Consider the following 230,686-nt stretch of genomic DNA (forward strand, 5'->3'; position numbering starts at 1 on the left):
TAACTCTGTAAATTATCTTGTATTCCCTAAAATTATTGCTTTATTAATGTACCCTTTTGTTATTGGAATTAGTATGTTTTTAGGAATTTTTGGTGGATGGCTTGCTTGTGCTTACGGAGGATTTTCAACTGGTGCAGATTTTATTATGGGAGCTCAAAAAGATTTCATACCGTTTCATATTACTTATGCATTTATCAAGACTTTAATATTTGCGATGTTATTGGCAACAATTCCATCTTTTCATGGTTATTATATGAAAGGTGGTGCATTAGAAGTTGGTAAGGCAAGTACAACGTCATTTGTATGGACATCTGTTACTATTATCCTTCTAAATTATATATTAACTCAATTATTATTAGGATAATGATAGAAGTAAAAAATATAGAGAAATCATTTGGCGACAGTAAAGTTTTAAAAGGCGTTTCGACGGTATTTGAAACTGGAAAAACAAACTTGATTATTGGACAAAGTGGATCTGGAAAAACAGTTTTATTAAAAACTTTATTGGGAATTCATACACCAGATTCGGGAACAATTGAATTTGACGGTAGAGTTTATTCTGATTTAGATAAAGATGAAAAACGTGAATTAAGAACTGAAATCGGAATGGTATTTCAGGGTTCTGCTTTATTTGACTCAATGACAGTTGAAGAAAATGTAGCTTTCCCGTTAAAAATGTTCACCAATAATAGCAAAGCGCAAATTAAAGAAAGAGTTGACTTTGTTTTAGAAAGAGTAAATCTTGTTGACGCTCACAAAAAATTACCTTCTGAGATTTCTGGAGGTATGCAAAAACGTGTGGCTATTGCGAGAGCTATTGTAAACAATCCGAAATATTTGTTTTGTGATGAACCAAACTCTGGATTAGATCCAAATACTTCGACTTTGATTGACAACCTGATTCAGGAAATTACAAAAGAATATAATATTACAACCGTAATCAACACGCACGATATGAACTCCGTGATGGAAATCGGTGAAAATATTGTTTTTCTAAAGAAAGGCTTAAAAGCTTGGCAGGGAACTAAAGAAGAAATCTTTAAAACCGATAATGAAGCAATAGTTAAATTCGTATATTCTTCAAACTTATTTAAGAAAGTACGAGAAGCTTATTTAAAAGGACTATAGACTTTAAATCCCAAAATATTAAAAATCCCAAACTCCAAGTTGCTTATTGGAATTTGGGATTTTTTTATTGACTTCTCCAGTAATTGGAATTTGAAATTTAGGTATTGGAATTTTTCAAAGTAATTAATTCAACCTCAGCATTCGGATTAAAAAGATACGTCTTTCCAGAACTGATTTCTAAACACTCAAATCGCTTTGTTCTAACGGCTATTTTTTTAAAGACTTTACCATTCTTAATTCTAAAAATACTTCCGTAAGGAATTTCGAAAACGTAATTTTTATCATTTTCTTTGTCGTATTGCTTTAAAGCCAAAGACAAAGTGGTATCTGTATCACTACTTGCAGATGGGTTTTTAAAATGTCTTGCTAGCAAAGGTAAAATCTGTCCCGGAAATATTTCTGGCCGAATAAACGGAACCATTAAACGCTGAAAAGTATACTTCCATTCATTGCCATGTGGCTTTATATTACGTCCAAACTTTTCAAAAGCAACTAAATGTGCAATTTCGTGAATCAGCGTAATTAAAAATCTGTATTTATTTAAACTTGCATTGACCGTAATTTCATGCTTACCGCTTGGTCCGCGTCTATAATCTCCATGACGCGTCTGACGTTCGTTTACAATCTTCAAATGAACCTGATTGGCCACTATCAAATCGAAAACGGGTTTTACTGCATGTTCTGGGATATATTTCGCTAAAGTATCGCTCAATTTAATTATGAATTATGAGTTTTGAGTTATGAGTTTTTTCTTTGTCGTTAAAATTATACTTTTTATGATTTTTAGCACTTCTTCACATTGCTTGTGCATTGATTCAAATTCCGCATTAGAAATATAATTCGTAGCAATCAATATTTCCAACCAATACATTGATTCATCACATTCTTTTTGAGAAATCGATAATTTATGAATAAAATCAGGTTTGCTTTGAGCATTCACTGCTTCCCGAACATTGGCACCGACTGAAGTAACCGAACGCAAAAACTGCTTACTCATTACAAATTCTTTCCTTTCTGCAACTAGCCATTTATAAAAATTAACTCCTCTTACAGCTAACTCAAAACTTTTAGTTTTTACAATACTCTCACTCATAATTCAAAACTCATAATTCATAACTATTTACGGATTCGTTGAAGAAACTTCTAATACCTTTCCATTAAAATATTTATTACCGTTAAGTGTAAAATCATAAATATAAGTTGCCATTCCTTCTGCTGAAATCGGTGCTTGATATCCTGGAAATGCTTCGTTTAGCATTTCTGTTTGAACAGAACCTAAAGCCAAAACATTAAATGAGATTCCTTGCTCTTTGTATTCTTCCGCTAATAGTTCGCTTAAAGTAATAACCGCTCCTTTACTAGAACTGTAAGCTGCCAATCCAGCAAATTTCAAACTTCCGCGAACTCCGCCAATAGAACTGATTGTTACAACATGACTTCCTTTTCCTAAATACGGAAGACAAATTCTAGTCAAATTAGCGACAGCAAAAACATTCACTTTATAAATGCTTTCAAAATCTGCCTGTGTAGTTTCTGCAAAAGGTTTTAAAAGTAATGCACCTGCATTATGAACTACTGCATCTACTTTTTTCCATGTTGAAGAAAGAAAACTTTCTACTTCATGCAAAGTGGTTTCGTCTGCCAAATCAACCGACAGACAAGTTACATTTTGATGTTCTAAAAGTGTTTTTGGTATTTTTCTCGAAATCGCCAATACTTGATTTCCTGCATTTGCAAACTGCAATGCCAATTCATAACCAATTCCTCTACTCGTTCCGGTAACAATAATATTTTTCATGGAGCAAAAATAATCAAATGATGTAAAACAGCTTCTTATTTGTTCATGGTTATTTCTTGCGTTGGAGAAACGGCAATTTTTGTTACCGCTGGCAATAATTCCTGCGTGAAAGCCGTAATATGAGGAATGTCCATTAATTTGAATTCATCTGAAACATGATGATAAAAATCAAAATTTTCAAAATCAAAAGTACTTAGAGATTGACATGGTTTTCCGAAAGCCTGAAAAAACGAATAATTATCAGATCTATAAAACAGCTTATATTCTGCTTCTTTAGGTAAAAATCCGATGGTATTTTTTCCTGTGTATTCATTTATTTTCTGTGCCATGTTCGATTTATCAAAACCAGTAATGTAAGCTAGATAATCTCGTTTCATTGGCACACCAATCATTTCGATATTTAATTGCGTGTAAAGATTGAAATTTTGCTTTTTCAATTTCTCTACTAAACTTTTAGATCCTAATAATCCTTTTTCTTCTCCCGCAAAAAATACAATTAATATACTTCGTTTGTTAGCTTTAGTGGTGCTAAAATATTTTGCCATTGCAGCTACAGAAGTTACTCCCGAAGCATCATCATTGGCACCATTATTAATTTTATCAGCCTGATCTTTTGTCTCTAAACCAATATGATCGTAATGCGCGCTCAATACAACAAATTCTTTTTTTAGTTCGGGATCTGTTCCTTCAATAACCCCAACAATATTAAACGCTGGCTTTTCGAAATTTGTCAAAGTATCACGATAAGTTTTAAAATACGGTTTAATTTTATTTTTCTTTAAAAAGTCTTCCAAGAAAACGGCCGCTTTTTCAATTCCTTTCGTTCCAGTCTCACGTCCTTCTAATTCATCAGAAGAAAGATATTTTAGAAAATCTGAAATTTCAGATTCCTTTACTTTATAACTGATTTCTATGGGTTTTGAAACTCCTTTTATTTCATTCTCTTTTGTTGTTGAAGTTCCCGATTTGCATGCTAGAAAAACAAGAGGAAGCAGAAAGTATAGCTTTTTCATAATGTTTGGTTTGATTTATTATTGAGTAAGAAACAAAAATTTACTTTAAGGCATAAACTTATGAAAAGTAATAGAATATTCATAAAAAAACCCTTTCAAACTAAAAGCTGAAAGGGTTTTAAAATTTATTTTGAAATTTATTTATCCTGCAATAACTGCTCTAGAAATTACAATTTTTTGAATTTCAGAAGTTCCTTCGTAGATCTGAGTGATTTTAGCATCACGCATGAAACGCTCTACATGGTATTCTTTCACGTATCCATTTCCTCCATGAATTTGGACAGCTTCAACTGAAGTATCCATAGCAACTTGTGAAGCAAATAATTTTGCCATTGCACCACTCACATCGTAATTTTTATGATTGTCTTTATCCCAAGCTGCTTTCATACATAAATGACGCGCCGCTTCGATGTTTACAGCCATATCTGCCAACTTAAAAGCAATTGCCTGATGATTGCAGATTTCAGTTCCAAATGCTTTACGCTCTTTAGAATATTTTAGTGCCAATTCATAAGCACCAGAAGCAATTCCTAATGCTTGAGATGCAATTCCGATTCTACCGCCAGCCAAAGTTTTCATAGCAAATTTAAATCCGAAACCATCTTCACCGATTCTGTTTTCTTTTGGAACTTTAACATCAGAAAACATTAAAGAATGTGTATCAGAACCACGAATTCCCATTTTTTGTTCTTTCGGGCCAACTGAGAAACCTGGCATATCTTTCGTCATAATCAAAGCATTGATTCCTTTATGCTTTAATTCTGGATGTGTTTGCGCAATTACTAAATATACAGAAGCTGTGTTTCCGTTTGTAATCCAGTTTTTGGTACCGTTCACTAAATAATGGTCTCCCATATCAATTGCAGTAGTTTTTTGCGAAGTAGCATCACTTCCTGCTTCAGGTTCACTTAAACAGAATGCTCCGTGAATTTCTCCAGAAGCTAAACCTGGCAAGTATTTTTGTTTTTGTTCTTCGGTACCATATTCTTGTAATCCCCAGCAAACTAGCGAATTGTTTACCGACATGACAACAGAAGCAGAGGCATCTACTTTAGAAATTTCTTCCATTGCAATAACGTAAGAAATCGCATCAAGACCACTTCCTCCGTATTTAGGATCAACCATCATTCCCATAAACCCAAGCTCGCCCATTTTTTTAACTTGCTCAGTTGGAAAAATTTGTTTTTCGTCTCGTTCAATAACTCCCGGCAATAATTCATTTTGAGCAAAATCTCTTGCTGCCTGCTGAATCATTAAATGTTCTTCGGTAAGATTAAAATCCATAGTAGTATTCTTTAAAGTTTTTTCAACCAAATTTCAAACAGAGCTTTTTAGTTGATGGTTTTTTATGTTTTTGTTTTTTTCAGTGCCTAAACTTTTCAGTTCAAAGGCTTCCAAAGATACTTTTTAAATGTGTAAATTACAATGCATGCATACAAAATTAGTAGATCAGCAAAGATTACGATAACGTTTTCGCTATTATTTAGCTTTTTTTTCAAAAGTGCATCAATTTAGCAACAAATTTTCTAAAATTTAAGATTCAAATTAGCTTAAATTTTCATTATTAATTAAAAAAATAAAGGCAATTAAATCGAATAAAAATTAAACAATTCTTAAAATGAGTAAAACTACGTAAACTTAGTCTTACTAAATTGATTTCTAATGTAATACAAAAATTAAACATCAAATTGAGAAGAAAAAAACATTGTCAATATGAGCTAAATATTAAGAAATTAACATTATTTTTGACCAAAAAATAAATAATTGATAGAACATGAAAAAGATTTTACTTTTGCTGACAATGCTTTTAAGCTTGCAATTTTCGACTGTTTCAGCGCAAACCCAAATTGATGTTAATGGTGTAACCGTACCTAGAAAAATAGATTTTCAAGGCAAATCATTACAATTAAATGGAGCAGGTGGAAGATCAAAAATGTGGTTGGAAGTTTATGTTCAGGCATTGTATTTATCTCAATTGACTCAAGACCCACAATTCATTATTGACAGTGATACTGAAATGGCGGTTCGAATAGAAATTACTTCTTCTATGGTTTCTTCAAACAAATTGACAAAAGCTATGAACACAGGTTTTGAAAAATCTGCGGGTGCAAATCTTGAGCAGTTACGTCCAAGAATCGAGCAGTTAAAAAGTTATCTAAGCGATGCCATTACAGAAAAAGATGTTTTCATTTTAGCATATAACCCTTTAGATCAAAATGTTTACATAAGTAAAAATGAAGTTTTAAAAGGAAAAATCCCTGGATTCGATTTCAAAAAAGCATTATTCGGAATCTGGCTTTCTGACAAACCAGTAGACGAAACTTTGAAAAAACACTTATTAGGACAATAGTTCTTAATTTTTTAAATATTCAAAAAGCCGAAAACCAAATAGTTTTCGGCTTTTCTTTTATGTTTTATAAATTTGCTGCAAAATACATTATTCGCATTATTCTATTTTATACATTTACGCAAAATAAACATATCACAACAAAATGAAAGATTTATTACAACAATTTGAAAACAAAGCACCTGAAATTGTTTTCAATTGGAAAGATTCAGAAACAGAAGCCGAAGGGTGGACTGTTATTAATTCACTTCGTGGAGGAGCTGCGGGTGGAGGAACAAGAATGAGAAAAGGCCTAGACATGAACGAAGTTTTGTCTTTGGCTAAAACTATGGAAGTTAAATTCTCAGTTTCTGGTCCTGCAATTGGAGGAGCTAAATCTGGAATAAATTTTGATCCGAACGATCCTCGCAAAAAAGGTGTTTTGCAACGTTGGTACAAAGCCGTTTCTCCTTTATTGAAAAGCTACTATGGAACTGGAGGAGATTTAAATGTTGATGAGATTCACGAAGTAATTCCAATGACGGAAGAATGTGGTGTTTGGCATCCGCAGGAAGGTGTTTTTAATGGACACTTTAAGCCAACTGAAGCTGATAAAATTAATAGAATTGGGCAATTACGTCAAGGTGTAATTAAAGTGATTGAAAACCCTAAATTCTCACCAGACGTAACTAGAAAATATACAGTTGCTGATATGATTACTGGTTTTGGTGTTGCAGAGGCAGTTCGTCATTTTTACGCAACTTACGGTGGAGACATTAAAGGTAAAAAAGCAATCGTTCAAGGTTTTGGAAACGTAGGTTCGGCAGCAGCTTTTTATTTAGCTGAAATGGGAGCAAAAGTTATCGGAATCATTGATCGCGATGGCGGATTAATAAAAGAAGAAGGTTTTTCTTTTGAAGAAATCAGAAGCTTGTTTTTAAATAAAGACGGAAATAAACTAGTTGCCGACAATATGATTCCGTTTGAGGAAATCAATTCTAAAATCTGGACAATTGGTGCTGAGATTTTCACTCCTTGCGCGGCTTCAAGATTGGTTACTCAAGCGCAAATTGACAGCTTGATCGCAAACGGATTAGAAGTAATTTCTTGTGGAGCCAATGTTCCTTTTGCTGACAAAGAAATTTTCTTTGGTTCTATCATGGAAGAAGTAGACCGTAAAGTAAGTTTAATTCCAGACTTTATTTCAAACTGCGGAATGGCAAGAGTTTTTGCTTATTTCATGGAGAAAAAAGTTCAAATGACAGACGAGGCAATTTTTAATGACACATCAGATACAATTAAAAATGCGATTGTTAAAGCTCACGCTTTGAGTTCGTCTAAAACAAATATTAGTGCAACTGCTTTTGAGATTGCATTGAAACAGTTAGTGTAATATATTCTACACTTTAATATATAAACGGGCCAGATTTCTATTTGGCTCGTTTTTTTTAACCGCAATCCCGATGGCTATCGGGATTGCAGTTAAATTCCCTCTTTCATTGTAAACAATTTTTACTACTTTTAAACGTTTTTAAAATAATACATTTCAAAATTCAGAATTTAAATGAGTTCCTCTATTTCTTCAGATCAAAAGAAATCATTACTATTCACAATCGCTATTTATGCGGTCGTTATTGCGTTGCTATTTTTTATACGTTTTTGGCCTCCATATAATCCTGAAAATAATGTTGCCCTTGCAGATGGCGGCGGAGGTGGCGGAGGCGTAACTGTAAATTTCGGAGATAGCGATTTAGGTTCTGGTGCCAATTATAAAAGCGAAGTTTTGGATGTAAAAAACAATGTAAAACAAGCTCCTGCAAAAGCAATTCCTGAAGAAGAATCGATCATTACGCAGGAAAACACGACAACAGAAAATGATGTTGTAATTCCGACAAAAGAAAAACCGAAGAAGCCCGTTCCTGTTGAAAAACCGATACAAAAACCTGTACCGGAAAAACCAAAAGTTTCTAACTCTACTAACGATGCTTTAGCAAGTATTATGAAAGGCTCAAACAAAGGCGGAGACGGAGATGATAAAGCAGCAGGAAATAAAGGAAAATCAAACGGTAGTTTAAACTCAAACGGATATTATGGTTCTGGTGGTTCTGGCGGAGGAACCGGAGGCGGTAACGGAACTGGAAATGGCATTGGCACCGGAAGCGGTTACGGAGCAGGAACTGGTGGCGGTTCTGGCGGAGGTTCTGGATATTCTTTGAACGGACGAAAAGCATTATCTAAACCAGCACCAAAATATACTTGTAATGAAGAAGGAAAAGTAGTGGTTGAAGTTACGGTCGACCAAAACGGAAAAACCATAAGTGCAACGCCTGGAGTAAAAGGAACAACCAATACGGCAAGTTGTTTATTGGAGCAAGCTAAAATTGCAGCATTAAATACCAAATGGTCTGCTGATTCGAATGCTGCGGCAAAACAAGTTGGAAAAATTATTTATAATTTTAGTTTGGATTAAAAAACACGAATTTACTTCGTCTGTTCGCCCTTCGGGCTCGAGTCACAGATTTACACTAAATCTGTTATCATAAAAAAAGGCTTTCAGAAATTCTGAAAGCCTTTTTCTATGTCGTTTTGTTTCAACTCGCTCACTTCGCCTAGTTTGTCATTTCGACGGAGGAGAAATCTTCGCGAGAAGCTCTACAAAGATTGGATTTTCGTTGCGGAGCTACTTGTGGAGATTTCTCCTCCGTCGAAATTGTAAAAGTTACTTATTTCGGTAACGGATTTATCATTTCGATTGGCTTTTTTCCATCAATTCCCTGATGTGGTCTTTCATGATTGTAATAATATAAATATTGGAGCAATTCCTCTTTTAGTTCTTCTTGAGAATCAAAATCTGTGTCTCTCAATAAATCCTCTTCCAGAGTTCTCCAAAACCTTTCGACTTTACCATTTGTCTGTGGTCTATATGGCTTTGTATATCTGTGCACTATGCCTAATTCCATTAGCATTCTTTCAAAAGGATGATTGTTTTTTACCTTGCTTGTTTTAGGTCCAAATTCAGCTCCATTATCAGATAATATCTCTTCAAATTTTATTTCATAATGGCTGCTTAAGATATTTAAACATTTTAATGAAGCAAACATTACGGTTAAACTGGTAATATCTGAAACTAATTCTGCCCAGGCAATCCGGCTGTAATCATCAATTACACAGACTAAATAAAGCTTTTTGTTTTCTCCGCGAATTATGCTTTTGCTTAAATAATGGCAATCAATATGACCCAGCTGTCCCATTCTTTCCTTGATTATTTTCTGATGATTCTTTTTAATCTTCGGAGTTAATCTGTTTATTTTATGACGTTTTAAAATATTATAAACTCCTGAATAGGAAGGCGTATGCTTTCCTAATTTGGGACTCAATATACTAACAATTTCATATCTGCTGTTTCCTTTTTCTCTTAATTCGATTACTTTTTGTTCTATAAAAGGCAAAGGGCGTCTGGTTTTATATCTTGGATCCCCGCTTTTGGGGCAGTAAATCTATTGGCTTTCCGCTCTGCTTATAGCGATTGTAATACTTTAAAAAACTTTTTCTGCAGGTGTCATTGGCTGTATAAAAATCCATTGCTTTTTTATAAAGCGGATGAGTTTTGCTTTTTACCTGTTCATATTCTTTTATTAGAAAACGATATTTCTCTAAATAGTTCCGCTCTAATGTCGAATCCTGACTATTATTTCTCATCGTAACAAAATTTATTAAAGTTAAATTTTGTTACCGAATTATCTAACATTTACAGAAATGACAAGATTGTGACACATTCCTTAATGTGATTACTTCGTTCCTCGCAATGACTATTTCGGACTAGTTGCAATAACAAACTTCAAATTATTCTTCACTCCTATCTGTAAAACATCTACTAAGTCTTGAACTTGCAGATTAAACGGAATTCGAACTACGACAGTTTGTTCTTTGTCTGTTCCTATTTTTGACATTAAACTGGTTTCTAGATTTTCAAAATCTACTTCCTGTTTGTCTATGTAGAACTTTTTATCTTCGGTAACCGATAAACTAATTAGCTGCTTATTGGTCTTTTCATTTGCTTTTGCTTTTGGCAATGTCATCTTGATCACATTCGGATTTGCCAGTGTTGAGATAATTAAGAAAAACAACAGCAGGAAAAACATGATATCGCTCAAAGATGAAGTCGCTACTTCGGCGTGAAATCTTCTTTTTCTTTTAATAGACATGGCTTATGCTCTTTGAATTATATTGACAAATTCTAAAATCTGCTTCTGAATTTTTAAAGCAAAATTATCGATCTTTCCGTTTAATAAGTGGTAAGCGCTATAAGCAATAATACCCACAATTAATCCAGAACCAGAACTGATCATTTTCTCGTACAAACCTCCAGAAATGTTTCCGATACTAATATTTTCAGTAACCGAAATACTGTAGAAAATCTTGATAACCCCAGAAATCGTCCCGATAAAACCTAACGTTGGCGCAATACCTGCGATAAGTCCAAGATGACCTAAATGTCTTTCCATTTCGCCAATCTCGATATCGGCTGCCCGATCCATGTTGGATTCAATTTCAGCAATTGGTCTTCCTATTACTAGAACGCCTTCTTTTAAGATATTTCCAGCTGCAGTATTATTTCTTTCTACAATTGTTCTTGCCAACTCAATATTTCCAGAATGTAATTTTTCGCCAATATCCTGCATCAATCTGCTGTCGATTCTTGAAGCACGGCTAATGTACATATAACGTTCAAAAATCAGGTAGATCGTATAAAACAATAAAATCGCGATTGGAATTAAGAACACTCCCCCTTTCGTGATGAAACCAAACATTGAAATTTCATTTTGCGGTGCTGCAACCTTCTCGATCACTACATTTGAAGCATTTGCGATTGTATCTGTTTGTAACTGAATAAAACTAAACATATATTAATTCTGGTTTTTAATAATTAATTCTAAAAAATATTTGAAATTTGCAATAAAGATAATTTTCGCTGTAATATTAAACTACAAAAATCGAAATTTATTTCAATCAACAACCATTTTATCTAAACAAATGAACTATCAAGAAACTACCAATTGGATGTTTAATCAGCTTCCAATGTACCAATTGCAAGGTGCTTCTGCGTATAAAGAAGATTTAACGAATATCAAATTGTTGGCAGCTCATCTTGATAATCCGCAAAACAGATTGCGATGCATTCATGTTGCAGGAACAAACGGAAAAGGTTCTACTTCGCACATGCTTTCTTCTGTTTTACAGGAAGCAGGTTACAAAGTAGGTTTGTATACTTCTCCGCACTTGAAAGATTTTAGAGAAAGAATTAAAATAAACGGGAAAGAAATTTCAGAAGAATTTGTGATTGAATTCATAGCAAAACACAAAGATTTTTTTGAAGCTAATGATATGAGTTTCTTCGAAATGTCGGTTGGTTTGGCATTTGATTATTTTGCGGTAGAAAAAGTGGATATTGCTATTATCGAAGTCGGTCTTGGCGGAAGATTAGACGCTACCAATATTATTACGCCTTTGGTTTCGGTAATTACTAATATTGGTTTAGATCATACTCAGTTTTTAGGAAATACTCTGGAAGCTATTGCAGGTGAAAAAGCGGGAATTATAAAACCGAATGTTCCTGTTGTTATTGGCGAATATACCGATGAAACTAAACCTGTGTTTTTGGCTAAAGCTGAAGAAAATAACGCGCCAATTTCTTTTGCTTCAGATTTGATTGATCAGATTTATTTGTCGGACTTGATTGGAGATTATCAGTTTCACAATAAAAAAACGGTTCAGCAGACGATTTCGATTTTGAATAACGAAACCAACTTTAAAATTTCGACCGAACAATTAAAAGAAGGTTTATTGCGTGTTGTAAAAAATACTGGTTTGCAAGGCAGATGGCAGCAATTGGGAGAAAACCCAAAAATTATCTGCGACACGGCACACAACAAACACGGATTATCGGTTGTAATGAATCAGCTGAAAAACGAAAAATACAAGAAACTTCATATTGTTTTGGGAGTTGTAAATGATAAAGACTTGGATTCTATTTTGCCACTTTTCCCGAAAGATGCGCAATATTATTTCTGCCATCCAGATTCGTCACGAGCTTTGCCGGCCGAAACTTTAAAGAATGCGGCGGAAAAATTCGATTTAATTGGAGAAAAATACGATTCTGTTGCCGTCGCTTTCGCGGAAGCGAAGAAAAATGCTTCTGAAAATGATTTTATTTACGTTGGCGGAAGCACTTTTGTTGTTGCCGAATTGCCTTTGAACTAAAATATACTTTTGATGTAGAAAAAACTTCAAAAAAATCATTTTAATAACAAATTCATAAACAAGGAGATATAAACTATTTTTTAAAAAAGTTTTATTTTTTATTCGAATTTCTTTGCAGAACTCAAAAACTAGCGTATATTTGCACTCGCAATCACGAAATGATAGCGACCTAGTAAAATAGGGCGATTAGCTCAGCTGGTTCAGAGCACCTCGTTTACACCGAGGGGGTCGGGGGTTCGAACCCCTCATCGCCCACCAAGAAACTCCTTAAGAAATTAAGGAGTTTTTTTATGTCTATTTTTATCATCATAACTTTTTATAAACGCTAAGTATTGTCATCCTGAGAACAGAATTCAAAATTCTTATCATAAAAATTGTATTTTTGTTTACCGCTCCCCAAGAAAATCTTTATGAACGCTTAATCCAAGCCGAAAAAGATAAAATTGAATATCTTGAAAAAATAGCAAAAGGAAAATAACCTTTTTAAAGCATAAAAAAACTCCATTAGAAATAATGGAGTTTTTTTATGCTTTACCTTTTTTATTTGTCTAACTCTTTGTCAATTTCTTTAATAAGTTCAACTGCAAGTGGTTTTGTGTTTTCTTTATAAACCCTTATGTTATTTTTACCTAGTTTAACAAGATATGAAAGTGTCTTTTTATATTTTGGATCAGAATATAATTCTTTTTCAGGCTTATCTGCATTTTCTATTTCTTTATCAAAACACTTGAACAAGAATTCAGTATACATTTTATCAACATCGTTTGCAGCCGGTACAAATATTTGGTAATAGCTTAAGATTTTCTGTTTTAATTTTTCATCTTCAATATAACCAAGTTTACCACTTGATTTAAAACTTTCGTAATTACCTATTGTCAATGTTTGTCCGTGCGAATGAATTGGAAAGTTTACTTTACCTTTAGATTTATAAATACTGTCGAGCTGAGAAGACGTTAATGCCAAAATTTTTTCGTAATCTGCGTTTGTCTTTTGGTACATTCCCACTTCTCTGTCAATACTCTCTATATCATTCTTTAAATCATTTTTTAAGTTACCAAGAAACACTGCTACTTCTTCTTGTTGGTGTCTATGTTCGCTCCAACTGTGTAGCGATATTGAAAGCGTTACAGCAAAAACGATTATGCATATTTCTATAATGATTTCTTTTACTTTCTCACCTACTGTGTGTTCTGATTTTTTGACAGCTTTGTAAATTTTGTTTGAATGCTTGGTTATCTCTTCTTGCATAATTTAGTTTTCTAGTTTTAACTTTGGTTGTTATTTGAAGTTTATTTTAGTACGCTATTTAACTCTGTAAATCCAAAAGCGAATATAAGACTATTTGCAAAATCTCTTATTAATTTCTTAAATTCCGCATAAAACTTTTCTTAAACAGTTAAAATAAGAATCATAAAAAAACTCCTTAATTTCTTAAGAAGTTTTCTATACGCTTTTAAACTTTAATAATCAATCATTATTACTTTGTATTTTCTCGCAAACTTTTTCAAGAAGACTTTTAGTTTGTTTGAAATATTTCATTTTATCATCAATCTCTTTTATTTTGGCTTGAAAAAGTTCTAGTGTTTCTGGTTTCGAGTCTGTTGTTTCGAACCAGCTTATCAATATTTTTTTTATTTCTGCTAAAGTAAATCCGACTTCTCTTGCTTCTATAATAATCTCTAAACGCTCAATAGTATTAGTATCGTAATGTTTATAGTTATTAGAAGTCACTTTTTCATCAGTTAATCCTTTGATCATTCCTAAATTCTCATAATATCTAATAGTGTGGATTGACAATCCGGTTCTTTTTGACAATTCGTTTACAAGCATAATTTTATTTTTTTGATGAAAAAACAATAAAGCATAGAGTATAGTCTATACTTTTCAGTTGCAAATATACTAATTGTTTTTACTTTTAAAATTTTAAAACACGAGAATTGAGATTTTACATAAAAAAAACTTCATTATTTCTAATGGAGTTTTTGAAAATTAAAGAGAAATCTTTATTTCAATTTCGTCAGCGCTTTAGAATTTCTCAACAAAAACACATATTGAAAATAATCAGCCGTAACAGCATCTTTTAGAGGAACAATATTTTCTCCAAACGCTCGAGATTTTACTGTTATCAGATTTTGCGATTTCAGGTAAGGTGAATTTTTCGAATTAAGTTTAAAAAGTGTGATTGATTCTGGTTTGCTCAATTCTTTCAAATCATTAATTCCTTTTACAAGCATTAATGGTCCGTCGGCATTTATCCAATCTACTTTTTCATTTTCAGGAGTTGGAAACTGAGGAATTTTAGGAAGATACATTTCGCTATCAATTGTATAACTTACAAAACTTGTCACTTTTACTCCCGAGTCTTTTAATCCTGCAGCAAAAGTTGCTCTACCCGATTCTGTTTTCTTTTGCAGTGTATGAAAATATCCAAAAAGTCCGTAGAATTTTTCATTTTCAAGATGCTTCTTCTGAATTGCATTTTTAAAATTACTCACCATTGCTTCATCTCTTGAACCTTTAGATTCATCATCAAAATTTTTATCAATTCCGATTACGGTAATTTTTAGAGAATCGGCCAAATTTTGATTGTAATCGTAAACAGCATTCCATTTATAAAATAATTCCTGGCTAGCTTGCTGCGGAATTCTTCTCTTAATAGACTCAACAACTTCTTTCAAAATTGCTTTATTCTTTTGCTTCTCAGATAAAAAAACATTCAACTTTTTAGCTGTCAAACTATCCATTTCAGCAATATAATATTTGATCCCTTCTTTTTTATTCAAGAAAAAAAGCATTTCTTGATCTATTTTCTGATTATCTGCATAACCATGAATTTCACCTAATAAAAAAACTTGCGATTTATAAAACTCATCATCAAATAGTTTTTCCTCGATAGAAGTTCCTATCTGAGCATTATTTTTTGATAAATAGCTAATATTATCATCATTTTTAGATTCTAAAAATAATTTATTACTGATAAATAAATAGGCCATAAAAAGCAAAATAATACTCAAAAGGCTAATAAACGTGATTTTGATAAATTTTAAAATTTTCTTCATGGTTTTGAATTATGGTTGTTTTGATTTTGATGTAAAAGTATTTTTATTCAATAAAACATTCAATTTTTATTGACCGAATTGTTGTTTCCAATAGATGAATTGTTTATATGTTTTAAAAATTATGAAATTCATTTTTCGAAGAAATAAACCAAACCATTTAAAATCAAAAACTTATAAAAATCCCATAAAAAACACAAAAAATATATTGAATAACACTTGTATTTATAAGACATTTACAGCGCTAATTTCTTTTACCCATTTGATTAATATCATCAAAAGGGTAAATTGATTGAACTCAAAAAAACAAATACCATTTTATGAAAACAAAAATTTTATCTGCCTTCTTTTTATTTTTATCAATTACCGTATTCGCTCAAGATAAAGTAAACTTTACAGAAGAATTTAAAAAAGAAAACCAAGGAAAATCTACTGTTGAGATTAACGAAGTAAAAGAGCTTCTAACAATCATGTTAGCTATTACCGATTTTGGTTTGGAAAATGACGACATGTTTGAACAAAAAGGAGATTATTACCAACGTGTTCTCAAACATTTCAAACCTTATAAAGAGGAAGAAATCATTAAAACAATGAATTCTCTTTTAATGAAAAATCCGCTTGAGTATATTTTCTTTACTGGAAATGCTCAAACCTTTTTTTTAAAAAATGATGTTCTTGTTCCAAACAATGCTTACATTTTGCCTGCTAATAAAGTAGCTAATGTTAAAATTGAAGTAAATCCGATTACGACTTATAAAAAAGAGATTGAAGATTTTGCTAAAAAATCTCATTTTACTGAATTCTATAAATCTGAAAAACCTTTTTATGACAAGATAATTTCTGATTATGAGAAATATTCAAATCTTCGTAAACAATGGAATTGGCTAGAAAAAAACTTTGATACAAAAATCAATAGTTATATTGTCTATACTTCTGCATTAATAAATGGTCTTAATTATACTGGAGGCTACGAAAACAACAATTTTCATCTTATAGAAATGGTATTACCAACTATACAAAAAGTAGAAGGCCGATCAGAAAAAAACAGTGAAGCTTTTAATACACGAAGTATGTTTACCGAAATTGATCATAATTATGTCGAAAAACCCAGTGTAAAGCATAAGGAAGAATTAAATATAGCGCTAAGAGAAAGAGAAAAATGGGTGAATACAAAAGCATATGGAACTGAATATTATCCTGATGGCTTTAAAGTTTTTAATGAATATATGACTTATGGTGTCTTTATATTATACGCTGAAGAAATATACAAAAGTGACACAAAACTCCTTCAAGAAATCAACAATGAGGTAAATTCTGTAATGATTGAAAGAGGATTTATAAAAATGAAAGAGTTTAACGAAGAATTGAAAAGTCTTAGAAACAAAAACAAGAAAAAGAAAATTGATCAGTTGTATCCTGAATTAATCAAATGGTGCAGTTTACAGTAATTGCAAATATTTGAATAAAAAACTCCATTTAACAAAATGGAGTTTTTTTATTTTTAAGCTTTGGAAATAGCAATTGTTTTTCTTGTAAATTAGTTACTCCTATGAGAAAGAAAAAAACATTCATAATCTTGATGAATGTTATAGAATTATAAACATCACAAACAAATGGAAATATTAATAATTACAGGACCTCCATACTCAGGAAAAGGCACACAATGCGAAATTTTAAAAGACGAACTTAAATTTGAGCATATTTCAACTGGAGACAGATGCCGTTTGGAAAAACAAAATGAAACGGAAATTGGAAAAATAATGTCTCAATATGAAGAAAAAGGAGATCTAGTTCCTGATTCTATAATGAAAGATCTTTTTAGTAAAATATTGGATGAAAATAGAAATGCTAAAGGAATTATTTTAGATGGTTACCCAAGAACTGAACCACAAGTAAATGATTTATTGGAACTCGTAAAATCTAAAAATCTGGAAATTGGAAAAGTAATCAATATTGATGTTCCCAAAGAAGAACTTTTAAAAAGAGCACAAAAAAGAGCCGAAACTTCTAATAGAAAAGACGACAAAGATGCCAGCATCCATCTTAAAAGAATCGAAGTTTTTGAAAGTTCAACTAGACCTGCAATTGAATATATGAAATCAAAAATCAAAGTCTTAACTTTTGATGGAATGGGTACAATTGAAGAAATAACAAAACGTATTAAGGATAATTTGTAAAAGAGATTGTTTTTTATAATAAAAAAAGCTCCAAAGTCATTTGATTTTGGAACCTTTTCATTTTAATAATTTTCAATCTAATTTGAAACTATGTTTTTCTTTCTTTTATCATTAAGATAATTTCGCACTGGAATATCATAAATCACCATTACTAAATATGCAAAACCAACAAGTAGAACTACAGAAGTAATTACAATTAAAGTCAATTGTGTTGTATCGGGTTTATAATTGGTATAATAATTTCCAAACATCCATAAAACAGCATAATGTGTCATGTATAACGGATAAGATATTTTCCCCGAAAAAATGCAGGCTTTTTTTAATCTTGGTTTTAAAACAGCACCTGCTCCCAAAGAAATCAGCAATGGAAAATACAATAGAACTACTAAAGGTTCAGAAATCCAGTTCCATTCTGAAAATGGCATAATAAAAGCTAACAGTAATAAAAAAGTCAATCCGCCAAAACCAAGTTTATTTTTTATAATCCAGTTAGAACGGTAAATAAGTAATCCTGCTAAAAAAGAATAGGAAATTCTAGCACATCCATCCCATAAAGTCGGACCGCTCCAACCTCCTAATAAATTTCCTGAATTATATCCGACATAACAAATCGCAATTGCTGCTACTATAGTTAGCACTAATAAAAAGCTTCTGCTAATTCTATAGAGAACAAATGCATAAACAATATTAGCAATATATTCCCAAAACAATGACCAAGCAGGTGCATTAAAACTAAACAGGTTAAATCCGCGATCGGCAATAACTGGAAGTGGAATAAGAAACAGAGAACAGATAAATGTCAAAATAATTTTTCCTGTACTGTATAATTCTAAATGACCGCCAAACGGATCGAATAAAAATGCTAATAATCCTAATATAGATCCAGCAATTACTAATGGATGCAATCTTATAATTCTTGATATAAAGAAATTGCGAAGTCCCATTTTTACAATACGGTCATCATAAGCATATCCAATTACGAATCCCGACAGGCAAAAGAAAAAATCGACAGCTAAAAATCCGTGTCCAATAAAGTTCTGACTTGGATCGGTAAAAATCCATTCCATAAAATGAAAAACAACAACAGCAAAAGCTGCGATGCCTCTTAATCCGTCTAAAATTTCAAAATGCTGTTTGGTTTCAAGAACTGCTGTAGTTGATTGGCTTGTACTCATTAGATTGCAATAAACTTTTAAATTAGGTAATTTGGTATCGTTGCAAGTTCTACAAATTAATATTCAAATCAAAATCAGATTTATTCAATTCAGTTGTTAAATTGTTTGAAGTTTCACATTTAAATAACTTTTTCAACTTTTTCACAAAATGCTTTTTTCTTAATTTTGCTCAAAATCAAATTTCATCATGAGTTTTAAAGGTTGTCTTCCTCCTCCAATAAATTAATATTGCTTCTTTAGTATTGGCACTTGACTGAATGCTTTGAGTCCGATTTCTTGTGTCATTACTCCAATCAAACAATTATTAATTTCAATATATATCCTCAAAAAGGATAGACAACTTCTTATGAAAAAATCTTATTTGATACTGCATGCTGCAGTTTTACTTGCTGGTTTTACTGGCGTTTTCGGAAAACTTATTTCTCTTAATGAAATCACTTTAGTTTGGTATAGAGTATTATTTGCTTCGATTATTCTCTTTTTCATTTTAAAAATTTATAATCTTAAAATGCTGAAGTCATTTTCTGAAACCGCAAAAATTTCCAAAGTCGGAGTATTGATTACCATTCACTGGATTTTCTTCTATGCCAGCATTAAATATTCCAACATCTCAATTGGTGTAGTTTGTTATTGTTTGACTAGCTTTTTTACAGCTTTTTTTGAACCTATACTCAATAAAAAAAGATTCAATCTTGTTCAAGTTTTATTAAGCATGTTAACCTTATTAGGAATAAGCTTGATTTTTCATTTTGATTCTTCTTATCAGCTTGGAATTTTACTCGGAGTAATTTCATCAGCATTTGCTGCCTTGTACACAATTTACAACGAAAGACTTGTACAATTTTACGACAGCAAACTCATTAATTTTTATCAAATGCTCGGAGGAACTTTAGTTTTAGGACTTGCTCTTCCGTTTTATTTTTACAATTTTCCAGAACAGGTTTTTATTCCAAACTTAAAAGACATTTTCTATTTATTAATTTTAGCTTCATGCTGTACAGTTGCGCTTTATGTAATGTTTGCAGAATCACTCAAAAAGATTCCTGCGTTTACCATCAATCTAACATTTAACCTAGAGCCAATTTATTCCATAATATTAGCCTTTTTATTTTTTAATGAAGGCCAATCGGTTAATTTCTCTTTTTACATAGGAATAAGCTTAGTCATGACTTCCGTTCTTTTCCAATCTGTAATTTCTATTCGAAAGAAAAATACCATCAAAGAACAAATCTCTTAAAAACAAAAAAAACTCCTTTGCATAAAAGGAGTTTTTATTTTTATTTATTTTTTCTAATCATTCAATCCTTTTCCGTCTAAAATACGCGGAATATTTTTTTCTACTCTAGCTTCTCTAGTTTTAGATTGTTTAGGTTGAGAAAAATGGAGCAAATACGCTCGCTGTCTTCCCGGAGTTAAAGCATAAAAAGCTTTTTTAAAATCAACATCAGAATCAAATTTTCGCTGAAGTTCTTCTGCAATTTCGAATTCAGAAACTTTCTTCAACTCTACTTTTTGTCCAGATTTTTCAATTTCGGCGGCTTCAAAAATATACTTTTTCAGAATTTCTTTTTTAGCTAAAATATCTTCAACATTTGTAAATCGAACTTGGCGCGCCGCCTGAACATTATCTGATTGTTGAATCAAGATATTATCTGGATCTTTCATTAAAGCGCCTTTGAAAAACAAAAAAGCACAATATTCTTTAAAATAATGAATCAAAACAATATTTGCTTTTTCGAAAGTATAACAAGGAGATCCCCATTTCAATTCTTCAGACAAATGACAGTCTAAAACAATCTCTCTCATTTGTTCAATTTCAGCTTTCCATTTTTCAGCTTTTTCGAAATAAAAATCAACTTTAGAATTGGTACTATATTTTGTCATGACGAGTTAATTTATTAAATATATAAATTTAGCATTTTTATATATTTAAATGTCAAAGCCTTTAATAATTCCCCTTTTAGATCGACGAATAAAATTTAGAATCTTATCCCGTTCAGCTGTTTTCACAAATTCTTCATTAATTATTTCTAAAGCAAATTTTGTATTTCTCTTTTCTTGAAATAAAATTCTATAAATTGACCGAAGTTCATCAATTTTTTGAGAATCAAATCCTCTTCTTTTTAGACCAACCGTATTTAATCCTGCAAATCTTAAAGGTTCATGAGCAACAACAACAAAAGGAGGAACATCCTTAACAACTCGGCTTAAGCCACTAATCATAGCATGCTCACCAATAATTGAAAATTGATGTATAGCTGTGAGCCCGCTAATATTTACCCAATCTTCAACAGTTACTTCACCAGCCATTCCAACACTAAAACCTATAATGCAATTATTTCCAATAATGCAATCATGACCAATATGTGCATTGGACATAATCAAATTAGAATTACCAATACATGTTTTTCCTTTAGAAATTGTCCCTTTATTAATTGTTACAAATTCCCTGATTATATTGTTATCGCCAATTTCCAAAAGAGTATATTCTCCTTTGTACTTCAAATCTTGAGGAATACCGCCTAGAACGGCATTCGAATGAATTTCACAATTCTCTCCAATTCTTGATCCATTTAAAATTGTTACATGATTTCCTATTCGAGTATTATTGCCAATTACAACATCCTCTTCGATAGTTACACCATTTCCTATGCAAATGTTATTACCTAAAACAGCATTTTTGTTAATAAAAGTATCTTTCAATTTTTACGTCATTAATTAGTCACAAAAATTAAAAAAGTTTAAATACTTTTTATTGATGTAATATCAAATAATTGATGCCCGAATCCTGCTCAACGTTTCCTGGCTTACGCCGATTAATGACGCAATATGTTTCAATTTGGATTTTTTAATAATTTGAGGAAATGACTCTAAAAGAAATAAGTATTTTTTCTCTGCAGTCATTAAACGAAATAAATGATTAAACTCATTTATTTGAGAAAGATAATATCGAAGCTGTTTTATGTGAAATTTTATAAATAACGGATATTCCAATAAAGTCTGTTCATCAGAATAAGACAGCGAATAGACAACTGTTTTTTCACAAGTTTGAAAATTCTCAAATGATGGTTTCTGCTCAAAGAAACTACTCATTGAAGTTACAAATTGATTATCCGTATAAATCCACTTCGTAACTTCTTCTCCATCTTCGATGCAAAACCTTCGAACTGCACCCGATTTTATAAAATAAATATTATTACAAACTTTTCCCTCTTCAATAATAAATTCGTCTTTTTTAAAAGTCAGCTCAACAAAACTTTCTTTAATAGCAAGCTCTGTCTTCGAATCTAATTTCTCAAAACTATTTATAATCTGAATTAGCTCTTCCATCAATTTTTATTTCATTATAGCCAAATTTAAAACGAATTTAAGACAAAAGCTAAACCCAAATTAACAAACCATTGTTTTAATAGATTTTAAGAGCTTTAAAGGCCTAACAATTGGGGTTTGACAATCTAATCTTTATAGATAAATTTTAACGGAATTAAAACAGAAAACTTAGCTTAAAATAGTAGGCAATTATATTTTTATGGCGTTTCCCTCCGGGCCGCGCTGTCCGCTGTATCTTTTGCGGGGGAAGGATAATGGTGAAAGAGCTTTTAGGTGTCCCGCAAAAGGATGCCGCTTCCATCGCTAACGCGGCATACGGCCTATAAGCGTCTATTGTCCGCTGCCGGCAGGCATCTTTTCCAAAACAGCCAAAAAACAGAAAACCCTATCCGTTTTGGATAGGGTTTTCAAAAGAAAGGCGACGACATACTCTCCCACAATGATGCAGTACCATCTGCGCAGGCGGGCTTAACTTCTCTGTTCGGGATGGGAAGAGGTGAGCCCCGCCGCAATAACCACCTTAAGAAGTTACAATTGCTTTGGGCAATCTTTTCAATTAATAATTGATAATTAACAATTGATAATTAAAAATAATATTTTAACATACTAAGATAAAGAAAAGAAGAATATTTTAGAAAGTTTCCTCCCCCGATTTTCATCGGGGGAAAAGGGTGTACATAAGCTTACGGATTATTAGTACTACTCGACTATGACATTACTGCCTTTACATCTGTAGCCTATCAACGTGGTCATCTTCCACGATCCTTAAAAGAAATCTCATCTTGTGGTGGGTTTCGCGCTTATATGCTTTCAGCGCTTATCCCTTCCCAACGTAGCTACTCTGCGGTGCCCCTGGCGGGACAACAGATACACTAGAGGTTAGTCCAATTCGGTCCTCTCGTACTAGAATCAGATCCACTCAAATTTCTAACGCCCGCAGTAGATAGAGACCGAACTGTCTCACGACGTTCTGAACCCAGCTCGCGTGCCACTTTAATGGGCGAACAGCCCAACCCTTGGGACCTTCTCCAGCCCCAGGATGTGACGAGCCGACATCGAGGTGCCAAACCCCCCCGTCGATATGAGCTCTTGGGGGAGATCAGCCTGTTATCCCCGGCGTACCTTTTATCCTTTGAGCGATGGCCCTTCCATGCGGAACCACCGGATCACTATGCTCTACTTTCGTACCTGATCGACCTGTATGTCTCTCAGTCAAGCTCCCTTATGCCATTGCACTCTACGCACGGTTACCAAGCGTACTGAGGGAACCTTTAGAAGCCTCCGTTACTCTTTTGGAGGCGACCACCCCAGTCAAACTACCCACCAAGCACTGTCCCCCGCAGCACGGGGTTAGGCCTCAGATAAACAAAGGGTTGTATTTCAACAATGACTCCACAGCGCCTGGCGACGCCACTTCACAGTCTCCAACCTATCCTACACATCATTTATCCAAGGTCAATACTAAGCTATAGTAAAGGTGCACAGGGTCTTTTCGTCCCACTGCGGGTAAACGGCATCTTCACCGTTACTACAATTTCACCGAGCTCATGGCTGAGACAGTGTCCAGATCGTTACACCATTCGTGCAGGTCGGAACTTACCCGACAAGGAATTTCGCTACCTTAGGACCGTTATAGTTACGGCCGCCGTTTACTGGGGCTTCAATTCAATGCTTCTCCGAAGATAACATCTCCTCTTAACCTTCCAGCACCGGGCAGGTGTCAGGCCCTATACTTCATCTTACGATTTTGCAGAGCCCTGTGTTTTTGATAAACAGTCGCCTGGACCTCTTCACTGCGGCCCCGATTGCTCGGGGCGACCTTTCTCCCGAAGTTACAGGTCTATTTTGCCTAATTCCTTAGCCATGAATCTCTCGAGCACCTTAGGATTCTCTCCTCAACTACCTGTGTCGGTTTACGGTACTGGTTCTTACTGCCTGAAGTTTAGAGGTTTTTCTTGGAAGCCCTTAGGCGCACTATCTCTTTGTCCGAAGACTCCGAGTACTATCGCATTTCACCAAGATCTCCGGATTTGCCTAGAGACCCTATAGCTAGGTGCTTTAACGAACTATTCCGTCAGTTCGCGGCGCTTTCATCACTCCGTCACCCCATCACAGCAATAAGAAGTACGGGAATATTAACCCGTTGGCCATCGACTGTCCCTTTCGGGTTCGCCTTAGGTCCAGACTAACCCACAGCTGATTAGCATAGCTGTGGAAACCTTAGTTTTTCGGTGTGCGGGTTTCTCGCCCGCATTATCGTTACTTATGCCTACATTTTCTTTTCTGACCGGTCCAGCACCCCTTACGAGATACCTTCAGCCCTGTCAGAATGCTCCCCTACCACTTGCACATACATGCAAATCCATAGCTTCGGTAATATGCTTATGCCCGATTATTATCCATGCTCGTCCGCTCGACTAGTGAGCTGTTACGCACTCTTTAAATGAATGGCTGCTTCCAAGCCAACATCCTAGCTGTCTGGGCAGACAAACCTCGTTCTTTCAACTTAGCATATATTTGGGGACCTTAGCTGATGGTCTGGGTTCTTTCCCTCTCGGACTTGGACCTTAGCACCCAAGCCCTCACTGCTATCAATCATTATACAGCATTCGGAGTTTGTCAGGAATTGGTAGGCGGTGAAGCCCCCGCATCCAATCAGTAGCTCTACCTCTGTATAACTAAAATAACGCTGCACCTAAATGCATTTCGGGGAGTACGAGCTATTTCCGAGTTTGATTGGCCTTTCACCCCTACCCACAGGTCATCCGAAGACTTTTCAACGTCAACCGGTTCGGTCCTCCACTGTGTGTTACCACAGCTTCAACCTGCCCATGGGTAGATCACACGGTTTCGCGTCTAACACTACTGACTAAAGCGCCCTATTCAGACTCGCTTTCGCTGCGGATCCATGGCTTAACCACTTATCCTTGCCAGCAGCGTTAACTCGTAGGCTCATTATGCAAAAGGCACGCCGTCACCCCACGAAAGGGCTCCGACCGCTTGTAGGCGTATGGTTTCAGGATCTATTTCACTCCGTTATTCACGGTTCTTTTCACCTTTCCCTCACGGTACTGGTTCACTATCGGTCTCTCAGGAGTATTTAGCCTTAGCGGATGGTCCCGCCAAATTCAGACAGGGTTTCACGTGCCCCGCCCTACTCAGGATACCGCTATCCTTTACATTCATTACTTATACGAGGCTATCACTCTCTATGGCCCTGCTTTCCAGCAGATTCTAATTCTTCATGCAAGAAATGTCGCGGTCCTACAACCCCAGCAATGCCGTAACAATGCTGGTTTGGGCTAATCCGCGTTCGCTCGCCACTACTTACGGAATCACTTTTGTTTTCTTCTCCTCCGCCTACTTAGATGTTTCAGTTCAGCGGGTTTGCCCACCTATCGGTGTGCTATATCTTCAATATAGCGGGTTGCCCCATTCGGATATCTGCGGATCAATCTGTGTGTGCCAGTCCCCGCAGCTTTTCGCAGCTTATCACGTCCTTCATCGCCTCTGAGAGCCTAGGCATTCCCCATACGCCCTTATTTTGCTTATTGTACCAAATCATAATTTAATATGATCCGTTTTTTTTTGTTTTTCACAATAGAATTGTAAAAAACGCTTTCTACTTTCTTATTATTTTCTTATCTCAATATGTCAATGAACTTTTATCCTTTCGGACCAGTGGAGAATAACGGAGTCGAACCGTTGACCTCCTGCGTGCAAGGCAGGCGCTCTAGCCAGCTGAGCTAATCCCCCATTTTTTAGTGATGAGTTATTAGTTATGAGTTATGAATTATTTCTCATAAGGCCTCAACCTCTAAAATTTCCTTTTTTAAGTCAAATAGTAGTCCCGGGCAGACTCGAACTGCCGACCCCTACATTATCAGTGTAGTACTCTAACCAGCTGAGCTACGAGACTCTGTTTTACTTAAGTTTTATCATTTTTTTAAATTAACAGCAAGAGCAATACAATCTTCAATCCCAAACCTTTAGTCAGGCATCTTATTTCCCAAGCGTGCTTTTCAGCTAACGCTTTGGGCTCTAGAAAGGAGGTGTTCCAGCCGCACCTTCCGGTACGGCTACCTTGTTACGACTTAGCCCTAGTTACCAGTTTTACCCTAGGCAGCTCCTTGCGGTCACCGACTTCAGGCACCCCCAGCTTCCATGGCTTGACGGGCGGTGTGTACAAGGCCCGGGAACGTATTCACCGGATCATGGCTGATATCCGATTACTAGCGATTCCAGCTTCACGGAGTCGAGTTGCAGACTCCGATCCGAACTGTGACCGGCTTTATAGATTCGCTCCCCCTCGCGAGGTGGCTGCTCTCTGTACCGGCCATTGTAGCACGTGTGTAGCCCAAGGCGTAAGGGCCGTGATGATTTGACGTCATCCCCACCTTCCTCACAGTTTGCACTGGCAGTCTTGTTAGAGTTCCCGACACTACTCGCTGGCAACTAACAACAGGGGTTGCGCTCGTTATAGGACTTAACCTGACACCTCACGGCACGAGCTGACGACAACCATGCAGCACCTTGTAAACTGTCTTGCGAAAGATCTGTTTCCAAATCGGTCAGTCTGCATTTAAGCCTTGGTAAGGTTCCTCGCGTATCATCGAATTAAACCACATGCTCCACCGCTTGTGCGGGCCCCCGTCAATTCCTTTGAGTTTCATTCTTGCGAACGTACTCCCCAGGTGGGATACTTATCACTTTCGCTTAGCCACTGAGATTGCTCCCAACAGCTAGTATCCATCGTTTACGGCGTGGACTACCAGGGTATCTAATCCTGTTCGCTACCCACGCTTTCGTCCATCAGCGTCAATCCACTGGTAGCAACCTGCCTTCGCAATTGGTATTCCATGTAATCTCTAAGCATTTCACCGCTACACTACATATTCTAGTTGCTTCCCAGTAATTCAAGTCCAGCAGTATCAATGGCCGTTCCACCGTTGAGCGATGGGCTTTCACCACTGACTTACCAGACCGCCTACGGACCCTTTAAACCCAATGATTCCGGATAACGCTTGGATCCTCCGTATTACCGCGGCTGCTGGCACGGAGTTAGCCGATCCTTATTCTTACGGTACCGTCAAGCTCCTTCACGAAGGAGTGTTTCTTCCCGTACAAAAGCAGTTTACAATCCATAGGACCGTCATCCTGCACGCGGCATGGCTGGTTCAGGCTTGCGCCCATTGACCAATATTCCTCACTGCTGCCTCCCGTAGGAGTCTGGTCCGTGTCTCAGTACCAGTGTGGGGGATCTCCCTCTCAGGACCCCTACCCATCGTTGCCTTGGTAAGCCGTTACCTTACCAACTAGCTAATGGGACGCATGCTCATCTTTCACCGTTGTGACTTTAATTACAGGATGATGCCATCCCGTAATGCTATGAGGTATTAATCCAAATTTCTCTGGGCTATCCCTCTGTGAAAGGCAGATTGCATACGCGTTACGCACCCGTGCGCCGGTCTCAAGCACCGAAGTGCCCTACCCCTCGACTTGCATGTGTTAAGCCTGCCGCTAGCGTTCATCCTGAGCCAGGATCAAACTCTTCATCGTATATTTTAATATTATTATTCGATGCTATTCCTATCGGTTCTTTTTCGAATCTCACGATCCTACTGCTCTTATTCTTCTGTCTCGTTTTAAACGAGACGGCTGTCAATTCACTATGTCTACGAACGTAATTTCTCTGTCTTTCGCTTATCTCTCAAAGCGGGTGCAAAACTAAAACTTCTTTTTGTTTCCTGCAAGAAAAACTTGAAAAATTTTTAAAGCTTTTTTTTGCCTCATTTTCCCAATTCTTCTTCCAATCTTTCAAAGAGCTTTCCGTGTTTTGCGGGGTGCAAATGTAAAAAGCATTTCCGAATCTCGCAAGCTTTTCCGGATCTTTTTTTCTGGAAATTTCTTTCCCTTAAATCCTTCTTTCCTGCCAGTATTTCGAAGAGCGCCTTTCGCTGTTGCGGGTGCAAAAGTAGAACCTTTTTCCGCTTTTCCAATACTTTTATGCGTCTTTTTTCCATCTTTTTTGCCCTTTTTTCCTAACAGTCTGATAACAGCTTCTTTACAGGCGAAACTTTTTTATAATTGAGTAAGCTTTTTCTTATTTAGTATCTTGAACCCATATTTTATCCGCTTTTGAAGACGCCGTTTCTACAGAGTTTTCTGTTTTTCAGACCAGATTCAAAAAAGGAATTAGCATCTAAAGGCGCCTTTTTTTTCAGTTCATATTATAATCGAAATTAAAAAACTCCTACTTCCCTAGCTATTAAAAAAGATCAAGACAAGCAATCATAAACAGATTTTAATAAAGTAATACTAAACCCCCTTTATTCATTCTCCATTCAAAACTAAATTTAGAATTCAAAAGACCTCTAATCATTTCAGACACACAATATATTTTTTTTTCAAACATATATATATATAAACTCCAAAAGATCTTTAAAAATTAATCTTGACTATCGGCACCCAAATCCCAATCTAACATTCTCCTCTCTCGCTTCAACCTTATTAGAAATCTAGGAGCCAAAAAAGATTTGAAAACCCACGCTATATAGAACTTTTGATTCCAAACTTCTATAAAAAATATCTATACTAATTAAAAGAATGGCCAAACGGAATAAATCGAGCAAGCAAACATGTCAATTCCACCATACACACTCATGCAGGGACTAAGCGAATTTGGTATAAGCAGCCGTTTAGCAGAATGGGGCATTAAAAACACATTTCATGAAATCACTATCCCAACTCTCATGATTGACGCAAATATGACACAATGGATCCAAAAACAATGGAAGAACAAAGCAATCAAAAAAGGGACATTATCTATATCGCCCAGCCATCTGATTATGTAGGACGATCAGAAAATCTAAATTTCCAAAACAGCCAAAAAACAGAAAACCCTATCCGTTTTGGATAGGGTTTTCAAAAGAAAGGCGACGACATACTCTCCCACAATGATGCAGTACCATCTGCGCAGGCGGGCTTAACTTCTCTGTTCGGGATGGGAAGAGGTGAGCCCCGCCGCAATAACCACCTTAAGAAGTTACAATTGCTTTGGGCAATCTTTTCAATTAATAATTGATAATTAACAATTGATAATTAAAAATAATATTTTAACATACTGAGATAAAGAAAAGAAGAATATTTTAGAAAGTTTCCTCCCCCGATTTTCATCGGGGGAAAAGGGTGTACATAAGCTTACGGATTATTAGTACTACTCGACTATGACATTACTGCCTTTACATCTGTAGCCTATCAACGTGGTCATCTTCCACGATCCTTAAAAGAAATCTCATCTTGTGGTGGGTTTCGCGCTTATATGCTTTCAGCGCTTATCCCTTCCCAACGTAGCTACTCTGCGGTGCCCCTGGCGGGACAACAGATACACTAGAGGTTAGTCCAATTCGGTCCTCTCGTACTAGAATCAGATCCACTCAAATTTCTAACGCCCGCAGTAGATAGAGACCGAACTGTCTCACGACGTTCTGAACCCAGCTCGCGTGCCACTTTAATGGGCGAACAGCCCAACCCTTGGGACCTTCTCCAGCCCCAGGATGTGACGAGCCGACATCGAGGTGCCAAACCCCCCCGTCGATATGAGCTCTTGGGGGAGATCAGCCTGTTATCCCCGGCGTACCTTTTATCCTTTGAGCGATGGCCCTTCCATGCGGAACCACCGGATCACTATGCTCTACTTTCGTACCTGATCGACCTGTATGTCTCTCAGTCAAGCTCCCTTATGCCATTGCACTCTACGCACGGTTACCAAGCGTACTGAGGGAACCTTTAGAAGCCTCCGTTACTCTTTTGGAGGCGACCACCCCAGTCAAACTACCCACCAAGCACTGTCCCCCGCAGCACGGGGTTAGGCCTCAGATAAACAAAGGGTTGTATTTCAACAATGACTCCACAGCGCCTGGCGACGCCACTTCACAGTCTCCAACCTATCCTACACATCATTTATCCAAGGTCAATACTAAGCTATAGTAAAGGTGCACAGGGTCTTTTCGTCCCACTGCGGGTAAACGGCATCTTCACCGTTACTACAATTTCACCGAGCTCATGGCTGAGACAGTGTCCAGATCGTTACACCATTCGTGCAGGTCGGAACTTACCCGACAAGGAATTTCGCTACCTTAGGACCGTTATAGTTACGGCCGCCGTTTACTGGGGCTTCAATTCAATGCTTCTCCGAAGATAACATCTCCTCTTAACCTTCCAGCACCGGGCAGGTGTCAGGCCCTATACTTCATCTTACGATTTTGCAGAGCCCTGTGTTTTTGATAAACAGTCGCCTGGACCTCTTCACTGCGGCCCCGATTGCTCGGGGCGACCTTTCTCCCGAAGTTACAGGTCTATTTTGCCTAATTCCTTAGCCATGAATCTCTCGAGCACCTTAGGATTCTCTCCTCAACTACCTGTGTCGGTTTACGGTACTGGTTCTTACTGCCTGAAGTTTAGAGGTTTTTCTTGGAAGCCCTTAGGCGCACTATCTCTTTGTCCGAAGACTCCGAGTACTATCGCATTTCACCAAGATCTCCGGATTTGCCTAGAGACCCTATAGCTAGGTGCTTTAACGAACTATTCCGTCAGTTCGCGGCGCTTTCATCACTCCGTCACCCCATCACAGCAATAAGAAGTACGGGAATATTAACCCGTTGGCCATCGACTGTCCCTTTCGGGTTCGCCTTAGGTCCAGACTAACCCACAGCTGATTAGCATAGCTGTGGAAACCTTAGTTTTTCGGTGTGCGGGTTTCTCGCCCGCATTATCGTTACTTATGCCTACATTTTCTTTTCTGACCGGTCCAGCACCCCTTACGAGATACCTTCAGCCCTGTCAGAATGCTCCCCTACCACTTGCACATACATGCAAATCCATAGCTTCGGTAATATGCTTATGCCCGATTATTATCCATGCTCGTCCGCTCGACTAGTGAGCTGTTACGCACTCTTTAAATGAATGGCTGCTTCCAAGCCAACATCCTAGCTGTCTGGGCAGACAAACCTCGTTCTTTCAACTTAGCATATATTTGGGGACCTTAGCTGATGGTCTGGGTTCTTTCCCTCTCGGACTTGGACCTTAGCACCCAAGCCCTCACTGCTATCAATCATTATACAGCATTCGGAGTTTGTCAGGAATTGGTAGGCGGTGAAGCCCCCGCATCCAATCAGTAGCTCTACCTCTGTATAACTAAAATAACGCTGCACCTAAATGCATTTCGGGGAGTACGAGCTATTTCCGAGTTTGATTGGCCTTTCACCCCTACCCACAGGTCATCCGAAGACTTTTCAACGTCAACCGGTTCGGTCCTCCACTGTGTGTTACCACAGCTTCAACCTGCCCATGGGTAGATCACACGGTTTCGCGTCTAACACTACTGACTAAAGCGCCCTATTCAGACTCGCTTTCGCTGCGGATCCATGGCTTAACCACTTATCCTTGCCAGCAGCGTTAACTCGTAGGCTCATTATGCAAAAGGCACGCCGTCACCCCACGAAAGGGCTCCGACCGCTTGTAGGCGTATGGTTTCAGGATCTATTTCACTCCGTTATTCACGGTTCTTTTCACCTTTCCCTCACGGTACTGGTTCACTATCGGTCTCTCAGGAGTATTTAGCCTTAGCGGATGGTCCCGCCAAATTCAGACAGGGTTTCACGTGCCCCGCCCTACTCAGGATACCGCTATCCTTTACATTCATTACTTATACGAGGCTATCACTCTCTATGGCCCTGCTTTCCAGCAGATTCTAATTCTTCATGCAAGAAATGTCGCGGTCCTACAACCCCAGCAATGCCGTAACAATGCTGGTTTGGGCTAATCCGCGTTCGCTCGCCACTACTTACGGAATCACTTTTGTTTTCTTCTCCTCCGCCTACTTAGATGTTTCAGTTCAGCGGGTTTGCCCACCTATCGGTGTGCTATATCTTCAATATAGCGGGTTGCCCCATTCGGATATCTGCGGATCAATCTGTGTGTGCCAGTCCCCGCAGCTTTTCGCAGCTTATCACGTCCTTCATCGCCTCTGAGAGCCTAGGCATTCCCCATACGCCCTTATTTTGCTTATTGTACCAATCATAAAATTAATTATGACCGTTTTTTTTTGTTTTTTACAATAGAATTGTAAAAAACGCTTTCTACTTTCTTATTATTTTCTTATCTCAATATGTCAATGAACTTTTATCCTTTCGGACCAGTGGAGAATAACGGAGTCGAACCGTTGACCTCCTGCGTGCAAGGCAGGCGCTCTAGCCAGCTGAGCTAATCCCCCATTTTTTAGTGATGAGTTATTAGTTATGAGTTATGAATTATTTCTCATAAGGCCTCAACCTCTAAAATTTCCTTTTTTAAGTCAAATAGTAGTCCCGGGCAGACTCGAACTGCCGACCCCTACATTATCAGTGTAGTACTCTAACCAGCTGAGCTACGAGACTCTGTTTTACTTAAGTTTTATCATTTTTTTAAATTAACAGCAAGAGCAATACAATCTTCAATCCCAAACCTTTAGTCAGGCATCTTATTTCCCAAGCGTGCTTTTCAGCTAACGCTTTGGGCTCTAGAAAGGAGGTGTTCCAGCCGCACCTTCCGGTACGGCTACCTTGTTACGACTTAGCCCTAGTTACCAGTTTTACCCTAGGCAGCTCCTTGCGGTCACCGACTTCAGGCACCCCCAGCTTCCATGGCTTGACGGGCGGTGTGTACAAGGCCCGGGAACGTATTCACCGGATCATGGCTGATATCCGATTACTAGCGATTCCAGCTTCACGGAGTCGAGTTGCAGACTCCGATCCGAACTGTGACCGGCTTTATAGATTCGCTCCCCCTCGCGAGGTGGCTGCTCTCTGTACCGGCCATTGTAGCACGTGTGTAGCCCAAGGCGTAAGGGCCGTGATGATTTGACGTCATCCCCACCTTCCTCACAGTTTGCACTGGCAGTCTTGTTAGAGTTCCCGACATGACTCGCTGGCAACTAACAACAGGGGTTGCGCTCGTTATAGGACTTAACCTGACACCTCACGGCACGAGCTGACGACAACCATGCAGCACCTTGTAAACTGTCTTGCGAAAGATCTGTTTCCAAATCGGTCAGTCTGCATTTAAGCCTTGGTAAGGTTCCTCGCGTATCATCGAATTAAACCACATGCTCCACCGCTTGTGCGGGCCCCCGTCAATTCCTTTGAGTTTCATTCTTGCGAACGTACTCCCCAGGTGGGATACTTATCACTTTCGCTTAGCCACTGAGATTGCTCCCAACAGCTAGTATCCATCGTTTACGGCGTGGACTACCAGGGTATCTAATCCTGTTCGCTACCCACGCTTTCGTCCATCAGCGTCAATCCACTGGTAGCAACCTGCCTTCGCAATTGGTATTCCATGTAATCTCTAAGCATTTCACCGCTACACTACATATTCTAGTTGCTTCCCAGTAATTCAAGTCCAGCAGTATCAATGGCCGTTCCACCGTTGAGCGATGGGCTTTCACCACTGACTTACCAGACCGCCTACGGACCCTTTAAACCCAATGATTCCGGATAACGCTTGGATCCTCCGTATTACCGCGGCTGCTGGCACGGAGTTAGCCGATCCTTATTCTTACGGTACCGTCAAGCTCCTTCACGAAGGAGTGTTTCTTCCCGTACAAAAGCAGTTTACAATCCATAGGACCGTCATCCTGCACGCGGCATGGCTGGTTCAGGCTTGCGCCCATTGACCAATATTCCTCACTGCTGCCTCCCGTAGGAGTCTGGTCCGTGTCTCAGTACCAGTGTGGGGGATCTCCCTCTCAGGACCCCTACCCATCGTTGCCTTGGTAAGCCGTTACCTTACCAACTAGCTAATGGGACGCATGCTCATCTTTCACCGTTGTGACTTTAATTACAGGATGATGCCATCCCGTAATGCTATGAGGTATTAATCCAAATTTCTCTGGGCTATCCCTCTGTGAAAGGCAGATTGCATACGCGTTACGCACCCGTGCGCCGGTCTCAAGCACCGAAGTGCCCTACCCCTCGACTTGCATGTGTTAAGCCTGCCGCTAGCGTTCATCCTGAGCCAGGATCAAACTCTTCATCGTATATTTTAATATTATTATTCGATGCTATTCCTATCGGTTCTTTTTCGAATCTCACGATCCTACTGCTCTTATTCTTCTGTCTCGTTTTAAACGAGACGGCTGTCAATTCAATATGTCTACGAACGTAATTTCTCTGTCTTTCGCTTATCTCTCAAAGCGGGTGCAAAACTAAAACTTCTTTTTGTTTCCTGCAAGAAAAACTTGAAAAATTTTTGAAGCTTTTTTTTGCCTCATTTTCTCAATTCTTCTCCCAATCTCTCAATGAACTTTCCGTGTTTTGCGGGGTGCAAATGTAAAAAGCATTTTCTAATCTCGCAAGCTTTTCCGGATCTTTTTTTTCTGAAAATTTCTTTCCCTTAAATCCTTCTTTCCTGCCAGTATTTCGAAGAGCGCCTTTCGCTGTTGCGGGTGCAAAAGTAGAACCTTTTTCCGCTTTTCCAATACTTTTATGCGTCTTTTTTCCATCTTTTTTTGCCTTTTTTCTTAACACTCTGATAACAGCTTCTTTACAGACGGAACTTTTTTACACCAGAGTAAGATTTTACTGATTATTTTGTGATTTTCATATTCTACGCGAAGTTTTCCTCGTACATATTACAGAGTTTTCAGGCTTCAGCTCTGTTTTTATATGATTTTTCAATCTTTAAAACTCCTCTTTCTCCGAAAGCCTCTTTATGAAAACAGGTTTAATTAGCCCCGATAGGATTGAAAATCCTTTTGTGCCGGGGTTCGGCACAAAAGATTGCAACGGATAGCGGGATTAAGCTCCTGAAAAATCATAATATTCAAATCACACTTATATATATGCATAAAAAAACAAACCCGACTGCTTCTCAAAAACTGTCGGGTTAAATATTAGGATTTTACTTTTTACTTAGTCAAAGCGAATTGCTTTTACTGGAGATATTTTGGTTATTATATAAGATGGGATTAACAATACTAAAAAACAAACTCCAATAGTTAGCAAGTTTAACAGCAGTATATAAATCCAATTTAGATATACTGGAGCTTGGTTTACATAATAGTTTTCAGGGTTTAGCTGAATTACTCCAAACTGCTGCTGAATTAACAGAATTGAAATCCCGATCAAATTCCCCCAGAAAAGTCCTCGAAGAATTAAGTAGAAGGCATTATATAAAAATATCTTACGAACCGACCAGTTATTTGCTCCCATTGATTTTAGAATTCCAATCATTTGGGTTCTTTCTAAAATAAGAACTAAGAGCGCTACTATCATATTAATAGTAGCAACCATTATCATAACTCCTAAAATGATTATGATATTAAAATCAAACAACTGAAGCCAGTCAAAAATATAACTGTATTTCTCTATAATTGTTTTCGTATCCAGGTTAGACGAAGTTGCTTCGTACACTTTATTCCCAACTGCTTTAATTTCGCCAAAGTCATTGACAAATATCTCAAATGCGCCAACTTGATCTTCGTTCCATTTATTGATTCTTTGGATGTGTCGAATATCGCCAATAATATATGTAGCATCAAAATCTTGAAAACCGGAATTAAATATTCCAGCAATTTTAAATCGTCGGCTGTTTGGAAGTTTTCCTTGTTCCTCTTTTATAAAAAAGGTGTTGAATTGATCTCCAATTTTTAAGTTCAAACGATCCGCAAGAAACCTTGAAATAATAACATCTTCGTTTAGTGTTTTTGTGAAATCAGGAAGTTTACCTTCTACAATATATTCTTTAATATTATTCCAATCGTAATCGGATCCTACTCCTTTAAATATAATTCCTTCAAACGCATTTTCTGTTCTTATAATTCCCGCTTTACTTGCCACTGCTTGAATATGGCTTACTTCTGGAACGGATTTAAACTTAGGATAGAAATCTTGTTTTTTCGAAATTGGGACTGTCGTAACTTCCGAATTGTTATTGTCATAATTCGAAATTATAATCTGACCGTTGAAAGCCGAAACTTTGTCACGGATTTTTTTCTGCAAACCTATTCCAGTTGCTACAGAAACAATCATCATAATTATTCCGATTGCAATTGCAGAAATAGCAATTTTTATAATGGGTGCCGAAATACTGCTCTTATAATCTTTTGCAGTGATAAGTCTTTTGGCTATAAAATATTCTAAATTCAAATTATAAGTCTTCTTTGGGTTGTTTAATTATTCCTTTCTCAAAAATACATTTTAAAAAGAGAAATTGAGATATTCTTGCAAACAATTGCCAATTTTCATTTATAGTGGCAATTTCTTTTTCATTTCTTCTACTATATTATATGCTGCTGGACAAATTTCGACATTCTTTAAAGTTAAGTTCGAAATCTGGTAAAATTTGTTTCGATCTGTATGAGGAAACTCTCGACAGGCTTTTGGACGAACATCGTAAATCATACAATAGTTTTCATTATCCAAAAACGTACAAGGAACACTTTTCAAAACATAATCTTTATCTTCATCAATTCTTAAATACTGATCTATGAATTGCTGTGGCTTTTGCCTAAAATGTTTTGAAATTCGTTCGATGTCCGCCAAAGTAAATAATGGCCCTGTTGTTTTACAGCAATTAGCACACTTCAAACAATCCGTTCTTTTAAATTCTGCATCGTGCAAATCTTGCATAATGTAATCTAAATTTTTAGGCTGTTTCTTTTTAAGCTTATCGAAATACTTTTTATTTTCGTTATGCTTATCTTTGGCTAACTTACTTAAGTTATTTAAAATCTGTTTCAAGTTTAAAATTTAAAGTTGATGTGCAAAATTAAGCAACTTTGAACTTGAAACCTTAAACTTTAAACTAAAACATGAAAGATCTTTTTGGAAAAGCAATATTTGATTTTTACACCAAAAATTCACCTAAAGACATCATTACTGAAACTTCAATTTCTGAAGAAGATGAAATGAGCGTTGAATATCTTTTCCGAACTTATAATGAAATGCCAAAAATTGAACAGAAAGCACTTCAATTGGCTAAAGGAAAAATATTAGACGTTGGTTGTGGAGCAGGAAGCCACGCTTTATCCCTTCAAAACGAACGCAATCTAGAAGTAAGCGCTATTGATATTTCAGAAAAAGCAATTGAAACCTGTCTTCTTAGAGGAATTAAAAACGCTAAAGTTGAAAATATATTAGATTTTGAAGGGGCAAAATTTGACACAATCCTACTTTTAATGAACGGAACAGGTATTTTTGGTAAATTAAAAAACTGCAATTCTTACTTAACTAAATTAAAATCGCTTCTAAATCCAGGAGGGCAAATTTTAATTGATAGCTCTGATATCATTTATATGTTTGATGAAGATGAAGACGGTGGCAAATGGATTCCGTCTGAAAATGACTATTATGGTGAACTTGTTTTTAATATTAGCTATAAAGGAGAAAAAGAAGAATCTTTTGATTGGTTATATTTGGATTATAATACGCTTCAAAATGCGGCAATTGCCAATGGTCTAAATTGCGAACTTATTCTTGAAGGCGAACATTATGACTATTTAGCTAGACTTTCCATTTAAAACAAACTAAAAAACAATGAACGAACTAGATTTAGAAAAATTAAAGTATCCTATTGGAAAGTTTATCAATCCAGAAAAAATTTCAGCAGAATATCTTTCTGAGAAAATTAAAGAAATTGAAACTCTTCCTGAAAGATTAGCAAAAGAAACTATTCACTTAACTGACGAACAATTAGACACACCATATCGTCCTGATGGTTGGACCGTTAGACAAGTCATTCATCATTGCGCCGAAAGTCACATGAATTGTTACATTCGAATTAAATGGGCTCTAACAGAAAGCAATCCCGTTATTAAAGCTTATGACGAAGTTCTTTGGTCTGAATTAAATGACAATTTAACAATGCCCATTCAGCCGACCCTAGATTTATTAAAGGGACTTCATTTTCGATTGGGGTACATTATGAGAAATTTATCTGAATCTGATTTAGAAAAGACTTTTATACATCCTTCAGATAATTCGGAAAACAAACTCAAAAAAATTATCGGAATGTATGCTTGGCATGGAAACCATCATTTGGCACACATTATTACTTTGAAAAAGCATAAAAACTGGAAGTAATCTAATGCTTATTATTATAGAAATTATATCCAAAACAAAAAATCTCTTCGCTTGAAGAGATTTTTTGTTTTTATGGAATATTAAGATATTTATGCGTTTGTAATGAAACTCTCCATTTTGGATTATTCATAACATAATCAACAATAAGCGGAGTCATTTCTTCTTTTTTACTCCATTCTGGCTGAAGGAATAAAATTGCATTATCGTTTACTAATTCTGCCTGTTCTTCAGCAAAAATAAAATCATGCTTGTTATAGATGATCACTTTTAATTCGTGCGCGTTGTCATATACTGTTTGTGTTGGGAGTTTATTCTTTTTTGGCGATAGACAAATCCAATCCCACGTTCCAGATAATGGAAAAGCGCCAGAAGTTTCAATATGTACTTTTAAATTTTTCTCTTTCAAACGTTTTGTCAAAAGCGTCATATCCCAAGACAAAGGCTCTCCACCAGTTACAACAACTGTATCAGCGTACTTTGCAGCATTTTCAACAATTAAATCCACGCTTGTCGGCGGATGAAGCTCAGCATTCCAGCTCTCTTTCACATCACACCAATGACAACCTACATCACATCCTCCAATCCTAATAAAATAAGCAGCTCGTCCTGTATGCGAACCTTCTCCTTGAATGGTGTAGAATTCTTCCATCAAAGGAAGCATAGCTCCTTTATTTACTTCTAATTGTATTTCTTTTGGTAACATTTTAATATTTTAAGAGTGCAAAGATAGTCAATAAAATACATAACAAAAAAACCGATAGTTTTTTGAACTATCGGTTTTCTATTCTTTTTTAAAAACTTTAATTATTTTAAAGCTTTTATAGATTGTGTAGCATATGAATTTGCTGGATCTAAAACTAAAGTTTTATTGAAATACTCAATAGCTTTAGCTTTATCTGTATTAGCATAAGCAGCACCAATACCATTGTAAGCTTCTACAAATTTCTTAGCTACAGCTGGTTTAGCAACTTCTTCTGCACCCTTTGCTGAAATTTTAGAAACATATTCTTCATAGTTTTTAATGATTAAATCATCTTTATCTAATAAAGAATTAATTCTTGCTTTGTATAAATATGCTTCATCATAACTAGGAGCTGTAGCCAAAATTTTATCAAAAACAGCATCAGCTTTCCCTAGAGCAACAGCATCACGGCTTTCTTTTGGTTTGCTAGCATTACCATAATATAAAGAGATACCATAATAAACACTGTCATCCAAATAGTTTTTAGACTCTGGATTACTTGCACCAAGTTCGAAAATAGAAGCTGCTTGTCCATATTGTTTTTTACTAAACAATTCTTTTCCAAAGTCAGCAAATTCCTCAACTACTAAAGGCTCTAATTCAATAGCTTTTTTAATATCAGCCAAACCCGAATCAAAAGAAGCTTGATCTACTGTACCATCTGCTCCAGTTCCTTTTTTAATTTTAGAAAGTCCTAAATAGTAGTAATCTCTACCAATTACCTTGTTAGATGGTGTATTGATATAATCTTGAAGAGATTTAATCGCTACATCAACATTTCCGTTCTCATAAGCTGCATATCCTAAATATCTGTAAATTCTAGGATTTACTTTATCCTGAGCAATCATTTTGTTAGCAACTGTTTCCAATTGCTTGTAATCTTTAACTAAGATCAAGAAATCAGCATGACGCATTTTAGAATCAAGAGAGTAATCTGTCAAACTTAAATATTTCTCGTAGTTTGTAATTGCGTTTTGCAAATTAACTTTAGCCGTAGAAGGTTTGTTTCTTGCCCATTTGTAATACGTTTCAGCTAACTCTCTGTAAACTGGTCCGTAATTAGCATCTAAAGCGATAACTTCATTGAAAGATTTAATTGCTTCATCGTAAGATTTAGCTCCTTTCAACAAAACTCCTAATTGCATTTTCGCTCTCAACAAAGTATTATCAGCTGTAAAAGCGTCGCGGTATGCTTTGTAAGCATCATTTTGATTGTTTGCTCCATAATAAGCATCTCCAATTGCTAAAAGTGCTTGTGCATTTTGTGGATCAACCAATAAAGCACGTTTCAAAATATCTGTAGCACTTTTATAATCAGGATTTTCAGAATTCATGTAAGCTCTAGCGATGTAAATAAATTCATTTACATCTTTTTTCTTCATGTCTTTAGTAGCCAAAGTAAAATTAGCTTGAGCCGCTGCTGTGTTTTTTGCATCAAGATCTAATTGCCCTAAACCAATATAGTTTAAGTTTTTCTTATCTGATGCTTGTAATCCATTATTGTAATAGATTTTAGCAGAATCAACAACAGATTGGTTTAAATAAACATTCCCTAGCACAAAATTTGCTTCACCATCTGACGGTTTTGCTTTAATAATTGATTTAAGAAGTGATTTTGCTTTATCAAATTGTTCAGCATCTATTGCCTTCTTTGCTTGGTTGATATCTTGCGCTTTTGCTGCAGTGGCTGAGACAACTAATGCAAGACTAAAAATTTTAAATTTATTCATCTTTATCGTAATTAATTTATTCTTTATCTTTTATAATTTCACTTCTAATTTTAAGTTTTCGTCCTGGAGTTTTATACGGTAGCAATCCAGATTTTAAAACGATACGCTGTCCAATATCTCCCGCTATAAATGAAGCAAACCCCATTCCTAGCCCAGAATAACCTTGACAATTGATAATAAACAAATCACGTGCCAAAGGATATTTTCCAATTTCTAAGTCATTTTGAGTAGGACTGTAATATTCATTACTATCCAAACCTTTAACATAAAGGACATTAATCTTATTAATAGTTTCAGCCATATCAGGTGTTGGTTGGTAAAACCAATTAACACCAATCACACCAATCATTCCTTCATTTTCTGAAACAAATTTGATTACTTCATTATTCGTTTTAAAAGAGAAAACTCCCGACTTAGGTATTTCACCAATCTTTGCTAAATCTTTCATGTAACGAACGGTACTCGAATTAGGATTATCGAAAACAAGCCCCTTTATTTTACCATCTGGTTTTCCTTGCATAAAATCGATTACACTTTTCAACGCAATTAGAGTATCATTATTGCTTTTGTTTGAAATAAAAGCAATTGCATCGTGCGCAAAAGGAGTTACCCTAGGATTAATTTTGCTTTTATCGAAACGTGCTTTTTCTTCTTTAGTTAAATCTCGAGTTGTAATTACAACTTTAGCTTTTTGATTTAATAAATCATTAATTACTTCAGCTTCTGATTTTGGTTTTACCGTAATTTTTGCATCATAGTAAGTACCCTCAAAAACAGCTACCTGATCGTCTACAATTTGCTTTACTGTTTCATCAACCGTAATATCAAGTGATCCTTTTAAAATGGTTTCTTTATTAGTTTCATTATTGCTTTTTTGGTTGCACATGACAAACAAAAAGACAAAAACGACCAAACCTAGAGCCTTACTATATTTCAACATAATTATTCTTCCTTTGAATTAATTAATCTTAAAAATCTTATTCCCGAATATACAATTAGTAAACCTCCAAAAGCATATCTATATTTCCATTCCATGTTTAGCGGAAGTTTCTCCCAAAACATAATCATTAAACCGAGCACAAGATATATTAAAAAAAACAGTATTCCTAAAACAAGAAGAAATCGCTCTTTGAGCGATTTCTTCTGAATATTATTAAGCATATCTTTTAACATTATTCTGCAGATTGAATAGTAATAGGAAGAGAGTACAATACCCTAACTTTTTTACCATTTTGCTCGCCGGGAGTCCATTTTGGACATTTTTTAAGAACTCGAATTGCTTCTGCTCCTGTACCATAACCGATATCTCTTAAAACTTTAATATCTGTTAATGACCCGTCTTTTTCAACTACAAACGTAACGTAAACTTTACCTTTTAAACCTTCTTCTTCTGGAGTTTTGTAATTGTTTCCTACGAATTTGTAGAATTTATCAATACCTCCTGGGAAGTCTGGTTTTACTTCGATACCAGCTGTATTATATACAGTGTTATCTTCTTGTACCACCTCTGCTACTGGTCCTTTTCCAACTGGCTCATCAACAGTTAAAACTGCGTCTGGATCTCCTTTGATAGTCTCAGCACCAACTTTTTTGTCTTTTAAATCAACAATTTTTGGTGGGTCTTCAGTTACTTCTTCCGCTTTTGCAACCACAGGTTTAACGAATTTAACCTGATCCACTTTTGGTGGTGGTGGTGGTGGCGGTGGCATATTAGGCTTAACTTCCTCTTTTTTCGGAGGTAATTTTACCGCAGCCATCTTAACCTCTTTAACCTCTTCTTCTTCTGATGAGTCTGGCAACAAACTCGCAATAAGAGGAGCAGCAATAGCAGCACTAAAGATAAGAGAACCAATAACAAGTGCTTTCACAGTTGTTTTTCCGTTTGATTTTCTCAGCTCGTATGCTCCATATATCTTATTACGTCCTTCGAATACGATATCAAGCCACTGATTTTTTATAATATCTAATTTCATACTTCTTGATTTTTAAGTCGATAAAATTTAAGATTACTCTTATTTTTTATCTATCACTTTTGTTTCTTCTGGTGTAAACTCAGGAACAATCGCATACGTATCAACTCCAGTGATAGCCATTTCGTCCAAGATATCAACCAAATTACGGTAATTTGATTTTTTAGTTGGTTTAATGATCACAATGATTCCGTTTTTAGGTTTCCCTAAAGCTGCAGAATAAGCCAAAACATTTTTCTTTTGTTTTAGTAATTCTCTACGAATACCATCTTTACCATATGCAATATCTTTTGGTCCCACTTTTGGTGTTGCCAATAACCCCATATAGTAAACCATTTTATTATCGCCACCTAACATTACTGTCATAGTACGATTCTCGTCTACTTTGGTATCCTCACTTTTCTTATTTGGATCATCATCTTTATTTGGCAATGACAAATCCATCGATTGAGGTTTTGACAACGAAGTAGTTAACATAAAGAATGTAATCAATAAGAATGCCAAATCCACCATCGCTGTTAAATCGACTTTCGAATTTTGCTTTTTACTTCTTACTTTACCACCTTTACCACCACCGCCGTCGCCGGTATTTAATTCAGCCATCTTAGTGTATATTTTTTAATTAAAAGTCTCTTCCTCTCTTACCTGTAACTAAGTTAAAGGAATTGATTTTCTGATCTTGCAAAATATCCATAATTTTTCTAATTTTTGGATATTCTTCTTTAGCATCTCCTTTAATCGCAATCTGCAATTCTTTGTCATCCAAATCAATTGTAGCTCTTCTAGAAATTAGAAGCCATTCTTTTAATTGATTATCTAATGAATCCAAAGGAATTCCAGGTTGGTTTGCTTTAGTTCTGTCTGCCGCTTTCATATCAATGATTTGCTTTAGACCTGTAATTGGCACACCAAAATCATCCATAAGAGCAAATTTGGTTTTATCTTCTTCTGAAAATTCAATACCATATTTTGCACCCATTCCTTCAAGAGTTCTTTTACGAACTTCTCTTCCTTTGATGTCAAAAAATACCTTCCCTTTTCCTACTGTAATAATAGCCAAATCAGTATCTGGCAGTTTACTTATTGCAACAGAAGCAGGCATATCTACAGGCAATGCCTCAGGCACTTTAGCAGTAGCGGTCAAAATAAAGAACGTTAGCAAAAGGAACGCTACATCACACATCGCAGTCATATCTGTCGATGTAGACTTTTTTTTCATTTTTATTTTAGCCATTATCTTTTATTTTATTTTTTTGATTATTAAAAATCAAAAATTAATTATTGTCTTAAACTTCCTCTGAATTTTCTGTAAGTATTAACGATAGTAGTACCAGCCTCATCGATAGAGTAAGTTAAATCGTCAATTTTAGCAGTAAAGAAGTTGTAAGAAACAATTGCCAAGATAGAAGTAGAGATACCTGTAGCAGTGTTGATAAGTGCCTCAGAGATACCTGTTGCAAGAGCAGCTTGGTCAGGAGTACCAGCAGAAGCTAACGCACCAAACGCTTTAATCATACCAGATACAGTTCCTAATAATCCTCCTAATGTACCTAAAGATACTAAAGTAGAGATGATAGTCATGTTTTTCTCTAACATTGGCATTTCTAATGAAGTTGCCTCTTCAATTTCTTTGTGGATTACTTCTGAAGCTTCTTCGCTGTTGAATCCTTCTTTTTTAACATCTTGGTATTTTACCAAAGCAGATTTAATTGCGTTTGCAACTGAACCTTGTTGTTTGTCACATGAAGCGATAGCAGCCTCGATGTTTCCTTCTTTAATACTACCTTGAACGCTTTTCATGAATTTGTCAAGGTTAGTTTTTCCTGCAGCTTTACCGATAACAATAAATCTTTCAATAGAAAAAACAACAACCATTAAAAACATACCTAATAATACTGGTACGATGAAACCTCCTTTATATACTTGTCCTAATGTATTGATTGGATGTCCTGTTTCTGGATTACCTCCTTCGAAGTTCGCAGCATCTCCCATGATTACTTTCCAAATAAACACCCCTACTAAGATACACGCTACAATAATGATTCCTGTGATCATTCCTCCGCCATTTGAAGTGCTTTCTTTTTTAACTTTAACGTTTGCCATTTTTTTTAATTTTAATAGTTTTAAATAATTTTTATTTTTTAGTTATATTTAACTTGTAGAGGAGCAAATTTATACGTTTAGTTTAAATAAAAAAACTTTTTTTAATTTAATTGACCGAAATTTAACTTCAAATTAAAAAATATCTCATTAAATTGCCGGTATCATTTTTTAGATAAAACAAAAAAAAGGACGATAATTAGAAAAATTACAACGTTTTAGTAAATATTCAAAGATTCCTTTGATATCTTCTTAAAAAGCTGCGAATTTTTTTTTTATTAAATTTTCAATCAAAAAAAGCTTTTTCTTACTAAAAAAAACCACATAAAAAGTACCCAAAAACAAAGCAATACTCATATAACAATCTAAATTACAAATAAAAACATGAATAAAAAAGAGAATTTTATTGCAGATATAACTACAGGGTATTCTTCGAAGGGAGATAGCATTATACTTGGAGGAGCAATGCTTGACGGTGAGCCAATTGCAGAAGCACATGTCAAAATTCCTCTAAAAACTTTAAACCGACACGGACTAATTGCCGGCGCAACAGGAACAGGAAAAACCAAAACAATTCAGGTTTTTTCTGAGCAACTTTCTAATGCAGGAATTCCTGTATTAATGATGGATATTAAAGGTGATTTTAGCGGTATAGCTAAAGAAGGTAAAGAGGAAGGTTTTATCACAGAACGTCATGCTAAAATAAACATACCTTATAATGTAGCCGCATTTCCTGTCGAGTTGATGTCTTTATCAAAACAAAACGGAGTTCGTCTGCGTGCTACTGTTTCTGAGTTTGGACCTGTTTTGTTTTCAAGAATTTTAGATTTGAATGATACCCAGGCTGGCGTTGTGGCTGTTATCTTCAAATACTGCGACGATAACAAAATGCCTTTATTAGATTTAAAAGACATTAAGAAAGTAATCAATTATATTACAGAAGAAGGCAAAGATGAAATTGCTGCTAGTTATGGCAAAATCTCGACTGCCACAACTGGAACTATCCTTAGAAAGATTATAGAACTGGAACAGCAAGGCGGTGATTTGTTTTTTGGTGAATTGTCTTTTGAAACGGATGATTTAATGCGAATTGACGAAAACGGAAAAGGTTACGTTAATATCATCCGCTTGACGGATATTCAGGATAAACCTAAATTATTCTCGACTTTTATGCTAAGTCTTTTGGCTGAAATTTACCAGAAGATGCCAGAAAAAGGAGATGCAGACCAACCTGAATTGGTCATCTTTATTGACGAAGCGCATTTAATTTTTAATGAAGCTAGCAAAGCATTATTAGAGCAAATCGAAACAATTGTAAAATTAATTCGTTCTAAAGGTGTTGGGATTTATTTTGTAACACAAAACCCAATGGATGTTCCGAGTGGTGTTTTGGCTCAGTTGGGTTTAAAGATTCAGCACGCGCTTAGAGCTTTTACAGCAAATGATCGCCAGGCTATTAAAAAAACAGCAGACAACTACCCTACTTCTCCTTATTATAAGACTGATGAATTACTGACGAGTTTAGGAATTGGAGAGGCTTTGGTCACAGCACTTAACGAAAAAGGTATTCCAACTCCTCTTGTGGCCACTATGATGCGTGCACCAATGAGCCGAATGGACGTTTTGTCTCAATCTGAAATTGACGAAATAAATGGCAAATCGAAACTTGTTAAGAAATATGCTGAAGAGATTGACCGCGAAAGTGCTTTTGAAATTTTAAACAAAAAACTAACAGACGCTGCAGAAGTTGCAGCCCAGCAAGAAGAACAAGCTCCTGCTAAATCATCAAAAGCAGAACCGAGTACAACAGAAGTTGTTACAAAATCTGTTTTGAAAGTCGTAACAAGCGCTACTTTTATAAGAGGTGTTTTTGGTGTTTTGACTAAAATATTTAAGAAATAAAAAAACTAAACCATATAAGTTATATAAGTTCATTTAATTTATGCGAAACGCATTTATACTGACTTAAATAACTTATATGGTTTAAAAATTTTATCTATTTTCTAATAACTCCAGAATCTTGTTTTCTACTTCTGGACTATCCCAGATGTTTTCGATATTTTCCATTCGAAGCACTTCTTCCATAATTCCGTTTTGATAATCTCCGATTGCTAAAGCTTCGGCGTACGGACGATCACTAAAGGTAACACGGCTGTAAAGCGGAATCCATTTATCTGGATGTTTGTCTGAAAAAACTTTTTCTATTTTCTTTTGCAACAAGAATTTTTCATCTGCTGTTTTAGTGCTCATTTCTAAGAAATTTCGATACGAAAGCTCTGCAATGGCATCAGCATTTGGTTTTCTAGAGATCTGATATTCTGCAAATATTTTTTTCCAATCGTCTTGGTACTTTTCAATCATTTCACTCAAAACAGTGATATCTTCAAAACCAGCATTCATTCCTTGTCCGTAAAATGGAACAATCGCGTGACAGGCATCTCCAATCAAGGCAATTTTATTTTCGTAAGTCCACGGAAAACATTTCATGGTAACTAAAGTACTGGTAGGATTTTTAAAGAAATCATTTGCCAGTTCTGGAATTACTTCAATCGAGTCTGGGAAATTTTTCTCGAAGAAATCTTCGACCATTTTGCGGTCTGTTAATGACTCAAAAGAGTTTTCTCCTTCAAAAGGCATAAACAAAGTACAAGTAAAACTTCCGTCAAGATTTGGAAGTGCAATTAACATGTACTCGCCTCTTGGCCAAATATGAAATGAGTTTTTATCTAATTTATGTGTTCCGTCTGGATTTGCCGGAATATTTAGTTCTTTATATCCCATATTCAAAAATTCCTGCGAATAATTGAACATGCTCTGGCGCTGCATTCTGTGACGAATTCTAGAAAAAGCTCCATCGGCACCAAAAACCATATCAAATTTTCTTTCTTCCCACTCACCCCTTTCGCTTTCACCAATATGAAGTGTCGCATCGTTTAAAGTGACGTCCCAAACTTTCTGTTCGAAATGAAATTCAGCTCCAGCTTCTTCCGCTAGATCGATCATTTTTCTATTTAATTTTCCTCTTGAAATAGAATATATAGATTCGCCTTCCTGACCGTAATTCTGAAAATTTAATTTGTCTACCAAGTGAATGGCACGTTTGTCCATCGGAATTGCAATTTCTCTAACCGAATCACCAACACCAACTGCATCTAAAGCTTTCCAGCCACGGTTGGACATTGCTAAATTAATAGAACGACCAGAAAAATTTATTTTTCGGATATCTGGACTGCGATCATAAACGTGAACGCTGTGTCCAGCTTTTTTAAGATAAATTGCCAGAAGCGACCCTACAAGTCCAGAACCAACTACAGCAATTTTTAATGATGTTTGCATCGAGGGAAAATCTAATATTGGGTCGTAAAAATAACTAATAATAATACATGAGCTGTAAAATAAATGAACAAATTGTTCGTAAATAGTGATTCACAAAGATTATCCTGTTTTTTGATGTTTTACAAATATAACAAATTGTTATTTTATTAAATTTATTTACATAAATTAAACATTTAATTTCGTTATTACATTTATTCAATTAGTAAAACAGAAATCATGAATATTGAAATTTTACAATCGGAGATTATTTTAGAAAACGAGAAAGTACTTTTAATTCCATTTGAAAGCAAAAGAAATATAGAACTTAAAGAAATCATTTTTGATGATGAAATCTGGAAATACATGGGAATGTATGTTCGAAATGATCAGGATTTTGAAAACTATATCCAGAATACTTTACAACAGAAAGCGGCAGGAATTTGTTATCCCTTCCTTATTATAGACAAAGCTACAAACACAGTTGCGGGAAGCACACGGTATGGCTATTTAAATTATGCGAGTCAGAAATGCGAAATTGGATGGACTTGGTACGGAAAAGAGTTTCAAGGAACGGGATTAAACCAAGCATGCAAATTTGAATTGCTGAATTTTGGTTTCGAACAAATTCAATTTAGAAGAATACAATTTAGTGCAGATCTTGAAAATATAAAATCACAAAAAGCAATTGAAAAGCTGGGCGCTGTAAAAGAAGGTGTTTTCAGAAACAATTATGTCGATTCTGAAGGAAAAAGTAAAACTGATGTTTATTTTAGTATTATTTCGGAGGAATGGCAGGATGTAAAAGGACAGTATTTTGGCGAATTTGCTTAAGCTTTAATCTATAAAAACTGTATTTTAGTCCTCGATTAAATCATGAATTCTCATCGCAGACTAAAATGCAGTTATACTCAGAACATTACGTAACTCAAAAAACGGAAAGATTTGTCAATAAAGTTTGGTGTCTAGATAATAGCATTGGCGAAAGCTTGATTGAAAACAAACTCGTTCTTCCAAACGGATGTTTCAATCTTGCTTTTATAACTGGAAATTCTATTGATGTTCATACAAGTAAGGCAAAATATGAAATGAACGAAGGCGTTTACTTTTGCTCGCAAATGACAAACAAAGTTTTGGTAAACATACATCCAAAAACAAAAGTTACTATAATCCAGCTTCATACTTGGACGCTTTCTCTGTTTCCTAAATACGATTTGAGCAATTTTACAGATTCGATTATTAAAATTAATTCAGGTGAATTGCCTTTTAAAGTGGAGATTCAATCTGATATTGAAGTACTATTACAAACAATTAATGCTTATTTTGAAGCATTAGCAGATTCAAATCAAAATGTAATTGAAAAAATCTGTGAAATTATACGACTTCGCGAAGATGAAATTTCGATCTCAGAAATCGGAAAATTGTTGAATTCTTCGCAGCGATTACTTCAAATAAAATTTAAAACGGCGACTGGACTTACGATTAAAAAATACATTCAGATTTTAAAATTCAGAAAATCAGTCGATCAAATGCTGAATGCCGATTTAGAGAAAATGAGTTTAACCGAAATTGCACTTTATAATAAATACTTCGATCAATCGCATTTTATCAGAAAGTTTAAAGATGTGACTAAAACAACTCCTAAAATGTTCAATCCTGATTTGTATTTTCTTTCGCAAAAAAGATAAAATTTCGCTTTTATACAATTTTGGTACTTTTGATTGAAGTATTCTTGCAGAATCAATAATCATCAATCAATCATCAAAATGAAAATCATCAATCCCCTTTTGTTTCAATTAAAAACTATTTTAGCTGGAATTTTACTCTTTCAAATACAAATGATTTTTTCTCAAGAAGAAAAAACCTCTGCTTTGTATAAAACCATTATGTCAAAAGACAGTCTTTTATTTGATATTGGTTTTAATACTTGCGATATAAAACAATTCGAAAATTTATATACTGAAGATTTCGAGTTTTACCATGACAAAGACAGTGTTTCGGATAAAGCGAGATTTCTTAAGACTTTCAAAAGTGGCATTTGTTCTCCAACTAGAAAATACAATTACCGCAGGGAACTAATTCCTGGGAGTACCGAAATTTATCCATTATTTAAAAATGACATTTTATATGGCGCGATTCAAATGGGAACGCATCGCTTTTATGAAACTTCTGCTGGCAATCCTGAACAAGCAGGAAGCTTTGCCAAATTCACGCATCTTTGGCTCTTAAAAAATAAAGAGTGGAAATTGGCAAGATCGCTAAGCTACAATCATCAGATTACTAGTTCTACGGTAGGCTTACCTGATCTTTTTGACAATGATCAAGTAACGGAAAAATGGCTAAAAGAAAATAATGTTCCTGCTTTAGGAATTGGAATTATTACAGATGGAAAACTAAAACAGATTAAAGTTTTTGGCGAACTTAAAAAAGGCGTTTCAGCACCTTACAATACCATTTGGAATGTCGCTTCGTTGACAAAACCCGTGACTGCTATTACTGTTCTGAAATTAGTAAGTGCTGGAAAATGGGATTTAGACGAACCACTTTATAAATACTGGATTGATCCTGATATTGCAAAAGATCCTAATTTAAAATTACTGACCACGAGAATTGTTTTGAGTCATCAAACGGGTTTTCCAAATTGGAGATCTTTTAATGAATCTAAAAAATTAGATTTCAAATTCAAACCTGGAACACAATACCAGTATTCTGGAGAAGGTTTTGAATATCTGCGAAAGGCGCTGGAGAAAAAATTTCATAAAACATTGGATCAATTGGCTTCAGAATTAGTTTTTGAACCTTTAAAAATGACCGATTCCCAATTAATTTGGAATGATAAAATAGACCTTTCGAGATACGCCGTCAATTATGACAAAAACGGCAATGCTTATGAACCAACAAAAAATAAATCTGCAAATGCAGCAGACGATTTATTGACCACGATTGAAGATTATGGCAAATTTTTATCGAGCATCATGAACAACGAAGGATTAAGCAAAAAAGTTTCTGAAGACATGATTTCGCATCAAGTTCAGACCAAGAAGAATAAATATTTTGGTCTAGGTTTCGAAATTTACGATTTAGGAAATGGAAATTATGCTTTGTCTCATGGCGGTGCAGATCAAGGTGTCCAAACCATTTTTGTTTTGCTTCCAAAAACCAAACAAGGTTTAGTCATTTTTACCAATGTTGATGACGGTTATAAAGTTTACGAAAATATCGTGGTGCATTACTTAGGAGAAAATGGTCAGAAAATAGTTGAGATCGAAACAAAATAATTCACATAAAATTGAATATCAATACAAAACATGCTAAAGTTATTTATCCTTTTTTTATTATATATAAGTAAAGTTTTGACTGATTAATTGTGTTTAAAAATATTTGTTAGTTATGAGCATAGATCTACTTTTAAAGTAACTGGTCTGTGCTCTTACTTTTTTATATTCTGAAAAAAAATAAAAAATTTGGGTTAATCTTGAAACCAAATCGCAAATCAGTCGTCTAACATTTTAGGACATCTTTTTATTTCATTTAAGAAGTTTCAATCATCAATCAAAAACGAATTTCATTAATCTTAAACCATAATCAATCCCTTATGAAAAAATCAATCAAACTTATTGCACTTTTTGTTGCTTTTCAGCTTTCAGCACTGAGCATTTTTGCTCAAGATAAAGCGCAGCAAATCGAACAGCTTTTAAACAAGTATAACGAATACGGACAATTTAACGGTTCTGCCTTGGTAGCAGAAAACGGAAAAGTAATTTTCAAAAAAGGTTTTGGTTCTGCCAATATGGAATGGAATATTCCGAATCAAAGTGATACTAAATTTAGACTGGGATCTATCAGTAAACAATTTACTGCACTTTTAATTGTAAAACTGGCAGAAGAAGGAAAAATAAAACTAGATGTTCCTATTACAACTTATCTTCCAGATTATCCAAAAGAAAACGGTGGCAAAATCACTATTCATCATTTACTGACACATACTTCAGGTATTCCTAATTACACTAGCGCACCAAACTTTCTAAGAGACAAAGCAAAAAATCCATATACGCCTGAAGCCTTTGTAAAAACATTTTCTAGTCTATCGCTAGAATTTACTCCAGGCGAAAAATTCAATTACAGCAATTCGGGATATTTTTTATTGGGTTATATTATCGAAAAAATTACAGGAAAAACGTATGAGCAGAATTTGCAAGAAACTATTTTCACGCCTTTAAAAATGGTAAATTCGGGTTACGATCATAGTGATGTGATTATAAAAAACAGAGCTGCTGGTTATGAAAAAGAAGGCAAAAAAATTGTTAATGCCTCTTATATTGACATGAGCATTCCTTATGCTGCAGGATCTTTATACTCTACTGTAGAGGATTTGTATTTATGGGATCAGGCACTTTATACCAATAAACTGCTTTCTGAAAAATCGATGGAATCTTTATTCAAACCTTATATTAAAGCGTGGAATGGTTTTTACGGATACGGATGGTCAACTTATGAGGTTCCAAACGGAGACAGCAAATTAACTGTTATTGAACATGGTGGCGGTATCAACGGATTTAATACTGTTATCTCTCGCATTCCAAAAGATAAAATTCTTATCGTTTTATTGAACAACACCGGCGGAACTGTTTTAGGAGAAATGAACACGGCAATTCGCAATATTTTATACAATCAGCCTTTTAATCAGCCCAAAAAATCTCTGGCTCTTGATTTATTAGATGTTTATAATGAAAAAGGAGTTATTGCAGGAACAGATACTTATAAAAAACTAAAAAATGATCCAACTTATGCCATTAAAGAAGGCGACATGAACAGAGTTGGATATCAATTATTGCAAACTGGAAAAAAGAAAGAAGCCATTGAAGTTTTCAAAATTAATGTTGAGACTTTCCCAAAATCTGGAAATGCTTATGATAGTTTAGGTGAAGCATATTTGGCTGACGGAGACAAAAAACTAGCAATGGTCAACTATAAAAAATCTGTTGAATTGGATCCTACAAATGAAGGTGGAAAAAAAGTTCTAGAAGAGCTTTCTAAAAAATAAAGGCAAATAATTGTAAATTAATTTCTTAAAAAAACGACTCCGATAAAATAGCTCTAACAGTTATTTTATCGGAGTTTTTGTTACAACTTGGGACATTCAAATTCGGTCAATTATTTTTTAAAAATACTATTTTAGCCTCACCCAAAATAATTGAATAACCTATGAAAAATTTGAAAAACAATCGTTTTCTAACTGTCTTGCTATGTCTTTTTATTTCTTCTAAATCTTTATCACAAAGCAATCAGCCATTAATGCCTAGCCAGCAGCATAAAATTATAATCGATAAAATTGTTGAAGCTACTCATTACAAAAACTACGTAATTGATTTCTGTCTCTCAAAAATAAATGAAGCTTCGGCAAAAGAAGGCTGGAATGACCAAAAGGCAATGGAAGTTACCCAAAGCATTAACTACAAAAACTTTAGAGATGCGATCTACAACAGTTTTGTAGTGTTTGACGAAGTTGAATTGGAAACTTTATTAAAAGCCTACGAAAAAGATCCTGCCTATCAAACACAAAATGTCATGACCAACAATAGGGTTCTGATTAATAATCTGAACATTTTTGCGAATGATATTGTTCTTGGGAAATATATTTCTAAGTAAGGTTCTGAGGTTCTGAGGTTCTGAGGTTCTTAACCTTTGTCAAAGTTTTAAACTTTGACAAAGGCTGTAACTTCAAACCTCAAACATGAAACCTCAAACAAAAAATCTACTTCTTAGGTTTTAAAATCAGTTTGGTTGATGTTTTTATGATTTCGTCTTTGTTTAATTTCATTTTTCTGAACTTTCCTGCGTTGTACATTTCGGCTTGATCGTCGTAATGTTTGCTAAACGGATTTCCAGATTGGCCAGTTGGCAAAATACTCCAGCTGTTTTCTACATCTGAAAAATCGACAATTCTTCTTGTTGAAGGTCCGCCTTTGGTATAATATTTACCTTCATCGTTAAATCCGAAGAATAAATTATTGATGACTTCATTTGAACCTGGAGAATTAAATGGCCCAACATTAAACAATCCGCGAAGCGCTTTGACTTTTCCTAATGGATGTTCGTGTTCTACGGTATGCACTTTTCCCCAATTCCATTCTGAAATATTTTCACCTAGCTGATTCTGCAGAGCAACAACAGCATCATGAAAAGATTTTGAAACAACGTCTGTTCTGGTTTCTTTTATATTTTTTGTTTTGATGTTATCCCACCAAACCGAATTTTCATTTTTTATCTGATTGGCGATTACTTGTTTTCCAAGAGAAATTCCCAAAAATAAATTGAAATTATCTTTTCCCATTTCGTCTTCAAATGTATTTTTCAAATACAAATAAATCCATTTATTGTAAATCGTTGTCGCGACATCTTCAATATTTGTGGTTCCTTTCCAAGATTTTAAAGCATTTATAACTTCCTTTTCTTTGTTAGAAAGCGGTTTATTATCTAAACTTGCAATTAAGTTTTTAGTCGTTTCAACAGCAACATCAGAAGTATTATCATAAATCATTTTACTAATGCCTTCTTTGTCCCAATCTGATTTTGCATTTAAAATTCCAGAAATTCTTTTAGCGCGATCTTCAGGCAAATAATATCCTGGATATAAATAACCGTTATCTATAGCTTCCGGCTGATTATTTGCCGAATAAACATATCCCCATTCTGGATTTTCTGCTGATGGGTTTTCTTCAAAATCTAAAAACTTCGTAATATCATCTTTTCCACTTGAACCGTCCAAAATCAAATGCGTATTAACACCTTCATTATGTCGGTACAATTTCCCGCTCGCCCACCAAGCAACATTTCCTTTAGCATCGCCATACATAACATTTAATCCTGGCGCTGCAATTAAAGAAACTGCCTTTTTAAACTCGGTTGTGTTTTTAGCATGTGAAAGTCCGTAGGCCGCGTCTAAAATCTGAATTGGCTCTCTCGTGTACGTCCAAGACATAGCAATAGGATTCTTCTTTCCTAAAAGATCTATAAAATCATTCATAACTGGTCCGTGACGAGTAATCTTTACCTCCAAAACAACATCTGATGAATCTTTTACTTTAATCGTTTTTCTTCTGATTTTGTATTTACTGAAACCTGTTGGTGTTTGATACTGAGAAGCATCATCTGCTTTATTTTTTTCTTGGTAAAAATCGATATCATCATTTTCAAACATCGTTAAACCATAAGCATAATCCCTGTTGTGTGCCAAAAGCGGAAACGGAGTTCCAGCCAAATAACATCCGTACAATTCATGCTTTGGTGTTACAATATGCGCTTCATACCAAGTTGCAGGCTGCGAAAATCCAATATGCGGATCATTAGCAAAAATAACTTTTCCTGTTTTTGATTTATGTGGCCCAACAACCCAGCTATTGCTTCCAACAAATGGAGGAATTGGAGATTGATCCAACATAGCAGTTATAGATTTTGAAATCTCGGTATACTCTTCTGTTTTCTCTTTAGAAATTCTAATTTTTGTATTATTAAATTCGCCTTCAATACCTAAATCTTTAAGATAAGTGGCACCGTATTTATTTTTAATATCGGTCAATAACGGATCTGTTTTCTGCGCCATGGCAAAACTAAAAGACATATATCCAAAAATATTATAAACGTCTTTTATGGTAAATTTTTGTTTTTTTACACCAACCAGTGTAAATTCTATCGGCGTCACCCCTTCTTCTAAATATTGATTAATTCCATCCAAATAGGCATGTGTCAGTTTATAACTTTCGCTGTTTTTATCCAATTTTGCAATGGCTTTTGCCGAAGCTTCTTCGATTCCGATTCCAGCAAAAAACTTATCATTTTTAAGCGCTACACCGCCAAAAAGTTCAGATAAACGTCCTGGAGCAATTCGACGTAACAATTCCATTTGCCATAATCTTTCCTGCGCATGTACATAACCAAGTGCAGTCATAGCATCTTTTTCAGAATCGGCATAAATATGAGGCACTCCAAAATCATCAAAATAAACTGTGGTTTCTTTCTCGAGATTATTCAATTGTATAGAACCTTCATATTTCGGTTTTAGATGAAAAATGTAAGCGCATAAACCAATCGCAAGAATTACAATAAGAACCAATAATGTCAACAGGATTTTTTTAATTATTCTCATATTTTAAAAAAGGATGAAATTCGTAATAATGTAACTTTTCTTAAAAATCTTATAAGAGACAACAGTCTTTAAAAGTCTAAATTTATGTATTTAAAATTAATCCTATAAATGTCAGTATATAAAAAAATAGCGATTGTTGTAATTTCTCTTCTTGCACTTGTAATTATTGCCAATATTGGGTTGAATTATTGGATTAAAAAACAGCTTCCCATCATCATTCACGAAAAAAATAAAACCGCATATAATATCAATTACGAAAAAATTGAAGTCTCTCTTTTTTCTAGAAATATCAACGCACAGACTTTATTGGTTAGTCCTAAAAATGCACCGAAAGACAGCAAAAATGGACTTTTTTCTAAAATTGAATCCATTACGATCAAACATTTTAATATTTGGGATTTGGCGTTTCGAGATATTATTCAGGCAGAAAGTATCATTATCAATAAACCGCGAATCATTTTATACAAAAAAGGCGAAAAACTCATCAATAATAGCAAAAGCATTGAAAAAGAAATTATTGATCCGTTTCGAAAAATTATTGCAGTTTCCAATATTTACCTCAACGACGGATCGGTTGATGTGGTCTCTTTAGATACAGATAAACCTATTTTTAGCATAAAAAAAATACTTTTAAAACTGGAAGGAATTTTAATTACCGATGCAACTTTAAAAGAAAAAATTCCGATTCAATATAAAAAATATGCTCTCGTTTGCGACAGTTTATTTTACAGACCAAATGGTTTTTATTACATCAATATTGGAAAAATAAGCACCGAAAAGAATTTTTTAAAGATTAATAATTTCTCTAATCTGCCTCAATTTGAGCGTAGAGAATTTTTAAAGCGTCTTGAAAAAGAAAAGGACATTTACAATTTAAAATTTGATTCGGCTCAAGTCGCAAAAATGGACTGGGGTTTCAGAAATAATCAGTTTTATTTCAAAGCAAATTCGCTGATTATCCACCATTTTGATGCTAATATTTACCGCGGAAAAATGCTGAAAGACGATCCAAGCAAAAAATATCTTTATAATCATTTATTGCGAAATCTGAAATTTCCGCTTCAAGTTGACACATTACAAGTTTTAAAATCGAAATTGGTTTATGAAGAAGAACTTGATTTTGCCAAAGGTCCCGGAGTTTTAACTTTCGATAAATTCAATCTGCAAGCAACTAATTTAAGAAGTGGTTTTGGTCTGAAAAAAACGGACGATGTAAAAATCAAAGTCAAATGTATTTTTATGAAAAATTCTCCGCTTGATGTCGATTGGCGTTTTAATGTTCTGGACAAAAGCGACGGATTTCATATTCAGGGCGTGATTTCAAATTTTGATGTTGGAGCTATGACTAGATTCACTAAACCCTACATCAACAGTACTTTTACCGGAACTTTCAATAAATACCGTTTTAATTTTTATGGAAATGATAATGGATCGAAAGGAAATGCCTCTTTAGATTATGAAGATCTGAAAGTCAAATTATACCAAAAGAAAAATCCTGAAAAAGAAGCCAAACTCAAAACAGCAGTTGCTAATTTACTAGTCAAAAACGATTCGAAAGAAAAGCCCAAAACCGCCGAAGTCGAAGTCGAAAGGCTTCAAGATAGATCGTTCTACAATCTTTTGTGGAGAAGCATTGCAGAATCCTTGAAGAAGATTTTGATTTAGTTTTTTTCTGCCACGAATTCACGAATTTAATTTAAAACAATTTGTGAATTCGTGGCAGAAAAACTTTCTCAACAATTTACAAACCTGACAATTATCAGGTTTTAGAAAATTCCTTTTTTCAATATTTGTCTCTATTTTAATCCGAATACAAATGACAAAAAATAATCTGCATACTTTTCATATTCCAGTAATGGGACTTGCTTATACCATAGACAGTCCGATTCGAGTAGCGCAGTACGGAATTTCATCTGTTGTTGCTTTAGCAGACGATGATCTGATTGAAAAGATGCGTAATTTTTACAGCACAAAATTCAACATTCCTTACGAAGAAATCACTCAAAAATTTCACGACTACCGCGCTGAAAGAATTACCTCTTATTTAAATTTAGTCGATAAAATTGTAAAAGAGAAATTCGAAAACTTCAAAACAGAATTGACAGAAAGCAAAACGGCTTTAGAAAATTTCATGTCAATGCTGCCGAATACTTCTGATATTAAAAAGGGATTTCAGGCTTTATTGGATGACGGAATTGCTTTTAAAGAAAACATTCAAAATTACATTGAATCGCATCTTTTTCCAGGAGAAATCGATGTGAATATCATGACGAAATTAGACAAAGATAATTTTGTCAAAAACGAACAACTTCCAGTTGAGTTTAATGACGCACACGCAGCTTTAAGAGGTTTTGCTAAAAGTAACTTGGAATCTTCTGTAGTTCTTTCTGCTGGAATGAATCCAAGGTTGTTTGGTTATTTCGAAAACTTCAAAGATTTTTTTCCGAATGAAAATAACGAACTAAAAAAGAAAATCATTTTAAAAGTAAGTGATTTTAGATCGGCAATGATTCAAGGAAATTTCTTGGCGAAAAAAGGACTTTGGGTTTCAGAATACAGAATTGAATCTGGATTAAACTGCGGCGGACATGCCTTTGCAACTGATGGGCTCTTATTAGGGACCATTTTAGAGGAATTCAAGCAGAAAAAAGATCAATTGATACAATCTGCCCACGAATTAATGATTAAAGCTTTACAGGCAAAAAATCAGCCTATTCCTGAAAATCCTTTAGAATTAAAAATTACGGTTCAAGGCGGTGTTGGAACTGCTGCAGAACATGAATTTTTATTGGACGAATATAAAGTTGATTCTGTAGGTTGGGGTTCGCCATTCTTATTAGTTCCCGAAGCAACATCTGTCGATAAAGAAACTCGCAATTTGTTGATGAAAGCCAAAGAAGATGATTTTTACTTAAGCAATATTTCTCCTTTGGGAGTTCCTTTTAACACTTTGAAAGGAACTACAAATGAATTTTTAAAGCAAAAACGCATTCATGAAAATAAAGCAGGAAGTTCTTGTCCGAAGAAATTTCTAGCTTTAAGCAAAGAATATGATCCACACGGAATTTGCACAGCTTCAAAAAAATATCAGGATATTAAACTGGAAGAATTAGAAGCAAAAAAAGATTCGATATCTAATGACGAATTTGAGAAGAGTAAAATCAAAATCACCGAAAAATCATGTTTATGTGTTGGTTTGGCCAATGCTTCTTATCTAGAAAACGATATTAAAATAAAAGGTCAGGCTCAAGGCGTTGTAATTTGTCCAGGCCCGAACTTAGCTTATTTTGATCAAGAAGTTTCTTTAAAAGAAATGATCCAGCATATTTATCAAGGCAAATCGGTTATTAGAACAGACCGCCCGAACTTATTTATAAAAGAGCTTAAAATGTATGTTGAATATTTTAGAAATGAGCTTCAGTCTATTTCTGGAGAACTTACAACAGCTCAGCTTAAAAAATGGACTACTTTTAAATCTAATCTGTTAGATGGAATTGAGTATTATAAAAATTTATTTGAATCGACGTCAGTCTTTAAGGGTCATCTTGATCAACTCGATTCTTGTAAATCAGAATTAGTTGGTATTAAAATTCCCGTTTCAGAGTTGGTTTAAAATTGAAAACCCCAAATTAAATTTTAATTTGGGGTTTGTTTTTATTTATAGAATAATTATTCCTTCTTCTTATTTTTACTATCAATAACAGCACCTGTTCCAGTTCCTAATGCAGCTCCGGCTAAACCGCCAATAATGGCACCTTCGCCTTTTTTCTTACTGACAATTGCTCCTGTTGCGGCACCTACTCCAGCACCAATTACAGCTCCTTTAGCAGTTGCGCTCCAACCTTTCTTTTTAGCTGGTGCAGCTGTCGTTGTTGCGTCTTGCTGATGCACTACGACAACTTTCTCTTTTTGAGCTTCGATCTTTTCCTCGTTTAATTTCGCCATTTCAGTCTTCATCGAATCGATAACACGCTGTTTGTTAATCTCAACTTTCATTGAATCAATGCTGGCTTGCTTGGCTTTATTTACATCTTCTTTGCTCTGATTTTGGCAAGAAGCTAAAAATATCACGGTTAATAAAATATATAAGCCTTTCATGATTGTAAGTTTTAAAAAATTATACATTACAAAGTTCTTAATATCTGCTATAATAATTATTACAGAATTTTTTAGAAAGTTTATAAGATTTGAAGTTTTTGATGTTTCTCGCTGCGTTTTATTTTTCAAGCTGAATGAAAATAATCTCGCAATCCCGATAGCTATCGGGAACGAAGACGGAAAATTTTTAATCTTTTAAATTTAATAGCGTTCAGCTTTAGCTGGATGAAAAAGTGATTAAAAAAAAAAGCTTTAGCCAAACTGCACTAGTTTGGCTAAAGCCCCATTAACTTCATCTTTAATACCTCCAGCTTAAGCAGGAGGCAATTCAAAAAAAATCTTTTTAATCCTTTTAATCTGTGGCAAAAAAACTTTACGCCTTCGTTCCCGATAGCTATCGGGATTGCGAGATTAATAAACCCTTACTTTCCTAAAATTCCTTTTTTCAGAATTTGTCCAAAGTCATACATATCTTCATAAGAGCAATATAACGGAACTGGTGCTAGACGAATAACGTTTGGTTCACGCCAATCTGTGATTACCCCATTTTTCATTAAATAATCAAACAATGCTCTTCCTTCTCCGTGAAGGAAAACAGACAATTGTGAAGCTCTTTCTTCTGGATTTGAAGGCGTGATGATTTCAAAAGTACTTTCTACTTCCTTATCGATTTCATGAAGAATAAATTCCAGATAAGAAGTAATATGGTCACGTTTTTTAATTAAAGCATCCATTCCAACTTCAGCAAACATTTCTACTGAAGCTAAATATGGTGCTAGAGAAAGAACCGGAAGATTACTAATCTGCCATCCGTCTGCACCGTGAACTGGATCAAAGTTTGGTTCCATTTTAAAGCGACGTTCTTTGTTATGTCCCCACCATCCCGCAAATCTTGGCAAGTCTGAATTATGATGTTTTTCGTGAACAAAACAACCCGAAGCATTTCCTGGACCCGAATTCATATATTTATAACTGCACCAAGCGGCAAAATCTACATTCCAATCGTGAAGTTCTAGTTTAATATTTCCAGCAGCGTGAGCCAAATCCCACCCTACTTTTGCTCCTGCTTTTTGTCCTGCAGCTGTAATGGTTTTAATATCAAAAACTTGTCCGGTATAATAATTTACTCCTCCAATTAATACCAAAGCCAGTTCGTCGCCAACTTCTTCAATCTTAGCCAAAACATCTTCTAAACGAATATTATGTTCTCCTTCTCTGCGTTTAATTTCGACAATTGCATCTTCTGGTTTGTATCCGTGAAAATTCACCTGACTTTGAAACATATATTGATCTGATGGAAAAGCTTTTTCTTCGCAGATAATTTTATAGCGTGTTTTAGTCGGCTGATAAAAAGAAACCATCAGCAAATGAAGATTCACTGTCAAAGTATTCATAACCGTAACTTCAGACGGAAGCGCGCCAACAATTTTACTCAATGGCTCAGCAAATCTTTCTTGATAATCCCACCAAGGTTTTTCAGCATAAAAATGACCTTCGACAGCAAGTTCTGCCCAATCATTCATTACTTCATCAATATAAGCTTTGGTGCGTTTTGGCTGTAATCCTAGAGAATTTCCTGTGAAATAAATTACTCGTTTATCATTTACTTTAGGAAAAATAAATTGTTCTTGATAATGATTTAATGCGTCTTTCGAATCTAGCTCTCGTGCAAATTCGCGTGTATTTTGAAAAGTCATTGTGTTTTTGTTTTGGATGCTAAAATAACAAAAATTGTTTGTTTTGTTTCAGGTTTAAGGTTTCAAGTTGAATTGCTTTGTGTTTTTTAACCGCAAAGAGCGCAAAGGATTTTTTATCAAGGCTATTGGTTACAAACGCTAAGTTCGCAAAGCTTTGCGTTCTTTTGCATTTGGCAAGCATAGACTCAGTAAAAAGCCCTTGTGCTCTTTGTTATTTAACCGCAAAGTTCGCAAGGCTTTTTTATCAAGGCTAACGTTTATAAACGCTAAGTTCGCAAAGCTTTGCGTTCTTTTGTTTATGGTAAACATATACTGAGCAAAAAAACTTTGCGCTCTTTGCGTTTAAAATTTCTCAACGAATGTCAAACTTGAAACCTGAAACTTGAAACAAATAAAAAACCCGACAGCTTCTTAAAAACTGTCGGGTCTTCTTTATATTATAAATTCTAATTAAAGAATTAACATCGCGTCTCCGTAAGAATAGAATTTGTATCCTTCTTTGATTGCTTCGTCGTATGCTTTTTTCATTAAATCGTGTCCACAGAAAGCAGAAATCATCATTAATAATGTTGATTTTGGTGTGTGGAAGTTAGTAATCATACAGTTTGCAATACTGAAATCGTGAGGAGGGAAAATAAATTTATTTGTCCATCCTTCATAAGGATTCAAAGTATTTGCAGAAGAAACAGAACTTTCAATTGCACGCATAGAAGTTGTTCCTACAGCACATATACGTTTTTTCTTTGCTTTTCCTTCATTAACAATATCGCAAGCTTCTTGAGTAATGATTAATTCCTCAGAGTCCATTTTGTGTTTAGATAAATCTTCAACCTCAACTGGGTTAAAAGTTCCTAAACCAACGTGTAAAGTTACCTCAGCAAAGTTTACTCCTTTGATTTCTAATTTCTTCAAAAGGTGTTTTGAGAAGTGTAAACCCGCAGTTGGTGCAGCTACAGCTCCTTCTTCTTTTGCATAGATTGTTTGGTATCTTTCAGCATCTTCAGCAGTTACTTCTCTGTTGATGTATTTAGGAATTGGAGTTTCTCCAAGTTCAGTCAATTTATTTCTGAATTCTTCATAAGAACCATCGTATAAGAAACGTAATGTTCTACCACGAGAAGTTGTATTGTCAATTACCTCAGCAACTAACGAATCGTCATCACCAAAATAAAGTTTGTTACCAATACGGATTTTTCTAGCTGGATCAACTAAAACATCCCAAAGGCGTTGCTCCGAATTTAATTCTCTTAATAAGAAAACCTCAATTCTCGCTCCCGTTTTTTCTTTGTTTCCGTACAAACGCGCAGGGAAAACTTTTGTATTGTTAAGAATTAAAACGTCTCCGTCATCAAAATAATTGATAACATCTTTAAACATTTTATGTTCGATAGTGTTTTTTTTACGGTCAATTACCATTAAACGAGATTCATCTCTGTTTTCTGCTGGAAATTCAGCCAAAAGTTCTTTCGGTAAATTGAAATTGAAGTGTGATAATTTCATATTTGAGTTGTTGATTTTAGAGTGTAGCTTTTAGATTTGTTTATCTAAAAATTTAAATCGGTTGCAAATATACGATTGTGAGATAGGCGTTGTCAAGTGTTTTGATGTTTATTTTCAAAAGTCCTTGATTTACTGCACTTTCAGATTGACTTAAAAAGCTATTCTTTAAGTCAATTTTAACTTTTTAGAACCATATAAGGAATATAAGTTCATTTAAAGCAAACCTATAATTTGGCTAAAGCCGAAAAAACATCTATGAAAACCTCAGTTAAAGCTAAAGGCAATTCATTTACGAAAAAAATTATCTAAAATTCAACCATAAAAAAGCCTCTGGTTTTAACCAGAGGCTATGTTTTATTGAGCTTTAATTTAAATGAACTTATATTCCTTATATGGTTCAAAAATTACAATTCTGAGATTTGAAAGTTCAAGGCTTTTAAATCATTCCAAAAATCTGGATATGATTTAGAAACTACTTCGGCATCATCAATAATAATTGGAACTTTTATTGCCAAAGGCGCAAAAGCCATTGCCATACGGTGATCATTATAAGTTGCAATGTGAATATCGTGTTTTATATTATCAGACTTTACTAAAGTTAAACTGTCATTAGTAACAGAAATATTTGCTCCTAATTTAGTCAGTTCTATTTTCAAAGCTTCTAGTCGGTCTGTTTCTTTAATTTTTAAAGTGTGAAGACCTGTTAAATGGCATCCAATTCCTAAACCTAAACAAGTTACTACGATTGTCTGAGCAATATCTGGCGTATTGTTTAATTCAAAATTTACATCTTGATAATTAAATCCTTCCACTTTCTCTAAAGTCATTTTATTGTTTTGGAAAGTCGTTTTCACACCCATTTTTTCGTAAAGAGAAACTAATTCTGAATCTCCTTGAAGGCTGTTTTCTTTATAACTGCTTAATGTGATTTTTGCAGCATCAGATAAAGCTACAAGACTAAAGAAGTAAGAAGCCGAACTCCAGTCAGATTCTACAACCATTTCTTTTGATTCAACAGTTTCTTTTGGATAAACTTTGATTACGTTTCCTTCAAAACTTGTTTTAATATCTAAATCATTAAGAAGAGCCAAAGTCATTTTGATATACGGAATCGAAGTAATTTCTCCTTCTAAGGTCAGTTCTAAACCGTTGTCTAATTTTGAAGCCACTAATAAAAGTGCCGAAATATATTGGCTGCTCACATTTGCTGCCAAGTTTACTTTTGAAGCCGTAACTTTTTTCCCTTTAATTCGAATTGGCGGGTATCCTTCTTCTTTTTCATAAGAAATCTCAACTCCTAATTGTCTTAAAGTATCAACTAAAATTTTGATTGGACGCTCCTGCATTCTGCTTGAGCCTGTCAAGACAACTTCTCTTCCTTCGTTAACCGAAAAATAAGCAGTAAGAAAACGCATTGCTGTTCCCGCGTGGTGAATGTCTACAATTTCGTCATTTCCTGCTAAAGCTTTCTGCATTACTTCGCTGTCGTCTGAATTTGAAGTATTGGCTAAAGTAATATTTGGAAATAATGCTTTTAATAACAATAAACGGTTCGTTTCACTTTTAGAACCTGTGATATTTAGTTGCGAATCATCAATGGTGAATGGTGAATTCGTCGTTAATTTTAAATTCATGATATTAGTTATGAGTTGCAAATTATGAGTAACATAATCCAAGCGCGCAATTTACCACTCCTCGCTCGTAAATCAAAATTCACACTGAAATTTCACAATTATTTCAATTTATCGTTGTTTTTGTGACGATCTTTATCTCTAACCGATTTTAAGTCCATTTTTTTATCAAAAGCCGCTTGTAAATCTATTCCTGTCTGATTTGCCAAACACAGCACAACAAAAACAACATCTGCTAATTCTTCTCCTAAATCTTTGTTTTTGTCGCTTTCTTTTTCAGATTGTTCGCCATAGCGGCGTGCAATAATTCTGGCAACCTCTCCAACTTCTTCGGTTAGCTGTGCCATATTGGTCAACTCGTTAAAGTAACGAACGCCGTGTTCTTTTATCCAAGTATCAACATCTAGCTGTGCATTTTTCAAATCCATCTTCTATATTTTTTTAAGAATTATTTTTTCATTTTGGCTTACGATCATTTTCTGAAAAAACTCTTTTATCATTCCGTACTCCTCAGCTGCAAAAATACTATTGTTGATTTCTTTTTGACTTACAATTTGAATTTTGTTTTCAGTAACTGAAAAATTTAAGATAAAAGACATCTGTTTGTCTTCTGAAGTTATCTTTACTGGTTTTGGTATAGATTCTACAACATATCCTTCTGGAATCTGAATACTAAAATTATACTTTTCCATGTTTTTATATCCGAAATAAACAGGCATTTGTCTTCTTTCCTGATTGAAAGGGTTTTTGCTTCGGGTAAAAAACAACAATGGATTGACAAAAATCTTTCCCTGAATAATATCTGAACGACTGCCCGAAGAAAAAGAAAAAGTTTCAATAACAGACTGATCTAAATTTGATTTCTGATTTTCTATTTTATAATTTGAAATATTCAAACCTCCTAAATTATTTTCAAATTTTTCAAGATAAGCGTCTTCCGTTTTGGCTTTGTTTTCTTCTCTGAAACTGTATGCATCATATTCTGTTCGCTGCACTCTACCTTGACCATTCATTTTTCCGTCAGGGTCAATTTTGACTATAAGGCTGTAAATTTCTTTCGACTGTATTGCTGGATCCAATTCAATTTCTTGAGAATTTCCATCTTTCATAATTAATCTTCCCTTCCAATTTAAAACATTTAATGGTAAAATGTTAGGAGCTGTAAGCTTTCGAGATGCATCTAAAAGAATTCTTTTACCGTCAATTTCGGCTGCTGCTATAACGTAATTGAATCCTGTTCTTGTAGGATAAACTGGAAGTCCATTTTGGATTGTACTTACTAAAACCGGATTCGCTTCTATACCAGCCGCGCGAAGCATATTTATCAGAATAAAATTGATTTCTGCAACATTTCCTGTTTGTTCTTTATAAGCTTTTGCGACGCCTTTTTCTGTATAACAACTATTAATTTCATTCCAATTCATTCGATTTTTAACGTAAGTAAAAATCAGATTTAATCTTTCATTTTTATCTTCTACATTAGACAATAATTTATTCAGATCATCTGTAAATAATGTAATTTCATTAAGCTGCTTACCAAAACTTTCGTCTTTAAAAATAGTTTTGGCGACACCTTCCCAAGTTAAACTGTAATCTTTTACAGGCTGATCAGGAAGACGAACCCTTTCAAGCTCTTGCTGAATGCTTCCGCGATAATTTTCGAGATTATTAATATATGGTTCTTCTTTTAATGCTGGAACATCTTTTCCTGTATAAAAAGTTTCAATTTGTTTATAGCTAAATGAGTTTGTCTGATTATAAGCGTTATCAAAATTCTGACTGGCATTTGTAAATTTAGATTCCGTTTCAAGCGGAATTCCTCCGATCAAAAGCGGTTTATAGATATAAAACTCTGGAATCTGTGTTTTATAATAAAAATAGTTAACTGGAATATCAAACTGAATATCGAAATCTGGAAATTTTATAAGGTTTTCAGATCTTAAAACATATTTGTATTCAATAATAGAACCCTCTTTCACATTTGGCAGAGTGATCGTTTTTTCTTTCCAATACTTATTAATCTTAGTTTTAAATTCTCCCTGATTATTTAGTTTTGTTTTTACAATATTTCCGTTCTCTAAATTATAGGTCATTGCTTCCGAAAATTCTAAACGATCCTCGTTTAACTTTTCATAACCAATATAAAAACGCACTTTCTGATCGGCCCAACTTAAACCTTCTTTCTTATAAATTTTAATTTTTACCTCGCAGACATGATTGGCATAAAATCCAACATCTTTGTTGTAGCCAAAATAAGTCCTTCCTTTTTTAAACAAGATAGCAGCGGGTGCGCTGCTATCTTTAGGATGGACTTTCTCATTTAATTCTGCAATCGTTACTTTGCCCAATTCATAATTTTGAGCTTGAATGGTAATTGTACTCCAAAAAAAGGCGATAAAAATTAGGAGAAATTTTGGCATAATATTTTAGATACGTTTTAAAACTATTTTTTCAGTCTGTTTTGCAATCATTTCTTTATAGTAATCTTTAAGAACCCCATATTGTTCTCTGGATACTATAGGAGAATTAATTTGGTTTGATACTAATAACTGCAGCATATTATCCTTAACCGCAATATTATATCTAAAAACTCCAAGACCTTCCTCCATTGACAATACGCCTGCAAGAGGAACTGTTTCTAAAGCAAATCCCTCGGGAATTCTTATACTAATAGTGTATTTTTCTACAAAAGGGAATCCAAAATCTACAGGATATTCTCTTGTTTCCTGTTTAAAAGGGTTTTCTGTATTAGTAAAAAAAAGCATTGGTTTAATGTATATTTTATCTCCAATTAACTCACACAAATTGGTACTCGCAAATGAAAAGCTTTCTACAGCGGGCAATAAGATATCTTTTTGATTTAAACGACTGTATTCGGTTATTTCGATTTTACCGTATTTGTTTTCAAGATCGTCGATATAAACATCTTCTTTAACGTTTTCAAAATTATTTCTAGACTCCATTCCTTTGTGTTCGGTATACTGACGTCTTACTTTTCCATTTATTCTATCTCCAGATTCAATTGTATAATCGATCGAAATATTATCTACTGCAAATTTTTTAGGGACTAAGTCAATGCTTTCTGAGGTTCCATTTTTACGAATTAATCTTCCTAACCAATTTAAATCTCTCAAAGGAAGTACATTTGGAGCTGAAAACGGATCTGTTGCATCGAGTAATATCATTTCACCTCCTGTTTCAACAGCTGCAATTACATAATTAAAAGCAGTCAAATTAGGGAAAAAAGCAATTCCGTTGGAACGCGTACTAATCAAAACAGGATTTGCGGTAAGTCCCGCACTTCTAAGCATTGCTGTGAGCATCAAATTAACATCTGCGCAATTTCCTATTTTTTCTTTGTATGCTTTTCGGACACCTTTTTCGCATGAATATCCCGTATGATTATTCCATTTTACGTTTGATTTCACATGCTCTAAAATCGCTGCAATTTTGGCTGTAACGGTAGTCTTACCTTCCAATACTATTTTAAGATCATCTTCAAAATACCCTGATTTGTTTAATTCCTGCCCAAAAGAATCGAAATCATAAATGGTTTTAGCAACACTTGTCCAATCTGATGAAAATGTTTTAGACAACTGTCCAGGAACAGCAATCCTTTCTAACTCAAAAGAAATCCCTGTTCTATAGTTGTCAATATTATTTACATAAGCTTCTTCTCTTATTGCTGGGAGATTTTGAAAAACATAGCTTGTTTCTGTAGCGACATAATTATACGTATTGGCAATTTTTGAATTTATTTTAGGAGGAAAAAAACCTTTAAGATTTCTTTTAAATACAAAGGCATCTGGGAAAATTGTTTTAAATTCAGAATAATTAACAGGAATGTTTTCTTGAAAATTGAAATTATAAGTACTTAAAAATCCTCCTTCTTCTGTGTACTGATATTCAATAATAGAACCTTCTTTTACTTCTGGAAAAGCTATTTTTTTAATCCAGTAATTATTATTCGTTTTTTCAACAAATTCGTTTTCAGGCTTTAACTTTGTCTTTACAATCTTTCCGTCTACTAAATTGTATGTAAATGCACTGACAATATTTACATAATTTGTTTTTCCAGCTGCGAAATAAATCTGGATATTTGACAGATTATATCCTTCGCCCTTATAAATTTTAATTTTTTTTGCGGTAGTCTTTTGAGAATTTCCATTCATATGAAGATCTATTGTAACATTGCTATACAAAACAGCAGCAACAGAAGCAGAATCTTTAGGATATTTTTTTTCTTCCAGCTGTGCTATTGTAACATTTCCCAAAGAGTTATTTTGTGCATTGCCTTTCAGAAATGCACAAAACAAAAGAATCGAAATCAAGAGCCTCACCATAATCTAAATACGTTTTAAAACGATTTTTTCTGTTTCTTTGGCTATCATTGTTTTATAATATTCCTTTAGCATTTCGTACTTTTCGGCAGAAACAATAGCCTCATTTATCTGATGTAAGATAGCCAATTGTAAAGTATCTCCATTGGCTATAATATTAAATTTAAAAGCCCCAAGATTATCTTCCATAGATACAACAGCTGGAGCTGGCAATGTTTCTACTGCAAAACCTTCTGGGATTTTAATCGTAATATTATACTTATCTGCAAAAGGATAGCTAAAATCAACTGGATATTCTCGCGTTTCTTGTTTAAAAGGGTTTTTATCGTTGGTAAAAAACAACATCGGACTTACATATATTTTATCGCCAATTAGTTCGCATAAATTATTTCCTTTAAAAGAATAAGTTTCTATTATAGGAAGAAGTATATCTTTTTCATTAGTTCTAGAGTAGTCACTAATTTCTATTTTATTATTTTGGTTTTCTAGCTTCTCTAAATATTCTTCTTCTTTTAAACTTTCAATATTACTTCGGGTAATCATTGCATTATAATCCATGGATTGTCTTCTTGTTTTCCCTGTAATCATTCCAGTATTATCGATACTATAAGTTAGAAAAACATTATCAGCTGATGTCTTTTCTGGCATTAAATTAATTTCTTCTGATGAGCCGTCTTTTCTAATCAATCTTCCTGACCAATTTAAAACTCTTAGCGGTAAAATATTTGGAACCGAAAATTTTTCTGACGCATCTAGTAAAATATATCCATTTGGTGTTTCAACCGCAGCAATTACATAATTGAATGCTGTTCTATTAGGAAACAAAGCAATACCATTTGATCGCGTACTTACTAAAACTGGATTGGCAGTTAAACCCGAATAACGAAGCATTGCCGTTAACATTAAGTTTATATCTGCAATATTACCTGTTCTTTCTTTGTATGCTTTCTTAACTCCATTATCACAGCCATAACCAACATAACTATTCCATTTTACGTTTGATTTTACATGATTTAATATCACTGCAATTTTTTCCTCAGGGGTGCTAATTCCTGTAAGTATTTTTTTTAAATCCTCTTCAAAATAACCCGTTTTATTTAATTCAGGACCAAAATCTTCATATTCATAAATCGTTTTTACGACAGAATTCCAATCTGTCGAATATTCTTTCATTGGACTATTCGGGAAATGTGTTAATGACAGTTCATGCTGAATACTAGAAGTATAATTATCGATATTATTTACAAAACTTTCTTCTTTTAAAGCAGGAAAGTCTTGAGCCACGTAGGTAATCTCTGTTTCTAAATAGTCTATTTTATCAGAATAGAATTCCGTTTGAGATACACGCCCTCCACTTCTTTCTTTTCCGTTGATTGTTATTGATCTCGAGTTTTTTAATGTTGTTGCTTTTGGAAATATATAGCCTTTCTGTCTAGGTTTAAAGACATAATATTCTGGATAAGCCACTTTTAACTCTGAATAATTTACAGGAATTGAGGTCTGAAAATCCCAATCACGAATAATACCGGCATTTGGACATTTGATCGTATAGCGAAATTCTATTACCGAGCCTTCCTTTACATTTGGCATTGCGATTTTCTTTTGCCCTCTGTATTTAGAAATAACTTCATCAAAAGTTCCGTCGCTTTTTAATTTAGTTTTTTCAATTTTGCCATTAACTAAATTATAAGTTACTGCATCTGCAAAAAATACGCGTTCTTTTAAGTTATTCGTATTATAGTACCAAACTTGCTGATTAGCCCATTCGTAACCTTCTTTTTTATAAATTTTAATACGCGTTTCTACATCGGTCATCATGTAAAAACCATCATTTTGATCATACTCCATTCTAGAAACACCTTTTTTATAAAGGATTGCCGCTACAGCCGAAGTATCTTTTGGATGTACTTTCTGTTCAAGTTCTGCAACAGACACTTTTCCGAGTTTAAATTCTTGCGAAATTATTTTTGGACCAAGTAATAAAATCGCACAAAGGCTAAATAGTTTAATAATTTTCATTGGTAATTTTTGGTTGGTTTTGGTTTAAAATAGTTAGTTCTTGGTTAATATAATCTTAGCATTATCGTTTCTAGAAACTTGTTCCATAAACAAACGGTATTCATCATATTCTTTATTTGAATATTTTCCTTTGTTAAGGAACATAGATCTTTTATACATTAATTTGTTATTGTCTTTTTTAATGATTTCGGTCTTGTATTCACCAAATTTTCCTTTTAACTCATAATTGGACGGAAGAAATTCGATGCTGTATCCATCCGGAAGATTAATCTCTATTTCATCAGTATCCAAATAGCCACGCTGAATTTGAAATGGATTTTTACGATTTCGAACCCGTTTTATATTCCCTGTATTCTGATTAAAGGCATCAACTACAAAAATCATTTTATTACCCGTCAGCGTTCCATAATTTGTTGCACTCAACTGAACATCCTCAGTAAAACGAATATTCTCTTTATCGTTGCTAAAAGTAATCTTACCCAATTTCAAGTTATTGATATTCTCCCAATAGTCTTTATAATGCTCCTCTTTTTCATTTGGCTGCATGTTTTCTACTCGAGATTTAAGTGCGTATTGGCTTCCTTGTGATGCTATTTTTAACGTTCCTGAAAAATTCCCAGTTCCATCAATTGTATAAGTTCCTTTACCATCCTGAATGTTTCCTTTATCATCGTAAATTTTGGTACGAACAATTTCTCCTCCTTCTGGTTTTACCACCAAAACATCACGATCGTCTGTAAAAATTCCTTGGTAACCAAAAGGATCATCTTGGCTTGTACATTCTAGCCAGATGTAATTATCTTTATTCGGAATCGCCAGAATCATGTGGTTTCCCTGCATCGAAACAAAATCAGACTGAATATCGGATTTATAGCGATCTCCGTATAAAATAGTGTTATACGAAGGAACGTCTACAGCCTGTAAAAGTGCTTTTGTATAATTAGACAATGCTTTACAATCTCCATATCCTAGACGATCAACATCAGTTGCAAGCATAGGTTTCCAACCACCAATACCAACTGCAATATTTACATATCGGGATTTTTTCTGGACATAATCATAAATGATTTTAGCTTTCTTTACAGGATCTTTTTCATCGCCAACAAGAGCTTTAATTTTTGCTTTGGTTTCTTCAGTTAAAACTGTAGTTCCAGTTAAGATCTTATCACCATACCATTTGCCAAATGCTTCCCAAGTAGTAGCATTTCCATCAACTCCTTCCAAGTGGAAGTTTTCTAATCCCATCATAACTTTAGGAAAAAGATCTGACGGAGAGGGACTAAGATCTTCTTGTTTTTGAGCAACAATGTTTGTTGCTAAATAACTTAAATTGGTGTCGGTATCAGCTGTTTTTTTTATGTTGAAATTATCAAATCGGAACTCTTTTTTCTTAAATCCCAATCCTTTAGGAAAAGTAACATTCAAAATACATTTTTCCACACTTTCATAGTAATTACCGATAAAATACCATTGTGGAATAAATGCTGTATTTGAAGTTTCTGTTTCGCACGTAAAAGCAATTGTAAAAGGATATGAAATCGGAGTATAGTCCAGATAAACTACTCGATTATCAGAAAAAAGAGTGCTTCCGCTTACGGCACTTTGATCTCTAAAATCTTTTCTTTTAATTTTCTTTATCTCATTTCCTAAAGCATCATAAACAATCGCTTCAATATTTTTTATTGATGTTGTTTTATCATAATGACTAAAAGCGTCAATGTCTTTCAGTCCTTTTTCGTTTAAAACAGAAACGACCCTTTGAGTTTTAATGTTCATGCTTCTTTGTGAAGCAATAACAATATCCATCTGGTCTAAACGAAGTACAGCGTTGGCATTTTGCGTTAAACTATCGGGAATAGAAAATATAGGATAAATGCTCTTTTGAGCAGAAGAATTCGCAATATATAAGAAAAAAAATAATGCGCAAAAAAGGTTTTTCATTAGTAGGGATTTTCGTCAAATATATATTATTTTCAGAAATCCTTAACAAATGTTTAATAATATTTTTACTCCCTGTTTTTGCTGTCTATTACAATCGTAACAGGACCGTCATTTAGAAGATTAACTTTCATATCGGCACCAAAAATTCCAGTTTGAACTTTCTTACCAAACTCTTTTTCAATTGCTTGAACAAAGTTTTCATACATTGGAATTGCAAAATCTGGTTTTGCCGCTTTTATATAAGATGGACGATTTCCTTTTTTAGTGGATGCGTGAAGCGTAAATTGACTTACAACGATTATATCTCCGTCAACATCTTGCACCGAGCAGTTCATAACGTCATTTTCGTCTCCAAAAATTCTCATTTTAATGATTTTACCAGCAAGCCAATCAATATCTTCCTGAGTATCGGCTTCTTCTATTCCGACTAAAATTAATAAACCTTTTTGTATATCGGCAACAATTTTAGAATCGACTGTTACTGACGCTTGGGAAACCCTTTGAATTACTACTTTCATAGAAAATTGTGAATTGTAAATGGTAAATTGTGAATTATGTAGTACTTAGCTTTTGCTTAGATGTTATAATAATTGAAGCTAAAATTTTATTTATTTCTATAATGTCAGACTTTATAGATTGAAATTGAATCTCATTTAAGTAATTGGATTGAAAAAGCAATTCCAGCCAATAATCTGTTTCGTTTGCCTCTTTTTGTGCAATTGCAAGTTTATGAATAAAGTCCTTTTTACTTTCCGCCTGCTCAGATTCTCTAATTAATGCGCCTATAGCTGTTCCACTTCGAAGTAATTGTTTACTCAGAACATATTCCTTTTTATCATCTTTTAAAAATTGGAAAAGTTTAATAATTCTAAGTGCAAAATTAAAAGACTTTGTTTTAATTATGTTATCAGCCATAATTCACAATTTACCATTTACAATTCACAATTATTTACGGGTTTCATCACTCGCTGCACGATCTTCACCGTAAGTATCGGTACGATAATGTTCGTCGTCACCTTCAAGGATTTTAAGATAACTATTATAGCGTGACCAAGCAATTTCATCTTTTTCTAAAGCTGCTTTTATGGCACAATGTGGTTCTTCTTTATGCAAACAATTGTTAAACTTGCATTGATCTTTTAATTTGAAAAATTCTGGAAAATAACCGCTGATTTCTGACGGTTCCATATCTACAATTCCAAAACCTTTAATTCCTGGAGTATCAATAATTCGGGCATCAAAAGACAAATCGTACATTTCGGCAAAAGTTGTAGTATGCTGACCTTGTTTGCTTTGTTCTGAAATTACCGAGGTTTTCAAATGAAGACTAGGTTCCATTGCATTTACCAAAGTTGATTTTCCAACACCTGAATGCCCAGAAAACATACTCACTTTTCCAATCATCATTTCTTTTAGCTTATCAACACCTTTATTTTCTGTTGATGAAATTCGGAGACACTTATATCCAATTTCAGTGTAAATATGTTGTAAATAAAGCTGATCGTCTAATGTTTGATCATTTAAAGTATCGATTTTATTAAAAATAAGAATCGCTTCAATTCCGTACGCTTCGGCTGTAACCAAAAAACGGTCGATAAAGCTTGTAGTTGTTGGCGGATTATCAATGGTAACCAATAAAAAAACCTGATCGATATTGGAAGCAATAATATGAATCTGCTTAGATAAATTAACCGATTTACGAACGATATAGTTTTTTCGTTCATGAATATTATGAATCGTTCCAGTAACGGCATCCGAAGTTTCATCTAATTCATAATCAACAATATCGCCTACAGCAATAGGATTGGTACTTTTGATACCTTTTATTCTGAATTTCCCTTTCATACGGCATTCCACAAAATCTCCTTGTTCAGATTTTACGGTATACCAGCTTCCTGTAGATTTGTATACGGTTCCTGTCATTCTTTTATTTTAGATTTCTGATTTTAGATTTTAGATTAAAACCTAAATCTTTTGCAAAGATAAATGAATAATTTAAACCATATAAGTTATATAAGTGAATATAAATAGCCACTTCTTAAAACAGAAAAAATCCCCATCACTTTTTTCAAAGCAACAGGGATTTTTAAAAAACAATCTAATTTTAAATGCGTGATATAATTAAACTCAACAACAAAGCTTTAAAAAAACTTAAATTATCTTATATCACTTATATGGTTTCGAAAAAATTATGCGTTGAAAATTTTCTCTTGGTGACCAATACTTTCTTGGTGGATCGCTTTGAACATTCTCAAAACGAATTCTTCAGTAAGACCTTTTTTCTCACCTTCTAAAATCATTTTCCCTAAGATTTCATTCCAACGGTTGTTTTGAAGGATTGCAACGTTAGCGTCTTTTTTCACCTGACCAATTTCGTCAGCTACTTTCATACGTTTTCCTAACAATTCTAATAAGTTAGCATCCAAAACATCGATGTTAGCTCTTAGTTTTTTCATTTTTTGGCTGTACTCATCTGTAGTATCATCTGTTTTTCTGATAGTCAAATCTTTAATGATTTGTTTCAGAGCCTCAGGAGTTACTTGCTGAGCAGCATCAGACCAAGCATTATCTGGATCGATGTGCGTTTCGATAATCATACCATCGTAGTTCAAATCTAAAGCCTCTTGAGTTACTTCGAAAATCATTTTACGATCTCCCGTAATGTGAGATGGATCGATGATTAATGGTAAATCAGGGAATTTATTTTGTAATTCGATAGCAATCTGCCATTCTGGAATGTTTCTGTATTTTGTTTTTTCGTAAGTAGAGAAACCTCTGTGAATAACACCTAATTTCTCGATACCTGCCATATGTAAACGCTCAACACCACCTAACCATAAAGCTAAATCTGGGTTTACTGGGTTTTTAACCAAAACAATTTTATCAGTTCCTTTTAAAGTATCTGCAATTTCTTGAACTGCAAATGGATTTGCCGTTGTACGCGCACCAACCCATAATACGTCGATATCGTGTTCCAAAGCTAGTTTACAGTGTGCTGCAGTTGCCACTTCAGTACCCATTAATAAACCAGTTTCAGCTTTAGCTTTCTGTAACCATTTTAATCCAATTTCACCAACACCTTCAAATCCTCCTGGACGAGTTCTTGGTTTCCAGATTCCAGCTCTGAATACACTTACTTTTGAATCTTTTAATTCGTGAGCGATTTTCAAAACCTGATCTTCAGTTTCTGCACTACAAGGTCCAGCTATCACAAGTGGGTGATTTAAATTGAAATCTTCTAACCACTTTCTCATTTCTTTTTTATTTTCCATCGTTTTTATAGTTTACTTTTTTATAGTTATTCCGTTTAATATTTCTCTAATTTTATTTACACTTTCCATTTCTTCAAAAATGGCGTTGTAATTGTCGTCTGCCAGCAAATCTCTAAACTGAGTTAAATTTGCAATATAACCTTCTAAGGTTTCCAGAACGTATTCTTTGTTTTGTTTAAAAATGGGTGTCCACATTGCGGGTGAACTTTTTGCCAGACGAACGGTACTTTCAAATCCACTTCCCGCCATATCAAAAATATCTTGTTCGTCTTTTTCTTTGATCATTACTGTTTTTCCAAGCATGAACGAACTAATGTGCGATAAATGCGAAACGTAAGCAATGTGTTTGTCGTGCGAAATTGGGTCCATATATCGAATCCTCATTCCTATTTCGCTGAAAAGCTGCAACGCTTTTTCCTGCAATTTGAAAGCGGTTTTTTCCACTTCACAAATAATGTTTGTTTTTCCTTGAAACAAACCTTTTATCGCCGCCGAAGGTCCAGAAAACTCTGTTCCTGCAATTGGATGCGTGGCAATAAAATTTCTTCTTTTCGGATGATTGGCCACCACATCACAGATGGGCTTTTTGGTCGATCCTACTTCAAATACAATTGTTTTGTCTCCAACTGCATCCAGAACTTTAGGCAACACTGTCAGCGCAACATCTACCGGAACCGAAACGATTACAAAATCTGCCTTTTGTAAATCTTCGAAGCTTCCCGCTTCATCAATAACTCCAAGATCAATCGCTTCCTGCAAATGTTTTTCGTTATTGTCAATTCCGAAAATAGTCGCATTCGGATGCTTTTCTTTGATGTCCAACACCATCGAACCGCCAATTAATCCTATTCCTATTACGTATACTTTCATAATTTTTTAAATTCCAAAATTTTAAATTCCAAATTCCAATTAAAAAGCTTCGACTTCGCTCAGCCTGACAATCTGGATAAAAATCTTGATTCTTGATTCTACAATCTTAATACTCTAAAATCGATCAATCGCTTCTTGTACTTTTTCTTCTTTTACACAAAGTGAGAATCTGATATATCCTTCGCCGTTGCTTCCAAAAATGGTTCCCGGTGTAATGAAAATATGTTTCTCATATAATATTTCGTCAATGAACTTCTCTGCTGATTCGATTCCTTCTGGCAATTTTGCCCAAACAAAAAGACCAACTCCTTCTTTATATACTTTACAGTTTAGCTTTTCAGCTAATTTCTCCGTTAATTCTCTACGGCGTCTGTAAATTTTGTTTTGGTATTCGAACCACGATTTGTCACATTTTAAAGCTGCAATTGCGCCTTTTTGGATTCCGTAATACATACCGCTGTCCATGTTACTCTTTACTTTTAGAACCGCATCGATAATTTCAGGATTTCCTAAAACCATTCCGACTCTCCAGCCTGCCATGTTGAATGTTTTACTTAATGAATTCAGCTCTAAAGCCACATCCTTCGCACCTTCAACTTGCAATAAACTCATCGGATTATCATTCAAAACAAAACTATATGGATTGTCGTTGATCAATAATATATTGTGTTTTTTAGCAAAAGCAACCAATTTTTCAAATAACGCTAAACTTCCTCTAGCTCCTGTTGGCATGTGTGGATAACCCAGCCACATAATTTTTACTTTCGAAAGATCCAGTTTTTCAAGAGCTTCAAAATCCGGTTCCCATCCATTTTCTTCTTTCAAATCATAATAAACCGGAACTGCCTGAACCAAATTAGTTACCGAAGTATAAGTTGGATAACCTGGATTCGGAATTAAAACGTGATCGCCTTCGTTTAAAAATGCTAACGAAATATGCATAATTCCTTCTTTCGAACCCATAAGAGGTAATATCTCATTATTCGGATTCACTTCAACACCAAACTGATCACGATAAAAATCTGCCATCGCCTGCCTCATTTCTGGTAATCCCTGATAGCTTTGATAACCATGTCCATTTTCGTCTTGAATTGCTGCGGCAACCGCTTCAATTACTGCTTTTGACGGACTCAAATCAGGGCTTCCAATTCCCATGTTGATGATCGATTTTCCTTCAGACATCAACTGACGAACTTCTCTTAATTTTGATGAGAAGTAGTATTCTTCAACTGTGTCTAATCGTTTTGCTGTTGTAATCATTGTTTTTAATTTTTGCTATATGCTTTAAGCCTTAGGCTTTATGCTTTTTCTTTTTTTGATCTGTCACCCTGAGCGAAGTCGAAGGGCTTTCCAATTGGAACATAGGCTTCGACTTCGCTCAGCCTGACAATCTAAAATCTTATTTCGTTAATCTTCAATCTAAAATCAACTTTATGACTCAGTCAAAGGTTTTGTGTTTTTATATTCTCCCAACACTTTAAAATATTCTGCCATGATGTTTAATAACGTTTTGGCTTTTGCAAAATCTTCGTATTTCTCGAATGTTACATCTACGAAGAATGAATATTTCCAAGGTGTTTCAATTTTTGGAAGCGACTGGATTTTTGTCAAATTCAGTTTGCAGTCGCTCATTACATTTAAAACTGCTGCTAAGCTTCCTCTTTTATGATCTAATTCAAATTTTACAGAGGCTCTGTTGATTTCGTTTTCTGGCAAAAATGAATTTTGCTTTTTAATGATTACAAAACGAGTCATATTATTTTTAATCGTTTGAATCGATGATGCAATAATATCCAGATCGTACATTTCAGAAGCGGTTACACTTGCAATCGCTGCAATTCCGGTCAATTGTTTTTCTTGAATTCTTCTAGCTGTTTCAGCCGTATCTTTATCCTCAACCAGTTTGATATTTGGATATTGTTTCAAAAAATCCATACACTGCAAAAGTGCCATTGGGTGCGAATGAACTTCTCTTATATCGTCAATTTTCTGACCTTTTAAAGCCATTAAATTCTGCTGAATGTTTAAATAATGCTCTCCAATTATGTGCAAATTATTCTTATCAATCAATGCATAATTCGGAATAATTGGCCCTGCAATTGAATTTTCGATCGCCATAACGGCCTGATCAGATTTTCCGGCAATAAGGCTGTCGATCAATTCTTCAAAAGACAGACATTCATCAATATCCACATTTTCAGAGAAATACTCTTTCACAACCTGATGATGAAATGATCCTTTAATACCTTGTATTGCAATTTTCGTTGTCATATAGTCAAAAAAAAATCCTGATTTGCATCAGGATTGTATATTAGTTTTATTTGTCTTAAATTTTATCTCAAATAACCATAGCACAATCCTGACTTCTACTAAAGAAGAAATAAAAATTGTTGCTAAAATAAAAACGGTTACTTGCCATTTTGTTTGTGTTTTGTTTTAAATTCTCTGCGAATGTATAAATTATTTTTAGCGCACCAAAAAAAAGATTGCATTTTATGAAACAAAAAGGGATTTCTTAACAAATTTAGCAGGTTTTGTATGATAATATAAAAAAATCGGCTTAAAATGAGAATATTAGAATGAGGTTCTAAGGCTCTGAGATGCTAAGGTTCTAAGTTTTTTCGCCACGAATTCACGAATTAGTACAAATCATTGTTGTTGATTCATTCAAATTACACAGATTATTCTCGGTGTTTTTGTCATTTCGAGGAACGAGAAATCTCCACAAGAAGCTCGACAAAGATTGGCGATTTTGATTATGGAGTTACTTGCGAAGATTTCTCGTTCCTCGAAATGACAAGATTACTATTTATGTAAACAGTCCAGAAACTGGTTTATTTGCAATCCCGATTTTAGAATAATCGAAGTTCATTTTTTCTTTTAATAAAGACGCATAGACACTTCTGAAATCAATTTCATATTTTAAATCGCCATTATCTAAGTCTGCCAGATTTGGATTTCTTCCTAAAATAGTTCCTTTATTATTTCCTCCGATGATAAACATTGGCGCTGCAGTTCCATGATCGGTTCCGTTGCCGTTGTCTTTTACTCGTCGTCCGAATTCTGAAAAAACTACAACTGTTACATTCTGTAATAACTGTGACTGCTTTAAATCACAATAAAAACTATATAATGAATCATTTAAATCAGTCAATTTACGTTCATGAATGGAAAGCTGATTATCGTGTGTATCAAATCCGTTTAAAGAGGTATAATATACTTTTGAATTAAGATTCCCTTTTATCAATCGCGCAATCCATTCCAGGTTTTTGGATAATTCAGTTTTCGGATAACTGATTTCCGTTTTAGATTTCGCCAAAGCTTTCTGAATTTCATCTGAACCTTCGGTAACTGAATTCGCAATTTTTCGAACAAAATCCAAATGCGGATTTTTGGACAATGTCACATCTTCTTCTCTAGATTTTACCTTAAATCGGTTCGGATCTTTTACAGTTATAAAATTCGGCTCTACTCCTTTTAAAGCCAAATTATCAATCGAATCTAAGTTGATTCCTGCAGTCGCCTGATGTCCGTTGCATTGCAAATCCAGAAATCTTCCAAGCCAGCCTTCATTCATATATTTATTAGAATCGGTTGCAGTTTGCCAAATCTCCTGGCTTCTAAAATGGGAACGAATTGGTTCTGGATAACCCACATTCTGAATTACGGTCAAATCGCCATTTTGCTGCATTTGGGCAAAATCTTTCAACGAAGGATGAAAAGCCATTCCTTTATTTTTACTAATCACCAAATCTTTATTTAAAGCTATTTTGGCTCTATAATCATAATATAATGGATCATCGTACGGGATAAAAGTATTTAAACCGTCGTTTCCGCCATTCAGCTGTACAAAAACAACACATTGTTCTCCTACAATCAAATTGTTCTGAGAACCAAAAGCGTGTAAAAAATCAGGAAGCACAAGCAATCCGCCTGTAAAAGTTCCCGTCAATGTAAGAAAATTTCTTCTGTTCATGATTACTGCCTTTTAGATTAATTGATATTCGGGAAGTTTGGTGATGTAATTAAAAAGTCTGACCACAGCAAAATCAGCGTGCGGATCTTTGGGATCAAAATCATATTTCAGAAGATTCTCCATGTCTTTTTGCATCGATTCGTTTACATCAAATAAAAGTCTATTCGATAATTCGGCAATAATGGTTTTATTGTTTCCGCTGGAATCAAAATCAATCTTCACATCGATTTTTTCGAATTCTGCTTTTGGCGACTGAATTTGCCCATCCATTGTGTTTAATATTTTTCTCGAAATTGTCCTTCCATTACAAAGTAAATCTGAAGTATTGTTTCGCTGCAAATAAACCTGAGAAGTCAACCATGAATTTCCCCCATCCCAACCTTTTACATTCACCTGATTATACAAATCCATTCCTTGTTGTCTCATGAAAAGTGCAATCATAGCATTGTCAAAATCTTTAATTTCTAATTCATCAATAAGCTGAATAATATAAACCAATGGATCTTTGATTTTGTTTCCGGCATTTTCTTTCGCGTATTCTTCTGTGAAAATTTTAGTCAGCAAAGGTTCAATTTCGAAGTTTTTCTTTCGAAAGTAATCGCCATAATGAACCACCAAATCTTCTGGCGGATTATCATAAATAAACCATTTAAGAATTTTTCGCGTGATTAAATATGGAATGTTTTTCTGTTCAAAAATAATATCGACTAAATCGTCTGCTTTCCAGTTTCCGGTTTTTCCGAAATACGTTTTGTCGCTGTTATCTTCTATATTTTTTCGATAAACTGCGCCCTCATCACCATAATTTAACCCAGCCAAAGCCCGTGCGCCGTTCTTAATATCGCTTTCTGAATAATTCCCAATTCCAATTGTGAATAATTCCAATAATTCCCGACTTAGATTTTCGTTGAATTTGCCCTTTTTATTATCGACATTATCCAGATATTTAATCATAGCATTCGATTTCAGAATCTGTTTCGTTAATTCCTTAAAATTACCAAAAGCATTTTCGCGCAAAATCATGTTGTGCTGATAAATCCAATAATTGACTTTTACTTTTTGGGTTGTCGACACGAAGTGATTGTGCCAGAAACAGACCATGTTTTCGCGAAGCGGAAATTCATCTGTCCGCATTTTATCAATCCACCACTTTCTGAATTCTATAGCCGAATAAACTTCTCTTTTGAGAACTTTTTTCTTAGCTACTGAATCAGCATCTTTAATGGATTGTTTTAATTCCTTTAGTTGAAGAAGTGTTTTAGGATCGTCTTCTAAAAAAGTGGGGAGTTGTTTGTCAACCTTTGAAGCATAAGATTTTTTCAGAAATTTTTCAATTCCTAATTTCTCGATTTCATCGGCTTCTTTTCCTGAGAAGCCTAATCGTAAGGACCAAAGACTGCTTTTTTTCATCGTTCAGAAATTATTACAATAAGACTTGAATTTCTTTTAAAGGTTTAATTTTAAAAGAGGCTAAGTCGCTAAGATTCTGAGGTGCTAAGTTTTAAAAGTCTTTAGTAATAATTAGAACGGGGAATTTTTAGGGATATTGTTTTCAAAATATTAAACAATCAAAATGAAATATAGCCCGTGGTTAAAACCACGGGCTATGTTATTAGAAATTCATCTATAAATTTTTTATTTTCATCAACATAAAGAAAATAATTACCGATCTTTTTTTCAGCTTTAGAAAGTTCTAATTTGATTTCAATACAAGGAGTAGGAATAAAACAATGATCAATTAAAATTGAAATAGATTTTGAAATAATGTCATCATAATCAATATTTCCATATTCCTCGCGATTTAAATTTTGAAAATATTGCATTGCCAATTGATAATATTCATTTTTATTATTAGTGACATGTAAATTAGCATTCATATTTTTTTGATTAAAAAACTGACCTATTATCTTTTAATAGAATCCAATGTTTGTTGATTAATTTGCTTTCTTTCTATCATAAACTTAAACCAGTTTTCCAATTTCTGTTTCTCTTTTTTTTCCATTTTACTAATATCAATTTGAGGAAAATTGGTATGATCTATTCCATGCTTCTCTAAAATAGCATCGTAATAATCATAGTAAGCTCTTTCATAATTAAAATTCTCCGCCATAATTTTCGCGTACACCATTACACTATCTGTACTTTCACGAAAACAACAATCTTTAAAACTATAAAAAAGTTCATCATAAGCATCAACATCACCATGCTTTTTAACCCGATTAATCAATGTATCATAATTTGTTGTCCTAGAACTTATAGTTCTAACCTCATCTTGATTAATTTTCTCTATATTATTTTCTTTTTGAGTTTGCACTTGCTCCACGTTTTCTTTACATGAAATAAGGCACAATAAAAAAACTAACCCTAAAATTTTATTCATACACATTGTTTAAATACAATTTAACAAAAAAAGCAGTTATCATTATAATAACTGCTTTCTATTAATTCAAGGAATAATCTTTCCTCTTTACTCTATTTTCTTTCTTCTAAAAGAAATTAAGACCCACACATTTCACAATCCTCAGGATCTGCTGCTTGTGCTTTTAAAAGCATCGCTTTATAATCCTCAACACTGATTGCTTCAGTTTCCTGAACTAAAGATGGTGCTGTTTCTTCTTTTTTATCGTTGTTTAATGTGAATTTAATTGCATCTACAGCCGCTTTTGTTCTTAAGTAATACATTCCTGTTTTTAAACCAGATTGCCAAGCGTAAAAGTGCATTGACGTAAGTTTAGAATAGTTTGCATCCTGCATGAACAAGTTCAACGATTGAGACTGGTCAATGAAATATCCTCTTTGACGAGACATATCGATAATATCTTTCATCGACATTTCCCAAACTGTTTTATAAAGATCTTTCAAGTCTTGTGGAATCTTATCAATGTTTTGAACAGATCCGTTATGACGCATAATTTCTTGTTTCAAATCTTCGTTCCATAAACCTAGTTTCACTAAGTCTTCTAGCAAATGTTTGTTTACTACAATGAACTCTCCAGACAATACACGACGAGTGTAAATGTTTGATGTATACGGTTCGAAAGCTTCGTTGTTTCCTAAGATTTGAGAAGTTGATGCAGTTGGCATTGGCGCAACTAATAAAGAGTTACGAACTCCGTGTTCCATAACTTCTTTTCTTAATGAAGCCCAGTCCCAACGACCAGATAATTCTTCATCTTTCATTCCCCACATGTTGTACTGGAATTCTCCTTGTGACATTGGCGAACCTTCGAAAGTTGAATATGGCCCTTCTTCTTTTGCCATTTCCATAGAAGCGGTTACAGCAGCGAAGTATAATGTTTCGAAAATCTCCTGGTTTAATTTTTTAGCTTCATCACTTGTAAACGGCATACGCAACATAATGAAAGCATCTGCTAAACCTTGTACACCTAAACCAACTGGACGGTGGCGTAAGTTAGAATTTTCAGCTTCTTTTACTGGGTAGTAGTTTCTGTCGATTACTTTATTCAAGTTACGAGTTACACGTTTTGTAACATTGTAAAGCGCTTGGTGATCAAATTGTCCATTATCAATAAACATTGGTAAAGAGATTGAAGCCAAGTTACAAACTGCGATTTCATCTTTAGAAGTAAACTCCATAATCTCTGTACACAAGTTAGAAGAACGAATTGTTCCTAAATTCTTGTGGTTAGATTTACGGTTTGCCGCATCTTTATACAACATATATGGCGTTCCAGTCTCGATTTGAGATTCTAAGATTTTCTCCCATAACTCACGAGCACGGATTGTTTTTCTTCCTTTTCCTTGAAATTCATAATCAGTGTATAAAGCTTCAAATTCATCTCCATAAACATCATATAATCCTGGACATTCGTTAGGACACATTAAAGTCCAAGTCGTATCTTCTTGAACACGTTTCATGAATAAATCTGAAGTCCACATGGCGAAAAATAAATCTCTCGCACGCATTTCTTCTTTTCCTGTATTTTTCTTTAAATCTAAGAAATCAAAGATATCAGCATGCCAAGTTTCGATATAAATCGCAAAACTTCCTTTACGTTTTCCGCCACCTTGATCTACATAACGAGCAGTATCATTGAAAACTCTCAACATCGGAACAATTCCGTTTGAAGTTCCGTTTGTACCGCGAATATAAGATCCTGTTGCACGAACGTTATGAATAGACAAACCAATTCCTCCCGCAGACTGCGAGATTTTTGCTGTTTGTTTTAATGTATCGTAAATTCCGTCAATACTATCATCCTGCATTGCCAAAAGGAAACAAGAAGACATTTGAGGTTTTGGAGTTCCAGCATTGAACAACGTTGGTGTTGCGTGCGTAAAGAACTTTTTAGACATTAAATCGTAAGTTTCAATAACCGATTTTAAATCGTCTAAGTGAATACCAACAGAAACACGCATTAACATGTGCTGTGGACGTTCTACTATTTTTCCGTTTATTTTAAGAAGGTAAGAACGCTCTAAGGTTTTGAAACCAAAGTAATCGTAATTAAAATCTCTTGTATAAATAATATGAGAATCTAAAAAAGCAGCATTTTCTTGAATCACTTTGTAAACATCATCAGCAATTAACGGTGCATCTTGACCGTTTCTTGGGTTTACATAGTGATACATATCTTTCATCGTTTCTGAGAAAGATTTTTTTGTATTAGAGTGTAAATTTGAAATTGCCACACGCGCCGCTAATTGTGCATAATCCGGATGGGCAATTGTCATAGATGCTGCAGTTTCTGCCGCAAGATTATCCAATTCAGAAGTCGAAACTCCGTCATACAATCCTTCGATAACTCTCATCGCTACCTTTACCGGATCTACAAGCTCATTTAAGCCGTAGCACAATTTTTTGATTCTTTCTGTAATCTTATCAAACATTACGGGCTCTCTGTGGCCATCTCTTTTTACTACATACATAAGCTTACCTTTTATAGTTATTGAAAAAATGAAAGTAACTAGAGAACGGACTCCAGCACTTAAACATTGCGTGTTTTTAAATTAATTTTTGAGAATTACCAAATTCTCAATAGTTACTCATTTCAAATTCGAAAATCGAATTTAAATGCGTCAAAAATTGCTATTGAATCTGCGACTTGGGGAAAGAGATTCAACCTTAAAATATTCTTGTAATCTTTTTTTAGTGTCTCTAGAAGATAGACACTAAAAGTATTTTTGTTGTCTAAAAATCTGCATCAAATGAAATTTTCTGAGCATCGCTGTCTGTGTTCATTACACCAGATTTTTGATACTCTGCAACACGTTTTTCAAAAAAATTAGTTTTTCCTTGAAGAGAAATCATGTCCATGAAATCAAATGGATTCGCTGATCCGTAAACACGCTCACAACCTAATTCTACTAAAAGTCTATCAGCAACGAACTCTAAATACTGCGTCATCAAACCAGCATTCATACCAATTAAACTTACCGGAAGAGATTCAGTTACAAACTGTCTTTCGATATCTAAGGCATCGACAATAATTTCTTTAATTCTTTCTTTTGGCACTTTATTTACCAAATGATGATTGTGCAGGTGAACCGCAAAATCACAATGTACGCCTTCGTCACGAGAAATCAACTCATTAGAGAAAGTTAAACCTGGCATTAAACCACGTTTTTTCAACCAATAAATTGAACAGAAGGCTCCTGAGAAAAAGATTCCTTCAACTGCAGCAAAAGCAATAAGTCTTTCAGCAAACGAATCTGACTCGATCCATTTTAAAGCCCATTCTCCTTTTTTTGCAATAGCCGGAAATACTTCCAAAGCATTAAACAATTCTGTTTTTTCTGCTTCGTCTTTTACATAAGTATCAATCAATAAAGAATACGTTTCACTATGAATGTTTTCCATCATAATTTGGAAACCATAGAAAAACTTTGCTTCAGCATATTGAACTTCGTTTACAAAGTTCTCAGCAAGATTTTCATTTACGATTCCGTCAGAAGCAGCAAAGAATGCTAAGATATGTTTAATGAAATATCTTTCATCGTCATTCAATTTATTATTCCAGTCTGTCAAATCTTGGTGTAAGTCAATTTCTTCTGCAGTCCAAAAACTTGCTTCCATCTTCTTATACCACTCCCAAATATCATGATGTTTAATCGGAAAAATAACGAAGCGATTTTTATTTTCTTGTAATATTGGTTCGATTTGTGACATGACAGATTCTGTTAATTTTTTTATTGAATTTTTACACATTCAGTGCACTACAAAGATTGTCAATTAACGTCAAAAATAAAAGCCAAACTTATTCACAATCGGACGTAGTTTTTAACAAAGGCTTAAATTTGAAAAATTTTTCAGACAATAATTAATTTACTGCAAATGAATGATTTAAAAGCTATACTATTCTTAAGAAGCCCGTAAAATATAGACTTTTTAGAATAAAAAGCAAGAAATTTTAAATAGTTTTAAAAAGTTTTTTTTGAGTTAAAACTTTATTTTTTTAAACTAAAACATATGGTCAATTAGACTATACTTTTTAATCCAGATTTTTACGAATTTTTAAGCTCTTCGGCTACCTTTTCAAGTTCCAAATACCAGTCTTCTCCAAAGCGTCTTATCAACGCTTCTTTTACGAATTTATAAACTGGAACTTCCAATTCTTTTCCTAACGAACAGGCATCATCACAAATATCCCATTTATCATAATTGACTGCAGCAAATTCTGTGAAGTCTTTTACACGAATTGGATATAAATGACAAGAAACTGGTTTTTTCCAATCAACGAGTCCTTGGTTATAAGCTTGCTCAATTCCGCAAAGTGCAGTTTTTCCGTCAAAAATTACGTAAGCGCAATCTTTATTATCAATAAGCGGCGTTTCGAGATCTCCGTCAGTTCCTTTTACCCAAGTGCCTTGAGCTTCGATTGCAGCAATTCCTTCTTTTCTTAAAAAAGGCTTTACTTTTGGATAGATTTCTTCTAAAATTTTTGTTTCGGCTTCGTTTAAAGGCGCGCCGGCATCTCCATCAACACAGCAAGCTCCCTTGCACGCTGATAAATTACAAACAAATTCTTTTTCGAGGATGTCCTCTGATACTATGGTTTTTCCTAATTGAAACATTTTGCAAAGGTAACTAAAGATTCAGGAAATAAAAACACTCCTAAATATATGTTCTTAGTCTAAATAACCTGACTTGCAAACTTATTTTACATGAATTTATAATCCGATTTATTAAAAGTAAAAGCACTCTTTTCTAAACTAACACATTTCAGCGTTGTCACTTTCTTACTTTTTAGATCTTTCATAGTCATATCCATCAGCAGAGTGCGTTCTTCAGGTTTAAAGTAATTTACAAATTCATCGGGCACTTTCCAGCCTTTTTGATTTTTAAACATATCTCCAAAACTCACTTTTGCTTCGCTTGTGTAATAACAAATAATATCGTGCTCATCGTTTGTCATTTGTATTCCTTTACAATTGTATCCTAAAAAAGTTTTATTCGGCAATGTCTTAATTGTGTATTTTGACTTCTCTCCTTCCTTTTTTGCCATCGACGAATAATCTGGCATTTTTGAAGCTGTCGCCATTTTGCTTTTACCGTCACCAAAACCCGTCACCGTTATATTATTCTTAGAATCCATTATCATCATCATATTCTGCCCTTTCCCCTGATCAATGTTCATTGCAAAATAAGAAGCGTTAGGCTCCAGAAAATAATTTGCATTCATTGCCTTGCCTTCATCCGTTTTAATTTCCATGATATATTTCCAGCTAAAAGAATAATAATCTGGAACTACCGAAGGATCAACTTTATTTTTGCCATAATTTAAAACAGCATTTTCCATACTTGCATTTTGATCAGCAGTTTTACTGCTATTCTGCGTTTTTTGTTCAGCTGCTTTTTTAATTTGCTGCCAGATTTGGGCTTGTGAACTATTGAACGAAAACAATAAACACAAGAAAACTATAACAAACACCATCTTTTTCATAACCTCCTCTTTTTAAATTACAACAAATTTACCAATTGATTTTCAGTAAGTTATATTTTTTAACGTTTGATTTCATGAACTCTCTTAAGACAAGTGTTCAAATAAATTAAGTTCAGAAACAAAACGTCTTTTTTTCTCCGAATCAATAATTTAAACATAATAATGTTACAAATATCACATTTTACACACGTATTAAATGTTTTTATAACAAAAATACATTGTATCGAAAAAACACCTAACTTTATTAACTACTTTTGCAGCAGTTTTTTAAACCCTAAAAATCAAAGCGATATGTTAGAAATCGATTTTAAAGAAATCATTACCGTTAGTATGGTGCTTTTTGCCGTAATTGATATTGTTGGTTCAATTCCGATTATTGTAAATTTAAGAGCTAAAGTCGGACACATCGAATCTGAAAAAGCTTCTATTGTAGCCGGAGCCATCATGATTGTTTTTCTTTTTGTTGGAGAAGGTTTACTAAACTTAATTGGTATTGACGTTCATTCATTTGCCGTTGCGGGATCGTTTGTTTTGTTCTTTTTAGCTTTAGAAATGATTTTAGGAATCAGAATTTATCGTGATGAAGAACCTGGGTCTGCTTCTATTGTACCACTGGCTTTTCCTCTAATCGCTGGAGCAGGAACCATGACAACCTTATTATCGCTTCGTTCTCAGTTTCATACAATCAACATTATCATTGCGATTGTGCTTAATATTATCTTGGTTTATATAGTCTTGAAGTCTTCAAAAAAGATCGAAAATCTGTTGGGAGAAAACGGACTTGGAGTGGTTCGCAAGACATTTGGAGTAATACTTTTAGCAATTGCTGTTAAATTATTCGCTGCTAATGTTAAAGGTTTGTTTGTCTAAATTTTATTTTTATAAATTTACCCCGTAAAATTTCTAAAATACAACTTTAAGGCATTTTCCCCATAGAGTTCTACTTTATTATTTTTAGACAAAAACAAAACAACCTTATGAAAATTTTCACTTCAATCTTAGTGCTTTTGGCATTAGCTTTAATCGTTTTTAATATTACGCTATTAGACTTTCAAAACCCTTTTCAAGGAGATAGTATGGTAGCTTTTATTGGAATCGCCGCTTCATTTTGCGCTGTTTTGATTCTTTTGATTTTTAGAATTTCAAAAAGAATTGAAGAAAAAATGAATGATAACAGATAATATGTTTGATGTTTTAATTATCGGCGGAGGAGTATCTGGAATGTCATGTGCTCTTGTCTTAGGGTCCGCAAAAAACAAAACTTTTGTTACTGATAAAAAAATCGGAATTTTTACCCACCAGAAGAATTCTTCTTTACAAGAGGCAATATTTTATAACGCTTACGGAATTACACCAGGAAAATTAGGTTCTGAACTGCTTTCTGAAAGCACAGAGGATTTAGCAACAACTTACCCACACATTACTCAGATTCCAAATGAAAAAGTAATGAAAATTGAGGGCAGTTATCCTGAATTTACTGTTGTAACCAACAAGAATTCATACCAAACAAAAAATATCGTAGTCGGAATTGGTTCTGCCAATACTTTCGACATAGAAGGTTTAATGCAATTTGTTGAACCTCACAAAAAAGCGCTTCCAGAAAAACAGCGAATTCAACTTAAAAATGAAGATCATAAAGTTGCTGACGGCATTTATGCAATCGGGACTTTAGCTGGCTGGAGAAGTCAATTGGCAATTGCTGCCGGGAGTGGTGCAGCAGTAGCAACAGATATTCTTACTTTATGGAATAACGGTGTACAGACTCACGCTCACGATAGTATTCGATAAAATTATTAAACCATATAAGTGATATAAGTTAATTTATACGCAAAGTATAATATGAACTTATATCACTTATATGGTTTATTTTTTTGAGTGACTGTTTTTCTTTTATTTAACCGAAACGATTTGGGTTACTTTAATATGGTTTTCCTCCTCGGTTTTCCATTTTTCTCCTTTAACAGATACTACATCTCCAATTTTTAGTTGTTTGTAGTTTTGAGGCCCGCCAACGTTTACAATACTAATTGTTGCAAAGTATACTTCTTTGACGTCTGTTGTAATTTTTGCTGTGTAGCCGTCTTTACCAGCTTCTATACCGTCTACTTTTCCTGAAACTACAGCATTTGTATCGTTTTTCATAGTTGCACAAGAGATTACAAAAGTCATTAGAAGTGCTAGAAAGCTTATTCTTTTTAAATTTTTCATATATTTTAGCTTAACCGCGAAGTTCGCGAGGATTTATGCAAGGTTCGCAAAGTTGTATTTTAAGTTAACATTAAATTATTTAATCAAACTTTACGCCAGCTGAACACAGCTTCCTGCTATAACTTTTAGATTTTTTCCTATTTTTTTCCAGACTCTTATATATTTGAAAACTCCGTTAATCGGATTGCCATCATAAGCCCCATTTAATGCGACTGTAACAGTAACTACAGCCGAGTCACCAATAATATTAACGATTTGATCAGAACCTTCCAAAGAATCAATTTTAATCTTTCCAGAACGGTAGGTCTGTAAATCGATTTCTTTAGTAATGGTTTGCCCATCTGGCATATTAAACAATAAATCATCATGAAGAATGGTTTCCAAAGCCATAACATCCGATTTTTTAATTGCAGTTAGGAGTTCAATTTCTGCATTAACAACGGTTTCTATTTTCATGCTATAAAGATTTGAAGTTATTTCTTCGGATTCAGAATTGTTTTTATCATGGCATCTTCTTTTAAGATCACATCATAATAATACAATTCTCCATACAGCTGTCGGGCAAATTCAGCCGTAATATGACGGTTTACAAGTGCTTTTGTTTTATCTAATTTCAAATCCAGACCTGTCATCAAAATATAATTTTTGAATTTTTTGAAATATAGGTCTGAGTTTTTCATTTTAGCCAAAAAATCAGCGAAACTATCACCTGCAAAAGCATTTCTATTTTTATCCAATTCTTCGAAAACAAAATGACCAACAATTCCTGTTTGCAGCAAATAAGCAACATTTTCATTTCCGTGCTCTGCTTCCATTGGCACAAAAACATCTGGAACAATTCCGCCGCCGCCGTATACTATTTTACCTTTTGGAGTTTTAAATTTTAATGAATCAGCTACTTTTATGCTGTCTTTCGCATACAACTCTCCAGTAGCAATTCTAGATTCTGATTCTTTAAAATATTCTTCGTTTCCTTTTTTATATGGTTTCTGAATCGATCTTCCTGTTGGCGTGTAATAACGCGCTACAGTCAATCTCACAGCAGATCCGTCGTTAAAATCCATTTCTCTCTGAACTAATCCTTTTCCAAAAGAACGGCGTCCAACAATCGTTCCGCGGTCATTATCTTGGATTGCTCCCGCTAGAATTTCGCTTGCAGAAGCACTATTTTCATTAATTAAAACGTACACTTTTCCAGTTTCAAAACTTCCTGCTTTTGTAGCGTATGTTTTCTCAGTAGAGCCGTTTTTACTTTTTGTAAAAACGATTAACTGTTTGTCTTTCAAAAATTCATCGGCAATGGCAATCGCTTCTTCCATGTAACCACCGCCATTATCGCGAAGGTCAATTACAAGAGACTGAATTCCTTTTTGTTTTAATCTCGTTAAACCAGTTTTAAACTCATTAAAAGTGGTTTCTGCAAAACGATTAATTTTGATGTAACCAACATTATTTCCTAACAACAAAGAAGCATCAACGCTTTTGATAGGAATAATATCTCGTTTTACTTTAAATTTTAATTTCTTTTGTTCTGATTTTCTAAAAACAGTCAGCTCGATTTCTGAACCCTGAAGGCCTTTTAATTTAGAAAACAAACTATCTGAAGGCAGTTTTCTACCGTACAATTTTGTTTTTCCAGCGAATAGAATTCGATCGCCAGATTTTATTCCTGCTTTTGCTGAAGGTCCGTTTTCGACCGGTTTTATAATCGCAACCGAATCTTTATACATATAAAAATTAATCCCAATTCCCACGAAATCACCTTTCATGCTTTCGGCAACCTCAGCTTGCTCGCTTGGCGGAATATAAACTGAATGCGGGTCTAATTTGGAAAGTATATTATCGACTGTAAGATTTACAATCGAATCGGTATTGACACTATCAACATATTCGGTATTGATAAAGTCAATAAGTTTATTAAGTTTGGTTTTAGAGTAATTTTTAGCCAAAAGCTGGTCGCTTGCAGGAGCATTCATAATGCTTCCAGCAATTGTTCCAAGAGCAAAAGTTGCTCCTATGACTATTGGCAAATATTTCGGATTAAATTTCATTACTCTTCTAAAACAGGAATATGTTCTACCTCTACGCCTGCTTTTATTAAAAATTGAATTCCAGAATCATCACGATATCCATCTTTATACACCACTCTTTTTATTCCAGACTGATGTATTAATTTACTGCATTCTTTGCAAGGCGAAAGCGTGATATATAATGTTGCTCCTTCACAAGATTGCGTTGATCTTGCTACTTTCAGGATCGCATTTGCTTCGGCATGCAAAACATCCCAACGTGTTAATCCGTCTTCGTCTTCACAACAATTTTCAAATCCAGATGGCGTTCCGTTGTAACCGTCAGAAATGATCATTCTGTCTTTTACAATAATCGCTCCGACTTGTTTTCGTTTACAGTAAGAAAGCAGGCTCCACTCTTTTGCAATTCGTAGATATGCTTTATCGTATTTATTCCTTTTTTTTACTTCCATTTAATTTATCTGTTCCAAATTGGGCTTTCGATAATCATCGGAATTACAACTCCAATAATAAAAGCCGACATTACAAGTGCCCAATCACGTTTTGAAAAACGGAAAACGGTCTGCACTATATATGAAATTACCAGAACCACAAAAACTACTACTAGCTGAGCAGCTTCTATTCCTAAGGCAAACTCTCCCAAAGGTAACAATTTTGAGGTCGCAGAACCTCCTAATATTGTTTTGAAATAATTAGAAAAACCTAATCCATGAATAATTCCAAAGAATAAAGTTATGAAAAATACCAGATTTACGCCATCATTTTTTGAGGTCTTTCCAGCCGTAAATAAATGATAAAGAGCTGTTACCAGAATTGTAATCGGAATCAGGAATTCTACAACATCTACTTTTATGGCAATGATGCCGTAAACAGAAAGAATTAAAGCCAAAGTATGACCAATTGTAAAAAGAGAAACCAATAAAAAAATTCTTTTCCAGTCTTTAAAAAGATACGGAACGGTTAAGGCGATTAAAAAAAGAACGTGATCGTAAGCATTGATATCTAAAACGTGTTTTAATCCTATTTGAAAATAAATCCAAAATTGTGACATAGGTGTAATATAATTAAATAATTAGGGGTTGTAAACTTACGATTAATTTTCAAACTTAAATATTGAAGCCATCAAATCCTTCAATAAAGAAAAGTTAAATTTTATGAGAATTTTAAAATCGATAATTTAAAAATAAGGCTATATTTGTTTTACAAAAACTTTACAATTATGTCATTTTCAGAATTATTTGATAGCGAATTCAAGCAAAGAAACAAAGGACACTTTTCTGCTATCGTTCGTGTAGCATTGGCTGATGGAGTTGTATATCCAGAAGAAAAAGCCTTTTTAGACAAACTTGCTTCTCGTTTAGAAATTACAGAATCGGAATACGAAGAAATTCTTAGCGATCCGTTAAAATATCCGATCAATCCACCTTATTCATATGTTCAACGTTTAGAGCGTTTATATGATTTGACAAGAATGGTTCATGTTGATCATCATCTTGAAGACAAACAAGAAGTATTATTGAAAAAAATAAGTGTTGCGCTAGGATTCACACCAAGCAACGTAGATTATATCATTGCAAAAGCATTGTCGTTAGTTGACAATAAAGTAGATGCAGATACTTTTATCTACGAAATGCAGCACATGCATAAATAGTATTCAGTAATCAGTTTTTAGTGTTCAGTTTTTATACTGAAACTTGACTGCAAACGAAAATTAAAAACACAAAACCCGATATTGATTTTATCGGGTTTTGTGTTTTAAATCCTTTATTTTGACTGCGTGATATTTATATTATCAAAATAGTTTCCTGACTGTAATCCTATATTAAGAACTCTTTCTGCACCTGTTGTATTTTTACTCATGGTAACAATCAAGATGTTTCCATTTTTCCTTTCTACCTCAAAAACATCATTTTTAAAGATAAAATTTTCAGCAGACAAATTTACAGTTCCTTTGTCAATTCTTGCTTTGTCTAATGCAAAACCATTTACCCACCATCCTTTATACTCTGTAGTAATCGTAATTTTGTTGGCTTCTGCGGTAAAAGAAGCTTCCTTTTTAGAAAGTTTAATCACATCTCCAGAAGCGCCCGTTGGCAGATCTTTAACCTCATCATTACTGCAGGAAACAAACAAAACTGAAAACATTCCAAATAGAAGCACTAATAGTTTTTTCTTCATCATAATTTACTTTTTAGGTTTGATTAGTTTTAAGGCATTTACAAAAAATTAATCCATAATTTCTCATAAACACTAGGTTCTTTATATAGATTGATAAAACTAAAAATAGTTGCGTGTGCTTTTTAATTTATCCTTAAAGCAAAACCCGACAGGTTTTAAAAACCTGTCGGGTTTGCATGTAAACTGTAATTAAGAACAGAACACTTAATTAGTCTTGTGTTTTCTTCATTTTAATGTTTATAACCACTTATGTTCTTAATTTCTTTTAAGCTCATACCATAATTTTTGTCCACATTTAGATCCCAAACATCAGGTTTAGAGTAAGTGCTTTTATCAAATAAATCTGCACCTTTAACAAATTGTATTGAACCCGTAATTTCTTTAATCATGCCAGTTTTTACTTTTAAATAATCATAAAGCATATTATTGGATTCACTGACTTTTTCAACAACAATTAAAAAACTCATTTCATTTGCATTTGTTCCCTGTAAGGCTGCGTTTCTAACATAACCAGAGTTCAAATATTTTACTTTACCCGTAAATTCAACATCATAAGTATGTCCAAAAGATGTATTTTCTACACCATGAACTATATTAAAATCTACCAATTCGACATTATCAAAAGATTCTTGAGCTATTTTAGTTTTAATTATATTCTGAATTGCAGCATCTTTTGGCAAATCATTACAGGATATAAAAAGCACCAAGAAGCTAAATAATAATGTTTTTTTCATAGAGTATTTATTTTTCGTTTTTGCAATTATAGTTAATTCGCTTCAGCCATAAATTCTTCAGCTTTTTCTACCATATTATAGCTTCCGCAGAAGAAAGGCACTCTTTCGTGCAATTCGGTTGGCTGAATTTCTAGAATTCTTCCGAAACCATCTGTTGCTTTTCCTCCCGCCTGTTCTGCCAAAAATGCCATCGGATTACATTCATACAACAAACGTAGTTTTCCTTTTGGCGCTTTTGAACTTGTTGGATAAATATAAACACCGCCTTTAATCATATTTCGATGAAAATCGGCTACCAAACTTCCAATGTATCTAGAAGTATAAGGTCTGTCTCCTTCTTCTCGCTGGCAGTATTTAATGTAATTTTTTACTCCCTGCGGAAAATGAACATAATTCCCTTCGTTAACCGAATAAATATTTCCGTTTTCTGGAAATTTCATGTTTGGATGCGAAAGATAAAAAGTACCTATCGCTGGATTTAACGTAAATCCATTTACTCCATGTCCTGTAGTGTAAACCAGCATGGTCGAAGTTCCATAAATTACATAGCCTGCTGCAACTTGATTGATTCCCGGTTGTAAAAAATCCTCGCTAGTTACCGGAGTTCCTATTGGAGTTACTCTTCTGAAAACAGAAAAAATAGTTCCCACAGAAACATTTACATCAATGTTTGAAGATCCGTCAAGCGGATCCATTAAGATCACGTACTTATTATTATGACTGTTGTCGCTCCCCTGAACAGTAATAAAATCGTCGTTTTCTTCAGAAGCAATACCACAGACAATCTCACGGTTTATTAACGTCTGGATAAATACTTCGTTTGCATAGACATCTAATTTTTGCTGGTCTTCTCCTTGGACATTCTGCGCGCCTACAGCGCCCACAATATCTACTAAACCCGCTTGGTTTACTTTATGATTGACCACTTTTGCTGCCAATCTAATAGAGTTGATAATTCGCGAGAGTTCTCCCGACGAATACTGAAATGCTTTTTGGTTCTCAATAATAAACTCTCCCAGTGTTTTATTGCGTTCTTCCATTTCTAAATCGTTATAGTTTTATTTTTAAGTCACAAATATCGCTTATTTTGTGAGAATGATTTAAAAATTATGTTGTTAGTTTGCTACTATTGTATATTTGCTAATAATCTGCAAAAAGCACTAGCTAAAACGAAGCTTTTTTAGATATTAAATAGTTAAAAATAGGAATATATGAATATTAGAAAAGGAAATCCTGAAGATATGAAATCGGTGTTAGGGCTTATTCAGGAGCTGGCTATATTCGAAAAAGAACCCGATGCGGTTGTCATTACAGAAGATGATTTGATACGTGACGGTTTTGGTGAAAAACCATTATTTAATGTTTTTGTAGCGGAGATTGAAAACGAGGAAAAACAGAAAGAAATTGTCGGAATAGCATTATATTACTATCGCTATTCTACTTGGAAAGGAAAGACAATTCATCTTGAAGATTTGATTGTAAAAGAAAAGATGCGTGGGACAGGTTTAGGTTCTGCCCTTTATGCTGAAATCATGAAACAAGGAAAAAGAGATAATGTTAGAAGAGTTGAATGGAATGTTTTAGCCTGGAATACACCGGCAGTTAATTTTTACAAGAATTCTGGCGCAAGAATTCTAGAAGACTGGCAAGTTGTGCAAATGGATGAGGCAGGCGTTAATTCATTCTTAGAAAAATTATAAAAAAATATTTAGCCACAGATTATAAGGATTAAATTGATTTTAAAATCTGTGTAAATCATTTTATCCCGATAGCTATCGGGAGTGGCAAAAAAAATAAATACTAGGTTTCTGTTTGAGTCTGAAATCTAAAATCTAAAAATCTATTAATTAAAAAATGAGAGTATTTAAATTTGGAGGAGCATCGGTAAAAGATGCAGATGGAATTAAAAACGTATACGACGTTTTACAAAAAGTAGGTTACGAAGACGTAATTCTTGTAGTTTCGGCTATGGGAAAAACAACAAATGCTCTTGAAGTTGTAATCAAGAATTACTTTGAAAAATCGACAGAACTAAATGCTTCTGTACAAGAAATTAAAAAATACCACAATCAGATCTTATTGGATTTGTTTGAAGATGAAAATCATGAAGTTTTCACAGCTGTAAATGCACAGTTTGACGAATTAGAATACTTTTTAGCTCATAATAAATCTCCAAATTACAACTTTGTTTACGATCAAGTGGTAAGTTTTGGTGAATTGATTTCGACTAATATCTTAAGCCATTATATGAATTTCAGAGGAATTCAGACGCAATGGCTTGACGTTCGTAATTTCATTAAAACCAATGCCAACTACAGAGATGCAGAAGTTGATTGGGAAACTACACAGCAAAACATTAGTAAAAATGTTCCAAGAAAACAGCTAAATATTACACAAGGATTTTTAGGTGCTGACGAAAACAATTTCACCACAACTTTGGGCCGTGAAGGTTCTGATTATACTGCTGGAATTTTTGCTTACTGCTTGAATGCAGAAAGTGTAACGATATGGAAAGACGTTCCTGGAGTTATGAATGCCGATCCGCGTTATTTTGAAAATGCAAGTCTTTTAAACCAGATTTCATATCGTGAAGCTATCGAGTTGGCGTTTTACGGAGCAACGGTAATTCACCCAAAAACATTACAGCCATTACAGAAAAAAGAAATTCCGTTATATGTAAAATCGTTTATCAACCCGTTATTAAAAGGAACTTGCGTTTCTAAAGGAGTTGATTTAGAACCGCAATATCCATGTTTTATCGTAAAAAGAGAACAACTTTTAATTTCGCTTTCATCAATTGATTTCTCTTTTATTATGGAAGAAAACATTAGTGAGATTTTCGGTTTATTCCACGAATTTAAAATCAAAGTAAACTTGATTCAAAACTCTGCAATTAGTTTCTCTGTTTGTGTGGAAGATAAATTTGGAAATTTCCCAGAATTGAATGCGATTCTTTCTAAAAAATTCAAAGTAGAATACAGCGAAAATGTAACCTTATATACAATCCGTCACTTTACAGAAGAGGCAGCGCAGACTGTTGAAGCTAACAAAGAAGTTTTATTGAAACAAGTTAGCCGCGAAACTATGCAGATTGTAACTAAAGAATTAATCTAATATTGCTTTATAAAAGGTAATTATTTAATTCAAAGATTATTGAAAAGGCTTCACTTAATTGTGGAGCCTTTTTTAGTTTTTGCCTTCATTCAAATGCCTGATAATAGTCTTTAAATCTTCAATTTGAAACTTATATTGTTTTATTATTATTCCATAAACATTAAACATTGTAATTTCTATTTGCCTATATATATTCATCAGGCTTTCATAAATACAATCATGTAATTCCTTTTTTAACTAATTTTTCTGGAGTAATTTCGAACATTTGGCAAATTTTATTAAAATGAATAGCCCAAGAAGTACTTTCTCCACGTTCCATTCTGGCATAAGCCGATTGGGAAATTTGCAAATGATCTGCGGTCTCTTCTTGTGACATATTTTTTGATTTTCTCAAAACTTTTAGATTATCTCCTACAATTTTATTCATAATTAACAATTTAAAAAACGAATATAAATATAAGAAATATTTTACAATTATTCAATTTTAGACTTAATAAAAAATCAAAGTTTGCAAAATGATTTAAAGGGTTCATATACAACAAATAATTTTACAGAAATGATACAAAGCGAAAGATATTAACAGAAAATTATTACATTTATCAAAAATATAGAACCTGTTAGCTATAGAATAATTTTAAAACCCAATATATGTTATGTATAAAAGTGTAAAAATCATGACGTGGGTTGTTGTAGCTATTATGATGCTTAATGCCAACCAACATTTTCTTTCAGACAAAATGTTTGCCACTATAATGCTTTTATTATTAGTTGCTTTCATCATAAATATAATTGGTTTGAGTTTCAAAAAAGACTAACTCAAAAAACAAAGAGAATAGTAATAATCTAAAAAAACTTAAAATGACCAAAAAGAATTTTTTACTTGTTTTTATTGTTCTTGGTTTATTATACATCGGTATCTCTTTAAGTCCGTTGCTTACAAAGGATATTAAAGACATTTCTCATTCCGATTTTAGATTGGTAATTGGTCCTTTTCTATCTACAGTTGGAATCCTTATTACTTATACACAGTTAAAAAAAGGAAAAACCAACAAGTAATAACAATCACTCTACTATTTCTTGATTATGGAAACTCAAAAACCATCCGAGGAAGAAAAAAACAATTGGCATAATGATCCTGATAATTGGGTTTGGGGAATATTTTATTATAACCCAAAAGACAAAAGAATGTTTCCTCCAAAGAAAATTAAAGAATTAGGCTGGACGATTAATTTTGCCAATCCCAATTCGGTTTTTCTTTGTGTTGTACTTATTCTAGTTTTGATGATTATATCTGAAAGTGTCAAATAATTTACCTCGCCCTACTATTCTCCGACTGCTCAACCTCTGACTTTTTATAAGTCGTCTTTTTTGAATCTCCAAAACTGTATGTTGCAATCAATTTAAAATAATTGCTGGTATAGGTTCGGTGGTAATAAATTTGCGTTTGTCCGACATTGTAATCACCAGAAACCATAAACTGATGAAAGATGTCGTTTGCTGTAAAATTGAGTTTTAGCGCATCTTTGAAAAAGTTTTTCTCTATTCCTAAAGTTACGGTCGAACGGCAATTTTCGCTTCCCAATCCATAACTTCTATCGCTTAAATACCAAGCCAAAACTTGCAATTTAAAAAGTTTAGGAATCGTAAATGTATTATTAGTATATAAATAAATCTGAGGTTTTACAGGACTAAACGCAAATGCATAATAATTGTCTACCGATTTCTGCCAGGTAATGCTTGCTGTATTAACAGAATTCCACCATTTAATATTGAAAGCTCTAGAAAGTGAGGCAAAAAAAGTATGTCCTTTTTCGAGATTCAATGCCCTTAAAATATAGCTATTTGGCGTGTCTCCGCGTAAAGCGGCTGCCGAAATGGGATCAATTTTATAAGTATAGCCAACTTTAAAATCGAACTTTTTGTACATCGCACCTATTTCAAAAGCATGTGTTTTTTCTGGAAGCAGATTTGGATTTCCTTCAATTGTAGTAAACGGATCCTGATAAATCACATACGGATTTAGAGCCTGATATCTAGGTCTTGTAATTCTGGAAACATACGAGAAATGCCCTTTCCAATCTTCTGAAAGATTAAAATTTAAAAGTGCGTTTGGAAAAAAATTGCTGTACGATTTATCAAATTTCTGAGTTCCGTTGGCATTTGTAAATAAATCGTAACTCGTTTTTTCCGCTCGTACGCCAAGAGAAAAATTGACTTTTTCATTCAATGTTCCGATATAATTAAAGTACGCAGCGGCAATTTTTTCGTTGTATTCAAAATCACTCGAAAGTTCGTTATCCAACTCAAAATTTACATCATCATCAGAAGTTAAGAAATCGGTTCCCGAGTTTATTGTGGAGTAGCTAAACTTCGCTCCTATTTCTAGTTTTGTTTTTTCATCTATTTTCTTCGCATAATCGGCTTGAACTGCAATTATATTAATTCGGCTACCCACATTATTCTTTAAATATCTTTCGGCATCTATTTCCTCAATCTCGCTGTTTTCGTCAATAAAATCTCTTATCGTCTGATTGTAATTCGAAAATTGTGATCCAATAAATAGTGTCGAACCTTTAGCCGTTGTCCAATTATAATTCAAATTAATAAACTGATTTAACAAAACATCATTTCGGTCAACATCAGTGGCATAAAAACTTTTTCCTGAATTATTAGTAATCGAATTTCTGCTTTCTGTAATTCCGCCCAAATCATTCACATTACCGCTATAAGCCAATGAAATATAATTATTTGGAGAAAAACTATATTGAATTCCAAATCCGAAATTTGAATAATTGTTAAATCTCCTTTTCCAATCGGTTGTCAATTCCGATTTCATATAATCATCAGGATTTGGGCGTGTTCGGGTTGTATACAGCAGCTCGCGGTTTCTTCCTAATTGCAATCCGTAATTGGTAACAAACGAGAATTTTCCTTTAGAATAACTAAAATCAAAAAGCGTGTTATAACTCGTTCCGCCAAATTTAGAAACGGTTACATGCTGATTAACAGTTCCCATTACACCGCTTTCACTTTTTTTTTTGGTTATGATATTGATGACCGCTTTTCCTTCGGCATCGTATCTCGCAGAAGGATTAGAAATGACTTCGATCTTCTGAATTTGCGAAACGGGAATAGCGGCAAAACGTTCATAATTAATTAGAACTCCGTTGAGATAAATAATGGCTTCACCTTTTCCAATAACACTTATTTCACCGTCGGCAACCACAACATTTGGCACTCTTCCCAACAATTCGTTTACCGAACTGCTGGTTGCCAGAACAGTTCCGTTTACATTGACATCAATATTTCCGTTGGCTCCATATTTTAATAATGAAGGTTGGCTTTTTACAACCACTTCATCTAACTCATTTTGCTCTTTCTCTTTTTCATTTTCTTTCTCTTTAATGATTAGAGTATCTTGAGCAGACTTAAATAACTTTCCGAAGAGCACATCATCACTATAATGACTTTTATCTGTAACTTTTTTTATACGTTGCGCTTTTATTTCTATTGATGAAAAAATTAGAAAAAAGACATAAACGATGACCAATTTTTGAAATCTCATAAACTTTAGCAATTAACAGTTTAACTTTTATTTGAAACAAAAGTCATCTGAAAATCAATAAATGAGATTCCAAAAAGCGAAATCAGGAGTACGGATTTATAAATCAGTACTTCATTCTAGGACTGCACAGCTTGCATTTGGTAATTTAACGGCGTAGTTCCCGTATGTTTTTTGAATGCTGTGAAAAAAGTTGATTTAGAATTAAAACCAACATCATAACCAACGGATTCCAAAGTCAATTTATCTGAAGAAGCGATAATTTTACAAGCTTCGTTGATTCTGAATTCGTTTACATAACTGGTAAAATTCTTCCCTAAATTATTATTCAGAAATTGCGATAACTGATGGCTTGATATATTAATTTCTTGAGACAGATCTTGAAGAGTCAGATTTGGATTTTTATATAAACTCTTTTCATTCATAGCATTATTCAGTTTTTCAAACCAGATTACCGCTTCTGTCGAATCTATTTTTTTATTCGAAATCTTTCCATTCAATAAAAACAAATCGTCTGTTTTTTTTCTGTACAAAAGAATCGAAATTCCCAAGTATAAAATAAACGAAAAAACCACTGCTCCACTTATATAGGTAGCTCCTGGTGCTCCCATAATCGCCAAGAAGTAAAATAGAAACAGTAAACAATTTCCAAAATAGAGCATTGAAAACCACATTTCGGCTGGAGTAGTTTTTTCTTTTCGGCTCAGGATTTTTTTCAAAACACCACGAAGTACAAAACCAGCAGAAACAATGTAAACCAACCACTGAAAATAAATGATTCTTATAAAAATGCCATTCCAAAGCTTTGGATATACTTCGTACGAATATAAAATACCAACTGCAACGATTAAAATCCCCCAAAATGCTAGAATAAATTTCCATGATTTGGGCATTATCTGAACTTCATCAACTGCCGATTTAATAAAATAATACAAACATGGTCCGATGAAAAAACAAGCTGTAAGTCCAAACTGAAGATACATTTTTGGCAGTTCGGGATGAAAATAAACAAATACAGATTTTGCGATTCGGATACTTAATGCAAACAAAAGTGCACCCAGAAAATAATTCGTCAGATGCTTTTTCTTGGTAAAAAAGAAAAAATACACTCCGAGAATAATTCCGTTGAAAGCTCCTAAAGCACTAAAAAAGAATAAAAGTTCTTTACTAGTATCCATAATTTAAATTGATTATATCCTAAACAAAGCTAAAATATTATTTTTAAATGAAAATTAATTAACTTTATAACAGTCAAATAATTCCATGAATTATGAAAAACATTAACGATCCCAGCGAAGAAACTAAAAACCAATGGGAAAATGATCCCAATAATTGGATTTGGGGAATGTTTTATTACAATCCAAAAGACAAAAGATCTTATTTTCCAAAAAGAATAAGTGAATTTGGATGGCATGCCAATTATGCAAATCCTATTTTCATTGTAATCATCGCATTCTTTGTTTTGATAATTTTAGCTTTTATTAAAAATGGAAGATAGGATATACTATTGACCAATAAATCTAAAATAACCTACACTGCAATTCACAATTATAAATACTACTTTTGACTTTTTAGAGTTAGAGTATTTATGTTGAAAAAATTACTGTTTTTGACGGTTTTCTTCTGGTTTTCTGCGCTTCAAGCTCAGGAAACTGAATCACTGTACAAAACCAAAAAAGTAATGGTTTCAAAAGACACTATTCGGCTTGAAAAAGTTGCTATCAACTCTGGATTTTTTGAAATCTTAAATACAAAAAACCAACCAATCGATTCTACTTCTTATAAAGTCGATTTTCAAAAAGGATATTTACTCTTAAATGAAAATTTCCAATCGGTTTCAGATACCTTAATTGTCAATTATCTTAATTATCCAGATCTTTTAACTAGAGAATACAGCCTTTACAAATCGAATCAGATTGTAAGCGGCGATGTTGGATCAGACAAATTATATCGAATCGACAATAACTCAAATGCAAAAAAAGTAACTCCTTTTGACGGTCTTGAAACTTCTGGAAGTATTACGCGTGGTGTTACGGTTGGTAATAATCAGAGTACGGTTTTGAACTCCAATTTAGATTTACAAATTACAGGAAAGATTTCAGACAAAGTGAGTTTAAGGGCTTCACTTCAAGACAATAATATTCCGCTGCAAGATGGTGGCTATTCGCAGAAACTTGATCAATTTGATAATATTTTCATTGAGCTTTTTAGCGATGACTGGAACATTCGCGCCGGCGATGTCTTTTTAGAGAACAGGAAAACTCAATTTTTGGGCTTTAATAAAAAAGTTCAGGGACTTTCTGCCAACTTTGATTTTGATACCGAAAAAAGCAAAACCAACGTTTTTGCTTCGGTTGCTTTTGTAAAAGGCCAATATGCCAAGAGTACTTTTACAGGTCAGGAAGGAAATCAGGGTCCATACAAACTAAAAGGGCAAAATGGCGAATTGTATGTTTTGGTAATTTCGGGTTCGGAGCGAGTTTATGTAAACGGCGTTTTATTAAAAAGAGGCGAAAACAATGATTATGTGATTGATTATAATGCTGGAGAAATTGTCTTTACGTCGCTTTTTACCATTACTTCGGAAATGCGTATTAATGTGGAATACCAATATTCTGAACGAAATTACAATCGTCTTGTAACATACGCAGGTGCAACTCACGAAAATAAAAATTGGAGTTTTGGAGGTTATTTGTATTCAGAAAATGATATGAAAAATCAGCCTTTACAGCAAAATCTCTCTCCAGAACAGGTTCAGATTTTAAGTCAAGCGGGAGATGATGTCAATTTGATGAAGGCGCCTTCTGCTTACGAAGATACTTATGCCGAGAATAAAATCTTGTATAAAAAAACACTTGTCAATTCGGTTGAAGTTTATGAATATTCGAATAATCCTGCCGATGTTTTGTACAATGTTCGATTTAGTCAGGTTGGTCCAAATGCAGGAAATTATATCATTCAAAACAATAATTCTGTTGAACGTATTTATCAATATGTCGAACCAGTCAACGGAATTCCACAGGGAAATTATGAACCAATTGTTCAGCTTGTTGCGCCAATGAAACTTCAGGTGGCAACTTTTTTAGGAAAATATAATCCTGATGAAAAAACATTGGTTGATTTTGAATTGGCCGTCAGTAATAATGACCAGAATTTGTTTTCTACCATTGACGATTCGAACAATGAAGGAATTGCTTTTAAAACCAATCTTAAAAAACGCCTTTTTTCTAGAAGCTGGAATTTAGATGCTTTTGCGAATTATCAATTTGTACAGCAGAATTTTAAATCGGTGGAACGTTTGTATAATATTGAATTTAATCGCGACTGGAATCTAACGGGAACACTTTATGGCAATCAAAGCCTTTTGGTTACGGGTTTGAATTTTGATTTATTTTCGAAAAAAGAAACCTCTAATATTGGTTTGTTAACGTATCAATTCGAGAAATTGGATTTTAGCGAAAGCTACACTGGAACAAGACATACAACAAATGCTTTATTCAAACTAAAAAATTGGACGATCGAAAACAATGGAAGTTTCTTAAATTCTGATGCTACAGCTTCGACTTCAAAATTTATTAGAAACCAAACCAGAACCAAGTATCATTTTGGAAAAAATTGGGTTGGAGGAACTATGCAAATAGAAGACAATCAGCAAAAAGACAAAATTACCAATCAGTTTTCGGCTTTAAGCCAAAGATTTTCAGAATACGGTTTATTTACTGGGCGCGGTGATAGTACAAAAGTTTTTGTTGAAGTAGGTTTTCTGCAGCGACGAAACGATAGTTTGCAAAACGGATTACTGCAGCATGTCAACAATTCGCAGACATATTATTTAAAATCAAAACTAATTCAAAACAAAACAACCGATTTGGCGGTTTATGCGAGTTACAGAAATTTAGATTTTACAGATAAATCGAGACAGAATGAACCTTCTTTAAATTCGAGAATTCTATACAACGATCGCTTTTTTAATCAATTCATGCAAATTGGAACGGCTTACGAAACGAGTTCGGGAACTATTGCCCAACAAGAATTTACGTATGTAGAAGTGCCAACAGGTCAGGGAGTTTACACTTGGAACGATTATAACGGAAACGGAATTCAGGAATTGGAAGAATTTGAAGTTGCCGTTTACCAAGATCAAGCGCGCTATATTAGGATCTTTTTGCCGAATCAGGTTTATATTAAGACCAACCAAAATAAGTTTTCGCAATCCTTAACTCTGAATCCGCTACAATGGCAAAATGAAAAAGGATTCAAAAAATTACTGTCTTATTTTTATAACCAGACTTCTTTCATAATGGATCGAAAGATAAAAAGTGATGGTGAAAAACTAGAACTCAATCCGTTTGATTCATCAGAAGAAAATATTTTGGGTTTGAATTCGAGTTTCAGAAACAGTTTATTTTATAACCGAGGCAAACAAAAACATTCGGTTACGTATTCTTATCTTATAAATAAAGGAAAGAGTCTGCTTTCTGTTGGTTCTCAGCATGTGCAGAATTATTCGCATCAAATTCAGTATACACATTTATACCAAAATAGCTGGCTATTTAATTTCTTCACCAAAACCATAAAAACCGATTTGGTTTCAAAAGATTTTGCTGAGAAAAATTATGATATTCAAGGTTGGCAGCTGGCACCAAAAGTCAGTTATTTGTTTTCTAAAAACACCAAATTGGATTTCTTTTATGAGCTTCAAAACAAAAAAAATCAAATTGGAAATCTCGAAACTTTAGACCAAAACAGAATCGGGACTTCTTTTTCTTATGCAGGCGAAAAGAAAGTTACGGTTAATGGAGAATTCTCTTTTTATGAAAATAAATTTAATGGAAATGAATTTTCATCAGTCGGTTTTCAAATGCTCGAGGGACTTCAAGCGGGATCAAATTTGGTTTGGAAACTGCTTCTGCAAAAGAACATTACGTCTTTTCTAGATATTAATTTAAATTATCAAGGAAGAAAAAGCGAAACCGGAAATACGATTCATACAGGAAATGTTCAGCTTCGTGCATATTTTTAATGTAACACGAAAAAGATGACAATAAATTGTTTAATTTTAATTGAAATTTAAACTTTTAGCCTTATGAAAAAATTAGTATTGTTCTGTTTGATGGTTGTTTTCTCTTCTAATTTTTATGCTCAGGAAACAACTGCAAAAACCACGAAAAGTAAAACTGAAACTTCGGCGAAAAAAGCGAAAGCAAGTGCTGACAAAGCTTCGGCTGACGCAAAAAAAGAAGCCACAAAATCTAAAAAAGCCGCTGACGATGCAAAAGCTGCTTCAACAAAAGCCAAAAAAGAATCTGCTGACGCAGCAAAAAAGACTGCCGACAAACAAGCGACAAAAGCTAAAGCTGATGCCAAAAAAGCTACTGTAGAATCTAATAAAGCAAAAACAACTGCTGACAAAACCAAAGCCGACGCCAAGAAAACAACCGCAAAAGCTGATGCTACAAAAAAAGACGCCACTGCTGCTAAAAAAACAGCTAGTAAAACTTTAAAAGAAACTAACGAAAAAGCGCCGTCTGTACCAGACAAAATAACCGGCGAATACAACGGTAAAAAAGTATATACTGGTCCAAGAGGTGGTAAGTACTACATTAACAAAAATGGTAATAAAACGTATATTCAGGATTAATTAAAGGTTCTGAGGAACTAAGGGACTGAGGTGCTAAGGTTTTAATACGAGACTTTGAAGAAGCTGTCCTTTTGGACAGCTTCTTCTTTTTGTAAGCTTCGGAGAAGCAAAATATTTATAGCAAATAATGAACATTTATATATAAAGCTCCAGTGGAGCGACACATATTTTATTGCGAAAAATTATGTGTCGCTCCACTGGAGCTCTTTGTCTTTTCGCAATTGGATTTCTATAAATATTCTTTTAACTCTAAATGACTGTATTTTTGAGATAACCTCTTTTTTATTCAATCCAATAAACCTTAGAGCCTTAGTTCCTCAGCACCTTAGAACCTTAAATTAATAATTTAGTAATACCTTCGAAATAACACAGAAAACATATTTGTCTATCTTCGTTTTTAAAACGTGTTAAAAATGAGCATTGATTATTCTGCGAATAAAACAATTTTAGTAGCTCCATTAAATTGGGGACTTGGACATGCCACTCGATGCATTCCGATTATCAAAGCGCTTCAAGAGAATAATTATATTCCGATTATCGCCTCCGACGGCGTTGCGCTGGCTCTATTACGAAAAGAATTTCCTTATGTACAAACTTTAGAATTGCCTTCTTATCATATTGAATATGCCAAGAATGGTAAAAATTTTAAATGGAAATTGATTAAAAATCTTCCGAAAATGATTACTGCCGTTTTGGATGAGAAAAAAATGGTGAATCATTGGATTAAAAAACATGGCATTGATGGCATAATCTCAGATAACAGATTGGGGGTTTTCAGCAAAAAAGTACCTTCTGTTTTTATGACTCATCAATTGAATGTAATGACTGGAAATACGACTTGGTTTACCAGTAAATGTCATCAGTATTTCATAAAAAAATATAATGAATGCTGGGTTCCTGATACTAATGAAAAAGTGAACTTAACGGGAGATTTGGGGCATTTAAAAAATAATGAACTGAATCTAAAATACATCGGCCCGTTGAGCCGTATGAAGAAAAAGGATACTCCCAAAATATATGATTTGATGATTATATTGTCTGGACCTGAACCTCAGCGCACTTTCTTGGATGAAAAACTGCAAAAAGAAGCTGCAAATTATCCAGGAAAAGTGGTTTTTGTACAAGGTAAAGTAGAAAAATCGCAAGAAAAATGGCAGGCTGGAAATGTTACCTATTACAATTTTATGAACTCCAAACAGCTGGAACAGACTTTTAACGAAAGTGAGTTTGTATTATGCCGTTCGGGCTATACTACAGTAATGGATTTGGCTAAGCTGGGCAAAAAAGCTTTTTTTATTCCAACGCCAGGTCAGTACGAACAAGAATATCTGGCCATAAAACTTCAGGAAGAAAATCTTATACCTTATGCAATGCAGGACGATTTTAGCATTGAAGATTTATCGAAAGTAAAATCGTTTAAAGGACTATCTCAATTTGAAAATAACATTGACTGGGATTCGTTATTTAAGGTTTTTGAAGACAAAACAGCATAACTGCACGTTGATCAAACAGATTTGCTATTGCAAAGACGCGGATTAAGCGAATTTTACTTTTATTTTCCACTACAATAAAAAAACCTCCAGCTTAAGCTGGAGGCAATTGAGTTTTTTCTTAAATAAAAAATCAGTTTTTATCAGCGTCTTTGCGATAGCAAATCCGTTTAATCTGTGTCTTTTTAGAAGTTAAATTGTGCTTGCAGTCTCAGGACATTTCCTTGTTGTCTGTTTATTGGCAGTGCACTATCTTCAAAAGTCCTGTCTGCTACTACATATTCTGCAGTTAATTCTAATGCTTTGATTGGCTGCCATTCAATACCGAATTCATAATCTCTAACTACGTAGCTTCTAGCATCTTTTTCATATTTTTTCCCTCCGTCATAATATTGAAATTTGGCGAATGGATAAATACGTTGTTTTTTAATATCCCATTTATAGTTTAATAAAATGTAACCTCCGTTCAAATCGGTTTGGTCGATTGTATTGGTAAGTGTATTGTATCGAGGTCCTGTTCCGATATTGTATTCAGTCTGAATACCAAATGGTCTAGGATATAAAACAAAAGTTGCCCCCACTCGCTGATCTTTTACATATTGAGGATCGTTAACAGTAACTCCTGGCGAAACTTCTCCTGTAAAAGCCCATTTACCGGTATAAGCCTGAATTCCTGGTTCTATAATCTGACTTCCAATTACAAAAGGGTATGATACTCTCGTTACTACATTTAAATCTCGATTCCCATCCAATTTATTAGCAATCTGCCCATTATAAACACCAAAGGCAAAAACTCCAAAATCTCCAGAACCTTTATAGCCATCTCTAACCAGCATTTCAAAACGCTGTCTAATTTCGGCTGGAGCCCAATAAAAGAATATCCCTAAATCACGTTCATTTAAAATTGAGCTGTTGATAGCGTCGGCACGATCTAAAGATAAACGCTGTGAGCTTGACTGCATATTTTCGAAGCCGTATGGAATTTTACTCTGTCCAACGCGAACACGATATTCTCTTTTTTTATCAAAAGAAAGATCAAAATACAAATCACGAATCTGTACGAAATTATTAATACCGCTAACTGGAGAACTCGCAAAGTCTGGCTGGAAATAGAAGAATACATTCGGGTGAACTTGTCCTGAAAATACTAAACGGGCACGACGAATAAAAAGTCCGTTGTTTGCTTTGGCATCTGGAGCTGTAGAAGTTGTTCCCCAAGATTTATCACATTGTTCGCAAGAAACTTTATCATTTGTAGAAAAAAGACCATTGTATCTAATTTGTGCATAACCTCTCAAAGAGATTCTATCATACCAATGTTCTTCAACTCCTCCTCCAGATTTAGTTTCCGGAAGTTTCGCTTTATTTATAGAATCTAAAATACGCATTACCTCGTTTTTTACATCCTGTTTGTTTAATTCTTTTTTATCTGTTTCCTGCGCATTAGCAGCAAAGGTTAGCAGTAATAAAACAGCTACTAGTTTTCTTTTTATCATTAGTTCTCTAATTCCCTTAATTTCAGGATGCAAAGATGGAGCACCTATGTTAAGAAATCATTAACCAGATGTTACTATAATAAAAATTTAATGTTATGACCTAAATTCAAATGTTTATTTATTGTTAAACACCTTTGTTTTAGGGCTTTTAACAAAACTGAAATTACGATTTTTTAACGTCAGTTTTTGCTGTTTTATTTGCTTTTTCGAGCGTAAAAGAGAATTCAGAGCCAATTCCGAACTCACTTTCTACATAAACTTTCTCTTTGTGTGCTTCAATAATATGCTTTACAATTGCCAGACCTAAACCAGAACCACCTTCAGATCGTGTTCCGCTTTTATCCACTCGGTAAAAACGCTCAAAAAGTCTTGGAATATTTTGTTTTTCAACGCCTTCTCCGTTATCACTAATACGAATTAAGACTTTTTTCTTGGTTAAATTTACTACGCCAACTTCAGTCAGACCGCCTTCTTTTCCGTACTTAATAGAGTTTACAATCAGATTTTCTAAAACTTGCTGTATTCTGTCCTGATCTCCTCGAATCATTACAGACTGCACATTTTTACTTTCAAAAGCCAATTTGATTTTCTTTTTATCGGCTTTCATTTCAAGCAGTTCAAAAACATTCTGAATTAATTCGACAATATCAAAATCAGTCATATTGAGATCTAAATCGCCCGATTCTAATTTGGTAATCATATCCAAATCTTCTACAATATATATAAGACGTTCTACTCCTTTTTCGGCACGTTTTAAATATTTCTTTCTGATATTTTTATCGTCCATTGCGCCGTCAAGCAAAGTTGAAACGTAACCTTGAACAGTAAATAAAGGTGTTTTCAATTCGTGCGAAACGTTTCCTAAAAACTCTCTTCTATATTGCTCACGGATTTCGAGCATTTCGATTTCTAGTTTTTTATCTGTCGCAAACTTTTTCACTTCACGCGAAAGCGTTTCCATATCGGTATTAATCGGCTGATTGATTAATGTTGTGGATTCTAGCAACGAAACCTCATCGTAAATTTTCTTCACCCTTCGGTAAATAAAGCGTTCTACACGATATTGTAAAACCAGAAAAGAGAAAATATAGATTACGATTATGAAAATTATTCCAAACGCAACTTGATGTTTTAGTTGATTTTTATAAAATAATGACATTAACATCAGTACAAATGCTGTTGTAAAAAGACTGATATACAATGCCGATTTTATGGCGAATTTGTATGTTTTTTTAAAATTAATTTTCATTGAAATAGTTAAATATTAAAACCAATTAAAGATTATTTTTCACCATATAAGTAATATAAGTTCATTTAAAAATAACTTTTTTTGGGAATAAATAATAATTTTGAAAAGCCCATCTTTATCAAAGTCAGACTTTGACAAAAATGAGCTTTTTTATTTTAAAGTAAACTATAATTTTAAATGAACTTATAATACTTATATGGTTCATTTTTTATAGAAATACTAAACTTCAAATTTGTAACCTACACCTTTTATGGTTTTAAAAAGATCTTCGCCTATTTTTTCGCGCAGTTTTCTGATGTGAACATCGATTGTTCTTCCTCCAACCACAACTTCGTTACCCCAAACTTTATCCAAGATTTCGTCTCTTTTAAAAACTTTACCTGGTTTTGAAGCCAATAGATAGAATAATTCGAATTCTTTTCTTGGCAAAGCAATTTCTACATTGCCTTTTATGATTTTGTATTCCTCACGATTAATCTCGATTCCGCCTACATTTAAAGTATCTGTAACAACTTCTTGTTCCTTTAATCTTCTTAACAGCGCCTTTACTTTTGAGACCAATAATTTTGGTTTAATTGGTTTTGTAATATAGTCATCGGCACCTGCATCAAAACCAGCTACTTGAGAATAATCTTCGCTTCTTGCTGTAAGGAATGTTATGATAACATTATTTAATTCAGGAATTTTTCTAATATGCTCGCAAGCCTCCATTCCGTCCATTTCTGCCATCATCACGTCCATAATGATTAATTCTGGCAACTCTTTCTGTGCTTTTGCTATAGCATCTTTTCCATTAGAAGCTGTAACAATCTGATAGCCTTCCTGAGCAAGGTTATAGCCAACGATTTCTAAGATATCTGGTTCGTCGTCAACTAATAAAATCTTAGTTTGTGTTTTTTTCATAAATAGCAAAAATTGAGATTTTTATATCGAAACTTCTTCATTAAACATTCGATATTTCTTATTTCACAGGGTAAATATACTAACAAAAGAACCTTTAAAAAATGGTGTTAACCGTAATTTAATCTCGTAACAATTTGATAATCTTAACAACACAAAAACATAACAAGTCGGTAACATGGACTTCACAGAGCGGTTCTTTCTTTGCACAAAAATAATTAAGACACAAACACAACACTGAAAAAAATGAAATTCAATCTAAGATTTCTCTTTATTGCATTATTTATCTGTACGATTTCGATCGCGCAAAACAAAGGTACGATTTCTGGAGTTCTGACTGACAAAGATTCGAACAACGCAGCTCTACCATTTGCTAATGTTTTAGTTAAAGGTACAAATATTAGCGTAAATACCGACGTTGACGGAAAATATTCGTTAAGCGTAAATCCTGGAAATTATACTTTAATTTTTAGTTTCTTAGGATATGAATCTGTAGAAGCTCCGGTTGCCGTAAAAGCAAACGAAACTGTAACAGTTAACCAAGGGCTTTCTTCTGGAAGCTATACTCTTAAAGATGTAGTCGTAAAATCTTCTGCAGGAAACAAGCAAAAAGAATCAGCATTATTATTAGATCAAAAAAATGCAGTCCAATTTAAAGCTGCTATTGGTGCTGAGGAAATTGCAAGAAAAGGAGTTAATGATGTTGCCAACGCTGTTGCAAAAGTGAGCGGGGTTTCTAAACAAGACGATTCTGGAAATGTTTTCGTACGTGGATTAGGTGATCGTTATAACGTAACTACTTTAAACGGACTTCCGTTGCCATCAAACAACCCTGCAAATAAAAACATTCTTTTGGAAATTTTCTCTACAAACATTGTAGATAACATTGGAATCAGTAAAACTTTTGAAGCTCAAAACTATGCCGATTTCGGAGGAGCTAATATCGATATTAGTGCAAAGAAATTCAGCGGAAAACCATTCATCAGCTTTTCAGTTGGTACTGGTGCAAACACAAATGTTTTAGGACAAGATCATTTTTATCTTCAAGACGGACCTACTTATACAGGATTTAAAAAAGTTGGAGTGCCAGATGCCCCATTATTGCCATATAGCTATGCAACAAGCTGGGACAGACAAGAAAGTAAAAATGTATTAAATGCGTTTTACACTTTATCTGGAGGAAAAAGATTTCAAATAAACGACGAAAGTTCTATTGGTGCTTTTGTTACTGGATCTTTCAGTGCAAAAAACAAATTCACTCAAGGTTACAGCAGAGGAGGAATTACTTCTGATGGAGATATTTATTCTGACTTTATCAGAACAGCTTACAAACATAACACTACAACAACAGTTATGGGTACAGCTGATTACAAAATCAACAAAAACCATTCTATCTTCTTTACTTCTTTATTCTTAAACTCTAGTGAGCAAGACTATAGCGAGTACGAAGGAACTAACATCAACTTTGATGGTGGTGGAGATGCTCAACAGCAAATTAGCGGTTTTATCAAACGTGGAACTTTTGAAAGAACACAATTAGTGGTAAACCAATTAACAGGAAAAAGCAAATTTAACGATCGATTGAATTTAAACTGGGGAGTTGGATACAGTATGTCTGACAGTGCAATTCCAGATCGTATGCAAAACTCTTTCGTGTATGCTCCTAATGCTATTGATTATACATTTTTCACCAATTCAAATATCAATAACCACAGATTTTTTCATGACTTAAAAGAAAATGAAATTGCTGCAAATATTGCTCTTTCTTATAACTTCAAAAAAGGAAGTGATGATACTTACAAAGGAAAAGTAACTGTTGGTTATTCTGGAAAATTCAAAAATGTAGATTACGATATGCAACAGTTTTCGTTCTTCCCGAACAGAACTACAATATCTTTCCCTAAAGAAGATATCCACCATGTAGATAACTATTTAGATCCTGCACATTGGGGTTCATCTTACTCAAACAGAATTCACCAAACATATAATGGAAATTTAGATATTAATGCTGCATTTGTTAATGTTCAATATTCTTTAACTGAAAGATTGAGCGTAATATTAGGAGCAAGATTAGAGCAATTGAATCAGAATGTATTCTATATCACTACAACAGTTCCATCTGGAGGAAACTCTGACGATTCTAAATTCAATATTTTACCAAGCTTAATTTCAAAATATACATTGAATGACAGACAGAATTTAAAATTCTCTGCTAGTAAAACCTATACACTTCCTCAGTTTAAAGAAAAAGTGCCAATTATTTACGAAGATGTTGCACAAGCTTACGAAGGAAACCCAAGATTATACGCTTCAACAAATTACAACTTCGATTTAGGATGGGAATTTTTCCCAAAAGCAAGCGAATTAATTTCGGTTACTGCATTTGGTAAAATCATTCAAAATCCAATCAACGAAATGTTCTTGAATTCTTCTTCAAATGATATTTCTTATGCAAATACAGGAGATAAAGGAACAGTAGCAGGAGTTGAAGTTGAGTATAGAAAAGATCTTTTTGAAATTGAAAAAAGAGATAACTTAAAAACAAAACTTTCTTTTGACGCAAACGGATCATATTTATATACAAAACAAGATCTAAGCAACGAAAAAGTAAACAATGAAAATGATTTTGGAGCGAACTTTACTTTTACATCAAGTAAATTAACAGGAGCTTCTAATTTCCTTGCCAATGCGAACTTATCGTTCTTAAATGAGTTTTCAGAAAACACAGATATTTCGGCGACAGTTTCTTACTCTTATTTTTCAGATAAATTGGCTGTAATCGGAACTTCAAGAGTTGGAAATATGGTTGATAAAGCGGTAAATAAACTAGACTTTATCGTAAATTCAAGTTTGACTAAAAACTTAAAAATTGGTCTTATTTACAACAACATTTTAAATCCAACTTTTAAACGTGTACAAGAACAAGGAGAAGTTCCTGGAAAAGAGTCTGTAGGAGATATTACTGTAACTTCATATAAAGCAGGTTCAGATCTTAGACTTACTTTAAACTATACATTCTAAGAAAAAGATTTTCAATAAATTACAAAAGGCGATTGGTTATTCCAATCGCTTTTTTTTTACCCAAAATTGCAATGTAAATTTTACATTAAGACACTGCGTTTTTACCCCATTATACTTAATAGATTGTTAATATCGTCTTAACTCAGCAAAAACATATGTTCGTTTACTTTGCCTTGAATAAATAAAACAATAAAACACAACAAAAATGAAAAAAAGTTTATTTGCAATGGCTGCAATATTAGGACTTGCTTTAACAAGCTGTAGTTCTGATGATAACAACAAAGACACAAACAACAGTTCTTTTGTTTTAAAGGTTGACGATTTAAAAGGAGAAATTAAAGACGGTACTGTAACTTTAGATCCTACTCAAACTTATACATTAACTGGAGGTTTAGTAGTTAAAGGTGGAGCTACTTTAGTAATTCCTGCTGGAACAGTAATTAAAAGTTCTCCTACTGCAGAAGCAACTTCTTTATATATCGCTGTAGAAAGAAACGCTAAAATTAACATCAACGGTACTGCTGCTAAACCAGTTATTATGACTTCTGGAAAAGCAACTCCTGCTCAAAGTGACTGGGGTGGATTGATCATCGCTGGTAACGGTAAAGTAAACACTGGAGACAATGGAACTTCTGAAGTAGGTGGTTTAAGCTACGGAGGTAATGATAATGCAGATTCTTCTGGAAACATTAACTTCTTGAAAATTTCTTACACAGGTTCTAAATATACTGCTGAAAAAGAATATAATGGAGTTTCTTTCTTCGGAGTAGGTTCTGGAACTGTAGTATCTGATATCTACACTTTCGAAAGTGGTGATGACGGAATCGAATTCTTCGGTGGAGCTGTAAACGCTTCTAACCTGACAATCATTAACTCTTATGATGATTCATTAGATTTCGCTGACGGATGGCAAGGTACTGCTACAAACGTATACATTAAAGGTGTTTCTAAAGCAGGTGTTGAAGGATCTACTAACGCTAAAGATCCAAGTGGAGCTTCTCCAATGACTAACGCTAAAGTTACAAACATCTCTATCGTTAAAGGTGGTGCTACATTCTTAGCTGACGAAAAAGCAATCAACTACAAAGAAGGTGGTGGAAAACAAACTTACACAAACCTATATGTTGCTGACGGAATGCCTGCTGCTTTAACTAAATTATCTGCTGATGCTGGTGTAACTGCAAATCTTGCAGCTGGTAACTTCACTATCACAAACTACACTTTTGGAGCTTCTGTAACTGATCTTACAGGTCCTAAATTGGCTGGAACAAGCACAGGAAACCTAGGAGCTGGTAATGGTGCTGAATTACCAACTTGGGCTAACTGGACTAAATAATAAAAGTTAGATTCTAAATAATAAAAAAGCTGTCTGAAATATTCAGACAGCTTTTTTCATTTTAGCTTTTATAGCACATACAAAATCATATAGTTTCCTAATCACTTCGAATACATAATGTTAAAAACATCCTAAAAATCTAGCATGTTTTTTTTTGGCGTCATTTTTGTAATTTTTTTTGTATATTTACAGTAATCAAATACATGCGATGGCAAAAAACTACTTTTATATTACTTTCTTATTGGCATTTTTCTTTACTGTAAGCGTCTCGGCGCAAGACAGCAAGCAACTACCAAAAACTCAAGAATCTACTTCTATCGAGGGTCTAAGCTTGTATCCTAATCCAGTAACAAATGGAAAAGTCTATATCTCATCTAAAAACGATTTAGAGAAAGAAATTATTGTGTTTGATATCTTAGGTAAAAAAGTATTGCAGGCACATTTAGTCTCAAGAGAACTAAGTGTTACAGAATTGCCACCAGGTGTTTACATCATCAAAATAAGCGAACAGAACGCATCGGCAACACGAAAACTCATTATACGATAAAAAAAAGCTCCTATGGAGCTTTTTTTGTTTTCTGTCACAGTTTTCAGTTTATGTACTCTGCTGAAAACTGTGACTGAATACTGCGACTGAACACTAAATATAATATCTTTGCAAAAAAAAGTTTTGATTACAGCCAGCGATATCTTTACCATTTCAAGTCAGAAACAATTTGAAAAAATAGCATTAAAAGTGTTTCGTTTTCAGCATGAGAACAATAAAGTGTATCGTGAATTCTGTGATTTTTTGAATGTTAATCCACAACAGGTAAAATCACTGCAGCAAATTCCTTTTTTACCCATTCAGTTTTTCAAAAGTCATGATGTCGTTTCTAATACAGATCCTGCACAAGTAACTTTTACCAGCAGCGGTACAACTGGAATGATTACCAGCAGACATTTAGTAACCGACGTTTCCTTATATGAGGAAAGTTATCGCAAAGGATTTTCTCAGTTTTATGGCAATATTGAAGATTACGTTGTTTTAGCCCTTTTGCCGTCTTATTTAGAACGCGAAGGCTCTTCGTTAATTTATATGGTCGAAGATTTAATAAAACTCTCTAATCAGCCTGAAAGTGGGTTTTATCTACACAATCACGACGACTTAATCAAAAAACTTCTTGAATTAGACGAAGCAGGCCAAAATGTAATTCTAATTGGTGTTACTTATGCTTTGTTAGATTTAATTGAAAAACACAAATTCAACCTTCAAAACACCATTATTATGGAAACTGGAGGAATGAAAGGAAAAAGAAAAGAAATGATTCGTGAAGAATTACATGAAATACTCTGCAAAGGTTTTGGAGTTTCATCTATTCATTCAGAATACGGAATGACCGAACTTTTAGCACAAGCGTATTCTTTAGGCGATGGAATTTTCGAATGTCCGTCTTGGATGCATATTTTAGTACGAGATCCAGAAGACGCTCTCACTTACGTGAAAGATGGAAAAACTGGTGGAATCAATGTAATAGATTTAGCCAATATCAATTCATGTTCTTTTATAGCGACGCAGGATTTAGGCAAAAAATATTCGAACAACTCTTTCGAGGTATTGGGACGTTTTGATAATTCTGATATTCGTGGGTGTAATCTGATGGTTTTATAAAAAAGTTTAATCGATGATTTGGTTAATCGTTTAATCGATGATTTTTTGGATTAATCAAACGTTTCTAGCGACGAAATATTCCTACGGAATGATTAAAAAAATCCCAATATTCTTTTCGAACATTGGGATTTATATATTTCATGTAAAAGATTTTGCTGAATCGATTAAACAATTAACCGACTAAACAGTTAAACAACTCTTATTACAAAATAATTTTTCTTTCCGCTTTGTAATAAAACGAATTGATTGTTAATTAAATCATTTGCTGTTAAAACAAAATCTTCTTTTATTTTTTCTCTATTTACAGAAATTGAGTTTGCTGTTAAAGCACGTCTCGCCTCTCCGTTAGATTTAAAAAAACCTGTTTTTTCGTTTAAAACTGAAATGATATCCAATCCGTTTTCTAAATCGGCTTTTGCGATTTCAGCTTGCGGAACTCCGTCAAAAACTTCTAAAAAAGTAGCTTCATCCAGTTTTTTCAAATCTTCTGCAGTTGAATTTCCAAACAAAATATTTGAAGCCTGAATCGCTTTTTCCAACTCTTCTCTATTATGAACAAAAACAGTAATTTCTTCTGCCAGTTTCTTTTGTAAAACTCTTAAATGCGGAGCCGTTTTATGCTCTTCAATTAATGCATCGATTGTTTCTTTATCTAAGAAAGTAAATATTTTGATGTATTTCTCCGCATCAACATCTGTTGTGTTTACCCAAAATTGGTAAAATTTATAAACAGAAGTTTTATCTGCATCTAACCAAACGTTTCCACCTTCAGATTTACCAAATTTAGATCCGTCTGCTTTTGTAATCAAAGGAGTTGTTAAGGCGTAAGCTTTAGCATTCTCTCCTCCCATTCTACGCACTAATTCTGTTCCTGTGGTAATATTACCCCATTGGTCAGAACCACCCATTTGCAGAATACAGTTGTTGTTTTTATATAAATGATAGAAATCGTAACCTTGAATTAACTGATATGTAAATTCTGTAAAAGACATCCCCTCACCTTCTCCGCTAAATCTCTTTTTCACAGAATCTTTAGCCATCATATAATTTACGGTGATTCTTTTTCCAACTTCACGTGCAAAATCGATAAAAGAGAATTCTTTCATCCAATCGTAGTTATTCACCATTACTGGTGCATTTGCTTCGGTTGAATTAAAATCTAAGAAACGAGACAAAACACTTTTGATTCCAGCTACGTTTTTAGCTAGAGCTTCTTCGTCAAGTAAGTTTCTTTCATCAGATTTACCAGAAGGATCTCCAATCATTCCTGTTGCTCCACCTACTAAAGCGATTGGCCTGTGACCAAAATTCTTTAGATGAACCAATAAAATAATCTGAACCATACTTCCGATGTGCAGTGAATCTGCTGTTGGATCAAAACCGATATAGGCAGTGGTTGCTTCTTTTAGCAATTGTTCTTCCGTTCCAGGCATACTATCATGGTATAACCCGCGCCATTTTAATTCTTCAACTAGATTCTTCATTTTTTTAAATAATTTGCGCAAATGTAATCAATGTCAATGGCAATCACAAAAAGCAATTTCATTATCAACAATAAAAAGCCATTTCAATATAAAATTTAATCATTTAAGCTAAAAACATGATACTGAGATTAATTCGAAAAGTCACTTTTCTCAATACAAAAGTCCAAAGGATAAAAAAATCTATTTACGGAAACACGTAAAAATCTATTTCATTTTTTCTTTAGATTCGCCCACCAAAAACTACCAAAATGAAAAAAACTTTTTTACTTATTCTTTTTCTTTATTGCACATTGAGCAATGCACAGGTTTCTTTTGAAAAAGGGTACTTTATTTCCAACAATGGAATACGAACAGAATGTTTCATCCGAAACTTAGATTGGAAAAATAATCCAACCGATTTCAAATATAAGTCCCAGATTAATGACAATGATTCCAAAACAGAAACCATTGCTAATGTTCAGGAATTTGGTATCGACAATACTGTAACTTTCAAAAGAGCCAAAGTAAAAATGGATCGTTCCAGTGACAATTTAGACAAACTATCAGAAAGCGGTCAACCTGTATGGGAAGAAAATACTCTTTTTCTAAGATTATTAGTTCAAGGAGAAGCAACACTATACTCGTATACTGACGGAAATCTTATCCGATATTTTTACGAAACAAAGAGCATTCCATTAGAACAACTTACGTATTTAAAATACACTTTGACAAAAGGAGATAAATCAACCGGAGAATTAAAAGAAAATGATTACTACAAACAGCAATTAAACAACAATGTAAGATCAGCCAATACAGCCGATAGTGAGATTACGAATCTAAAATATAAAAAGTCTGATCTTACCAGATATTTTCTAAAATACAATAATACCGACAACAAAACAAAAAGCGGTGTAATATCCAAATCTAGTAAAGGTCATTTTCATTTAAAAATAACACCTGAACTTAGTTTTATCTCAGGATCTATGAATGATGGAGACAGTCCGTCAATAGATGTAAATTTAGATAGCAATACTAACTTAAAAATAGGCTTGGAAGCAGAATATCTTCTTCCATTTAACAATAACAAATGGAGCCTCTTTTTAAACCCAGCTTATCAAAAATACGAAACCACTAAACAATACAGCAGACCAGGTCTTTTTGCGGGATCTCCTTCTATAACTCGTAATATAGAGATTAAATACTCCAGCATCCAGGTTCCTATTGGATTGCGTTATTATTTTCTTATCAATAATAATTCAAAAGTTTTCATAAATGCCGCTTACTCTTTTGATATCAACGGCAAAGCAAGTTTATCTTTTGATAAAAATACAGAACTTGAAAGTAAATCGGGATCTAATTTCGCTTTTGGAGTAGGTTACAACTTTAAAAACAAATTCAGTGCTGAGATTAGAACAAATACCAAAAAACAGCTATTAACGGATTACAATACCATTTCTGTTGAGTACAAAGCCATTGATTTGGTATTTGCATATACTATCTTCTAATACACAAATCGAAACTTCACAAAAAGACACTAAAGCAATGGATAAACATTTGTCCGTTGCTTTAGTGTTTTAAATAATTTGCGCAAATACAAGCAATGGCAAAAAAATCTGCCACTAAGTGGCAAAATTTTTTATTTCTATAAAGTTTACGTTAAGCCTTCACAAGAAAAAGCAAAAACTTTGCGTCTCAGCGCCTTTGTGGCAAAAAGAAAAAAAACCTTTGCAACTTTGTCCCTCTGCAACTTTGCACCTTTCCAACAAAAACTTATCTTTACAACATGATATTAGTAACTGGCGGAACAGGTTTGGTAGGGTCACATTTATTGCTTCATTTAATAGAAAATGGAGAAAATGTTCGGGCAATTTACAGAACCGAAAAGAGTATCCAGAAAACAAAGTCGGTTTTTGATTTTTATAAAAAAACAGATCTATTTGAAAAAATCAATTGGCTTGAAGCCGACATTCTAGATATACCTACGCTTGAAACTGCTTTTATCGACATTAAACAAGTATATCACTGCGCAGCATTTATTTCATTTGATCCGAAAGACGAAGAAATCCTGAGAAAAACCAATATTGAAGGAACCGCAAATATGGTCAATTTTGCGATCGCCAAAGAAACAGAAAAGTTTTGCTATATCAGTTCGATTGCTGCTTTAGGAGATATTGCACCTCACGAAACACATATTACCGAAGAAACAGACTGGAATCCTGAAAAACCGCATAGCGATTACGCCATTTCTAAATATGGTGCCGAAATGGAAGTTTGGCGCGGGCATCAAGAAGGGTTAAATGTTATTATTGTAAATCCAGGAGTAATTTTGGGTCCGCTAAAAATGATGGATATTTTTGATGAAGGCAGCAGCGAGATTTATCGTAAAGTTTCTAAAGGACTTTCGTTCTACACGCTAGGAAGTACAGGTTTTATCACTGTTGATGATGTGGTAAAAACCAGTTATGAACTAATGAGAAGCGATATAAAAAATGAACGCTTTACACTCATCGCAGACAATATTGTTTTCAAAGATCTTTTAAACACTGTTGCTGATGCTTTAAAAGCAAAAAGGCCTCATATTCATGCCACACCTTTTTTAATGAATTTATTGTGGATGGCTGACGGAATATTTGTTACTTTATTTTTCAGAAAAAGAAGCATTACAAAAGCAACTGCAAAAGCTTCGTACTCAAAGAATCTGTATAGTAATGAAAAAATAAAAACCGCTCTAGGAACGGTTTTTACTGATATTCATAAATATATTTTAGAAAGCTCTAAATTATAAATCTCTTCTGTGCTTTCTTTTTGCCATCTTAATTGAATCGATGTTAACTTTCGGAATTCTTTTTTGAACCGAATCCTTCGAAACCTCTTTTATTTCTTTGGGCTTATTTTTATTTGCTTTAGCCGCTTTCTTTTCATCAATTTTAGCTAATGAATCTGCCGCTCTCTGGTTTACAGCAATTCTTTTATTTACCACATCAAACATGTCTTTATAACTATCGTAATCAGAAGCATAATACATATTGTTCTGTGCAAATTGAAGACTGTCTACTTTGTATTTTTTTAAAATAAATTTCGTCGGATCATTATCTATAGAGTCCAAAGACAATGGTTTTTGATAACGCATTGCTTCCAAAAGAGATAAATCATACATAATATCGATCATCTTATCTTTCTCAATAAGCTTTGCAGGTTGTTTTACCACCTCTTTTTTACAGCTTATAGAAAGAAACAAAACCAATAGTATTACTATAAAATTCTTCATCATCTTTTTTTATCTGTCAAACAATAATCTTTTTCCAGCTCTTGTATCTTTTACTTTGAAATTATTATATACCAATTCTCCGTTTACAAAAGTATGCGTAATTCTAGATTTGAAAGTATAACCTTCAAACGGAGACCATCCGCATTTGTATAAAATATTTTCTGGTTTCACGCTCCAAGGCAGACTTGGATTAACGATTACTAAATCGGCGTGGTAACCTTCTCTAATAAAACCTCTTTTTTCTATTTTGAAAATCTTGGCTGGATTATGGCACATTTTCTCCACGATTTTCTCCACACTAATTTTTCCTTGATGATGCGCTTCAAACATTGCCACAACAGCGTGTTGTACCAACGGACCTCCAGAAGGAGCATTTAAGTAAGACTGCTGTTTTTCTTCTTTTGTATGTGGAGCGTGATCTGTTGCAATTACGTCAATTCTTCCGTCATTTAAAGCTTTCCAAAGTTCTGCGCGATCTTCGGCAGTTTTAACCGCAGGATTCCATTTAATGAAATTTCCTTTTGTTTTATAATCTTCATCCGTAAACCAAAGATGGTGTACACAAACCTCAGCAGTGATTTTTTTATCTTCTAACGGAATTTTATTAGTAAACAATTCCATTTCTTTCGCAGTTGAAAGATGGAAAATATGCAATCTTGCACCTGTTCTTTTTGCTAAAGCTACTGCTTTTGACGAAGAAATATAACAAGCTTCTGCACTTCTAATTAAATTGTGTGCCGTTACAGGAACATCGTCTCCGTACTGTTCTTTAAAAGCTGCAAGATTATTTTTAATCGTAGTTTCGTCTTCGCAGTGAACCGCAATTAGCATTGGAGTGCTTGAAAATATCTTTTCTAAAACCGCTTCGTTATCTACCAACATATTTCCTGTAGACGAACCTAAGAAAATCTTAATTCCCGCAACATTCTTTGGATTCGTTTTTAAAACTTCTTCCAAATTATCATTTGTTGCCCCCATCATAAACGAGTAATTCGCAAATGATTTTTTTGATGCAATCTGATATTTATCTTCTAAAATTTCCTGAGTAACCGCATTCGGAACTGTATTCGGCTGTTCGATAAAAGAAGTAATTCCTCCCGCAACAGCTGCACGAGATTCCGATTCGATATCACCTTTATGAGTTAATCCAGGCTCTCTAAAATGCACTTGATCGTCTATTGCTCCCGGCATTAAATAATTTCCTTCAGCATCGATTACGATACAATCTGAAGTTTTTAATGAAATGCTGTCTGCAATTTCAACAATCAAATCGTTTTCAATTAAAACATCACCTTCAAAAATTGTCCCTTCGTTTACAATTTTGGCATTTTTTATTAAAATCCTGTTCATTTCGGTTGGTTTATAATGAATTGACTAATTTTCTTAATCTAAGTGAAATCACTCCAAGAATAGCTTCTTTGATAATAGCATTACTCATTTTAGAAACCCCTTTTGTTCTATCAGTAAAAATAATTGGGACTTCGGTAATTTGAAATTTAGCACAGTACGTTCTGTACTTCATTTCAATTTGAAACGCGTACCCGACAAACTTTATTTTATTTAAATTGATTTTCTCCAGAACTTCTCTTTTGTAACAAACAAAACCTGCAGTGGCGTCGTGAATTTTCATTCCAGTGATAAATTTCACATAAACAGAAGCAAAATAAGACATCAGAACTCGGCTTAATGGCCAGTTCACTACATTTACCCCTTTTACATAACGAGATCCAATTGCAAGATCTGCTCCACCAAAATGGCAGGCGTCGTATAATTTTTCTAAATCATTTGGGTTATGTGAAAAATCGGCATCCATTTCAAAAATAAATTGGTAGTCACGCTCCAAAGCCCATTTAAAGCCATGAACATACGCAGTTCCCAATCCTGATTTTTTTGTTCTCTGTTCTAAAAAAAGTTTTCCTGGATATTCTTCCTGTAATGCCATCACTTTTTTTGCAGTATGATCAGGAGAATTATCATCGATAATCAGCAAATGAAAAGGTTTATGCTGCGAAAGTACAGCTCTAACTATACTTTCTATGTTTTCAATTTCGTTATAAGTGGGAATTATGACAATACTATCATTCATTTTTTTCTCGGTAATTTCACCGCAAAAGTAAACTTTTTATAGCATTTGATTCATAATAAATATATAATAAAAGTATTGCATCAAAAAATTACTAATTTTGCAAGGCTATGATTGAACAATTACATCCTCGAATTCTTGAAAACAAAGACTGGGCAACACTTTTATTTGTGCTGACCTTTGCTGTTGTTGCCATGACAAAATCGGCTTACGAAACAAGATTTAGTGAATTTAGTAAACTTATTTTTTCTGATAAATACGCCAAAATTTATAGAGACAACAGCCACATGAAAAACAGCTTTACGGTTGGTTTATTTTTTGTGCAGATTGTATCGTTTGCCTTTTTTATCCTGCTTACGCTAAATATTTTTGGCCACGCTTCAAAAACCGACTGGGTTTTATTTATTCAGATTGCAACTTTCCTACTTTATTTCATTTTAGGAAAGTACTTAATCGAAAAAATTGTAGCCACTTCCTTCAATATTGACGAATTTGTAGAGCTTTTTAACTTACAAAAAGTAACGTACAGAACTTATATTGGCGTTTTAATCCTTCCAATCAATGCTGTTTTGTTCTATTACAACAATATTCCGCAAATTATACCGCTAGCAATCATAGGCATTTCGCTGTGTATTAGCGTATACTCTTACTTTATTTCAATTAAAACGTATCAAAACGTAATTATCGGCAAGTTATTTTATTTTATTTTGTATCTTTGCGCTCTTGAAATAGCCCCTTATTATTTTCTCTATTATTGGGTAACAAAAGGGAGTGCTTAGAAAATATTTATAATATGAAAGTGAAAACAATTTTGGTGTCACAGCCTGAACCTAAAGTGGAGAATTCTCCTTACTTTGAGCTCCAACAAAAACACAAAATAAAAATTGATTTCAGACCATTTATTCATGTAGAAGGGGTTAGCGCAAAAGAGATTCGATTACAAAAAATCGATCTTAATCATTACACTGCGATCATTTTAACAAGTAGAAATGCTGTAGATCATTTTTTTAGAGTGGCTGATGAAATGCGTTACAAAGTTCCTGAAGGATTGAAGTATTTTTGTCAATCTGAGGCTGTTGCGTTTTACCTTCAAAAGTATGTTGTGTACAGAAAACGTAAGATTTACGTTGGAGCAAAAGATTTTGCAGATTTATCTCCGCTAATTAAGAAGTACAAAGACGAGAAGTTTTTACTTCCTGCATCTGACCAATTAAATGCAGATGCTCCTGTTACATTAAACAGTCTAAAAGTAGATTGGGCACAAGCAATTTTCTACAGAACTGTAATGAGTGATTTATCTGATTTAGCAGATGTTTATTATGATGTCTTAGCTTTTTTCAGTCCGACAGGAATTAAATCATTGTTTAAAAATTTCCCAGATTTTAAACAAAACAATACCAGAATAGCCGTATTCGGAAGCACAACTCAAAAAGAGGCTCTTGACCATGGTTTAAGAATTGATATTCTTGCTCCAACTCCTGAAACACCTTCTATGACAATGGCTCTAGAAAAATACGTTGCAGAAGCAAACAAAGGGAAATAATCCTTTTTAAAATATTCAATTTTTTAAAATTCCAAATTCCAAGTTAATAGCTTGAAATTTGGAATTTTTGTTTTCATTCAATTTCTTATCTTGTTTCATTTCCCTTGGTTAAAATCATAGGTTGTATTTTGGAATTTGTAATTTAAAAAAATTGAAATTTCCATTTGGCCTGCATTTTAACTACATTTGATTTCTATTCAAAACCCAAATCACAAAAAATAGTTTCAAATTGTAAGTTATGAAAATCAACTCCCTCTTAATTGAAATTGACGGAATCGACAAGGAAATCCTTCGATACCTAATGGAAGATGCCCGAAAACCAATTTTGCAAATCGCTAATAAAATCGGAATTTCTGGAGCCGCAATTCACCAAAGATTAAAAAAGCTAGAGCAATCTGGCGTAATCTCTGGCTCTAAGTTTACTGTAAACCCAAAAGTTTTGGGGTACAATACAATGGCGTTTGTGGGAGTTTATTTGGATAAAGCGTCTAGAAATTCCGAAGCCGTAAAAGAACTTCGCAAAATTCCAGAAGTTTTAGAATGTCATTATACAACAGGAAACTGGTCTGTTTTGATTAAAATTATCTGTCGTGACAACGAACACTTAATGCAGCTTTTAAATAACAAAATCCAAGCAATTGAAGGTGTTTCCAGAACCGAAACTTTTATCTCGCTAGATCAACAGATTGATAGACAGATACAGCTTTAGAATTAGATAATGTGTCAATTTGAAAATTAGATAATTCTAAAATTAAATGCTTCGACTCCACTCAGCCTGACAAACTTCATAAAACACAAAACCCGACAGGTTTTAAAAACCTGTCGGGTTTGCTATAAATTATCTAATTGACTAATTATCTCAATTAACGAATTAATTCCTTCTGCTTCCAGAATAAATTGAGATATAGTATAGCAACGTTGCAATAGAACCTATTGCTGCTACTACATAAGTTCTTGCAGCCCATTTTAAAGCATCTTTTGCTCCAGCTTGTTCTTCTTGCGTAAGCATATGTTTGTTTTCTAACCAAGCCAAAGCACGGTTACTTGCATCATATTCGACCGGAAGCGTAATAACTGAGAACAAAGTTGTTGCCGCGAAAATGATAATTCCGATTAATAATAATCCAGGAAAAACTTTAATCATTAAGATTCCTGCAATTAAAATCCACTGTACATAATTTGAAGCGACACTTACAATCGGCACTAACTTAGAACGCATTGTAAGCCATTCGTAACCAATTGCATGCTGTACGGCGTGACCGCATTCATGCGCTGCAACTGCGGCTGCGGCTGCATTACGATGGTTATAAACTGCTTCACTTAAATTGACTGTTTTATCTGAAGGATTATAATGATCTGTTAACTGACCTGGCGTCGAAATCACACGAACATCTGTAATTCCGTTATCGGCAAGCATTTTTTCAGCAATTTCTCGTCCGCTCATTCCGTTTCGTAATTGCAATTTCGAATACAATTCAAATTTACTTTTCAGCTGCGAGCTTACCAGCCAGCTGAACAACATGATAGCTCCAGCAATAATTAAATATCCTGATCCCATTTTTTTGTGTTTTTAGATTGATTTTTAAATTTACAAAACAAACTGCAAATTGTGAACCACTTTAACAAAATGTCATTTTGACATCATTTTACCACTTTTGACCTAATTCAGCATGTTGTTTTTGAGTAAAAAAGCAATTAATTCTGCCACATTCTTCATTTTATACTTCTGAAGAATATTGCGTCGGTGTGTTTGAACGGTTAAAAAACTTAAAAACAAATCGTCGGCTATTTCCTGAGTCGATTTTCCTTGCGAAAGCAATAATGCAATATCACGCTCTCTTCGGCTCAAACCTGGAATCCTTTCCAAATCTTCAGACAAAGGCTGGCTGATTATGGTTTTTACTTCTTCGCTAAAAACAATTTCGCCATCAATAGCTTTGTAAATACATTCTTTAAATTCATAAAAAGAAGCATTTTTAAGAATATATCCGTTTCCTCCATTCTGAATGAACTGCATAACCAAACTTCTTTCAGACTGGCTGCTCATACCTATAATTACAATTTTAGGATGCTTCTGCTTGATTGTTTTACACAGATCAACTCCATTTATAACGGGAAGAAAAATATCCATTAAAATCAAATCAACTTTATTGTCTTCGATATAATCTAAAAGTGCAATTCCAGATTCGAATTTTTCTACAATTTCTATATTATCTAAATCCGACAGCAAACCTGAAATTCCAGAAATCACAATCGGATGATCGTCTACTATTACCGTTTTATACTTCATAATCATGATTTGGGTTATATTTTAATTCTATATAGGTCGAAGTTCCTTTATCCAAAACTGAATCAATTTCAATTTTTCCATTCAAAAAAGCCACACGGTTCTTAATGTTTCGCAAGCCCATTCCGTCCCTTTTTTCTGCATATTCCAAATTAAAGCCAATTCCGTTATCTTCTACAGTAATAAAAAAAACATCTTTATTCTGCGAACAAGAAACCAGAATCTGAGAAGCTTTGGCATATTTTAAAGCATTATTTAAAAGTTCTTGAATGATTCTAAAAATCATAATTTTAAAATGTTGCGGTAAAGTTGTTTTTTTTATCAAATACTGAAATTCAATTGTTGTTTCGGCAGTTGAATGCGAAGCGCATAAATCTCTAAGCGCATGTTCGAGACCTAATTTCATTAAACTTTCAGGCATTAAATTCTGAGAAATATTACGAAGTTCTTTAATGGAATCATTCAGCATGCCATTTATATTAGACGCATTTTCATTTTTCTCACGATCGGGCAGATTCAAATGCATTTTAAGCCCAGAAAGCATACTTCCGAGTCCGTCGTGGAGATCTCTTGCAATCCTTTTACGCTCTATCTCTTCTCCTTCAATCAAAGCATTTGAAATCGATAATTTCTGCTGATTTTCTAATGCCTCGAGTTCCTGTTTATGATTTACTTCTTTCTGAAAACTTATTTTTTTCTGATAATTATTCCAGCTCCATAAAAACAAAACCGTTAGAAACAAAACAAATGAAAGCACGGCAAAAAGCATCATATTCAAACGATTATTATTAACCTGAAGAACTGCTTTTTCATTCTCTGACTGCAACAGACCAATTTTCTTTTCACTTTCTGCTTTTTTATATTTTGCTTCAAGCTCTACAATTTCACTTTTCAGTTTAGCATCGTTTAAACTATCATTTATAACATTGTATTTGTTCGAATAATAATACGCTTTCGGATATTCTTTCGTAGCATTATAAACTTTAGACAGCTCTTTGTAATAATTCTTTTTATCTACAATAAAAGGCGTTTTTTCGATCAGATATTCCAAATTACTCTTGGCTTTGCCGTAATTTTTCAGTTTAAAAAGCACTTCATATTCAGCAAATTTCAATCTGTTTACCGCAATAGCATTACTATGATTTTCTGCAGATTTAATTCCTTTTTCAAAACTCACTAATGCTTCATCATGTTTATTTTGTTTGGCATAATAAAGTCCTTCCGAATAAAAATAAGAATCATTCAAATTAGATTCTGGATATTTTTCTAAAGTCTCATATGCTTTGTCCAGAATTTCTTTAGCGTCATAAAAATGTTTCAGCTCGACTAAATTTTCTGCATTTATAATATAGGTTTCCATCTTAGACTCCGCTAAAGTTGCAGATTTCTTGGTAGCGCTTTCTATATATTTCTGTGCCTGATCTAAGTATTCAGCTGCTTTTTGGCGTTCCTCATTATTCATAAAAATAATGGCAACTGCTTTATTTAAAGCGCTGATTAATTCATAATCACCACTTCTTTTAGCAATAGGAATCGCTTCATTTATCAGCAATTTCATATAAGCATTCTCATTATTCTTTCGCTGTTGCATTATACCATAATTCTGCAGTATCACAGCACGAAGTTTATAAGCTTCTTTATTGCGGTATTTTTTAAGTTTAGCATTGGCATCGAGCAAGGTTTTTTCAAAACCTTCCAAATCGCCTTTCTCTATAAAACTGTAAGCATTATAAAAAATAGAGGCATCTTTTAGAAAAGGAAATTTGGCTTTAAGCTTATTTGCCTGTTCCAAATATTCTTTAGATTTTTTTGCATCCTGCGACATCAAAAACAGTTTTGATAATCTGAAACTATTCAAACTTTTGACGCTATCTGATTTTGTGTTTTTTGTGATTTTAACAATACTGTCAATGTAAACAGTATCATCATCTAATGAAAGAATTACTTGTGAATTGGAAATTGCGGTAAAAAATAAAAAAAATAATAAGGCGTAGATTTTCTTCATAAATGTGGCATTTACTCAAAGTTATTAAAGCTTAATGACTTTCGAAAAGAAACCGCTTGCTTTTACCTGATATCAGGTAATAAAAAATACATTTTATCAGGTATTGCCGTCCCGTAAGTAAGGGTCTAATTTTGTTGTAGATCTTACTATTAATTAAATATATACTATGAAATCAATTTTGAAAACCTTAGCAATTGTAATGACTCTTGCTTTTACAGCAGTTTCTTGCAGCAGTGATAATGATAATAAAGGAGGGAATAACTCAAGAGACGTTAAATACGAAATAACTGGAAACTTTTCTGGACAGATCGATGCAGTTTATATGGAGTCAGGAAATGCTGCACAAAGTGTAGATATTACCAAATTACCTTGGACTAAAGAATTTACTGCCTCTGCAAATACTGTCGGTGCAGGAGTACAAGCTTCAGGTCATGGAGGTGTTGTTGATCAAACTTTAACTGTAAAAATTTACGTTGGAGGAAAAGTAGAACAGGAAACGACTGCTAAAGCAAAAGCTGATGGAACAATCGTCGCAATTCCTGGTAATTTCATCTTCCCGCAATAATTTATAGAAATTTAAAATTTTAGATTTTTGTTTTTGGTAAAAGAAAGCTTCGCAATTGCGAAGCTTCTTTTTTTATGATTCTAACTGATGATTAACTTCTTCAAATTTTTCAATTAGACTATTTATTTTTTCCTGCTGTTTTTTGGTTTGTTTTGGATGAATATAAAACCAGTTAAACAACATCCAGAACAATGTAATTCCATATATTAAAATTGCCATCAAAGGAGTCATCTTACTCGCGTACTCATACATATAAAGGCAAATTCCAACGGTTAATAGAATAAAATACAAAGTCATCAGTTTTGTCTGCATGAAGTTTTGTTTCTTTTTAATTAAAATTAGATTTTGCAAATATTCTTGATTAGTCTGATTTGCTTCAATATTTTTATAATTTCCTAATAGTTTGTTGTAAACCAGTAAATAAATCAACATTGCCAAAATCGTCAAGACAATTCCAATTTTAGTCGAAATAAATTGCGGCTGATAATAAAACCAAATAAAGGCAATAAAAGCACAGGTTGCTAAAAGCAGAATATTGGTAAGCCATAAACAACGCAAACTTGTTTTCTTAAACTTATTTATTCGTGCCAGCAAATCGGTCATGTCTGGCTGACTTACGGATTGTTTTTTCCATAAATCTTTAAAATCTATATTGTTATCGTTGTCCATTTTCTTTAAATTTTTGAGTCAGTTTTTCTTTAATTCTATGAATTTTCACTCTAACATTGGCTTCAGAAAGTCCGACGATTTTAGCAATTTCGGTTTGTTTAATATCTTCTAATTCTAACGAAATAATGATACGATCGGTTTCTGGAAGCTCAGCAATACATTTATATAAGAATTGAATCTGAGGTTCTAATGATGTTTGTTTTTCTTCTGAAAGATGAATCGGCAGTTCTGATTTTGGAAAACGTTTTTGCTTTTCGATCTGTCTCAGACAATTATTGGAAGCAATTCTAAAAATCCAAGTTCCAATAGAAGATTCATTTCTAAAAGTTTCCAACTTCTGCCAGACAATTATAAAAGTTTCTTGTGTTAAATCTTGAGCGGCGTCATAATCATTTACAAATCCCATGCAAAGCCTAAAAATTCTGTCCCAATATGTTTTGTAGATTTCTTCGAATTTCATTTTAAACTTTAATAAAATTATTTAACTGCTCCATGTACCAAGCGGTATCATCGTACATAATAAAATGCAGACCATTTGTGGCATACTGAAAATTTGCCGTTTTTAAATTTTTATACTGATCTTCAATTGCTGGTTTTAAATTTATAAAATAAGATTCTAATAGAATTAAAGCCGGGCATTTAATTTGTGCGATTTTTTCTCTTAAATCGATATTGAAAAAATCACAATACATTTGTCCAAAAGTTGTTCTGTCTGATTTTACACTCCAATCTACCACCATATCCAGCTTAGATGCATCTGCTAAAAGTCTTGGCATGGTCTTTTTTTGCATATCATAAAACTGATCATTGCTCATGCCCGTCATTTGATTTACTGTTGAAGAGCAGTCATTATTTATTTTTGATTTAAAAGCAGAATCATTTAAAGCAGCTAAACAAGGAAGCGCATCTACCACCACAATTTTACTAATCAAATCTGGATAATCTGCCGCAATAGCAAGCGCAAGTCCGCCTCCCATACTATGGCCAATTAAGATTGGTTTTTCAATATTATTTTCTTTGATATAATTGGCAATTCCGTTTTTCCAATTTTCAAACGAAGCATTTGGCTGTGCTTTTCTCCCTGCAAAACCTGCCATTGTAAGTGTATAACAGGTAAAATTATTTTCGAATGCGGCTTTGGTTTCATTCCAAACATCTCCAGAAGATGCAAAACCTGGAATAAATATAATAGATTGATCTCCATTTCCAGTTTTTAAAACCTCAAACGGAAATTGTTTTGTTTGTCCGAAAACATTTAGACATAATGCTGAGAATAAGAATGCGATAATTAAGATGATATACTTTTTCATTTTTAATAGTTTTAAGTTGTTAATTAAATCGGATCCATGCTTTTGATACGACAACTATTAAAATGTTACAACTCAGATTATTTTTTTATGAAAAAATTACTAATTCTAATGTTTGTGGAGTTTTTAACCGCAAAGGGCGCAAAGGTTTACGCAAAGAACGCGAGTTTTTTTGCTCGCAAAGACGCGAAGTCGCGAAGTTTTTTTTCCCAATCTTGTCATTTCGACGAAGGAGAAATCTTCGCGAGAAGCTCCGCAATCAAAATCATCAATCTTTGTAGAGTTACTTGTGGAGATTTCTCCTTCGTCGAAATGACAAACTGTACGCATTGTCAGTCTGAGCGAAGTCGAAGACCGCGCGAGAAGCTCCGCAATCTAAATCACCAATCTTTGTAGAGTTACTTATGTGGTCTTCGACTTCGCTCAGACAGACAAAACAAGACATAAAAAAAATCCCAAACCCCAATCGTAAAATTGGAATTTGGAATTTTTATATTGAAATTTTAAAATAATTAACCTACAAGGTTGATGATTTTTCCAGGAACGATAATCACTTTATTTGGTGTTCTTCCGTCTAAGTGTTTTTGTGTTCTTTCGTCTTTCATTACGATTTCTTCGATTTGTGCAGCGGTTAAATCCAAAGGCAATTCGATTGTGAAACGCATTTTTCCGTTGAAAGAAACTGGATATTCTTTGTTAGTCTCTACTAAATGTTTTGCCTCAAAAGCTGGGAAAGCCACTTCTGAAATTGAAGTTGTATGTCCTAACTGTGCCCATAATTCTTCTGCAATGTGAGGAGCATACGGAGAAACCAAAATTGCTAACGGTTCTAAAATCGCTCTAGAATGACAGTTTTGAGAAGACAATTCGTTTACACAAATCATAAACTGAGAAACTGAAGTGTTGAAAGAGAAATTCTCGATATCTTCTGCTACTTTTTTGATTGTTTTATGCAATGATTTTAAGTTGTCTTTTGTTGGTTCGTCGTTGTTTACAATTAAACCATTATCATCAAAATACAATCTCCATAATTTTTTCAAGAAACCAAATACACCAGAAATCCCGGCAGTATTCCAAGGTTTTGCCTGCTCTAACGGGCCTAAGAACATTTCGTATAAACGTAATGTATCAGCACCGTATTCTGCGCAGATATCATCTGGAGTTACAACATTATAGTAGGATTTCGACATTTTTTCAACCTCGCGTCCTACAATGTATTTTCCGTTTTCATCAAAAATAAATTCTGCTGTATTGAAATCTTCTCTCCAAGCTTTGAACTTTTCGATATTTAATTCATCCGAAGAATTTACAAAATGAACGTCAACACGAATTGGCTGTACATTTTGACCTTCGATTTTATTTTTAGATACAAAAGTATTTGTTCCTTCTAATCTGTAAACATAAGCCGTCGTACCCAAAATCATTCCCTGATTGATCAGTTTTTTGAATGGTTCTTCGGTTGGAGCAAAACCTTTGTCTTTTAAGAATTTATTCCAAAAACGAGAATACAACAAGTGACCTGTAGCGTGCTCACTTCCTCCAATGTATAAATCTACATTCTCCCAGTAAGCCAAAGCTTCCTTGCTTGCAAATTCATTTTCATTGTGCGCATCCATATAACGCATCCAATACCATGAACTTCCCGCCCAACCCGGCATTGTATTCAATTCCAAAGGAAAAATCGAAACATTATCAACTAAATCAGTTGCAACAACTTTATTTTGTTTTGTATCCCAAGCCCAAACTGCAGCGTTTCCTAATGGAGGCAAACCGTCTTCTGTTGGTAAATATTTCTCTACTTCTGGCAAAATAATTGGCAAATGCTGTGTATCGATCATTTTAGGCAATCCGTTCACATAATAAACAGGGAACGGCTCTCCCCAATAACGCTGACGAGAGAAAACAGCATCACGCAAACGATAATTGGTTTTACCTTTTCCTTGTCCAATTTCTTCTAACTTATAAATTGCTTTTGCTGTCGCGTCTTTATAATTTAATCCGTTTAAGAAATCAGAAGCTGTGATTTCAACATTGTCTTTTGATCCGTAAGCTGCTTCAGAAATATCAACATTTGCGAAGATATTTTTGATTTCCTGCATTCCGTTCTGACCTTTAAAGAAATTAGCAAAAGCATAATCTCTTTCGTCTCCGCAAGGAACCGCCATTACAGCACCAGTTCCGTAACCTGCCAAAACATAATCACCAATCCAAACTGGAATAGCTTCTTTTGTAAAAGGATGTTCAGCATAAGCTCCAGTGAAAACTCCTGAAATGGTTTTTACATCGGCCATACGCTCACGCTCCGAACGTTTTGCTGTTTTTTCGATATACGCTTCAACTGCTTCTTTTTGTTCTGGAGTTGTAATTTTAGCAACCAAATCATGTTCTGGTGCCAAAGTCATAAAAGTAACTCCGAAAATTGTATCAGGACGCGTAGTAAAAACTTCGATTACCTCATCATGATTTTTCACATTAAAAGTTACCAAAGCTCCAACCGATTTCCCGATCCAGTTTCTTTGAGACTCTTTGATTGACTCACTCCAATCGATATCATTTAGACCCTGAAGCAAGCGTTCGGCATAAGCAGAAATTCGCATACTCCATTGTGTCATTTTTTTTCTTATAACAGGAAAGCCTCCACGTTCTGAAACTCCGTTTACAATTTCGTCATTTGCCAAAACAGTTCCTAAGCCTGGACACCAGTTTACTTCGGTTTCTGCCAAATACGTCATTCTGTATTGCAACAAGATTTTCTCTTTTTGTTCTTCAGAATAAGAGTTCCATTCATCAGCAGTAAAAATCGCAACATTATCGTCGCAAACTGCTTCAACCAATGCATTTCCACTTTCTTCAAAAACAATTACAAGCTCCGAAATATCAAATGCTTTTCCTTGTTTTCTGCAATACCAAGAATTGAACAATTGGATAAAAATCCATTGTGTATGCTTGTAATAATCAGGATTTGATGTACGCACTTCACGAGCCCAATCAAATGAGAATCCGATTTTGTCTAATTGTTTTCTGTAACCCGCAATTTGTTTTCCTTCTTTGTCTACTCCACCATCAATATTTACGCGCGTTGTATCTTCAGGACGTTGTCCTGTCTGAATCGCATATTGTTCTGCTGGCAATCCGAAACTATCGTATCCCATTGGATGCAAAACATTGAAACCTTGATGTCTCTTGAAACGAGAATACACATCTGAAGCTATATAACCCAGCGGGTGCCCAACATGCAGTCCTGCTCCAGATGGATAAGGAAACATATCGAGAACATAATGTTTCGGCTTTTCAGAGTTATTCTTTGCTGCAAAAGTTTGATTTTCTGCCCAATATTTTTGCCATTTGGCTTCAATTTCGTTTGGATTGTACTTCATTTCTAAGTGACTAAGATTCTAAGTTACTAAGGTTCTAAGCTTTTCACTAAATTAATTAAGCCGCAAATTTACATTTATTGCGGATTGTAGCAAAGCTATTTCACTGACAAACAAATAAAATAACAAAATACTTATTTTTAATTACGTAAAAATACTTATGTTTGCATTTTAATACTTAGAAAATATATTGCGGAGACAGAATACTTTTATCAGAAAAGAATTATTTTTGAATAGCATTTAAAAAATCAAAATGGCTGACAGTAAAAAATATAGCGTCGAAGTTCGTGTTTGGATTGAAGAAGCTGAAGGCGCTTTTCTTGGAATAGGAAAAATCTGGTTATTGGAAAACATCCAAAAAACAGGTTCGATTACCAATGCCGCAAAAGAAATGAAAATGGCGTATCGTCAGGCTTGGCAACTAGTTGAAGAAATGAATCAGCGTGCTGAAAGTCCGTTAGTTGAAAAACTTCTTGGAGGAAAAGGTGGCGGCGGAGCACGATTAACCGAAGCAGGAGAAAGAGCTATCACTGTTTTTTATGAAGTTGAAAAACGTATTAAAGAGTTTGCTCAAAAAGAAACTCAAAATTTGAAGTTTTAAAAATATATTTAAACACATAGAAACATAGCTTTAGCAATCGTAAAAAGGCGTTTCACTTAATTTAAATACACATAGCAAATCTATGTTTTAGAAACTAGTTTCTTTTTCATAATCCTTTTTAGAGTGAAAATCTATGTTCCTATGTGTTTAAAAAAATAAACATTTAAACCAAAACCTTTTTTTTAACCATCAGTATTCATTTTAAAACATACTGAATTTAACAGCCAAAAACCATGAACCAAAAACTGTATTTATTCTTTGTTTTTATAAGCCTGAAAAGTTTTTCTCAAATACAAAATTCGAAAACCCGAGATAGCATAAAAAAAGAAGAACTAAATGAGATTGTCATTACAGCTTCTCGCCGTTCCGAAAAATTAATGCATTCTCCTATAAGTATTGAACAGTTAAAATCGGCGGAAGCCAAAGTTATGGGATCGCCGAGTATTTATGAAGCACTAGAAAATGTAAAAGGCGTTCAGATTATTACGCCAAGTTTGGGTTTTAAAGTTATAAATACGAGAGGTTTTGCCAACTCTACCAATGTACGATTTGCGCAATTGGTAGACGGAATCGATAATCAGGCGCCACATTTGGGCGCTCCAATTGCAAACGCTTTGGGCGCAAATGATCTCGATATTGATAAAATCGAAATTATTCCGGGAACAGCCGCCGCTTTGTACGGAATGAATGCGATTAACGGTTTAGCCAATATTCAGACCAAAAATCCTTTTGAATATCAAGGAATCGCCATTCAACAATTAACAGGAGTAAATCATGTCGGGAATATTGATCGGTTTTCACCGAAAGTATATTCTCAGTTTAATTTAAGAATTGCCAAAGCTTTCAATGAAAAATGGGCGTTTAAAATCAATGCATCAACTACAGGCGGAACAGACTGGGTTGCCGATGACAGAACTGATTTGGCTCCAAATGCCAATGCTTCAACCGGTTTGTTTGGCGCAGATAATCCAGCTTATGACGAAGTAAACGGTTACGGCAACGAATCGGCAAATCGAAAAACATTAAATTTAAATGGCAAAAATTATGTTGTTGCCAGAACGGGTTATCGAGAAACTGACATTTCTGACTACGAAATCAAAAATTACAAAGCCGATTTTGGATTGTATTTTCGACCAAAGAAAAATCACGAACTTTCTGTGACTTACAAAACAGCCTTAATCAATACTATTTACCAGCGTTCAAATAGATTTCGTTTAGATAATTATACTTTAAATCAATTTTCTGCCGATTATCATACTCTTATTTTTCAGGTAAAAGCTTATGCAACAACCGAAAATACTGGCGATTCATACAACATGCGTTCTCTGGCAGAAAATATGGATCGCGCTTTTAAATCGGATGATAAATGGTTTGCAGATTATAGTACAGCTTATAAAAATGCTGTCACTGGCGGAGCAAGCGTTGCCGACGCGCACAGAATTGCCAGAACACAATCTGATTCAGGAAGATTTCTGCCTGGAACTGAAGCTTACGAACAAAAGAAAAACGAATTGATCGATATTAATAATTGGGATATTGGCGCTGCTCTGAGAGTAAAATCAACTTTGGTTCATGGCGAAGGATTGATTAATTGGGACAAAGCTTTTGTTTCTTTTTTCGAAAAAATTGATGCGAAACTTTTAAGCGGTGTCGATTACAGAAATTATATTATTGTTCCCGATGGAAATTATTTCATCAATCCAGTTCATGCTGACGAAAATCTGACGTATCAAAAAACTGGCGCTTTCACACAAGTGACAAAAGATTTTTTCTCAGATAAATTAAGATTGGGTGCAACTGTCAGAATGGATAAAGCAGATTATTTTGATGCGAAATTTACGCCTCAGTTCACAGCTGTTTATTCTCCAAAAGAAACCATCAATTTTAGAGCTTCTTACCAAAACGGTTATCGTTTTCCGAGTATTTTCGAAGGATTTTCTAATGTAAATTCAGGCGGTGTAAAACGTGTTGGCGGATTACGAATTATGTCTGACGGAATTTTCGAAAACTCTTATACCAAAGCTTCAATTGATAAATTTCAAGCGCAAGTAAATACCGATGTGAATACAAATGGCTTGACTCAAGCGCAAGCCATCGAAAAAAATAAAAATACGATTCAGAAAAATCCGTACACGTATTTAGAACCTGAATTTGTAAAATCGTTTGAAGTTGGCTTTAGAGGAATTGCACTAAACAGAAATCTTTTTATTGATGCCGATTTCTATTACAACTCATATAAAAACTTCATCGCGCAAGTTGAAGCGAGTATCCCCAACACGACAGATCCAAATATGATTCCGACTGCTTTATATTCTAAAAACACTCAAAATCGCTACAGGCTTTGGACCAATTCTAAAAGTAAAATTTACAATTATGGAGGAAGTTTAGGTTTGAAATATCGCTTTGATAATACTTTTAGTGCTCTGACAAATTTAACTTATACCAAATTGGATAGAACTGATGATAAAGATGGTTTGGAAGATGGTTTCAATACTCCAGAATTTAATGTGAATGGAACTCTAATTGCTCAAAATATTTGGAAAAGCCTAGGTGCGAGTGTTACGGCACGTTATCAAAACAACTTTGATTATGTTTCTTTCTTGGTCAGCGGAACTGTTCCTGCATATTGGTCAATGGATGCGCAAGTAAATTATGCTTTCAAAAAAGGCATTTCGGCAAAATTAGGAGGAACAAATATTCTCAATAAACCTTATACTTCAATTCTCGGTGGACCATCAATTGGCGGATTGTATTATTTGTCATTAATTTGGGAAACCAGTAAAATTTAAACTATAAATTCTATGAAAACTAAAAATTACATTCTCGTTCTTTTAATTGCATTTTCATGCTCTATGTGCAATTCTTCAAAAAAAGAAGAAAAAAATTCAACTGAAAAAACTTCTGAAACCAAAGAACACGAACACGCAACTCTTTCTTCGGAAGACAGTTTAAAGCTAGCCAATCATACCATTGAAGTAAAAGGCGATGTTGAGTTTCCTCTACAATTAACTGTTGATTCTTTAAAGAAAATGAAAGTTGCAACAATTAATAATTTCAAAATTTTAGGTAAAAATGGAGAAGTAAAACGAGAAGTAAAAACCTGCAAAGGCGTTTTACTGAGAGACATTTTAGAAAAGGCCAAAATCAAACAGGAAGATCATAAAGACCGTAACTTTTACATTGTAGAAAGAGCTTCAGATAATTACAGAGCAACTTACTCATGGGCAGAACTTTTCAACAATCCTACGGGAGATAATGCCTATATTCTTTTTGAAGAAAATGGAAAACCAATTAAAAATGGAGAGATGATTGCAATTTGCAAAAATGATGTTCGAACTGGACCTCGACATGTTTATTGGCTAAAAAGCATTGAAGTTTATAAGGTTAAGTAAAGGTTCTGAGGTACTAAGATGCTAAGATTCTAAGTTTTTTGCCACAGATTAAAAAGATTTACACAGATTTTAAAAAATCCTTTTAATCTTTTTAATCTGTGGCTATACTTTTTATTTGCGAACCTTGCGAAAAGCTTTGCGTTTTTTTGCCACAGATTAAAAGGATTTATACAGATTTAAAAAAAATCATTTTAATCCTTCTAATCTGTGGCTATACTTTTTATTTGTGAACCTTGCGAAAAGCTTTGCGTACTTTGCGGTTAAATAAAAACTTTGATTCAAGATTTAAATCGTACTTTTAAGTATAAAAGTTTGTTATTAACTTTAAATAAAGAAATTCTTTATTATTTTTACCACATAATTTAAGCAAACTATGAGTTCTAACTTTGATAAATTTCAAAAACGCAGGTTAATTTCCTCTTATTTTTCGGTAGTTTTAAGTGTATTCTTGGTATTATTCCTTTTGGGTGTACTAGGATTATTCATTATTAATTCGAAACAGTTGGCAGACGATTTTAAAGAAAAAATCGCCATGACCGTTTTCTTCAAAAATGAAGCTAATGACAGTATTATCAAAGCATTCAACACTGAACTTAAAAGAGCGCCTTTTGCTAAATCTTTTGTTTATGTATCGAAAGAAAAAGCAGCAAAAGAACACACTGATATTATCGGAGAAGACTTTTTAACCTTTTTAGGAGAAAATCCGTTATTGAATTCATACGACATTCACTTAAAAGCAGATTATGTAGAAAGAGACAGTATCGTTAAGATTGAAAGTAACTTTCGCAAAAATGCTATGATTTCAGATATTGTTTACGACAAACAATTGGTAAATCTTGTAAATGACAACATCAGAAAAGTAAGTATGTGGATTTTGATTATTAGTGGTTTCTTGACAGTAATTGCAGTTTTATTAATCAATAGTTCATTGCGTTTGTCTATACATTCAAATCGTTTTATTATCAAAACTATGCAGATGGTTGGAGCTACAAAAGCATTTATCCGTAAGCCGTTTGTAATGCGAAGCGTAAAACTTGGAATGCTTGGAGCTGGTTTAGCCATTATTGCTTTAATCGCGCTTTTATTATATGTAGACACTAATTTCCCTGGTTTAGGAATTCTAGAAGACAAAGCTTTAACTGGTTTAGTTTTAGTTGCTGTTTTCGGATTAGGAGTTCTAATTACCTGGGTAAGCACACATTTTGCAACACAGCGTTTCTTGAATTTAAGAACTGACGATCTTTATTAATTTTTGATTTTAGATTGCAGACTTTAAATTTTAGATTACAATGCCTTCGCTTTTGCTCAGGCTACAAATAAACAAACTCAGCTTTGCTGGTTTAACAAAAGACAAATATGAAAAACAATAATAAAGAAGAACAACAAGTTCGAAAACAGGAATTCCTTTTTGACAGCATCAATTATAAGATTTTATTGATTGGTATTGCTGTAATTGCACTCGGATTTATTTTAATGTCTGGTGGAGGAAGTAAAGATCCAAATGTTTTTAACGAAGAAATTTTTAATTTTAGACGTATTCGTTTAGCACCGACAACTGTTTTAATCGGTTTTGGAATCACGATTTATTCTATATTCAAAAAATCTAAATAGAAAACTTCTTAAAACATATTAGATTGTAGAATAATCTTTTTAAAAATCTAAGAATCCTAATTGATATAAAAATCAAATTAAATGAATTACTTACAAGCAATTCTTATTGCAATTGTAGAAGGCTTAACAGAATACTTACCTGTTTCTTCTACTGCTCACATGATATTTACAAGTTCTTTTTTTGGAATTCAGGAAGATGATTTTGTTAAACTATTTCAAGTTTCAATTCAATTTGGAGCCATTTTAGCTGTTGTTGTTTTATACTGGAAAAAGTTTTTTGATTTCACTAAAATCAATTTCTACCTTAAATTAGCTTGCGCAGTTATTCCTGCATTGATTTTAGGAAAATTATTTGATGATAAGATTGATGCAATTTTAGGAAATCCGATCCCAATTGCTATTGTGTTAATCCTTGGCGGTGTAATTTTACTATTTATTGATAATTATTTTAAAAATCCAACAATTGTCAATGAAGAAGAAATTACAATAAAAAAAGCAGTTACTATCGGTTTTTGGCAATGTCTTGCAATGATGCCTGGAACAAGCCGTTCGGCAGCTTCTATAATTGGAGGTATGCAACAAGGCCTTACAAGACAAACTGCAGCTGAATTCTCTTTTTTCTTAGCGGTTCCAACTATGCTTGCCGTTACAACTTATTCCTTATTTCTAAAAACATATGAAGTTTCACAATTAAAAGGATACGAATTATTAACACAATCAAATGATAACCTTAAAATGTTCTTAATTGGAAACGTTGTAGCATTTATAGTTGCTATCATAGCTATAAAATTCTTCATCGGAATTATCAAAAAATTTGGTTTTAAACCTTGGGGCTATTATCGCATTATAGTTGGAATCCTTTTATTAGCTTATTTTTCTTTAAATAAATAGAATTGAAAACGGTCGAAGAATATTTAGAAGGACAAGTTTTATTGATTGATAAACCTTTAAAATGGAGTTCATTTCAAGCTGTCAATAAATTAAAATACCTTTTAATCAATAAAGTTGGACTTCCAAAGAAATTCAAAATTGGTCATGCAGGAACGTTAGATCCTTTAGCGACTGGTCTTTTATTGATCTGTACAGGGAAATTCACCAAAAGAATTTCAGAACTTCAAGGTCAGGCAAAAGAATATACAGGAACTTTTTATATTGGAGCCACTACTCCATCGTACGATTTAGAAACCGAAATCGATCAGAATTTTCCAACAGAACATATTAACGAAGCTTTGATTTATGAAACGGTAAAACAATTTTTGGGCGAAATCGACCAAAAACCGCCAATTTTTTCTGCTATTAAAAAAGATGGTGTTCGTTTATATGAACATGCTCGCGCAGGAGAATCTATTGAAATTGCAAGCAGAAAAACTACTATTCACGAATTTGAAATCACTAGAATTGCATTACCAGAAGTCGATTTTAGAGTAGTTTGTTCCAAAGGAACGTACATTCGTTCTTTGGCTTACGATTTTGGGAAAGCCATGAATTCTGGCTCGCATTTAACTGTTTTACGCCGAACTAAAATTGGTGATTACGATGTGAAAAATGCGATTGATATTACTTTGTTTGAAGAAGAACTCCTAAAAAAATAAAAACCTTGTATGAAGAGAATTTTACTGACTATTGCGTTTATTACCTTTTTTAATCCATTTATACATAGTCAGGCAACTAAATTCACATACGCACAATTTGACTTTGCTGTTTCTATAACTGGAAACCCTAATAACACAAACGATTATTACGACTCAGAATCAACATCCTCAAATGCTTTTCTTGTCCCAAATGGTTTAGGTTCAAAACTTGGCTATGGAGTTCATTATAAAAAATGGCTAACATTTGGTATTCACAGTGGTATTGACTGGAAATGGGATGATAAACTTGTTGCTGTTCCTGTGTTTTTAAATCTTGGTTTAAGTCCAAAAGTGGGACCAGAAACGCGAATTATGCTACAGGTTGGTTACGGAAAAGGGTTTGCCATAGGACGTGGCAATTTAAATGGAGAATACAAAAAATTAAAACTCGGAATTGGCTCAGACGATTTTATTCTTTTTGCAGAAATCTGTGATTACGATTTTCCGCTTCATAATCAAAAAAGCATTGGTATGATTTCTTTTGGAATAACTCTTCAGGATTTCTTTTATTACTCATCATCAGAAGCAGACTAAATATTTGATATAAAAAAAAGCACATTACTTATCTGAAAGTAATGTGCCAAGCTCCTAAAAATAAGTAATTTTATTCCATACTTATATTAGTTAATAGTGAGGCACATTCTTCCCTCCAAATAAAAATTTAGAAAAGAAATCATAAAATCTTTCGAATAACTTTTTCATAATAGTGTACTTTTTAATTGTTGAACATTAAATAAAACACCAATAAAAAGAGTAAATCTGAAAGCTATAATAGATGTGGGATTAGTTTTACTAAGTTACGAAATTTAAAACAGGATAAAAAGACTTTAAGATAATTTTATCAACCAACTAACCTGTTTATCAACATATTAAACAAAATCTACAAACGGTTATATTTAATATTCTCCATAATTTCGACTAATTCTTCTTGTGTTGAGATTCCTTTGTCTGCCAAATACCATAATTGCAGATCCGTTTTTATTTTTTCGTCAATAGCACCAACTTCTCTTTTATGCTTCGCCATTAATTCAGTTGCTCCTTTTGGTCTTGGTCCCCAATCGGCGCGTACAATTCCGGCTTCTTTGCAAATAATAATCACTTTTGGAATTGCTCTTCCGCCATTGGTAAGATAGTGACTCATCAAATCATCGTTTTCATCACGAAATGCAATTCTCAGATCGATCTTTTTATGAGAAACCAAAGCCATTTTATTTAAAATTGGAAGAATTTGAGCTGCATCTCCGCACCAGCCTTCAGAAAGCACTAGCCAGATATAGTGATTGTCTAAGTTTTGAAGTTTTTCAGCAATAGCATCAGAAACTGTTATCGTTTTTTCCAGCCTATTCATTCTGGCCTCGTTCAATTTGGTGTAATTGGTCAAACTTTCAGATTGTTCGTTTCCCGTTGATTTTCCTTCAATCAATAAATCGGTTACTATTTTTCTGTATTCAGCATAAGAATGACTATTGAATAATGCTTTGGCTACGACGCTTTTCATATTTGTTTCATTTTTAGGATACAATAAAAATACAAATTTTAGGAAGACGGAGAAAATGACATTTGTCACATTTCAAATTAAATAACTGTGAAGCCTTTGTATACTTAAAATTGCAGCGCGAATTAATTTTTTGCAAACATTATTTTTAAAAATCAGAATATGTCTATATTTGCACAAATTAACGCAACACACACATGAAATATAAAAGAATTCTTCTTAAACTTAGCGGCGAAGCCTTAATGGGTGATTTACAATACGGTATTGACCCGAAAAGATTAGGCGAATATGCAGATGAAATCAAGCAGATTCACGACAAAGGAGTAGAAATTGCTATTGTTATTGGAGGAGGAAATATTTTTAGAGGCGTTGCCGGAGCAAGCTCAGGAATGGACAGAGTGCAAGGAGATTATATGGGAATGCTTGCAACTGTTATTAACGGAATGGCTTTGCAGGGCGCTCTTGAAGATAAAGGAATGAAAACGCGTCTGCAGACGGCTTTGAAAATGGAATCTATTGCAGAACCATACATTAAGAGAAGAGCTGACCGTCACCTTGAAAAAGGCAGAATTGTAATTTTTGGAGCTGGAACCGGAAATCCATATTTTACAACTGATACAGCTGCTGTTTTAAGAGGTATTGAAATTAATGCGGATGTTATCTTAAAAGGAACTCGCGTTGATGGTGTTTATGACTCTGATCCAGAAAAAAATGCTTCTGCTGTAAAATTTGATTTTATCTCATTTGACGACGTACTCAAAAAAGGATTAAATGTAATGGACACTACTGCATTTACCTTAAGCCAAGAAAACAAATTGCCAATCGTTGTTTTTGATATGAATAAAATCGGAAACCTTTTGAAAATCTGCGAAGGCGAAAATATCGGAACTGTAGTAAATATATAGTCATCAGTAACAGTTTTACAGTCGCGCAAGACTTTAACTGAAAACTGAGAATGAAAACTGAAAACTAAAGAAAAAATGACTGAAGAAATAGACTTTATTTTAGAAAGTACTGAGGAATCAATGAATGGTACTATTGCACACTTAGAGAAAGAATTTCTTAATATTCGTGCAGGAAAAGCTTCTCCAGCTATGCTTGGAGGTGTTTTTGTAGATTATTACGGATCTGCAACACCGCTTTCTCAAGTATCTAAAATTAGTGTTCCAGATGCTAGAACAATTACATTACAGCCATTTGAAAAAAATATGCTGCAAGCAATTGAAAAAGCAATCTTAATCGCTAACATTGGTTTCAACCCAATGAATAATGGAGATATGGTAATCATTAGCGTACCGCCATTAACAGAAGAGCGTCGTCGTGATTTGGCTAAACAAGCAAAATCTGAAGCTGAAGATGCTAAAATTGGTATTCGTAACTCTCGTAAAGATGCTAATACTGATATCAAAAAATTAGAAAAAGAAGGAACTTCAGAAGACATCTGTAAATCGGCAGAAGAAGAAGTTCAGAACTTAACAAACGCTTATATTAAAAAAATTGATGAGTTATTGGCTGCAAAAGAAGCCGAAATCATGAAAGTATAAGTAAGATTTGGTTATAAAATAAAAATCCGTTTGGTTTATTGTACCAGACGGATTTTTTTATTGCTATTTTTGCATACGAAAATTAATTTCTTTTCGTTTTTGAAACTATATCATTCTGTATGAAGCTATTTTGTTTTTTGACTTTGTTTTTTACGCTTACCCTTCAGGCGCAAATTCAAATAAACGGAATCGTAACCGATTCAAACAACAAACCACTTCCGTTTGCCACCATTACCACTTCAGAAAACAATAACACAATTACAGATGTTGACGGTAAGTTTATTTTCAAAATTAGCAACTCAGCCACATCGCTTACTGTTTCTTATATAGGTTTTAAGTCAAAAACCATTGCTTTAATCAACAGCAAAACTTTTTATTCAATCTCACTTTTGCAACAAACCGATGATTTAAAAGAAGTTGTTGTTTCTAATGAAAACCCGGCTCTAACGATAATAAAAAAAGTTATTGCCAATAAAGCTACAAATGATCCTCAGAAAAAGCTCAATAATTTTGAATATAAAACCTATAACAAACTTATTGTAACCGCAAATCCAGATTCGATTGACGGCCGTATTGATACTTCGGCGGCGTACAAAGATTTAAATAAAAAAATCATCAATATCGATTCTTCCGATTATAAATTTAAAGAAATTGTAAGCAAGCAGCATTTGTTTCAGACGGAGAAAGTTTCGCAATATCAATTCGGAAATAACAAATTGAAGGAAACTGTTTTAGGAACAAAAATAGCTGGTTTCAAACAGCCTATTTATGAAGTTCTGGCTTTCAACCTTCAATCTATTTCAATTTACGATTCGAAGTACGAATTATTTGAAACTAAATATGAAAATCCGATTTCGAAAAATGCTCCTTCAAGCTACACTTACAAACTCTTAGACACTGTTAGTATACGAGGCCGCGATACGTACATGATTTATTTCAAAAACAAATCAAAACACAGAGCTTCAGGATTAGAAGGGGTTTTATATATTGATAAAGAAAATTACGCTGTCGCGAAAGCGGTAATGCGCGTTAAAGGCGTTTTAGACATTAGCGGTATTCATGAATTTGAATATATTCCGAAAGAGAAAATCTGGTTTCAGAGCAATACCACTTTTAAAATCGTAAAAGGAAAAAATGATGACGATATTCGAATTTTAGGAGGTACTATTCAATTTGACGGAGATGTTGAAGAGAACTTAGAGCGCAGAAAAAAAGTGGCTTCCGATTTTACTTATCTGCTTTCAGAGAGCAATAGTTTTGACATTCGCGTGAATACCGACGCTCCGATAAAAAACCCTTCGCTTTACATCGAAATAAAAGACGATGCGGCCAAAAAGCCCGAAAGTTTCTGGGAAGCTTACCGAAAGGAAAATCTTGACTTAAAAAGCCAGAAAACCTATTTATTACTAGACAGTCTTTCTGTTCGAAATAGGATTGAAAAACGTTTAGGGATTGGACGAAAAATCATTAACGGTTTTTACCCAATTGCCCCAGTCGATTTAGATTTAAAAAAGATTATAAGCTACAACAATTATGAAGGTTTTCGTCTTGGTATAGGCGGGATTACAAATGACCGTTTGTCTAAATATTTCCGTGTTGAAGGCTATGGTGCTTACGGAACAAAAGATGGTGTTTTTAAATATAGCGTCGGTGGTGGCGTTTTGTTAGACAAACACACCAACACTTGGCTTAATGGTTATTATGCCGACGATGTTCGAGAGATAGCAAGTACCGTTTTTAGCGTTGATAAACGCGTTTTTAAAATTTACGATCCGCGTCCAATCAACATTAGTACTTTTTACGAATATGTGGGATGGCGTGCAAATGTTCAAACCAAATTTATTCCGAAAACAGAGGCTGTTTTAGAACTTTCGCGAAATTATATCGAACCAAAATTTGACTATCTCTATAATCTAAACGGAAAACTGTATTCTAATTATATTATGACCACAGCAATGCTTTCTATTGTCTGGGCACCTTTTAGTAATTATATGCAAACTCCGACGGGAAGAAACGAAAGCGATAAAAAATTTCCGAGGTTTACTTTTCAATATACTCAATCTTTGCCAAATGTTTTTGAAAATGATTTTACTTTTAGCAAAATAGATTTTAAAGCCGAATACGAAAAACAATACTTAAACCGCCAGAAAACAGGTTTGCTTTTACAAGCTGGTTTGGCAATGGGAGATGTTCCTATAACGCATTTGTACAACACTGCTCCGAATAACTTAACAAAAGAAACGGTTGTTCAGCGTATCACTTTTGCAGGACGAAATGCTTTTGAAACCATGTATTTTAATGAATTCTTTTCAAGCCAATATCTGATGTTTCAAATTAAACATGGTTTTGACCGACTTACAATTTTAAGAAAAGTAAGACCATCTCTAGTTTTAGTTACGAGAATGGCTTGGGGAAGTATGGAAAAACCAGAACAGCATGTTGGTCCAGCTTACAAAACTTTGGATAAAGGTTATTTTGAATCAGGAATCGAATTGAACAAAATCTTTAAAGGTTTTGGTTTAGGCGGATTTTATAGATACGGTCCAAACCAATTATTGAGATTTGAAGATAATATTGCGGTTAAGATTTCTTATGTTCTTGATCTTGGGCTTTAATTTTTAAATTCTTTTTTTCGCCACGAATTCACAAATTTATGTACGTAAACTTTGCGAAAATTTTACCGATGAATTTCACAAATTTCCGCTAGTAATCTGCTCAAGTTTGTGCAATTTATCGACAAGTATGTCGTAAAGAAATTCATTAAAATTCGTGAATTCGTGGCTAAAAAAAATCCCAAAGCCCAATAAGTAAAATTGGAATTTGGGATTTTAAAATTTTGAAAATTCAAAAGTTTACGGCTTCAGGATCAAAACTGATGGAGAATTATTTAACCAAATACTTTGAGATTCTATTAGTTTTTTCCAGCTTTCCAGACTGATAATCATCAAATCTTGGCTTTCTAAAAACTCTTTTTTCAAGGTTCTGTCATTCATAATCATGATGTGATTTGGGGCAATCTGTTCAATGGAACGAATGGTTTCTTGAATTTCTCTTGTATTTTTCACTTCTCCACCAGCATCTAAAACTGTAATTTGGGAACCGTTATTATTGATTAATTTTTTAGCATATTCAATCAAAAAGGCATCTTCTTTATTAAAAACAGGCATCAGAACCTGATTCACTTCTTCCAGGTCTTTATCAATAAAAATTCCGACCGGCATTTTAGACTTTGCAATAATATGACGTGTTCTTTCATCAAAAGGAGAATTCTCAAACAATCCTTCTTTTCCTGTAAACTTATCAATCAAACGATCTGGATTTACAATTCGGGTCGTAAAACCAAGGATCTTCCCAAGTAAAGTTCCGTCAAAAATAGACTGTCCTAAACCAACCAGCAATAAATCGTATTCACCTTGATTAGCCGTATCAATAATATCTGAATCAATATCATTAGAAACTTTAAACAAACTCACCACATTCTGATTTAGACGATTTGATTCTTCGATAATCGGAACCAGCATTTTGCGTTCGTGTTCTTTAACATCAAAAGAATGCACTTCGGTACTTAAAGACACATGCATCGCTGCTACAACAGAATTATCTCCTTGTTTTTTAACCAAACTATTAGCAATCTGAAGTAGTTTTTTACCTCTTTCTGGAGTAGCAAATGAAAGCAGGATTTTGTATTTACTCTTAGTTCCAATTTCTTCTGGAACAGCAGTAACTTTATCTTTAAAAATAAATTCGATAAGATCTAATGCTGGACCAGTCATAAAAGTAGTCAGCAACGCCATAATTACCATCATGGTAAAAATTTCTGCAGACAACACGCCAAGGTCGTAACCGATATTTAAAACTACCAGTTCCATTAAACCTCTTGTATTCATCAAGGCACCAATTGCTAAACTGTCTTTCCAGTTTTGTCCCATAAATTTTGCCGCCAAAGCACTTCCGAAGAATTTACCAACTACAGCAACCAAAATAATCAAACCTGTAATTTTCCATAATTCAGGATCGTTCAATAATCCAATTTGTGTACGCAAACCTGTAAACACAAAAAACAAAGGCAATAAAACAATGATTGAAACATCTTCTACTTTCTCAATAAATATGTTTCTGAATTTATTGTTTTCTGGCATAATTGCTCCAGCCAAGAAAGCACCAAACAAAGCATGGATTCCGATTAATTCTGAAGCATAAGCAGAAATTAAAAGCGTAATAAAGAAAATAGCAACAACTGGTTTATTTAAACTTTCACGCGTTGCATTTAAATCCCCTACTCTTTTTAAGAACGGACGAACAATTTTTAACATGATGATCACATATAAAATCGCCATTCCGATTACATATAATGAACTTGAAAGCGAACCTGCTTTTACAATTGCAATAACAACTGCCAAAATACACCAAGCTGTAATATCGTCTGCAGCGGCACAAGTGATTGCAATGGTTCCTAATTTGGTTTTCTGCATGCCTCGTTCTTGGACAATTCTAGCCAAAACAGGAAAAGCTGTAATACTCATCGCGATACCCATAAACAATCCGAAAGATGAAAATTCGACTCCCTGAGGCGCAAAAGTTTCATATATAAAATAAGCCAATGACAACCCTAAAGCAAACGGAATGACAATACTAGCGTGACTGATAACAACCGCATCGTGTGCTTTATTTTTCAAGACTTTCAGATCCAATTCCATTCCGATAACAAACATGAAAAGAATTAAACCGATTTGGCTTAAAAACTGTAAATTTCCTAAAGACTCTTTTGGAAATAAAGCGGCCGAAAACTCCGGAAAATACATTCCGACCAAAGATGGTCCTAAAACAATTCCGGCAATCATTTCGCCAATTACAGAAGGTTGTCCGATTTTTCTAAAAAACCAGCCAAACAAACGTGCCACTAAAATTATAGTAATAATCTGCGCCAATAAAATGGCCAAAGGATGCTGTAAATTATCGACCATCGAATGCAGAAAATCTTTCCAATGATTACTTTCGACGCTTTTCTTTACAATATGACGTCCTGCTTCTAATGAGACGCCTTTTGAAATTACCCAATATATCAGGGCGGTAAAACCACCAATAATTGTTACGTAGAATAGAGAGTTCTTAATCTTATTCATAACTCGTTCTTTAAATTTATTGCAGCAAATATCAGAACTGAGTTTTAAGTGAAAAAGCAAATTTCCTGCTAATTTTCAATGTATGTAACAAGTCGGAAAAACTTTGTAATAAGTTATAATTTTACTTTTTTCAAAAAATCAGAACGATAGGTTTCACTTAAAATTAAGGCTGTATTTTTATTGTTTTCTTCCAAATGATGAAGCACAATCTCATTATGATTGAAGAATTTGATGGCTTTTACAGCTACAATTTCTTTTTTATTGATTCGACAGAAATCGGCATCTGGCAATTCATTTAAAAGCGTATCGAATTTTACATTTTTCAAATTCAGAAAACTTCCATCAGCAAGCAGAACCGTTTTGTCTCGGCTATCGCTCAAAGCTGTTTTTATATATTGAATTTTATTAAAATACAGCAGCGTTTTTCCTTTGTCGGTATTGAGCTGAATAAACTTTTTTGAATTATCTGATTTATCGAAACGTTCCAGCGCTTTTGAAACTGCTTTTTGAAGCCGTTCTAATCTTACAGGTTTGGTGATATAATCTACAGCATCAATATTAAAAGCATCAGCTGCATATTCTTTATACGCGGTACAAAAAATGACCAATTTATGATCTAGCAGTTCTGCCAAATGAAGACCGTCCATTCCTGGCATTTCGATATCCGAAATCAAAAGATCAAAATCCAGTTCTGGAATATCAGATAATAGTTTTTGCGGATTATTAAATGTTTTTACAATTTCCAATTCTGGAATTTGCTCGCAAAGCATTTTCAAATAAGTCAATCCTGGAATCTCATCGTCCAGAAGCAAGCATTTCAGTTTTGTATTCAAGTAAATCTATTTTTAGATGAGCAATGTAGACATCATTTTCTACAAACTTATCGAGTTTGAAATTATTCTTATAAATAATACGAAGGCGGTGTTCAAGAGTCGCATGGCCAAAACCGCTTCGTTCTTTTTTCAGTACTTTTTTATCGGAGATTTTATTAGAAACCGTCATAAAAAAAGCATTGTTTTTAAATTCAAAAACTACCGAAATAAAAGCATCTGCACTTTGAAGATCAGCATGTTTAAAAGCATTTTCAATTAAATCAATCGAAATTAAAGGCGCCAACAAAGGTTGATCATACAATTTATCTTCCTCATTAATGTTGGTTTTAACCTTAAGTTCAAAAAGCGGACTGATTTTAATTTTGTTGATTTCGATTAAATTCAACGCAAAATCAATTTCCTCTTTGGCCGTTACAAACTTCTTTTTGCTTTCGTACAAAATATAATCCAAAACATTAGCCAGTTTATCCAGAGCGAAATAAGTCTGATACGCGTGCGACTGAATCGAATTCAGGATATTCTTAAACAAATGCGGATTCAGTTTCGATTCTAAATTTTCCAATTGTAAATCGTTCACTTTTACTTCCAACGCATAAAAGCTTTTTTCGGCATCTTCTTTTGCTTTTTTGGCCTGCATCAATTGATAGACCATAAAACAAATAATGACGATCAAAAGCAATAGAATTGCCAGAAAAATAAAAGTTGTTGTATTGTTTTGCTGCATTGTTAAAAATTAAAAAAATGATTTGATTTCCCTAACATCATTTGATTTGAATAATCCATACAAAGTATCTAACTCGATTTCGGTTATTAACCTTTTATCAACTACTAATATTGCTCGAGCAAATGCTTCGTCACCAATAAAAACAAAATCCTTACTAACTTTATAATTTGAAAATTTTATCCAATTTATTCTCATGTAAAGATCATAGCTTTTATATTCAACACAATCTTTATCAAACTGAATTGCGTAATCATTTCCTGTTTCTAAAAATCTTTTAGCAATTTCCGCAGACTTTCTAAAAGAATTTCTCTTTGTTATAAAATGAAGTCGGAATAAAAAAAGTACAACTACAAACATTACGACACCTATAGATTCAGCAATATGCCGATTTGAATAGCTATTAAATGTAAGTATCTGAACATTTGACTCAGAATGAACAGACTCTCCTTTAGAAAATTCTTTAGAATGCAAAGCACCATAAACGGATAAAAAAACACTGAATACAAGCAAAATAGCAAGAACTATTATCCTCTTTCTTGATGTTATTTTCCAGAAAGCGCTGTTCGCTTCTAGGGTACTCTCATACGCATTTGAACATTTTATTTCCATATGAAACTTAAATTAGTAATCAGCAACAAGTTTGAATCAAAATTAATTAAACCCAAAAATGACAGGTTGACTATTCACAAAAAAACTTGTTGTTACATTTTACGAATAGTTGATTTATTCTTTCCTTGTTTAAATTACTTGCAAATATGAGAAAAGCTAACGATTAAACAGTAAAAAACAGAAAATCGTCACAATTAAAAAACGTGCAAATTTGTGTTAACATTATATAAAATACAATCGATTGTTTATGATTTTGAGGCATTTTCACTACATTTGCATCCATTTTTAAAGATTTTATGAAAAACACTGTCCAAGTTGGATTTTGGGAAAAACTTGCCCGAATCATACTTAAAAACCGAATTACGATTCTGGTTATACTTTCTGCTTTAACTATTTTCTTTGGTTATCAGTGGAAGAATCTTTCTATGACTTACACCGAGGCAAACCTGCTTCCGAAAGATCATGTTGCAAATAAAGATTATCAAAAATTCTTAGACAAATTTGGCGAAGAAGGAAACTTAATTGTTATTGGTTTTAAAGATCCTAAATTCTTTACACCAAAAAATTATGCGGCCTGGACCGAATTGATGAATGGTTTGAAAAAAGCCAAAGAAGTTGATTTGGTAATTTCTTTGAATGATTTAAAGAAACTTGAAAAAGATACGGTAAACCAAAAGTTTGTTCTAGCACCATTTATTGATGAAAGCAAGGTGCTTGACGCCAATTATTTAAAAAGCGTCCAATACGATTTATTTCACAACCTTCCTTTTTACGAAGGATTGCTGTTTAACAAAGAAAGCGGAAGCGTTCGATCTGCGATTTACATGAACAAAGCGTTGGTAAATACGGCAGAAAGAAAGACTTTTATCTTAAATGATTTAGTTCCTAAAATCGATAAATTTGAAAAAACAACCGGAATCGATCTTAAAGTTTCTGGAATGCCATACATCAGAACGATTAACGCGGACAACATGAAAGGCGAAATCGGACTTTTCATTGGAGCGTCTTTATTGACCGTTTCTTTGATTTTCTTTTTCTTCTTCCGTTCGTTCAGAGCTACGTTTATTTCAATCTGTATTTTAATTGTCGGAGTAACTTGGTCGTTTGGAACACTTGGATTATTTGGTTATAAAATCACGATTTTAACAGCAATTATTCCGCCTCTAATTATCGTAATCGGAATTACAAACTGTATTTTCCTGATCAACAAATATCAGCAGGAAATCAAAATACACAACAATCAGGCAAAAGCTTTACAGCGTGTTATTTCAAAAATTGGGCATTCGACTTTTATGACCAACTTAACGGCTGCAATTGGTTTTGCAACCTTAATGATTACAGGAAACGAACTGCTTTTTGAGTTTGGATTAGTAACTTCTATCAACGTGATTTCTGTTTATACTTTGACACTTTTTATCGTGCCAATTATTTACAGTTTTATGCCATTGCCAAAAGAGAAACATTTATATCACTTAGACAAAACTTACATTTCAACACTTTTAAATACAGTTACAAATATCGTTAAAGGCAAAAAGACAATTGTTTATTGCATTTACGCTGTTCTGTTTCTTGTGAGTTTGAATGGAGTTAGACAAATGAAAGTTTCTGGAAGTTTGATTGGCGAAATGCCAAAAAGCGCTTCTTTCTTTAAGGATATTTTATTTTACGAAAAAGAGTTCAACGGTGTAATGCCTCTTGAAATTATGATTGACACCAAAAAGAAAAAAGGTGTTATGAAGCCATCGACAATTCGTAAAATGGACGAATTGCAAAATACCATTTCTGAAATTCCAGAATTGGCAAAACCTGTTTCGGTTGTAAACTTGGTTAAATATGCAAAACAGGCTTTCTACAACGGAAACCCTGAATATTACCAATTGCCAACTTCTCAGGAACAGACTTTTATTTTGGGTTATGCTAAAAATGCAACCAAAAACAGTAAAGAAAACTTAATGAAAGCGTATGTTGATTCGACTGGACAATATGCCAGAATCACTACTTTCATGAAAGATATTGGAACAGATGAAATGGCAAAAGTAGAAGGAAAACTTCGCAAAAAAATTGACGAAATTTTCCCGAAAGACCGTTATGAAGTTACGATTACAGGAAAAGCATTGGTTTTCCAGAAAGGAACAACTTATTTGGCGCATAACTTAATTGAATCATTATTGTTTGCGATTTTAACTATTGCAATCTTGATGCTGTATTTATTCCGTTCGTTCAAAATGGTAGCAGCTTCTTTGATTACAAATATTTTACCGCTTTGCATCACTTCGGGATTAATGGGTTATTTCGGAATTCCGTTAAAACCTTCGACGATTTTGGTATTCAGTATCGCTTTCGGAATCTCGGTTGATAATGCCATTCAGTTTATGGCGAAATACAAAGATGAATTGACTCAAAATAAAGGAAAAGTAAAAAAATCTGTTTTCAGCGCTTTAAGAGAAACTGGAGTAAGTACATTCTACACTTCTATCGTTTTGATCTTAGGTTTTGCAACTTTCACATTATCAAGCTTCAGCGGAACAATCGCTTTAGGAGGATTAATTTCTTGTACTTTGGTTTTTGCAATGTTTGCTAATTTGGTTGTTTTACCATCGCTAGTTTTAACTTTCGAGAAAAAGAAAACTAAGAAAGAGGAATTGGAGAATTTGGAGAAATAATTTTTTATTTGCCACAAATTTCACGAAGTGGCACGAATTAAATTATTTGATTAGAGCATTGCGAAACATTTTATGAAGAACATTTTTTTTTATTTCATATTACTAAATTCTTTCACCTTTTTTGGTCAGACTAAAATTGATGAAAACATTTTAATAACCTTTCCAAGCAAACCGGAAATCTTTGAAATAAACGAACAAAGCGTTAAAGGAAAAGTCTATTATGTAAATTCTAAAGAAGATTCTTTTTTCGTAATGAGATTAAATGTAATTCCTAATGATACACTAAGTGAAGAAAGCCCTAAAGATCTAAATGAATTAAAAAGAAATTACAAGATTAAAATAGCCAAGCAAATTAAAAGCATGGCAAAAAAAGGTTTATTTCTCAAAGATTCGTCCGAAATAAAAATTAATAGTTTTTTTGCTTACAAATTAAATTTCAAAGGAAATAATTCTGACGACGAAATAGGAGAAAGCCGAATTTTATTTTTAAATGGAACAACTTATATTTTTATTTATTCAAAAGTTGGCGATTATAGTAAAATAAAAAAAGAGCATTTTTTTGAATCTATAAAAATTAATGATCCTGAAAATTCAAAACAAACTAGCGAGCCGTATAATTATTTTACTGCAATTTTATCGATTTTAGGTTCCGTTATTTTTCTCTATCTGATCACTAAATTTCAAAAAAACGAGAAAAAGCAAAACTTAATACGATAAAATAATTTCTAGTGCAATTCCTCGTTCCTCGGAATGACAAAAAAGATAAATAGGTTCACATAAAACCAAATGCCCTAGCCCCGATCGTAGCGGCATCCTTTCTATTTTTCCTTTAAAAATAGAAAGATATAGCGAAGAGCGGGAAACAGCTTCAAAAATTAATTATTATCGATTATATTTGCAGTTGTTCAAAATGAATATTATTTAATATCAATTATATAAAAATGAGACACACAAAGGTTAAAGACTTATTAAACAGTACGACGACGCTACAGGAAGTGAATGCAAAAGGATGGGTGAGAACTTTTAGAAATAATCAGTTCATCGCGCTAAATGACGGTTCTACAATTAATAATATTCAATGTGTTGTTGACTTTGAAAATACACCAGAAGAGACTTTAAAAAGAATCACTACTGGAGCAGCAGTTTCTGTAATTGGAACTTTGGTTGAAAGTAAAGGTGCAGGTCAGAAATATGAAATTCAAGTAAACAAACTTGAAATCCTTGGAGATTCTGATGCGGAGAAATTCCCAATGCAGCCTAAAAAACACTCTTTAGAATTTTTACGTGAAAACGCTCACTTGCGTGTACGTACAAATGCTTTTGGCGCGATTATGCGTGTGCGTTCGGTTTTATCTTATGCGGTTCACAGCTATTTTCAGCAAAAAGGTTTCGTATATGTAAACACGCCAATTATTACTGGAGCTGACGCTGAAGGTGCTGGAGAAATGTTCCAAGTTACTTCTTTGCCATTGGATAATCTTCCAAAAAATGAAGAAGGAAACATTGATTTCAAAAAAGATTTCTTTGGAAAACATACAAACTTGACGGTTTCTGGACAATTAGAAGGTGAAACTTTCGCTATGGCCTTGGGTCAAATTTATACTTTTGGACCAACGTTTAGAGCAGAAAACTCAAACACTTCTCGTCACTTGGCAGAATTCTGGATGATCGAACCTGAAGTTGCTTTCAACGACTTGGATGATAACATGGATTTAGCTGAAGATTTTATTCAGTATGTAATCAAATATGCTTTAGAAAACTGTAAAGACGATTTAGCATTCTTAGAAGGAAGACTTTTAGAAGAAGAAAAATCAAAACCACAGGCTGAAAGAAGCGAAATGGCTTTGTTAGAGAAATTGAACTTCGTATTGGAGAACAACTTCAAACGTGTTTCTTATACAGAAGCAATTGATATTTTAAGAGATTCAACTCCAAATAAAAAGAAGAAATTCCAATATTTAATCAACGAATGGGGAGCTGATTTACAATCAGAACACGAGCGTTTCTTGGTTGAAAAACACTTTAAATGTCCAGTAATTTTATACGATTACCCAGCAAACATTAAAGCGTTTTACATGCGTTTGAACGATAACACAGAGCCAGGAAGAGAAACTGTTCGTGCAATGGATATCCTTTTCCCTGGAATTGGAGAAATTGTTGGTGGTTCTGAAAGAGAAGAGCGTTACGACGTTCTAGTTGAGAAAATGGAAAAACTAGGAATTGATAAAGAAGAATTATACTGGTACTTAGACACTAGAAGATTTGGATCGGCAACTCACGCAGGTTTCGGTTTAGGATTTGAGCGTTTAGTATTGTTTGTTACAGGAATGACAAACATTAGAGACGTAATTCCTTTCCCAAGGACTCCTGGAAGCGCTGAGTTTTAATCGATTTAGTTTAAAAAAGTTTCAGGTTTCAGGTTTCAAGTTATTGGAACATGAATTAAAATAATAAAATTTGTTTCAGGTTTCAGGTTTCAAGTTGCAGCACGTTCTCAACCTGAAACTTGAAACTTTAAACTTTTAACAAAATCAAATGCTAAAGCAATTTTTAAATTTAAAATTATCCCAAAAATTATCTCCACAGCAAATTCAGCTGATGAAGTTAATTCAATTGCCTACGCAAGCTTTTGAACAGCGTTTATTAGAAGAAATGAACGAAAATCCAGCTCTTGAAGCTGGAAAAGAAGACGATTACGAAGCTGATGAATACGCTAATGAAGACTACGACGATTATGATGATGCAGAATCTGACAGAATCGAAGCAGACGACATTAATATTGACGAATATCTAAGCGACGATGATACACCTGATTACAAAACTCAGGTAAACAATTACAGCGACGACGAAGAACGCGAAACTCCTTTTGCGGCTCCAATAAGTTTCCATCAGGACTTAATCAATCAGCTGAATACTTTTATTTTGAACGATGAAGAGCGCGAAATCGCTGAATTTCTTGTTGGAAGTATCGATGATATGGGTTATATCCGAAGAAGTATACCGGACATTGTAGACGATATGGCTTTTACTCAGGGAATTTATACTGACGAAGCAATGGTTGAAAAAATGTTGACGGTAATTCATGAATTGGAACCTTCGGGAGTCGGCGCACGTGATTTACAAGAATGTTTACTGCTTCAACTAAAACATAAAACACCAACTGAATATGTTGATTTAGCCATTGACATTATAGAAAATCAGTTTGATGCTTTTACAAAGAAACATTACGATAAGCTTTTACAGAAATACAGCGTTTCTAATGAACAGCTTAAAAAAGCAATTCATGAAATTGAAAGATTAAACCCAAAACCGGGTGGTTCTTTTGCAGGAAACAATAAAGTTACAGAAAACATTGTTCCCGATTTTGCCATCAGAATTGTTGACGGTGAACTGGAGCTAACTTTAAACGGAAGAAATGCTCCTTCCCTACACGTTTCTAAGGATTATCAAGAAATGATGCAGACGTACAAAGAATCTCGTGATAAATCGAGTGCGCAGAAAGATGCCGTTCAGTTCATCAAACAAAAACTAGATTCTGCTAAATGGTTTATTGATGCGATTAGACAACGTCAGGAAACGCTTTTTGTAACAATGAATGCGATTATGCATTATCAGGAAGAGTATTTTTTAGATGGCGACGAAACCAAACTAAAACCAATGATCTTAAAAGATATTGCTGATATGGTTGGTTTGGATATTTCGACGATTTCACGTGTAGCGAACAGTAAATACGTAGAAACACCATACGGAACTAAATTGATTAAAGAATTCTTCTCTGAAGCCATGAAAAATGATCAAGGAGAAGACGTTTCGACTTTAGAAATTAAAAAGATTCTTCAAAATACGATTGAAGAAGAAGATAAGAGAAAACCACTTCCAGACGATCAATTGGCAGAAATCTTAAAAGAAAAAGGATATCCGATCGCAAGAAGAACTATTGCAAAATATCGCGAACAACTAGATATTCCGGTTGCAAGAATGAGAAAGAAGATTTAAGATTTCTTTTAATTCTTATAAGAAAAAATATAAGTTCATTTAAATAGTAAACCCGACAGGTTTTAAAACCTGTCGGGTTTTGTTTTATAAAAATTTTAATAATTTAAGATACTAATCTTTTTTATGATTCAGCGAAATCGTAATCTGATTAACATAAATAATTTTCAACTTTGATTATCCTCGTACTTACTTCAAAAACAACAAACTGATTTTTATTATATTGCAATTAAAAAACAGAAAATGAAAATTTCAAAAAAAGTCAATTCATATCTATTACATTTACTCTACTTGTTCATGTACTTTGCCGTTTGTTTATGCATTACTATTATTTTTGACCTATATTCATCAAATACAAAAAGAATTGAAATTACGCCCGGTTATTTATTAGGATGCACACCTCTTCCAATTATCTATTGGATTATTTATACAGCATCGGGAACATTATCCAAAAAATTCAATTTGATTTATGATAAAAATGAAGAAGAAAAATTACTAAAAAACAATTCAACAACAACTGTTGAATAAAATACTCAAACAACTCTTTCTTCAATTCTTATAAAAAACAAACCCGACAGGCTCCAAAAACCTGTCGGGTTTACCAACATATAAGTTTAATTATTTATACTGATCAGGCAGTATTTTTATCGTAAATAAATACACTTTCTTTTTATCACTATAACTATAATTCAGTGTATAATCGTTTTCTCTAAAGACCTGCAGTCCAGGATTTGCCTTTGCAGTGCTTAAAAGACTTTTTCTAATTTCTTCCTGAATTACATTAATCTCCGCAGTTTCTTTAGCCACTTTCATCAAGGTTAAATTATACTGAACGGTTCTTTCTTGCGGCAATGTGACACTGTCTAAACGAATTCCTTCCTGAATATTTAACGGACAGCTTTTATTATATTTTTCAACCAATTCTGTTATTTCAGTACTAACCTCATCAGCTTTTTCCGAAAGGAAGAACTGAAAATATGCCGCAACAGCCAAAGCAATTCCAATAATAACTAATAATAAAATGTTCTCTTTTTTCGTTTTTTGTTTTTCTTGCATCGCTTTTAAAATTGAAATAAAAATAAGATTATTTTTCCTCGTTTTTCTTCATTGCATTAAAATACGCTGCACGGCTAAGTGGTTCGTATTCTTCTGTTTCCCCAAGCATCACCAATTTATCGTTATCGGTTTTTCTAAAACTATAATTTGCTAAGTTTCCAGTTCTGGTGCAAACTGCATGAACTTTAGTAACATATTCTGCCGTTGCCATCAAACCTGGCATTGGCCCAAACGGATTTCCTTTAAAATCCATATCTAATCCTGCCACAATGACACGAATTCCTTGATTCGCCAAATCGTTACAAACGGTAATAATTTCGTCATCAAAAAACTGAGCTTCATCAATACCAATCACATCACAGCCTTGCGCCAAAATCAAAATATTGGCAGCTGCAGGCACTGGAGTTGAGCGTATTTCGTTGGCATCGTGAGACACGACCATTTCGTCATGATAACGAGTATCAATAGCGGGTTTAAAGATTTCGACTCTTTGTTTGGCAAATTGGGCGCGTTTTAATCTTCGGATTAACTCTTCGGTTTTACCCGAAAACATTGATCCACAAATAACTTCAATCCAACCAAATTGTTCTTTGTGATTTACTGTATTTTCGAGAAACATTTTGTATTTTTCTACCTTTAAAAATGAATAGTTTTTATTACTTTGTACTGGCAATAAATTAATGTAAAAATGTACTGTTTTACATTTTTTCAAAAGTAGAAAATTTTTACCAAACCTTAGATTCGCGAAAGCGTATTAACAGAAATTAAAAATTATCTTTTGAATTTCCTTGAGAATAGAGACATTCAGACATTAAATACACAAAAATACCTTATTCACTATAATTTCAACAGTTATGAAAAAAAAATTGGAAGCTGATTTAATCAGCATTGCACATCGAATTTTAAAACTTAAAAACAAATCCGATATCAATCAATTGTATCTTGAAACTCAGAAATTATATGAGAAATTAGCGGTATTAAAATTTGTCGAAGAGAATTTCGACGCAGTAAAACCAACAATTGGGCAAAATGATATTGTTTCTGAATTGGAAACAATTTTTGAAAAAGAAGAGGCAATTCCAGCTATAATTGAACTTGAAGCTCCAGCTGAAGAAAAAGTTATTGCACTTGAAGAGTCTTACGAACCTGAAATTGAAGAAGAAAAACCAGCAGAAGTTGTTGAAACTGCTGAACCAATTACTGAATCTGAAGAAACAGTAATCGAAGAAACTGTTGAACCAATCATTGCTGAAGTTGAAGAACCAATTATTGAAGAAACTGTAGAACCAATTGCTGAGAAAATAATTGAATCTGAGAAGGAAGAACAAGTTCAAAACCCTGTTGAAGAACTTTCTTTTACAACTGTTAATGAATCAAAACCAATTCCAGATTTCAAACCTGCTTTCGAATTAGAAACAGAACCAATAAAAGAAGAAATCAAGGAAGAAATTAAAGAAGAGCCAAAAGCTGCGAGTTCTACACAACCAACAATTTTATTTGAAGATTTTGGAATAAATTATGCCGATGCACAATTTGTAAAAGTAGAAAGTTTTGAAGCTGTTCCTCCAGTTAAAGCTCCTTCTATTAACGATTTCAAAGAAGAAAAAAAGGAAGAGAAAAAAGTAGAAACAGCTATTCTTGATACTCCTGTTCAGCCAAAGGCTGTAAGTTTAAATGAAAAACTGGCAAGAGGTTTTCATATCGATTTAAACGATAGAATTGCTTTCACTAAAAATCTTTTCGGAAACAGCACAGAAGATTACAGCCGTGTTTTAAACCAATTAATGACTTTTGATTCTTATAGCGAGGCAAAAGATTTTATCGAAGACATGGTAAAACCAGACTATAATAATTGGGAAGGAAAAGACGATTACGCGGAACGCTTTATGGGAATTATCGAGAAAAAATTCTCTTAAAGACTTTTCATATCTCACATTTTACATTTCACGAATAAACAATTATGTCAAAATTATATATCGTTCCAACGCCAATTGGCAATCTTGAAGACATGACTTTTAGAGCCATTCGGGTTTTGAAAGAAGTCGATTTGATTTTGGCGGAAGACACACGCACAAGCGGAAAACTCCTAAAGCATTTTGAGATTGGCACGCACATGCACAGCCATCATATGCATAACGAGCACAAAACCACCGAAAATTTAATTGCACGTTTGAAAGCCGGCGAAACTATCGCTTTGATTTCAGATGCCGGAACTCCCGCAATTTCAGATCCAGGATTTTTATTAACTCGCGCTTGTGTAGAAAATAAAATCGAAGTAGAATGTCTTCCAGGTGCAACTGCTTTTGTTCCGGCATTGGTAAACAGCGGACTTCCAAATGACAAATTTGTTTTTGAAGGTTTCTTGCCTGATAAAAAAGGACGTCAAACTCGATTTTTGGCTTTAGCCGAAGAAACCCGAACAATGATTTTATACGTTTCTCCGCATAAACTCGTTAAGACTTTAGCAGAATTCGTGCAATATTTTGGAGAGGATAGACAAGTTTGCGTTTCGAGAGAATTATCAAAATTACATGAAGAAAATGTACGCGGAACGGCAAAAGAAATTTTAGCACATTTCGAAAAAACAGCACCGCGTGGCGAAATCGTAGTTGTCGTTGCTGGAAAAACAATAACCAAAGAACCTAAGAAAAGTAAGTTTTCTAAGGATGATGAAGAATAAATAATTATTTCAGCCACAGATTAAAATGATTCTCACAGATTATTTTAAAAATCCTTTTTAATCCTTTTAATCTGTGGCAAAAAAAATCAAATCATAATCATGAGCATTCAAGCCTTTTTAGAAAAAGTAAAACAAACTCCAACACAAATCACATTTCCAGAAACTATTGCAGTAATTGAAGAAAATTACAACTTTACTCCAACTGCTTTTCAAAACGGAACACAACATAACGCTGCAGGCGAAAATTCAGGTTCTTGTAAATTGTTTTCTTTCGCAAAACTGCAAAATTTAAGCAAAGAAGAAACTTTAGCTTGTTTTGGCGCTTTTTATTTTGAAGAAGTTTTAGGAGATCCAAACGGAACAAATCACCAAAACATTAGAAATTTCATCAACTTAGGTTGGGACGGAATTCAGTTTGAAGGTAATGCTTTAGAAGCAAAATAGCATTGTCAGGCTGAGCGAAGTCGAAGCCCTTCTAAATACAAGATATTTTGCCACAGATTAAAATGATTAACACAGATTAAAAAATCATTATAATCCTTTTAATCTGTGGCAAAAAAAATTACAATCAGATTAAACGATTTCACAAATCTGAAGTCTAAAATCTAAAATCTAAAATCAACCCATGCGTTGGACCTTAAAACCAAAACCTTCTGAAGAAAAAGTCAAACATTTGGCGCAAGCCTTAAATGTAGAAGATTTTGTTGCAACGCTTTTGATTCAGCGTGGTATTGAAACTTTTGAAGATGCCAAGAATTTCTTTCGCCCATCTTTAGAACATTTGCACGATCCGTATTTGATGAAAGATATGGACAAGGCCGTTACTAGAATTGAATTGGCTATTGAAAATCAAGAAAACATTTTGGTTTTCGGCGATTATGACGTAGACGGGACAACGGCGGTTTCTTTAGTTTCTTCTTATTTAAAATCACATTATCCACATATTGCCACTTATATTCCAGATCGTTACGACGAAGGTTACGGAATTTCATATAAAGGAATCGATTATGCAGACGATAACGGAATTTCGTTAATTATTGCTCTCGACTGCGGTATCAAATCGATTGATCATATCGCTTACGCGAAAGCGAGAAACATCGACTTTATTGTTTGTGATCACCACCGTCCTGGAGAATTTCTTCCAGATGCTGTTGCTGTTTTAGATCCAAAAAGAGAAGACTGCTCTTATCCTTACGATGAACTGTGTGGCTGCGGAGTTGGTTTTAAATTGATTCAGGCTTTAGGTCAGAATCGAAATGAAACTATTGAAGATTTAGTTCCGTATCTAGATTTGGTCGCTACAGCAATTGCCGCAGATATTGTTCCGATAACAGGCGAAAATCGTGTATTGGCTTACTTTGGTCTGAAAGTCATTAACAGCGAACCACGACCAGGAATTAAAGCATTGGTTCATCAGGTAAAAAAGAAAGTTTTAGATATTACCGATGTTGTATTTATTATTTCTCCTCGAATTAATGCCGCCGGAAGAATCAAACACGGAAATCATGCCGTAGAATTATTGACTGAGTTTAATTTTGAACAAGCACAGCAATTCGCTTCAGAAATTGAACAATATAACGCCGACCGAAAAGATTTAGACAAAAAAATTACCAAAGAAGCTTTTCAGCAAATTTTACAAAACAACGAAGAAGAGCGTTTTTCTACCGTCGTTTTTCAAGAAGACTGGCACAAAGGCGTAATCGGAATCGTCGCTTCGAGATTAATAGAAACCTATTATCGTCCAACTTTGGTTTTCACAAAAAGTGGCGATAAATATGCCGCTTCTGCCCGATCTGTAAAAGGTTTTGATGTTTACAATGCACTCGATGCATGTTCAGAACATTTGGAACAATTTGGTGGACACATGTATGCAGCGGGAATGACTTTAAAAGCCGAAAATTATCAGCTTTTTAAAGATGCTTTCGAAAAACAAGTCGAAACGACCATTCTTCCAGAAATGCGAACTCCAGAAATCGAAGTTGATGCCGAAATTAATTTCTCAGACATTACACCAAAACTAATTCGAATCTTAAAACAATTTGAACCTTTTGGCCCACAAAATATGACACCTGTTTTTATGACCAGAGATTTAAAAGACACTGGTTATGCCAAAACTCTTGGTGCAGAAGAAGAGCATTTAAGACTTTTTGTCAAACAATATAACTCCGACGGAATTGCAGCAATTGGCTTTGGACTCGGAAAAAAATTAAACATAGCAAAAAATCAAAATCCGTTTCAGCTGGCTTATACAATTGCCGAAAATGAATGGAACGGTACAATTTCAACTCAGCTTATGCTGAAAGACATTAGAACAGATGGAAGAGATTAAATCCAATAAACCTGATCCGTATCAGGCGCTTCGTTATAGAGAATTCAACGTATTTTTATTATTGCGTTTTGCGATGGTTTTTGCCTGGTCAATGCAGTTTATTGTTATCGAATGGGAAGTTTATAGTTTAACTAAAAATCCGCTTTCGTTAGGAATTATTGGTTTAATGGAAGTTATCCCAGCTGTCGGAATGGCTTTATTTGCTGGACATATTGTAGATCAAAGAGAAAAGAAAGGATTATTGGTAAAATGTATTTTAGGATTTTCAGTAATCAGTTTTGGATTATTTTTGTTGACTTGGCCAAAAGTTGTTGGCGGTTGGTCTTCAAATGTAATCTTGTATTCAATTTACGCTTTAGTATTTTTCGGAGGATTGGTTCGTGCTTTTATGGGACCAACTATTTTCTCGCTTTTATCCTTAATTATTCCTAAAAAAGTATACCCAAATGCCGCAACTTGGAGTAGTTCGGTTTGGCAGATTGGAGCCGTTATGGGACCAGCATTAGCAGGATTTTCAATCAATTGGATTGGAGTTCACTGGTCAATGTGTTTGGTTTTCGGATTCTCAATCCTTTCTTTAATCGCATTATCACAAATCAGTGCAAAACCAATCATCAATCCGAAGATTGGAGAATCAATAAAAGATAGTCTCACAGAAGGTTTAACTTTTGTATTTAAAAACAAAATTGTTTTAGGTGCTTTATCACTTGATATGATTGCAGTACTTTTTGGAGGTGCGGTTGCATTATTACCCGTTTTTGCTCAAGACATCTTGAAAGTAGGTTCTGAAGGTTTCGGAATTTTAAGAGCCGCTCCTGCTGTAGGCGCTTTTATTACAATGATTGTTTCGGCTTATGTGCCTCTATATAAAAATGCAGGAAAAAAACTTTTAATCGCCATCTTTGTTTTCGGATTATCGATTATCTTATTTGGACTTTCTACTTATTTCTGGCTTTCTGTTTTCGCTTTATTCTTAAGCGGTTTAGCTGATGGAATTTCAGTAGTTATCCGCCAGACAATTTTACAGCTTAAAACTCCTGATCATATGCGTGGACGAGTTGGTGCTGTAAATTCAATTTTTGTTGGATCTTCTAATGAATTAGGTGCTTTTGAAAGCGGTGCCACTGCCAAATTGATGGGGGCAGTGACTTCTGTTGTTTTTGGAGGAAGTGTTACGCTCTTAACTGTAGTTTTCACTGCATTGAAATCGCCAACTTTTAGAAATTTAGATTTGAAAAAAGATATGGACGATCATCATAAATTAGAATAGATGAAGTCATTTTTTCTTTCTTTATTTCTAATATTTTCCTTTTTTGCAAAAGGGCAAAATCTCTATATCAAAACTTACGGAAATGAAAAGAACAAGCCCATAATTTTCATTCACGGAGGACCAAGTGGCAATTCAACATTATTTGAAGGAACAACAGCTCAAAAACTAGCCGATCAAGGCTTTTATGTTATCGCTTACGACCGAAGAGGCGAAGGAAGATCGGCAGATCCTAATGCAAAATTTACTTATGAAGAAGCTTTTCAGGATCTGAATTCAATTTATGCAAAATATCACTTAAAGAAAGCTGTTATTTTAGGTCATAGTTTTGGCGGTTTAGTGGCGACACTTTATACCCATAAATATCCGCAAAATGTAAGTGCATTGGTTTTGGCTGGCGCTTTATTTTCTCAACAGGAAACTTACGATCACATTTTAAATACGCTGAAGAAAAAGTACAGCAACGATTCTGAACAATTAAAAAAAATCAGCATTGTTGAGAATCTAAATAAAAATTCAGCTGAATACAGAAAAGGATGTTATGAGCTGGCTAGTGAAAACGGCTTTTTTAAAATGCCAAATCCAACAGCAGCATCTAAAAAATTATATGCCGATTATGAAGCTGGTGAATTTTATAAAACTAATATTCGAAATAAAAATGCTCCGCTTCTCTTCTATCAAAACGAAAAACAAAACAACATTGATAGTAGGCCTTTTTTAAAGAAAATCAAAACCGCTGGAGTTCCTATTTATGGAATTTACGGAAAAGATGATGGAATTTTTTCATCAGATCAAATCAATTCTCTAAAGGCAATAACTGGAGAAAAACATTTCGCTTTTCTTGACAATTGCTCTCATTATTTATTTGTCGACCAACAAGCAACATTTCTTTCTAAGCTAAAAAATTGGCTCAAATAATCTTGTTATGAGATAGAATTTCATAAAAAAGCAAAATCACAAACACTTTATAAATAACTAAAAATCAAACAGTAATATTAGTTTTTAGCTTTTTTTTATGCTTTTCTTAGTCAAGTATTAATATAAAGAGTGCGTATCTTTGTGGCCTAAAAAAATTGCCATGAAAGACATCGAGCAAATATACCGAAACGATTTTGGAATTTCATTTTATTGGAAAGAAGGCAACGAAATTATATCAGATAAAATCCAGTTGCTTTTTAAACAAATGGGATTTTACTTTTCAGTTGAGGAATTAAATGAATTTCACGATTTAATTGAAGACTGTGTAACAGATCATAATAACTACGATACACGTGGCGTAAAACGCGCCTTCGATAAATTTTTATTGAAAACACCATACGTTGCTATAGATTTAGAAATATCACCAATGGAATTAGATTCTATAAAAGACTTGGTTGATGGTTCATTATTCCGACTTAATCTCAATGAATATATCTATGGTTCGGGTATGAACTAATGCTTGCTCAAAAAATATTTTTTTCAAACTTTTATGATTTTTTTATTTAGAATTAATATAAATAATATTTATATTTGTTGAAATAAAAGGATTTACGATGAGAGAAATTGAGCAGATATATCATAACAACTTTGGAATAGCTTTTTACTGGAAAGATCACAATACTACGATTTCCGACAAAGTGCAATTGGTTTTTAAAGAAACTGGCTTTTATTTTACGGTTCAGGAATTAAATCAATTTTGTGATTTAATTGAAGACAGCATGATAGAAAATGCTTGTTGCGAAGCTTGCGAAATGAAATACTCCTGCCATAAGTTTTTATTGAAAACACCTTGCAATTCTATAGATCTGGCTGTAAACATGACCGAATTAAAATCTATTAAAGATTTGGTTGAAGGTTCTTTATTTAAAATTGAACTGGATGAATATGTTTATGGAGTTGGCATGAATTAAGAAGCATTCTAAATATTTTAACAGCATTTTTTCATTATTGAAATATATTTTGATTCAATTCAAAAAAAAGTATATTTACAGCAATGAAAAAAGCTGCATTTCTACTTACCATAACCGTTCTGGCACTTCTTTTTGCCAGCTGCAATAATAAATCAGAGGAATACATTGATCCGCGTGGAACTGATTACGCAGGTTCAGAAAGTTGTATACAATGCCATAAAGTACAATCAGACATGGCATTCAAAAGTTCGCATTTTAAAGCGACCTCTCCAGCAATTTTAGGAAATGTTTCAGGCGATTTCGATTCTAAAAATCATACTTTCATTTATGATAAAGACACCAAACTGGTCATGGAAAAACGTGGAGACAGTTTGTATCAAGTTGTTTATAAAAACGGTAAAGAAACAGCCAAATACAAATTTGAAATTGTTTTTGGAACCAAACACGCTCAAACTTCAGTTTACTGGAAAGACAACAATACATACGAATTGCCAGTTTCTTTTTATCACTCTATAAACAATTGGGCAACAAGTCCAGGTTTTCCTGCCGACAAGCCTTATTTTGATCGAATGGTAGTTAAAGATTGCTATTCGTGCCACGCCTCAAATGCCAGCAGCCGAAGCGTAAATCAAAATTCTGAACAAAGAAATATGATGTCTATGGATGTTGAAGATATCATTAAAAAAGAAACAATTGTTTACGGAATTGACTGTGAACGCTGCCACGGTCCTGCGAAAAAGCATGTTGAATTTCATCTAAAAAATCCAAACGTAAAAGTTGCCAATAACATTACAAGTTTCAAAACCTTAAACAGACAGCAAAAGCTAGATGCGTGTGCATTATGTCACGCAGGAAATGATGGAATGAAACTAAAATCGCGTTTTGAATTTAAACCTGGAGATAATTTATCAGAATTCTTTCGTGAGACTAAAAGTATTAATGATACAACAAATTTTGATGTTCATGGCAATCAGTATAGATTAATGGCACAAAGCAAATGTTTTATCAAAAGCGACAAAATGGATTGTATCACCTGCCACAATCCGCATGAAAATGCTTCCAAAAACATGGCTTCATATTCTAAAATCTGTATGAGTTGCCATCAAGGTTTAAAGCACAAAGAAACCACTTTAAAAACAATGCCAGAGAAGTTATTGGCGAGCAATTGTGTAGAATGCCACATGCCGAAAAAAGCATCTGGAGCAATTAAGTTTCAGCTTTCAAACAGTAAACAGCTTTCAGAATATATTTTGCGAACGCATAAAATTGGCATTTACCCAACAAGCGCAAAATAAAAATTTTGTTTTATTTTTTTTGACAAAGGACTTTGAATTAAGTTCAACAATAAGATTTGTCCTTTTCAACTTTTGACTTTTAACTTTCGACTAAACTACTTTTCGAATTTTTTAAGCTCGAATTTTTCACCGTCAAAAACACCGTAAGTAAAATAGCCGATCCAATCGCCAAGATTGACATATTCGGAGTTTTCTCCAACCGGAATAATCATTGGTAAATGGCGGTGCCCGAAGATGAAATAATTATAATGTTTGGTTTCTAGTTTTCGTTTGGCATATAAAACCAGCCATTCGTTTTCTTCACCCAAAAACTTTACATCTTCGTCGCCCGAAATCAGTTTGTTTTTTACTGATAAATATTGAGCCAAACTTACGCCAACATCTGGATGAAGCCAGCGGAAAAGCCATTTTGAAAACGGATTTGTAAATACCTTTTTCATTCGTTTGTAGCCTTTATCACCAGGACCTTTTCCGTCTCCGTGACCAATCAGGAACGTTTTTCCGTTAAATGTAAACTCTTTGTTATCGTGATAAACCGGAATATTCAATTCGGTTTCAAAATAATCATTCATCCACAAATCATGATTTCCAACAAAAAAGTAGATTGGAATTCCGCTGTCGCGAATTTCAGCCAGTTTGCCTAAAATTCGAACAAAACCTTTCGGAACCACCGTTTTATATTCAAACCAAAAATCAAATAAATCTCCCAATAAAAAAATTGCTTCTGCATCTTCCTTAACCTCATCAAGCCAAGCCACGAATTTCTTTTCACGCGGTAAACTCAATTCTGGAGTTGGCGCACCAAAATGCTGATCTGAAGCAAAATATATTTTTTTCATTTAGAGTTGTAGATTACTAGACTTCTTAGAATTTTAGACTTTTGTCCCTCTGAACGAAGTCGAAGAGTTTGGAATTTAAAAAAAATTGGACTTTTAGATATTATCCGATGCGTACCATTCTGCAAAAGACGATTCTGTTTCCTGAAGTTTTAATGAGAAAAGAGAAATTCCTTCTGGAAGCCTTGCAACGATTCTCTCTGCAAAATCAACCACCATATTTTCGCTTGTTGGCTGATAATCTACCAAAATCACATGATGTCCACGGTTTTTCAATTCATTGGCCAATTCGATATGCGGTGTAGTCTGATTGAAAACAGTTGCATGATCAAACTGATCGACGATTTCTTCTTTTACAATTTTCTTTAGATCAGAAAAGTCAATCACCATTCCGAACTTTACATTCGATCGGTCTGTAATTGGCGAACCAATAACCGTTACCGATAATTTATAACTGTGTCCGTGAACGTTCTTGCATTTTCCGTCGTAACCGTACAAAGCGTGACCGGTTTCGAAACTAAATTGTTTTGTAATTCTGATATTACTCATCGATTTTTAATTTTAAGCTTGCAAATTTACGAATTAATTGCCGTTTTTAGCTCTTTTTTTAGCACGAGTATACATCCACAAAGCAATTCCGCCCAAAACTAGAAACGGAATGAAAGATCCAATGACAACGCCAATTTGATAACCGCTGTCTGGAGCATCTTTAATTTTCTCTGCAATGTCAACTTTTTGCATTAACGAAATAATAGTCATGTTCAATAATTTATATAGTGGAAATTTGATTTTAAAATATTTTTCAAAGCTATGCTCCTATTTTTCTAAAATCAATGACTTATATCATACCTATTTTTTAAACTGCAGCAAAGCATTTTTAGTAAAATCAGACAAAACCAATTTACCCGTAATGGCAGCACGTTCAAATAAAAGTGATTCCCATTGTTCTGTTCCTTCCCAAATAATTTTTTTCATTTGCAATAATGCTTCTGGGTTATACGAACTTAATCTTTTTGCAAAATCATCAATTTTAAGATCCAGACTAAAAGATTCGCAAACCACAGAGAAAAGTCCTTTTTGACTTGCCCATTCTGCCGATTTCCATTCATTTGCTGCCAATGTCATTTCTGTCATCGCAGTTTTACCTACTTTTCTGGAAACAGCTGGTTCGATAACAAAAGGTCCTATTCCAATTGCTAATTCTGATAATTTCACATCACTTTCAGGCGTAGCAAAAACATAATCACAAGCCGCAATAATACCAACGCCACCACCAACTGCTTTTCCCTGGACACGTCCAATAATTAATTTATTACAATTACGCATCGCGTTAAGCAAATGAGCAAATCCCGAAAAGAACTCTGTACCCTGTTCTTCATTTTCAACTTGCAAAAGTTCATCAAAAGAAGCGCCAGAACAAAAAGCTCTCACCCCTTCACTTTTCAGAATAATAACTGAAACATTTTCATCTCTGCTTAGCAAATTAATTTCTGCCGTGAGACGATCTAATAACTGACGCGGGAAAGAATTACTAGCTGGATGCCCAAACTCAATAGTTGCAATTGTATCCTGAAAAGAAGTTTCTAAACTGCCTTTTATACTTTCTGAACTCATAAAAATTACATTTAAAGGTAAAGTTACGCTTTTGAAAATAATTGATACGAAACTTCTGGAAATTTGTTTTTTGAGAATTAATTGACTTTATTTGTTAACGCATTTGGGGGATTAGCTCATTTGGCTAGAGCGCTACGCTGGCAGCGTAGAGGCGACCGGTTCGAATCCGGTATTCTCCACCATAAACATAAAACCCTTGTAAATCTAGTTTTACAAGGGTTTTATATTTCTTATATGATTAACAACTACTCCTACTCATATTCAAAAACAGTAATATCGGTTGTGTAATTAAATCCAGCAGCATCGTACTTTATTAAATAACCTTCTTCATCATAAAAATATTTCGGAACTGCTTCAAATTGCACCTGCCATACTCCATTAGATAAAACATTTGAAGAGATTTTTGTTACATGCAGATATTGATTATCCAATCTATAATATGGCTCTTTATTATAAACTCCTGCTTTAGTATTATCAAAGGTATAGACTACATAACTTGTCAAAGTCCCAATTTGATCCGCATTAACACTATACCAGCTTTTAATATAACTTGTATCGTTCGGATAAGTATATTTATAATTCATTTGTAAAACATCATGAATGTAAAAAAAGACATCACTAATCCTATCTTTTTCATCATAGAAATACTTATAACTTACAAAACCGTCTTTTTCAATTCGTTTCTCAATCAAGCCTCTATCATTATAAGTGTAACTACTTCCGAATGCGTAAGACGAGATCATTTCATTTAACGAACCATTCTCATTATAGGTAAAACTAAAAATTTCAGGTGTATTAGTAAGTCCATTATTTGTATATACTTTATCTGCTTCAATTCTAGTAAGCTGTCCTAAATTATTGTACTTATAGACAAGTTCATAATCTCTTTCTGTCTTTTTGTTTAAAGCCGTTTCTACAGTGTCATATAAATTTTCTGAAGGCAAATCTTTATATGTTGCAGCATCTCTGTCAAGATTATATTGATAAATTTTGCCCATATAATTTTGAGCAAACTTAGTAGATCTGACTAGTCGTTTTCTTGTTTCACTGCTTTTTGAAGTTTTAGATGAACTAATATTTACAATAGCAGGTTTCATCATTTCTGACTTAGGAAGAACCGGTTTAGGTTTTACAGGATCTACAGGTTTTGGATCTACAGGAATTACAACTTCAGGTTCTACAGGCGGTTCATCAGAAGAACAGCTAATCACCGTAAATTGAAATAAAATGGTAAAAGCTAGTAGTAATTTAAGTAGTTTTTTCGTCATATTGATCGATTATTTAGAGCACTAATATACTATTTATCTATTATATCGATTAGACAATTATCTTATTTATATACTCCTACTTTCAATTTTTACTTATTTCTCATTTGCCGCATCATCTGCGTCAACATCTGCTTTCTCAGCTTTTTTAAAATCGTTGTTTAGCAATTTTTCCAATTTCTTTTTTTCTCGCTGATTTTTTCTGATTGTTAGTACAACAAGAATAATTACCAATATTACTACAACTGCTATTATGTTCCAATTGATATCCATAATTAAAATTTTAATTAAAAGTAAATAATTAAAAATATCTTTCATGTTATCAAACAGTTAAGTGTTTTATTTTTTAATAAATCTTATTCTGACACAACTAAATCTTTTGAAAGATATTTCTTTAAAATTGTTTCTTATTTTTGTAGACCTTAAAATATTCTAAAAAGAATACTGATAATAATTGCAAGTCTTTCAAAATGAATCAAACCGTAAAACATAAAATATTCTCGTTCATAAAGAAACCTCTTATAATTGCAATTATACTTTTCGTCTTTACTTTAGTTGAGATCTATTGGGCAATGGGCAGTTTTTCTAACAAACCATCAAGTGCCTGTTTAGATTGTTCTTTTTTTGACGATGCTTATTTAATGACTTTGTTTTCTACCGTTTTCTTATCAATCGTTTTTTTGCCTTTTTCTTTAATTAAAAACAGCTATCTAAAAGTTATATTTCAATTACTATTGTTAATCTTAATATGGTTTTTCTGTAATTATATCATTTTTGTAGATCGCGAATCTGCATGGAGTACATATCTTTTTAAAGAAGAAATAATGTATACAATTACATTTTCGTTTTTTCCTATTTTGATTTTATCTATCGTTACAATAGTTGCTTTAAACTTTATCTTAAGAAAACTATGAGTCCGAACAAAAAAATACTTTTACTTATCTATTTCATTATCTGTGCACTTTTTGTGCTGGACTGCCTTTTATATTACTTTAAAGAAATTAGTCTTCGTGGTTATTATAGCGATGTAGTTTTATCTTGGCTCTGGCTGATAAGCAATTTTGTAATAATTATTGTTTTTTGGAAAAAACTCTTGGCAAAACTTCTTTTGGCAGCAATAACAATAACATTTGCAATTAGCATTATGGCCATGATGATGCCTTTTTTCGCCTTATTGCTTTCAAGTACATCTTTAGGTTTGTACCTAAATAAAGATTTGAATAAAAATTACAGAGCACAAATTGTGGGTTACAGTGCGATGGGGCATCCATGGCTGGAAATAATTGAAAAGAAAGGAATATTAGAAAAAAGGATTTTTAAATGTACCGACTATCAAATAATGGACGACAATCTGAATATCAAAATCAGCACAGCAAAAGATATATTTTTTAGAAATGAAACCGATAGTACACTGACTTTGACTCTTTTTTATGGCGGACCAAACAAAACCATTACTTTCGATAAAAAGACTGGAAATATCACTGGAATAAAAAACAACTAATTTTATACTCACTTAAAAACTACCTATATGCGTCACTTCAAATTTCTTCTTCTTGCATTCTTACTTATGCTTTCTTTTAAAGGCATTTGTCAAGACAAAATTTCACAACAAGTGCTCGAACGTTTAAAGGCACAGCAAACTAGTTGGAACAATGGCGATCTTGAAGGTTACCTTGATTTTTATGCTCCCGTAGATTCGGTTCGTATGATTTACAGCGGTGGTGTGGTATATGGAAAAAACAATATTGCAGATTTCTTTAAAAAATATTGGCCAAAAGAAAGAATGGGAAAATTGATTATGACCGATTTTGTTGTTGAACCACTTTCGAAAAAAGATGCTTTTGTGAGCGCAAAATTTAGCGTAGAAGCTCCAAATGGCAAAAATAGTTCTGGCAACTTTTCGGGAATAATGCGAAAGATAAATGGCGTTTGGTATTTGTATGTTGATCATTCGGGATAATTGTCGGATCTAAACTATTATTTAATCCTTTTACCTTAACGTATTTTACAGAAACGAATCTGTTTTTTACTCAAAAACAATTTTGTAAATGATTTTTAAATACCTTTGATGTTATGAGCACAGCAACAAAACCAAATCATATAGGGCGAAAAATAAGCCGCATTCGTGAACTTCGTGATATGAAGCAAGAAGCTTTGGCACAAGCTTTAGGAACAAACCAACAAGCTATTTCTGCTATAGAAAATAGTGAAACAATCGATGACGCAAAACTTGCCGAAATAGCAAAAGCTCTCGGTGTAACTCCAGAAGCTATAAAGAGTTTTTCGGAAGAAAATGTGTTTAATTATTTTAATACATTTACAGATAGTCATGGAAACTTTGGAAATTTTGCTAGTGGGGCAATTTGCAATTTCAATCCTCTTGATAAAGTAGTTGAACTTTATGAGCGTTTAGTTCAGGCTGAAAAAGACAAAGTTGAATATTTGGAGAAATTAATGAAAGAGAAATAAGTCTTTCAATTTATTATAACGAAAAAGCCATTTCTGGAAAACAGAAGTGGCTTTTTTGTTTATTTATATTATGCCTTATTATGCCATAAATAAAACTTTTGGGGTGCGAATTCTGTGTTTATGCATTCAATATTTGCATTTGAAATCATTATGATCTAGTATAACTCGTCGGACTAAAAATTCATCAAACACAACTACAAAAGAGAAAAATATGCCTCAATCATTATACAAAGTATATGTGCATCTAGTGTTTAGCACAAAAAAACGTTATCCGTTTATTGACGACGATATAAAAGAAAAATTATGGGCTTACCTCGGAGGAATTTGCAAAGGGCTAGAATGCAATCCCATTCAAGTAGGAGGATATAATGACCATGTTCATATTCTATGCTTATTATCTAAAAAAATTACACAAATGAAATTGGTTGAAGAAGTAAAAAAACAATCATCAAAATGGGTAAAAACAGTAGATTCGCGTTATGCAAATTTTTACTGGCAGGACGGGTATGGCATTTTTTCTGTTAATCCTTCTCAATTGGATATCGTTATAAAGTACATTAAAAACCAAGAAGAACATCATAGAAAAAAGACATTCAAAAAAGAACTTTTAGCTTTTCTAAACAAATATAATGTTGAATATGACGAACGTTATCTTTGGGATTAGGCTTTCGCCCTTTCAGGGCTGGGTTAACTGCGTTCATTCACATTCACATTTATATTCATATTCATATTCATAGCATAGCGCGTTGCGCTATGCTAGTGGTTGCGCTCTTTCAGAGCTTTTTTTAGTATAGGCTGAAAGCCTATAAGCATCAAGATAGTGCAACGCATTATACAGCACTAGAGGATTAGAGGCACTATAGGATATATAGCTAGCCTATCTCAACAAAAACCCCATTCTTATCGACCCATAAAAATATCCAGAATTAGTATCAATTCCTGGATCTTTCAATTCTCTTCCGCGGTAAAGGAAAGAATAAGATATGTTGAAGTTGTTATGTCGGTATTTTAAACCCGCTTCTGCGTTGAAACGAAGTGGTTCCAAATCGAAAGTAATCGGACTTGTATCGTTAAACATGCTTCCTTCAATTGTGGCATCGTAAAACTGATAGTTGACACTTGGAGCCGCGTAGAAATAAAATTCTCTAATGTCTGGTTGAGCTTGTGCACTTACAGAAGCATTAAACATATTAGAATCGTAAATTGGAAGGAGTTTTTTAAATCCAAATCTTGCCATAAATCCTGTTGAAACTCCAGAAAAAATAGTTCCAAGATTTCCTTCTGACTGCCAATAAAGATCTACAAAATCATTATGTTTTGAAGGAAACATTTTTTTAGAGTAGATAGCATGCGCCTGAACACCGAAAGCATTATGCAACTGGTTTTCCCAACCGTAAACTTTCTTATAGCCTATAATTTCATGAAAACCAACCTGAGTTTCTTCTCCCAAAGCATTTGGCCCCATAAAACCCAATTGAAAATCAGTTTTTAAAACCGATTCGCTTTGATAAAAAAAACTTTTTCCCGCTTCTGCAAAAAGATAAGCTGTAAAAGGACGGTCATTTACTGTAACTGCTTCTTTGTTTAAAAATCGAGGATTGTAAATATATTGCCCAATACGAAACTCTGTAATTTTTTTATTGATTTTTGGATTATCGTTTTTTGATAAAAACCTGTAAAAAAGTTCCAAACCATTGGTGTAATACATATCATATTTAGACGATGTGTATAAATCGTTATCAGATATAAAACCAATTTCTGTTGTTTTTCCTTGTCCAAAAGTTAACGTTACAGTCAAAATCAGAAAAGCAAAAAGCAGTTTTTTACTTTTTCTTTTCTTCTTTTCCATCATAATTGATTTTTCCAACGTAACGCATTTCGCGTACAATTCGTTCTTTTCTTCTATTAATATAACTTGAAGAGCCTGTCGCTTTAAATTTTCTCGGATTTGGTAATATTGCCGCAATTCCCGCCGCTTGCATTGGAGTTAAACTTGAAGCATCTCGACGATACCAATGTTCGGTTGCGGCATAAGCACCGTAAACTCCATCTCCCATTTCGATACTGTTTAAGTAAACTTCCATGATACGTTCTTTCCCCCAGATAATTTCAATTAAAACGGTAAAATACGCTTCAAGTCCTTTACGGAAATAGCTTTTTCCCTGCCACAAAAAGACATTTTTGGCTGTTTGCTGCGAGATTGTACTTCCGCCACGAATTCTACGTCCGCGTTCGTTACTTTTATATGCTTTCTGAAGTGCTTTAAAATCGAAACCATTATGCGTCAGGAAAGTTCCGTCTTCGCTTGCAATAACGGCTTTTTGTAAATTCATTGAAATTTTATCAATCGGTTCCCAATCGTGATCAAAATAAACTTCTTTTCCTGCCATTTTATTTTCGATGGCGCGAATAAGCATTAAAGGTGTAAATGGCACAGGAACATATTTAAAAAAGATAACCGACCCGATAGAAATTCCGAAAAACCACAAAGCGGCTTTAATAAAAAACCATTTTATTTTTTCTCCAAAAGAACGATTCGATTTTTTTGAAGACGAAGTCTTCGGTTTTGGTTTGTTTGTAGTTGATTTTGGTGCTGTTTTTTTGGTAGTTGCCATTATATTAAATCTGCTAATTCTGTTCCTATTAAACTGCCTATCGCCACTCCCATTCCGCCTAAACGCACTCCACAGAACACATTTTCAGAAAGCTGAGTTACGACAGGATTCTTACTATTTCCGATTCCCATAATGCCGCTCCATCGGTGCGCAATTTGAAAATCCTGATTTGGTAAAATTACATTTTTCAGTAAATCTTCCAATCTATTTTGAATAATTTTCGTCTGCCCAAATTCGGTTGTTGTTTCTCCTTCAAAATCAAGATTTCTCCCTCCCCCTAATAAAATTCGATCGCCAATGTTTCTGAAATAATAGTAACCGCGGTCTAAATGAAACGTTCCTTTAATATCTAAATTGTGAATTGGTTCTGTAATTAAAACCTGAGCTCTAGCAGGTTTCACTGCCCCATTTGTCAAAGAACCCGCAAAGCCATTAGTCGCGAAAAGTAATTTTTGGGTTTTAAAACTAAAATCGCTTAAAACTACTTCAACATGATTTCCAGCATCTAGATATGACGTTACAGTTTGCTGATTTAAGATTAAAATATCTGCCAAAATTGCTTGTTTCAACAATTCCTGCATCATATTTCCAGTATCAATCTGTGCTTCAAACGGATTAAAAATTAAATAATCCTGAATATTTTGAAATCCAAATCGGTCTACTTCTTTAGAAAAAACATCGGCTTTGAAAAGCGGTTTCAAAACTTCATTGATAAACGGCATTTTAGAAATACATTCATTAAATCCAAATTCATCTTCTTTTAAAAACAATTCATATCCGCCATGCGGTTTAAAATCAATTGCCGTATCCCCTAATCTTTTTCGAAGTAATTGCAATCCTTTCCAACGTTTTTCGATAAGTGACACAACATCTTCTTCTGAATGTGTTTTTAAGTCATCCATAATTTCAGACAGACTCCCGAAACAGGCAAAACCAGCATTTTTTGTACTGGCTCCTTGCGGAAGCATTCCACGCTCGAGAACCAGAATTTTTGCATCAGGAAATCTTTCGCGTAAGCGTAATGCAGTATGCAGGCCAACAATTCCGCTGCCCACAATGGTATAATCTACATTCGTAAACCAGTTTTTAAGTTCCCAATAGCTTAGTTCCATCTTTTAGAGTTTTTATAAAAATAATGATTTTTTTGAACCATATAAGTAATTAAAGTTCATTTAAAATCTTTATCAAGTTGAGCGGAGTCGGAGCCTTTTTAACCTAAACTTTAACAAAATTTGGGATTTGGAATTTAACAACTTGGAATTTAAATGTTGTATTTTTAGCACCACAAAAAATAGAATAATTTGATTATGAAAAAACTAGTATTAACAACCTTAATAATGATGAGTTTAAATGCTATCGGACAGAATGTTATGTCTCCGGAATTGTTATGGAAATTAGGAAGAGTGACACCTCTTGGCATTTCTAAAGATGCGAAAAATGTCGTTTTTAAAGTTTCAACGCCTTCTGTGGCCGATAACAAGTCGACTTCTAAAATCTACACGATTCCTGTAACTGGAGGAACTGCAACCGAAATTAAAGATACAAAAGACATTTTGGCTGATAAAAACATTTCGCCTGACGGAAAATTTATCGTTTACAATGACGAAGTAAAACTGGAAAGTGTTTTAGGTAAAGATTTTTACCCAAGCCTAACAAAATCTGATGCTCAAATTTATGATGGATTAGATTACCGTCATTGGGACACTTGGAACGAAGGAAAATTTAATCACGTTTTTTATAAAGAAAACAAAGACGGAGCAAAAGGAATCGACATATTGAAAGGAGAAACTTTCGATTCTCCACAAAAACCTTTTGGAGGTGACGAAGATTATATCTGGTCGCCAGACAGCAAAAGCATTTTTTACGTTTGCAAGAAAAAAGCAGGAACTGCTTATGCAATTTCTACCAACACAGATATTTATGAGTACAATTTAGAAACTCAAAAAACTACTAATAAAACCGAAGGTAATTTAGGTTACGATACAGCGCCACAATTTTCTCCGACAGGAAATTTAACTTGGCTACAAATGAAACGTGACGGTTACGAGTCGGACAAAAATGATATTATTGTTGAGTTTAAAGGAATGAAACAAAACTTAACGGCAAACTGGGACGGAACTGTAGATAATTTTATCTGGAGTAAAGACGGAAGGACTGTATTTTTTGTGGCTCCAATTGACGGAACAAAACAACTTTTCTCTGTTAATTTTCCTGGTTTAACTAAAATCGCCATCAATGTTCGTCAATTGACAAATGGAGATTTTGATGTAAATGATTTAATTGGTTTCTCTGGAGATGATATTATTGTTACAAGAACAGACATGAATCATGCTGGTGAAATTTATTCTTTCAATTTGAAGAAAAATACTTGGAAACAATTATCAAATGTAAATACAGATACTTATAAAACTTTAGCTTTAAGTAAAACTGAAAAACGTTACGTTACAACAACTGACGGTAAAAAAATGTTGGTTTGGGTAATTCTTCCTCCAAATTTTGATGCTTCTAAAAAATATCCAACTTTATTATTCTGCCAAGGTGGACCTCAAAGTGCATTGACGCAATCATATTCTTTCCGTTGGAATTTCTCTTTGATGGCTGCAAAAGGTTATGTAGTTGTGGCTCCAAACCGTCGCGGAATGCCAGGACATGGAGTTGAGTGGAATGAGCAAATCAGTAAAGATTGGGGCGGACAAGTTATGGACGATTACCTTTCTGCAATTGATGATGTTGCAAAAGAAAGTTATGTTGACAAAAGCCGTTTAGGTTGCGTTGGTGCTAGTTACGGTGGATATTCTGTATTTTATTTAGCTGGAATTCACAAAAACCGTTTCAAAACTTTTATCGCTCATGATGGAGTTTTCAATACCGTTTCTATGTTAGGAACTACTGAAGAGGTGTTCTTTAACAACTGGGATTTTGGCGGACCTTACTGGGAAAAAGATAATGCGGTAGCGCAAAAAGCATATACTACTTTCAACCCTGCAACTTTGGTTCAGAACTGGAATAAGCCAATTTTGATTTTCCAAGGAGGAAAAGATTTCCGTGTGCCAATCGGACAAGGACAAGAAGCTTTCCAAGCAGCTCAATTAAGAGGAATCAAAAGTAGATTTGTGTATTTCCCAGACGAAAATCACTGGGTTTTAAAACCACAAAATGCTCAGGTTTGGCAAGGTGAATTTTTCAAATGGTTAGACGAAACTTTGTAACCTATAAAAACAATATTTTACAGCCGTAGATTTATATAATCTACGGCTGTTTTTGTTTCCACACCTTACAATTATGTAACATATTGAGTAGATTTACTTTTCTTAAAACAGATTTTTTTAGATAAATTGCAATGTTTTAATAATTCCGAATTTCCCAAATCTTTCAGCAAACATATGGAGACCAAAAAAAGTTACACCGCAATCAAAGTTTTATTCAGCTATGTTGCATTATTGGCTTTGGTTGTAACGGTGGGATGGTTTCTCTATTCTGAAAATGTTGTTTACAACAAACTGGAAGATAAGATTGCTTTAGAAAAAACCAAAATTCTTAGAGTTAGTAAATTATATTCGAATGTATATAAAACTGAAAGTTTAGCCAGACAGACGATTCAGAATAATTCGGAAAAAGATTTCAAGAACTATTTAATCGAAACCGATTCACTTCGCAAACGTATCGATACTTTAAAACAAATTGTTACCACAGAGTATCAAAAAACACTTTTGGATAGTGTTACTTATTTCTTGGCCGAAAAGACCGAAAACATTAAGCAATTAAGAGAAATAAAGAACAAAGCAGACGACGAAACTTCTGTAAATAGTGCGATTGATGAAATCACAAAAATGGAGTTTAACCTTAGAAAATTGGAACTTCAGGATTTTACCAAGAACCCAAATCAATTAGGAAGTTATCAGCGAAGTGTTTTACAGCGTTATGTCGATTATTTAAATTCGAACATTCCAGATGACAGCACCAATACGCTGAGCAAAAAAGCTTCAGATTCTATTTTAGCCAATTCTAAAAAGCTTTTGAGTTCTGTAAAACTAAAAGCCGAAAAGAAAAAAGAATCTTTGAATTTTGAAGAAAACAAATTGCTTCAAAATGAAATCGCAATTTCGGATCAGCTTAGAAAAATACTTCGCATTATTGAGCGAGAGATCATTATCAATTCGATAAAAAACAATTCATTAAAAGAAAAATCATTAAAAAGAGTCAACGAAATTGTAACGGCTTCGGCTGTTATTGGTTTATTATTGACTGTGTTTTTCTCTATTCTAATTGTCAGCGATTATTCAAAATCTCAATTGTATAAGAAACAGCTGGAAATCGCGAACTTCAAAACCAAAAATCTGCTCAAAAGCCGCGAACAATTAATTTCAACCGTAAGTCACGATTTAAAAACGCCTTTGAGCACTATTGTTGGTTATTCTGAACTTTTAGGCAATTCAGATGTCAATACCAAACAATCTTATTTCGTTAAAAACATTAAAAATTCGTCTGAATATATTACGCAGCTCGTTCAGGATTTATTAGATTTTTCGCAGATCGAAGCTGGAAAAATTTCTATAGAAAAAGTTCCATTTTCACTGCCTGAAATTATTGAAGATGTTGCCCGAAATATTCAAACCGTTTACAAACAAAAGGACATTGATCTTATTATAAATGTAGACGATCAGTTTCAGAAACGAATTGTTGGAGATCCTTTTCGCTTAAAGCAAATCTTAACTAACATTATTGGAAACGCTTATAAATTTACCGAAGAAGGTCATATTCGAATTGCCGCTTACGCGAATGACGATCAATTTTTTACAATTTCGATTCAAGATACTGGAATTGGGATTGAAAAAGCCAATCAGAAATTGGTTTTTGAAGAATTCGCACAGGCAAATGAAGGCATTGAGAAGAAATATGGCGGAACCGGCTTGGGATTATCAATCTGTCAAAAGATTATTTCTATTTTGGGTGGAAGTTTAAGTTTGGAAAGTATTTTTGGAAAAGGAAGCACCTTTATTATTCAGCTGCCGTTATTATTTGATAGCAGCCAAGAGAATATTGCTTTAAATGAAATCAGAAATAAACCGTCAAAAAATACCAAAAAACAAACTTTTATTGTTGTTGATGACGACATCAATCTGTTGAATTTAACGAGCGGAGTTTTAAAACAAGAACAGCATCAGGTATTTTCGTTTACTAATCCAGCAAAAGCTTTAGAAACGATTCAGAGAACGCCAATTGATTTTATTATTACTGATATTCAGATGCCGGAAATTGACGGGTTTCAATTTTTAGAGAAACTCCGTGAACTTCCAGAAACTGTCTTTAAAAATCAGCCTGTAATTGCACTTACTGGAAGAACAGATTTGGATCTTTCTGTATATAAAAATGCTGGTTTTACTACGGTTATAAAGAAACCTTATTCTCCTAAAATTTTACTGGAAACCATTCAGCATATTTTAGATCATGAAGAAGTTCCTGTGGCTGAAAATTCGGAAAACACAAATAAAAACACTTCTCAAATCTATTCTTTAGAAACATTGAAAGACTTTTTGGGACAAGATGAGTCGGCCTTAAAAGAAGTTTTAAAATCTTTTATAGATACTACTATAGAAAATATCGAGCTTTTAAAAACTGCGGTTCAAGAGCAAAATCATGATGAAATAAAATCTATTGCGCACCGAATTGCACCAATGTTCAAACAAATTCAGTCGAACGAAATTGGTGAACTTTTAAAGGATCTGGAAAAAGAAGATTTAAACACAATTGATCTAAAAGCTACATTTTCAGATTTAGAAGGAAAAATAAAAATTCTTTTTACGGAATTGAAGCAAGAGATTTAAAATGCTACTTTTTAGAAAAGTACTTTTTTATTCAATATTATACTGCTTCAATTTATTGTAAAGTGTTTTTCTGGTAATTTTAAGAAGTTTTGCCGCTTCAGATTTATTATTCTGTGTTTTTGATAACGCATGAATAATGGTTTCTTTTTCATTTTCAGACAATGAAAAAACTTCGTTTGAAGCAGGCTGTTTTTGAATTTGGAAAAATTCTGCCGGCAGCACATCACTTTCTATAAAATCACCACGAGTTAAAAGAGTAGCACGTTTTACGCAATTTTGCAATTCACGCAAATTCCCTGGCCAGCTGTAATTTTGAAAAATAGAAACTACTTCTGGAGAAAATCCTATAACATCTTTATCTAATTGCTGATTCGCTTTTTCTAGGAAATAATCGGCAAAAACCATTAAATCTTCACCGCGATCTTTTAAAGAAGGAGACTGAATCGAAAACTCATTGATTCTATGGTATAAATCTTCTCTAAAATCGCCGTTTTTTACTGCCTCGCGTAAATCTTCATTCGTTGCCGTAATAATACGTATATCGACGTTTATTTCTTTATTGCTTCCAACAGGTTTGATTTTTCTTTCTTGAAGCGCTCTCAATAATTGAATTTGGTTTTCGTACGAAAGATTTCCAATTTCGTCCAAAAATAAAGTTCCGCCATTAGCCGCTTCAAAATATCCTTTTTTATCGTTTATTGCTCCAGTAAAAGATCCTTTTAAGTGACCAAAAAATTCACTCGCCGCCAATTCTTTCGGAATTGCCCCGCAATCTACTGCAATAAAATTGTTGTCTTTTCTTCTACTCTGCTGATGAATGCTTTTGGCTATAATTTCTTTTCCTGTACCACTTTCACCAATAATTAAAACAGACATATCGGTTGGACTTACCAATTGAATATGATCTAAAAGTTTTTTTGAAGCAACAGAAATTCCTTTTACAAATTCGTTCTCAGCTGTTGTGGTCTTTTTAACCGTTTTTTTCTTTTTTTCTGGAGTTTCCGATTGTTCTTCGACTTCGGCTTTTGGAGCTTGCAGCGCATTGGTGATAACCAAAAGAACCTCGTCTGGATTGAAGGGTTTAGAGATATAATCTGCCGCTCCATTTTTAATGGCTTTAACAGCAGTATTTACATCAGAGTATCCAGTCATTAAAATAACCGGAATATGCGGGTGAGAATTTTTAAATTCAGACATAAGTCCGATACCATCAGAATCAGGTAGGCGAAGATCTGTCAAAATCAAATCAAAAGATTCGTTTTTAACTGCTTCACGTGCTTCTGCTGCAGAGAAAGCTATCGTTACATCGTACGCTTTTTTGATCAGAAATTTTTCTAATAATTTACAAAACGCAATATCATCTTCTATTACTAATATCTTCGGCATCTGCTCTTAGGGACTTTTTGCTAAAATAATATTATTAAACTTGTTATTTCATAAAATTATGTAAAATATGTAAAAAAAAAGAGATTGCACGACGCAATCTCTTTTTCACCAAAAACATAAATCTAAATTCACCTAATTATATTTTCAACCAGTTACCATTGACATCTGAGTATACAGTAGCCTTTTGGTCTCCAACTGATATTTCGAGTTTATACTCTTTTTTTTCATTTACAAATGCTTTATCCAGTTTTGCTCCCGGATAAGCAGTCTGCAAGGCTGTTTTCACAGCTGCAGGTACAGCATCTGCAGTAACTTCTGTGTATTCTGATTGAATAGCCACAGTTGCATTAGTATTTTGAGAAACAGGCAATACATTTGCATGAATTGACATGGTTCCTAAAGCAACTACTGCCGATAAGATTAACTTTTTCATAATGCTGATTTTTAATTATTTCTTGATGATGTTACCAGAAGCATCTGTAAAAATGGTATACTTCTTTTCTCCACTTGAAATTTCAAGTTTATACTCGTTTTTGTCGTTTTTATAAGCTTTTTCTAGCTTAGTATTTGGAAACGATTTTTCAACTGTAGACTTCACAGCTGCCGGAATTTGGTCTGCTGCTACTTCAGTAAATGCATCTTGAAAAATTGCTGATTGAGTAATTGAGATTGCTGGAAGAACTGCAGCATTTACTGAAAGGCTTCCTAAAACAATCGCTGCTGATAAAACTAACTTTTTCATAATATTGTGGTTTTAAATTATTTTTTAAGAATGTTACCAGAAGCATCTGTATAAACGATCGATTTTTCGCCTCGAACGGTTATCTCAATTTTGTACTCCTTTTTATCATTTACCCATGCTTTTTCAAGCACTACACCAGGATAAGCTTCATCTAAGCCTTTCTTCACAGCTGCGGGAACTCCGTCTACTTCTTTATATCCATCCTGATCATTAACTGTCTGTACCATTGGGTTAGTTACAGCAGTGGTTTCTGCATGCATCGACAAACTGCCTAAGACAATTGCTGCCGATAAGATTAACTTTTTCATAGTTATAGTTTAAGGGTTAGACTTAATTATTTTTTAATCCAAGTTCCGTCTGCGTTAGCAAAAAGATTACCTGTTTTATCTCCAACAGTTACTTCAAGCTTGTATTCAGATTTTGTGTTTTTAAATGCTTTAGAAAGCACAGCATCTGGATATGCTTTTTTCAAAGCGTCTGTGACAGCTGTTGGAAGTTCTTCCAATTTAATTTCTGTATAATCATCTTGGATAGAGATTGTTTTTACGATTGTATTTGAAATTGGAGAAGTTGAAGCAAATGATGTTAAACCTCCCAAAACGATTGCGGCTGATAAAAATAAATTTTTCATGATAGTTCTTTTTTAATATAGTTAATTTGATCTTCGTATTCTTGATCCGGATTTTCACAAAATCTAAGATTTAGATTATTGTTTGATCCAAGTTCCGTCTGCATTTGCGAAAAGATTTCCAACTTTGTCGCCAACCGTTACATCAAGTTTATATTGTGCTTTTTCGTTTTTATATGCTTTAGTAATCACTGCTTCTGGATATGCTTTTTTCAAAGATTCTGTAATAGCAGCAGGTAATTCTTCTAATTTGATTTCAGTGTATTCGTCTTCGATAGAAATCGTTTTTACAATAGTATTTGTTACTTGTGTAGTTGAAGCGAATGAAGTTAAACTTCCTAAAACAATTGCGGCTGATAAAAATAAATTTTTCATAACGTATATATTTTAATTAATAGTTGTTTACGCTTTAAGTAATGAAATTATTATGCCGTAAAAGAAAAGAGCTATGCCAAAGACCATAAAATACTGTTTTTAAAGACTTTACATCAAATATACCAAAAAAAAAAATACTGTGAAAGGTGTGTAAAAGAGAAAATAAGTGTGTAATAAGTAAACACTTAAAGTGTAACCTTTAGAAAAATTTCAATAAATCAAATTCCAAATCACAAAGCTTACAGTGAAGTTTTAAGCTCCTACTTTAAAGTTTAGGTTTCCAATATTGGAATTTAAATATTGTAATTAATAAAGATTTATAAAAGAAAAAGGCTTCCAAATTTGGAAGCCTTTTAATTATTCTGGACTATTCATTTTAAATGTATCCATAAATGCAGTTGTATAATCTCCTGCAATATATTTTGGATCATCCATTAATTGTCTGTGGAAAGGGATTGTAGTTTTCACACCTTCGATTACGAATTCATCCAAAGCTCTGCGCATTTTGCTGATAGCTTCTTCACGAGATTGTGCAGTTGTAATTAACTTAGCAATCATCGAATCGTAGTTTGGCGGAATACTATATCCTGAGTAAACGTGAGTATCTAAACGAACTCCGTGTCCTCCTGGCATATGAAGCGTAGTAATTTTTCCTGGTGAAGGGCGAAAATCGTTATAAGGATCTTCAGCATTAATACGAACTTCAATAGCATGTAATTGTGGCAAGTAGTTTTTTCCTGAAATTGGAATTCCAGCAGCAACCATAATCTGCTCACGGATCAAATCATAATCAATAACTTGTTCTGTAATTGGGTGCTCTACTTGAATACGAGTATTCATTTCCATGAAATAGAAATTTCTGTGTTTATCAACCAAAAACTCTACAGTTCCAGCTCCTTCGTATTTAATGAATTCAGCAGCCTTTACAGCAGCCTCTCCCATTTTTGCACGAAGTTCGTCTGTCATGAAAGGTGAAGGTGTTTCTTCCGTCAATTTTTGGTGACGACGCTGTACCGAACAGTCTCTTTCAGAAAGGTGACATGCTTTTCCGTAAGAATCTCCAACAACCTGAATTTCGATATGACGTGGCTCTTCAATAAGTTTCTCCATGTACATTCCGTCGTTTCCAAATGCTGCAGCAGCTTCTTGACGCGCACTTTCCCAAGCTTTTTGAAGCTCTTCTTCTTTCCAGATAGCACGCATTCCTTTTCCACCACCACCAGCAGTAGCTTTCATCATAACTGGATAACCAATTTCTTTAGCTACTTTTTGCGCATGTTCGTAAGATTCTAATAATCCGTCTGAACCTGGTACACAAGGCACTCCTGCTGCTTTCATTGTAGCTTTTGCAGAAGCTTTATCTCCCATACGGTCGATCATTTCTGGAGCAGCACCGATAAATTTAATTCCATGCTCTTGACAGATTTTAGAGAATTTAGCATTCTCAGAAAGAAATCCATAACCTGGATGAATTGCATCTGCATTTGTAATTTCTGCAGCTGCAATAATATTTGACATTTTCAAATACGATAAGTTACTCGGAGGAGGACCTATACAAACCGCTTCGTCGGCAAATTTAACATGCAAACTTTCTGCATCGGCTGTAGAGTAAACTGCAACAGTTTTGATTCCCATTTCCTTACATGTACGAATTACACGTAGTGCAATTTCTCCTCTATTCGCAATTAATATTTTTTTAAACATCTTATTTTAATTAGATAATTAGACAATTTGATAATTAGATAATTTTAGATGATTAACAAAACTTTTTTCGAACCATTCTAAAATCTAAAATCTAAAATCTAAATTTATTTATGATGGATCTACTAAGAATAAAGGTTGATCAAATTCTACTGGAGACATATCGTCAACTAGAATTTTTACAATTTTACCAGAAACTTCAGATTCGATTTCGTTGAATAATTTCATTGCTTCAATTACGCAAAGAACATCACCTTTAGATACAGTGCTTCCAACTTCTGTGAAAACAGGTTTGTCTGGAGATGGTTTTCTATAGAATGTTCCAATGATTGGAGATTTTATAGTAATATATTTAGAATCGTTAGCAGCTGGTGCTTCTGGAGTTACACTTACAACTGTTGGAGCTGTAACTTGTGGAACTGCCGCTTGAGGTAAAGCTGCCTGAGCAGGTAATTGCTGTACGTAAGTTGCTTCAGTTACATTTGTTTCTAAAGTTGTTCTGATCGTGATTTTTACATCATCCATTTCTAACTTCACTTCTGCAACGCCCGAATTTGCAACAAATTTGATTAGGTTTTGAATTTCTTTTAAATCCATAATGATTCGTTTTTAGTTTTAATTTATTTTTTATCGTAAGCCCATTTTAAATAGATAGATCCCCAAGTGAATCCACCACCAAAAGCGGCAAAGATAATATTATCTCCTTTTTTAAGCTTATCTTCAAAATCAGCTAATACTAATGGCAAAGTTCCAGAAGTAGTATTACCGTATCTTTCGATATTTACCAGCACTTTAGACTCGTCTAATTCCAGTCTTCCTGCAGTAGCATCGATAATACGTTTGTTAGCTTGGTGCGGCACTAACCAGTCAACATCTTGATTTGTCAAATTATTTCTTTGTAAAATCAATTCGCTGGCATCAGCCATATTAGTTACAGCATATTTGAAAACAGTTTTACCGTCTTGCATAATATTGTGCTGTCTGTTTTTAATAGTTTCTTCTGAAGGCGGAATCAAAGAACCTCCTGCTGGAATTTTAAGAAAATCACGTCCTACACCATCACTTCTCAAATACTCATCCTGCAATCCTAAACCTTCATAATTTGGTTCGAAAAGAACTGCACCAGCTCCATCTCCAAAAATAATACAAGTTGCTCTATCAGTATAATCTACAATAGATGACATTTTATCGGCACCAATTAAAAGTACTTTTTTGTAACGTCCTGACTGAACATACGCTGCAGCCGTTGACATTCCGTATAAGAAACTTGAACACGCAGCCTGCAAATCGTATGAAAATGCATTTGTTGCTCCAATTTCTGTAGCAACATAAACCCCCGTAGAAGCCACCATCATATCTGGCGTTGCAGTTGCCATTATAATCATATCAATCTCAAGCGGATCAATATTTGCTTTTGCAATCAAATCCTTTGCTGCTTGTATCGCAAGGTACGATGTACCTTTATCAGCATCTTTAAGAATTCTTCTTTCTTTAATTCCTGTTCGAGCGGTAATCCACTCATCATTGGTATCAACCATTGTTTCTAATACTTGGTTCGAAAGAACGAAGTCAGGAACATAAGCTCCAACAGCGGTAATTGCGGCTGTGATTGTATTCATTATATTCTATTATTTTCCTTTCAAATTATTGATAATTTGAAAAATTTTTAAAAGACTTGAAAATTACAAAAAAAAACGTCACGAATTTGTCTATATTTTCCTAAAAATCGAAAATTATAACCAACAAAAAAAACTCTCACTATGTGAGAGTTCTAGTATAATTTACAAAAACGTATTAAGCAACCGCTTCAGATTTATCGATAACAACTTGCCCTCTGTAGTACATTTTACCTTCATGCCAGTAAGCTCTGTGGTATAAATGCGCCTCACCTGTAATAGGACATGTAGCGATTTGAGCTACAGTAGCTTTGTAATGTGTTCTTCTCTTATCTCTTCTTGTTTTCGAGGTCTTTCTCTTAGGATGTGCCATTTTACTATATTATTTATCCGTTAATAGTTTCTTTAATTTTTCCCAACGCGGGTCAATATCTTCTTCTTTGTTACTCTCTTCCTTTTGTTCTTTTACACTTAATTCATTCAGTTTTGTCAAAGCTTCTGTTTGTAGACTTCCATCTTTAACACCTGGATGAATTCTCTTCTGCGGAACAGAAAGCGCGATCATTTCATAAATATATTGTGCAATATCTACTTCATGTTCACCATGTGGTAAAATCAACAACTCTTCATTATCATCATTAAATTCTTCTCCAAAGCGAACAATTAATTTCATTTTCCCTTTTATAGGTAAATCAAAATCTTCGCCTGTCAGATCACAAGGCACGTTTACCGTTCCTTTGTGTTTGAATTCTAACTCTAACATATTACTTTTCTTATCGAAAAGTAAATTGACTTTAATATCTGAACTTTGAAACTCGTCGTACTCAAAGTTCTTAAAGAACGTGTTATTTATTTGATACTCAAAATGGTGTTTTCCTAGTTTTAATCCTATGAAAGGAATTAAAAATTCTTTTGTTTTGCTCATTTCAACATCAATTTGATCAATCCGATTCTAAAACTAGATATCCGAATTGGGGTGCAAAGATATAAAATTATTATAAAACTAATAATCTTATTCACCTTTTTTTGTTTATAACTGTTTTTCTTTTATTTTAAGAGGTTTTTGGCTAATCTCCTCATACTGATTACGCGAGCGAAAAATATCAATTGCAAGATAGACTGCTTCTTTAAATGAATTGTAATCTGCCATATCTTTTCCTGCTATATCATAAGCTGTGCCATGGTCTGGAGAAGTTCTAACCTTATTTAAACCTGCTGTATAATTAACTCCTTTTCCAAAAGACAAGGTTTTAAACGGAATTAATCCTTGATCATGATACATTGCTACAACAGCATCATATTTTTCATAATGACCGCTACCAAAGAAGCCATCTGCTGGAAATGGACCAAAAGCCATTGTCCCAGAATCAAATATTTTCTTCAATGTTGGTTTTAAAACCAAATCGTCTTCTTTTCCAATCACGCCGCCATCACCAGCATGCGGATTCAATCCTAAAACTGCAATTTTTGGCTTCACTATACTAAAATCCTGAACTAAAGACTTTCTAATAGTTTCAATTTTTTTAGTAATTAATTCTTCCGTTAAATGAGAAGCGACTTCGTTTAACGGCACATGATCTGTAATTAAACCTACTCGTAAATTATCTTGAACCATCATCATAAGCGCATCGCCTTCTAATTCTTGATTCAAATAATCGGTATGGCCTGGAAATTTAAAATCTTCAGACTGTATGTTATATTTATTAATAGGAGCTGTAACCAGAACATCTATTTCGCCATCTTTCAAAGCTTTTGTTGCCGCCACAAAAGATTTTATTGCATACTCGCCTATTTTAGGATCATTTACTCCAAAATTTATATCAACTCCTTCTCTCCAAAGATTTAGAACATTCACTTTACCCGGAATGATTTGATCTAATTTATCAACTCCATGAAATTGAATTGTCGATGTAAAACTTTTTCTAACAAAAGATAGAATTTTAGCATTTGCAAAAATAACCGGCGTACACAATTCCAACATACGAGAATCTTCGAATGTTTTCAGTATAACTTCGCTTCCAATACCGTTTAAATCTCCAACTGAAATTCCAACAATTATATTTTCTGCTTTTTTATTCATGAGCTCAGTTTATTTATTACTAATTTTGATGTGCAAATTTAGTAAAATAAAACCACAATGTTCACAGGAATTATAGAAACACTCGGCAAGGTTCACGAAATCAGAAAAGATCAAAACAATCTTCACATAACAGTTGACTCATCCATAACACACGAATTAAAAATAGACCAAAGTGTTTCGCACAACGGAATATGCCTTACAGTTGTAGCCATTAAAGACTCTCTTTATACCGTAACTGCAATTGACGAAACAATTTTAAAAACCAATATCGGCGATTGGAAAACTGGCGATATTGTAAATCTTGAAAGAGGAATGAAACTTGGCGACCGCTTAGATGGCCATATAGTACAAGGACACGTAGACCAAACTGGAACCTGCATAAAAATCGAAGAAGCAAACGGAAGTTGGAATTATACTTTTGAGTATGATAAAAACCAAAACAACATCACAATCGAAAAAGGTTCAATCACAGTAAATGGTGTTAGTCTTACGGTTGTTAATTCTAAGACTAATGAATTTAGCGTTTCAATTATTCCGTATACTTACGAACACACTAATTTCAAAGATTTCAAAGTTGGAACAAAAATCAACCTTGAGTTTGATGTAGTAGGAAAATATATTTCTAGACTTTATTCGATAAACAAATAACATTCTAGATTTTCAATAAAAAAAAGCTTCAATATTAAATTGAAGCTTTTTTTGTTTGATTTTTATGTATCGCTATTGCTCCTAAAGCTACACCGCTGGCAAGGAGAAAACTAATATTTTGATCTATCGGGAAATCAGGAGGTTGTCCACCGCAAGGAGGTTCATCACAACCGGGATCGTCTTCCATTTCATCTAAACCAGAGTTACCTGGAACTGGAGTTTCATTACTATTACCACCTTGTGAAAGGGCTACAGAAACATTTAACAACAATAAGGCAATTACTAAAAATGGGGCTTTTAGATTTTTCATAAATTCAAGCTCTTGCAAAAGCAAGTCTGTATAGTTATTGACAAATATTCTTCAATAGAAATTTCTTACGAATGCTTTTCTATCTCCAAAATCTGAAACAAAAGTATAAGTTTTTTGCAGAAAAGCAACTTTTAAAACAAAAAAGGGAAAAACAAATTTTAACATTTTTTTTCCAAAATTCTGCCAACCCTTTTCTGGAAACATTCTAGAAAAGAAAATCCTCTTTCTGCCACTATTTACAAGACAAACAAGCTTATAAGAATTTCCTGATTTAGAAAAAAAATCATTTTTCATCTTATCTGCAAAAAAATCTATATTGAGAATTTACATCAAAAATAGAGCTTGAATTCAATTCTAATTATATTCAAGAGAATGTTCATGAATTAATATATTTGTAAAATTTAATTCCATTAATTAAGAAAATTCAAAACCACAAATCCAGATCCATTTCAACCTCAAAAGAATCAAATGAAAAACAAATATACAGTCGGAAGTTTATATGCAGGTGTAGGCGGAATTTGTTTAGGATTTGAAAATGCCGGATTTAAACTAGAATGGGCTAATGAATTTGACAAAAAAGCTTGCATTACTTATAGGAACAATTTTGAACACACTCTTATTGAAGGCGATGTAATGCAACTCGATGTAAAAGAGCTTAATAAAATTGACATTCTTACCGCAGGATTTCCGTGCCAACCTTTTTCTCTTGCTGGCCATAGAAAAGGCTTTAATGATAGCAGAGGAAATCATTTCTTTAAAATATTAGATTTTATTGATGAAATGAGACCAAAAGTGGTATTTCTTGAAAATGTCAAAAACCTAAAAGGACATGACAAAGGAAACACCATGAAAGTGATTCAGCGCGAAATCAAAAAACGTAATTATACTTTTGACAGCGCAATCCTGAACACCAAAAATTTTGGAAACATTCCGCACAATCGGGAACGTATTTTTATGGTTGCGTTTGATAAAGATTTCGTCAAAAAAGGTTTTAAATTCAATTTCCCCGAAAAAGAAGAATTAACCCAAAAGGTTACCGATTTAATCATAAAAGAAAAAGTCGATAAGAAATTCTATTATACTGAAGATAAATATATGTACAACATGCTAAAAGAAGCTGTTGTAAGAGAAGATAGAATTTATCAGTTCAGGAGACAATATGTACGAGAAAACAAAAAAGAAGTATGCCCTACCCTAACTGCCAATATGGGAACTGGTGGCCATAATGTTCCAATCATTACAACAGAATTTGGTTTTAGAAAACTAACTCCAAGAGAATGTTTCCGTTTTCAAGGTTTTCCAGACAGTTACAAATTGCCAAAAATCTCCAATTCCAGTCTTTACAAGCAGGCAGGAAATTCGGTAAGCATGCCTGTTATTGAGAGACTTGCTTCAGAAATATTCAAATGCATTGAAAAAATAGAAGCCAAACAACTAAAAGCAGCAAGAGTTTAAATACTCAAAAGCATTATTGTTCCTTCAATTCTCGCGAGACAAACTTCTAGGTTTTTCTCAATATCCTTACTCCAAAACCTAAGAACGGTCCAATTTCTATCAATTAAAAAAGAGTTGACTTCTTTGTCCCGCTGTATATTTCTCTCAATTTTCGGAATCCAGTATTCTCGATTCGATTTAATTCTCAATTGCTGCGTTTCCCAATCTTTACCATGAAAAAATTCGCTGTCAACAAAAATGGCAATTTTATATTTGGCAAAAGTAAGATCGGGTCTTCCAAATATCTTTTTGTTGTTTTTTCGATACCTGTAGCCCAATTTCCATAAAGCTTTAGCAAGCCTTACTTCGCCTTTTGTTGCAGTGCTTTTTATTGCCTGCATAGTTTTACTCCGCTGTTCGGGAGTTAATCTATCCATCTGAAGATTAAATTTGTTTTGGATGGATAAAGTTAAGGGATTTTAGAAAAAGAAAAGTTTAATTTTTGATGCGGAAAATTTCAATTTTCACATTTGCAAAGCGTCAAAAAACAAAAAAGCCTTTACATTTCTGTAAAGGCTTTGTGTTTCTAAAAGAGTGGTCCCACCTGGGCTCGAACCAGGGACCACCTGATTATGAGTCAGGTGCTCTAACCAGCTGAGCTATAGGACCGGTTTAGAGGATGCAATATTACTACTATTTTTCATTCACTCCAAATATTTTAAGACATCATTTTAATTTAATTTTAAAACTTTTCTCGAATTTCAAAAACGAAATTGATTTTCAACATCTTATTCAAAAATTAAAATGGCATTTTTTTATTTAATTTCTTGGCAAAGCTCTACCAAAACTCCATTTGTGTTCTTTGGATGTAGAAAAACGACCAATTTATTATCGGCTCCTTTCTTCGGAACTTCATTAATCAAGACAAAACCTTCATTTTTTAAACGCGATATTTCAGCTTCGATATCATCAACATCAAAAGCGATGTGATGAATACCCTCTCCTTTTTTCTCTAGAAACTTTGCAATTGGACTTTCTGGATTTGTTGCCACCAAAAGTTCTATTTTATTATTTCCGGTCTGAAAGAAAGAAGTTAATACACCTTCGCTTTCTACAGCTTCCATTTTATACGACGGAACACCAAGCATTTTTTCGAACAAAACATTAGCATCCTCCATATTTTTTACTGCAATTCCGATATGTTCTATTTTGTTTACCATTGTTTCAAATTTATTGGTTCGTGTATGTTCTAAAATAACCACATTCTGCAATAACATCCTGATAATATTTGGTATCAGAATAGTCTTTTCTTAAAGCTTTAAATGAGTTCCAAGCAATAAAATTAACTTTATCATCTTGAATTTCCCAATAGCTGTTTATGTTATTGTATTTTTTATTGTAATAATCATTTCTTTCGCATTTTGAAATCAGATACAAACATTTTGCTTTTTGTTCTTTGTTCGAAGCAGCTTCAAATGCTTTTTGGTAATACATTTTAGAAACCGAATTATTTGTAATCATTTCTTTCATCGAATCTCTAAATGAATATGGACTTGAACCATAACCCACAATACTCATTTCATAAAAAGTTCTTCCGTTTCCAAAATGAGAAATATTATAAAAAGCATTTCCTAGCAAAAGACTGTTCGTGTAAACATCTTCTTTTTGAGCCAATTTATCCTGCATTTCTTTTATGGTAGTTAAGAAATCCATGAAAGTATATTTTCTCTTTTGATACGCTGCATGTTCGCAATCGTGACAATCTTTAATATTTCCGTTAAACGGATTTCCTAAGAATTTATAATATTGAACTGAATCTGTTTGTTTCATGAATTCAATCGCTTCTGGAATTTTGTTTTTGAAAGTCGCCTGAACCGCCTGAAAGTTATTAATATCCTTCAACTTTAAACTATAAACTCCTGCACCAATTTTCTCAATTTCAGATTTATTAGATTTTTCTAAAAAGCCTTTTATTGCCAGCAGATTTTTTTCATTGTCATAATAAGCATTTCCGTCGTTCCAATAACTATAGCGGGATTCTCCATAAATCTCTGCCATAACCAAATTGCCTTTTTCTTTATACAAATGCGACAAATAGCTTCTGCTCCATGAAGAAGCATTTTGATAACGAAATGTGTCTCCTTTATAATTTTTAGGAAGTTCAGTGTACAGCCAATTCAAATCAGCTAGAATGGTTTTCTCATTTTTATCTGTCAGTTTATCGATCTTGCTTAAATTATTCACAAAACGCAATAAACGAAGTTGCATTCCTGCCAATTCTGTTTTTGGAAGTGTTTTTTCAGCTTTGCTGTAATTTTTATCCGCATTTGCATAATCGCCTTTTAGCGTTTGAAGATATCCAATGGCAATATCCCATAAATATGGTTTTTCTGTATTTCCTGTAGCAGAAATTTTTGCTATCAAATCAACAGCGCTATTGTCTACTTTTGCTTTGTTTTCTGCTTTATTTTCGGCAACAGTCTGCGGTTTTGGTTTCTGATTTTCTCCTTGCCCGTCTACCTGGAACGAATTATTTATTTTTTGTTCTAGCGAATTAACCAATCTTGTCCCTAAATAATTTAGATGTTCGCTTTTTGGATCTAATTCGTAGATTTTTTCAATCGCCTGTTTTTCGTCTTTGTAATATCCATGAATCGCCCAAAGCGCCGCTTTTTCTTTGTTGTTTTTCGCCATTGCCAAAGCTTTAGTCCAATCTGACTCGTTTTTTGGCTTAAAACTATAAGCTGTAACTACTCTTAATTCTGGACATTTATCAAAAACCTGAGCGTATAAATAGTTAGAAGTTGCATATTTTTTCTGCTTATAATTAATTCCAGCAACATACGCCAAAGCACGATAATATAAAGTGTTCTTTGTAACAGAACTTTCGGTTTTATTAAAAAAGTCAATTGCTTTTTGTTTATCATTACTGTAAAAACGAGCTTTCATGGTCAAGAACCAATATCTGTTTTTCAAAAAAGGATCAGACAAAGTATTGTACACATTTTCTATCGACTGAATCATTTTGGCATCATTGAAGGTTTTTGCCACGACAGGATCATAACTCCAATAATCATCACCAATTGAAACCGTTTCTATTTTTTGAGCCAAATACAGAAATTCTACAAAGTTTTTTACTTTCCCATCTTTCAGATTCAGCTTTTTGCCCCATTTTTGCGTGCTTTTATTTTCTTTTTTCGTTTTATAATAAACATGCAAACCTTCAATTTCTTCTTTATTTTTGATGGTATTTTTGTCATCAGAATAATATCTAGGCTTTTCGTCACCAATCAAAAAATAATTGACTGTTGTTGTGTCGACTTTTCCTTTTAAATAATCTGCCCAATCTGATTTTATATTTTTATTAAAACGAGAATTGTGTTGGGTATCAAAACCAATTCCGTAGAAAATTCCGCCCGACAAAAACAAAGGCGAATACGATTTGTCAGCAAAAGTTTCTGGAGTAAAATTTGAATTATAGGCACCAAAATAATCCCAATCTCCATCTGCGCAGGCGTATATAATTCCGAATGCAGAAAGCAAAACGGCACTAGAAGCAAGAAATAATCTGCTTAAAAGTATTTTTCTCATAATTGTTTAAATTGAATTCGTCTAAATCGTAAAATATAATTTCATTTGGCTTTTCGACAAGATGATCTTGCAAATCTTCTGCCATTTCTTTTAAATCCTCTGGTTTTATTTCTTCTATTTTCAAAAGATCATTTTCTTCATAAAAAACGCCATTTTTATAATTGGAATGTTTTACCCTAAAAAAAATCGGACTTGTTTTTTCAAAATTGGAATCTTTTTCTAATGATTCACTGCTCATTTTAGAGCGCAGTCCAATCACTTTATTATTTCTAATATGAACTCCCCAAGAATAAATTGGAAAAGCAAAATCGAGATGCAGCGGATATCTTTTTAAACTTTTAAGATATCGCTCTGCCACTTTTTGATCGTAAATAGAATTTAGAGAATCGGGCGCAATCGATCCCATGTTATAATACATCAAAACTCCAGAATCGACATTTGGGATTTTTGTTTTTTTGAAGTATTTCACCTGATGCAATCGAATAGTAGCTGAAAGCTTCTTTTTCGAAAGTTCTTTAAAAACCTCAATAAATTTTAAATAATTGTCTTTGCTTTTTAAAGTCCAATCGCAGTCAATTTGAATTTCCTGACACGTAATTTCGTTTTTAGAATTAATCTGTTCTATAAAATCAAAAGTTTTCTGAGCTAGATTCTCCACATCAAGATTGGGTTGCAGCATCACTTTGTTTTGAATGAAAACTACTGGAACAATTGTATAGTTTTTTGGGTTTTCTTCAAATCGAATAGGACTTATGGGAATGGGCAAATTTGATTCTGGATGAAGTCCAATGTCAAAATACCTTACATACAGCTTTTGAACACCATTCTCATTCAAAACCTCTTTTTCTGTTTTTGAAAATTTGAACAACGTTTTCCAGTAATAAAAAGAGATTACAGGTTTTTCATTTTTAGTGCATGATAACATTAAAAAGAGAAACAAAACTGGAAAAATTCGCTTGAACAAAACTTAGAAAATTATATTTTACCCCAAAAGTAAGAAATTATATCATTTTAAAATGTTTGAAACACCAAAACTTTAGAAGATTCGCAAAAGTTCCAAATCCTAATAAATGGCTAAAAAATTTCGATTAAAGCAAATATAATCGTTATTTTGTGCAATCAAATTGAAAAACCGTTATGTTGAAAAACACTCTAAAATATATTGCATTTATAGTTTTAATATCAATGATAAGCTGCGCAAAAAGAGGCAGTATTACCGGCGGTTTAAAAGATACGCTACCTCCTGTTTTAACATCTAGCTTTCCAAAAAATTTCAGCACCAATTTTAAAGAAAGTACAATCACTTTAAATTTTGACGAATATGTCAAACTTAAAAACACCAACAAGCAGCTGATTATTTCTCCGCCTTTAAAAAATGAGCCATTAATTACACCTATGAGTGTCAGCAAATTTATAAAGATTGAACTTCGAGATACTTTGCTGCCAAACACAACTTACAGTTTAAATTTTGGGCAAGCTATTCAGGATAATAACGAAGGAAATGCTTTAAATCAGTTCAAATATATTTTTTCAACAGGATCGCATATTGATTCGCTTAAATTGAATGGAAGAATTAAAGATTCTTACGGAAAATATGTTGACAATTTTGTTTCTGTGATGCTATACGAAGTAAATGATAAATTCAAAGATTCTACCATTTACAAAGATTTTCCACGCTATATTACCAATACTTTAGATAGTATGCGAACTTTTCAGTTTGAAAATTTAAAGGAAGGAAAATATCTTTTGGTTGCTTTAAAAGACAAAGGATCAAATAACAAATTTAACCCGAAAGACGATAAAATTGGTTTTCTAAAAAATTATATCACAGTTCCTTCAGATACGGTTTACGAATTAGAATTATTTAAAGAAACACTTCCACTAAAAACATTCAAACCTATTCAGGCTTCTGGAAACCGTCTGTATCTTCCGTATGAAGGAAAACAGGATTTTAAGAAATCACAACCAAAAATTACCCTAAAAAACGGCAATGAAGTTCTGGAAACTATAGTAACCCAATTCCCTAAAAAGGATTCGTTGCAAGTTTGGTACAAACCTGTAAAAGCCGATTCGCTATCAATGGAAGTTGAGAAAGGAGATTACAAAAAGAGATTTTCTTTTAAAATTAAAGCCTTAAAAAAAGACACTTTAAATATTAAAGCAGTGCAAAATGGTCAGCTTAATTTTAGAGACCGTTTTACATTGGAAACTGAAACTCCATTGGTAAAATTTGATAAATCTAAAATCAAATTGGTTAACAAAGATTCTGTTGCAGTTCCTTACACGACAGAATACGACGTATTTGACCAAAAGCTTTATTTTGATTTCAAAAAAGAACCTCTAGACAAATACAGTTTTACTTTCTTGCCAGGCGCTTTGACCGATTTTTACGAAAAAACAAACGATACTTTATCGTACAAACTCAGCACTAAAGAATATGCCGATTACGGAAATATCATTTTGAATCTGAAAAATGTAAAACGTTTCCCTATAATTGTCGAATTGACCAATAAAAAAGGAGATGTTGTTTTAGCCGAAGGATATTCTGAAGGCGCAACTACTTTAGAGTTCAATTTGTTGCAGCCTGACATGTTTACGGTTCGTATTATTTATGATGACAATAAAAATAAAGTGTACGACACTGGAAACTTCTTAGAAAAGAGATATGCCGAAGAAGTATTTTACAATCAGGAAGAATTTGATGTCCGTGCCAATTGGGACAGGAACGAAACCATCGACTTAAGCATTCCGTTTAATCCTGAGGTCGAGAAAAAACAAGACGATAAAAAGAAAAAAGAAGCAGAAAAGAAACGGAAAGCTTTTTAAAGTTTGATTTCGAACTGATCTTTATCGCTTAGAAAATCTAATTTTTTACGCGTTTCATACATGGTGTTTTTGTCTAATTCTACGACAAAAACACCATTTTTTTCTTGCGGTTCTAAAATATAATTCCCTAAGAAATCTATTGCTTGCGAATGTCCAATATGTTCAAAATGGTGAGCATCTTTCCCTATTCTATTTACTCCAATTACGTACGAAAGATTTTCGATAGCACGTGCTTTTAGCAAAGCATCCCAAGCATTGGTACGCACTTTTGGCCAATTGGCGACATATAAAATCAGATCGTAATTTTCTGTATTGCGCACAAAAACCGGAAATCTCAAATCGTAACAAACCTGCAGACATATTTTCCAATCCAGATAGTCTACAATAACTTTTTGATTTCCGCGTGTATACACTTTGTCCTCACCTGCCAGAGAGAATGAATGACGTTTATCGTAATACTGGATTTCGCCTGACGGAAAAACAAAAATCATACGATTGTAATATTCTCCATTCTCCGCGATGACAACACTTCCAGTAATTGCAGCCTTTTTTTGTCTTGCTTTCAATTTCATCCAACCAATAGTTTCGCCCTGCATCGTTTCTGCAACTTCAGAAGCATTCATTGTAAATCCGGTCGAAAACATTTCTGGAAGCACAATCAAATTTACTTCCGAATCGATTTCATTGATTTTTGAATCGAAGTTTTCTCGGTTTTTACTGGCATCTTGCCAAAAAAGATCAGTTTGGATTAAAGCAATTTTCATCTTGTTTTATGGATAAGTAGAAAAAACAGGTTTTGAAATTAAATCACAGTCAAGTCAGGAAAATTCTCTTTATATAATTTTAGTTTTGCATGAGTTGGCTCTTCTTCAGTTATAACATAATTTATCTCAGACAAACTAGCTATTTTCATTTTAAGAACTGTATTTAGCTTTTCTGTGATGGTTAAAACCGCTGTTTTTTTAGAAGCCTGAATCATTGCTTTCTTAACCTGGACAGTTTCCCAGTCAGAATCAGAATAACCGCCATCTATATCTAAAGCATTTGTTCCTAGAACCAGAAGATCTGCTTTTATGTTAGCCAATTGATGAAAAGCCTCTCCGCTCACACACATCTGACTATAAGAAGAAATGCTTCCGCCAATCATAATGGTTTTAATATTTGGTTTATCTAAAAGCTGTACAGCTGTTAACGCAGTGATCGTAAAAACAGTCAGATTAAGATCGTTTGGAATTAATCGAATGAATTCGCGAATGGTTGTTCCGCCATCCACAATTAAAACCATTCCGTCATGCAGAAGATCTACTGCTTTTTGTGCAATAACTTGTTTTGCTTCTACTGCATAAGTTTGGTTCGATGACGAATAGTGATATCCTTTGGTCATCGCACCACCTTTTACTTTGATTAAAAGTGAATCGGCATCAAGCTCGTTAATGTCTCGTCGAACAGTATCTTCAGAAACACCAAGTTTAGCCGAAAGAGTTTCAAAACTTACACGAGTGTGCAGGTTAATCTCTTTTAAAATATGATTTTTACGTTCTTCTTTACTGTAATTTAAAACTTCATTTTCCGTGCTCATGCCTATTATTTTTTTTCTAATTACAAAAATAAACATTTCATTAAACAATTCATCGAAACAAAAAATCAAATTAGCGCATTAGATCACTTTAAAACAAAACAGAATCCGTTTGCATCAAAAACTTAAAATCACCTGTTTTAAGCTCTTTTTTAAGACAAATTGAAGCCTTTTACAGATTTGAACAGATTTATAAATAAATCACACTGTTTCAGAAAACAAAAAACGCTTCCGTCGTAACGGAAGCGTTTTTCTAAAATATACTAAATTGTGTATTATCCTTTTAAGCTTGCTGCTAAATACTCACGGTTCATACGTGCGATATTTTCAAGCGAAATTCCTTTTGGACATTCGATTTCGCAAGCTCCTGTATTAGTACAGTTACCAAAACCTTCTAAATCCATTTGGTGAACCATGTGTAAAACACGATCCGTTGCTTCAACTTTACCTTGTGGCAATAATGCATATTGAGAAACTTTTGCAGAAACGAATAACATTGCTGAAGAGTTTTTACAAGTTGCAACACAAGCTCCACAACCAATACAAGCAGCAGCGTCGAATGACTTATCTGCATCGTCTTTGTTAACTGGAATAGTATTCGCATCAATTGTATTTCCTGAAGTATTTACAGAGATAAATCCTCCTGCGTGCTGAATTCTATCAAAAGAACTTCTGTCAACCACTAAATCTTTAATTACCGGGAAAGCTTTTGCTCTAAATGGCTCGATAAAAATCGTATCACCATCTTTAAACATACGCATGTGCAACTGACAAGTTGTAACTCCTCTGTCTGGTCCGTGTGCTTCTCCGTTAATGAATAAAGAACACATTCCGCAGATTCCCTCACGACAATCGTGGTCAAATGCAACTGGTTCTTCTCCTTTGTTGATTAAACCTTCGTTAAGAACGTCTAACATTTCAAGGAAAGACATGTCCGGCTCGATTCCATCGATAGGATATTCTACAATCCCTCCTTTATCTTGAGCGTTTTTTTGACGCCATATTTTTAATGTAAGTTTCATACCTTTTTCGTTTGAAAGTCATAAAGTCGAAAGTCGAAAGTCGCTTGGCACATTTTGCCTTTTGACTTTAAGACTTTGGGCTTTCGACCAAATTCTTATTTATAACTTCTTTGAACTAATTTAATGTTTTCGTAATTAAGAGGTTCTTTGTGTAATACCGCGTCACTTGGTTTTCCTTTGTATTCCCAAGCTGCAACGTATGCAAAGTTTTCGTCATCACGAAGTGCTTCTCCTTCTTCTGTTTGGTATTCTTCACGGAAGTGACCTCCACAAGATTCGTTACGGTGTAAAGCATCTTTCGCGAACAATTCTCCTAATTCTAAGAAATCGGCAACACGAGTTGCTTTTTCTAATTCCTGATTAAATTCGTAAGCACCTCCAGGAACTTTTACATCTTTATAAAACTCTTCACGTAAAGCGGCAATTTCTTCGATAGCTTCAGTTAAACCTTTAGCATTACGAGCCATACCGACTTTATTCCACATAATTTTTCCAAGTTTTTTATGGAAATAATCTACAGAATGTTTACCGTTATTATTGATAAACTTATTGATTTGATCTACAACCGCTTTTTCAGCTTCAACGAATTCTGGTAAGTCTGTAGAAATTTCTCCCATTTTAATATCTGGAGCTAAATAATCTCCAATAGTATAAGGAAGTACGAAATATCCATCAGCTAAACCTTGCATCAAAGCAGAAGCACCAAGTCTGTTTGCTCCGTGATCAGAGAAGTTAGATTCTCCAATTGAGAAACAACCAGGAATTGTAGTCATTAAGTTATAATCAACCCAAGTTCCACCCATTGTGTAGTGAACCGCTGGGTAAATCATCATTGGTGTTGTATAAGGATCTTCGTCAACGATTTTGTAATACATTTGGAATAAGTTCCCGTATTTACTTTTCACGATTGCAGCTCCTAATTTAGTTACCAAAGCAGCATCTTTATCATCTAGACCTTTTACATAAGCATCTTCAGTTCCGTAGCGTTTAATTGCTGCTGCGAAATCTAAGTAAACTGCTTCTCCAGTTTTGTTAACTCCAAAACCAGCGTCACATCTTTCTTTAGCTGCACGAGACGCAACGTCACGAGGTACTAAGTTACCAAATGCTGGATATCTTCTTTCTAAGAAATAATCTCTTTGATCTTCAGATAAATCAGTTGCTTTTTTCTTTCCTTCACGAATTGCTTTTGCATCCTCAAGGTTTTTAGGAACCCAGATACGACCGTCATTACGTAAAGACTCAGACATCAAAGTCAGTTTTGACTGGTGATCTCCTGAAACCGGAATACATGTTGGGTGAATTTGCGTGTAGCAAGGATTTGCGAAAAACGCTCCTTTTTTATGAATTTTCCAAGCTGCTGTTGCATTACTTCCCATAGCATTTGTTGAAAGGAAAAATACGTTTCCGTATCCTCCAGAACCAACTACTACAGCGTGAGCAGAATGTCTTTCTATTTTTCCTGTAATCAAGTCACGAGCGATAATACCTCTCGCTTTTCCGTTCACGATTACAATGTCAAGCATTTCGTGACGGTTGTACATTTTAATTTTTCCACGACCAATCTGACGGTTCATTGCAGAATAAGCTCCTAACAATAATTGCTGTCCAGTTTGTCCTTGAGCATAAAATGTACGAGAAACCAAAGTTCCTCCAAAAGAACGGTTATCTAAAAGTCCACCATATTCACGAGCCAATGGCACCCCTTGAGCCACACATTGGTCAATAATATTACCTGAAACCTCAGCTAAACGATAAACGTTTGCCTCACGAGCACGGTAATCACCACCTTTTACAGTATCGTAAAACAATCTGTAAATAGAGTCACCGTCACCTTTATAGTTTTTTGCTGCGTTGATACCTCCTTGTGCAGCGATAGAGTGCGCACGACGTGGAGAATCTTGGAAACAGAATGCTTTTACGTTATATCCTAACTCAGCCAAAGTAGCCGCAGCCGAACCTCCAGCTAAACCAGTACCAACTACAATAATATCTAAATTACGTTTGTTAGCAGGGTTTACTAAATTAATATGATCTTTATAATTTGTCCATTTGTCCGCTATAGGACCATTTGGAATTTTTGAATCTAATGCCATTATAATTGATATTAATTATTGAAATGATGAAATAAAGCGATAATTACAAAAAGCGCTGGAACTACAACTGCGAACCAGTAACCTACTTTTGATAAAAATCTTGAGTATTTGTTGTGCATCCCTACAGATTGAAGAGAAGATGCAAACCCGTGCCATAAGTGGAATCCTAAAAGGATAAAAGACACACAGTACAATGCTGTACGGATTGGGTCGTGAAATTTGTGAACCAACTCACCATAATACCTTGTAGCATCTGGCGCTGTACCCGCAATATACTTGTAGGTAACTTCAGGAAACCAGAAATCATAAAAATGCAATCCTAAGAAAGCTAAAATAACCAATCCAGAAATAATCATATTTCTAGAACTCCAAGAAGCATTCGCAGCTCCGTTGTATTTAGCGTAAGCGATTGGTCGTGCTGCGCTGTTTTGAGCCGTAAGAATAAATCCCATTACGAAGTGGAAAATTACTCCAATTGCCAAAATTGGCTGCATTACGTACTGAATCAGCGGATTGTATCCCATAAAGTGAGAAGCTTCATTGAAAACGTCTTCACTAATAATAGAAATAAAATTTAAGGAAACATGCAGCGCTAAAAACGTGATTAAGAATATTCCCGAAAGAGCCATAGCTACTTTCTTTAAGATGGAAGCATTCAATAGTGCAGATTGTGCCATAAGTGTTAAGTAGTTTGTTTTAAAAAATTACACAAAAATAATTCAATTACAAAAGAACTACAACCATTTCGCTCTTATTTATAATGATTTTAAAATAGCACGATTCTACGTATTTTTACGTACAATAATAAAGCTGCTAAAAAATAATTCACTATGTAAATTTCAAAATACTGCTTTTTAAGCTATCGCAGGGAAATTCTATTCTAAGTAGATTACCAAAAATTTATCATATTGATATTTTATTCAAACTTTTGATTTATTTTCTTCAAAAGTGCTCGTTGACAGAAATTTTATCTAAGTAAAAAATTGTCATTCCGCAACATAGTTTTACCTTTAGCGGCTCAAAAAATTAAGAATGAAAACAGGAATTGATGCTATATCCTTCGATGTAGCAAACATACATTTACCCATAAAAACTTTGGCAATCGCCAGAAATATTGAACCAGAAAAATTAGAAAAAGGTCTTGGATTACTAAAAATGACTTTTCCAGACGTTTATCAGGATGCAGTTGTTTTTGGAGCAAATGCTTTAACCAAGCTTATCATTGACAATAAAATAGACTTAAAAGAAATAAGCCGAATCTATGTGGGTACCGAAAGCGGTATTGACAGCTCAAAACCAATCGCTTCCTATTTAATTAGTTTAATGGAGCAAAAATTTGGTGAAGATTCATTAGCGGAATGCGATGTTGTAGATTTCACTTTTGCCTGTATTGGTGGAGTTGATGCGATGCAAAACTGTCTAGATTTTGTAAAACTGAATCCGACTAAAAAAGCAATTGTAGTTACTTCTGATTTTGCAAAATACGATTTAAATTCAGGAGGAGAATACACTCAAGGAGCCGGAGCTGTTGCCATGTTAATTGCTGCAAACCCAAAAATCATTGCTTTTGATGACAATTGGGCAACGAGTACAAAAGGTGTTTTCGACTTCTTTAAACCATACAGAACTATTTCTAAAGAGGAAATTACCAAAAACACAAACAACGATTCTTGGTTTGATAATTTAGAAGCCGAAATCGAAATTCATAAAGACCAGCCTGTTTTTGACGGTCAATATTCCAACCAATGTTACATGGATCGTACGCGAAATGCGTATTTTTCATTCAAAAAATTAAAAAACACTACCGAAACTTTATATAACACTTGGCACAGTATCGTAATGCACTTGCCATATTCTTTTCAAGGAAGAAGAATGTTATCTGAAATATACGCTTTAGACAGTTCCGAAAAAATTATTGCTGATGATATTGCTCCTGCAGATTATCAGACAAAAATTAAAGAAGTGGCAAAATCTGAAGATTACAGAAGTTTTGTAACCGAGAAATTACAACCTGCTGAATTGGCTTCTTCTTTAATAGGAAACCTTTATACTGGTTCTATTTTCATGGGATTGTTATCTACTCTTGCTCATTTTTATAATACGAATAAAGAAGTAGCTGGAACTAAATTCGGTTTCTTAGCTTACGGAAGCGGATCAAAATCGAAAGTTTTTGAAGGAACGATTCAGCCAGAATGGAAATCGGCTTTAGAAAACGTAAAACTTTTTGAAAACTTAGCCGAAAGCGTAGAAATTGATTTCAACACTTACGAAAGTCTTCATAAAAAAGAACAAAAACAAAGTGTAAGAACTCCGAAAAACGAATGGGTTTTAGATAGAATTGAAAAAGAGATTCCTGTTTTAATTGGGGCGAGATATTATAAATGGGTGGATTAAATTTCAAATTTTGAAATCCCAAATTCCAAAACCGAAGCTTGATGTTTCGGTTTTTTTTATGTTTTTTTTAAATTTAACCGCAAAGTTCGCAAAGGATTACGCAAAGTTCGCAAAGCTTTTCATGAATACAAAGCTTTGCGAACTTCGCGTTTATTTTAGATATCGCAAAAAAACCATTGTGCCCTTTGCGGTTAAATAAAAGATAATCAATCCTTCTTATGCTGTTCAGTATAATTTTGATTTCCTTTAATTCTAGTATCTTCCGTATGCATTCCGTTTGCCATTCCTAACATAAAGGCTGTAATTACGATTATAAATTTCCTTTTTATCCAATGAAGAAGTGGTCGCTTAGATTGCCCCAAGCGAGAATTTTTATTTTGTTTATACATTTTAAAAATGATAAATGATTAGACATTATTGTATCATCTATGCTAAGAAATAGATCTTCTTAAGCGTTGTATAAACTTTTACCGAAGTATTTTGAAGTGATTATTTCATTTATAAAAATAGATTGTTTTATAAATGAAGTTAGATTTTGATGAAGCAGATTTTGAATTTTTAGCAGTTTCTTAATTTGAAAAGTAAAAACAGTTTCAGTTTTTAGAAAATTCAAAACAATTGAAAATCTTGTTTCGTTCCAAGAAACAGCTTGTCCGAATTTATATAAACGAGAACTTTTAAGCTCTATTTCTTTTCTTAAAACTACAAACGAAGACTGATAATATTCTGCCGATTTAGATTGAGAATATAAAGTACCATCGCCCACAATCACGACAAAAGTCAGAAAGAGTGCGATTAAGTATTTTATATGTTTTTTCAATCTTTTATGTTTTAGATTATAGAACGAAAATACGAATTTCAAATAAAAAAACTGAAGTAAATGCTTCCGTTTTTCTATTTTCACATCAAGGAGTTGTCATCCTGAGCGAAGTCGAAGGACACGCAAGTAACTCCGCAACAATAATCCAATCTTTGTCGAGCAACTAACGTGTCCTTCGACTTCGCTCAGGATGACATACTTTGTATTTAAAAACCTTTGTCAAAGTTTAAAACTTTGACAAAGGTCGTGGCACGTAAAGCAATAAACCCAATCCTATAACAAAAACGAGACAACTCAAAAACATACAAACGCCATTTTTCAAAACAAAAAACGAAAATCCAACAGCAACCGACCCCACAATTACCATTAAAGATTTTACAGTTTCTGTTTTTATAAAAGCAAATGCATGCAAAGCCAAACCAAGAAAAAGCAAAGACGGACCAACAGCCACAAATGGATAAAAAATCAATGGAGAATTACTAATTTGCTGACTTAATCCATCTTTTGCGATTTCGTTATTTCCGTAACTCGACATGATAAAATCGATTGTACAAAGTCCAATATGGGCAATAACGCCTAAAGTTGTCAGTACAGAAGCAACTTTATTGATTTTCGTTTTTGGAAATGCGTCATTAAATGATAATAAAAAACAAGCTCCAATTAAATTGAACCAATGCGCAAAATCTATCGACGTATTGAAACTCGGAAAAATGTTAGAAAATAATAAATAGCTAGCTAAGAAAAATAGCAATCCGATCGTGCAGAAATGTTTTGTTTTCATAATTTGTTTTAAAAATTGATGAAGCAAAACTAGAATGAAAATTTGCCTAAAATCCCTATTTTATTGACTTAGGTACGAAATGCATTGTTTTAGGTACAAAATTACAATGCCAACAAAACATCTTTATAATTTCTGGAAACTGGAAGTTCTATTTGCGTCAAAATAATTGTGGTCGGATTTCTCCAGGATTTAAAGTGCGACGGATTTATTAAATGCGAACGATGAATTTGCACTAAAAAATCGAAATCGTCCTGAACTTTTTTGAGCGAAGATCGAATAAGTTTTGAATGAAGTTTATCATTTTCGAGAAAAAAAATTTCCACATAATTCTGTGCATTCGAAATACAAACTAAATCGGTTTTTTTAATTTTTAAAACATCTAATCTGTTTTCTCCTTTAAATAGCAAAACATCGTCCGTTATCGGAATTAGTTTGATTAAATATCTTCTTGCGAGAATAATCACAGGAGTTACAATTAGAGCGACTTTTATAAATATTGTCGAAAAGAATTCTAAAAAACTATATCCGCCATTTAAAATTGGGCTTTTATAAAAAGTAAAAACACCAATTAAGTAGAGCAAATGAAACAGAAAAATGACTGTTATTTCTAAACCGATATTCCATTTTCCTATTCTTTCATAAAAGCTTTTTTGGATAAAAGCTAAAAGACCATAACACAAAAATGCCATAACACTAAAACCAAAACTAATTAAAAACCACGCTCTGAAATTTATAGTTCCATCATCAAATGGCTTTATGATGAAAGCAAAAACAAAAAGCCATAACCCAATCAGTAAACCGACTAGAAGATTATGTTTTATAGAAATGTTCAGCTGTTTCACTTTTCGATTTGATTTTAAAGTTTCATTTCCATAATAGGCATAAACCGATTTTTTATTGACGTTTCGAATTCACCAATTTTTATAAATCCCATTTTTGAATAAAATTCCTCGGCGTTGGGTTCTGAATCGAGAATTATTCTTTCTATTTTCTCTTCTTTTATTCGGTTTAAAAAATCGAGAATTAAATATTTTCCAAATCCTTTTCCAATATGTTCAGGCAAGATAAATAAATTATCGAGTTCAATTACTTTTTCATCTTTGAAAACATAAGAATAATATCCTACAATAAAACCATTGTCTACCAATTTGAAAACGTTATTATCTTTAATATAATCTTGAGAAATGGTTAAATTTTTATCCCATTTTTGAATTTGTTCTGCAGAATACCCCCAATAAGCTTTTGACTTTTTGGTTATTGTTGTGAGGATTTCGTCGTCGGTTATGTTGGCTTTTTGAATTATCATGGGTTTTAAAAATAAGTTTTTTTGTCAGCTTTGAAATTTAACCGCAAAGCACGCAAAGTTTTCTATTTAAGTTATCTAAATAAACGCAAAGTTCGCAAAGCTGTAAACGCAAAACTTTGCTCCCGATAGCTATCGGCATTGTGTAAACCTTTGTGGCCTTTGCGGTTAAAAAACCTATTTACTTATAAATCGTAAACTTATTATGACTCAAAGTAAAACCTAAATTCTCATAAATTGCGACATTTTCTACTCGCTTTTTATTCGTCGTCACTTCGATACTTTTCAAATTATTTTTCTCAGCAAAATTCAAAATCTCATTTATTAATACTCTTCCAACGCCTTGACCACGGTATTTTTGATGAATAAAAAACTCCTGAATTTCGCCAACTAAACCGCAATGATGAAGCAAATTTTGGGTGTGAAAGCTAATAAAACCTAAACCTTCACTTTCGTTTTCGGCAATTAGATAAAGATTTTTTGGGTTTGAAATATTTTCATTGAATATCATTTCGAAAACTTCAAAATCTAAGACTTCATTTTCGAGTTCGCAGATTGCTTTGTAGACGAAGTCTAGGTCTTGATTTTGTATTTTTCTTGTTTTAATTTTTAGTTTCATCTTCTAATGCCATTATTAAGATTCTAAGTTACTAAGATTTTCAACAATCTTGTCATTTCGACGAAGGAGAAATCTTCGTAAGGAGCTCGAGAAAGATTGGCGATTTTGATTGCGGAGCTACTTGTGGAGATTTCTCCTTCGTCGAAATAACAAAAACGATGTAAACACTATATTTCAAAATCAATACTAGTCAGAAAAATTGTATTTTTACTCCACAAAAAAGAACTTGCAACTGCAAACTTGTTTTCTGCATAAACCAAAAATGTAAAAGAATTTTAAATATCTTTGAATCATGAGCACAGCAATAAAACCAAAACATATCGGCAGAAACATTAGCCGAATTAGAGAACTGAGAGATATGAAGCAGGAAGCACTTGCTATTGCGCTTGGTGTTAGTCAGCAATCTATTTCTAATCTTGAAGGAAGTGAAAACGTTGATGACGAAAAACTAAGCAGAGTTGCAGAAGCTTTGGGAGTACCAGCAGAAGTAATTAAGAATTTCTCCGAAGAAGCTGTTTTTAATATTATCGGAAACACCGCAGAAAATAGTTCTTCAGTTGTTAGTTTCGGATGTACTTTTAATCCGTTGGACAAACTTCTTGAAACTTTTGAAGAAAATAAAAAGCTTTACCAGCAGTTAATTCAAGCTGAAAAAGAGAAAGTCGCTCTTTTGGAAAAGTTACTTGATAAGAAATAGAAATTTATTTTTATAAAAGAAAAAAACCGAAGCTTTGAAATTGAAGGCTTCGGTTTTTTTATGCTCATAGTTTTGTCATTCTGAGGAACGAAGAATCACACTAGAAATTCCACAATCAAAATCGCCAATCTTTATCGAGTTCCGAGTGTGATTCTTCGTTCCTCAGAATGACAAACTTTTTGTTTATCAATCTTTGTAGAGCTACTTGCGATCCTTCGACTCCGCTCAGGAAGACAAAACAGAACTTAAACTTTGTGTTCTTTGCAACAAAAAACTTTGCGACTTCGCGTCTTTGCGAGCAAAAATCTCCTGCGCACTTTGCGTATCCCGATAGCTATCGGGATTGCGTTCTTTGCGGTTAAATAAACTCCAAAAAATTAGAACCAAAACAAATAAGAAAACTTTAATAAATCTGCTATACGCCACTAATTCAAAAATCATTAATTTTGAAATTCGAAGTTCAAAAACGAAATAATTATGAAATATCATCAAATAAACAGCGCTCTTTTTGTAAAAAACCGCAGAAAGTTCATGGCTGAAATGAAACCTAACTCTGTTGCAGTATTCAACTCAAATGACATTTACCCAGTTAGTGCCGACAGTACTTTGCCGTTTGCACAACACCGTGATATTTTTTACCTGAGCGGTGTAGATCAGGAAGAAAGTGTTTTGCTTTTGTTTCCAGATGCGCCTTATGAGCACCAAAGAGAAATGCTTTTCTTGAGAGAAACCAACGAACATATTGCAGTTTGGGAAGGTGAAAAATTGACTAAAGAACGTGCATTTCAGGTTTCTGGAATTAGAACCGTTTATTGGTTACAGGATTTTCATAAAGTTTTGAACGAAATGATGACGTATGCCGATACGATGTACATTAACACCAACGAACATTACCGTGCAACTGTTGAGACAGAAACTCGCGAAGCTCGTTTTGTAAAATGGTGGAAAGAGCGTTACCCAGCGCATAATGTTGCAAAAAGTAACCCAATTTTACAAAGATTGCGTTCTATAAAAGAAAGCGAAGAAATCGATTTGATTCAGCATGCTTGTGATATTACAGAAAAAGGTTTCCGCAGATTATTAGGATTCGTGAAACCAAATGTTACGGAATATGAAATTGAAGCTGAATTGGCTCATGAATTCATACGTAACCGTTCTAAAGGTTTTGCTTATACACCAATTATTGCTTCTGGAAACAATGCAAATGTTTTACATTATATTGAAAACAACCAGCAATGTAAAGAAGGTGATTTGATTTTGCTTGATGTTGCGGCAGAATATGCTAATTATTCTAGCGATATGTCTAGAACAATTCCAGTTTCTGGGCGTTTTACAGATCGTCAGAAAGCAGTTTACAACGCTGTTTTGAAAGTAAAAACCGAGGCAACAAAAATGCTTACGCCAGGAACACTTTGGAAACAATATCATGTTGAAGTTGGTAAAATTATGACTTCAGAATTATTAGGTTTAGGTTTATTGGATAAAGCCGATGTTCAGAACGAAAATCCAGAATGGCCTGCTTACAAAAAATATTTCATGCACGGAACTTCTCACCACATGGGACTTGACACGCACGATTACGGATTGCTTCACGAACCAATGAAAGCAAATATGGTTTTCACAGTTGAGCCAGGAATCTACATTCCAGCAGAAAAATTCGGAATTCGTTTAGAAGATAATGTTGTGGTTCAGGAAAAAGGAGAGCCTTTTAACTTAATGAGAAATATTCCTCTTGAAGCAGACGAAATAGAAACGTTGATGAATGAATAATTTCTTGATGAAAAAGATTTTTCTTTTTGGTTTATTATTAATTGCAACAAATATTTTTGCTCAAACTGAAGGTTTTGCCGTAAATACTGATGGAAGTAAAACCTATTACAAAACATTCGGAAAAGGCGAACCGCTTTTAATTATAAACGGCGGACCTGGAATGAACAGTAATGGTTTTGAAGATATGGCGAAAGTTCTGGGTCAAAGCCAGCAAACGATTATTTACGACCAAAGAGGAACCGGAAAATCGAAACTTTCAAAATTAGACACTACGACTATTTCGATGCGTTTAATGGCAGATGATATCGAATCGTTGAGAAAACATCTTAAAATTAAAAAATGGAATATTCTCGGGCATTCTTTTGGTGGAATGTTAGGTTCTTATTACGCGACAATTTATCCGAATAACATCAATAAACTGGTTTTATCGTCATCTGGCGGTGTTGATTTATCTTTATTGAAAGGCCCAAATTTGATTGAATCGAATCTTTCTCAAATCGAAAAAGATTCTATGAATTATTGGAACGACAAAATAGAAAAAGGCGATACGTCTCACAAAGCTAGACTTGGACGTGGTCGCGCAATGGCTCCGGCTTATGTTTACGATCAGAAATTTATTCCGATTATTGCTGAAAGATTGACACAGGGAAATTCGACAATTAATGGTTTGTTATGGTCGGATATGCAGAAAATGAATTTTGACTGTAAAGCTAAACTGAAAGATTTCAAAAATCCCGTTTTAATCATTCAAGGAAAAGAGGATATTATCAGTAATGAAATTGGAGAATTGGCAAAGCAGACTTTTCCTAATTCAAAATTGATTTTATTAGAACATTCTAAACATTATGGATGGCTTGATGCCAGAGAAAAGTATTTCTCGGATATTAATTCCTTTTTAAAATCATAAAAATTTAAAAAAAGCTGTCTCAAAAGGACAGCTTTTTTGCTGGACGAAATATTTATAAAATTTATTCTATTTGCAAAAAACCCAGAGGAGTGAAACATTTATAAAATTATTCCATCAGCAGACCCCAGCGGGGTAAAATATTTATAGAATTTCAATAAGACAAATAAAAAAGCTCCGGAGGAGCGACATTTTTTTGTGTAATTTAATATATGTCGCTCCTCCGGAGCTTTATATTGTAAAAAACATTCTTAGCTATAAATATTTCGCTTCTCCGAAGCTTACAAAAAAGGAGCTATCTTTTTGAGACAGCTCCTTTTTAAATTATATAAATCGTTTATTTATCCGATTTTTGAAATCTGAACATCCAATTGGAATTTGCCATCAGCTTCATTTCCGTTGATTAGGTCAAAAAGCTCTAAAGCTCTTCTTGCGTTTTTCTCTTCTTCTCTTTGTTCAGCTACATACCACATCATAAAATCTTCTGTAGCATAATCATTTTCAGCTCTACATTTTGCAATCACTTTATTGATTGCCTGAGTAACTGCAATTTCGTTTTGCAAAGCAATTTCGAATACTTCTCTAAAAGAAGCAAATTCTTGCTGCACCTCTGGAACAGATGGCGTAACTGCAATCCCTCCCATATCTGTAATGAATTTGAAAATTTTTAGAAAATGCTCTCTTTCTTCTTCAGCTTGCTTGTACAAGTAAGATGCTGTATTAGCATATCCGTTTCTATCTAACCATGCTGCCATAGCTAGATATTTGTTAGAAGCATCACTTTCTAATTTTGCCTGTAAATTCAATATATTTTCTACACCTTCAGTTAATGAAGTACGTGTTCTTAGTAAATCTTTCATAACCTTTAATTTTTATACGTGTAAAATTACAAAAATTAAAGGAAGCATCTGTAACTGCTTGAAAATTTGGATTTAATCTAAGTAAGAATCTAAATAAGCTCAACATTCGCTACACTGCAAAGCATAGAATGCAATGTAAGAGTAAATTTTGTTCCGTTTAATAAATCTCTTAACTGCACTATTTCGCAGATAGTAAGATTTCTAGAGAAATTTCTTTTGGTAGTTTCAATCAGCTGCGCATCTGACTGGTCAGACAAGTCATAAAGCATGTTAAGAATGTCAACGCTATTAACCTTTCTTTGAAAAATCAAAAAATCCTGAATTTTATAACTTGACACTGTATCAACAAAATTGATAATTATACTATTGGTCAAATCACATTGATAACTGTATCCTTTTTCGGTTTCAAATAATACTTTGGTGGTCAAATCACTAACTAATGCCATTCTGATAAAATATAATAACGGTGCAAAAATATAGAATTTAAAGTAATTAAACACATAATTAAGACTAATTTAAAATAACAAAAACTGTTAATGTTCTTAAAAACAGTTGAAGTACGCAAAAAAGTGTAACATTTTAAAGGATCAAGAGTCTAATTTTAAAAACAAATAACTAAGAAATCATGCAAGCACACGAAATAGATTATCAGATTTTTGGGGAAGAAATGCAATATGTCGAAATAGAACTAGACCCGCAGGAAATTGTAATTGCCGAAGCTGGCAGTTTTATGATGATGGAAAACAATATCCAGATGGAAACCATATTTGGAGATGGTTCTCAGCAACAAGGTTCTGGTTTATTTGGCAAACTTTTAAATGCAGGAAAAAGAGTTCTTACTGGCGAAAGTTTATTTATGACGGCATTTTTAAACCAAGGCAATACTAAAAGCAAAGTTTCATTTGCATCGCCTTATCCTGGAAAAATCCTTCCGATTGATTTAACAGAATTTCAAGGCAAATTTATCTGTCAAAAAAGTTCTTTTTTATGTGCTGCCAAAGGCGTTTCTGTCGGAATAGAATTCTCGCAGAAATTAGGACGCGGTTTATTTGGCGGTGAAGGTTTTATCATGCAGAAAATTGAAGGAGACGGAATTGCATTTGTACATTCTGGCGGAACAATGGCCAAAAAAGTTTTGGGTCATGGCGAAGTTCTAAAAGTAGATACAGGTTGTATTATTGGTTTTACCAAAGATGTCGATTATGATATTGAATTTATTGGCGGCATCAAGAATTCTATTTTTGGTGGCGAAGGATTATTTTATGCCACATTAAAAGGTCCAGGAACGGTTTACATACAATCGCTGCCGTTCTCTAGATTAGCCGATCGTATTATTGCATCGGCACCAAGATCAGGCGGAAACAGCCGTGAAGAAGGAAGTCTTCTTGGCGGATTAGGAAATCTTTTGGATGGTGATAATAGATTTTAATATAGAATGGCTTTCAGAAACGAAAGCCATTCTATATTATAAAAAAGAAGGGCAGCTCTTTCGAACTGCCCCAAACACCTAACCAAAAGTGCTCTAATAACCGTTATTGCCAAATTCTTTGGAATTTGAAATTGCATCCAAAAATGATCTCGGAATTGGTCTAACTGTATGTTTACCGTCAACAAAATTTGTTCCCGCAATTGGGTTTGTCTGATCTAAATAGGTTTTAGTCAATTTTCCTGTACGTTTTAAATCAATCCATCTTGTATGTTCGCCAGATAATTCTCTTGCTCTTTCTTTCAAAATAAAATCGATATTCATCTGCCCGCTTGATACTAACATTTCATTTTCTCTAGAAGTTAAAGCAGCTCTTTTTCTCAAAGCATTTACGTATGTTAAAGCTTTTGTTTGATCACTGTTTAAGATAGCTGCTTCTGCGGCAATCAAATACACTTCTCCCAAACGAATAATGGGAATATCACCTAGCCAATACTGATTGCTTTGACAATATAACGCTGCAGAGAATTTTCGCATAGCCGGAAACATATTAATAAGATTCGGGTCATTTGGATACATTGCTGGATCTTTGTATTTATTGGTTCCAGGCTCAAAAATATCGCTAGGATCAACAACAAGCATTGGCATTTTGCTCTTAACAACAGGATCAATATTCCAATTTGGAGTAAAAACAGCCAAACCTTCATCATTATTCATATTAATTTGTTCTTCAATTTTTTGAGAATAAAAATTAACTGATGGTACTGCCTGAGCCAAGGTATTTTTAATTGTATAACCTACCACAGAAGGATCTTTTTTATAGGTAGTCGCCATTGTCTGTGTAATTGGCTTATTGGCTGCAGCGTAAAATTTATAGGTGAATGTTTCTGCAAAACGAGTATCTGCTGGCGATTCTACTGGAGAAAAAACCTCTATCAATAAATATTTACTAGGTTTTAGCATACGGCTATTGGCTCTTCCGTATAAAATACTGGTTGCTCCAGCTCCCCACTCGGCACCTCTAGTTGCTAAATCTGGCAAATAATACTGTCTTGTTCTTCCTCTGTTGAAACCTTCTGGATTTAAACCTCCGGGATCAATTCCTTGTGTAAATAAAAATTCTGTGTTTTTCTTATTATTATTGCCATCCCACAATTTGCTAAATCCTGATTTAGTATTATCACTTAAATACAGAGCTGTATTGTATTTTGCTGCGTTATTGATTAATTCTTCTGCAGTTTGCAAAGCTAGTTTAGCATAATCTGAAACCTCTCCTAATCTTGTTCTCTGCAGATACACTTTTGCCAATAAACCATAAGCTGCCTTTTTAGCCGCACGTCCTTGTAGAGTTTGCTGTAATGGAAGATTGGCACAGGCAAATTTTAAATCCTCAATAATTAAATCGTAAAACTCTTTTTCAGAACTGCGAACTGGTGCATTATCTGCTCCTTCAATAATTGACGATTGTGTTCTTAAAACTACACCGCCAAATTGTTCTACTAGTATGAAATTACTAAAAGCTCTTAAAAAATAAGCTTCGGCCAATTTGGCATTCAGTTCCTCTGTAGAAGAATATCCTTTAACATTTTTTGAATAATAAATAGCTGTGTTGCAAAGATTTATTGTCGTATAAGCTGTACCCCAAATTACTTTAATGTTTCCGTCATCTGGATTTAACTGACTGGTGTATTGCGCATAACCAATTCCGCTAGTGCTTACATTTTCCCAAGAATCTGTTCCAGCTTCTGTGGGCGCAATATAATCTACTTTTCCGTGAAGGAAATACAAATTTTCATAACAGCTATTGATTAATCCTTCAAATCCTGGTCTTTCACTGTAGGATTTATCTAGAGAAACCGTGGTAAGGTTTTTTTCGTCTAAACTGCATGATTGCAAACCAACCATAAAAGACATGAAGACAATTACCGATTTTAAGTTTATATATTTTTTCATGATATTATAATGATAAATTGAGACCGAAAATAACTTGTTTAAACAATGGGAATGAATCTGATCCTCCGCTTTCTGGATCTACATCTTTCAATAAATGGCTACGACTAAAAACAAAAGGATTATAAGATGTTATATAGAGTCTCATATTTTTCAGACCTGTTTTTTTAAGAAAATCTTCGGGCATAGAATATCCAAGTGTAATATTTTTGATTTTGATATAAGATGCATCTACAAGCTCTAATGCCGATTGAAATTGCGTATTAAAACTACCGCCTGGTCTAGGAAAATCGTTTGTCGGATTATCTTTTGTCCAGTAGCTATAGGTTTCTGGCTGCGCTTCTTTATTCCAGTATCCAAGTACCTGAGCGCGCATCATACCGCCTTGTCTTCCGTTTACAAATACGGTAAAATCAAAATTCTTATACTTGAATGTATTTTGGAAACCAAAGAAATAATCTGGAACATTATTGCCAACAATCATTCTATCTTTTGTAGAATAAACATGCACTCCAATATCTGATACTCCGTTAGCATCAACTTGTGGTACTGTCTGCAGTTTTATATCTCCAGGCTTAGCACCATACAAAGCAGCTTCTGTCTCTTGTCCTAATTGCCAGATTCCTATTTTTTTATAATCATAAAATACTCCTCCTGATGCTGGCGTTTGTCCGATAAAAAGTCCTTCAGAAATTAGTTCATTCACTGTTAAATTCCCCAAATCAATATTGGTCAGTTTTTCTTGAGCATGTGTATATGTGAATGTCGTATTCCATTTGAAATTTTCAGTATCAATATTTTTAGTATTTATCGAAAGTTCAAAACCTCTGTTTTCAGAAGTTGCAATATTAGAAGTTTTCTTATACGGCGTTTTAGCATCGTAACCCCCTGAACTGGTTGGCAGACGGCGATCCCATAAAATACCATCTGTATTCGTCCAATAATATTCGGCTACCAAATCAATTCTATTTTGCAAAACAGAAACATCTAAACCTAAGTTTGTATTTGTAGAACGCTCCCAAGTTAAATCCGGATTTGAAATATGCTCAGTAGGCACATACATAGGCAAAGCTGTTCCGCCGCCAAGAGAAAGATTGCTTGTTTTGGTTGCTGTTCGCGTTAAACTCGAATATGGATCAATATTTGCCGATCCAGAAACGCCATAACCTAATCTCAGTTTTAAATTATTCAGCCATGAACTCGTTCCTTGCATAAAACTTTCATCACTAATACGCCAAGCTAAAGATGCAGATGGGAAAGATGCCCATTTGTTACCTTCTGCCAAAGGAGAAACTCCGTCCCAGCGATTGGTTAACTGAAACAAATATTTTCCTTTAAAACTATAATTAAAACGTCCGGCAAATGACATTCTGTTAAACTGACTGTAAGTATTCATTCTTGTAGTTAGATTTTTTACAGCGCCCATATTATAGAACTGAAAGTCATCGTAATCAATTCCATTACCGCCTAAATAGGCTCCTTCAGATCTGTTATCTGCCCAAGAAGTAATTCCTGTCAAACCAAAATCATGATCTTTACCAAGCTTAAAATTATAGTTCAGGATATTTTCCCAAATATAGCTATAGGCTAACTCATTATTATAAGTGGCTTCACTTGCAGTTCTACCTTCTGCTAATAAATTGTATGAATTTTTATTTTGAAAAGTCCCTGCTCTGCTTGCTGAAAATCGAGTTCCTAAATTAGATCTTAACTTAAAATTTTTAGCAAATTCAAACTCCAAATAAGGGTTAAACTGTACATTATAACTTAACGATTCATTAGCAAATGCCCCTGGATAATTATTAGCCAGAATACTAATGTTGTTAGGATCTCCTTCTATCGGATAAAGATTTACAACGCCATTTTCATCAAAAGGCACTCCTAAAGGATAAACGCTATACGCCTTATTAATTCTACTGTTGGTTGTGCTGTTTTTACGATAGTTTAAAATCAGCTGAAAACCTGTTTTAAATTTATCGCTGAATTTAAGATCAACTCCTCCTCTAGAATTAAAACTGTTTACCTTATCGTTTTGATAGATTCCTTCTTCACCTACATATCCTAAAGAAAAATAGCCCTGTACTTTTTCAGATCCACCTCTCATAAAAAGATTATGGTTTTGCTGTGTTCCTACCTGCAAAGTTTTATCGATCCAGTTTACATACTGTCCTTTTTCGATCGCAGCTACGGCAGATGCGTTTAAACCTAAATCGGTTAGACTTGTAGCCTCATAACCATTGTCTAAATAAAATCGGTCGCGTTTGTAATTTAGCCATTTGTCTCCCGTAAGTGGAGCAGGAAAAGAAGAGAAACCATTTAATCCGAAATAAGTATTGAAGTCAATTTGCGTTTTTCCTGCTTTTGCCTTTTTAGTAGTAACAATAATAACACCGTTGGCTCCCGAAGAACCATAAATTGCAGTTGATGAAGCATCTTTTAAAACATCAATACTTTCAATATCATTTGGATTCAAATTATCGATGCTTGAAGGAATTCCATCAATAATATATAACGGATCCTGGCTAGCTGTCAAAGATCGGTTTCCTCTTAACAAAACTTTTGGCGAAGTTCCTGCTTGTCCAGATCCGCGTTGAATATCCAAACCAGAAACTCGTCCTTGAAGCGCTTCCATTGGACTTAAAACTGGACTCAAAACAATATCTGTTGATTTTACTGTTGCTACGGCTCCTGTCAAATCTTTTTTCTTCACAGCTCCGTAACCCACAATTACCACTTCATTTAGTGCCGAATTTTGCTCATTTAAAATCACATTCAAAGACTTGCTTTGACCAACCGTTACTTCTTTATTTTCAAATCCGATAAAAGAAAAAACGAGAACACTATTTGTTCCATTTACTCGAATGGTAAACTTTCCGTCTAAGTCGGTTTGTACTCCATTATTAGTTCCCTTTTCAATAACATTTGCTCCTGGTACCGGCATATTTTTAGAATCGGCCACAACTCCTGTAATTTCAATACCTTGCTCCATTACAACCTTTGGTGCTGTACTCTTTTGCAGAAGATGTACTTGCTGTTTTTTCTTTACCAAAATAATCTGGCGATCATTTATGCTATAAGAAATATCGGTTCCTTTAAATACCTCTTCCAGTATTTCGTTAATTCCTGTTTTCTTTACATTAACTGTCACTTTTCTGTTTAAGTCAATTATACTGCTTTCAAAAAGAAATCTGTATTCTGAGATAGACTCTACTTTATTAAACAGTTTCTCGACTGGAGCATTCTTTATGTTTAATGTCAACTTTGTATTTTGTGAATAGACACTTGCTTGAATTCTCATCAAAGAAAGCATCAGTAATAATGTGGTTAATTTCATTCTTAGACTAATTTTAGGCAAATAAGGACTAAGCCAATTCCTCTTAATTATTTTTTTCATAATTTTGGATTGATTTTAAATGATTTAATTTCGATACGTCGTTTGAAACACTTAAATCGGGAAATATTGGTAGTATTTTCCGATTTTACTTTTTTGTATTTCTTAAAAAATTACATCCTCTTCATAATTTGTTTTCTTTTTGGTTGGTTAATAAATAGTTAGTTTATTTTTATAAGCTTTCCTTCTTTCTTATAAGTAAAGCCTTGAATTTTACTCATTGTTTCTAATACCTTTTCTATACTTTCGATATTCTTATTAAAACTGGCATTAAATTTTTTATCTAAAATATCCGTTCTATTATTCTCAATTGTAACGTTGTAAGTACGTTCTAACTTTACTATGATATCCTTAAAAGCTGTTTTTCTAAAAACTATTTCCCCGTTTATCCATTCTGTGTAAAAACGAGTATCGACTTTCTCCACAGCTATCTCCGCTTTTTCATCACTCCAAGATCCTTTTTCGCCAGGTACCAGTATTGTGTTACTTTTTGCATTATGAGAATCAGCTAAATTAACCGAACCTTCAACCAATACTGTATTAATATCTTTATCTTCTTTGTATGAACTCACATTAAATTTTGTTCCTAAAACTTTTACATTAACTCCTCTTGTTTTCACAATAAATGGATGCGCTTTGTCTTTTGCAACATCAAAAAAAGCTTCTCCATCCAGAACAACTTCTCTATTATGTCCTTTTATAAACTGAACTGGATATTTCAAAGAAGAACCAGCGTTCATATTTATCGACGTTCCATCTGACAACTCTATTTTAAAGGTTTTACCATAAGGAATTTTTATTTCATTATAAACCAATTTATTAATTGATTTAGCCGAACGATAATTGATTTCATTCTCTTTTTGAGAAGCAACCACTTCTCCATTTTTCTTAATGATCTGCTGTTCTCCATTAGGATTTAAAACCTGAATATCTCCATTTTCTAAAACCAGCTGAACGGCATCTGAAGGGATAGTGTTTTTTTGCTTATCATTTTTATATTGAAAAACATAAACTAAACCTATCAGACAAATGAAAACTGCGGCATATTGAAAAATTTTTCTCCAATCAATTACAAATATCTTTTTATCAACATCTAATTTTTCCTTTAATTCTTCCCAACTTTTATCTGTATCTATCGATTCTGCATACATTAATGCTTCCTCTAGTAAACCATTACTTTGAAGATTTTCTATCAACTCCCGTTCTTCAGGAGATAAAGATGCTATTTTAGAAGCATCATACTTTCCTTCAGACTTTATTTGTCTTAGGACATTAATCAATTTTGGATTTAAAGTCATTGTTTTTTATATAGTGGTTTTTATCATGTTAGAGAAAAAGATTTTTAGGGTGACAACAAATCAATATTTTTTGATTTTTTTTACACATTATTAAAAATAAATAACTTTTTATTTTACATTTGGCATTATGTAATCCATTACAAACAAATAAATGACATTTGGAGATGCCGAATTATAAAGATTTTAAAACATTTGAAGCCTTATACAAAGACCATTTTATCTTTTTTTCATTGGTTTCGTTTAACATTGTAAAGGATAAAGATGCAGCAAAAGACATTGTTCAGGATTTTTTTACCTATCTCTGGGAAAAAGAGGAGACTCTTAATTTCACTATTTCATTTAAAGCCTATGGGACAAAAGCTATAAAAAATTTAAGCCTGCAATATTTAGAAAAGAACAAAACAATTAGCCTGCAAAACACCAAAATAGCAACACCGAAATCTGAAGAGCCAACAGCATTTGAAAATATAGAAGAGGACAAGAAACCAAAAATTCAAACCCTAATTGACAAGATTCCACAATCTAGAAGAGAAATTTTCATATCGCATGTTGTTGAGGGATTAAGCTATCAGGAAATTGCAGAAGACAACAACATTTCAGTAAATACTGTAAAAACGCAAATGAAAAGAGCTTATGCCTCTTTAAGAGAATCCCAGAATATCTCTCAGTTAAAATTTATTCTGTATTTCATATGGCTAATAAAATAGCGTATTTTTGCTATTTAAAATTTCCATTTTGAGTTATACTTTATACAAAAACACAAAAATATCTTTTTCTGACACTGGAAAAGGAAACGCAATTATCTTACTTCATGGCTTTCTGGAAAACAAAAAAATGTGGAAAGATTATGTTGATTTTTTCTCAGAAAAATATCGTGTGGTCACAATCGATCTATTAGGTCACGGCGAATCTGAACCATTAGGTTATGTTCACGAAATGGAAGATAATGCAAATGCAGTAAACGAAGTCTTAGAACACTTAAAAATTGAAAAAGCAACAATTCTTGGACATTCAATGGGTGGTTATGTTGGTTTGGCTTTCGCCGAATTGTATCCGCAGAAAATCCAAAAATTAGTTTTATTAAATTCAACTTCAAAAGAAGACAGTGCCGAAAAAAAACTAAACAGAACTCGTGCAATTAAAGCCGTAAAACAAAACTATGTGAGCTTTGTGAGCTTAGCAATAGCAAATTTATTCAGCGAAAATAATAGGACACGACTGGCTGAAGAAATCGAAAAAGTAAAAACAGAAGCCTTAAAAACTCCTTTACAAGGAATTATAGCCTCTCAAGAAGGAATGAAGATTAGAAAAGACAGAGAGTGGCTTTTAAAAGAAAACCGTTTTCCAGTTTTATTAATTTTAGGAAAAAAAGATCCTGTCTTGAACTACGAAGAAAGTCTTTTGCAAATTGAAGACACAACTGCAGAATTAGTTTCTTTTGAGGATGGACATATGAGTCAGATTGAAAACAAAACAGAATTAAAAACAGTACTACAACATTTCTTTGAATAAAAACTAAGTATAAAAATCGAAAAAGGCCATTTCTAACCTAGGGTTGAAACAGCCTTTTTCTCATTCTTGGGGGCAAAATATCGTTATAACTTTGAAGTAATATCTTTTTTGTATTTAGATAAAGTCGCTCTTGTTAAACCAAGATTTGCTTTAGTCGAATCTACCGCTAAGTAGATAAAGTATCTTCCGTCTTCAGAAACATCAATAATATGAATCTGATCGGTAAGGGTAATTAAAATATCATTAATTTTTTGATCTAATCCTAAAGCTTTAATGGCATTTAATTTAGCTTTTACTACTTCTAAATTATAAGCCGAAGCCAATTCTGGATCAAAATCCGATTTTACGGTCAACGAACAGTAAGACATTCCTGTTTCTACTTCTGTAACAGAAACAGCAATAAATCCGTTAATATTCTCTTTTAAATCGTTTTGAAAATTTTGTAAAAAATCTGACATGTTTATTAAAATATTTGGTTTTTAAATTAGTTGTTAAAAATAGAATCCATTCTTCTCAGCAATAATCCCATTTTACTTAAATCTTTAGAAAGCAACGCAATACAATTATCATCTTGATTTTTGCTTGCCACGACAATTCCGTCGTTATTCTTGATCATTACTTGTTTAAGATCTCCATTATTAACGTCTTCCGACATTTCAAGGCACATCTTTAAAATCATTCCGATCATTGCAGCAACGTTACCGTCGTATTCTAAATTAACAGACTCGTTTAAAATTCCATCAATATTAAAACTTAGCCCAGAC

The 230,686-nt window shown here is 33.8% G+C and carries 212 protein-coding genes, 7 tRNA genes and 6 rRNA genes (2 of these 225 running past the window's edge); 86 read left to right on the top strand and 139 right to left on the bottom strand.

Going from position 1 to position 230,686, the window contains the following annotated elements:
- Both OZP10_RS06380 and OZP10_RS06385 read left to right on the top strand, forming a co-directional pair.
- Positions 1-364: the end of an MlaE family ABC transporter permease gene (locus OZP10_RS06380; RefSeq protein WP_012022541.1), read on the top strand. The gene continues 383 nt to the left of window position 1, outside the view; 364 of the gene's 747 nt are visible here — the last part of the coding sequence; the start codon falls outside the window, past its left edge; the stop codon is at positions 362-364.
- Positions 364-1,128, top strand: a complete 765-nt coding sequence (locus OZP10_RS06385; RefSeq protein WP_177211981.1) for an ABC transporter ATP-binding protein — start codon at positions 364-366, stop codon at positions 1,126-1,128. The genes OZP10_RS06380 and OZP10_RS06385 overlap by 1 nt, the downstream gene beginning before the upstream one ends.
- Before the next feature lie 97 nt (positions 1,129-1,225).
- Here the strand turns inward: OZP10_RS06385 and OZP10_RS06390 are convergent, their stop codons facing one another.
- The 5 genes from OZP10_RS06390 to OZP10_RS06410 all read right to left on the bottom strand — a co-directional run bounded on the left by OZP10_RS06390 (position 1,226) and on the right by OZP10_RS06410 (position 5,223).
- Positions 1,226-1,840: a SprT-like domain-containing protein gene (locus OZP10_RS06390; protein WP_281633961.1), complete on the bottom strand. Its 615-nt coding sequence runs from the start codon at positions 1,838-1,840 to the stop codon at positions 1,226-1,228.
- A gap of 12 nt (positions 1,841-1,852) precedes the next feature.
- Complete coding sequence (locus tag OZP10_RS06395) at positions 1,853-2,221, bottom strand: four helix bundle protein (protein WP_177211979.1); 369 nt, start codon at positions 2,219-2,221, stop codon at positions 1,853-1,855.
- A gap of 27 nt (positions 2,222-2,248) precedes the next feature.
- Complete coding sequence (locus tag OZP10_RS06400; RefSeq protein ID WP_281633962.1) at positions 2,249-2,926, bottom strand: SDR family NAD(P)-dependent oxidoreductase; 678 nt, start codon at positions 2,924-2,926, stop codon at positions 2,249-2,251.
- Between the two features lie 35 nt (positions 2,927-2,961).
- The gene (locus OZP10_RS06405; RefSeq protein WP_281633963.1) at positions 2,962-3,939 is read right to left on the bottom strand and encodes a M28 family peptidase; all 978 of its coding nucleotides are present in this window, start codon (positions 3,937-3,939) and stop codon (positions 2,962-2,964) included.
- A gap of 141 nt (positions 3,940-4,080) precedes the next feature.
- The gene (locus OZP10_RS06410; protein WP_281633964.1) at positions 4,081-5,223 is read right to left on the bottom strand and encodes an acyl-CoA dehydrogenase; all 1,143 of its coding nucleotides are present in this window, start codon (positions 5,221-5,223) and stop codon (positions 4,081-4,083) included.
- A gap of 490 nt (positions 5,224-5,713) precedes the next feature.
- Between OZP10_RS06410 and OZP10_RS06415 the strand changes: the two genes are divergently transcribed.
- From OZP10_RS06415 to OZP10_RS06425, 3 genes are all read left to right on the top strand, one after another.
- Positions 5,714-6,289, top strand: coding sequence for a chalcone isomerase family protein (locus OZP10_RS06415; RefSeq protein WP_177211975.1), 576 nt, complete (start codon positions 5,714-5,716; stop codon positions 6,287-6,289).
- 142 nt (positions 6,290-6,431) lie between these two features.
- Positions 6,432-7,658 (top strand): Glu/Leu/Phe/Val dehydrogenase dimerization domain-containing protein, encoded by a 1,227-nt coding sequence (locus OZP10_RS06420; RefSeq protein ID WP_281633965.1) that lies wholly within the window; start codon positions 6,432-6,434, stop codon positions 7,656-7,658.
- Positions 7,659-7,829: 171 nt separating this feature from the next.
- Positions 7,830-8,735 (top strand): energy transducer TonB, encoded by a 906-nt coding sequence (locus tag OZP10_RS06425; RefSeq protein ID WP_281633966.1) that lies wholly within the window; start codon positions 7,830-7,832, stop codon positions 8,733-8,735.
- Between the two features lie 253 nt (positions 8,736-8,988).
- Here the strand turns inward: OZP10_RS06425 and OZP10_RS06430 are convergent, their stop codons facing one another.
- The 4 genes from OZP10_RS06430 to OZP10_RS06445 all read right to left on the bottom strand — a co-directional run bounded on the left by OZP10_RS06430 (position 8,989) and on the right by OZP10_RS06445 (position 11,169).
- Positions 8,989-9,714 (bottom strand): integrase core domain-containing protein, encoded by a 726-nt coding sequence (locus OZP10_RS06430; RefSeq protein WP_281633967.1) that lies wholly within the window; start codon positions 9,712-9,714, stop codon positions 8,989-8,991.
- A gap of 13 nt (positions 9,715-9,727) precedes the next feature.
- The gene (locus OZP10_RS06435) at positions 9,728-9,964 is read right to left on the bottom strand and encodes a hypothetical protein (RefSeq protein ID WP_281633968.1); all 237 of its coding nucleotides are present in this window, start codon (positions 9,962-9,964) and stop codon (positions 9,728-9,730) included.
- 110 nt (positions 9,965-10,074) lie between these two features.
- Positions 10,075-10,470, bottom strand: a complete 396-nt coding sequence (locus tag OZP10_RS06440; RefSeq protein WP_008464192.1) for an ExbD/TolR family protein — start codon at positions 10,468-10,470, stop codon at positions 10,075-10,077.
- A 3-nt stretch (positions 10,471-10,473) separates the two neighbouring features.
- Positions 10,474-11,169: a MotA/TolQ/ExbB proton channel family protein gene (locus tag OZP10_RS06445; protein WP_281633969.1), complete on the bottom strand. Its 696-nt coding sequence runs from the start codon at positions 11,167-11,169 to the stop codon at positions 10,474-10,476.
- 130 nt (positions 11,170-11,299) lie between these two features.
- Here OZP10_RS06445 and OZP10_RS06450 point away from each other — a divergent pair, with 130 nt between their 5' ends.
- Together OZP10_RS06450 and OZP10_RS06455 are read left to right on the top strand one after the other, a co-directional pair.
- Entirely contained in the window at positions 11,300-12,526 is a 1,227-nt protein-coding gene (locus OZP10_RS06450) for a bifunctional folylpolyglutamate synthase/dihydrofolate synthase (protein ID WP_281633970.1), read from the top strand.
- Between the two features lie 180 nt (positions 12,527-12,706).
- A tRNA-Val gene (locus OZP10_RS06455) sits at positions 12,707-12,784 on the top strand.
- Positions 12,785-13,066: 282 nt separating this feature from the next.
- Here the strand turns inward: OZP10_RS06455 and OZP10_RS06460 are convergent.
- The 3 genes from OZP10_RS06460 to OZP10_RS06470 all read right to left on the bottom strand — a co-directional run bounded on the left by OZP10_RS06460 (position 13,067) and on the right by OZP10_RS06470 (position 15,585).
- The gene (locus OZP10_RS06460; protein ID WP_281633971.1) at positions 13,067-13,774 is read right to left on the bottom strand and encodes a DUF6090 family protein; all 708 of its coding nucleotides are present in this window, start codon (positions 13,772-13,774) and stop codon (positions 13,067-13,069) included.
- A 219-nt stretch (positions 13,775-13,993) separates the two neighbouring features.
- On the bottom strand, positions 13,994-14,356 hold the full coding sequence (locus tag OZP10_RS06465) for a MerR family transcriptional regulator (RefSeq protein WP_281633972.1): 363 nt from the start codon (positions 14,354-14,356) through the stop codon (positions 13,994-13,996).
- A 173-nt stretch (positions 14,357-14,529) separates the two neighbouring features.
- Positions 14,530-15,585: a hypothetical protein gene (locus OZP10_RS06470; RefSeq protein ID WP_281633973.1), complete on the bottom strand. Its 1,056-nt coding sequence runs from the start codon at positions 15,583-15,585 to the stop codon at positions 14,530-14,532.
- A 317-nt stretch (positions 15,586-15,902) separates the two neighbouring features.
- On the opposite strand from OZP10_RS06470, the gene OZP10_RS06475 reads away from it, so the two are divergent.
- On the top strand, positions 15,903-17,030 hold the full coding sequence (locus OZP10_RS06475) for a DUF4932 domain-containing protein (RefSeq protein WP_281633974.1): 1,128 nt from the start codon (positions 15,903-15,905) through the stop codon (positions 17,028-17,030).
- 165 nt (positions 17,031-17,195) lie between these two features.
- On the top strand, positions 17,196-17,759 hold the full coding sequence (locus OZP10_RS06480; RefSeq protein ID WP_281633975.1) for an adenylate kinase family protein: 564 nt from the start codon (positions 17,196-17,198) through the stop codon (positions 17,757-17,759).
- A 77-nt stretch (positions 17,760-17,836) separates the two neighbouring features.
- On the opposite strand, the gene OZP10_RS06485 is transcribed toward OZP10_RS06480, so the two are convergent.
- A complete protein-coding gene (locus tag OZP10_RS06485) occupies positions 17,837-18,934 on the bottom strand; it encodes an acyltransferase family protein (RefSeq protein ID WP_281633976.1) in 1,098 nt (365 codons plus the stop codon).
- A 346-nt stretch (positions 18,935-19,280) separates the two neighbouring features.
- On the opposite strand from OZP10_RS06485, the gene OZP10_RS06490 reads away from it, so the two are divergent.
- A complete protein-coding gene (locus OZP10_RS06490; protein WP_281633977.1) occupies positions 19,281-20,171 on the top strand; it encodes a DMT family transporter in 891 nt (296 codons plus the stop codon).
- Between the two features lie 53 nt (positions 20,172-20,224).
- Here OZP10_RS06490 and OZP10_RS06495 read toward each other — a convergent pair whose 3' ends face one another.
- The 9 genes from OZP10_RS06495 to OZP10_RS06535 form a co-directional block, all read right to left on the bottom strand.
- Positions 20,225-20,818 (bottom strand): YdeI/OmpD-associated family protein, encoded by a 594-nt coding sequence (locus tag OZP10_RS06495; RefSeq protein ID WP_281633978.1) that lies wholly within the window; start codon positions 20,816-20,818, stop codon positions 20,225-20,227.
- A 45-nt stretch (positions 20,819-20,863) separates the two neighbouring features.
- Positions 20,864-21,637 carry an acyl-ACP--UDP-N-acetylglucosamine O-acyltransferase gene (gene lpxA, locus OZP10_RS06500; protein ID WP_281633979.1) on the bottom strand — a complete coding sequence of 258 codons (774 nt, stop codon included), beginning with the start codon at positions 21,635-21,637 and terminating at the stop codon, positions 20,864-20,866.
- A gap of 63 nt (positions 21,638-21,700) precedes the next feature.
- Positions 21,701-22,264, bottom strand: coding sequence for a Crp/Fnr family transcriptional regulator (locus OZP10_RS06505; protein ID WP_281633980.1), 564 nt, complete (start codon positions 22,262-22,264; stop codon positions 21,701-21,703).
- A 413-nt stretch (positions 22,265-22,677) separates the two neighbouring features.
- Positions 22,678-22,787: ribosomal RNA gene (gene rrf, locus OZP10_RS06510) — 5S ribosomal RNA — on the bottom strand.
- A 150-nt stretch (positions 22,788-22,937) separates the two neighbouring features.
- Positions 22,938-25,818 (bottom strand): 23S ribosomal RNA (locus OZP10_RS06515).
- A 128-nt stretch (positions 25,819-25,946) separates the two neighbouring features.
- Positions 25,947-26,020: transfer RNA gene (locus OZP10_RS06520), tRNA-Ala, on the bottom strand.
- A gap of 89 nt (positions 26,021-26,109) precedes the next feature.
- Positions 26,110-26,183 (bottom strand) — tRNA-Ile (locus tag OZP10_RS06525).
- Between the two features lie 126 nt (positions 26,184-26,309).
- Positions 26,310-27,823 (bottom strand): 16S ribosomal RNA (locus OZP10_RS06530).
- 230 nt (positions 27,824-28,053) lie between these two features.
- Positions 28,054-28,287 (bottom strand): hypothetical protein, encoded by a 234-nt coding sequence (locus tag OZP10_RS06535; RefSeq protein WP_281631418.1) that lies wholly within the window; start codon positions 28,285-28,287, stop codon positions 28,054-28,056.
- Between the two features lie 752 nt (positions 28,288-29,039).
- Between OZP10_RS06535 and OZP10_RS06540 the strand changes: the two genes are divergently transcribed.
- A complete protein-coding gene (locus OZP10_RS06540; RefSeq protein ID WP_281633981.1) occupies positions 29,040-29,183 on the top strand; it encodes a hypothetical protein in 144 nt (47 codons plus the stop codon).
- Between the two features lie 11 nt (positions 29,184-29,194).
- Here OZP10_RS06540 and rrf (OZP10_RS06545) read toward each other — a convergent pair.
- The 7 genes from rrf (OZP10_RS06545) to OZP10_RS06575 all read right to left on the bottom strand — a co-directional run bounded on the left by rrf (OZP10_RS06545) (position 29,195) and on the right by OZP10_RS06575 (position 37,044).
- Positions 29,195-29,304: ribosomal RNA gene (gene rrf, locus OZP10_RS06545) — 5S ribosomal RNA — on the bottom strand.
- Positions 29,305-29,454: 150 nt separating this feature from the next.
- Positions 29,455-32,335: ribosomal RNA gene (locus OZP10_RS06550) — 23S ribosomal RNA — on the bottom strand.
- A 128-nt stretch (positions 32,336-32,463) separates the two neighbouring features.
- Positions 32,464-32,537, bottom strand: a tRNA-Ala gene (locus tag OZP10_RS06555).
- An 89-nt stretch (positions 32,538-32,626) separates the two neighbouring features.
- Positions 32,627-32,700: transfer RNA gene (locus OZP10_RS06560), tRNA-Ile, on the bottom strand.
- Between the two features lie 126 nt (positions 32,701-32,826).
- A 16S ribosomal RNA gene (locus OZP10_RS06565) occupies positions 32,827-34,340 on the bottom strand.
- Together the 16S, 23S and 5S rRNA genes with 4 tRNA genes alongside form the textbook arrangement of a ribosomal RNA operon.
- An 874-nt stretch (positions 34,341-35,214) precedes the next feature.
- On the bottom strand, positions 35,215-36,450 hold the full coding sequence (locus OZP10_RS06570) for an ABC transporter permease (RefSeq protein WP_281633982.1): 1,236 nt from the start codon (positions 36,448-36,450) through the stop codon (positions 35,215-35,217).
- Positions 36,451-36,549: 99 nt separating this feature from the next.
- A complete protein-coding gene (locus OZP10_RS06575; protein ID WP_281633983.1) occupies positions 36,550-37,044 on the bottom strand; it encodes a YkgJ family cysteine cluster protein in 495 nt (164 codons plus the stop codon).
- 71 nt (positions 37,045-37,115) lie between these two features.
- Between OZP10_RS06575 and OZP10_RS06580 the strand changes: the two genes are divergently transcribed.
- Together OZP10_RS06580 and OZP10_RS06585 are read left to right on the top strand one after the other, a co-directional pair.
- Positions 37,116-37,823, top strand: a complete 708-nt coding sequence (locus tag OZP10_RS06580; protein ID WP_281633984.1) for a class I SAM-dependent methyltransferase — start codon at positions 37,116-37,118, stop codon at positions 37,821-37,823.
- 16 nt (positions 37,824-37,839) lie between these two features.
- Positions 37,840-38,385 carry a YfiT family bacillithiol transferase gene (locus OZP10_RS06585; protein WP_281633985.1) on the top strand — a complete coding sequence of 182 codons (546 nt, stop codon included), beginning with the start codon at positions 37,840-37,842 and terminating at the stop codon, positions 38,383-38,385.
- Positions 38,386-38,455: 70 nt separating this feature from the next.
- Here OZP10_RS06585 and OZP10_RS06590 read toward each other — a convergent pair whose 3' ends face one another.
- The 8 genes from OZP10_RS06590 to OZP10_RS06625 form a co-directional block, all read right to left on the bottom strand.
- Positions 38,456-39,088, bottom strand: a complete 633-nt coding sequence (locus OZP10_RS06590; protein WP_198855500.1) for a 7-carboxy-7-deazaguanine synthase QueE — start codon at positions 39,086-39,088, stop codon at positions 38,456-38,458.
- Between the two features lie 101 nt (positions 39,089-39,189).
- Positions 39,190-40,857 (bottom strand): tetratricopeptide repeat protein, encoded by a 1,668-nt coding sequence (locus OZP10_RS06595; RefSeq protein WP_281633986.1) that lies wholly within the window; start codon positions 40,855-40,857, stop codon positions 39,190-39,192.
- Positions 40,858-40,873: 16 nt separating this feature from the next.
- Positions 40,874-41,797: a PstS family phosphate ABC transporter substrate-binding protein gene (locus tag OZP10_RS06600; protein ID WP_281633987.1), complete on the bottom strand. Its 924-nt coding sequence runs from the start codon at positions 41,795-41,797 to the stop codon at positions 40,874-40,876.
- 2 nt (positions 41,798-41,799) lie between these two features.
- On the bottom strand, positions 41,800-42,030 hold the full coding sequence (locus OZP10_RS06605) for a hypothetical protein (RefSeq protein WP_111365906.1): 231 nt from the start codon (positions 42,028-42,030) through the stop codon (positions 41,800-41,802).
- Entirely contained in the window at positions 42,030-42,830 is an 801-nt protein-coding gene (locus OZP10_RS06610) for an energy transducer TonB (RefSeq protein ID WP_111376541.1), read from the bottom strand. The genes OZP10_RS06605 and OZP10_RS06610 overlap by 1 nt, the downstream gene beginning before the upstream one ends.
- Positions 42,831-42,869: 39 nt before the next feature.
- Entirely contained in the window at positions 42,870-43,430 is a 561-nt protein-coding gene (locus OZP10_RS06615; protein ID WP_281633988.1) for an ExbD/TolR family protein, read from the bottom strand.
- 19 nt (positions 43,431-43,449) lie between these two features.
- Positions 43,450-44,061: an ExbD/TolR family protein gene (locus tag OZP10_RS06620; protein ID WP_201999704.1), complete on the bottom strand. Its 612-nt coding sequence runs from the start codon at positions 44,059-44,061 to the stop codon at positions 43,450-43,452.
- 44 nt (positions 44,062-44,105) lie between these two features.
- Complete coding sequence (locus tag OZP10_RS06625) at positions 44,106-44,930, bottom strand: MotA/TolQ/ExbB proton channel family protein (RefSeq protein ID WP_177211948.1); 825 nt, start codon at positions 44,928-44,930, stop codon at positions 44,106-44,108.
- A gap of 381 nt (positions 44,931-45,311) precedes the next feature.
- Here OZP10_RS06625 and OZP10_RS06630 point away from each other — a divergent pair, with 381 nt between their 5' ends.
- Positions 45,312-46,829, top strand: coding sequence for a helicase HerA-like domain-containing protein (locus OZP10_RS06630; protein WP_281633989.1), 1,518 nt, complete (start codon positions 45,312-45,314; stop codon positions 46,827-46,829).
- Positions 46,830-46,919: 90 nt separating this feature from the next.
- Here OZP10_RS06630 and OZP10_RS06635 read toward each other — a convergent pair whose 3' ends face one another.
- Entirely contained in the window at positions 46,920-48,263 is a 1,344-nt protein-coding gene (locus OZP10_RS06635) for an FAD-dependent oxidoreductase (RefSeq protein WP_281633990.1), read from the bottom strand.
- 216 nt (positions 48,264-48,479) lie between these two features.
- Between OZP10_RS06635 and OZP10_RS06640 the strand changes: the two genes are divergently transcribed.
- The 5 genes from OZP10_RS06640 (at position 48,480) to OZP10_RS06660 (ending at position 53,888) form a co-directional block, all read left to right on the top strand.
- The gene (locus tag OZP10_RS06640) at positions 48,480-49,073 is read left to right on the top strand and encodes a GNAT family N-acetyltransferase (RefSeq protein ID WP_281633991.1); all 594 of its coding nucleotides are present in this window, start codon (positions 48,480-48,482) and stop codon (positions 49,071-49,073) included.
- 65 nt (positions 49,074-49,138) lie between these two features.
- On the top strand, positions 49,139-49,927 hold the full coding sequence (locus tag OZP10_RS06645; RefSeq protein WP_281633992.1) for a helix-turn-helix domain-containing protein: 789 nt from the start codon (positions 49,139-49,141) through the stop codon (positions 49,925-49,927).
- A gap of 150 nt (positions 49,928-50,077) precedes the next feature.
- Positions 50,078-51,517, top strand: coding sequence for a serine hydrolase domain-containing protein (locus OZP10_RS06650; protein ID WP_432419409.1), 1,440 nt, complete (start codon positions 50,078-50,080; stop codon positions 51,515-51,517).
- 317 nt (positions 51,518-51,834) lie between these two features.
- Positions 51,835-53,283, top strand: coding sequence for a serine hydrolase (locus OZP10_RS06655; RefSeq protein WP_281633994.1), 1,449 nt, complete (start codon positions 51,835-51,837; stop codon positions 53,281-53,283).
- Between the two features lie 161 nt (positions 53,284-53,444).
- Complete coding sequence (locus OZP10_RS06660; RefSeq protein WP_281633995.1) at positions 53,445-53,888, top strand: hypothetical protein; 444 nt, start codon at positions 53,445-53,447, stop codon at positions 53,886-53,888.
- A 106-nt stretch (positions 53,889-53,994) separates the two neighbouring features.
- On the opposite strand, the gene OZP10_RS06665 is transcribed toward OZP10_RS06660, so the two are convergent.
- A complete protein-coding gene (locus OZP10_RS06665; protein ID WP_281633996.1) occupies positions 53,995-56,385 on the bottom strand; it encodes a penicillin acylase family protein in 2,391 nt (796 codons plus the stop codon).
- 108 nt (positions 56,386-56,493) lie between these two features.
- On the opposite strand from OZP10_RS06665, the gene OZP10_RS06670 reads away from it, so the two are divergent.
- Positions 56,494-58,050: a hypothetical protein gene (locus tag OZP10_RS06670; RefSeq protein WP_281633997.1), complete on the top strand. Its 1,557-nt coding sequence runs from the start codon at positions 56,494-56,496 to the stop codon at positions 58,048-58,050.
- 151 nt (positions 58,051-58,201) lie between these two features.
- The gene (locus tag OZP10_RS06675; protein ID WP_281633998.1) at positions 58,202-59,998 is read left to right on the top strand and encodes a hypothetical protein; all 1,797 of its coding nucleotides are present in this window, start codon (positions 58,202-58,204) and stop codon (positions 59,996-59,998) included.
- A 56-nt stretch (positions 59,999-60,054) separates the two neighbouring features.
- Here OZP10_RS06675 and OZP10_RS06680 read toward each other — a convergent pair whose 3' ends face one another.
- From OZP10_RS06680 to OZP10_RS06795, 24 genes are all read right to left on the bottom strand, one after another.
- Positions 60,055-60,483: a YMGG-like glycine zipper-containing protein gene (locus tag OZP10_RS06680; RefSeq protein WP_281633999.1), complete on the bottom strand. Its 429-nt coding sequence runs from the start codon at positions 60,481-60,483 to the stop codon at positions 60,055-60,057.
- A gap of 422 nt (positions 60,484-60,905) precedes the next feature.
- On the bottom strand, positions 60,906-62,180 hold the full coding sequence (kynU, locus tag OZP10_RS06685) for a kynureninase (protein ID WP_281634000.1): 1,275 nt from the start codon (positions 62,178-62,180) through the stop codon (positions 60,906-60,908).
- A gap of 450 nt (positions 62,181-62,630) precedes the next feature.
- Positions 62,631-63,680 carry a tRNA preQ1(34) S-adenosylmethionine ribosyltransferase-isomerase QueA gene (queA, locus tag OZP10_RS06690; RefSeq protein WP_177211934.1) on the bottom strand — a complete coding sequence of 350 codons (1,050 nt, stop codon included), beginning with the start codon at positions 63,678-63,680 and terminating at the stop codon, positions 62,631-62,633.
- Positions 63,681-64,084: 404 nt separating this feature from the next.
- A complete protein-coding gene (aroA, locus tag OZP10_RS06695) occupies positions 64,085-65,314 on the bottom strand; it encodes a 3-phosphoshikimate 1-carboxyvinyltransferase (RefSeq protein ID WP_281634001.1) in 1,230 nt (409 codons plus the stop codon).
- A 98-nt stretch (positions 65,315-65,412) separates the two neighbouring features.
- On the bottom strand, positions 65,413-65,739 hold the full coding sequence (locus OZP10_RS06700) for a nucleotide pyrophosphohydrolase (protein WP_012022600.1): 327 nt from the start codon (positions 65,737-65,739) through the stop codon (positions 65,413-65,415).
- A gap of 3 nt (positions 65,740-65,742) precedes the next feature.
- The gene (locus OZP10_RS06705; RefSeq protein ID WP_281634002.1) at positions 65,743-67,731 is read right to left on the bottom strand and encodes a DUF3858 domain-containing protein; all 1,989 of its coding nucleotides are present in this window, start codon (positions 67,729-67,731) and stop codon (positions 65,743-65,745) included.
- A 6-nt stretch (positions 67,732-67,737) separates the two neighbouring features.
- The gene (locus OZP10_RS06710) at positions 67,738-69,585 is read right to left on the bottom strand and encodes a transglutaminase family protein (RefSeq protein WP_281634003.1); all 1,848 of its coding nucleotides are present in this window, start codon (positions 69,583-69,585) and stop codon (positions 67,738-67,740) included.
- Between the two features lie 72 nt (positions 69,586-69,657).
- Positions 69,658-71,670: a DUF3858 domain-containing protein gene (locus OZP10_RS06715; RefSeq protein ID WP_281634004.1), complete on the bottom strand. Its 2,013-nt coding sequence runs from the start codon at positions 71,668-71,670 to the stop codon at positions 69,658-69,660.
- Between the two features lie 33 nt (positions 71,671-71,703).
- Positions 71,704-73,611 (bottom strand): DUF3858 domain-containing protein, encoded by a 1,908-nt coding sequence (locus OZP10_RS06720; RefSeq protein WP_281634005.1) that lies wholly within the window; start codon positions 73,609-73,611, stop codon positions 71,704-71,706.
- A gap of 65 nt (positions 73,612-73,676) precedes the next feature.
- Positions 73,677-74,129 (bottom strand): D-aminoacyl-tRNA deacylase, encoded by a 453-nt coding sequence (dtd, locus tag OZP10_RS06725; RefSeq protein WP_281634006.1) that lies wholly within the window; start codon positions 74,127-74,129, stop codon positions 73,677-73,679.
- 34 nt (positions 74,130-74,163) lie between these two features.
- A complete protein-coding gene (locus OZP10_RS06730; RefSeq protein WP_281634007.1) occupies positions 74,164-74,526 on the bottom strand; it encodes a four helix bundle protein in 363 nt (120 codons plus the stop codon).
- 30 nt (positions 74,527-74,556) lie between these two features.
- Positions 74,557-75,534 (bottom strand): ribosome small subunit-dependent GTPase A, encoded by a 978-nt coding sequence (gene rsgA / locus OZP10_RS06735; RefSeq protein ID WP_281634008.1) that lies wholly within the window; start codon positions 75,532-75,534, stop codon positions 74,557-74,559.
- A gap of 266 nt (positions 75,535-75,800) precedes the next feature.
- Positions 75,801-76,883 (bottom strand): bifunctional 3-deoxy-7-phosphoheptulonate synthase/chorismate mutase type II, encoded by a 1,083-nt coding sequence (locus OZP10_RS06740; protein WP_281634009.1) that lies wholly within the window; start codon positions 76,881-76,883, stop codon positions 75,801-75,803.
- Between the two features lie 12 nt (positions 76,884-76,895).
- A complete protein-coding gene (locus tag OZP10_RS06745; protein ID WP_281634010.1) occupies positions 76,896-77,753 on the bottom strand; it encodes a prephenate dehydrogenase in 858 nt (285 codons plus the stop codon).
- 114 nt (positions 77,754-77,867) lie between these two features.
- Entirely contained in the window at positions 77,868-79,013 is a 1,146-nt protein-coding gene (locus OZP10_RS06750) for a pyridoxal phosphate-dependent aminotransferase (protein ID WP_281634011.1), read from the bottom strand.
- Between the two features lie 171 nt (positions 79,014-79,184).
- Positions 79,185-80,024: a prephenate dehydratase gene (locus tag OZP10_RS06755; RefSeq protein ID WP_281634012.1), complete on the bottom strand. Its 840-nt coding sequence runs from the start codon at positions 80,022-80,024 to the stop codon at positions 79,185-79,187.
- Positions 80,025-80,562: 538 nt separating this feature from the next.
- Positions 80,563-81,729 (bottom strand): DUF1501 domain-containing protein, encoded by a 1,167-nt coding sequence (locus tag OZP10_RS06760; protein WP_281634013.1) that lies wholly within the window; start codon positions 81,727-81,729, stop codon positions 80,563-80,565.
- 12 nt (positions 81,730-81,741) lie between these two features.
- Complete coding sequence (locus tag OZP10_RS06765; RefSeq protein WP_281634014.1) at positions 81,742-83,139, bottom strand: DUF1800 domain-containing protein; 1,398 nt, start codon at positions 83,137-83,139, stop codon at positions 81,742-81,744.
- Between the two features lie 194 nt (positions 83,140-83,333).
- A complete protein-coding gene (locus OZP10_RS06770; RefSeq protein WP_281634015.1) occupies positions 83,334-83,606 on the bottom strand; it encodes a hypothetical protein in 273 nt (90 codons plus the stop codon).
- A gap of 26 nt (positions 83,607-83,632) precedes the next feature.
- Complete coding sequence (locus tag OZP10_RS06775; protein ID WP_281634016.1) at positions 83,633-84,109, bottom strand: hypothetical protein; 477 nt, start codon at positions 84,107-84,109, stop codon at positions 83,633-83,635.
- A 116-nt stretch (positions 84,110-84,225) separates the two neighbouring features.
- The gene (locus OZP10_RS06780) at positions 84,226-86,619 is read right to left on the bottom strand and encodes a ribonucleoside-diphosphate reductase subunit alpha (protein WP_281634017.1); all 2,394 of its coding nucleotides are present in this window, start codon (positions 86,617-86,619) and stop codon (positions 84,226-84,228) included.
- A gap of 262 nt (positions 86,620-86,881) precedes the next feature.
- Complete coding sequence (locus OZP10_RS06785) at positions 86,882-87,859, bottom strand: ribonucleotide-diphosphate reductase subunit beta (protein WP_109190762.1); 978 nt, start codon at positions 87,857-87,859, stop codon at positions 86,882-86,884.
- Between the two features lie 335 nt (positions 87,860-88,194).
- Positions 88,195-88,764 (bottom strand): DUF3109 family protein, encoded by a 570-nt coding sequence (locus OZP10_RS06790; RefSeq protein ID WP_177211919.1) that lies wholly within the window; start codon positions 88,762-88,764, stop codon positions 88,195-88,197.
- Positions 88,765-88,850: 86 nt separating this feature from the next.
- Positions 88,851-89,633: a hypothetical protein gene (locus OZP10_RS06795; protein ID WP_281634018.1), complete on the bottom strand. Its 783-nt coding sequence runs from the start codon at positions 89,631-89,633 to the stop codon at positions 88,851-88,853.
- Between the two features lie 291 nt (positions 89,634-89,924).
- Between OZP10_RS06795 and OZP10_RS06800 the strand changes: the two genes are divergently transcribed.
- From OZP10_RS06800 to OZP10_RS06810, 3 genes are all read left to right on the top strand, one after another.
- Positions 89,925-90,503 (top strand): MarC family protein, encoded by a 579-nt coding sequence (locus OZP10_RS06800; protein ID WP_008465051.1) that lies wholly within the window; start codon positions 89,925-89,927, stop codon positions 90,501-90,503.
- A 107-nt stretch (positions 90,504-90,610) separates the two neighbouring features.
- Positions 90,611-90,814 carry a hypothetical protein gene (locus OZP10_RS06805; RefSeq protein WP_095928256.1) on the top strand — a complete coding sequence of 68 codons (204 nt, stop codon included), beginning with the start codon at positions 90,611-90,613 and terminating at the stop codon, positions 90,812-90,814.
- Position 90,815: 1 nt separating this feature from the next.
- Positions 90,816-91,421 carry an FAD-dependent oxidoreductase gene (locus OZP10_RS06810; RefSeq protein ID WP_281634753.1) on the top strand — a complete coding sequence of 202 codons (606 nt, stop codon included), beginning with the start codon at positions 90,816-90,818 and terminating at the stop codon, positions 91,419-91,421.
- 102 nt (positions 91,422-91,523) lie between these two features.
- Here OZP10_RS06810 and OZP10_RS06815 read toward each other — a convergent pair whose 3' ends face one another.
- The 5 genes from OZP10_RS06815 to OZP10_RS06835 all read right to left on the bottom strand — a co-directional run bounded on the left by OZP10_RS06815 (position 91,524) and on the right by OZP10_RS06835 (position 94,922).
- Positions 91,524-91,841 carry a hypothetical protein gene (locus OZP10_RS06815; protein ID WP_281634019.1) on the bottom strand — a complete coding sequence of 106 codons (318 nt, stop codon included), beginning with the start codon at positions 91,839-91,841 and terminating at the stop codon, positions 91,524-91,526.
- 90 nt (positions 91,842-91,931) lie between these two features.
- Positions 91,932-92,297 (bottom strand): nuclear transport factor 2 family protein, encoded by a 366-nt coding sequence (locus OZP10_RS06820; RefSeq protein ID WP_281634020.1) that lies wholly within the window; start codon positions 92,295-92,297, stop codon positions 91,932-91,934.
- A gap of 17 nt (positions 92,298-92,314) precedes the next feature.
- On the bottom strand, positions 92,315-93,892 hold the full coding sequence (locus tag OZP10_RS06825; protein WP_281634021.1) for a S41 family peptidase: 1,578 nt from the start codon (positions 93,890-93,892) through the stop codon (positions 92,315-92,317).
- Positions 93,892-94,323: a deoxycytidylate deaminase gene (locus OZP10_RS06830; RefSeq protein ID WP_248728441.1), complete on the bottom strand. Its 432-nt coding sequence runs from the start codon at positions 94,321-94,323 to the stop codon at positions 93,892-93,894. Before OZP10_RS06830 ends, OZP10_RS06825 begins: the two co-directional genes overlap by 1 nt.
- 5 nt (positions 94,324-94,328) lie before the next feature.
- On the bottom strand, positions 94,329-94,922 hold the full coding sequence (locus tag OZP10_RS06835) for a HupE/UreJ family protein (protein WP_281634022.1): 594 nt from the start codon (positions 94,920-94,922) through the stop codon (positions 94,329-94,331).
- 168 nt (positions 94,923-95,090) lie between these two features.
- Between OZP10_RS06835 and OZP10_RS06840 the strand changes: the two genes are divergently transcribed.
- A complete protein-coding gene (locus OZP10_RS06840) occupies positions 95,091-95,522 on the top strand; it encodes a TerB family tellurite resistance protein (protein WP_177211913.1) in 432 nt (143 codons plus the stop codon).
- Between the two features lie 113 nt (positions 95,523-95,635).
- Here OZP10_RS06840 and OZP10_RS06845 read toward each other — a convergent pair whose 3' ends face one another.
- The 3 genes from OZP10_RS06845 to fbp all read right to left on the bottom strand — a co-directional run bounded on the left by OZP10_RS06845 (position 95,636) and on the right by fbp (position 97,823).
- A complete protein-coding gene (locus tag OZP10_RS06845; RefSeq protein WP_281634023.1) occupies positions 95,636-96,052 on the bottom strand; it encodes a hypothetical protein in 417 nt (138 codons plus the stop codon).
- Positions 96,053-96,279: 227 nt separating this feature from the next.
- Positions 96,280-96,783, bottom strand: coding sequence for a hypothetical protein (locus OZP10_RS06850; protein WP_281634024.1), 504 nt, complete (start codon positions 96,781-96,783; stop codon positions 96,280-96,282).
- A gap of 32 nt (positions 96,784-96,815) precedes the next feature.
- Positions 96,816-97,823, bottom strand: a complete 1,008-nt coding sequence (fbp, locus tag OZP10_RS06855; RefSeq protein ID WP_281634025.1) for a class 1 fructose-bisphosphatase — start codon at positions 97,821-97,823, stop codon at positions 96,816-96,818.
- Positions 97,824-97,994: 171 nt separating this feature from the next.
- On the opposite strand from fbp, the gene OZP10_RS06860 reads away from it, so the two are divergent.
- Both OZP10_RS06860 and OZP10_RS06865 read left to right on the top strand, forming a co-directional pair.
- On the top strand, positions 97,995-98,483 hold the full coding sequence (locus tag OZP10_RS06860) for a GNAT family N-acetyltransferase (protein WP_177211910.1): 489 nt from the start codon (positions 97,995-97,997) through the stop codon (positions 98,481-98,483).
- A gap of 154 nt (positions 98,484-98,637) precedes the next feature.
- Complete coding sequence (locus OZP10_RS06865; RefSeq protein WP_281634026.1) at positions 98,638-99,897, top strand: aspartate kinase; 1,260 nt, start codon at positions 98,638-98,640, stop codon at positions 99,895-99,897.
- Positions 99,898-100,114: 217 nt separating this feature from the next.
- Here the strand turns inward: OZP10_RS06865 and OZP10_RS06870 are convergent, their stop codons facing one another.
- On the bottom strand, positions 100,115-100,324 hold the full coding sequence (locus OZP10_RS06870) for a helix-turn-helix transcriptional regulator (RefSeq protein WP_281634027.1): 210 nt from the start codon (positions 100,322-100,324) through the stop codon (positions 100,115-100,117).
- A gap of 226 nt (positions 100,325-100,550) precedes the next feature.
- Here OZP10_RS06870 and OZP10_RS06875 point away from each other — a divergent pair, with 226 nt between their 5' ends.
- From OZP10_RS06875 to OZP10_RS06885, 3 genes are read left to right on the top strand one after another with little or no spacing between them, the layout of a single operon-like run.
- Complete coding sequence (locus OZP10_RS06875) at positions 100,551-100,712, top strand: hypothetical protein (RefSeq protein WP_281634028.1); 162 nt, start codon at positions 100,551-100,553, stop codon at positions 100,710-100,712.
- Between the two features lie 43 nt (positions 100,713-100,755).
- Positions 100,756-100,953 carry a hypothetical protein gene (locus OZP10_RS06880; protein ID WP_281634029.1) on the top strand — a complete coding sequence of 66 codons (198 nt, stop codon included), beginning with the start codon at positions 100,756-100,758 and terminating at the stop codon, positions 100,951-100,953.
- A gap of 27 nt (positions 100,954-100,980) precedes the next feature.
- On the top strand, positions 100,981-101,205 hold the full coding sequence (locus OZP10_RS06885; RefSeq protein WP_281634030.1) for a DUF5808 domain-containing protein: 225 nt from the start codon (positions 100,981-100,983) through the stop codon (positions 101,203-101,205).
- Position 101,206: 1 nt separating this feature from the next.
- Here OZP10_RS06885 and OZP10_RS06890 read toward each other — a convergent pair whose 3' ends face one another.
- Positions 101,207-103,462 (bottom strand): TonB-dependent receptor domain-containing protein, encoded by a 2,256-nt coding sequence (locus tag OZP10_RS06890; protein WP_281634031.1) that lies wholly within the window; start codon positions 103,460-103,462, stop codon positions 101,207-101,209.
- 116 nt (positions 103,463-103,578) lie between these two features.
- Entirely contained in the window at positions 103,579-104,637 is a 1,059-nt protein-coding gene (locus OZP10_RS06895) for a helix-turn-helix domain-containing protein (RefSeq protein WP_281634032.1), read from the bottom strand.
- Between the two features lie 92 nt (positions 104,638-104,729).
- Between OZP10_RS06895 and OZP10_RS06900 the strand changes: the two genes are divergently transcribed.
- From OZP10_RS06900 to OZP10_RS06915, 4 genes are all read left to right on the top strand, one after another.
- Positions 104,730-104,957 (top strand): hypothetical protein, encoded by a 228-nt coding sequence (locus OZP10_RS06900; protein WP_281634033.1) that lies wholly within the window; start codon positions 104,730-104,732, stop codon positions 104,955-104,957.
- Positions 104,958-105,047: 90 nt separating this feature from the next.
- Positions 105,048-108,482, top strand: a complete 3,435-nt coding sequence (locus OZP10_RS06905) for a DUF8818 domain-containing protein (RefSeq protein ID WP_281634034.1) — start codon at positions 105,048-105,050, stop codon at positions 108,480-108,482.
- Between the two features lie 63 nt (positions 108,483-108,545).
- Positions 108,546-109,100, top strand: a complete 555-nt coding sequence (locus OZP10_RS06910; protein ID WP_281634035.1) for a hypothetical protein — start codon at positions 108,546-108,548, stop codon at positions 109,098-109,100.
- A 413-nt stretch (positions 109,101-109,513) separates the two neighbouring features.
- Positions 109,514-110,593 carry a glycosyltransferase gene (locus OZP10_RS06915; protein ID WP_281634036.1) on the top strand — a complete coding sequence of 360 codons (1,080 nt, stop codon included), beginning with the start codon at positions 109,514-109,516 and terminating at the stop codon, positions 110,591-110,593.
- Between the two features lie 182 nt (positions 110,594-110,775).
- On the opposite strand, the gene OZP10_RS06920 is transcribed toward OZP10_RS06915, so the two are convergent.
- The 3 genes from OZP10_RS06920 to OZP10_RS06930 all read right to left on the bottom strand — a co-directional run bounded on the left by OZP10_RS06920 (position 110,776) and on the right by OZP10_RS06930 (position 114,238).
- Positions 110,776-112,086 carry a porin gene (locus OZP10_RS06920; RefSeq protein WP_281634037.1) on the bottom strand — a complete coding sequence of 437 codons (1,311 nt, stop codon included), beginning with the start codon at positions 112,084-112,086 and terminating at the stop codon, positions 110,776-110,778.
- A 163-nt stretch (positions 112,087-112,249) separates the two neighbouring features.
- Complete coding sequence (locus OZP10_RS06925) at positions 112,250-113,335, bottom strand: sensor histidine kinase (protein WP_177211895.1); 1,086 nt, start codon at positions 113,333-113,335, stop codon at positions 112,250-112,252.
- A gap of 219 nt (positions 113,336-113,554) precedes the next feature.
- Entirely contained in the window at positions 113,555-114,238 is a 684-nt protein-coding gene (locus OZP10_RS06930; protein WP_008465097.1) for a response regulator transcription factor, read from the bottom strand.
- Positions 114,239-114,481: 243 nt separating this feature from the next.
- Here OZP10_RS06930 and OZP10_RS06935 point away from each other — a divergent pair, with 243 nt between their 5' ends.
- From OZP10_RS06935 to OZP10_RS06950, 4 genes are all read left to right on the top strand, one after another.
- Entirely contained in the window at positions 114,482-117,256 is a 2,775-nt protein-coding gene (locus OZP10_RS06935; RefSeq protein ID WP_281634038.1) for a TonB-dependent receptor, read from the top strand.
- A gap of 205 nt (positions 117,257-117,461) precedes the next feature.
- Entirely contained in the window at positions 117,462-118,592 is a 1,131-nt protein-coding gene (locus OZP10_RS06940) for a hypothetical protein (RefSeq protein ID WP_281634039.1), read from the top strand.
- Between the two features lie 208 nt (positions 118,593-118,800).
- The gene (locus OZP10_RS06945; RefSeq protein ID WP_281634040.1) at positions 118,801-119,139 is read left to right on the top strand and encodes a T9SS type A sorting domain-containing protein; all 339 of its coding nucleotides are present in this window, start codon (positions 118,801-118,803) and stop codon (positions 119,137-119,139) included.
- 123 nt (positions 119,140-119,262) lie between these two features.
- Positions 119,263-120,243, top strand: coding sequence for a LuxE/PaaK family acyltransferase (locus OZP10_RS06950; RefSeq protein WP_281634754.1), 981 nt, complete (start codon positions 119,263-119,265; stop codon positions 120,241-120,243).
- 188 nt (positions 120,244-120,431) lie between these two features.
- Here the strand turns inward: OZP10_RS06950 and tyrS are convergent, their stop codons facing one another.
- The gene (tyrS, locus tag OZP10_RS06955) at positions 120,432-121,727 is read right to left on the bottom strand and encodes a tyrosine--tRNA ligase (protein ID WP_281634041.1); all 1,296 of its coding nucleotides are present in this window, start codon (positions 121,725-121,727) and stop codon (positions 120,432-120,434) included.
- Positions 121,728-121,975: 248 nt separating this feature from the next.
- Between tyrS and OZP10_RS06960 the strand changes: the two genes are divergently transcribed.
- Both OZP10_RS06960 and OZP10_RS06965 read left to right on the top strand, forming a co-directional pair.
- Complete coding sequence (locus tag OZP10_RS06960) at positions 121,976-123,211, top strand: outer membrane beta-barrel protein (protein WP_281634042.1); 1,236 nt, start codon at positions 121,976-121,978, stop codon at positions 123,209-123,211.
- Positions 123,212-123,489: 278 nt separating this feature from the next.
- Positions 123,490-124,491 carry an NAD-dependent epimerase/dehydratase family protein gene (locus tag OZP10_RS06965; protein ID WP_281634043.1) on the top strand — a complete coding sequence of 334 codons (1,002 nt, stop codon included), beginning with the start codon at positions 123,490-123,492 and terminating at the stop codon, positions 124,489-124,491.
- On the opposite strand, the gene OZP10_RS06970 is transcribed toward OZP10_RS06965, so the two are convergent.
- From OZP10_RS06970 to OZP10_RS06980, 3 genes are read right to left on the bottom strand one after another with little or no spacing between them, the layout of a single operon-like run.
- A complete protein-coding gene (locus OZP10_RS06970) occupies positions 124,486-124,977 on the bottom strand; it encodes a DUF4296 domain-containing protein (protein ID WP_281634044.1) in 492 nt (163 codons plus the stop codon). The two genes, OZP10_RS06965 and OZP10_RS06970, sit on opposite strands and share 6 nt — an antisense overlap.
- Positions 124,978-124,983: 6 nt before the next feature.
- A complete protein-coding gene (locus OZP10_RS06975) occupies positions 124,984-126,324 on the bottom strand; it encodes a dihydroorotase (protein ID WP_177211887.1) in 1,341 nt (446 codons plus the stop codon).
- 10 nt (positions 126,325-126,334) lie between these two features.
- A complete protein-coding gene (locus OZP10_RS06980; RefSeq protein WP_281634045.1) occupies positions 126,335-127,060 on the bottom strand; it encodes a polyprenol monophosphomannose synthase in 726 nt (241 codons plus the stop codon).
- Between the two features lie 107 nt (positions 127,061-127,167).
- Between OZP10_RS06980 and OZP10_RS06985 the strand changes: the two genes are divergently transcribed.
- From OZP10_RS06985 to OZP10_RS06995, 3 genes are all read left to right on the top strand, one after another.
- The gene (locus tag OZP10_RS06985) at positions 127,168-127,836 is read left to right on the top strand and encodes a DUF4271 domain-containing protein (protein ID WP_177211885.1); all 669 of its coding nucleotides are present in this window, start codon (positions 127,168-127,170) and stop codon (positions 127,834-127,836) included.
- A 14-nt stretch (positions 127,837-127,850) separates the two neighbouring features.
- Positions 127,851-128,600, top strand: coding sequence for a uroporphyrinogen-III synthase (locus tag OZP10_RS06990; RefSeq protein WP_008465120.1), 750 nt, complete (start codon positions 127,851-127,853; stop codon positions 128,598-128,600).
- A 238-nt stretch (positions 128,601-128,838) separates the two neighbouring features.
- Complete coding sequence (locus tag OZP10_RS06995) at positions 128,839-129,309, top strand: Lrp/AsnC family transcriptional regulator (protein WP_095928286.1); 471 nt, start codon at positions 128,839-128,841, stop codon at positions 129,307-129,309.
- A gap of 162 nt (positions 129,310-129,471) precedes the next feature.
- Here OZP10_RS06995 and OZP10_RS07000 read toward each other — a convergent pair whose 3' ends face one another.
- The 3 genes from OZP10_RS07000 to OZP10_RS07010 form a co-directional block, all read right to left on the bottom strand.
- Positions 129,472-130,158: a zinc metallopeptidase gene (locus tag OZP10_RS07000; RefSeq protein WP_095928287.1), complete on the bottom strand. Its 687-nt coding sequence runs from the start codon at positions 130,156-130,158 to the stop codon at positions 129,472-129,474.
- A 102-nt stretch (positions 130,159-130,260) separates the two neighbouring features.
- Positions 130,261-130,890 carry a response regulator gene (locus tag OZP10_RS07005; protein WP_281634046.1) on the bottom strand — a complete coding sequence of 210 codons (630 nt, stop codon included), beginning with the start codon at positions 130,888-130,890 and terminating at the stop codon, positions 130,261-130,263.
- Positions 130,880-132,892: a tetratricopeptide repeat-containing sensor histidine kinase gene (locus OZP10_RS07010; protein ID WP_281634047.1), complete on the bottom strand. Its 2,013-nt coding sequence runs from the start codon at positions 132,890-132,892 to the stop codon at positions 130,880-130,882. Before OZP10_RS07010 ends, OZP10_RS07005 begins: the two co-directional genes overlap by 11 nt.
- A gap of 166 nt (positions 132,893-133,058) precedes the next feature.
- Here OZP10_RS07010 and OZP10_RS07015 point away from each other — a divergent pair, with 166 nt between their 5' ends.
- Positions 133,059-133,457 (top strand): MmpS family transport accessory protein, encoded by a 399-nt coding sequence (locus OZP10_RS07015; protein WP_281634048.1) that lies wholly within the window; start codon positions 133,059-133,061, stop codon positions 133,455-133,457.
- 72 nt (positions 133,458-133,529) lie between these two features.
- Here the strand turns inward: OZP10_RS07015 and OZP10_RS07020 are convergent, their stop codons facing one another.
- The 4 genes from OZP10_RS07020 to leuS form a co-directional block, all read right to left on the bottom strand.
- A complete protein-coding gene (locus tag OZP10_RS07020) occupies positions 133,530-134,126 on the bottom strand; it encodes a hypothetical protein (protein ID WP_281634049.1) in 597 nt (198 codons plus the stop codon).
- A complete protein-coding gene (locus tag OZP10_RS07025) occupies positions 134,113-134,586 on the bottom strand; it encodes an RNA polymerase sigma factor (protein ID WP_281634050.1) in 474 nt (157 codons plus the stop codon). The genes OZP10_RS07020 and OZP10_RS07025 overlap by 14 nt, the downstream gene beginning before the upstream one ends.
- Before the next feature lies 1 nt (position 134,587).
- On the bottom strand, positions 134,588-135,436 hold the full coding sequence (locus OZP10_RS07030) for an alpha/beta fold hydrolase (protein ID WP_281634051.1): 849 nt from the start codon (positions 135,434-135,436) through the stop codon (positions 134,588-134,590).
- 509 nt (positions 135,437-135,945) lie between these two features.
- Positions 135,946-138,810, bottom strand: a complete 2,865-nt coding sequence (gene leuS / locus OZP10_RS07035) for a leucine--tRNA ligase (RefSeq protein WP_281634052.1) — start codon at positions 138,808-138,810, stop codon at positions 135,946-135,948.
- A gap of 250 nt (positions 138,811-139,060) precedes the next feature.
- On the opposite strand from leuS, the gene OZP10_RS07040 reads away from it, so the two are divergent.
- From OZP10_RS07040 to OZP10_RS07075, 8 genes are all read left to right on the top strand, one after another.
- A complete protein-coding gene (locus OZP10_RS07040) occupies positions 139,061-139,408 on the top strand; it encodes a winged helix-turn-helix domain-containing protein (protein WP_281634053.1) in 348 nt (115 codons plus the stop codon).
- A gap of 233 nt (positions 139,409-139,641) precedes the next feature.
- Positions 139,642-142,197: a TonB-dependent receptor gene (locus OZP10_RS07045; protein ID WP_281634054.1), complete on the top strand. Its 2,556-nt coding sequence runs from the start codon at positions 139,642-139,644 to the stop codon at positions 142,195-142,197.
- Between the two features lie 12 nt (positions 142,198-142,209).
- Entirely contained in the window at positions 142,210-142,800 is a 591-nt protein-coding gene (locus tag OZP10_RS07050) for a molybdopterin-dependent oxidoreductase (protein ID WP_281634055.1), read from the top strand.
- Between the two features lie 373 nt (positions 142,801-143,173).
- A complete protein-coding gene (locus OZP10_RS07055; protein ID WP_177211875.1) occupies positions 143,174-144,049 on the top strand; it encodes a cell division protein FtsX in 876 nt (291 codons plus the stop codon).
- A gap of 107 nt (positions 144,050-144,156) precedes the next feature.
- Positions 144,157-144,411, top strand: coding sequence for a DUF3098 domain-containing protein (locus OZP10_RS07060; protein WP_281634056.1), 255 nt, complete (start codon positions 144,157-144,159; stop codon positions 144,409-144,411).
- 81 nt (positions 144,412-144,492) lie between these two features.
- On the top strand, positions 144,493-145,302 hold the full coding sequence (locus tag OZP10_RS07065; RefSeq protein ID WP_281634057.1) for an undecaprenyl-diphosphate phosphatase: 810 nt from the start codon (positions 144,493-144,495) through the stop codon (positions 145,300-145,302).
- Between the two features lie 2 nt (positions 145,303-145,304).
- On the top strand, positions 145,305-146,003 hold the full coding sequence (gene truB / locus OZP10_RS07070; protein ID WP_281634058.1) for a tRNA pseudouridine(55) synthase TruB: 699 nt from the start codon (positions 145,305-145,307) through the stop codon (positions 146,001-146,003).
- A 9-nt stretch (positions 146,004-146,012) separates the two neighbouring features.
- Positions 146,013-146,576 carry a hypothetical protein gene (locus OZP10_RS07075; RefSeq protein ID WP_281634059.1) on the top strand — a complete coding sequence of 188 codons (564 nt, stop codon included), beginning with the start codon at positions 146,013-146,015 and terminating at the stop codon, positions 146,574-146,576.
- A 346-nt stretch (positions 146,577-146,922) separates the two neighbouring features.
- Here the strand turns inward: OZP10_RS07075 and OZP10_RS07080 are convergent, their stop codons facing one another.
- Entirely contained in the window at positions 146,923-147,540 is a 618-nt protein-coding gene (locus tag OZP10_RS07080) for a thioredoxin family protein (RefSeq protein WP_281634060.1), read from the bottom strand.
- Between the two features lie 194 nt (positions 147,541-147,734).
- Here OZP10_RS07080 and pyrH point away from each other — a divergent pair, with 194 nt between their 5' ends.
- The 3 genes from pyrH (at position 147,735) to OZP10_RS07095 (ending at position 151,696) form a co-directional block, all read left to right on the top strand.
- Positions 147,735-148,442 carry a UMP kinase gene (gene pyrH / locus OZP10_RS07085; RefSeq protein WP_111425130.1) on the top strand — a complete coding sequence of 236 codons (708 nt, stop codon included), beginning with the start codon at positions 147,735-147,737 and terminating at the stop codon, positions 148,440-148,442.
- Between the two features lie 75 nt (positions 148,443-148,517).
- Positions 148,518-149,081: a ribosome recycling factor gene (gene frr / locus OZP10_RS07090; protein WP_111425131.1), complete on the top strand. Its 564-nt coding sequence runs from the start codon at positions 148,518-148,520 to the stop codon at positions 149,079-149,081.
- Positions 149,082-149,200: 119 nt separating this feature from the next.
- On the top strand, positions 149,201-151,696 hold the full coding sequence (locus OZP10_RS07095) for a DUF5686 family protein (RefSeq protein ID WP_281634061.1): 2,496 nt from the start codon (positions 149,201-149,203) through the stop codon (positions 151,694-151,696).
- Between the two features lie 237 nt (positions 151,697-151,933).
- Here OZP10_RS07095 and OZP10_RS07100 read toward each other — a convergent pair whose 3' ends face one another.
- The 4 genes from OZP10_RS07100 to OZP10_RS07115 all read right to left on the bottom strand — a co-directional run bounded on the left by OZP10_RS07100 (position 151,934) and on the right by OZP10_RS07115 (position 156,370).
- Entirely contained in the window at positions 151,934-154,204 is a 2,271-nt protein-coding gene (locus OZP10_RS07100; protein WP_281634062.1) for a cation:proton antiporter, read from the bottom strand.
- Between the two features lie 113 nt (positions 154,205-154,317).
- Positions 154,318-155,037, bottom strand: coding sequence for a LytR/AlgR family response regulator transcription factor (locus OZP10_RS07105; RefSeq protein ID WP_281634063.1), 720 nt, complete (start codon positions 155,035-155,037; stop codon positions 154,318-154,320).
- The gene (locus OZP10_RS07110; protein ID WP_177211866.1) at positions 155,000-155,761 is read right to left on the bottom strand and encodes a sensor histidine kinase; all 762 of its coding nucleotides are present in this window, start codon (positions 155,759-155,761) and stop codon (positions 155,000-155,002) included. Before OZP10_RS07110 ends, OZP10_RS07105 begins: the two co-directional genes overlap by 38 nt.
- A 9-nt stretch (positions 155,762-155,770) precedes the next feature.
- Positions 155,771-156,370: a hypothetical protein gene (locus tag OZP10_RS07115; RefSeq protein WP_281634064.1), complete on the bottom strand. Its 600-nt coding sequence runs from the start codon at positions 156,368-156,370 to the stop codon at positions 155,771-155,773.
- A 296-nt stretch (positions 156,371-156,666) separates the two neighbouring features.
- On the opposite strand from OZP10_RS07115, the gene OZP10_RS07120 reads away from it, so the two are divergent.
- The 5 genes from OZP10_RS07120 to OZP10_RS07140 all read left to right on the top strand — a co-directional run bounded on the left by OZP10_RS07120 (position 156,667) and on the right by OZP10_RS07140 (position 163,554).
- On the top strand, positions 156,667-159,033 hold the full coding sequence (locus OZP10_RS07120) for an efflux RND transporter permease subunit (RefSeq protein WP_281634065.1): 2,367 nt from the start codon (positions 156,667-156,669) through the stop codon (positions 159,031-159,033).
- A gap of 72 nt (positions 159,034-159,105) precedes the next feature.
- Positions 159,106-159,750: a hypothetical protein gene (locus OZP10_RS07125; RefSeq protein WP_281634066.1), complete on the top strand. Its 645-nt coding sequence runs from the start codon at positions 159,106-159,108 to the stop codon at positions 159,748-159,750.
- A gap of 224 nt (positions 159,751-159,974) precedes the next feature.
- The gene (asnS, locus tag OZP10_RS07130) at positions 159,975-161,420 is read left to right on the top strand and encodes an asparagine--tRNA ligase (RefSeq protein ID WP_281634067.1); all 1,446 of its coding nucleotides are present in this window, start codon (positions 159,975-159,977) and stop codon (positions 161,418-161,420) included.
- Positions 161,421-161,568: 148 nt separating this feature from the next.
- On the top strand, positions 161,569-163,029 hold the full coding sequence (rpoN, locus tag OZP10_RS07135) for an RNA polymerase factor sigma-54 (protein WP_177211862.1): 1,461 nt from the start codon (positions 161,569-161,571) through the stop codon (positions 163,027-163,029).
- A 240-nt stretch (positions 163,030-163,269) separates the two neighbouring features.
- Entirely contained in the window at positions 163,270-163,554 is a 285-nt protein-coding gene (locus OZP10_RS07140; RefSeq protein WP_281634068.1) for a hypothetical protein, read from the top strand.
- A 90-nt stretch (positions 163,555-163,644) separates the two neighbouring features.
- Here OZP10_RS07140 and OZP10_RS07145 read toward each other — a convergent pair whose 3' ends face one another.
- Complete coding sequence (locus OZP10_RS07145; RefSeq protein WP_281634069.1) at positions 163,645-164,082, bottom strand: DUF8479 domain-containing protein; 438 nt, start codon at positions 164,080-164,082, stop codon at positions 163,645-163,647.
- Positions 164,083-164,110: 28 nt separating this feature from the next.
- Complete coding sequence (locus OZP10_RS07150; protein ID WP_177212547.1) at positions 164,111-164,701, bottom strand: thymidine kinase; 591 nt, start codon at positions 164,699-164,701, stop codon at positions 164,111-164,113.
- A gap of 235 nt (positions 164,702-164,936) precedes the next feature.
- On the opposite strand from OZP10_RS07150, the gene OZP10_RS07155 reads away from it, so the two are divergent.
- The 9 genes from OZP10_RS07155 (at position 164,937) to OZP10_RS07195 (ending at position 173,542) form a co-directional block, all read left to right on the top strand.
- Positions 164,937-165,998 carry a DUF8457 domain-containing protein gene (locus OZP10_RS07155; protein WP_281634070.1) on the top strand — a complete coding sequence of 354 codons (1,062 nt, stop codon included), beginning with the start codon at positions 164,937-164,939 and terminating at the stop codon, positions 165,996-165,998.
- Positions 165,999-166,042: 44 nt separating this feature from the next.
- The gene (gene rsmI / locus OZP10_RS07160; RefSeq protein ID WP_281634071.1) at positions 166,043-166,762 is read left to right on the top strand and encodes a 16S rRNA (cytidine(1402)-2'-O)-methyltransferase; all 720 of its coding nucleotides are present in this window, start codon (positions 166,043-166,045) and stop codon (positions 166,760-166,762) included.
- 99 nt (positions 166,763-166,861) lie between these two features.
- Positions 166,862-167,206 (top strand): HopJ type III effector protein, encoded by a 345-nt coding sequence (locus tag OZP10_RS07165; protein ID WP_008465164.1) that lies wholly within the window; start codon positions 166,862-166,864, stop codon positions 167,204-167,206.
- A gap of 181 nt (positions 167,207-167,387) precedes the next feature.
- Positions 167,388-169,091, top strand: coding sequence for a single-stranded-DNA-specific exonuclease RecJ (gene recJ / locus OZP10_RS07170; protein ID WP_281634072.1), 1,704 nt, complete (start codon positions 167,388-167,390; stop codon positions 169,089-169,091).
- Positions 169,078-170,361 (top strand): MFS transporter, encoded by a 1,284-nt coding sequence (locus tag OZP10_RS07175; RefSeq protein WP_281634073.1) that lies wholly within the window; start codon positions 169,078-169,080, stop codon positions 170,359-170,361. Before recJ ends, OZP10_RS07175 begins: the two co-directional genes overlap by 14 nt.
- Positions 170,362-171,276, top strand: coding sequence for an alpha/beta fold hydrolase (locus tag OZP10_RS07180; RefSeq protein WP_281634074.1), 915 nt, complete (start codon positions 170,362-170,364; stop codon positions 171,274-171,276). It abuts the gene before it with no gap.
- A 160-nt stretch (positions 171,277-171,436) separates the two neighbouring features.
- Positions 171,437-171,793 carry a hypothetical protein gene (locus tag OZP10_RS07185; protein ID WP_281634075.1) on the top strand — a complete coding sequence of 119 codons (357 nt, stop codon included), beginning with the start codon at positions 171,437-171,439 and terminating at the stop codon, positions 171,791-171,793.
- A gap of 97 nt (positions 171,794-171,890) precedes the next feature.
- The gene (locus OZP10_RS07190) at positions 171,891-172,247 is read left to right on the top strand and encodes a hypothetical protein (RefSeq protein ID WP_281634076.1); all 357 of its coding nucleotides are present in this window, start codon (positions 171,891-171,893) and stop codon (positions 172,245-172,247) included.
- Positions 172,248-172,330: 83 nt separating this feature from the next.
- Complete coding sequence (locus tag OZP10_RS07195) at positions 172,331-173,542, top strand: cytochrome c3 family protein (RefSeq protein ID WP_281634077.1); 1,212 nt, start codon at positions 172,331-172,333, stop codon at positions 173,540-173,542.
- 95 nt (positions 173,543-173,637) lie between these two features.
- Here the strand turns inward: OZP10_RS07195 and OZP10_RS07200 are convergent, their stop codons facing one another.
- The 4 genes from OZP10_RS07200 to OZP10_RS07215 form a co-directional block, all read right to left on the bottom strand.
- Positions 173,638-174,381 (bottom strand): UDP-2,3-diacylglucosamine diphosphatase, encoded by a 744-nt coding sequence (locus tag OZP10_RS07200; RefSeq protein WP_095928326.1) that lies wholly within the window; start codon positions 174,379-174,381, stop codon positions 173,638-173,640.
- Between the two features lie 93 nt (positions 174,382-174,474).
- Positions 174,475-174,927 carry a 6-pyruvoyl trahydropterin synthase family protein gene (locus tag OZP10_RS07205; protein WP_281634078.1) on the bottom strand — a complete coding sequence of 151 codons (453 nt, stop codon included), beginning with the start codon at positions 174,925-174,927 and terminating at the stop codon, positions 174,475-174,477.
- Positions 174,928-174,960: 33 nt separating this feature from the next.
- Positions 174,961-175,137 carry a hypothetical protein gene (locus OZP10_RS07210; RefSeq protein WP_008465178.1) on the bottom strand — a complete coding sequence of 59 codons (177 nt, stop codon included), beginning with the start codon at positions 175,135-175,137 and terminating at the stop codon, positions 174,961-174,963.
- A 90-nt stretch (positions 175,138-175,227) separates the two neighbouring features.
- A complete protein-coding gene (locus OZP10_RS07215) occupies positions 175,228-175,992 on the bottom strand; it encodes an enoyl-CoA hydratase/isomerase family protein (RefSeq protein WP_281634079.1) in 765 nt (254 codons plus the stop codon).
- 105 nt (positions 175,993-176,097) lie between these two features.
- Here OZP10_RS07215 and OZP10_RS07220 point away from each other — a divergent pair.
- Positions 176,098-176,174, top strand: a tRNA-Ala gene (locus tag OZP10_RS07220).
- A gap of 69 nt (positions 176,175-176,243) precedes the next feature.
- On the opposite strand, the gene OZP10_RS07225 is transcribed toward OZP10_RS07220, so the two are convergent.
- Together OZP10_RS07225 and OZP10_RS07230 are read right to left on the bottom strand one after the other, a co-directional pair.
- Positions 176,244-177,260, bottom strand: a complete 1,017-nt coding sequence (locus tag OZP10_RS07225) for a hypothetical protein (protein ID WP_281634080.1) — start codon at positions 177,258-177,260, stop codon at positions 176,244-176,246.
- 93 nt (positions 177,261-177,353) lie between these two features.
- Positions 177,354-177,575 (bottom strand): hypothetical protein, encoded by a 222-nt coding sequence (locus tag OZP10_RS07230; protein ID WP_281634081.1) that lies wholly within the window; start codon positions 177,573-177,575, stop codon positions 177,354-177,356.
- A gap of 592 nt (positions 177,576-178,167) precedes the next feature.
- Here OZP10_RS07230 and OZP10_RS07235 point away from each other — a divergent pair.
- The 4 genes from OZP10_RS07235 (at position 178,168) to tnpA (ending at position 180,390) form a co-directional block, all read left to right on the top strand.
- Positions 178,168-178,758: a hypothetical protein gene (locus OZP10_RS07235; protein ID WP_281634082.1), complete on the top strand. Its 591-nt coding sequence runs from the start codon at positions 178,168-178,170 to the stop codon at positions 178,756-178,758.
- Between the two features lie 27 nt (positions 178,759-178,785).
- A complete protein-coding gene (locus OZP10_RS07240) occupies positions 178,786-179,217 on the top strand; it encodes a YybH family protein (protein ID WP_281634083.1) in 432 nt (143 codons plus the stop codon).
- 113 nt (positions 179,218-179,330) lie between these two features.
- On the top strand, positions 179,331-179,726 hold the full coding sequence (locus OZP10_RS07245; RefSeq protein WP_281634084.1) for a helix-turn-helix domain-containing protein: 396 nt from the start codon (positions 179,331-179,333) through the stop codon (positions 179,724-179,726).
- 211 nt (positions 179,727-179,937) lie between these two features.
- Positions 179,938-180,390 (top strand): IS200/IS605 family transposase, encoded by a 453-nt coding sequence (gene tnpA / locus OZP10_RS07250; RefSeq protein ID WP_281634085.1) that lies wholly within the window; start codon positions 179,938-179,940, stop codon positions 180,388-180,390.
- Positions 180,391-180,603: 213 nt separating this feature from the next.
- On the opposite strand, the gene OZP10_RS07255 is transcribed toward tnpA, so the two are convergent.
- From OZP10_RS07255 to OZP10_RS07265, 3 genes are read right to left on the bottom strand one after another with little or no spacing between them, the layout of a single operon-like run.
- Positions 180,604-181,575, bottom strand: a complete 972-nt coding sequence (locus OZP10_RS07255) for a lipid A deacylase LpxR family protein (RefSeq protein WP_281634086.1) — start codon at positions 181,573-181,575, stop codon at positions 180,604-180,606.
- On the bottom strand, positions 181,550-182,341 hold the full coding sequence (gene mtgA, locus OZP10_RS07260; RefSeq protein WP_281634087.1) for a monofunctional biosynthetic peptidoglycan transglycosylase: 792 nt from the start codon (positions 182,339-182,341) through the stop codon (positions 181,550-181,552). The genes OZP10_RS07255 and mtgA overlap by 26 nt, the downstream gene beginning before the upstream one ends.
- A complete protein-coding gene (locus OZP10_RS07265; RefSeq protein WP_281634088.1) occupies positions 182,341-183,453 on the bottom strand; it encodes an NAD(P)/FAD-dependent oxidoreductase in 1,113 nt (370 codons plus the stop codon). The genes mtgA and OZP10_RS07265 overlap by 1 nt, the downstream gene beginning before the upstream one ends.
- 195 nt (positions 183,454-183,648) lie before the next feature.
- Between OZP10_RS07265 and OZP10_RS07270 the strand changes: the two genes are divergently transcribed.
- Together OZP10_RS07270 and OZP10_RS07275 are read left to right on the top strand one after the other, a co-directional pair.
- Positions 183,649-185,550: a S9 family peptidase gene (locus tag OZP10_RS07270; protein WP_281634089.1), complete on the top strand. Its 1,902-nt coding sequence runs from the start codon at positions 183,649-183,651 to the stop codon at positions 185,548-185,550.
- 174 nt (positions 185,551-185,724) lie between these two features.
- Positions 185,725-188,166: a hybrid sensor histidine kinase/response regulator gene (locus OZP10_RS07275; protein ID WP_281634090.1), complete on the top strand. Its 2,442-nt coding sequence runs from the start codon at positions 185,725-185,727 to the stop codon at positions 188,164-188,166.
- Positions 188,167-188,193: 27 nt separating this feature from the next.
- On the opposite strand, the gene OZP10_RS07280 is transcribed toward OZP10_RS07275, so the two are convergent.
- The 12 genes from OZP10_RS07280 to pdxA all read right to left on the bottom strand — a co-directional run bounded on the left by OZP10_RS07280 (position 188,194) and on the right by pdxA (position 196,694).
- A complete protein-coding gene (locus OZP10_RS07280) occupies positions 188,194-189,552 on the bottom strand; it encodes a sigma-54-dependent transcriptional regulator (RefSeq protein ID WP_281634091.1) in 1,359 nt (452 codons plus the stop codon).
- Positions 189,553-189,688: 136 nt separating this feature from the next.
- On the bottom strand, positions 189,689-189,985 hold the full coding sequence (locus tag OZP10_RS07285; RefSeq protein WP_281634092.1) for a PepSY-like domain-containing protein: 297 nt from the start codon (positions 189,983-189,985) through the stop codon (positions 189,689-189,691).
- Positions 189,986-190,000: 15 nt separating this feature from the next.
- Complete coding sequence (locus OZP10_RS07290; protein WP_177211836.1) at positions 190,001-190,294, bottom strand: PepSY-like domain-containing protein; 294 nt, start codon at positions 190,292-190,294, stop codon at positions 190,001-190,003.
- Between the two features lie 17 nt (positions 190,295-190,311).
- Entirely contained in the window at positions 190,312-190,602 is a 291-nt protein-coding gene (locus tag OZP10_RS07295) for a hypothetical protein (protein ID WP_129746601.1), read from the bottom strand.
- A gap of 26 nt (positions 190,603-190,628) precedes the next feature.
- Complete coding sequence (locus OZP10_RS07300; RefSeq protein WP_111365738.1) at positions 190,629-190,925, bottom strand: hypothetical protein; 297 nt, start codon at positions 190,923-190,925, stop codon at positions 190,629-190,631.
- A 75-nt stretch (positions 190,926-191,000) separates the two neighbouring features.
- Positions 191,001-191,297: a hypothetical protein gene (locus OZP10_RS07305; RefSeq protein WP_281634093.1), complete on the bottom strand. Its 297-nt coding sequence runs from the start codon at positions 191,295-191,297 to the stop codon at positions 191,001-191,003.
- A gap of 357 nt (positions 191,298-191,654) precedes the next feature.
- Positions 191,655-193,001: an acetyl-CoA carboxylase biotin carboxylase subunit gene (gene accC / locus OZP10_RS07310; protein ID WP_281634094.1), complete on the bottom strand. Its 1,347-nt coding sequence runs from the start codon at positions 192,999-193,001 to the stop codon at positions 191,655-191,657.
- A 108-nt stretch (positions 193,002-193,109) separates the two neighbouring features.
- Positions 193,110-193,595, bottom strand: a complete 486-nt coding sequence (gene accB / locus OZP10_RS07315) for an acetyl-CoA carboxylase biotin carboxyl carrier protein (protein WP_095928350.1) — start codon at positions 193,593-193,595, stop codon at positions 193,110-193,112.
- Positions 193,596-193,618: 23 nt separating this feature from the next.
- Positions 193,619-194,617, bottom strand: coding sequence for a beta-ketoacyl-ACP synthase III (locus OZP10_RS07320; RefSeq protein ID WP_177211833.1), 999 nt, complete (start codon positions 194,615-194,617; stop codon positions 193,619-193,621).
- 175 nt (positions 194,618-194,792) lie between these two features.
- Positions 194,793-194,987 carry a 50S ribosomal protein L32 gene (gene rpmF, locus OZP10_RS07325; RefSeq protein ID WP_008465217.1) on the bottom strand — a complete coding sequence of 65 codons (195 nt, stop codon included), beginning with the start codon at positions 194,985-194,987 and terminating at the stop codon, positions 194,793-194,795.
- 9 nt (positions 194,988-194,996) lie between these two features.
- Positions 194,997-195,539, bottom strand: coding sequence for a YceD family protein (locus OZP10_RS07330; protein WP_177211832.1), 543 nt, complete (start codon positions 195,537-195,539; stop codon positions 194,997-194,999).
- 105 nt (positions 195,540-195,644) lie between these two features.
- Positions 195,645-196,694 carry a 4-hydroxythreonine-4-phosphate dehydrogenase PdxA gene (gene pdxA / locus OZP10_RS07335; RefSeq protein ID WP_281634095.1) on the bottom strand — a complete coding sequence of 350 codons (1,050 nt, stop codon included), beginning with the start codon at positions 196,692-196,694 and terminating at the stop codon, positions 195,645-195,647.
- A gap of 57 nt (positions 196,695-196,751) precedes the next feature.
- Here pdxA and OZP10_RS07340 point away from each other — a divergent pair, with 57 nt between their 5' ends.
- Positions 196,752-197,342, top strand: a complete 591-nt coding sequence (locus OZP10_RS07340) for a riboflavin synthase (RefSeq protein ID WP_281634096.1) — start codon at positions 196,752-196,754, stop codon at positions 197,340-197,342.
- A 34-nt stretch (positions 197,343-197,376) separates the two neighbouring features.
- Here OZP10_RS07340 and OZP10_RS07345 read toward each other — a convergent pair whose 3' ends face one another.
- On the bottom strand, positions 197,377-197,652 hold the full coding sequence (locus OZP10_RS07345) for a hypothetical protein (RefSeq protein WP_281634097.1): 276 nt from the start codon (positions 197,650-197,652) through the stop codon (positions 197,377-197,379).
- A gap of 468 nt (positions 197,653-198,120) precedes the next feature.
- Between OZP10_RS07345 and dcm the strand changes: the two genes are divergently transcribed.
- The gene (gene dcm, locus OZP10_RS07350) at positions 198,121-199,107 is read left to right on the top strand and encodes a DNA (cytosine-5-)-methyltransferase (RefSeq protein ID WP_281634098.1); all 987 of its coding nucleotides are present in this window, start codon (positions 198,121-198,123) and stop codon (positions 199,105-199,107) included.
- Here the strand turns inward: dcm and OZP10_RS07355 are convergent.
- From OZP10_RS07355 to OZP10_RS07375, 5 genes are all read right to left on the bottom strand, one after another.
- On the bottom strand, positions 199,104-199,523 hold the full coding sequence (locus tag OZP10_RS07355; protein ID WP_281634099.1) for a very short patch repair endonuclease: 420 nt from the start codon (positions 199,521-199,523) through the stop codon (positions 199,104-199,106). The genes dcm and OZP10_RS07355 overlap by 4 nt on opposite strands.
- Positions 199,524-199,681: 158 nt before the next feature.
- A tRNA-Ile gene (locus tag OZP10_RS07360) sits at positions 199,682-199,755 on the bottom strand.
- A gap of 146 nt (positions 199,756-199,901) precedes the next feature.
- Positions 199,902-200,306, bottom strand: coding sequence for a methylmalonyl-CoA epimerase (gene mce / locus OZP10_RS07365; RefSeq protein ID WP_281634100.1), 405 nt, complete (start codon positions 200,304-200,306; stop codon positions 199,902-199,904).
- Positions 200,307-200,316: 10 nt separating this feature from the next.
- Positions 200,317-202,677, bottom strand: a complete 2,361-nt coding sequence (locus OZP10_RS07370) for a hypothetical protein (RefSeq protein ID WP_281634101.1) — start codon at positions 202,675-202,677, stop codon at positions 200,317-200,319.
- Positions 202,637-203,602 (bottom strand): hypothetical protein, encoded by a 966-nt coding sequence (locus OZP10_RS07375; RefSeq protein ID WP_281634102.1) that lies wholly within the window; start codon positions 203,600-203,602, stop codon positions 202,637-202,639. The genes OZP10_RS07370 and OZP10_RS07375 overlap by 41 nt, the downstream gene beginning before the upstream one ends.
- Positions 203,603-203,814: 212 nt before the next feature.
- On the opposite strand from OZP10_RS07375, the gene OZP10_RS07380 reads away from it, so the two are divergent.
- Positions 203,815-205,503: an Ig-like domain-containing domain gene (locus tag OZP10_RS07380; protein WP_281634103.1), complete on the top strand. Its 1,689-nt coding sequence runs from the start codon at positions 203,815-203,817 to the stop codon at positions 205,501-205,503.
- Here OZP10_RS07380 and OZP10_RS07385 read toward each other — a convergent pair.
- The 5 genes from OZP10_RS07385 to OZP10_RS07405 all read right to left on the bottom strand — a co-directional run bounded on the left by OZP10_RS07385 (position 205,500) and on the right by OZP10_RS07405 (position 210,874).
- Entirely contained in the window at positions 205,500-206,267 is a 768-nt protein-coding gene (locus OZP10_RS07385; RefSeq protein WP_281634104.1) for a nitrilase family protein, read from the bottom strand. The genes OZP10_RS07380 and OZP10_RS07385 overlap by 4 nt on opposite strands.
- Positions 206,268-206,305: 38 nt before the next feature.
- Positions 206,306-207,082, bottom strand: a complete 777-nt coding sequence (locus tag OZP10_RS07390; protein WP_281634105.1) for a DeoR/GlpR family DNA-binding transcription regulator — start codon at positions 207,080-207,082, stop codon at positions 206,306-206,308.
- Between the two features lie 272 nt (positions 207,083-207,354).
- Positions 207,355-208,101, bottom strand: a complete 747-nt coding sequence (locus OZP10_RS07395) for a succinate dehydrogenase/fumarate reductase iron-sulfur subunit (RefSeq protein WP_095928369.1) — start codon at positions 208,099-208,101, stop codon at positions 207,355-207,357.
- A gap of 95 nt (positions 208,102-208,196) precedes the next feature.
- The gene (locus OZP10_RS07400; RefSeq protein WP_281634106.1) at positions 208,197-210,197 is read right to left on the bottom strand and encodes a fumarate reductase/succinate dehydrogenase flavoprotein subunit; all 2,001 of its coding nucleotides are present in this window, start codon (positions 210,195-210,197) and stop codon (positions 208,197-208,199) included.
- A gap of 11 nt (positions 210,198-210,208) precedes the next feature.
- Positions 210,209-210,874, bottom strand: coding sequence for a succinate dehydrogenase cytochrome b subunit (locus tag OZP10_RS07405; RefSeq protein WP_111425173.1), 666 nt, complete (start codon positions 210,872-210,874; stop codon positions 210,209-210,211).
- 355 nt (positions 210,875-211,229) lie between these two features.
- Between OZP10_RS07405 and OZP10_RS07410 the strand changes: the two genes are divergently transcribed.
- A complete protein-coding gene (locus tag OZP10_RS07410; RefSeq protein ID WP_281634107.1) occupies positions 211,230-212,591 on the top strand; it encodes a hydroxymethylglutaryl-CoA synthase family protein in 1,362 nt (453 codons plus the stop codon).
- 448 nt (positions 212,592-213,039) lie between these two features.
- Here OZP10_RS07410 and OZP10_RS07420 read toward each other — a convergent pair whose 3' ends face one another.
- The 5 genes from OZP10_RS07420 to OZP10_RS07440 all read right to left on the bottom strand — a co-directional run bounded on the left by OZP10_RS07420 (position 213,040) and on the right by OZP10_RS07440 (position 216,114).
- The gene (locus OZP10_RS07420; RefSeq protein WP_281634109.1) at positions 213,040-213,411 is read right to left on the bottom strand and encodes a hypothetical protein; all 372 of its coding nucleotides are present in this window, start codon (positions 213,409-213,411) and stop codon (positions 213,040-213,042) included.
- Between the two features lie 226 nt (positions 213,412-213,637).
- Entirely contained in the window at positions 213,638-214,192 is a 555-nt protein-coding gene (locus OZP10_RS07425) for a hypothetical protein (RefSeq protein ID WP_281634110.1), read from the bottom strand.
- Positions 214,193-214,293: 101 nt separating this feature from the next.
- The gene (locus OZP10_RS07430) at positions 214,294-215,034 is read right to left on the bottom strand and encodes a LytTR family DNA-binding domain-containing protein (protein WP_281634111.1); all 741 of its coding nucleotides are present in this window, start codon (positions 215,032-215,034) and stop codon (positions 214,294-214,296) included.
- 14 nt (positions 215,035-215,048) lie between these two features.
- Entirely contained in the window at positions 215,049-215,498 is a 450-nt protein-coding gene (locus tag OZP10_RS07435; RefSeq protein WP_281634112.1) for a GNAT family N-acetyltransferase, read from the bottom strand.
- Positions 215,499-215,676: 178 nt separating this feature from the next.
- Positions 215,677-216,114, bottom strand: a complete 438-nt coding sequence (locus OZP10_RS07440) for a GNAT family N-acetyltransferase (RefSeq protein ID WP_281634113.1) — start codon at positions 216,112-216,114, stop codon at positions 215,677-215,679.
- 292 nt (positions 216,115-216,406) lie between these two features.
- Here OZP10_RS07440 and OZP10_RS07445 point away from each other — a divergent pair, with 292 nt between their 5' ends.
- The 3 genes from OZP10_RS07445 to OZP10_RS07455 all read left to right on the top strand — a co-directional run bounded on the left by OZP10_RS07445 (position 216,407) and on the right by OZP10_RS07455 (position 219,488).
- Positions 216,407-216,811 (top strand): helix-turn-helix domain-containing protein, encoded by a 405-nt coding sequence (locus tag OZP10_RS07445; RefSeq protein ID WP_177211798.1) that lies wholly within the window; start codon positions 216,407-216,409, stop codon positions 216,809-216,811.
- 477 nt (positions 216,812-217,288) lie between these two features.
- The gene (locus tag OZP10_RS07450) at positions 217,289-218,581 is read left to right on the top strand and encodes an aminopeptidase P family protein (RefSeq protein WP_281634114.1); all 1,293 of its coding nucleotides are present in this window, start codon (positions 217,289-217,291) and stop codon (positions 218,579-218,581) included.
- 7 nt (positions 218,582-218,588) lie between these two features.
- A complete protein-coding gene (locus OZP10_RS07455) occupies positions 218,589-219,488 on the top strand; it encodes an alpha/beta fold hydrolase (protein ID WP_281634115.1) in 900 nt (299 codons plus the stop codon).
- A 338-nt stretch (positions 219,489-219,826) separates the two neighbouring features.
- Here OZP10_RS07455 and OZP10_RS07460 read toward each other — a convergent pair whose 3' ends face one another.
- Positions 219,827-220,345, bottom strand: a complete 519-nt coding sequence (locus OZP10_RS07460) for a ferritin (protein WP_281634116.1) — start codon at positions 220,343-220,345, stop codon at positions 219,827-219,829.
- A gap of 89 nt (positions 220,346-220,434) precedes the next feature.
- On the bottom strand, positions 220,435-220,791 hold the full coding sequence (locus OZP10_RS07465; protein WP_281634117.1) for a hypothetical protein: 357 nt from the start codon (positions 220,789-220,791) through the stop codon (positions 220,435-220,437).
- 179 nt (positions 220,792-220,970) lie between these two features.
- Here OZP10_RS07465 and OZP10_RS07470 point away from each other — a divergent pair, with 179 nt between their 5' ends.
- Positions 220,971-221,774 (top strand): TIGR00266 family protein, encoded by an 804-nt coding sequence (locus tag OZP10_RS07470; protein ID WP_281634118.1) that lies wholly within the window; start codon positions 220,971-220,973, stop codon positions 221,772-221,774.
- Between the two features lie 93 nt (positions 221,775-221,867).
- On the opposite strand, the gene OZP10_RS07475 is transcribed toward OZP10_RS07470, so the two are convergent.
- The 3 genes from OZP10_RS07475 to OZP10_RS07485 all read right to left on the bottom strand — a co-directional run bounded on the left by OZP10_RS07475 (position 221,868) and on the right by OZP10_RS07485 (position 228,410).
- Positions 221,868-223,724, bottom strand: a complete 1,857-nt coding sequence (locus OZP10_RS07475; RefSeq protein ID WP_281634119.1) for a RagB/SusD family nutrient uptake outer membrane protein — start codon at positions 223,722-223,724, stop codon at positions 221,868-221,870.
- Positions 223,725-223,728: 4 nt separating this feature from the next.
- The gene (locus OZP10_RS07480) at positions 223,729-227,055 is read right to left on the bottom strand and encodes a TonB-dependent receptor (protein WP_281634120.1); all 3,327 of its coding nucleotides are present in this window, start codon (positions 227,053-227,055) and stop codon (positions 223,729-223,731) included.
- A 218-nt stretch (positions 227,056-227,273) separates the two neighbouring features.
- On the bottom strand, positions 227,274-228,410 hold the full coding sequence (locus tag OZP10_RS07485; protein WP_281634121.1) for a FecR family protein: 1,137 nt from the start codon (positions 228,408-228,410) through the stop codon (positions 227,274-227,276).
- 164 nt (positions 228,411-228,574) lie between these two features.
- Between OZP10_RS07485 and OZP10_RS07490 the strand changes: the two genes are divergently transcribed.
- Together OZP10_RS07490 and OZP10_RS07495 are read left to right on the top strand one after the other, a co-directional pair.
- Complete coding sequence (locus OZP10_RS07490; protein ID WP_281634122.1) at positions 228,575-229,117, top strand: sigma-70 family RNA polymerase sigma factor; 543 nt, start codon at positions 228,575-228,577, stop codon at positions 229,115-229,117.
- 28 nt (positions 229,118-229,145) lie between these two features.
- Positions 229,146-229,922, top strand: a complete 777-nt coding sequence (locus OZP10_RS07495) for an alpha/beta fold hydrolase (protein WP_281634123.1) — start codon at positions 229,146-229,148, stop codon at positions 229,920-229,922.
- Positions 229,923-230,005: 83 nt separating this feature from the next.
- Here OZP10_RS07495 and OZP10_RS07500 read toward each other — a convergent pair whose 3' ends face one another.
- Both OZP10_RS07500 and OZP10_RS07505 read right to left on the bottom strand, forming a co-directional pair.
- Positions 230,006-230,380 (bottom strand): hypothetical protein, encoded by a 375-nt coding sequence (locus OZP10_RS07500; RefSeq protein ID WP_177211786.1) that lies wholly within the window; start codon positions 230,378-230,380, stop codon positions 230,006-230,008.
- A 26-nt stretch (positions 230,381-230,406) separates the two neighbouring features.
- Positions 230,407-230,686, bottom strand: partial view of a roadblock/LC7 domain-containing protein gene (locus tag OZP10_RS07505; RefSeq protein ID WP_008465282.1) — the 3' portion only. Its footprint extends 41 nt past the window's final position; the window shows 280 of its 321 coding nt (coding positions 42-321); its start codon lies off the right edge, out of view; it ends in the stop codon at positions 230,407-230,409.

Source organism: Flavobacterium luteolum (assembly GCF_027111275.1).
Classification (GTDB): Bacteria; Bacteroidota; Bacteroidia; order Flavobacteriales; family Flavobacteriaceae; genus Flavobacterium; species Flavobacterium luteolum.

What these genes read in the sequence shown, in the direction of transcription:
- OZP10_RS06385 (WP_177211981.1), top strand. Translation starts at nt 364, where the DNA reads ATGATAGAAGTAAAAAATATAGAGAAATCATTTGGCGACAGTAAAGTT.
- OZP10_RS06395 (WP_177211979.1), bottom strand. Translation starts at nt 2,221, where the DNA reads ATGAGTGAGAGTATTGTAAAAACTAAAAGTTTTGAGTTAGCTGTAAGA.
- OZP10_RS06400 (WP_281633962.1), bottom strand. Translation starts at nt 2,926, where the DNA reads ATGAAAAATATTATTGTTACCGGAACGAGTAGAGGAATTGGTTATGAA.
- OZP10_RS06405 (WP_281633963.1), bottom strand. Translation starts at nt 3,939, where the DNA reads ATGAAAAAGCTATACTTTCTGCTTCCTCTTGTTTTTCTAGCATGCAAA.
- OZP10_RS06410 (WP_281633964.1), bottom strand. Translation starts at nt 5,223, where the DNA reads ATGGATTTTAATCTTACCGAAGAACATTTAATGATTCAGCAGGCAGCA.
- OZP10_RS06415 (WP_177211975.1), top strand. Translation starts at nt 5,714, where the DNA reads ATGAAAAAGATTTTACTTTTGCTGACAATGCTTTTAAGCTTGCAATTT.
- OZP10_RS06420 (WP_281633965.1), top strand. Translation starts at nt 6,432, where the DNA reads ATGAAAGATTTATTACAACAATTTGAAAACAAAGCACCTGAAATTGTT.
- OZP10_RS06425 (WP_281633966.1), top strand. Translation starts at nt 7,830, where the DNA reads ATGAGTTCCTCTATTTCTTCAGATCAAAAGAAATCATTACTATTCACA.
- OZP10_RS06435 (WP_281633968.1), bottom strand. Translation starts at nt 9,964, where the DNA reads ATGAGAAATAATAGTCAGGATTCGACATTAGAGCGGAACTATTTAGAG.
- OZP10_RS06440 (WP_008464192.1), bottom strand. Translation starts at nt 10,470, where the DNA reads ATGTCTATTAAAAGAAAAAGAAGATTTCACGCCGAAGTAGCGACTTCA.
- OZP10_RS06445 (WP_281633969.1), bottom strand. Translation starts at nt 11,169, where the DNA reads ATGTTTAGTTTTATTCAGTTACAAACAGATACAATCGCAAATGCTTCA.
- OZP10_RS06450 (WP_281633970.1), top strand. Translation starts at nt 11,300, where the DNA reads ATGAACTATCAAGAAACTACCAATTGGATGTTTAATCAGCTTCCAATG.
- OZP10_RS06460 (WP_281633971.1), bottom strand. Translation starts at nt 13,774, where the DNA reads ATGCAAGAAGAGATAACCAAGCATTCAAACAAAATTTACAAAGCTGTC.
- OZP10_RS06465 (WP_281633972.1), bottom strand. Translation starts at nt 14,356, where the DNA reads ATGCTTGTAAACGAATTGTCAAAAAGAACCGGATTGTCAATCCACACT.
- OZP10_RS06470 (WP_281633973.1), bottom strand. Translation starts at nt 15,585, where the DNA reads ATGAAGAAAATTTTAAAATTTATCAAAATCACGTTTATTAGCCTTTTG.
- OZP10_RS06475 (WP_281633974.1), top strand. Translation starts at nt 15,903, where the DNA reads ATGAAAACAAAAATTTTATCTGCCTTCTTTTTATTTTTATCAATTACC.
- OZP10_RS06480 (WP_281633975.1), top strand. Translation starts at nt 17,196, where the DNA reads ATGGAAATATTAATAATTACAGGACCTCCATACTCAGGAAAAGGCACA.
- OZP10_RS06485 (WP_281633976.1), bottom strand. Translation starts at nt 18,934, where the DNA reads ATGAGTACAAGCCAATCAACTACAGCAGTTCTTGAAACCAAACAGCAT.
- OZP10_RS06490 (WP_281633977.1), top strand. Translation starts at nt 19,281, where the DNA reads ATGAAAAAATCTTATTTGATACTGCATGCTGCAGTTTTACTTGCTGGT.
- OZP10_RS06495 (WP_281633978.1), bottom strand. Translation starts at nt 20,818, where the DNA reads ATGACAAAATATAGTACCAATTCTAAAGTTGATTTTTATTTCGAAAAA.
- OZP10_RS06505 (WP_281633980.1), bottom strand. Translation starts at nt 22,264, where the DNA reads ATGGAAGAGCTAATTCAGATTATAAATAGTTTTGAGAAATTAGATTCG.
- OZP10_RS06535 (WP_281631418.1), bottom strand. Translation starts at nt 28,287, where the DNA reads ATGGAAAAAAGACGCATAAAAGTATTGGAAAAGCGGAAAAAGGTTCTA.
- OZP10_RS06540 (WP_281633981.1), top strand. Translation starts at nt 29,040, where the DNA reads ATGGATCCAAAAACAATGGAAGAACAAAGCAATCAAAAAAGGGACATT.
- OZP10_RS06580 (WP_281633984.1), top strand. Translation starts at nt 37,116, where the DNA reads ATGAAAGATCTTTTTGGAAAAGCAATATTTGATTTTTACACCAAAAAT.
- OZP10_RS06585 (WP_281633985.1), top strand. Translation starts at nt 37,840, where the DNA reads ATGAACGAACTAGATTTAGAAAAATTAAAGTATCCTATTGGAAAGTTT.
- OZP10_RS06590 (WP_198855500.1), bottom strand. Translation starts at nt 39,088, where the DNA reads ATGTTACCAAAAGAAATACAATTAGAAGTAAATAAAGGAGCTATGCTT.
- OZP10_RS06595 (WP_281633986.1), bottom strand. Translation starts at nt 40,857, where the DNA reads ATGAATAAATTTAAAATTTTTAGTCTTGCATTAGTTGTCTCAGCCACT.
- OZP10_RS06600 (WP_281633987.1), bottom strand. Translation starts at nt 41,797, where the DNA reads ATGTTGAAATATAGTAAGGCTCTAGGTTTGGTCGTTTTTGTCTTTTTG.
- OZP10_RS06605 (WP_111365906.1), bottom strand. Translation starts at nt 42,030, where the DNA reads ATGTTAAAAGATATGCTTAATAATATTCAGAAGAAATCGCTCAAAGAG.
- OZP10_RS06610 (WP_111376541.1), bottom strand. Translation starts at nt 42,830, where the DNA reads ATGAAATTAGATATTATAAAAAATCAGTGGCTTGATATCGTATTCGAA.
- OZP10_RS06615 (WP_281633988.1), bottom strand. Translation starts at nt 43,430, where the DNA reads ATGGCTGAATTAAATACCGGCGACGGCGGTGGTGGTAAAGGTGGTAAA.
- OZP10_RS06620 (WP_201999704.1), bottom strand. Translation starts at nt 44,061, where the DNA reads ATGGCTAAAATAAAAATGAAAAAAAAGTCTACATCGACAGATATGACT.
- OZP10_RS06625 (WP_177211948.1), bottom strand. Translation starts at nt 44,930, where the DNA reads ATGGCAAACGTTAAAGTTAAAAAAGAAAGCACTTCAAATGGCGGAGGA.
- OZP10_RS06630 (WP_281633989.1), top strand. Translation starts at nt 45,312, where the DNA reads ATGAATAAAAAAGAGAATTTTATTGCAGATATAACTACAGGGTATTCT.
- OZP10_RS06635 (WP_281633990.1), bottom strand. Translation starts at nt 48,263, where the DNA reads ATGCAAACATCATTAAAAATTGCTGTAGTTGGTTCTGGACTTGTAGGG.
- OZP10_RS06640 (WP_281633991.1), top strand. Translation starts at nt 48,480, where the DNA reads ATGAATATTGAAATTTTACAATCGGAGATTATTTTAGAAAACGAGAAA.
- OZP10_RS06645 (WP_281633992.1), top strand. Translation starts at nt 49,139, where the DNA reads ATGCAGTTATACTCAGAACATTACGTAACTCAAAAAACGGAAAGATTT.
- OZP10_RS06650 (WP_432419409.1), top strand. Translation starts at nt 50,078, where the DNA reads ATGATTTTTTCTCAAGAAGAAAAAACCTCTGCTTTGTATAAAACCATT.
- OZP10_RS06655 (WP_281633994.1), top strand. Translation starts at nt 51,835, where the DNA reads ATGAAAAAATCAATCAAACTTATTGCACTTTTTGTTGCTTTTCAGCTT.
- OZP10_RS06660 (WP_281633995.1), top strand. Translation starts at nt 53,445, where the DNA reads ATGAAAAATTTGAAAAACAATCGTTTTCTAACTGTCTTGCTATGTCTT.
- OZP10_RS06665 (WP_281633996.1), bottom strand. Translation starts at nt 56,385, where the DNA reads ATGAGAATAATTAAAAAAATCCTGTTGACATTATTGGTTCTTATTGTA.
- OZP10_RS06670 (WP_281633997.1), top strand. Translation starts at nt 56,494, where the DNA reads ATGTCAGTATATAAAAAAATAGCGATTGTTGTAATTTCTCTTCTTGCA.
- OZP10_RS06675 (WP_281633998.1), top strand. Translation starts at nt 58,202, where the DNA reads ATGACAAAAAATAATCTGCATACTTTTCATATTCCAGTAATGGGACTT.
- OZP10_RS06680 (WP_281633999.1), bottom strand. Translation starts at nt 60,483, where the DNA reads ATGAAAGGCTTATATATTTTATTAACCGTGATATTTTTAGCTTCTTGC.
- kynU (WP_281634000.1), bottom strand. Translation starts at nt 62,180, where the DNA reads ATGACTTTTCAAAATACACGCGAATTTGCACGAGAGCTAGATTCGAAA.
- queA (WP_177211934.1), bottom strand. Translation starts at nt 63,680, where the DNA reads ATGAAATTATCACACTTCAATTTCAATTTACCGAAAGAACTTTTGGCT.
- aroA (WP_281634001.1), bottom strand. Translation starts at nt 65,314, where the DNA reads ATGAATTTAAAATTAACGACGAATTCACCATTCACCATTGATGATTCG.
- OZP10_RS06700 (WP_012022600.1), bottom strand. Translation starts at nt 65,739, where the DNA reads ATGGATTTGAAAAATGCACAGCTAGATGTTGATACTTGGATAAAAGAA.
- OZP10_RS06705 (WP_281634002.1), bottom strand. Translation starts at nt 67,731, where the DNA reads ATGCCAAAATTTCTCCTAATTTTTATCGCCTTTTTTTGGAGTACAATT.
- OZP10_RS06715 (WP_281634004.1), bottom strand. Translation starts at nt 71,670, where the DNA reads ATGAAAATTATTAAACTATTTAGCCTTTGTGCGATTTTATTACTTGGT.
- OZP10_RS06720 (WP_281634005.1), bottom strand. Translation starts at nt 73,611, where the DNA reads ATGAAAAACCTTTTTTGCGCATTATTTTTTTTCTTATATATTGCGAAT.
- dtd (WP_281634006.1), bottom strand. Translation starts at nt 74,129, where the DNA reads ATGAAAGTAGTAATTCAAAGGGTTTCCCAAGCGTCAGTAACAGTCGAT.
- OZP10_RS06730 (WP_281634007.1), bottom strand. Translation starts at nt 74,526, where the DNA reads ATGGCTGATAACATAATTAAAACAAAGTCTTTTAATTTTGCACTTAGA.
- rsgA (WP_281634008.1), bottom strand. Translation starts at nt 75,534, where the DNA reads ATGACAGGAACCGTATACAAATCTACAGGAAGCTGGTATACCGTAAAA.
- OZP10_RS06740 (WP_281634009.1), bottom strand. Translation starts at nt 76,883, where the DNA reads ATGGAAAATAAAAAAGAAATGAGAAAGTGGTTAGAAGATTTCAATTTA.
- OZP10_RS06745 (WP_281634010.1), bottom strand. Translation starts at nt 77,753, where the DNA reads ATGAAAGTATACGTAATAGGAATAGGATTAATTGGCGGTTCGATGGTG.
- OZP10_RS06750 (WP_281634011.1), bottom strand. Translation starts at nt 79,013, where the DNA reads ATGATTACAACAGCAAAACGATTAGACACAGTTGAAGAATACTACTTC.
- OZP10_RS06755 (WP_281634012.1), bottom strand. Translation starts at nt 80,024, where the DNA reads ATGACAACGAAAATTGCAATACAAGGTATTAAAGGATCATTTCATCAT.
- OZP10_RS06760 (WP_281634013.1), bottom strand. Translation starts at nt 81,729, where the DNA reads ATGAACAGAAGAAATTTTCTTACATTGACGGGAACTTTTACAGGCGGA.
- OZP10_RS06765 (WP_281634014.1), bottom strand. Translation starts at nt 83,139, where the DNA reads ATGAAAAAAAGCAGTCTTTGGTCCTTACGATTAGGCTTCTCAGGAAAA.
- OZP10_RS06770 (WP_281634015.1), bottom strand. Translation starts at nt 83,606, where the DNA reads ATGAATGCTAATTTACATGTCACTAATAATAAAAATGAATATTATCAA.
- OZP10_RS06775 (WP_281634016.1), bottom strand. Translation starts at nt 84,109, where the DNA reads ATGAATAAAATTTTAGGGTTAGTTTTTTTATTGTGCCTTATTTCATGT.
- OZP10_RS06780 (WP_281634017.1), bottom strand. Translation starts at nt 86,619, where the DNA reads ATGTATGTAGTAAAAAGAGATGGCCACAGAGAGCCCGTAATGTTTGAT.
- OZP10_RS06785 (WP_109190762.1), bottom strand. Translation starts at nt 87,859, where the DNA reads ATGTCACAAATCGAACCAATATTACAAGAAAATAAAAATCGCTTCGTT.
- OZP10_RS06790 (WP_177211919.1), bottom strand. Translation starts at nt 88,764, where the DNA reads ATGTTTCAATTAGGAAAAACCATAGTATCAGAGGACATCCTCGAAAAA.
- OZP10_RS06795 (WP_281634018.1), bottom strand. Translation starts at nt 89,633, where the DNA reads ATGAAAAAGATGGTGTTTGTTATAGTTTTCTTGTGTTTATTGTTTTCG.
- OZP10_RS06800 (WP_008465051.1), top strand. Translation starts at nt 89,925, where the DNA reads ATGTTAGAAATCGATTTTAAAGAAATCATTACCGTTAGTATGGTGCTT.
- OZP10_RS06805 (WP_095928256.1), top strand. Translation starts at nt 90,611, where the DNA reads ATGAAAATTTTCACTTCAATCTTAGTGCTTTTGGCATTAGCTTTAATC.
- OZP10_RS06810 (WP_281634753.1), top strand. Translation starts at nt 90,816, where the DNA reads ATGTTTGATGTTTTAATTATCGGCGGAGGAGTATCTGGAATGTCATGT.
- OZP10_RS06815 (WP_281634019.1), bottom strand. Translation starts at nt 91,841, where the DNA reads ATGAAAAATTTAAAAAGAATAAGCTTTCTAGCACTTCTAATGACTTTT.
- OZP10_RS06820 (WP_281634020.1), bottom strand. Translation starts at nt 92,297, where the DNA reads ATGAAAATAGAAACCGTTGTTAATGCAGAAATTGAACTCCTAACTGCA.
- OZP10_RS06825 (WP_281634021.1), bottom strand. Translation starts at nt 93,892, where the DNA reads ATGAAATTTAATCCGAAATATTTGCCAATAGTCATAGGAGCAACTTTT.
- OZP10_RS06830 (WP_248728441.1), bottom strand. Translation starts at nt 94,323, where the DNA reads ATGGAAGTAAAAAAAAGGAATAAATACGATAAAGCATATCTACGAATT.
- OZP10_RS06835 (WP_281634022.1), bottom strand. Translation starts at nt 94,922, where the DNA reads ATGTCACAATTTTGGATTTATTTTCAAATAGGATTAAAACACGTTTTA.
- OZP10_RS06840 (WP_177211913.1), top strand. Translation starts at nt 95,091, where the DNA reads ATGTCATTTTCAGAATTATTTGATAGCGAATTCAAGCAAAGAAACAAA.
- OZP10_RS06845 (WP_281634023.1), bottom strand. Translation starts at nt 96,052, where the DNA reads ATGATGAAGAAAAAACTATTAGTGCTTCTATTTGGAATGTTTTCAGTT.
- OZP10_RS06850 (WP_281634024.1), bottom strand. Translation starts at nt 96,783, where the DNA reads ATGAAAAAAACATTATTATTTAGCTTCTTGGTGCTTTTTATATCCTGT.
- fbp (WP_281634025.1), bottom strand. Translation starts at nt 97,823, where the DNA reads ATGGAAGAACGCAATAAAACACTGGGAGAGTTTATTATTGAGAACCAA.
- OZP10_RS06860 (WP_177211910.1), top strand. Translation starts at nt 97,995, where the DNA reads ATGAATATTAGAAAAGGAAATCCTGAAGATATGAAATCGGTGTTAGGG.
- OZP10_RS06865 (WP_281634026.1), top strand. Translation starts at nt 98,638, where the DNA reads ATGAGAGTATTTAAATTTGGAGGAGCATCGGTAAAAGATGCAGATGGA.
- OZP10_RS06870 (WP_281634027.1), bottom strand. Translation starts at nt 100,324, where the DNA reads ATGAATAAAATTGTAGGAGATAATCTAAAAGTTTTGAGAAAATCAAAA.
- OZP10_RS06875 (WP_281634028.1), top strand. Translation starts at nt 100,551, where the DNA reads ATGTATAAAAGTGTAAAAATCATGACGTGGGTTGTTGTAGCTATTATG.
- OZP10_RS06880 (WP_281634029.1), top strand. Translation starts at nt 100,756, where the DNA reads ATGACCAAAAAGAATTTTTTACTTGTTTTTATTGTTCTTGGTTTATTA.
- OZP10_RS06885 (WP_281634030.1), top strand. Translation starts at nt 100,981, where the DNA reads ATGGAAACTCAAAAACCATCCGAGGAAGAAAAAAACAATTGGCATAAT.
- OZP10_RS06890 (WP_281634031.1), bottom strand. Translation starts at nt 103,462, where the DNA reads ATGAGATTTCAAAAATTGGTCATCGTTTATGTCTTTTTTCTAATTTTT.
- OZP10_RS06895 (WP_281634032.1), bottom strand. Translation starts at nt 104,637, where the DNA reads ATGGATACTAGTAAAGAACTTTTATTCTTTTTTAGTGCTTTAGGAGCT.
- OZP10_RS06900 (WP_281634033.1), top strand. Translation starts at nt 104,730, where the DNA reads ATGAAAAACATTAACGATCCCAGCGAAGAAACTAAAAACCAATGGGAA.
- OZP10_RS06905 (WP_281634034.1), top strand. Translation starts at nt 105,048, where the DNA reads ATGTTGAAAAAATTACTGTTTTTGACGGTTTTCTTCTGGTTTTCTGCG.
- OZP10_RS06910 (WP_281634035.1), top strand. Translation starts at nt 108,546, where the DNA reads ATGAAAAAATTAGTATTGTTCTGTTTGATGGTTGTTTTCTCTTCTAAT.
- OZP10_RS06915 (WP_281634036.1), top strand. Translation starts at nt 109,514, where the DNA reads ATGAGCATTGATTATTCTGCGAATAAAACAATTTTAGTAGCTCCATTA.
- OZP10_RS06920 (WP_281634037.1), bottom strand. Translation starts at nt 112,086, where the DNA reads ATGATAAAAAGAAAACTAGTAGCTGTTTTATTACTGCTAACCTTTGCT.
- OZP10_RS06925 (WP_177211895.1), bottom strand. Translation starts at nt 113,335, where the DNA reads ATGAAAATTAATTTTAAAAAAACATACAAATTCGCCATAAAATCGGCA.
- OZP10_RS06930 (WP_008465097.1), bottom strand. Translation starts at nt 114,238, where the DNA reads ATGAAAAAAACACAAACTAAGATTTTATTAGTTGACGACGAACCAGAT.
- OZP10_RS06935 (WP_281634038.1), top strand. Translation starts at nt 114,482, where the DNA reads ATGAAATTCAATCTAAGATTTCTCTTTATTGCATTATTTATCTGTACG.
- OZP10_RS06940 (WP_281634039.1), top strand. Translation starts at nt 117,462, where the DNA reads ATGAAAAAAAGTTTATTTGCAATGGCTGCAATATTAGGACTTGCTTTA.
- OZP10_RS06945 (WP_281634040.1), top strand. Translation starts at nt 118,801, where the DNA reads ATGGCAAAAAACTACTTTTATATTACTTTCTTATTGGCATTTTTCTTT.
- tyrS (WP_281634041.1), bottom strand. Translation starts at nt 121,727, where the DNA reads ATGAAGAATCTAGTTGAAGAATTAAAATGGCGCGGGTTATACCATGAT.
- OZP10_RS06960 (WP_281634042.1), top strand. Translation starts at nt 121,976, where the DNA reads ATGAAAAAAACTTTTTTACTTATTCTTTTTCTTTATTGCACATTGAGC.
- OZP10_RS06965 (WP_281634043.1), top strand. Translation starts at nt 123,490, where the DNA reads ATGATATTAGTAACTGGCGGAACAGGTTTGGTAGGGTCACATTTATTG.
- OZP10_RS06970 (WP_281634044.1), bottom strand. Translation starts at nt 124,977, where the DNA reads ATGATGAAGAATTTTATAGTAATACTATTGGTTTTGTTTCTTTCTATA.
- OZP10_RS06975 (WP_177211887.1), bottom strand. Translation starts at nt 126,324, where the DNA reads ATGAACAGGATTTTAATAAAAAATGCCAAAATTGTAAACGAAGGGACA.
- OZP10_RS06980 (WP_281634045.1), bottom strand. Translation starts at nt 127,060, where the DNA reads ATGAATGATAGTATTGTCATAATTCCCACTTATAACGAAATTGAAAAC.
- OZP10_RS06985 (WP_177211885.1), top strand. Translation starts at nt 127,168, where the DNA reads ATGATTGAACAATTACATCCTCGAATTCTTGAAAACAAAGACTGGGCA.
- OZP10_RS06990 (WP_008465120.1), top strand. Translation starts at nt 127,851, where the DNA reads ATGAAAGTGAAAACAATTTTGGTGTCACAGCCTGAACCTAAAGTGGAG.
- OZP10_RS06995 (WP_095928286.1), top strand. Translation starts at nt 128,839, where the DNA reads ATGAAAATCAACTCCCTCTTAATTGAAATTGACGGAATCGACAAGGAA.
- OZP10_RS07000 (WP_095928287.1), bottom strand. Translation starts at nt 130,158, where the DNA reads ATGGGATCAGGATATTTAATTATTGCTGGAGCTATCATGTTGTTCAGC.
- OZP10_RS07005 (WP_281634046.1), bottom strand. Translation starts at nt 130,890, where the DNA reads ATGAAGTATAAAACGGTAATAGTAGACGATCATCCGATTGTGATTTCT.
- OZP10_RS07010 (WP_281634047.1), bottom strand. Translation starts at nt 132,892, where the DNA reads ATGAAGAAAATCTACGCCTTATTATTTTTTTTATTTTTTACCGCAATT.
- OZP10_RS07015 (WP_281634048.1), top strand. Translation starts at nt 133,059, where the DNA reads ATGAAATCAATTTTGAAAACCTTAGCAATTGTAATGACTCTTGCTTTT.
- OZP10_RS07020 (WP_281634049.1), bottom strand. Translation starts at nt 134,126, where the DNA reads ATGGACAACGATAACAATATAGATTTTAAAGATTTATGGAAAAAACAA.
- OZP10_RS07025 (WP_281634050.1), bottom strand. Translation starts at nt 134,586, where the DNA reads ATGAAATTCGAAGAAATCTACAAAACATATTGGGACAGAATTTTTAGG.
- OZP10_RS07030 (WP_281634051.1), bottom strand. Translation starts at nt 135,436, where the DNA reads ATGAAAAAGTATATCATCTTAATTATCGCATTCTTATTCTCAGCATTA.
- leuS (WP_281634052.1), bottom strand. Translation starts at nt 138,810, where the DNA reads ATGAAGTACAATCCAAACGAAATTGAAGCCAAATGGCAAAAATATTGG.
- OZP10_RS07040 (WP_281634053.1), top strand. Translation starts at nt 139,061, where the DNA reads ATGGCTGACAGTAAAAAATATAGCGTCGAAGTTCGTGTTTGGATTGAA.
- OZP10_RS07045 (WP_281634054.1), top strand. Translation starts at nt 139,642, where the DNA reads ATGAACCAAAAACTGTATTTATTCTTTGTTTTTATAAGCCTGAAAAGT.
- OZP10_RS07050 (WP_281634055.1), top strand. Translation starts at nt 142,210, where the DNA reads ATGAAAACTAAAAATTACATTCTCGTTCTTTTAATTGCATTTTCATGC.
- OZP10_RS07055 (WP_177211875.1), top strand. Translation starts at nt 143,174, where the DNA reads ATGAGTTCTAACTTTGATAAATTTCAAAAACGCAGGTTAATTTCCTCT.
- OZP10_RS07060 (WP_281634056.1), top strand. Translation starts at nt 144,157, where the DNA reads ATGAAAAACAATAATAAAGAAGAACAACAAGTTCGAAAACAGGAATTC.
- OZP10_RS07065 (WP_281634057.1), top strand. Translation starts at nt 144,493, where the DNA reads ATGAATTACTTACAAGCAATTCTTATTGCAATTGTAGAAGGCTTAACA.
- OZP10_RS07075 (WP_281634059.1), top strand. Translation starts at nt 146,013, where the DNA reads ATGAAGAGAATTTTACTGACTATTGCGTTTATTACCTTTTTTAATCCA.
- OZP10_RS07080 (WP_281634060.1), bottom strand. Translation starts at nt 147,540, where the DNA reads ATGAAAAGCGTCGTAGCCAAAGCATTATTCAATAGTCATTCTTATGCT.
- pyrH (WP_111425130.1), top strand. Translation starts at nt 147,735, where the DNA reads ATGAAATATAAAAGAATTCTTCTTAAACTTAGCGGCGAAGCCTTAATG.
- frr (WP_111425131.1), top strand. Translation starts at nt 148,518, where the DNA reads ATGACTGAAGAAATAGACTTTATTTTAGAAAGTACTGAGGAATCAATG.
- OZP10_RS07095 (WP_281634061.1), top strand. Translation starts at nt 149,201, where the DNA reads ATGAAGCTATTTTGTTTTTTGACTTTGTTTTTTACGCTTACCCTTCAG.
- OZP10_RS07100 (WP_281634062.1), bottom strand. Translation starts at nt 154,204, where the DNA reads ATGAATAAGATTAAGAACTCTCTATTCTACGTAACAATTATTGGTGGT.
- OZP10_RS07110 (WP_177211866.1), bottom strand. Translation starts at nt 155,761, where the DNA reads ATGCAGCAAAACAATACAACAACTTTTATTTTTCTGGCAATTCTATTG.
- OZP10_RS07115 (WP_281634064.1), bottom strand. Translation starts at nt 156,370, where the DNA reads ATGGAAATAAAATGTTCAAATGCGTATGAGAGTACCCTAGAAGCGAAC.
- OZP10_RS07120 (WP_281634065.1), top strand. Translation starts at nt 156,667, where the DNA reads ATGAAAAACACTGTCCAAGTTGGATTTTGGGAAAAACTTGCCCGAATC.
- OZP10_RS07125 (WP_281634066.1), top strand. Translation starts at nt 159,106, where the DNA reads ATGAAGAACATTTTTTTTTATTTCATATTACTAAATTCTTTCACCTTT.
- asnS (WP_281634067.1), top strand. Translation starts at nt 159,975, where the DNA reads ATGAGACACACAAAGGTTAAAGACTTATTAAACAGTACGACGACGCTA.
- rpoN (WP_177211862.1), top strand. Translation starts at nt 161,569, where the DNA reads ATGCTAAAGCAATTTTTAAATTTAAAATTATCCCAAAAATTATCTCCA.
- OZP10_RS07140 (WP_281634068.1), top strand. Translation starts at nt 163,270, where the DNA reads ATGAAAATTTCAAAAAAAGTCAATTCATATCTATTACATTTACTCTAC.
- OZP10_RS07145 (WP_281634069.1), bottom strand. Translation starts at nt 164,082, where the DNA reads ATGCAAGAAAAACAAAAAACGAAAAAAGAGAACATTTTATTATTAGTT.
- OZP10_RS07150 (WP_177212547.1), bottom strand. Translation starts at nt 164,701, where the DNA reads ATGTTTCTCGAAAATACAGTAAATCACAAAGAACAATTTGGTTGGATT.
- OZP10_RS07155 (WP_281634070.1), top strand. Translation starts at nt 164,937, where the DNA reads ATGAAAAAAAAATTGGAAGCTGATTTAATCAGCATTGCACATCGAATT.
- rsmI (WP_281634071.1), top strand. Translation starts at nt 166,043, where the DNA reads ATGTCAAAATTATATATCGTTCCAACGCCAATTGGCAATCTTGAAGAC.
- OZP10_RS07165 (WP_008465164.1), top strand. Translation starts at nt 166,862, where the DNA reads ATGAGCATTCAAGCCTTTTTAGAAAAAGTAAAACAAACTCCAACACAA.
- recJ (WP_281634072.1), top strand. Translation starts at nt 167,388, where the DNA reads ATGCGTTGGACCTTAAAACCAAAACCTTCTGAAGAAAAAGTCAAACAT.
- OZP10_RS07175 (WP_281634073.1), top strand. Translation starts at nt 169,078, where the DNA reads ATGGAAGAGATTAAATCCAATAAACCTGATCCGTATCAGGCGCTTCGT.
- OZP10_RS07180 (WP_281634074.1), top strand. Translation starts at nt 170,362, where the DNA reads ATGAAGTCATTTTTTCTTTCTTTATTTCTAATATTTTCCTTTTTTGCA.
- OZP10_RS07185 (WP_281634075.1), top strand. Translation starts at nt 171,437, where the DNA reads ATGAAAGACATCGAGCAAATATACCGAAACGATTTTGGAATTTCATTT.
- OZP10_RS07190 (WP_281634076.1), top strand. Translation starts at nt 171,891, where the DNA reads ATGAGAGAAATTGAGCAGATATATCATAACAACTTTGGAATAGCTTTT.
- OZP10_RS07195 (WP_281634077.1), top strand. Translation starts at nt 172,331, where the DNA reads ATGAAAAAAGCTGCATTTCTACTTACCATAACCGTTCTGGCACTTCTT.
- OZP10_RS07200 (WP_095928326.1), bottom strand. Translation starts at nt 174,381, where the DNA reads ATGAAAAAAATATATTTTGCTTCAGATCAGCATTTTGGTGCGCCAACT.
- OZP10_RS07205 (WP_281634078.1), bottom strand. Translation starts at nt 174,927, where the DNA reads ATGAGTAATATCAGAATTACAAAACAATTTAGTTTCGAAACCGGTCAC.
- OZP10_RS07210 (WP_008465178.1), bottom strand. Translation starts at nt 175,137, where the DNA reads ATGACTATTATTTCGTTAATGCAAAAAGTTGACATTGCAGAGAAAATT.
- OZP10_RS07215 (WP_281634079.1), bottom strand. Translation starts at nt 175,992, where the DNA reads ATGAGTTCAGAAAGTATAAAAGGCAGTTTAGAAACTTCTTTTCAGGAT.
- OZP10_RS07225 (WP_281634080.1), bottom strand. Translation starts at nt 177,260, where the DNA reads ATGACGAAAAAACTACTTAAATTACTACTAGCTTTTACCATTTTATTT.
- OZP10_RS07230 (WP_281634081.1), bottom strand. Translation starts at nt 177,575, where the DNA reads ATGAAAGATATTTTTAATTATTTACTTTTAATTAAAATTTTAATTATG.
- OZP10_RS07235 (WP_281634082.1), top strand. Translation starts at nt 178,168, where the DNA reads ATGAGTCCGAACAAAAAAATACTTTTACTTATCTATTTCATTATCTGT.
- OZP10_RS07240 (WP_281634083.1), top strand. Translation starts at nt 178,786, where the DNA reads ATGCGTCACTTCAAATTTCTTCTTCTTGCATTCTTACTTATGCTTTCT.
- OZP10_RS07245 (WP_281634084.1), top strand. Translation starts at nt 179,331, where the DNA reads ATGAGCACAGCAACAAAACCAAATCATATAGGGCGAAAAATAAGCCGC.
- tnpA (WP_281634085.1), top strand. Translation starts at nt 179,938, where the DNA reads ATGCCTCAATCATTATACAAAGTATATGTGCATCTAGTGTTTAGCACA.
- OZP10_RS07255 (WP_281634086.1), bottom strand. Translation starts at nt 181,575, where the DNA reads ATGGAAAAGAAGAAAAGAAAAAGTAAAAAACTGCTTTTTGCTTTTCTG.
- mtgA (WP_281634087.1), bottom strand. Translation starts at nt 182,341, where the DNA reads ATGGCAACTACCAAAAAAACAGCACCAAAATCAACTACAAACAAACCA.
- OZP10_RS07265 (WP_281634088.1), bottom strand. Translation starts at nt 183,453, where the DNA reads ATGGAACTAAGCTATTGGGAACTTAAAAACTGGTTTACGAATGTAGAT.
- OZP10_RS07270 (WP_281634089.1), top strand. Translation starts at nt 183,649, where the DNA reads ATGAAAAAACTAGTATTAACAACCTTAATAATGATGAGTTTAAATGCT.
- OZP10_RS07275 (WP_281634090.1), top strand. Translation starts at nt 185,725, where the DNA reads ATGGAGACCAAAAAAAGTTACACCGCAATCAAAGTTTTATTCAGCTAT.
- OZP10_RS07280 (WP_281634091.1), bottom strand. Translation starts at nt 189,552, where the DNA reads ATGCCGAAGATATTAGTAATAGAAGATGATATTGCGTTTTGTAAATTA.
- OZP10_RS07285 (WP_281634092.1), bottom strand. Translation starts at nt 189,985, where the DNA reads ATGAAAAAGTTAATCTTATCGGCAGTAGTTGCTTTAGGAACCATGTCA.
- OZP10_RS07290 (WP_177211836.1), bottom strand. Translation starts at nt 190,294, where the DNA reads ATGAAAAAGTTAGTTTTATCAGCAGCGATTGTTTTAGGAAGCCTTTCA.
- OZP10_RS07295 (WP_129746601.1), bottom strand. Translation starts at nt 190,602, where the DNA reads ATGAAAAAGTTAATCTTATCGGCAGCAATTGTCTTAGGCAGTTTGTCG.
- OZP10_RS07300 (WP_111365738.1), bottom strand. Translation starts at nt 190,925, where the DNA reads ATGAAAAATTTATTTTTATCAGCCGCAATCGTTTTGGGAGGTTTAACA.
- OZP10_RS07305 (WP_281634093.1), bottom strand. Translation starts at nt 191,297, where the DNA reads ATGAAAAATTTATTTTTATCAGCCGCAATTGTTTTAGGAAGTTTAACT.
- accC (WP_281634094.1), bottom strand. Translation starts at nt 193,001, where the DNA reads ATGTTTAAAAAAATATTAATTGCGAATAGAGGAGAAATTGCACTACGT.
- accB (WP_095928350.1), bottom strand. Translation starts at nt 193,595, where the DNA reads ATGGATTTAAAAGAAATTCAAAACCTAATCAAATTTGTTGCAAATTCG.
- OZP10_RS07320 (WP_177211833.1), bottom strand. Translation starts at nt 194,617, where the DNA reads ATGAATACAATCACAGCCGCAATTACCGCTGTTGGAGCTTATGTTCCT.
- rpmF (WP_008465217.1), bottom strand. Translation starts at nt 194,987, where the DNA reads ATGGCACATCCTAAGAGAAAGACCTCGAAAACAAGAAGAGATAAGAGA.
- OZP10_RS07330 (WP_177211832.1), bottom strand. Translation starts at nt 195,539, where the DNA reads ATGAGCAAAACAAAAGAATTTTTAATTCCTTTCATAGGATTAAAACTA.
- pdxA (WP_281634095.1), bottom strand. Translation starts at nt 196,694, where the DNA reads ATGAATAAAAAAGCAGAAAATATAATTGTTGGAATTTCAGTTGGAGAT.
- OZP10_RS07340 (WP_281634096.1), top strand. Translation starts at nt 196,752, where the DNA reads ATGTTCACAGGAATTATAGAAACACTCGGCAAGGTTCACGAAATCAGA.
- OZP10_RS07345 (WP_281634097.1), bottom strand. Translation starts at nt 197,652, where the DNA reads ATGAAAAATCTAAAAGCCCCATTTTTAGTAATTGCCTTATTGTTGTTA.
- dcm (WP_281634098.1), top strand. Translation starts at nt 198,121, where the DNA reads ATGAAAAACAAATATACAGTCGGAAGTTTATATGCAGGTGTAGGCGGA.
- OZP10_RS07355 (WP_281634099.1), bottom strand. Translation starts at nt 199,523, where the DNA reads ATGGATAGATTAACTCCCGAACAGCGGAGTAAAACTATGCAGGCAATA.
- mce (WP_281634100.1), bottom strand. Translation starts at nt 200,306, where the DNA reads ATGGTAAACAAAATAGAACATATCGGAATTGCAGTAAAAAATATGGAG.
- OZP10_RS07370 (WP_281634101.1), bottom strand. Translation starts at nt 202,677, where the DNA reads ATGAGAAAAATACTTTTAAGCAGATTATTTCTTGCTTCTAGTGCCGTT.
- OZP10_RS07375 (WP_281634102.1), bottom strand. Translation starts at nt 203,602, where the DNA reads ATGTTATCATGCACTAAAAATGAAAAACCTGTAATCTCTTTTTATTAC.
- OZP10_RS07380 (WP_281634103.1), top strand. Translation starts at nt 203,815, where the DNA reads ATGTTGAAAAACACTCTAAAATATATTGCATTTATAGTTTTAATATCA.
- OZP10_RS07385 (WP_281634104.1), bottom strand. Translation starts at nt 206,267, where the DNA reads ATGAAAATTGCTTTAATCCAAACTGATCTTTTTTGGCAAGATGCCAGT.
- OZP10_RS07390 (WP_281634105.1), bottom strand. Translation starts at nt 207,082, where the DNA reads ATGAGCACGGAAAATGAAGTTTTAAATTACAGTAAAGAAGAACGTAAA.
- OZP10_RS07395 (WP_095928369.1), bottom strand. Translation starts at nt 208,101, where the DNA reads ATGAAACTTACATTAAAAATATGGCGTCAAAAAAACGCTCAAGATAAA.
- OZP10_RS07400 (WP_281634106.1), bottom strand. Translation starts at nt 210,197, where the DNA reads ATGGCATTAGATTCAAAAATTCCAAATGGTCCTATAGCGGACAAATGG.
- OZP10_RS07405 (WP_111425173.1), bottom strand. Translation starts at nt 210,874, where the DNA reads ATGGCACAATCTGCACTATTGAATGCTTCCATCTTAAAGAAAGTAGCT.
- OZP10_RS07410 (WP_281634107.1), top strand. Translation starts at nt 211,230, where the DNA reads ATGAAAACAGGAATTGATGCTATATCCTTCGATGTAGCAAACATACAT.
- OZP10_RS07425 (WP_281634110.1), bottom strand. Translation starts at nt 214,192, where the DNA reads ATGAAAACAAAACATTTCTGCACGATCGGATTGCTATTTTTCTTAGCT.
- OZP10_RS07435 (WP_281634112.1), bottom strand. Translation starts at nt 215,498, where the DNA reads ATGATAATTCAAAAAGCCAACATAACCGACGACGAAATCCTCACAACA.
- OZP10_RS07440 (WP_281634113.1), bottom strand. Translation starts at nt 216,114, where the DNA reads ATGAAACTAAAAATTAAAACAAGAAAAATACAAAATCAAGACCTAGAC.
- OZP10_RS07445 (WP_177211798.1), top strand. Translation starts at nt 216,407, where the DNA reads ATGAGCACAGCAATAAAACCAAAACATATCGGCAGAAACATTAGCCGA.
- OZP10_RS07450 (WP_281634114.1), top strand. Translation starts at nt 217,289, where the DNA reads ATGAAATATCATCAAATAAACAGCGCTCTTTTTGTAAAAAACCGCAGA.
- OZP10_RS07455 (WP_281634115.1), top strand. Translation starts at nt 218,589, where the DNA reads ATGAAAAAGATTTTTCTTTTTGGTTTATTATTAATTGCAACAAATATT.
- OZP10_RS07460 (WP_281634116.1), bottom strand. Translation starts at nt 220,345, where the DNA reads ATGAAAGATTTACTAAGAACACGTACTTCATTAACTGAAGGTGTAGAA.
- OZP10_RS07465 (WP_281634117.1), bottom strand. Translation starts at nt 220,791, where the DNA reads ATGGCATTAGTTAGTGATTTGACCACCAAAGTATTATTTGAAACCGAA.
- OZP10_RS07470 (WP_281634118.1), top strand. Translation starts at nt 220,971, where the DNA reads ATGCAAGCACACGAAATAGATTATCAGATTTTTGGGGAAGAAATGCAA.
- OZP10_RS07475 (WP_281634119.1), bottom strand. Translation starts at nt 223,724, where the DNA reads ATGAAAAAATATATAAACTTAAAATCGGTAATTGTCTTCATGTCTTTT.
- OZP10_RS07480 (WP_281634120.1), bottom strand. Translation starts at nt 227,055, where the DNA reads ATGAAATTAACCACATTATTACTGATGCTTTCTTTGATGAGAATTCAA.
- OZP10_RS07485 (WP_281634121.1), bottom strand. Translation starts at nt 228,410, where the DNA reads ATGACTTTAAATCCAAAATTGATTAATGTCCTAAGACAAATAAAGTCT.
- OZP10_RS07490 (WP_281634122.1), top strand. Translation starts at nt 228,575, where the DNA reads ATGCCGAATTATAAAGATTTTAAAACATTTGAAGCCTTATACAAAGAC.
- OZP10_RS07500 (WP_177211786.1), bottom strand. Translation starts at nt 230,380, where the DNA reads ATGTCAGATTTTTTACAAAATTTTCAAAACGATTTAAAAGAGAATATT.